The sequence below is a fragment of the Bacillus sp. FSL L8-0528 genome (assembly GCF_038593085.1).
Taxonomy (GTDB): domain Bacteria; phylum Bacillota; class Bacilli; order Bacillales; family Bacillaceae; genus Bacillus; species Bacillus paralicheniformis.
Genome location: NZ_CP151961.1, coordinates 3922301 through 4152986, shown reverse-complemented (window position 1 = coordinate 4152986; position 230686 = coordinate 3922301). Strand labels below are relative to the sequence as shown.

The following is a 230686-nucleotide window of genomic DNA, read 5'->3' as shown; positions in this document are numbered from 1 at the left end:
TCCCCGCCCATTCATACAGAAAATAAGCGACACTTGATTTGCTCATATCCAAGCCTTTTTCTTCGCTTAAATAGGTTGGCGCCCAATCCAGAACGCCGTAGCGGACGAAGTACACAAAAATGTTGGCAAGTGCGATCGCCCACACCCATTTATTGTTTAATACATATTTGAAGAGGATTTCTTTCGTTGATAATTCCGTTTCAAATGTTTTCTTCGATTTGCTTGAATAATCGTTGCGGTATTCCTCGATTGGAGGCAGTCCGACAGACTGCGGCGTATCCCGGATCAGCCAGTAAGAAATGACGGCAACGGCGATGGCGACCAAGGCGGGCAAAATAAATACGCCTTCATAGCCTGTAGCAGAACCCGTCATGCCTGAGAAGATGGCGACGCCGGCAACGGCAATCGGCGCCATCAGTCCCCCGCCGACATTGTGGGCGACATTCCATATGGCTGTTTTATTTCCCCTTTCGCTGACGCTGAACCAGTGGACAAGGACGCGCCCTGACGGCGGCCATCCCATGCCTTGGAACCAGCCGTTTAAGAAGAGCATGATAAACATAATGGCGATCGATGAGGTGAAGAAAGGAACAAACCCCATCAATAAGCTGATGACAGCGGAAAGGATCAAACCGGCGGGCAGGAACATCCGCGGATTGCTCCGGTCTGATATCGTGGCCATCACGAACTTGCTCAGCCCGTAAGAGATGGATAGAGCGGATAAGGCAAAGCCGAGCGCCGACTTTGAAAATCCCTCTTCGATCAAATAAGGCATGGCAAGCGAGAAATTTTTGCGAATTAAATAGTATGCCGCATAACCGATGAAGATGCCGAGAAAAACTTGCAGTCTGAATTTCTTATATTCCGAATCAATTTGATCGTCCGGCATCCGCTCAATCGGCGGTGCTGGCTTAAACAGTTTTAACATGGTATACCCCTTCTTTATTCATTTACTTCTTTTCACGCAAAACATCGCGCAGCCGGTCCGGAAAATTGGTGAACATTCCGGTCGCTCCCCAATCGAGCAGCCGCTTCATGTCTTCTTTTTCATTCACGGTATAAGGATGGACCAGCATGCCGGTGCTTCGAATTTTTTGCACATATGCCCGGTCAATGCGGTCAAAGTTCATGCCGAGTCCGACGCTGTAAGATTGATATTGTTTTAATTCGGCGTCAGTAATGGCAGCCGGTTTGTCGTACCATAATAATTGCACAAGCGGAATGTTTGGATTAGCGTTATGAATGATTTGTAAGCTTTCAGGACTAAAAGATTGAATGATAACTTTGCTTGAATGAATGTTTGCCCCGGTCAGTTTGTATTGCTTCAGAATGTCCAGGAGCTTTTCTTCCATATGATCATAGTCTTCCGGTGATTTTGTTTCGATATAGTAGCGCGCGCTTCTCCCGAATGTTTGGATGATTTCTTCAAGGGTAGGCACTTTCAGCCCAACGTACTCCGGTTTTGCCCGCTCAGGATATGCTTCGTTAAACCAGGAGCCTGCATCAAGCTGTTTGATTTCTTTCAGCGTATAGTCTTTGACAAAACCCGTACCATTGGTCGTGCGATCCAATGTCTCATCGTGCATGGCGACCAAATGTCCGTCTTTTGTCATTTGAAGATCGATTTCTATGTAATCGCCTTTCATTTTTTGCCCGAGCTTATAAGCCAAAAGCGTATGTTCGGGAGCATGACCCGATGCGCCGCGGTGCGCGACATTTAATACCTGACTCGGATTGAGCTGCGGCTGGGAATGGTTTGCCGCCTCAGCATGCCCGCTGAGTCCAAAACCGGCGGCAGCGATTGCAGCCGTTATAAAGAAGATGCTGCGGACAAGTTTTTTCATCAAATGATTTCCCCTTTCAAGTCGTTATGCTGAATGTTGGTGCCGGTTCATTCATTCCGGTTTTTTTTCGCCTCCTTATGTGACGAATAAAAAGAGAGATCCACAAAAAAACCCCTGGCACAAGAGGGTCTTATTGTGAATCTCCCATTCTCCGTCACTTGTATTAACTTCTTTCCTATCATACCAAAAATGGAAGCGCTGTCAACATGATTTTAAAAATAAAGAAACCTATCTTTTAAGATAGGTTTCCTGATCATTTAGCGGGCGAACAGCCGATCGATGAAATCAATGTCCTCTTGAGACAGATTGACTTCTGCCGTTTTGAGGTTGTCGATCAGCTGATCAGCGCGTTTGGCGCCCGGAATCAATACATCGATTTCAGGTCGCGCCAAGTACCAGGCCAACACGATATGGGCGATGTCAACATTGTGTTTTTCCGCGATCGGCGCAAGCTGGTTCACTTTTCTAATGTTTTCTTTGAAGCGTTCGCCTTGGAAGTTTTCCATGTCTCTTCTCAGGTCGCCTTCCGGGAACGTTGTATCTTCGCTGTATTTTCCGGCGAGCAATCCGGAGACGAGCGGGAAGTAAGGAACAAATGAGATGTTATGCTCTTGTGTATACGGGAAGAATGTCGTCTCAGCTTCCCTGTTCAGCAGGTTGTATTCGCCTTGGAGCACATCCACCAATCCGTCTTTGTTCGCTTCTTTCAGCTGCTCAAGTGAAAAGTTGGATACCCCGATCGCTCTGATTTTGCCTTCCTGCTTCAGTTCATGGAGCGCTTGAACCGCTTCGTCTTTCGGTGTGTTCTCATCAGGGAAATGGATATAGAAAAGGTCGATATAGTCAGTTTGCAGACGCTTCAGGCTTTCTTCAACTGACTTTTTCAAAAATGCAGGGGAGTTGTCAAAGACAAAATCGTCGCCTTCTTTCTTATGGGCGGCTTTTGTCGCAATCACGACATCCTCGCGGTTGAATTCTTTGAGGACTTCGCCGATTAATTCTTCGGAACGGCCGATGCCGTATATGTAGGCGGTATCTAAAAATGTGACGCCGTTTCTGATCGCTTCCCGCACCAATTCTTTTCCCGTTTCTTCATTGAGATTCGGATAAAGGTTATGTCCTCCGACGGCATTGGTTCCCAAACCAATCGGGAATACGTGCAAGTCTGATTTGCCAACTTTAACTTTTTTCATTGGATTCCCCTCCTGTAATGATGTGTTGATAAATAAACTTGGCCGGCCGCTTGGAAACAGCCGGTCAAGGGTGTCCACTTCAACTATACATGTTTTGCCAAATGGATTTCAATGTTGCGCTCTTTACAGTACTCGTGATATTCCTCATCCAGCGCCTGAGATGTGACGATCGCGTGCAATCTGTCAAACGGCGCGTACGTCAGCAAGGTCGACTTCCCGAACTTGGAATGGTCGGCCAGCAAGTATACTTGTTTTGCTTTTTCGGATATTTTCTTTTTAATTTCATATTCAAGCAGATCGGAGTTCGTCAGTCCATGGGTAAGTGTTGCTCCTGTTGCCGACATGAAAGCTTTATTAATATTATATTTATCCAATGTTCCCGGATCATCCATGCCGACGAAAGACTGCGTTTTCCGTTTATAGTTGCTGCCGATGATGATCAAGTTTATATTTTGCAACGCTGCAGCAGCGTTGATAATGTCGAGGCTGTTCGTTAAAACGGTTACATTTTTATTTGGATCAAGAGTCTCCAATATGGATTGGGTCGTTGTGCCGGAATCGATAAAGATCAGGTCATGGTCTTCAATAAAGCGTGAAGCGTAGTGCGCGATTTTCATCTTGGCATCTTTATTTTGAATGGTTCTGTTTTCAAATGGGATTAAGACCGTTTTTTCGATCGCCGTTACGCCGCCGTAGACTTTTTTTATGACTCCTTTCTCGGTCAGCTTGTTAATGTCGCGTCTGACCGTGTTTTTGGAAACATTAAAGACCTGGCAAAGCTCATCAAGCGAAACGGTGCCATTGGTCAAAATATATTCTTCCATTTCTTTGATCCGCATTAACTTCATACCAAGTATCTCCTTCTAGTATATTTGGCTAAATATATATAATGAACCCAAAAGTTAACCAATAATTGCTTAAAAAATGATAACATTGGTGATTGTTTTTTGCAAGATTTGTCCTGTTTCTTTTTATTATACAATGTTTTTCTAAATCATTTTAAGGTTTTCTGCAAATCTTACAAAAGAAAAATTTAATGATTTTGATTGACTTATGGGTAAGACCAGATTAAAATATAACCAAGAAGTGACCAAAACGTGATAAAGTTGAGAAATTTCTGAGTGTAAACGTTTTATTGCGTTGCGGTTCTTTTGATAAAATCATCGTTCTATTCATTAATTTCTTTTGTAAGCGTTTAATTCCTGTTTTTTGCGAAAATCCGTTATGCACTGAAGAGCCGTATCGGCATTCATACATAATGGCTGGAACCTGCCCCATCTGTACCAGGAGATGTTTAATATTCAAGGAGGTTATAAGAATGGCAGAAATCAGAAAGTTAAGAAACTATATTAATGGAGAATGGGTTGAAAGCAAAACCGACAAATACGAAGATGTAGTTAATCCTGCGACGAAAGAAGTGCTGTGCCAGGTGCCGATTTCAACGCGCGAGGATATCGAATACGCAGCGCAAACAGCGGCTGAAGCGTTTAAAACATGGTCAAAAGTGGCCGTTCCGCGCCGGGCAAGAATTCTATTTAACTTTCAGCAGCTTTTGACTCAGCATAAAGAAGAGCTCGCCCACCTCATCACAATTGAAAATGGAAAAAACACGAAAGAAGCGTTGGGCGAAGTTGGGCGCGGCATTGAGAATGTCGAGTTTGCAGCTGGAGCGCCTTCCCTGATGATGGGAGATTCACTCGCTTCAATTGCAACCGATGTTGAAGCGGCGAACTACCGTTACCCGATCGGAGTCGTCGGCGGAATTGCCCCATTTAACTTCCCGATGATGGTACCGTGCTGGATGTTCCCGATGGCTATTGCGTTAGGAAACACATTTATTCTGAAACCTTCCGAGCGGACGCCGCTTTTGACGGAAAAGCTTGTTGAACTGTTTGAAAAAGCCGGACTTCCTAAAGGGGTCTTCAATGTCGTATACGGTGCGCATGATGTAGTAAACGGCATTCTCGAACACCCGGAAATTAAAGCGATTTCATTCGTCGGTTCAAAACCGGTCGGAGAATATGTCTATAAAAAAGGAAGCGAAAACCTGAAGCGCGTTCAATCGCTGACAGGCGCTAAAAACCACACCATCGTTCTGAACGATGCCAATCTTGAAGACACGGTAACAAATATTATCGGCGCTGCTTTCGGATCTGCCGGCGAACGCTGCATGGCATGTGCAGTAGTGACGGTTGAAGAAGGAATCGCAGATGAATTCATGGAGAAGTTGGTTCAGAAAGCATCTGAAGTCAAAATCGGAAACGGACTTGACGACGGTGTATTCCTTGGACCTGTCATTCGCGAAGACAACAAGAAACGTACACTCGGCTATATACAAAAAGGAGTTGAAGAGGGTGCGAGACTTGTCTGCGACGGACGTGAAAATGTGACAGATGAAGGCTATTTCGTCGGCCCGACAATCTTTGACAATGTCACAACTGATATGACGATCTGGAAAGACGAAATTTTTGCTCCTGTATTGTCAGTCATCCGTGTGAAGAACTTGAAAGAAGCGGTTGACATCGCCAACCAATCCGAATTTGCAAACGGCGCATGTTTGTTCACATCGAATTCGAATGCGATCCGCTATTTCCGTGAAAACATTGATGCGGGAATGCTCGGCATTAACCTGGGCGTACCGGCTCCGATGGCATTCTTCCCGTTCTCCGGATGGAAGTCTTCGTTCTTTGGCACATTGCATGCCAACGGAAAAGACAGCGTTGATTTCTATACGCGCAAAAAGGTCGTCACTGCAAGATATCCGGCGCCTGACTTCAATTAATTGTGAAAAAACCGGGCGGCGCGGTTCCCGCGCTGTTCGGATCATGTTTCAAGTTTGAAAAGGAGGCTTTATCCATGAGTCATTTGTTGCGCAAACCGCAGGCGAATGAGCTGTCACAAGGCGTGAAGCTTGTACACGAAGTGAAAAAATCGAATTCGGATCTCAGTTATGTCGAGTTTAAAGTCCTTGATCTCGCACCGGGATCCAGCTATGAAGAATCGCTGAGCAAACAAGAATGCTGCATCGTCGCGCTTACCGGAAAGATTACCGTCACCGATCACGAACAGACATTTGAAAATATCGGCACGAGAGAAAGCGTTTTCGAAAGAAAGCCGACCGACAGCGTATATGTGTCAAATGACCGCAAGTTCGGCATTACCGCGGTTACAGAGGCAAGAGTTGCCCTGTGCTATTCCCCTTCTGAAAACCAGCTGCCGACGAAACTGATCAAAGCTGAAGACAACGGTATAGAGAACCGGGGGAAATTCAGCAATAAACGTACCGTTCATAACATACTTCCGGATTCAGATCCTTCAGCGAACAGCCTTTTAGTCGTCGAAGTTTACACTGAAAGCGGAAACTGGTCCAGCTATCCGCCGCACAAGCATGATCAAGACAACCTGCCTGAAGAGTCCTTTTTAGAAGAAACATACTACCATGAACTTGACCCGCAGCAAGGCTTTGTCTTTCAGCGCGTCTACACCGATGACCGTTCTATCGACGAGACGATGACTGTTGAAAATGGAAACGTTGTCATCGTACCGGCCGGATACCATCCTGTCGGGGTGCCTGACGGATACACATCCTATTATTTAAACGTGATGGCAGGGCCGACGCGGAAATGGAAATTTCATAACGATCCTGACCATGAATGGATTTTGGAACGCTAACAATAAGGCAAGGAGAGGCTGTTGAAGATGAAGTATACGTTTAATGAAAAGAAAGAATTTGACATTGTAGCGATCGGCCGCGCATGCATCGATTTAAACGCAGTCGAATACAACAGACCGATGGAGCAGACGATGACATTTTCAAAATATGTCGGCGGCTCCCCGGCTAATATTGCAATCGGCAGTTCCAAATTAGGATTGAAGACCGGTTTTATCGGCAAGATTCCGGATGACCAGCACGGCAGATTCATCGAAACCTATATGAGAAATACGGGTGTCGATACGTCACAAATGGCCGTCGATAAAGATGGACATAAAGCGGGGCTTGCTTTCACAGAGATTTTAAGCCCTGAAGAATGCAGCATTTTAATGTACAGGGATGATGTCGCAGATCTTTACCTTGCCCCTTCTGAAGTGAACGAAGACTATATCGCGAAATCGAAGATGCTTCTTGTGTCAGGCACGGCGCTGGCTAAAAGCCCTTCCCGCGAAGCGGTGCTGAAAGCCGTGCAGCTGGCGAAAAAGCATCAAGTGAAAGTGGTCTTTGAGCTTGACTATCGTCCATATACGTGGACATCTGCGGAGGAAACGTCCGTTTACTATACGCTTGTTGCCGAACAATCGGACATTGTCATCGGAACGCGTGATGAGTTTGATGTAATGGAAAATAAGAGCGGCGGCAGCAATGAAGAATCTGTTCAGCATTTGTTTGCACATTCCGCAGATCTCGTCGTTATCAAGCACGGTGTCGAAGGTTCATATGCATACAGCAAATCCGGGGACGTCTTCCGGGCGAAAGCATACAAAACGAAGGTCTTGAAAACGTTTGGAGCGGGCGATTCATACGCTTCCGCCTTCCTCTACGGACTCGTTTCAGGCAAAGATATTGAAACGGCGCTGAAATACGGAAGCGCTTCCGCATCCATTGTTGTTTCCAAGCACAGCTCATCTGAAGCGATGCCGACAGTCGCCGAGATTGAAGAGCTTATCGCGGCTCAGTCTTAAATGAAGAATATGAATAAAGGTGGGATCGTTTGTGGGCAAGAAAATACGTTTAACCACAGCACAAGCGTTAATTAAATTCTTAAATCAGCAGTACATCCATGTAGATGGTGAAGAAACACCGTTTGTCGAGGGAATCTTTACGATTTTCGGCCATGGGAACGTCGTTGGCATCGGCCAGGCGCTTGAACAGGATGCGGGTCATTTAAAGGTGTTTCAAGGCAAAAATGAGCAGGGAATGGCGCATGCAGCAATGGCTTACAGCAAGCAAATGCTGAGAAGGAAGATCTATGCCGTGTCGACATCAGTCGGACCGGGAGCAGCTAACCTTGTGGCCGCCGCAGGTACGGCGCTTGCGAACAACATTCCGGTTCTCTTGATTCCAGCTGATACATTTGCAACGAGACAGCCTGACCCTGTTCTTCAGCAAGTAGAACAGGAATACAGTGCGGCGATTACGACGAACGATGCTTTGAAGCCTGTTTCGAGATATTGGGATCGGATTACGCGTCCTGAACAGTTGATGAGCAGTCTGATTCGCGCTTTTGAAGTGATGACAGATCCTGCAAAAGCGGGTCCTGCAACGATTTGCATTTCTCAAGATGTTGAAGGCGAAGCCTATGATTTCGATGAAAGCTTTTTTGAGAAACGCGTTCACTATATTGACCGCAAAGAGCCGAGCGAGCGTGAACTGAAGGGAGCGGCGGAACTGATCAAGTCGAGCAAAAAACCGCTCATCTTGGTCGGCGGCGGAGCGAAATATTCCGGAGCGCGCGATGAATTGATCGCCATGTCTGAAGCGTACAATATTCCGCTGGTGGAAACCCAGGCCGGGAAATCCACAGTTGAAGCTGATTTTGCCAACAACTTGGGCGGAATGGGCATCACCGGTACGCTGGCGGCAAACAAAGCGGCTCGCGAGGCTGACCTGATCATCGGAATCGGCACGCGCTATACCGATTTCGCGACATCATCAAAAACCGCTTTCGACTTTGACAACTCAAAGTTTTTAAACATCAATGTCAACAGAATGCAGGCATATAAACTGGATGCTTTCCAAGTCGTTGCCGATGCAAAAGTAACGCTCGGCAAGCTGCACGGTTTATTGGAAGGCTATAAGAGCGAATTCGGTTCGATCATCAAGGAGCTGAAAGACGAGTGGCTTGCTGAGCGTGACCGTTTGAGCAAGGTAACATTTAAGCGCGAAAACTTCACACCTGAAATTAAAGATCATTTTTCTCAAGACATACTCAACGAATACGCGGATGTACTGCAAACCGAGCTCCCGCAAACAACGGCATTGCTCGCCATCAATGAAACAGTTGATCCGGACAGCGTCGTCATTTGTTCAGCAGGCTCTTTGCCGGGGGATCTGCAGCGGCTGTGGCATTCAAACGTACCGAATACGTACCACCTGGAATACGGCTATTCCTGCATGGGATATGAAGTATCGGGAACACTCGGCTTGAAATTGGCTCATCCTGATAGAGAAGTTTATTCACTGGTCGGAGACGGAAGCTTCCTGATGCTTCACTCAGAGCTCATCACCGCAATCCAATATCATAAAAAAATCAACGTACTGCTCTTTGACAACTCAGGATTCGGCTGTATCAACAACCTGCAAATGGATCACGGAAGCGGCAGCTACTACTGCGAATTCAGAACAGCAGACAATCAGATTCTTAACGTCGACTACGCGAAAGTGGCCGAAGGCTATGGAGCGAAAACCTACAAAGCGAACACGATTGAAGAATTAAAAGCGGCGCTGGAAGATGCCAAAAAACAAGATGTCTCAACATTGATCGAAATGAAGGTGTTGCCGAAGACGATGACGGACGGCTATGACAGCTGGTGGCACGTAGGTGTTGCAGAGGTTTCCGAACAGGAAAGCGTGCAAAAGGCGTATGAAGCAAAAGAAAAAATGCTGAAATCTGCAAAGCAGTATTAAAGGAGGCACCAGGATGGGCAAGACACAAATTCTATGGGGCATCGCCCCCATAGGATGGCGGAACGATGATATTCCGGAAATCGGCGCGGGAAACACACTTCAGCATTTGTTGAGCGACATTGTTGTTGCAGGCTTTCAAGGCACAGAAGTGGGCGGCTTTTTTCCGGAACCGGCCATTCTCAATAAAGAGCTCGAGCTGAGGAACCTAAGGATTGCCGGCAAGTGGTTCAGCAGCTATATCATTCGGGACGGCATTGAAGAAGCAGCCAAGGAATTCGCGGCTCACTGCCAGTACTTGAAAGACGTCCATGCCGATGTTGCGGTCGTATCAGAACAGACGTACAGTGTGCAGGGCTTGGATAAAAACGTGTTTAAAGAAAAGCCTTATTTCACCGATGAAGAATGGCAGCGGCTATTTGCAGGTTTAAATCACCTCGGGGAAATTGCCGGCCGGTACGGCCTGAAGCTTGTCTACCATCATCACCTCGGCACAGGCGTGCAGACAGAGGAAGAGGTGGACCGGCTCATGGCCGGAACTGACCCGGCACTCGTGCACCTTCTGTATGATACTGGGCATGCCTACATTTCAGATGGAAATTATATGAACATTTTAGAGAAGCATATGGACCGGATTGGGCATGTTCATTTTAAAGACGCGCGCCTCAAGATCATGGAGAAATGCAAGCAGGAAGGAAAATCGTTTCAACAGGCGTTTTTGCAAGGGATGTTCACAGTTCCAGGCGACGGCTGCATCGATTTTAGAGAAGTCTATCAAACGCTTCTAAAGCACGGCTATTCCGGCTGGATCGTTGTGGAAGCCGAGCAGGATCCCGATGTTGCCAACCCGCTTGAATACGCATTGATCGCCAGAAAGTATATCGATCGTCACTTGTTGAATGTCCCAGCAACCAATTAGGGGGGCTCTAAATTGAGCAATGGAAGTGCAGCAGTCTCACCATTCAATAAACGAACCGTCGCAGCAGCTTTGGCAAATTACATTGATGCAGGCTCCATTGTCGCAGGATCGGCAGGATTATCTTTATGGGTCAGTTACCTGAAGCTTTCTGATACACAGATCGGACTGCTCGGCGCGTTTAGCGCCAACGCCATCTCAGCGGCAATCGGAGCGCTGCTCGGAGGCTTTTTGGCCGATAAAATTGGCCGAAAGGCTGTCTATACGAACAGTATGCTGGTTTATGCACTGGGGATTTGTTTAGTATTGTTCGGCACCAGCTTCCCCTTTTTGTTAAGCGGTTACATGATTATCGGTTTATCGGTAGGAGCTGATATTACAGCTTCCTGGACGATCATCGCGGAGAACGCACCTAAGAAAAACAGGGCCCGTCATTGCGGTGTTGCGCAGGTCGCATGGGCTGCGGGAGCGGTTGTGGTCCTGCTGCTGTCGGTCCTGCTCGGTGATTTAGGCTTATTGGGCAATAAAATCGTGTTTGGGCATTTGCTCGTTATCGCATTGATCACCTATGTTCTGCGGAAACGGCTGCCGGAATCCGATGCCTGGCAGGATCAATCCGAATCGGCTCAAGCCGTCAGAAAGCCGAAGACGTCTTATCTCGATTTGCTTCAGCCTAAGTATTTGAAAAGCATTTTATTTTTAATGGGCGTGTACTTAATTTGGAATCTGGCCGCAGGTGTCATGGGCTTTTTCATGCCTTACATTTATCAGCAGGTCGGCGGTGTGTCAGCGACCATGGCAAACATTTTGCAGATGGGGCTGTTTATTTTCACCGGGCTTGGCGTCGCTTTTATCTTCATGCCGTTTGCAGACAAATACAGGAAGACAGTGTTTGGGATCTCCGCATTTGCAGCGGTGATCGGCTGGTCATTGTTTCTGCTTCCGGCAGAAGGCATGCCGATCCTCATCCTCTTTATCGTGATGATCGGCATGAACAATGGGGCCGGGCAACAGGCCAACTATCAGTTATGGGCGAGTGAAATTTTCCCGACGGAATATCGCGCGTCTGCACAAGGCTTGATGTTCTTCCTCGTTCGTATTTCAATCGGAGCTTGGAGCCTTTTCGTTCCAATGATCATCTCGAATTTTGGAATTGCATTTATGGCGGCCATTCTCCTTGGATGTGTAACGGCCAGCATGCTCATCGGGCTCTTTTTTGCACCGAATACATCCGGTAAGTCGCTTGAACAAATTCAGGAAGAGCTGTACGGGACTCCTCCGGCTCAAGCTGGGCAAGTGCAAACAAGAAAAATTATGTAACTATTTTGAAGGAGTGGCTATCAATGAAATTACGCATTGGTGTTATTGGTACAGGAGCAATCGGAAAAGAACACATCAACCGCATCACGAATAAATTAGCCGGCGGCGAAATTGTCGCGGTCACCGATGTAAACCAGGAGGCAGCTCAGCAAGTTGTAACAGACTACAGCCTGAATGCAAAGGTCTATCCGGATGACGACAGTCTCATCGCAGCCGAAAATGTAGACGCCGTCTTAGTCACAAGCTGGGGACCGGCACATGAATCAAGCGTTTTGAAAGCGATTAAAGCGAACAAATTCGTATTTTGCGAAAAGCCTCTGGCGACGACTGCGGAAGGATGCATGAAGATCGTCAATGAAGAAATCAAAGCGGGCAAACGTCTCGTTCAAGTCGGCTTTATGCGCCGTTATGACAGCGGTTACGTACAGCTGAAAGAAGCGATCGACAACCGGGTCATCGGCGAGCCTCTCATGATCCATTGTGCGCACCGCAACCCGGTTGTAGGCGACAACTATACGACAGATATGGCTGTTGTCGATACGCTTGTCCATGAAATAGACGCCCTGCACTGGCTGATCAATGACGACTACGAATCCGTTCAGGTCATTTATCCGAAAAAATCGAAAAACGCGCTTCCTCATTTGCGTGATCCGCAAATCGTCATCATCGAAACGAAAGGCGGAGTCGTGATCAATGCGGAAATCTATGTCAACTGCAAATACGGCTACGATATCCAGTGTGAAGTCGTCGGCGAAGACGGAATCGTGAAGCTTCCTGAACCGTCAAGCATCTCTCTCAGAAAAGCCGGCAAATTCTCGACGGATATCCTTATGGATTGGCAGCGCCGCTTTGTAGACGCTTACGATGTAGAAATCCAAGATTTCATTGACTCGATCCAACAGAAAGGCGAGGTCAGCGGGCCGACTGCATGGGACGGCTATATCGCCGCCGTAACAACGGACGCCTGTGTGAAAGCTCAGGAATCCGGACAGAAAGAACCTGTGGCGCTTCAAGAGAAACCGGAATTCTATCAAACATTTACAACTGTTCAAAAATAAAAACTTTCCGAGGAGTGAAAAGTATGAAATTAGCATTGGATCCATCGATGTATCGCGATGATTTAACTTTGGAGGAAACGGTCTATAAAACGGCGGAGCTTGGCTACGAATATATCGAACTATCGCCGCGCGAAGATTTTTGTCCATTCTATAAATATCCGAAAGTCGATTCAGCTAAAATCAAACAATTAAAGCGGCTTTTAAGAGATACCGGTGTTAAGCTTTCATCGCTCCTTCCGCTTTACCACTGGGCAGGTCCTGATGAAGATCGCCGTCAGGCAGCGGTGCGCAATTGGAAAAGGGCGATCGAAATCGCGGTTGAGCTTGAAGTCGATTTGATGAACAGCGAATTCAGCGGTTCAAAATACGATCCTTTAACAAGTGAAGAAAAATTTATTAAATCCATGGATGAGCTTTTGCCAGTCTTTGAAAAAGAAGGCATTAAACTCAATCTTCAGGCCCATCCATACGATTTTATCGAAACACACAAAGGTGCAATGGATATGATCCGCGCGCTTGACAAAGACTGGATCAATCTTGTCTACTCGACTGCGCACACGTTCTTCTATGACGACGGAAAAGGCGACATCGAGACCATGTTTGACGAAGCCGGCGACCGCCTCACACATGTTTTATTCGCAGATACTTATAATCATAAAGCGGCTCATGGCCTTCGCTACATCGTAAATCCGCCTGACGCGAAAGTAACGGTTCACCAGCATTTGGACATTGGCCAAGGCGAGGTCGATTTTGATACGATTTTCAGAAAGCTGAGAGAGATGAAGTTCGACGGAATTGCGACGAATGCCGTGTTTGCCTGGGTTGACGAAAGAGCGGATGAATCAAGCAGATTCATGCTTGAAAAGTTGAAACAGGAATTACTAGGATAAGCCCCTGAGTTCGGCGCCCTGCCGAACTCGCTCTTCACAAGGATATTTAGATAAGGAGAATCTAATATGAAGCTATGCTTTAATGAAGCAACGACGTTGGAAAATTCAAACCTTGCAAAAGACCTCGAATACTGTGAGAAGCACGGATACGACTATATCGAAATCCGGACGATGGATAAGCTGCCTGAGTATGTAAAAGACCATTCCCTCTCAGAGTTAGCCGAGTATTTTCAAACGCATCATATTAAGCCGCTGGCCTTGAATGCCCTTGTCTTTTTCAACAACCGCGATGAAAAAGGGCGCCGTGAAATCATCGAAGAATTTAAAGGCATGATGGAAACATGCAAAACGCTTGGTGTGAAATATGTGGTCGCGGTACCGCTTGTCACCGAACAAAAAATCTTAAAAGAAGATATTAAAGCAAGCTCCGTCGAAGTGCTGACAGAGCTGTCAGACATCGCTGAGCCGTATGGTGTAAAGATCGCTGTCGAGTTTGTCGGTCATCCGGAGTGCACAGTCAATACGTTCAGCCAGGCCTATGACATCGTCATGACCGTGAACCGCGATAATGTCGGCCTTGTTTTTGACAGCTTCCACTTCCATGCAATGGGTTCGGATATTGAGGATTTGAAAAAGGCGGACGGCAAGAAAATCTTCATTTATCATATCGATGATACGGAAGATTTTCCAATCGGCTTTTTAAGAGATGAAGACCGTGTTTGGCCGGGACAGGGGGCCATCGATTTGGATGCCCACTTATCAACTTTGAAAGACATCGGTTTTTCGGATGTCGTATCAGTTGAATTGTTCAGACCTGAATACTATAAGCTGAGCGCGGAAGAAACGATTCGAACGGCCAAAGAAACAACAGTTGAAGTTGTTTCAAAATACTTCAAGATTTAATACGGGATAGGAGGGGTGAACGTGGCTTTCGTTTCCATGAAAGAACTTCTTCAAGAAGCAAAGGAACAACATTATGCTATCGGTCAATTTAATATTAACGGCCTTCAATGGACAAAAGCGATTCTACAGGCGGCGGAAGAAGAACGGTCACCTGTCATCGCAGCCGCCTCAGACCGGCTCATCGATTATTTGGGCGGATTTAAGACGGTTTCCGCAATGGTTGCGGCTTTGATTGAGGAAATGTCGATCTCCGTTCCCGTCGTGCTTCACCTTGACCATGGCAAAAATCCGGAGCGCTGCAAGCAAGCGATAGACGCCGGTTTTAGCTCAGTCATGATCGACGGCTCGCATTCACCAATCGATGAAAACATCGCCATGACAAAAGAGGTCGTGTCATACGCCAGAACTCGCAATGTTTCGGTTGAAGCAGAGGTTGGCACCGTAGGGGGCATGGAAGACGGGCTCATCGGCGGGGTGCAGTATGCCGACATCGGTGAATGCGAACGCATTGTCAAAGAAACCGGTATCGATGCTTTGGCAGCCGCGCTCGGCTCTGTTCATGGAAAATATCAAGGCGAGCCTAATTTAGGATTTAAGGAAATGGAAGAAATCTCACGGGTAACGGACATTCCGCTTGTTCTTCATGGAGCTTCGGGCATCCCGGCTGATCAAATCGCTAAAACGATCCGTCTGGGCCATGCGAAAATCAACATTAATACCGAATGCATGGTGGCCTGGACCGAGAAAACGCGCAGCATGTTTAAAGACAATCCCGATTTATATGAACCCCGCGCCTATATGACGCCAGGGATCAGCGCAGTCAAAGAAACGGTCAAACATAAAATGAGAGAATTCGGGTCATCCGGAAAAGCGGTATGCACCCAAAAGATAGAAATATAATCTAGACCAATATCGCCTCCACTCACTTATCGAAGTGAGTGTTTTTTTGTGGGCAGTATTTGTAAAGATATTCTAAAGGTTCAAAAGAATGATTGACTGTAATTGATATAATAGTTATAATTTCCCTCATAATCCATTTTGATCAGAAAAGATTTTATTTTCTGAAAATAAATGACAGCAAGACAATAACAAAATCAGGTGAATGCCATGCGGACAAACGTTTTAAAGTATCGGGTTCATATTTTATTTATCGTGTTATGTTTGATCGGCGGGACGACATGGGCTTTTCAAAAAGCCGGGTTGAGTGACAGCCTTCCATTTTGGTCCGCCGGCATGCGGTTTATGATCGCAAGCATTTTGATCGCGGCGTTTCTTTTGATACGGAGGCAATTTGTGCTGTCAAAGGAACTGCTGGTGCTGTCGTTTTTGAACGGCATCATGTATTTTTCCGTTCCGTTCGGATCTGTTTATTGGGCCTCTCTTTATTTGCCGAGCGGGTTGGTGTCTATATTAGCCGCAAGCATTTCAGTCTTTGCCCTGATGATCAACCGCCTTGTCAAAGGGACACCGGCGACGAAATTGCAAAAATGGGGGATATGCCTTGCTTTGCTCGGCATTACAATCGTGTTTGGCAATCAGCTGTTGATCAAAGTCGATGTTATTGAAATCATCGCCATGATTGTGATTTTGTGCGCGATGTTTGGCTCGGCTTTTATTCAAATCAAAGTACAGCAAAGAATTCGTTCGCTTCCGATCTTAAGCTTTAACTCCCTTTCGATGCTGAGCGGCGGAGCGGTATTGCTCATCAGCAGCCTCATCTTTGAAAGCGGGACAAGAACGTTTTCCGGCGTGAGCCTTTATGCGCTGCTTTATTTAGCGGTTGTCGGCTCGATATTGGGTTTTTGGATCAACATTTATCTGCTTAAAAAATGGCACATCTCAAAAGCGACTTCCCACTTGTTTATCTCCCCTGTCATTGCGCTTTATATCGGATTTCTGTTTCTGGATGAAAAACTGAATGCGAATATTTATTTAGGAACGCTGTTTGTTATATTCGGTGTGATGTTCATCAACTTAAAAAAAGAAGAGAGGATCGCGAAAATTGACGATACGAAACAAAAACTTGGCCATCATTTGTCAAAATAAGCACTTGCCATTTATTTTTGAAGAAGCTGAGCGTTTAGGATTGAAGGTCACGTTCTTTTACAATTCAGCCGAAGATTTCCCGGGGAATCTTCCGGCTGTGGAACGCTGTGTGCCGCTGCCGTTATTTGAAGATGAAGAAGCGGCGATGGGAATCGTCAAACAGACATTTGTCGAATTTCCGTTTGACGGTGTTATGACACTGTTTGAGCCGGCATTGCCTTTCACGGCAAAAGCCGCTGAAGCTTTGAATCTGCCGGGGCTTTCTTTCACAACAATGGAAAACTGCCGCAATAAAAATAAAACCCGCAGCATCCTTCAGCAAAACGGCCTGAATACGCCGGTTTTCCACGAGTTCCATACGCTCGCTGACATCGAAGACAGGAAACTGACTTATCCATTAGTTGTTAAGCCGGTCAACGGCTTTTCAAGCCAGGGCGTCGTCCGTGTTGATGATTGGAAGGAGCTTGAGGAGGCCGTCCGGAAGGTCGAGGCCGTCAACGAGAGGGACCTTAATCGATTCGTACACGGCAAAACGGGCATCGTAGCCGAGCAATTTATCGATGGGCCGGAATTTGTGATTGAAACGCTGTCGATTCAAGGAAACGTACATGTTCTTTCGATTGGATACAAAGGGAACAGCAAAGGTCCGTTTTTTGAAGAAGGCGTCTATATTGCTCCGGCTCAATTGAAAGAAGAGACGCGCCTTGCGATTGTTAAGGAAGCGACAGGCGCCGTTTCAGCGCTGGGCATTCATCAGGGGCCGGCTCATACGGAGCTGAGGCTGGACAAGGACGGAACACCTTATGTTATCGAGGTGGGCGCCAGAATCGGCGGTTCAGGGGTTTCACATTACATCGTCAAAGAGAGCACGGGCATCAACTTTATGCAGCTTGTCTTGCAAAACGCAATAAAGCCGCTGGAGAGCAGCGAGTTTAAAGAAGAGGTCCGGCCTGTAAGGACGGCCGGCAATTATATCATTCCTGTACAGGGCTCCGGCACTTTTGAAAAAATCGACGGACTGGAAGAAGTCAAACAGAGGCCGGAGGTAAAGCGGGTGTTTCAATTTATTAGAAGAGGCGCGAAAATTCTGCCGTACCCGCATTTTTCCGGTTATCCCGGATTTATATTAACAAGCCATCATTCATATGAAGAATGTGCAGCTTTCTACCGGGAACTGGATGATGAGCTTCATATCATATATCAAAATAATTTGACGGGTACAATAGGAGGTTAAGATGATCTCGACTAAAGTGCAGGAAGAGCAAGCCGTGATGATTGTCCATACGCTCGGTCCCAAAGGCACGAACTGCGAAAAAGCCGGCCTGCTTTGGCTCAAAAACAAAGGGGTCCGCGGGGAAGTCAGGCTTTATGAAACGTTGGAAGAAGCGCTGCCTCATGTTAAATCGACAGAAAATTCAGTCCTTTTAGGCTGCTCCGTTTACCCGTTTTTGCATCAAATTGTATTTGAGAATCTCGCTGACTTAAAGATCATAGACAGTTTTGTGATGCCGACATACAACATGGTTTTTGCCGCAAAACAGCACACGATGGCATCGGATATTCAAACCGTCGCTTCACACCCTGCTCCCGCCCATTTGGCGAAGCTGTTCAGCAGCCAAGTCCAATTTGTCACCAGCAATGCACAAGCGGCCCTGGCCTGCGCTTCAAACGCGGCTGACGGCTGTATCACGACGATTAAAGCAGCTGATGAACACCGTTTGAAAGTCATTCAAGATTTTGGGGAAGTGCCGATGTGTTTTACGATTCACGGGCTTAAATCAATCGAAGGAGGAAGCCGATGACGACATTGACAGGGGACATTGTAAACTTGGTCAACGAGCAGATTGTACCGAACATTCATGAATTGCAGACGTACCAAAATGATAAAGGACAGATTACAGAGCATCACGAAAGGGCGGAACAGCTTCTGCTGCAATTGATAGAAGACGCTGGAACCATTTATGAAGCGGTTCACTTAACGGCTGCAAAAGAGGCGTTTAAACAGGACGTCTTGGATTGGATCGGACGCGGATTAGAGGAGACGCCGTATTTTGACCGGTTATTGACGGCTTACCGGGCTCCGAATGATCAGGAGACGACCTTTTTTGCGGCGCCGATCGTGACGCCGAATGGGCCACATGCGAAAGGCTGTTATTTTGAAGCCTTTTTGGCCGTTCGTGACGAACCTGCCATGATGAGGCCGATAGAAGAGGAGCTGCCCCATCCTGAAAACGGCTGCCAATCGCTCAAGCTTCTCGCCGGAACAAAGGGGTTCACGGAAGAAAAATGCATCGTATTCTTCCCGGAAAATGTGAAAACAAAAGAGAACATTACATCACAGACATTCGCGATTTTCTATTTTAATAAGTTTTATCACATTTACCATGAGGATACGCTGAAAAGAGCGAGGGCCATTTTTGAACATGCGCCTTTCAAGTCGGCTCAGCTCTCCCCTGACCGCACATATGAAGCAAGGGTGCTGTGGGGCTACCTTCATGACTATTTTCATCATTGCGGAAAAAAACCTTTTCATCTGCATATTCAGGCGAAAATGAATTTTTTCGCAGGTATTTTAGAAGAAGTCAAGGTCGATTGCCAAGCGATCCTCACCTTGTGGGAGCGGCAATATGACGGCTGGGAGGAAATTATCGAATTTGTTTTGTATGAGCGGCTGCTGCGCTATCCGAGTCAGCATAATGCAACGCAGAACTTTGATTCCGGGACAGGCTATTTTCTGTTCAGCTGGATCATTGAAAACGGCCGTTCCATTCAAAAAGGAGAAGAGAAACCCGTGTCGCTTGACCTTTCCCGATGCATGGACGATTTAAAAAAGCTTGTGGCTGAAATCGAGCAGCTGGAAGAGATCGAGGATGACTCGGCGTACAAAGAGGCGGCGGAACGCTATGTCAGACAATACCTGCCTCCCGGGCGGGAAGGCGAGCGATTCAGCGTCCCGGAACAATATTTCATTGACGAGATCAATAAGAAAATCGAAACCGCCCGTCTTCGGTTTGAGCGGGAGAGACTGGAAGCGTGAAGCCGGCATTAAGCAAAATCGGAGAAAAAATGAATGAGAAGACAGGGGTCAGGGCTGTGATGAACGATATTCAGGAAGTCCTGGCCGGCGGAGAGCGGTCATACATTAATTTAAGTGCGGGCAATCCAATGATACTGCCCGGTGTGTCAGCCATGTGGAAGTCGGCTCTTGCCAATCTGCTCGACGATGACAGGTTTTCTTCGGTAATCGGCCAATACGGATCGAGCTATGGAACCGATGAACTGATTGAAAGTGTTGTCCGCTTCTTTTCAGAGCGGTATCGCACCGACATTCGAAAAGAGAATGTGCTGATTACAGCCGGAAGCCAGCAGCTGTTTTTTCTGGCGATTAATTCGTTTTGCGGAATGGGAAGCGGGTCTGTGATGAAAAAAGCCTTGATTCCGATGCTTCCCGACTATTCGGGATACAGCGGAGCGGCGTTGGAGCGGGAGATGATTGAGGGGATTCCTCCGCTCATTTCGGTATTGGATGATCATACGTTTCGATATGAGCTCGACCGTGAGGCGTTTTTAGAGAGGATGCGGACCGACCCGTGCATCGGCGCTGTCTTGCTTTCACGGCCGAACAATCCTTGCGGAAACATCTTGCCTGGCGAACATGTAGTATTCATTTCTGACGCCTGCCGAGAAGCGAATGTTCCGCTGTTCATTGATTCCGCATATGCTCCGCCTTTTCCGGCGATTCATTTTATCGACATGGAACCGATTTTCAACGATCAGATTATCCACTGTATGAGTCTTTCAAAAGCAGGCCTGCCCGGCGAAAGGATCGGAATCGCCATCGGGCCGTCCCGGTATATTCAGGCAATGGAAGCTTTTCAGTCTAATGCGGCGATCCATTCTTCAAGGCTGGGGCAGTATATGGCGGCATCTGTTTTGAATGACGGGCGCCTCGCCGACGTGTCGCTAAATGAAGTCAGGCCGTATTACCGCAATAAATTCAAGCTGCTTAAGGAAACGCTTTTAGGCAAGATGCCTGAGGACATCAAATGGTATTTGCACCAAGGGGAAGGGGCGCTTTTCGGATGGCTGTGGTTTGAAGACTTGCCGGTGACTGATGCGGCGTTGTATGAGTATATGAAAGCCGACGGAGTCATCATCGTTCCCGGCTCATCTTTCTTTCACCATCAATCCCGGTACATAGCGCATTCGCACCAGTGTATACGAATCAGCTTAACCGCGGCGGATGAAGATATCATAAAGGGAATCGATGTTTTAGCTAAAATTGTGAAAGATGTATATGAGAAGCAGGTTGAATGCTTATAAAAAAACAGGGGCTAAAGCAAGCCCCTATTTATTCGTCAATCTTTCCGCCGGCATTGGCCTTTCTTTTTCTGCGCCTTGCTGTTGTCAAAATCAAAATAACCGCTGCCGCTATGATCACAATCAGGATCGCAATGTACAGCACATGCTGCTGATCGCTTTCCTTTTTATCATCCGTCTTGGTTTCAGCGGATTTTGCTGTCAGCTGTTGATTGTTTGTAAACAGCTGATGGCTGTCCGTTTCATTAACGACGGTTGCTGCGAAATCATTGCTGTTTAAAAAGTTGATCATTTCTTTTGTGACAGCTGTGCCTTGCCCTTTAAACGGCGCGAAAACAGCCATCGAGTAATTTGAATCCCAAAGCGATGTTTGAGTAAACGCGATTTGTTTCGTCGTTTCATTCAGCATTTGAAAAGATGACACATCAAATGCCCCGTTTTTCGCCGTCGGAACAGCCAATTCGGATGTTTTTTCCTTCAGCAGAGAGAATTGATCGACACTTCCGATGAAGATGATGTTTCTTCCTTTCATGTCATCCGGTTTGACTTCAGAGGGTGTTTTCACTGTGAATGCCTGCCTGGCTTCGCTGCCGAAGGAGCCGACCACAAGCGAAAGTTCATGAAGCTTTGTCTGATCCGCGTGGTCGGGCAGGATCATCAGCGTTTTGTTGTCCTGATCGCCCGCGTAGGGAAGCGGCCACTCTTGAAAGTTGGCTGAAGCCGACGTGTCGCTGACATGGTAAGACAATGCACTCTGTTTATCGATAAAAATCCATTTGTCATCGTTCGCCGCATAGCAGGGGTTGTTCTCTTTCAAGCCTGAAGTGACAAATTGAATATCGATGTAACGATTTTTTTGCAAAAGTTTCGGATCGACTTTTACAGAAACATGGTAAAAGCCGTTTTTGTCTTCTTTTCCTAAATCGTCAAGTCCGACGGAATGAGGCTGACCATTGATCATGACCTTCAGCTCCGCCTGTTCCGCAGCTAAGTCGCTTTGATCGGCCTGCTTTTGAATCGTTTCCGATTTTTTCATTGTAAGTGAAAGCTTTGCAGGTTGATTCTTGTCTAATAGCGCCGGTGCTGGATAATAAAAATGCTCGGAAGATGTCTGTCCGGAACCAATTGTCAAATCCCCCGTCCCGAAATCCTCGAGTGTCAGCTTGCCGCCGTCCCATTTATTATGCTGCTGCAGTTTGCCGATTGCCAGCGTGTCGCCGCTGAGCTGGGCGGCATACGTTTTGTCGGTGATGACGCTGATTTTTTCAGAAAGAACATCATCAGATGATGCAGCCGCAAACAATACAGGCTGTTGCTTATCCTTTGCTTTGAGCATCCGTTCCGCAAGCAAAAGCTTGTCTTCTTTTGCGTCGAGCTTCGCTTGTTTCAACAGCTTTTTCACTTTGCCGCTCCAGTGATGCTGGACGCCGATCACAATCGTCGGCCTGTCGATTTTCGTCAGGTCAGATTCGCCCAAAATCTTCGTGCTGATACTATTGTCAACCGTTTTGAGGTAGGCTTCCGTTTTAACTGCAGCTTCGATTTCAGCCGAACTTGGATGGTCCGGAATGATGATTGCCGTTTTTTCCACGGAGCTGCCGGACTGGGCGAACGGATAAGGATAATGTTCGAGCGCAACTCCTTTAGATTCGTTCTTTTCCCCGATATTCAGACGGCTGTCCGGGTAAATTTTGATCCAGTTCCCGGAAGAGTCCTGTCTGACGCAGACGCCTTCATGAACCACACCGTAGAACTTCAGTGATAAGCTGTGAAACCCTTGAGACGACTGGCTTTTGTTTAGCGCGAGCTTCAGCGTTTTCTTCCCGGCATTCCCTGCAAGCTTAACCGTTTTGACCGGTTCGCCATCAATCTCGGCTGTTAAAGAAGATGGTGAAATTAAAAGGTCTGAAGCCTCGTATTCAAGTGTGAGCTGCTGATGGGCAGAGGAGGCGCCTGCTGGAATTTGATACGTCAGCTCGGCGCTGTCTTTTGCCCCGTACAAGGTCAAGAGATCGTTTGTGAGAACTTGCTGTTTGGCTTGTTCCCGGCTGTTTTCCCCGAGGATCGAGCCGTCTACTGTAACGTCTTTGGCCGCCGCAGCTTGTCCCGTCGCCGTGATCAGCATAAGGCTTGCCAGACATATGATGATATATTTCAAAAAAGTCACCCGCTTTTCTTTTGATTGTATCGTTCTGTTTTGTACCATTTAACCTCTTGCTTGAACAGGCGGTGCTTGATTTCTACGAATAAAGAATAAATCACGAGCGCAATCCAAGCCTGCGAGTATGTAAAGTACATCAGAAAAACGATGAAAAAGTTCTGCCTGTTCATTTCTGTTTTTTCGATGCTCAGTGTAATCATGACCTCCGTCATAAATAGAAAGAAAGCCAAAACCCATAGGATGATAGACAAAAAACCGAATGAAAGATGCAGATTATAAAATAAATTGATCACAAAAAGCGCATTTGACATGATGACGCCAAAGAAAAACAAAAAATACGTAAAAAAGAAATAAAACAAATCAAAAATAATCCGTTTTCTCTTCAGCTTAAAAAATTGAGCCAAAAATTTCAGAACGACATACTGGTTGCCGCGCGCCCATCTTGTCCGTTGACGCCACCAGACTTTCCACGTTTCCGGCTCCTGTTCCCAAGTGACGGCCGCCGGGAAGAAGCGGATGTGGTAGCCGAGGTTGTAGACCCGGATCGTAAGCTCGGTATCTTCGGCCAGCGCCTGATCGTCCCAGCCGCCCAGCTGTTCGATAATGCTTCTCCTGATGGCGAAATTGGTGCCGGGGATCGTGGCGATTTTGAACCATTTCCATCTCCCGCCCTGTGCCATCCATTGGAAACAAATCGTTTCGATATTGATAAATTTTGTGAGCAATGTTTTCGCCGCATTGATAACGCGGAATTTTCCCACCACGGCTCCGGCTTTCTGATCATTCATGAGCCCGAGGACAAGGTAATAAACCGCCATTTTTTCCGGTGTGTTGTCGGCGTCATATACACAAATGACATCCCCGCTTGATTCGGCAAAACCGCAATTGAGCGCCGTCGATTTTCCCTTTCCGGCATGCGGGGGTTTGGTCACGACCATTTTAATAAAGTCGTATTGTCTGGAAAACTCATCTACGATGTCGCCCGTCCGGTCGGATGAATTGTCGTTGATAACGATAATCTCCAGCAGGTCCTTCGGATAATAAAGATTCACCATCGCCTTCAGCGTCTGCCGAATCACGACCTCTTCGTTATGCGCCGGAATCAGAACGCTGACCTTCGGGAGATCCTTCACGTTCTCTTTCCACTTCGGAATGTTCCGTTCGAATGTCATATAGTGGCGGAATCCGCCCTGCATCAGAAACATGTGATACAGAAGCATGACCCATATTAAGCTTAACGAGACTAGGAACAGAACATTACCCACGGTTTTTTCTCTCCTTAAAGATTCGTTTTTTTAATGTGGCTCTCAAGTAAAGGGTATAGCTCACAAACATGACAACAAACAAGAGCACAATAAGGGAGAGAATCCAAAGCGCCTTTTCCATGGGGCTTTGCTGGTGATGATCGAAAAACGTTTCAATGGCGCTGATTTTGCTTTTTACTTGAATCGTTCCATCTCCGCTTGTGTGAATTTCCACTTTATCTGTTTTAACGGTTTGCTTTGTCTTTTTAATATCGAGCCATTCGCTGTTCGGAATGCGTTCCATTTGATCAACCAGCTCAGGGAGATATTTCATTCCAAGGTAAGGATGATAAAATGCGCCGGCTACTCCGCCTTCAAAATCGATCATTTGAGAGATGCGTTCCTCGACTTTGCCGAGCGGATTTTGCTCCGATTGATCAACATAGCCGATGGTCTCAGGATAGAGCGTCATCCCATGGAGCATAGCCGGATTCGTAACAAAAGGCCCGGCGCCTGACGTTTTCCATGTTGTATCGCTAAGCTGAACCTGGCCGAACAAGCTTGTGAAATACTGTGAGGCGATCTGATAGCCGTGCTCTGACATCGTATAGTGCGGCGCTTCAAACGCGAGCGGATACAGCCCTTCCGCGGTGAGATCTTCAATAGCGTTCGTCAGCTTCTGCCGCGTGTACGTTTCCTCATTTTTTCTGAACGGCTTCAAATAGTTTTGATATGCTTCTTCATTCGGAAAGTTCTGTTCCTTTTGCAAAAGGGTCGCGGGCTCTTTCGCATTTTGCGATGTGATCGGCTGATCGGCTTTAGCATCCCAAAACTCGAATCCTTCACCGGTTTCGCTGTAGCGGTATGTATGGGTATACCCGTGAACAATTACACTGCCGCCCATATCCTGCAGCTTCCTCAGCACTTTGACCAGCTTCGGTTTTTCAGACATATAGACTTTGTCGCCCGTTTCAGGATTGACATATACCGGAATCACAGAAAGGATAAAAGGAATATTTCGTTTATGAAGATAAGCCCCGGCTTGGAGCAGCAGTTTTTCATCCGACATGGGGCTGATATCCTCAAGCCGCAAATATAACAGCGTGCTGTCCGGGGTTTCACCAAATGCCTGTCTGAGCTGCTTAGCGGCGAGGAGGTTGTTGTTGAGCAAATCGGTTAAACCGATGTATACGTTTCCTTTGCCGGTTTTCCATACGAAAGGGTGAGCTTTTCCGTCGTCAGCTTTGTATGTGTACAACGCTTTTCCCTTCAATCCTGATACCTCGAGGACACGAATTCCGCTTTCTAAAGAGGTATCGTTTTCCTCATTTATGCTGCGAATCTGATACACATTGTCTTCGCTTTTCAGCGAAAGATCTGCAAATTGGCTGAACTGCCCAGCGTTAAAGCCGATCGCTGTCACAGGTTTTTGGAAGGAGCTGATCAGCTGCGCGAGTTTCTTGTTCAGCTTTCTTTTCGTTTGTCCGTAATAGATGACGCGGTCTTTTCCTGCCAGATCCGCAGCTTTGACATCCGTATCATTTACAACGGTCACACGGGATGTAAAATGGCCGGCGATAAGGTCGAGCATTTTCACATCGGCTGATTTTTTGCCATCCAATGTTGAATAGACGATGAGAATGCCGCGCTCCTGCTGCTTTGCCTCGGCGGTGTCCGGAACATGAAAAGCCGCAGCCAGGATAAGTGCAGCCGCGTATAGAAGTAATATCCGCTTACAGTTCATTCATCATCATCTCGTTTTCTAGTTCTTCTAAAAATTGCTCAGCAGTCTTTAAATCGTTTTGATATGATAAGTGGCACACGTGGAAGGTCAAGGTGACATACTTGCCGTTTTTCAGCTGGTATGTGTCCAGCTGTTTCTTCAGTTTTTCAAGGACGGCAGGCATATGCTCAGCAGGCGTGTGTGTCAGCAGGATGCCGAACCGCTCTTCGGCGGGACGGAATTTTTTATCCGTTTCCCGGACACATGATCTGATTTTACTGCTGACAAATTGAAAGAGACGGTCGGTTTCTTTTTCTCCGTACAGGGATTTGAACTCTTTGAAATAATGCATTTGAAGCAGTAAAAAAACAAATGAGTTGCCATACCGCTCCGCCCGCTTGATTTCTTCCGAGAGCTCCAGCTTCATCCTCTGTTTATTATCAAAGCCTGTCACCCTGTCAATTGCAACGAAGCTATTGATCTCGTCTTGAAGGTGTTTGACAGAGCGGTGAAGTCCGGTCGCGATGTCATGGATTCTCCCTGACATGAAGGAGAACAGCAAAAGCGCTATTCCCCAGATGACGAGGGTTTGCAATTCCGTTTCAGGCGAAGCGTCTGTGTGAAGGAACATCATCAAAGTTCCGAGAACAAACAGGACGATGATCGTCCCAGCCAGTGCGTAAATCGATCCGAGCCATATTCCCGCTGCGATGATGGCAAGTGTGATGCAAATGATGAGAATGGATTCGGACTGCCGGGCTGAGACATAATGGATGAACAACGCAAGAGCTGCTGCAAGCCCCGTCATATAAGCGAACATTTTTTGCGAATCATTGAATGATATTTTCATTTAAAAGCTTCCTTTCGGCTAATAGGGGCAGCAGATTATCAAAAGAATGCGTATCATTTCCGCTCATATATCCCCCATAATACGTCTCGGACGAATCAAGAATTTCAAAATCATTCAATCGATCGTACAGCGATTTGATGACGTCTTGATCTTCGTTTTGGTTGATGAAAAATAATATCGCCAAAGCGTAGACGGATGGAGATTCGTATTGAACCGCCGGCTTTTTTGTATCGATCGAGTACCGGCCATACAGTTTGCCGCCGGTTTGAAACGTCTGTTTGAGCCAATCCGCTAATACAGCGGCTTTTTGATCCTTCGGCGGTAAATGCCAAGCTGTGTAAAGCTGATCAATGAGATTGACTTCATGGTCATAGGTGTATGCTTTCGTTTCTGTACTGTACACTTTCGGAAGAAAACCGTTTTTCAAAGGGGCGCGGTAAAGAATGTTGGCGTTCCGCCTTTCGGTTTCCTTATCTATCACTCCGTTTTTTTTCAAGACGGATAGCGCATCTGGCATGATATAGGAAAGCGTGATATCCTTTGATGCGGATTGAGAGGCGGAGTCGTAAAAGTCCGTCAATATCCCGTTGTTCATGTTGTGTGTTTTTAATGCGGAACCGATGTTCAGAGCGGTTTGTTTATACTCGCTGTTTCCCCATAGAGCTGCCGCTTGATCGAGGCTCACCATGATTCTGAGATCATCGATCAAGGCGTTTACCCCGCTTGCCTGGCCGTTTTGGATTTGCCATGAGACCAGGTTGTTTTTCATAAGGAAGGATTCGGTCAGGTGCTGATATTGCTCATGAAAATGCTCGCCGTCTTTTTTGCTGATCAAAAACTCCATCCACAAGCCAAGCGATTCCGACAAGTAAACAGGGTGGTCAGAAAAGCTGGTTTTGATCAGCCCCTGATCGCTCATTAAATGATGGTAAACGAATTGTTCAGCAGGCTGCAGCGCTTCATCATTTTTGTCATCATCTGACTGATCTTCAGCTTTGATACAACCGACGGCCAGACTGACTGATAAAAAGCACAGGATCATACCAATCCATATATAGCTCACGGGTGCTTTCACGATAGATCACCCCGAATGTTTTTTTTGAGAATGATTTTGACTTATTTATTATAAATGAAAAAATGGAGATTGATAGATTTTTTTGATCTTTTAGGACTATCCAAAAAGAGGTCGTAAGTCCAATAATAAAATGTTTTTCCAGCAATAGTAGGATTTTTGTATTGATTTTCATAAAAAAATACCGAAAGAAATAAACGGAGGACGTGAATGGATAGCCTGTGTGAGACCAGAGCGACCAGAAAAAATCTTGGTGAGGTAATGATTCAGCTATGAGATGAAGCCGTGTTTTACCGGCGGACAGGCGCAGCTGAAGCGCGCTTGCCTTTTGTTTGATCAGCACTCGGATGACGCCTGTATGCTTGAACAAGCTGAAGAACTGACAGCAGCAGAAGATGCATATATAACGGATAAAAACATGACATGGACATATGTGGTGACGCATGGGCCGGCATACGGGCCGTATTTTTGCAATTCAGCTGGATGATAAGGAGCATGAACCTATATAATATGGGTTAAAGCGTTACTAAAGGGGAGGAACGTGATGGACAAGGAAAAACAGCAATTGAGCATTGAAGCTGCGAGGCTCTATTATCAGTCTGACTACAGCCAGCAGCAAATCGCCGAACAGCTGCAGATTTCAAGACCGACGGTATCAAGGCTGCTGCAGTTCGCCAAGGAAAAGGGGTATGTCCAAATCCGCGTCATGGATCCGTTTGAAGATATGGATGCGCTCGGTGCGATGCTTGAGGAAAAATACGGGCTCCTTGAAGCGCATGTTGTCTTTTCGCCGACCGCGGATTATACGACCATCACGCATTATCTCAGCCGCTTCGGGGCCGAATACATGCACGGCGCAGTCAAGGACGGCGACATTGTCGGCGTCAGCTGGGGGACGACAATGTACCAAATCGCTCAAAATATGCAGCCCAAACAGGTGAAGGGCGCAGAGGTCGTCCAACTGAAAGGCGGAATCAGCCACTCCAGTGTCAACACCTATTCGTCTGAAACGATTCAGCTGTTTGCCGAAGCCTTTCAAACGATGCCGAGGTATTTGCCGCTTCCGGTCGTGTTTGACAATCCGGAAGTCAAACAGATGGTTGAGCAGGACAGGCACATTAAGCGGATTATAGAAATGGGCAAACAGGCGAACATTGCGTTATTTACAGTCGGTACAGTCCGCGATGAAGCCCTTCTGTTCAGGCTGGGGTATTTTCATGAAGAGGAAAAAGCTCTTCTGAAAGAACGTGGAGTCGGCGATATTTGTTCGCGTTTTTTTGATGCGGAGGGAAACATTTGCAGCCATGCTATCGACTCGCGGACAATCGGCATTGAATTGGCTGACTTGAGGGAAAAAGAACGGTCGATTCTCGTAGCGGGCGGCAGCCGGAAAAAAGCCGCTATTCATGGTGCACTAAAAGGCAAGTATGCCAATGTGCTGATTATTGATCAGCATACGGCGAAAGAACTGCTAGATGATTAAAGTGCCCAGGAAAAACAGCCTGGATTTTACTTTATTTTCTATTGAACAAAATTTCATATGATAATTTACATTTGTTCAAAAATCGGTTATGCTGAAACTATCTTATACAAAGGAAGTGCTAGTATATGACGATTGCAAATCTCATTGATCATACAGCATTGAAACCGCATACACAAAAATCCGAGATTAAGAAATTAATAGAAGAAGCGAAAACACACCAATTCGCTTCAGTTTGCGTCAACCCGACATGGGTTGAATTCGCCGCCAAAGAACTGAAAGGAACGGAAATCGATGTTTGCACAGTCATCGGTTTTCCGCTGGGCGCCAATACGACAGAGACAAAAGCGTTTGAAACAAAAGACGCTATCGCAAAAGGTGCGACAGAGGTAGACATGGTCATCAACATCGCCGCATTAAAAGACGGAGACGATGACTTTGTCGAAGCGGACATCCGCGGGGTCGTTGAAGCCGCAAAAGGTAAAGCGCTTGTTAAAGTCATCATTGAAACGTGTCTGTTGACAGACGAGGAAAAAGAGCGGGCCTGCCGCTTGGCTGTTGCTGCCGGTGCCGACTTTGTCAAAACTTCAACCGGGTTCTCAACCGGCGGAGCGACAGCGGAAGACATCGCCCTCATGCGGAAAACAGTCGGACCTGACATCGGTGTTAAAGCATCCGGAGGCATTCGAACAAAAGAGGACGTTGAAAGCATGATCTCAGCAGGAGCGACCCGGATCGGTGCAAGCGCAGGCGTTTCCATCGTCAGCGGAGCAGAAGGAAAAAATGAAGATAACTACTAAGATCCAGTGCGGCGGGAAGCTAAAGCTTCCTGCGCGCAGATACAAAAATGTAAGCGAATACATCCCCAGGAGGATCAAAACATGAAATATCTTATCGGGCTCATTGGTTTATTTGTCGTCTTAGGGCTTGCATGGCTGGTCAGCAGCGGAAAGAAAAGAGTAAAGTACCGTCCGGTTATCGTCATGATCGTGCTGCAATTCGCATTGGGATATGTTTTGCTGAACACGGGCGTCGGAAACTATCTCGTCGGCGGGTTTGCCAAAGGCTTCGGGTATTTGCTTGAATATGCCGCAGAAGGTGTCAATTTTGTCTTTGGCGGACTGGTGAATGTGAATGAATCCACATTCTTCATCAGCGTGCTGCTCCCGATTGTTTTTATCTCTGCTTTAATCGGTATTTTGCAATATTGGAGAATCCTTCCGTTTATTATAAAATATATTGGTCTTGCGCTTAGCAAAATCAACGGGATGGGCAAACTTGAGTCATACAATGCCGTGGCTTCGGCGATACTGGGGCAATCTGAAGTATTCATTTCGTTAAAAAAGCAGCTGGGCCTGCTGCCTAAGCACAGACTTTACACGCTGTGCGCTTCAGCGATGTCAACCGTCTCGATGTCTATCGTCGGCGCCTATATGACGATGCTGAAGCCCGAATACGTTGTCACCGCGCTTGTCTTGAACTTATTCGGCGGATTTATTATCGCTTCGATTATCAATCCTTATGAAGTCGATCGAGAACATGATATGGTAGAGGTACAGGAAGAGGAAAAACAATCCTTCTTTGAAATGCTGGGCGAATATATTATGGACGGCTTTAAAGTCGCCGTCGTCGTGGCCGCCATGCTGATCGGATTTGTCGCGATCATCGCAATGATTAACGGCATTTTCAGCGCCGTACTAGGCATATCATTCCAGGAACTGCTCGGATTTATTTTTGCACCGTTTGCCTTCCTGATGGGTATTCCATGGCATGAAGCGGTGAATGCTGGAAGTATCATGGCAACCAAGATGGTCTCAAATGAATTTGTCGCGATGCAGTCTCTCGCACAAGGCAGCTTCCATTTCAGCGGCCGCACCGAAGCGATTGTTTCTGTCTTCCTCGTCTCATTTGCCAATTTCTCTTCGATCGGAATTATCGCCGGCGCTGTTAAAGGACTGAATGAGAAACAAGGAAACGTCGTCGCGCGCTTTGGCTTGAAATTGCTGTACGGCGCAACGCTCGTCAGTTTCTTGACAGCGACCGTTGTAGGATTGATCTATTGATAAACATTGAAAAAAGGACTGGTGATCACAATGAGAATGGTTGATATCATCACTAAAAAACAAAATGGAGAAGAATTGACAACAGAAGAAATTCAATTTTTCATTAAAGGCTACACAGACGGAAGCATTCCTGACTATCAGGCGAGCGCTCTGGCGATGGCCATCTATTTTCAGGACATGACGGACAGAGAACGGGCTGATCTCACGATGGCGATGGTCAACTCAGGCGAAACGATCGATCTTTCCGCGATTGAAGGCATCAAAGTCGACAAACACTCAACAGGAGGCGTCGGCGACACGACGACACTCGTACTTGCACCGCTTGTTGCGGCTCTCGACGTCCCGGTCGCCAAAATGTCGGGCCGCGGCCTTGGACACACAGGGGGAACAATTGACAAGCTCGAAGCGATCAAAGGGTTTCACGTGGAACTTTCTAAAGACGAATTCATCGAACTTGTCAACCGCGACAAGGTTGCCGTCATCGGCCAAAGCGGAAACTTGACGCCTGCTGACAAAAAACTGTACGCCCTTCGCGATGTGACAGGCACGGTCAATTCGATCCCGCTGATTGCCAGCTCGATTATGAGCAAGAAAATCGCCGCGGGGGCGGACGCGATTGTCCTTGACGTCAAAACAGGCGCCGGCGCTTTTATGAAAACCGATGAAGACGCCGTCAACCTTGCAAAAGCGATGGTCCGCATCGGAAACAATGTCGGCCGCCAAACGATGGCTGTCATCTCCGACATGTCCCAGCCGCTCGGATTTGCCATCGGAAATGCCCTTGAGGTGAAAGAAGCGATCGATACATTAAAAGGGGAAGGTCCGGAAGACTTGACTGAGCTTGTCTTAACATTGGGCAGCCAAATGGTCGTTCTCGCCAAAAAAGCAGAGACTCTTGACGAAGCAAGAGAGAAACTGATCGATGTAATGAAAAACGGAAAAGCGCTGCAAAAATTCAAGGATTTCCTGCAGAACCAAGGCGGCGACAGCTCTGTCGCGGATAACCCAGAAAAGCTGCCTCAGGCTGCCTACAAAATCGACGTTCCTGCCAAAGAAGCTGGCGTCGTGTCTGAAATCGTCGCCGATCAAATCGGCGTCGCAGCCATGCTGCTGGGCGCCGGCCGCGCAACAAAAGAAGACAAAATCGACCTCGCCGTCGGCATCATGCTTCGCAAAAAAGTCGGTGACGCAGTCGAAAAAGGCGAACCATTGGTTACTCTATACGCAAACCGCGAAAATGTCGATGACGTCATCGCAAAAGTCTACGACAACATCCAAATCTCCGAAAAAGCCGAGGCACCGAAGCTCGTGCATACGGTGATTACGGAATAGAAGAACATGCAGAACAGCACATACCCTTGGGTGTGTGCTGTTTTTTTGATGTCGCAAGATTTGAGGAAGGTCATTTGAACTAAACGCCTGATGCTATTTCAAAGAACATTGTGCGAAGCTTGAATGGATCAATTGAAGAAAATCCAAGAAAACCAAGTCCATTATCCTATTTACCTATTTTGGATGATATTGTAATATGAAAAAGGTCGGATTTATGAGAACGTTAGATTCACCCATAAAGCAACAATATACCTAACGGAAGCACTGTGGAATAAGCGAATAGTAACGTGCGGATTTTTATTTCTGAAAAACGAGGTGAACCCGATAAAAGAGGGGGAGATCAATGTTGGATTCTAAAGTTACTTTAACATCACAAGAATTCGTTGCTGCATTACTATTATGCAGATATGAAAAAGCTGCTGAGGAGATTATCTATGAACAGCAGCTGATTCGAGATGAAAAAGACATTGAACCATTCTCTATTCATGCTGAAAACCTTTTAAAGCAAAAAGGATATTGGGATGATGACACAGAATCCAACTTGAAAGAAGGATTAGAAAACTTAATTCATCTCCTTATACAATCAAAACGAAAAATTCATTGTACTCATCGAAAAAAGGAGATGATCATTCATCATATCCAAAAAGATGAAATGGTTGTAGAAGAAATCGAGAACCAAATTCATAGCTTCTCAATCTTAAAAAGCAGAGAGCCTTTTTTAAAAATGTTGAAAACATTTTATCATTCATATACGGATAAAAAACCAGAACATGAAATTTTTGAAATGGATGAAGATTCATTTGATGAGTTTCATGAGGTGGAAGCTGAAGTCATCAAGAGAATGGCGGAAGACCCGAAAACGCATTCGACTATTAGCCAATTTTCATTTGACTTTTTGGCAAACGATCAAGAGCTTGATAATATTTCGTTTTATGAAAGTAACTCTACTACAAGACAATCGAGATTAGATCAAGCTGTGTTTTTATTAAGAAACGATAATTTCATTTGGCATTTGGATTATGAAAACATTAAAAAGAACGGTTCACTTTATCTTCAGCCTGTTGCTGTAAATGAATATTTTGAGAAAATAGTGGACACAATAAATGAATTTTTTGATTTAGAGGACAAGGGATTTCGGTTTCAATTCTCTTTTAAAAAAAGCCGATTTTTTTGGCTAAGAAGCAATTTTATTCTTTTGTTGTTAACTGCTTTATTGTTGATGAATAAACCTTATTGGGAAAAAGACGCCAATGTCATGTTTTTTATGTTTGTTTTCACTGCAGAATTTTTTCTCATTTTGCTTTCTCTGGTATATGGTTTTCAAACTGAAAAAGTAATTCTTAGCCAGAGAAAAAGGGCTTTTAATAAATCAAATTTTGTGCATGGCATTATTGTGTTAATTTTTTTAAGTATCTTTTTTGCCCTTGCCTTGGGAGAGCATATGCCATTTCCAAGCTCATTATTTTATGCCTCTATACTTATTAATGTAATTATGGCAGTGATTTCTTTATTTTTTCCTTCATGGGTAATTAAACAATATGAATTTAGTATTTATGAGGAATCAAATGGGCTTATAAACGACTTATTACGTTATTTTTTATTTTTTGCTTGGACAATAAATTACGAAGTCCAAATCGTTTTAGCCCGCCTCCCCTTTGTATTACAGCGTCTATTGGGCGTCATTTTCATCGCTGTTTTGCTGTGGGAGCTTACTATGATCGGATTAATTTTTGAAAACAATTGATACTGTAGAGTGTTTCTTAGGGCTGCACTGATTGCAGCCTCTTTTTCATGTCTTTTTGAAATCAGTCATGATTCGCGTATAATCACATTCATAACACCATCATTCACTGGAAATCATATGACCAAAAGGAGTCCATACATGAGCAAAGCCAGTTTTAAAGACTATGCATTAAGCGGCGATATTACGAAAGCGCTCGATCATTTAGGGTATAAGCAGCCGACTGCGGTGCAGAGCGAGGTGATTCCCGCGGCGCTTAAAAAGCGGGATGTTGTGGTGAAATCGCGGACGGGGAGCGGGAAGACGGCCGCGTTCGGAATTCCGCTTTGCGAGCTGACCGAATGGGAAGAGAACAAACCACAGGCCTTGATTTTGACACCGACACGCGAGCTTGCCGCTCAGGTTAAGGAGGATTTGACGAACATCGGCCGCTATAAAAGAATAAAAGCAGCGGCTGTTTACGGGAAGTCGTCCTTTGAACGGCAAAAAACGGAGCTCAAGCAAAAATGCCATATCGTTGTCGGGACGCCGGGCCGTGTATTGGATCACATTGAAAAAGGAACCTTTCCTTTAGAAAAACTGAAATACCTTGTCATCGATGAGGCCGATGAAATGCTGAATATGGGATTTATCGATCAAGTGGGAGCGATCATCCGCCATTTGCCTGAAGAACGGCTGACGATGCTGTTTTCCGCAACTTTTCCGGAGGATGTAGAGCATCTATCCCTTCAATATATGAAAGACCCTTTGAAAATTGAGATTCAAGCAGGCGGTACGACAACTGCAGACATCGAGCATCAACTGATCTTTGTAAATGAAAATGATTCATTTTCGCTTTTAGTGGATCTGTTCATTGTTGAAAACCCAGACAGCTGCATCGTCTTTTGCCGCACACAGGAGCAAGTGAATGAGTTGCAGCGGCGCTTAGCCGGTTTGGGTTATCCGTGCGCGAAAATTCACGGCGGCATGCCTCAGGAGGAACGTTTTGCCGTGATGAACCGCTTTAGACGGGGAGCGTTTCGCTATTTAATCGCGACAGATGTGGCGGCAAGAGGCATCGACATTGAGAACATCACACATGTGATCAACTATGAGCTGCCATTAGATCAAGAAAGCTATGTGCATCGTACCGGCAGAACAGGCCGAGCCGGCAGCCGGGGAAAAGCGATTACTCTTGCCAGTCCGCGTGAAAAAAGGATGATCGCTGAGATTGAAGACTATATCGGTTTTCCCATTCCTATAATTGAGGCGCCGTCAAAAGGAGAAATTGCACAGGCAAAAGAGGCGTTTCAAAAGAAAATCAATAGGAAGCCGGAGCTTAAAAAGGACAAGAGCGAACCGTTAAATAAAGAAATCATGAGGCTCTACTTTAACGGGGGAAAAAAGAAGAAGCTAAGAGCCGTTGATTTCGTCGGAACGATTGCTAAAATTGACGGCGTCTCCGCTGAGGATATTGGGATTATCACGATACAAGAGCAAGGTTCATTCGTTGAAATTTTAAACGGCAAAGGGCCGCTCGTCTTAGCTGCGATGAAAAACACGACCGTGAAAGGGAAATTGCTGAAAGTGCATAAAGCGAGGGAATAATCTCAGGCTGCCGACTTTGTCGGGAGCTTTTTTGTTCGTAATAAACCTTGGATAAGCAGCATATGATGGATTGTCAAAAAATGAAAGCGCTTCAAAAGAAAGGAGAACAAAATATGAGAAAGTGTTTCATCCAAGTCCTTGCATTGCTTTTCGTCATGGCTGCATGTTTCGCGCCAAATCAAGCTTCTGCACAAACTCAAAAACCTGTATTTTCGGAAGTGACGGTTCACGATCCATCCATTATTAAAGCGAACGGCACCTACTATGTGTTCGGCTCCCATTTAGCTTCGGCCAAATCGACGGACCTCATGAAATGGACGCAAATTTCCTCGAGTGTCCACAATGGGAATCCCCTGATTCCGAACGTATATGAAGAATTAAAAGAGGCCTTTGAATGGGCTGAATCTGATACGTTGTGGGCGCCTGATGTCACCCAGCTTGAGGACGGCAAGTTTTATATGTATTACAACGCCTGCCGCGGAGATTCTCCGAGATCTGCTCTCGGACTTGCTGTCGCAGACGACATTGAAGGCCCATACAAAAATAAAGGCATTTTCCTAAAGTCGGGAATGGACGGGATCAGCAATGACGGGACGCCTTATGACGCGACAAAGCACCCAAATGTCGTCGATCCCCACACATTCTTTGATCAAGACGGAAAGCTGTGGATGGTGTACGGCTCCTATTCCGGCGGAATTTTTATTTTAGAAATGGATAAGAAAACCGGATTCCCGCTTCCGGGAAAGGGGTACGGCAAAAAGCTGATCGGCGGCAATCACAGCCGGATTGAAGGCGCATACATTCTTTACAATCCTGAAACACAGTATTACTACCTGTACATGTCCTTCGGAGGGCTTGCCGCTGACGGCGGGTACAACATTCGCGTCGCCCGCTCAAAAAACCCTGACGGTCCTTATTATGACGCAGAAGGCCATGCGATGATTGACGTCCGCGGCAAAGAAGGAACGTTGTTTGACGATCGCTCAATCGAACCGTACGGTGTCAAACTGATGGGAAATTTCTCATTTAGCAATCAAAACGGCTATGTATCGCCGGGCCATAACTCTGCCTTTTACGATGAAAAAAGCGGCAAATCGTATTTAATCTTTCACACCCGCTTCCCGGGACGAGGCGAGGAGCACGAAGTCCGCGTCCATCAACTGTTGATGAACAAACAAGGCTGGCCGGTTGCCGCCCCTCACCGCTATGCCGGAGAGAAGCTCGAAAAGGTGAAAACATCAGATGTGATTGGCGATTACGAATTGGTGAGGCACGGTAAAGATATCTCCGCAGATATTAAAGAATCGAAAGAGATCCGCTTAAATCAAAATGGCAAAATAACCGGCGCAGTAGACGGAACGTGGAAGAACACGGGAGACAACAAAATCGAACTCAAGATCGACGGAAAAACATATGACGGTGTATTTTTGCGTCAGTGGGATGCGGCTTCTGAGCGGAAGGTAATGACGTTTAGTGCGTTGTCTCGTGAGGGAGATGCGGTTTGGGGGAGCATGTATAGATAAATAATGATGGGGGGGAGATATTTTTAGCTTCCCTCTTTTTAGTTTATACATTGGAAATTATATTGGATGAAATCTCTAATTAGAGTATAATTTCTTTAAAAGAATATTGAAATTACTTTGAGGAGACAATATGACTAAAAGGCAATTATTAATCATTAGTTTGGATGCTTTCTCAAATTATTTAATTGAACTAACTACAAAATTTGAAAACTCCGATAAACATTTTATAAGGAAGAATGCAGTTTTATTAACAAATTTTTTGGGCATTTTATTTTTAAGCTATCTGATAGCAGGAATATTTTGTATATTTCTAATGATCACGCCAATAATCATAGAGATCTTAAAATTCACCATCAATAATTTTTTCTACATAAAATATGTTTTTTTGAACCCTATAGATTCAAATATAGTTTTTGAAAAGATGATTTTTGACCAGCAGATATTGATTTCAAAAATGCTATCAATATCACTATTCATTGACTTTAAAACACTGTTGACCGTAATTTTAATTGTTTTGTTAATAGCTGTAGGAATAGTCCTACTAAAAAAACCGGTTAAAGGAGACATGCCGAGGATAATCGGTTATGTAAGCTCTATACTAAGAATATCCTGTGTAGCTGTACAATTTAATCTTAAACAACTTATTTTTGCTGGCCTATTTTGCTTTATTGGATCATATTTATCTTATTTGGTTCTTGAGAAATACCTCTCTTTTTTGTTGATTTTTCTTATTTGGATATCAATATATGTATTGATTTGGATGAATTTAGCTGAATTAAAAGAAGATAAATTAGCAAGAAAGCTAATTTTATATTGTCTTTTTGCTCCGATATCCATATCCACTATTGCTGTTAGTTTGAATGATTCCTATGAAAAAATACTATTATGTATTGTGACAATTTATTTCTCTTTAGAAAGAATAATAACTACTATCCAAGAATTAGTTGAAAAAATTAACGAAGGTGCAGATATAATTTTTGCATGGAACTTTTTTTCACCTGAAGATTGCGAAAGAATTAAGATTAGACAGCATGTTGACAGCAATGTAAGTACTTTGATTAATCATGATTTTGCTTTTCAAAGTTTGATCTTGTATAGAAGTCTAAGACCAGATATTGAAAAGGCTGAAATGTTAGCGAGACAAGCTATAGAAAAACAAGATAAAGTACAATTTTCTAAAATGTTGTTAGTGAACATTCTCATTGAAAAAGATGAACATAATAATTTAAGAGAAATAGTCAGCTTGATTAGGGATATTAAAAATGATCAAAATAACTCTGATTTTGTATGGTTAGATATAGATGAAGTTTTTATCCACTATGAATTAAAACTAGATCAACCTAGATATGAAGAAATAATTGAAATATTAGAAAATAAGAAAAGATATAAGGATGAGGAATACTATATATTAGGGATATGTTATTTAAACCAGGAAAATAAATTGAAGGCCAAAGAAAATTTTGAAAGAATTCAATTTAAAAAGAACTACCCTCATTTAAATGCACTGCTGAAAAAATGTGATTGAGATATCGTGTATTGTATGTATAAAGGTGTGAGGGTTGATATAATTGAAGGCTGTCGGATAAACGTTATTGTAGGCAGCAAAAAAAGAATAATGAATCATTTTGATATTCAAGGTGAAGGCGAACGCCTATATCAGGAATTGTCAATTTTGATAGGAGTATAAGAAAGATATAATAGATATTGAGACTAAAGATTTCTGATATTATTTAGAAATAATAGAGGGAGTAGGATATATTTAAGCTGCAAGCCGAGATCTTATCTCGGCTTTTTCTCATAATCCCTTTCATTTTGACGAATCTTTTCCAATTCGATAACATAAAAATAGTTCACGAAGTGTAATATCAAGCGAAAAGGATGAGACGCAATGTGTACAAGTATCACGTTGACGACTGCTGGTCGGGAGCATTTATTGGCGAGGACGATGGATTTTGATTTTGAGCTTAACGGGGAAGTGCTGTTGCATCCGCGTCGCTACAAATGGAAAAGTGAAGCAGACGGCAGCGAGCATGCCGGCCGGTATGCGTTTATCGGGATGGGCAGAAAGCTCAATAATGCGCTGTTTGCCGATGGTGTGAATGAAAAAGGATTGTCTTGCGCAGCGCTTTATTTCCCGGGCTATGCTGTGTATGAAAGCGAGACTAAAGAGCAATGCCGCAATCTTGCGCCGCACGAATTTGTGACATGGGTGCTGTCGGAATGCGGCGATTTGGAGGAAGTGAAAAAAGCGGCTGTTTCCGTAAACATTGTTGAGAGAGAGGTCAGCTTGCTCAGTACGGTGACGCCGCTTCATTGGCTATTAACGGACCGCTCCGGTGCGAGCATCGTTGTTGAACCGGCGGCCGGCGGGATTCAAATTCATGATAATCCGGTCGGCGTGCTGACGAACAGTCCAGATTTTCCTTGGCATTTGACCAATTTGCGCAATTATATCGGTCTTCAGCCGGGACAGTTTGCCGCGAAAAAAATGGGAGACATGACGCTGTCGGCTTTTGGTCAAGGTTCCGGGCTGTCCGGATTGCCGGGAGACTTTACACCGCCATCCCGTTTTGTCAGGGCTGCAGTTTTGAAAGAGCACATGAAGCCTGTGTCCGACGAAACAGAAGGCGTTTCTGCCGTGTTTCATATTCTCTCCAATATGAATATTCCCAAAGGGATTGTCATGACTGACAATGGCGAAGACGATTACACCCAATATACGGCGGTGATGTGCAGCGAGACTTGTAGCTACTATTTTCACCATTATCAAAACAGGCAGATTCAAAAGGTTTGCATATTACAGGAAGACCTGGACAGCAACGAAATAAAGGCGTTTCAGCCAAAGCAGGAAGAGACGGTTTATTCTCTTCAATCATAAACGGAAGAAGGAACAACATTGCAAAACAAAGCAGCAAACAGACTCATTTTATTAGGCATTAGCTTACATAGCATATATTGGTTGTTTATATTATTTTTGTTTTTTCATTTCAAACATCAGTTTGACGCTTATGCCGTTTGGAATCCAAATGTCACGGACGGATATATGGAGGCTGGGACTTTCGTAGCCGCGTTGAAGTTGATGATCTACTCAGGCACGTTATTTAATTTTGCTCTCTTGTTTATTTTGAGCTTGCTGATTGTGATATTAGCACAGTCGATCATTTTTATTGCCCTGGAAATCACCGCTTACGTGAAAATCAAAAAAGATCCGTTTTCTCCATGGGGATCTTTTATTTTAGCGATGGGCATTAAAAACATTTTCACAAACTTATCAGGGATTCCGTTCATGGCTGCCGGATTCATTCTTCATAAGCAGGAGGAACCGAAAGACGCAGTTGCACAGCCGGCAGCACGAAGGAAAGCAAGGCGAAACCCCGAATTGCTTATGAAAAAGGCGGCGAAAGCTAGAAAACATAGAAATAAAGGTATAAAGTCTTAGTTTTTAGTTTTCATGTATTCTGGTTTTTATGAGACATTTGTAATGAAAGCGTTGACATGAACAAAAACAGGTGCTACAGTATAGTTACAAACTAATATCAGCAAGTTTCTTAAGGATTGTTACTGCTTTTGCAGGCAAAACCTAAGTTGCGTACAGCTTTCGGGGACATCGTCCCGGTCAAGCCGGCGTAATTTAGGTTTTTTTTATACCCAAAATGAGGAGGTGATGTGAGATTCCGAGGATTCATTGCGGTTCCAAGCCAATAAAAAAGCCGGGTGAAGGCGGCCACCTTCAGTCCGGCAGATTCCCCCAAAAGAGGAGGTACTCATATGGATTATAATAAAGTATCGAAGGACATTTTACAACTCGTGGGCGGTGAAGAGAACGTACAGAGCGTGATTCACTGCATGACAAGACTGCGTTTCAACCTTTATGACAATGCGAAGGCAGACCGCGCGAAACTGGAAAGTCTGCCGGCTGTAATGGGCACCAACATCAGCGGCCAGCAGTTTCAAATCATCATTGGAAATGATGTCCCTAAGGTGTACAAAGCGATCATTGCCAACAGCGGGCTCAGCGATGAAAAAGCGGGCGAGCAGCAAGCCGGCAAAAAGAAAAACGTGCTGTCAGCCATCTTTGATGTGATATCAGGCGTATTTACACCGATTCTCCCGGCGATCGCCGGAGCTGGTATGATCAAGGGGATCATTGCTATCGCCGTCACGTTCGGCTGGATGAGTGAAAATAGCCAGGTCCACACCATTTTATCGGCCATCGGCGACGGAGCATTTTACTTCCTGCCGATTTTGCTGGCAGTCAGCGCCGCGAGAAAATTCGGCAGCAATCCTTATGTTGCGGCGGCGATCGGAGCGGCGATTCTGCATCCCGATCTGACAGCGCTTCTCGGTTCAGGGAAAAGCATTTCCTTTGTCGGATTGCCTGTAACCGCTGCCACTTATTCGTCGACTGTCATTCCGATCCTGCTCGCGATTTGGATTGCATCTTACGTTGAGAAATGGATTGACAGAGTCACCCCGACTTCGTTGAAGATGATTTTTGTACCGACACTGACGCTGCTGATTGTCGTGCCTGTCACATTAATTACAGTCGGTCCGCTCGGTGCGATTGCAGGGAACTATCTGTCTGTCGGTGTAAACGGTTTATTTGAAAATGCCGGTTTAATCACGATGGTTCTTTTAGCCGGAACGTTTTCTTTGATCGTCATGACAGGAATGCACTATGCTTTCATTCCGGTTATGTTCAACAACATTACGCAAAACGGCTACGATTATTTGATACCTGCGATGTTCTTGGCGAATATGGGGCAGGCTGGCGCGTCATTTGCCGTATTCCTGCGATCCAGAAATAAAAAATTCAAATCATTGTCGCTGACGACAAGCATCACGGCTTTGATGGGGATTACAGAGCCGGCGATGTACGGTGTCAACATGAGGCTGAAAAAGCCGTTTGTCTCTGCGCTTCTCGGCGCCGCTGTCGGAGGTGCATTCTACGGCATCACCGGCGTAGCAGCATATATTATTGGCGGAAACGTCGGTTTGCCGGGAATTACGACGTTTATCGGCCCGACTTTTATACAGGCCGTGATCGGAGTCGTCATCGCGTTCTTTGCCGCAACAGCGTTTGCTTTTGTATTGGGATTTGAAGACATTCCTTCAGATGAAGCCGATGAACCGGCGGCCGCTCCATCTCCATCTGAAGCGGGCGCGGGAGAAATCATTCAAAGCCCGCTGAAAGGCGAAGTCAAAGCATTGAGTGAAGTGGATGATGCGACATTTTCAGGAGAAGTCATGGGAAAAGGCGTCGCCATTGAACCTGAGGAAGGCAAAGTGGTGTCGCCTGTATCAGGCACGATCACAACCGTTTTTCAAACGAAGCACGCCCTCGGCATCACTAGCGACAATGGGGCGGAAATTATTATCCATATCGGAATTGACACGGTGAAATTAAACGGCGAGCACTTTACCGTGCATGTCAATAAAGGCGACGCTGTAAAGCCGGGAGACCAGCTTGTCTCATTTGATTTGAATGCGATTAAGGATGCGGGCTATCAGTTGATCACGCCGGTTATCATCACGAATACGGACCGGTACCAGTCGATCAAGCCTTTGAAAACGGATGAAAGCGTTGACATTGAGGAAGCGCTGATCGCGCTGGCATAGAGAGAGGAAAACTCGACAAATTTGGATGAGGTGAAATGATATGACTGAACAAACGAAAAAATTTCCTGATGGTTTTTTATGGGGCGGAGCGGTTGCCGCAAACCAAGTGGAAGGCGCCTATCATGTCGGCGGCAAGGGGCTCTCGACAGCCGATGTGTCGCCGAACGGCGTCATGTATCCATTCGATGAGTCGATGGAGTCATTGAATCTGTATCACGAAGGCATCGATTTTTACCACCGCTACAAAGAAGATATCGCTCTTTTCGCCGAAATGGGATTTAAAGCGTTCCGGACATCGATTGCCTGGACGCGGATTTTTCCTAACGGCGATGAAGCTGAACCGAATGAAGAGGGACTCGAATTTTATGATCGCCTCTTTGATGAGCTATTAAAATACAATATTGAGCCAGTCGTGACGATTTCCCACTACGAAATGCCGCTCGGTCTGATTAAAAAATACGGCGGCTGGAAAAACCGGAAAGTGATCGAGTGTTATGAACATTATGCGAAAACGGTTTTCACCCGCTATAAAGACAAAGTGAAATATTGGATGACGTTCAACGAAATCAACATGGTCCTGCATGCGCCGTTTACAGGCGGGGGCCTTGTATTTGAAGAAGGCGAAAACAAGTTAAATGCGATGTACCAAGCGGCGCATCATCTATTTGTCGCAAGTGCTCTCGCGGTAAAAGCAGGCAAGGATATTATTCCGGACGCTAAAATCGGCTGTATGATTGCCGCAACGACGACATATCCGATGACGCCAAAACCGGAAGATGTGCTCGCCGCGATGGAGAATGAGAGAAGAACGCTATTTTTCTCGGACGTACAGGCACGCGGAGCTTATCCGGGCTATATGAAGCGCTACTTTAAGGAAAATGGAATTGCGATTGAAATGGCTGAAGGTGATGAAGACATTCTGAAGGAAAACACCGTCGACTATATCGGTTTCAGCTACTACATGTCAATGGTTGCGAGCACGAATCAGGAAGACTTGGCAAAAACGGGAGGCAACCTGCTCGGAGGAGTTAAAAACCCGTACCTTGAATCGTCCGAATGGGGCTGGCAGATCGATCCTAAAGGAATCCGGATTACACTGAATACATTGTACGACCGCTATCAAAAACCGCTTTTCATTGTTGAAAACGGGCTCGGCGCCGTCGATGTCGTCGAAGAAGACGGTTCGATTCAAGATGACTACAGAATCAACTATTTGCGCGATCATTTAAAAGAAGTAAGAGAAGCGATCGCAGACGGCGTCGACTTAATCGGCTACACATCATGGGGTCCGATCGACCTGGTCAGCGCGTCCACCGCCGAAATGAAAAAACGCTACGGCTATATTTATGTCGACCGTGACAATGAAGGAAACGGCACGTTTGCAAGAACGAGAAAGAAAAGCTTTTACTGGTATAAAAAAGTGATCGAAACGAATGGCGAGAGTTTGTAATATACAAAATGGCTGTCCTTTACAGGACAGCTCTTTTTTTCTCTGTAGCGCATGAAAACGATTTGCTATACACTTGATTTAGAAAAAAGACAAAAAGCGCGGTGAGACAAATGTTTAAACTGCTGTTGATCGAAGACGATGATTCGCTGTTTCAGGAAATAAAAGAGCGGTTAACCGGGTGGTCATATGAGGTGTACGGCATCAACGATTTCAGCGAAGTGATGCAGGAGTTTACGGCGATTAAGCCCGATTGCGTCATTATCGATATTCAGCTGCCGAAATATGACGGGTTTCATTGGTGCCGGCAGATCCGTTCCCGTTCCAACGTTCCGATTCTCTTTTTATCTTCGCGCGACCATCCTGCTGATATGGTCATGTCCATGCAGTTCGGAGCGGATGATTATATTCAGAAACCGTTTCATTTTGACGTGCTGATTGCCAAAATCCAGGCGATTTTCCGCCGTGTTTACGACTATAATACGGAGCCTGAGATTTTGAAGAAAGCGTGGTGCGGTGCAACCGTTGATCCCGAACAAAACCGCGTCAGCAATAAGGCGGGGTCGATTGAACTGACAAGGAATGAAATGTTCATTTTAAAACAATTGATCGACCAAAAAAACAAAATTGTCAGCAGGGAAGAATTGATGAGAAGCTTATGGAATGATGAGCGCTTTGTCAGCGATAACACGCTGACGGTCAACGTAAACCGTTTGAGAAAAAAACTGGATGCCTTGAACTTGGGGCAATTTATCGAGACAAAGGTCGGCCAGGGTTATATGGCGAAAGAAGAAGGATGATGAGAATGCTGAAAGCGTTTTTGACCGAGAGGCGAAGCTGGATCGCCATATTTGTCCTGCAGCAGATCGTCTTTCTGTTTATCGCTTATGTTGATACATCCATACCTTTTACGTCGATTTTATATATGACCTATTTGTCTTCATTTATTTTTATCGTTTTTGTACTTGTTCGTTTTCGGAAGGAAACGAAGTTTTATAAAAGTCTGGAAGAATGGGATCACAATCTCGATGTGACAAACATTCGAGAGGCGGAAACGCCTTTCGAAACGATGATTGAAAAAAGCATCACCGGGCAAACGAAACAGTTAAAGCAAGAGGCGGCGCAGCATCGCCTGGCATTGGAGAATGAAAAAGATGAGCTCATGTCCTGGATACACGAAGTCAAAACGCCGCTTACCGCCATGCATTTGATCATGGAGACGATTGACGATCAATCATTAAAATCGAGACTCGACTATGAATGGCTGCGCGTTCACTTGCTGCTCGACCGCCAACTTCATCAAAAGCGGATGTCATTTATCGAAAATGACTTGTCCCTTGAAGCTCTAGAGCTCAAACCTTTAATCTTTAAAGAACTAAAAGATTTGCAATCATGGTGCATTCCAAAAGGGATCGGGTTTGATATACAGCTTGACGCCGGGGAAGTGCTCAGCGATGCGAAATGGCTGTCTTTTATCATGAGGCAGCTGCTGACAAACGCGGTGAAATACAGCGAAGCATCCGATATTTTGATTAAAAGCTATGAACAAGATGGCCAGGTGCATTTCGCAGTTCAAGATTTTGGACGGGGCATCGATCCAAAAGATATACCGCGCGTATTTGACAAAGGTTTTACATCAACAACGGAGCATCATGATCAGGCCGCCACGGGAATGGGGCTGTACTTGGCGAAAAAAGCGGCAAAGCCGCTCCTGATTCATATCGAGGTTGATTCTAAACCGGGAGCCGGGACAACTTTTACGCTGATTTTTCCGAAGCGGAACGAATTTTCCTGTGTGCTGGGCGTGTGACAAAAGTGTCACACGCTTTTCTTTTTTGTTCGCTGAATCGAAGGAAAACGGCAGTCCTCCTTTCTATAATAAACATATCCAGTCAAAAGGAGATTTTAAAAATGATGATTTTAGAAGCGAAAAAAATACGAAAAAGCTATGGAAATAAGCACAATAAACACGAAGTGTTAAAGGGAATCGACCTTCAGATCCAAAAGGGTGAATTTGTCAGTATTATGGGCCCGTCAGGTTCAGGCAAAACAACATTGCTCAATGTTCTGTCCTCCATTGACCAGGTGAGCGGCGGAACGATTACCATCAACCAAGCTGAGATGACGAATATGAAGGAAAAACAGCTTGCTGAATTCAGGAAGCAGCATTTGGGATTTATCTTTCAAGAATACAATTTGCTCGATACGCTGACAGTGAAAGAAAATATCCTTTTGCCGCTGTCGATTACGAAAATATCAAAAAAAGAAGCCGGTCAAAAATTTGAGGAAGTCGCGAAAGAATTAGGCATCTTTGAGCTGAAGAATAAATATCCGAATGAAATTTCCGGCGGGCAAAAACAGCGCACATCAGCAGCCAGGGCGTTTATACATGAACCGAGCATTATTTTCGCTGACGAACCGACCGGTGCGCTTGATTCGAAATCCGCATCAGACTTGTTAAACAAGCTGAGCCAGTTAAATCAAAAGCGCCGGGCCACAATCATTATGGTCACCCATGATCCCGTCGCCGCGAGCTTCTGCAGCAGAGTGGTGTTCATTAAAGACGGACAAATTTATACGCAGCTGAATAAAGGCGGACAAGACAGGCAGATGTTTTTCCAGGACATCATGAAAACGCAAGGCGTGTTAGGCGGGGTTCAGCATGAGTATTAATCAGCTCATCTTCCGCAACCTGAAAAAGAATATACGGAACTATTACCTTTATGTGTTTGCGTTAATCTTCAGCGTGGCGCTTTATTTTGCGTTTGTTACGCTGCAGTATGATCCGGCGATCGATGAAGTGAAGGCATCAATCAAAGGCGCAGCGGCTTTGAAAGCAGCTTCCATTCTCCTAGTGGCAGTAGTAGCGGTTTTTATTTTGTATGCCAATACGATTTTTATTAAGCGGCGCAGCAAAGAAATCGGTTTATTCCAGCTAATTGGCATGAGGAAGCAAAAAATCTTCCGCATTTTAAGTTTGGAAAATGTCATGCTGTATTTCGGCTCTTTGGTCATTGGGGTGTTTGCCGGGTTTTCGATCTCAAAGCTCGTGCTTATGACTTTATTTAAAATAGTAGATGTTCAAGCTGAAGCCGAATTGAATTTTTCCGGAGAAGCGCTTGTGCAAACTGTCATTGTATTCTGCGGAATCTACCTTCTGGTGATGGTGATGAATTATACATTTATCAAAAAGCAAAGCATTTTATCATTATTTAAAGCGACTTCATCTACGGAAGATCAGGTAAAGAGAATATCCGTTTTTCAAATGATCATTGGCTTATTGGGCATCTTGTTTATTTTCTCGGGATATTATCTTTCGACTGAGTTGTTCAGCGGAAAATTCAAGACCATAGATGAGCTGTTTTATGTGATGAGCTTTATTCTCGGTACCGTTATCATCGGAACGTACCTCTTTTATAAAGGATCGGTCAGCTTTGTCTCCAACATCATCCGCAAAAGCAAAGGAGGCTACTTAAATATTTATGAAGTGCTGTCCCTTTCATCGATCATGTTCCGGCTGAAATCAAACGCTCTATTATTAACGATCATCACCACCGTTTCGGCACTGGCGATCGGTTTGTTATCTTTGTGCTATATTTCGTATTACTCCGCAGAGAAAACCGCCGAACAAAATGTGGCGGCTGATTTCGCCATGACAAATCAAAAAGATGCAAAACGGTTCGAACAACTATTGGATGAAAATAACATTTCATACAACAAAAAAGAAATTCATGTCATTCAGGCGACTTTTAATCTGGAGCAAATTGTTAACGGAGATCCTGAAGATATGTCTGGCGACCCGGGGAAATTACCCCTCGCCGTGGTCAGCGATGCAGAGATTGACGGGGTTGACGTGCACAAAGGAGACGTCATTTTCTCAGGATATAACGACCTTCTCCAGAAACTTATGGCTTTAAAAGAGAACGGTGCCGTTAAGGTAAAGAGCAGGCATGAGACAATCCCATTAAACTATTTAGGCTTGAGAAAAGAGTCGCTCTTATCCTTCAACTTTACCAGCGGCGGATTGCCTGTTGCCGTTGTGGATGATGCGCTGTTTAAACGTCTGAGCCAAGACAAAGATCCAAAATTACAGCAGAAGTCGAGTCTTTTTTACGGGATCAATTTAAAAGATGAAGATCGGATTCAGCAGGCAAATGAATTGTTTGCAACAGTGAATCAAAACGATCAGCATTTATCGCTCCTCGATGCAACCACAGCTCAAAAATCGCTTTTCGGACTTGCCATGTTTATCGTAGGATTTCTAGGACTTACGTTTCTGATCACATCAGGATGCATCCTTTACTTTAAACAAATGGATGAAAGCGAAGATGAGAAACCGAATTACACGATCTTGAGAAAACTTGGTTTCACGCGCGGTGACCTTCTGAAGGGGATACGAATCAAGCAAATGTATAACTTCGGCATTCCATTGGTTATCGGCCTGTCTCACAGTTACTTCGCCGTCCAATCTGGCTGGTTCTTATTCGGAGCAGAGGTGCGGACGCCGATGATCATCGTGATGGTGCTGTACACCGTTCTGTATTCTATTTTCGGTTTGCTGTCCGTTCTTTACGGTAAGAAAGTGATCAAGTCGGCGCTGTAGCTGAGCCGTGTGGAATCTAGGCCACAGCATCAGAGACGAATGAAAAGGCTGTTCCCGAGTGGGGGCAGCCTTTTTTACTTCGCTCAATAAATATAAAAAAATGTAATTTTTATTGGATTTTAACACCTTAAATATTTTAGGAATATTGTAACATTTCTGTGCATCGGTTAAAATATGCATAATAATGAAGCTAAACGTTGGAAAAAGTGATCTATGCTGAAAAAGAGAGACCGTTGATTATGAGTTTGTGATTCAACCATTTTGATACAAAAGAGCGATTAGTCTTCCTTATGGATGACGACTAGAACGGTTGTTTGATGATACCTTGATTAATTCCACAGCTTGCGATTGCCCAGGTACAGAAACATTCAAAATAGTGCTGAACAGGCGGGTGTATACATACGGAAGAAACGCTATGAACACTTGCTGTCAGTTGCAATAGAGAAGAAAAAGTAGAAAGGAGCTTTCTATTGGGCTTTTGGGAAGAAGAACATAAAAACAAGAACATTATGATCGGTGATGACGGATTGGACATCCTTCACGATGCAGTAGAGAAATTCTATAAAATGTCCAAGGTGCATTTAGATAGGGAACCGGATTTAGACGAATTTTTCGTAACATTACTTCATGTATTGAACACAAATGGAGATTCATTTTTTCCGGAGCTAAACGAAAGACAAATTACAGATATAAAAGCTTCAACAAAAAAAGCAAAATCTCTATCAAAAATTGTGCCCGGCGCTATTATTGAGATTCCCTTAGAGGAGATAAATAAATACAACTATGCATGGGTTTTGGAAGGGAACTTGGCAAAACATAAAGATGATGATGTGCTAATTCAGTATTATGACATTTTTGTGGATCAGAAGCTGAATAAAGCTAAGATACTTGATTTACTAAAACAAGAAAATAAGCTATTTGTAGCAAATACAAGTTACACTGGTTTTTTTCAGGGTGATTGGAAGGTTGTTTCTAAAGCAACTCAAGATTTGTTGAAACAATATGAGGAATCCAAATTAAGATTTATTACTTATGATGATGGAAGGTATTACATTAGTGAAGGGAAAGAAGGCTCTTTAGGTGGAGATGATATATTAACAGAAGTAGATCAGAAAACAGGTAAGGCTATTTATAACCCAATAGGAATTTTTGGCCACTTAAGTATAGAGACGATTCTAATGAAGTATTCTAACGGCACTTCAATGGAAGATATCATTAAGTATGAAACATAAATAAATATCCAGTGTGTGGCTTGATATATTAATTAGGAGTAGCCATGGTAGCTGTTAAACAATCATAAAACACCATGAGCTTTTGGAAATTGGATTAGCGGTATGGCGTTTTATGACTTAAAATCAGTTTCCAAACGATTATATTAATAGAAATCTAATTACACGCTATGCTAAAGTTATTTTTTTGCTAAAAATTACATATTAAAATAGCGAAAGACATCAACGGGGGTGATGATCGTGCTCAAAAATAAAGAAACGATTCTTGCATTGCTTGATGATTCATTCAAAAAGGGAGAGTTTCCATTGCTTTATAACGGAAATTTTGACTTCGCAAAAGGCAAACTTTCGGTATTTGTTGAAGGGGATAACTGGCTCTTGACGTTTCAGTTGTTCGGATTGTCAAAATTGGGGCCGGCCATTGATTTTCATGTGATAGGCAATCAAGTAACCAATCATGAAGTAAGCTTTTTAATTGATGAGCCGTTTGCGTTTTTGGACGAAAAAGGAAACAAATTAGAGTTGGAGGATGTGGAAACCGGTTTTGCAAAAAATTCGTTTAGTGTTGTCCTTAGAGAGAAAGTATTTCATTTTTTCATTGAGCAGGAAGTGCAAGCAAATATGAATGCGGAGAATGAATGGATCACCTGTTTGAGGCAGATGAGTAAAAACCGTTTATTTCTCGACACGCTCTGGCTGACAGAACATGAACAGCTCCAAACTGCAGATCTCCCGTTATTGTACGATCAATTGTATGCAACAGAAACGTGGATACATCCAGAAACAGAAAAGGATTTGCCAAGTCTTTCTCCTTTCTTTCAATCAATTGCCGAAGCAATTTGCCGTAAAAAGGCGTCTTATCTACCGGACCATGCCGATGGAAATACAGAGTGGCCAATGTGGGCATCCACAGATTCTGTCGATTATTTTTAAAAAGTATTTAAGGGAGAAATACATTGATTAAAAGCAGAGAAATTCTTAGTTTATTAGATGATGAATTTAGTGAATTAAACCGACCGATTTTTGAATGGCGCGAATGTAACTATATCGGCAGTAAGTGTACGTTAATGCGATTAAATAAAGAACATTGGTTACTTTCAATACAATGCTTTCAAATAGATGATAAAGGGCCTTTTCTGTCTATTCATGCATACAGCAACAGTTTTTCAGACAACTACAGCTTAATCATTATTGACGACTTCTCTTTAACGACCAAGGCAGGTGAGCTGGTAACATATTATGAAAGTAATCTAGATCAATTAAGCGAAGTATCCAAAATTGAAATTGCGGAAAGTCTTTACTGTATAAAAGCTAACCAGAGAAACAGATACCAAAAACAGACAAAAGAAGGAGCGTGGAAAACATACTTTAGAAACCTGTTTAAAGATCCTTCTTTCAGAGAGGCTCTTTGGATAAAACCCGGAAATCTTCTGAATAAATTAGGGCTACAAGACAATTATGAAGGAGTATACGAAACAGAGAATTGGGAGTATCCCGATTATTTAACTAGCCCAAGTGAATTGGTTTCATTTCAATCATTTGCAGAATATCTTGAAACTGGACGAGGTCCGGTTTGTGCAGGAGTCCCAAATAATGATTGGGAAAAGTGGGAAGATTACGATATCGACTAAAGCATGTAGGAAAGCCAATATCTACAATATATGGGGAGAATCACATTCGATAACAAAAGAGGTGTCAGATGTGGAAAAACCTGAATTATTGGACTGTATCTGCAAAATGAAACAGGTGTTAAAAGGAGATTTGGCGAGAGAGGAACTTTCAGATTGGGCAGGTGGTTATGTATACGCTGACGATCCGGAAGTAGAAGATGAGAGGGTATGGAATTTGTTGATTTTACTAAGCGGATTCGATTTAAAGGATTCACCTGAAACATATTTGCATGATAAAGAGGAACTAAAGGATTGGATAGAAGAATACTGGAACGGCCCCATTGGTGAGGTGAGAAAGTGCAGCAACGAACGTTTCGATTAGGAAAAATAGATATCTACTTTCCCGACTCTGTCATCAAGAAATATTGGTTTTATGCAGATGTGGCAGCATTATTGAATCAAGAAACGACAGAGCAGGCTGTCTCTCTCATTAGAAAAGAATTAAAGCAAAGAGGATTCGGGAGGATAGCCCTTGATTCAGAAGCCGATGGAACTTCAGTTTCCAATCGGGATGGCCAAAAAGTGTTTGAAGTGGCCGCGGTTATAAATGAACTGCATAATCCTTCCTTTATGGTACCTCAAGAACTGCGCGACAGTTTTAAAGAAGAGATCGTGAACTATAAGATTCCTAAAGGACAAAAATATAAAATTGGGGATAAGATCATTGTACCTGAAAGGCATAACACTTACTTTCATGTCATGCAGATGATAGATCAGTATGAAGGCAGTGCGGTCTGCATTCTGTTCAATAAGGTTTACAAGGGAATGGACGAGGCGGCTGCAGCAGAAATTGGGAAAGACTTATTAAAAGAACACGTCTTCGCGGCAGTGTGTTTACAAGAAAGCTATATTATCGATTATACCTTTAAGGTTATCAGCTCAAATCATGAGCCGCTCGCTCGTGTATTGTATACAAATCGAAGAAACCGTTTATTAGACGAAACCTTTCCGGATATATCAATTCAAGAATTGTTTGAGTTAGAACGGAATGCTGCAAATAGTGACTTTATGAAGGAAAGCAGACAAAAGCTATCATATCTGACCTGGATTAACTAGAAGGAGTGCGGTCCGTGTGTAAATTAAATACCGAGTCTTTGACGAGTATAGGAAATCTGGATGTGATCAACCTTCTGCATTACCATTCACTGTACTCATCCGATCTTCTGTCAAACAATGACCTCATTACATTTTTTGAACATCTTGATTTTAACCAGATTCTTATCGAAGTTATGGGAGCGCCCGGTTTCATAGAGGAAATGATCCCATTCATTGAAGATAAACAATTTGCTGTAAATGCCCTATCAAAAAGGCTCATCCACGTTGAGTGCATGTTTACTAAAGAAGAATTGCTAGAAAGACATAAGCTGACAGAATACCTCTCTTTTCTTGCATCAATCAATGATTTTGTTGTTTTAATAGCAGACCCTGTTCACAATAAAAAATATTTTAACAGCGTGACTCAAAAGGTTGATGTACGTATCGAATCAAAGGAGAAGGTCATCTGGTTTGAATTTGATGCGACTGATGTATATGTCGTGGAATAAAGCGTCATCAAAGGAGGCGTTTTTCTTCCTTGGCAGAATAATAATAAAGGACTGAATAAAAGAGGTGAGTTCTTACTTTTGAGAATCCGGTGTGCATTAGATATTGAAATTCTAAACATATTGAAAAGGTTGAGGGACACTTTAAACTTTATTAAAAGAATTGAAGATTTATATCAAGAGGATAATTACGGGTGCGAGCCCGTTTATTGGTAGTTTGTTTTCTTAGGAGGAAACCTTTTGGAACATATCTTTTACGGAAAAAGCTTCAGTCGACCGATCGGCTATAAAATCATGTTTGAAGAGTCACCGCGAGATAATCATCATCATGTCGGTGGGGATGAGTGGAATCTGCCGAATTGCAGGCTCTGCGAGACTCCGATGCATCAGCTTGTTTGTCTTGATTTAAAGGATGACCGGCTGAGCGAGTTGAGAGGGGAGCACTGTGAAGAACTTGTTTTGTTTTCATGTTTAAATTGTTCAATGCTCTGGGAGGAGCAATTTTTTAAGCTCGATTTTCAAAATCGCTCTGCAGCTGTCATCAAACAAGAACAGGAAGAGTTTGAAAAGGCTGATGACGAAGATCAAATAACGGCTCCGTTGCGGCATGTCCCGGTTTCGCTTGTCGAGATGGAAGCTGAAGATTATCCTACTTCTGAAGAGAGGTACGATGAGATTTTTACAGCACTCGGGACCGCATATTTTGGCCGCGTATTTGGCAAGCCTTTGCTCGCAGAAGATGAGCTTGATTTGACTTGCTGTGAATGCGGACAAGACATGACGTTTGTCGCTTTAATAACAGGTGAGAATGACTTCGACGAAAAATATGGAGATTTGTTTTTTGGAGAGGTGATCCTTTATTTTTCGCTCTGTCCGGCATGTCATATTCTTAAAGTCGAAGCTCAAAGTATATAAACGTGATTGTGAAGGACGATGAACAATGGACATTTGGTCTGATTTAGCGTTTGATGGCACTCATCCTAAGGTGTGTTTTAACGGTTCACGAATTTTCACGAACCGTGAATATGAGGCATACCTTGAACAAAGCTACCATTTTATCTATAAGATCCTGCCCGGAGAGGTGGGTAAGAAGAAGGAAATTCAAATTGGATTTTCGCTCAGAAGTCCATCTGACGAACCCTGCCGTTCCAGGCTTTCCATGCTACTCAGTCAGAAAGCATCATGACATTGAATCAGGCCGGTATTTGGGCGGATTACAAAAATATCTTGAATGGAAAGCGCGCGATGTATGCAATGATTAAGCTCCAATTTTCTTTTGACAAAACAGAATTTTTGACGATCCGCGGGTGAATGACAATGAAGAAAAGATACAGATATTATCGGCTTGATGCTGATACTGTAAATCAACTGAATGATATGGACAAGCGCCTGTCAGGACCGCTTCCGGCCGATTTGGATGCGTTTGAACAAGACGGGCACGGCTTGTCAGGGGATTTTTACGAATATTTTGCGCTCGTCGCCGGCAGTTTAGGTTACGTTTTGGCAGATAAAAAAATGCCTAAGGTGCAACACCAATCACTAGAAAAATCGTTTTTTGAACTTTATCCAAAAGACAAAATCGAAAATTACCCTGAGACTTTTCATGTGGTAGCCATGCATGAAAACGTCAGGAGATTGTTGTGTTCGATCATAAACCGCAGGAAGACTTGATCATACCAATACAGAGGTGACCATAGTGGAGTTGTGCAAACACGAAAAGCTTAATCTGGAAATACCGGAGTTTTCACCGGTTCATATTAAAGAAATTATCCGGTTTCAATACTACAAAGAATTTCATGATGGAAAAGACATTAGTTCAATCGATATGACGGTTCTCTATGAAGATGAGAATGCCAGCTATCATATTGAATTGACATTTAAGGAGGTTTCTTCTGTTCGGTTAACCGATTTTGAAGGCCGGCATGGCGGTTTCAAAATCGATCAATTAAACGCCGGCTGGGAGAATATCAATTATATTGTTGAAGATTATGAAGACGGGACGTTTCAATTTTATTGCCATACATATGATGTTTCACGCATTGAGCGAATCGTGCCAAGGCTCCACAAGAAAGAGGTCGGGGCTTTATTAAAGGCTTCGAAAGAGAAGCGGTACGAGTATTTTATTAAAAGAATCGCCGATTTTGAAGAGGTATGGTCATTATATGGCGATGGCTGGGCGATGACGGAGGATGATGACGGCCGCAAAATGATTCCATTCTGGCCGGCAAAGGACTATGCCGAATTGTGCGCAGTACAGGAATGGAGCGCATGCACAGCCAGACCGATCGATCTCGAAGACTTTGTGAATGAGTGGCTGCCGGGCATGAAAAAAGACGGGATTCAGCCGTCCATCTTTTTTAATTCAAAAGACGCGATGACATTGCCGATCGATTTTCTTTTGGAAGACATTTTGGCGGAATTGGAGAATTATTAAGGGTTAAACATCAAAACCAGCAAAAAGCGCGCTATCAGAAGCCAACCTATAAGGTCAAACAGGCAAAGGAGAACGATATCAAATGAGCTGGACCGTTTTAAGCAGCCGGGAAAATGATGAAGTGTGGACAAAGGTGAATCGGGTCGTCAAATGGAAGCCCGGCCTTCAATGTTCAAGGATGAAGCCGCCGCGCCCGTTTATTGTCTATGATGTGTCCGCAGGGTTTAAAGCAGACGGCCGGTTTCTTGCCGATTTGGAGGAGATGATGATCGGCGCCTTCAAGGCGTGTACAGATCCGCTGGAGACGATGTACGCACTCGATTGGCAGCATGAAGGATATATGTTTCGTCCGCACGGACCGCTTCCTAAAGATGAATATGGGGATTGGCCGGTTCCGATCTTTCCAAATGGGGATTACTATTTCTTTTTCCAGCGGAATTTTGAATGGGGCGTGCTTGGCGACCCTTCGCGGAAAACGATGACCGTTTATGGAGAAAAACTGCTCTATCATATTGAACAACATCCGCCGGTTATTTTTAGAAAAGCATAATCAAAAGCCCATCGGACTCATCCGATGGGCTTCCACCTTTTACAGCTCAACCTTATAGAGCGTTTGCTGCTGTCCGCCGCCCGGGCCGCCTCTTGCGCCCTGCTGTCCGGAGCTGTCGGTACTGTTCGTTGTACTGCTGTATTGGTCAGACGAAATTTCGGTTCCGTTTTCTTTGATCCAGGAGACGAGCTCACTGTTGCCTGAGTTGTCACTGATCAGAAAGTATTTTACTTTTCCTTCTTTGACGAGGTTTTTCAGCTCGCTGACCGACAGGATCGGGTCTGTGCCATTGAAGCCTCCGAGCGCCATGACATTTTCGTCGGCATTGATGATATACGGGGCCGCGGTTACCGTTGTCAATGTCGCGAACAGGTACTCTTCACCGGTATTATTTTCCCGGAGGTATGTGAGCAGTCCTGTGTCCACATCCGAGCTGAACATTCCGCCTCCGTTGGAGCTTTGCAGCTGAGGCCCCGATTCAGGAAGAACGCTGTTTCCTCCGTAAAGGATCGGTGTTGCCGACCAATAGACCGGTGTCAAAAGAAGCACGCACAAGCTGATGATGGTGAGCTGCTTTCCGAATGGATGGCTTCGCTTCAGCATCAGTAAGGCGATGGTGACACCAAGCCCCATGATTCCCATGACATACATCCAGGCGCTGCCGATTTGGTTTGTATAAGCACTTAAAATATACACTTGGAATGCTGCCGTTGTCAGAACGGCAGCCGGCAGCAAATAGCTTGCCCAGTCTTTGTGATTTTTGTAAAGGCCGTACATCGCGTACCATCCGATTCCTGACAGCGCGGCGATCGGCGGCGCCAGCATAATCAAGTAATAGTGGTGAAAGAATCCGGCGATGCTGAAGAACCCGGCGACAGGAACGAGCCATGCGGCCCAAAAGATTGTTTCTTTCATTTCGCCCGTTTTTTCGCGGCGGCTGCGGAACCAGCTGATGATCATGCCGATCAGTCCGAATAATGCGAATGGAAGCATCCAGCTGATTTGGCCTGATAAAGCCGATTGGAAGAGCCGCAGCGGTCCTGCGTCACCGGTGCCGAACATGTTCATGCTTTGTCCGCCGCCTTGACCTCCTCCTGGTCCGCCATTGCCTCCGCCCGGTCCGCCACCGGCAGGCGGCTGACTGCCGCCGTTTGCCCATTGTGAACCGTCATCGGTCGCGCTGTCCGTGCCTGGCGGCTGCATCGCGCCGTTTTGTCCATTGGAGCCGCCGGATGAACGGTTTCCGTCTTGAGTTTGCGCATTGCCGTCGGTCGCGCCACTCGCACCCGGCGGCTGCATCACGCCGTTTTGTCCATTGGAGCCGCCGGACGAACGGTTTCCGTTCTGAGCTTGCGCATTGCCGTTCGGCTGCTGCATGTCTCCTCCAAAGCCGTTCATATCGCCGCGGGCGTTGCCCGTCGTCTGGCCGAGAAGCCGCTCAGTGCCGTTGTAGCCGAAAGCCAGTTCAAGCACAGAGTTGGTTTGGCTGCTTCCGACATACGGGCGGCTGTCGGCTGATGTATAGTCGACCGCAAGCGCCCAAGAAAGCGAAATGCCGGTGAGGACAATAAGCGATAAAACCGCTGAAACGATTTTTTTCTTCCAATTCGCATGGGCCGCAATGAGATAAAACAGCAAGAACGCGGGAAGCACCATGAATGCCTGAAACATCTTCATATTGAATCCGAGGCCGATGAGACCGAATGCAGCGAGAAGCCAGATCAGCCTGCCTTGTTTGACCGCCTTCATCAGGCACCATGTACCAAGTAGGAGCGTGAAGACGAGCATGCTGTCGATATTATTCGTTCGGCTTACGGCGACCGCGATCGGCGTCAGCGCCATCACCAGCGCTGAAATGCGGGCGGCGCCTTTTCCGAATTTCGGCTTTATCAGTGCGTAAAGCAGATAGATGGAACCCGCCCCTGCAAGCGCCTGCGGCAAAATCACACTCCACGTATGCACGCCGAAGATTTTCGCAAATATAGTCTGAATCCATAAAACGACAGGCGGTTTATCTACTGATACGAATCCGGAAGAGTCGAATGACGCGAAGAAGAAATTGTGGAAGCTTTGCGTCATGCTTTTGACTGCTGCCAAGTAATACTGGTTGGCGGCATCGTCCAGCCAAATGTTATATGTATTCAGAATAAGAGCTGCCAACAAAATTAGAACCAGAATGACATCAAGTTGTTTGTTTTTTATTTTCATCATCACTTTCACCTCTTTATGTTCCCTATTCTAGAAGAAAAATATGAACAAGCTATGAATAAAAAGAGAACAATCTATTTTTGTTTGAATGGAAAAAAATAAATATTTTTTGGAAAAAGGTGTGTACATTTTCATTTTTGCGCTGTATACTGTACTACAACAGAAATATAAAACATAAAACTGTTCTATAAAAAGGAGGTTATACAAATGAGCTTGAAAAGTCCGATGGAATTTTTCAGAACGCTTCCGAAAAAAACGTGCCCTGAATGCGGCGAAAAGATGGAGGAGCAGGCTGAATCTTACTTCATGGAATGCGAGCGCTGTCTTGCCAAAAAAGGCGAGTAGGCAAACTGTTTTATAACAAAGCATGTAAAGGGGTAGGGAGACATGAAAACAGAGGAGAAGAGAATTCATATAACCGGATCGATAAATCCGCATTATGAAGAGATTTTGACAAAAGAAGCGATGGAGTTTATCGGACGTCTTGAACGCCATTTCGGGGGAAGAAGACGGGAATTGCTGCATTTGCGGACGATCAGGCAGGCTGAAATTGATCAAGGGAAGAACCCTTGTTTTTTGGCGGAAACGAAGCACATCCGCGAGGCGGACTGGACAGTCGCGCCGCTCCCCCGGGATTTGGAGGACCGCAGGGTTGAAATCACTGGCCCGGTCGACAGAAAAATGGTCATCAACGCTTTAAATTCAGGAGCGAAAGTCTTTATGGCCGACTTTGAAGATGCGAACTCGCCGACGTGGAAAAACTGCATTGAAGGCCAGGTTAATTTGCGGGATGCGGTCCGCGGGACGATTTCTTTTACGAATGAACAGGGCAAACGCTATGAGCTGAAAGAGAACCCCGCCGTTATCATGGTCAGGCCGAGGGGATGGCACTTGGAAGAAAAGCATGTGCTGATCGGCGGCAGGCCCGTGTCAGCAAGCCTGTTCGATTTTGGTCTTTATTTTTTCCATAACGCAAAAGAGCTGATCAAAAAAGGAAGCGGCCCTTATTTCTACCTTCCAAAAATCGAAAACCACCTGGAAGCAAGGCTGTGGAACGACGTATTTGTTTATGCGCAAAACGACTTGCGCATTCCGCAGGGCACGATTAAAGCGACGGTTCTCGTTGAAACGATCCTGGCGGCCTTTGAAATGGATGAAATCCTCTACGAATTGAAGGAACATTCAGCCGGGCTTAACTGCGGCAGGTGGGATTATATTTTCAGCTTTATTAAGAAATTCAGGAACAGGGATGAAGTCATTCTTCCAGATCGCTCAGCCGTGACGATGACAGTTCCCAACATGAGAGCCTACTCCCTCTTGGCGATTCAAACGTGTCATAAACGCAACGTCCATGCGATTGGGGGAATGGCGGCGCAAATTCCCGCTAAAGACAAACCTGAGATCAATGAAGCCGCATTTGCCAAAATCCGCGAAGATAAGGAACGTGAAGTAAAAGACGGCCATGACGGAACATGGATCGCGCATCCCGGCATGATTCAAACGGCGCTCGATGTATTCAATCAGCATATGCCGTCGGCGAACCAGATTCATAGAAAGCGGAAAGACGTAAAGGTCGAGGAAAAAGACTTGCTGGAAGTACCGAAAGGCAGAATTACAGAAGCAGGCGTCCGTACCAATATCAGCGCCGGCATCCGCTATTTAGCTTCATGGCTGTCGGGCAGAGGCGCCGCTCCGATCGACCACTTAATGGAGGACGCTGCAACGGCGGAGATTTCCAGAGCCCAGCTGTGGCAATGGATTCGCCATCCGAAAGGAGTTCTTGACGATGGCCGGAAAGTCACCGCGGAAATGGTCAAGATGATGAAAGAGAAAGAAATGCAGAAAATCATCGATGAAGCAGGCGTGGAACATTTTCGGAGCGGCCGGTTTGAAGAGGCCGGACAGTTATTTGAACAGCTGATTTTGGATGATGAATTCGCGGAGTTTCTAACGATACCGGCTTATGAAAATATATAATGGGGGAATGTGCGATGCTGAAAGAAAAACAACTCGCAGAAAGCTGGGAGCATGATGAACGCTGGAAAGGGATCACAAGGCCGTATGAGGCGGCAGACGTCATTCGGCTGAGGGGCACGCTCGAGATTGAATACACGATTGCAAGGCGCGGCGCCGAAAAGCTGTGGAAGCTTCTCCATACAGAGGATTTCGTCCCGGCGCTGGGCGCTTTGACCGGAAACCAAGCCATGCAGCAAGTAAAGGCCGGATTGAAAGCGATTTATTTAAGCGGCTGGCAGGTGGCTGCCGATGCAAATATGTCAGGGAGCATGTATCCTGACCAAAGCCTTTATCCGGCAAACAGCGTCCCGGAAGTCGTCAAAAAAATCAACCGCACGCTGCAGCGCGCCGATCAAATCCACCATATGGAAGGAAAGGAAGACATCGATTGGTTTGCTCCGATTGTGGCCGACGCTGAAGCGGGCTTCGGCGGGCAGCTGAATGTGTTCGAGCTGATGAAAAGTATGATTGAAGCCGGCGCCGCGGGAGTTCACTTTGAAGACCAGCTGTCGTCTGAGAAAAAGTGCGGGCATTTGGGCGGAAAAGTGCTGCTTCCGACGCAAACGGCGGTACGTAATTTGATTGCCGCGCGCCTCGCCGCAGACGTGATGGGAGTCCCGACCATTCTTATTGCCCGCACGGACGCGAATGCGGCAGACCTGATCACAAGCGACGTCGATTCATATGATGCACCGTTTTTGACGGGAGAGCGAACAGCGGAAGGGTTCTTCAAAACAAAGCCTGGCCTTGATCAGGCGATTGCCAGAGGTTTGGCGTATGCGCCTTATGCCGATTTGATCTGGTGTGAAACGTCTGAGCCGAATATTGAAGAAGCCCGCCGGTTTGCACAGGCGATCCATGAAAAATTCCCGGGCAAACTGCTCGCCTACAACTGCTCCCCTTCGTTCAACTGGAAGGCCAAACTGGATGACAACACCATCTTGAACTTTCAGAAACAGCTCAGTGAAATGGGCTATAAATTTCAATTTGTGACATTGGCGGGCTTCCACGCCTTAAATCACGGCATGTTTGAATTGGCCCGCCAATATAAGCACCGCGGAATGGCGGCCTACTCTGATCTGCAGCAGGCCGAGTTTGCCAGCGAAGTCCACGGCTATACGGCGACAAGGCATCAGCGCGAAGTCGGAACGAGCTACTTTGATGAAGTCGCCCAGGTCGTAACAGGCGGGACTTCATCAACCACTGCACTGAAGGGATCGACTGAAGCGGAACAGTTTCAATCATAAAAACGTGAAAAAGCCGCCCGTCATTGGGCGGCTTGCATATTGTCTATCAAGTTAGCAATTGACATCATTGGAAGGGGCGGTAAAAGAGTTTTCCCTAATAACAGTCAGTGTCTGATGATTCCTGTTGTTTGTTTTGGCCGGCCGGTTGTCTTTGCTGAAAGAATAGAACAAATACACGGCCATTGTCAAAATCAAGATAAACATCATCATAAATATCCCCTCCAAATGTTTTGTCTTCACTATATTAGACGAACAAGCCTGCAAAAAGGTTTCAGAAAATTAACATTTTTCCATAAATATTTTACCCGCTGCATCTTCTGTATGAAACCCGGCGGTTTTATACAAGAATAAAACTGAAAAACTCAGGTTGACATCATAATCATTGATGTGTAGAGTAAAAGTTAATGTAATAGGAAGTCCACTAGGGGAGCCGTAAGCCGGCTGAGACAAGAAGCGATCTTGGACCCTTTGAACCTGATCTAGTTCATACTAGCGTAGGGAAGTGGAGCCGGTGTCTTAATGATTTCATCATACTAAGGCCGCTCCATTTTGGGGCGGCTTTTTTGCGTATAAAGCCGCTTGCCCCCCTGTGCCTTCCTATAAAACCGATTGCTAAGGAGGCTATCTACATGAGTTTTTCCGCAGAACTTCGCCGCGAGGCAGACCCTATTTTTGAAGCCATTTTTGAGCATCCGTTTGTACTGGGGCTGGCGTCCGGGAGGCTGGAAAAGGAGCAGCTTATTCATTATGTAAAGCAAGATTACGAGTATTTGAATGCCTTTATTCAAATCTACGGAATTGCGATTTCCAAGTGTCAAAATCGAAAAGATATGGAAATGTTTCATGAGCAGATTTCATTTGTGCTAGACAGCGAAGTGCACCCGCACAAAAACCTGTGCCGGGCCGCTGGGGTGGAGTACGAAACTCTGCAGGGCTATCCGCTTGCGCCTTCCGCCCATCATTATGTCCGCCATATGCTGACGGCGGCGCACGAAGGTACGCTGGGAGAGATATTAGCCGTCTTGCTGCCTTGTCCATGGACATATTGGGAGATCGGAAAAAAACTGATGAAGGACGTTCAGCCTGATCCATCGCATCCATTTTATGACTGGATCTGTTTTTACGGAAACAGAACGGATTCAATCACGACAAAGTTTTGCGCCCGCCTGGATGAATGGGCCGAAACAGCGGGCAAGGCTGAAAAAGAAAAAATGAAGGAGCTCTTTTTGCAAAGCTGTCAGCTTGAATACGGCTTTTGGGAGATGGCTTATACGGTTGAAGATTGGCCTGTGGAAATGGGGGCGGTGAGACTATGAATTGGAACATGAAAGAAGTCGTCATGACAGTCATCTTGTCTGTGGCATGCGGCGTCATTTATTTAGGGTGGTCTACCTTGTGGATCCCTGTTTCAGCTATCGTCGGGCCCGTCGGAGCGAACTTTATGTTCGGCATATGGGTGATCGCCAGCCCGATTGTCGCTTATATCATCCGTAAACCGGGTGCGGCGCTGATTGCCGAGACGGCAGCTGCGGCGGTCGAACTGCTGACCGGAAGCCATTTTGGGCTTTCAGCATTATTAATCGGTGTGTTCCAGGGAGCCGGTGCGGAAATCGCGTTTGCGATCTTTCGCTATAAGCGCTATAACTTGTTTACCCTTATGCTTTCCGGTGCGCTAGCCGCGGTGGGGAGCATGACATACAGCCTGATGGCAAACGGTTTTGCCTACTATACGACGCAAACGCTGATATTGACGCTTATCATCCAAATCATCAGCGGCATTGTACTCGGCGGCTGGCTGGCAAAAGCCGTTGTCGAAGCGCTTGCGAAAACGGGAGTCCTGAATCAGTATGAGATCATGAAGGAACAGCGGAAGAAGGATGATGCCGATGCGTTCATTTCTCGGATGCAGTAACCTTTCCGTCCGTTTTTATCATCGTCCTGAAACAGTCCTGGACCGGGTCTCGCTGTCGATTGGGCAGGGAGAAAAAGTGCTGATACTCGGTCCGAGCGGAAGCGGCAAATCGACACTGTTGTCCGTACTTTCCGGCATCATTCCTGAACATATCGAAGCTGAAGTCAGCGGCGAAGTCAATCGCAGAAAGAGCGCCGGCGTTATGTTTCAGGATCCGGATTCGCAGTTCTGCATGCTTCATGTTGATGAGGAAATCGCTTTTAGCCTAGAAAACCGGTCCGTCTCCCCAAAAGATATGGACGGCATCATCTCGGAGCTGATGGAACAAGTCGGATTAAAGATAGATAAGAAAACGCCGATCGAAACCTTGTCAGGCGGGATGAAGCAGAGACTCGCATTAGCGTGCCTGCTCGCTCTGGAGCCTGAAGTGCTGTTTTTTGACGAGCCGACGGCGCAGCTGGACCCGGCCAGCCGGAAAGACATCTTTGCCTTGCTCCGTAATGTTTCCCGAAAAAGCGGACAGACGATGGTGTTCGTCGAACACGTGCTGGACGGCTGTATCGAGTGGATGGACCGCCTCATTCTTTTCAATGGAAAGGGACAGATCATCGCTGACGGAAAGCCGGAAGAAATCGTGAAACATTTTCATCCGGAGATGAAAGCGGCGGGCATCTGGCAGCCGAAACTGTACCCTGCGGTATGGGAAGATGTCATCACACAAGATGATCATCCGCTCGCCGTCAAGCTCTCTTCTACATTGAAAATGAAAGAGGAGGAGGCGAAAAACAGGCCTGCAGCGGACAGAGACATATTGATCCGCGCAGACGACGCGGCGATCGGCTATCGGAAAAAGATCGTAGCCGACGGCATCACCCTTGAGATTCCAAGGGGGGAATGGATTTCGGTCATCGGCGAGAACGGCAGCGGAAAGAGTACGTTTTTAAAAAGTCTGATCAGGCTTGAAGCGGTCAAAAAAGGGCGCCTTTTTCTGGAGGATCGGGAGCTGAAGAAATGGTCCGACCGTACGCTCTATGAGAAGGCCGGCTTTGTTTTTCAAAATCCCGAGCTTCAATTTATTCGGGACACGGTATTTGACGAGATCGCGTTCGGGGCGAGACAGCGGGACTGGCCGGAGGACCGGGTCGAAAAGAAAACGGCTGGATTGCTGCAGGAATTCGGACTTGACGCTCATCAAAAAGCGCACCCCTTTACATTAAGCCTCGGGCAGAAACGGCGTTTAAGCGTTGCGACGATGCTTTTGTTTGACCAGGATCTGCTGCTGCTTGACGAGCCGACATTCGGTCAGGACGAAAGGACGGCGCAAGAATTAATCAAGCGGTTAAAGGAACGGCAGAAACGGGGAACGACAATTGTGATGGTGACGCATGACATGGACATCGTAGACGAGCATTCCGGCCGGGTCATCGTGTTTCATCAAGGGAAAGCGGCATATCAAGGAACGCCGTATCGATTATTCTCTGATCAAGGCCTGGTCCGCCGCTTCTCATTGATACCGCCGCTTCATTACCGGTTCATGCATGAAAGAAAGGAGAGGGTTCCCGTATGAAAAGCAATGGTTCACTTCTATCGGCATTGAACCCGAGCGCCAAGCTCTTTTCCCACCTCCTGGTCATGTGCTTGCTCATGTTTGTTTCAAATCCGAAACCGACTCTATTCATTTGGCTGTTTGCGGTTGCCATCGGAATTTTTTTCGGGGGATGGACTTTGTCTTATTTAAGTAAACGGCTGCTGCCTTATCTCTTCTTTTTTATTCTCGTATTTTGGATGATGGCCGCTTTTGGAAAAGGAGAGGAAACGATTTGGGAATGGGCCTGGTTCCGCGTCACCGAGGAAAGCGTCGGCAATGGGATGACAATCGCGCTCCGGATGCTCGGCTTTGTCACATACGGTCTTTTGTTTACATCAACAACCGATTTGACGCAGTTTATTATGAGCCTGATTCATCAATGCAGACTGTCGCCTAAATGGGCTTATGGCTTGCTGGCCGGCTTCCGTTTTGTCCCGCTTTTTCAGTCTGAGCTTTCGCAGATGAAGGCGGCGCACAAAATCAGGGGCTATAAGCAAAAAAACAGCTGGAAGGCGTTTATTCGCTATGCGCTGCCTTTGTTTTCGCAAGGCATCCGCAAATCGGAAAGAATCGCCGTTGCCATGGAAGCGAGAGGGTTTACCGGTACAAAAGACCGCACCTACTATCAAACAGCGCGGCTTTCCGGAAAAGACTTCGTTTATTTTGCGGGTCTGGCGTCAGTCACAGCGGGAATTTTGCTCATTTTTTAAGAGGTTTTTTACAGGGCCGCACTGCGGCTCTTTTTTTATAAATCGGGCACGGACGGGCATTCTGTAAAATGTAAATATTCCGGACGTTGACTGAAACATATTGACCTAGGCCAAAAAGGTTGTACAATCAATGTGTACCGTATGAAAAAAGAAATATAAAAAAATCCCCTTACAAGATGGGAGTGGCGCGATGTGAAAATTGCCAAAGTGATCAACAACAATGTGATCAGTGTTTTAAATGAACAGGGTCAGGAATTAGTGGTCATGGGCAGAGGAATCGCTTTTCAAAAAAAGCCTGGTGAAGCGGTGGATGAATCGAGAATCGAGAAGATTTTCAGGCTTGATAATAAAGATGTATCAGAAAGATTTAAGACGCTGTTAGACGAAATTCCGATCGAATTTATGGAAATGTCTGAAGAAATTATCTCCTATGCGAAATTAAAGCTCGGCAAAAAGCTGAATGACAGCATTTATGTCTCGCTGACCGACCATATTCATTTCGCCGTCGAACGGCATAAAAAGGGTCTGGATATTAAAAACGCCCTGCTTTGGGAGACGAAACGGCTGTATAAAGATGAGTTCGCCATCGGCAAAGAGGCGCTTGCCATCATTGAAAAGAAGACGGGGCAGCTCTTCCGGAGGATGAAGCCGCTTTTATCGCGCTCCATATCGTAAACGCCGAGCTGAATGAAGAAATGCCGAACATCGTCAATATTACGAAAGTCATGCAGGAAATTTTAAGCATCGTCAAATATCACTTTCATATCGATTTTGATGAAGAATCGCTTCACTATTATCGCTTCATTACCCATTTGAAATTTTTCGCGCAGCGGCTGTTCAGCGGAACCTATATGGAAAGCCGGGACGACTTTTTATTTGAAACCGTCAAAAATAAATACCGCGACGCTTATGTCTGCACTAATAAAATCAGACAGTACATCGAAAAAGAATACGGTCATCAGCTGACAAACGAAGAGCTTCTGTATTTGACGATTCATATCGAGCGGGTCGTTCATCAAAAATAGAGGGTGATGTCAAAATGAAAGCGTTGACAATTGGATAAATGTATGCTACTTTTTACTTACATCAACTTATACAGGTTGTTAGGATTGTTACTGATCATGCAGGCAAAACCTAAATGACTGTGAAGCGGCACTCTTATGCCCTTGTTTCACAGTGATTTAGGTTTTTTTATTTACTTGATGTCTTAAAACGGGATTGTTACTGTTCGGCAGGCAAAACCTAAACTAAGCCTTCTTTGACGGGCTCTAGTTTAGGTTTTTTATTTTATAACAGCTTAATAGGGCTTTAGGAGAGACAGGAGATGATCAACGATGGATGTTCAATCAATGGCAAAAAAAATTTTGGCACGCGTCGGCGGGGAGAAAAACGTTGTATCGCTAGTCCATTGCGCGACAAGGCTCCGCTTCAAACTGAAAGACCGTTCCAAAGCAGACAGGGAAGCGCTTGAAAATACGGATGGTGTGGTAACCGTGGTGGAGAGCGGCGGACAATTTCAAGTCGTTATCGGAAATAACGTTCCTGAAGTCTATCAAGAAATCGGCCGGATCTCTCAACTGTTGGAAGGTTCTGCGGCCGATCACAGTCAAAAAGAGAAAGGAAGCCTCGCCGGTAGATTGGTAGATGTCGTATCCAGCATTTTCACTCCGCTGCTCGGCGTCATGGCGGGAGCGGGGATTTTAAAAGGCCTGCTTTTGATTTGCACAAACGCCGGCTGGCTCTCGCCGGAAGAGACGACATATACGATTCTATACGCGGCAGCCGACAGCCTGTTTTATTTCCTGCCTTTGCTGCTTGCCGTTACGGCCGCCAAAAAATTCGGAGCGAACCCGTTCATAGCGCTGACGATTGCCGGGGCGCTGATCTATCCAACGATACTCGAACTGAAAAACAGCGGCGCCCAGACGGAGTTTTTCAGCATTCCGGTCGTCTTGATGAATTATACGTCGACCGTTATCCCGATTATCCTTGCCATATTTGTAATGAGCTATCTTGAAAGATTATGTATGCGCTTTATTCATGAAAGCGTGAAAAACTTTATCACCCCTTTAATATGCCTGACGGTGATGGTGCCGTTAACTTTGATCGTATTCGGACCGCTCGGTGTTTACACAGGAAACGGGATCGCGGCGGCGATTCTGTCCGTTTTTGATTTCAGTCCGATTCTGGCAGGAGCGATTATCGCGGCCTTATGGCAAATCCTTGTCATCTTCGGCATTCACTGGGGGATCGTCCCTGTCATTTTGAACAACATTGCCGTCCACGGCAAGGACTACATCAAACCGGCGACGGCAGCCGCCGTGTTTGCCCAAACAGGAGCTGCGTTTGGCGTCATGCTGAAGACGAAAAACAAGAAGTTGAAGGCATTGGCAGGATCTGCTGCCGTTACCGGGATATTCGGGATTACAGAGCCGGCCGTCTACGGGGTGACGCTCAGGCTGAAAAAGCCGTTTGTATGCGGTGTCATCAGTGCGGCGGCAGGCGGAGCCATTATCGGATACTCCGGCAGCGTCGCCCTCGCTTCCGGCGCTCCGGGCTTGTTGACGATTCCGATTTTTTACGGACCGGGCTTTCTCGGCTTCATCATCGGAATCTCAGTTTCATTTGTTTTATCGATTTTGCTCACTTACATTGTCGGCTTTGACGACCCTGTGGACGAGACGAAAGAGCCGCCCGTTGAAAACAGCAGCGGTGAATCAATTTACAGCCCTTTGCAAGGAGAAGTCCTGCCGTTAACAGAAGTATCAGATAAAGTGTTCGCATCGGGGGCGCTTGGAGAAGGAATCGCGGTGCTTCCGTCAAAAGGCGTTGTCACCGCCCCTGCGGACGGCACCGTGACAACGGCATTTCCGACGGGTCACGCATACGGCATAACGTCAGAAAGCGGAGCCGAGATTTTGATTCATATCGGAATGGACACGGTCAGACTTGATGGAAGGCACTTCAATTCCAAGGTCGAGCAGGGGCAAAAAGTGAAACGGGGTGATATACTCGCAGAATTCGATCTGGACGCTTTGAAAGAAGAAGGGTTTGACGTGAAAACGCCGATCATCGTTACAAATTCCGGTCAATACATGGATATCATTCCAACGGATCAAAAAAAGGTGAAAACTGAAGAACAGATCATCACTTTAATTTCATCACCATGGGAGGAAAATAATCATGAAATATAAAACATTAGCTCAATTTCCGGAAGATTTTTTGTGGGGCGCGTCTACTTCTGCTTATCAAGTGGAGGGCGCTTGGGATGAAGATGGAAAAGGGCCTTCTGTCATCGATGCGCGTGAAAGCTATCCGGAAGGGACAACCGATTTTAAAGTCGCAAGCGACCATTACCACCGCTATAAAGAAGATATCGCTTTGTTTGCGGAAATGGGCTTCAAAGCGTACCGTTTTTCGATTGCCTGGACGCGCATCATACCGGACGGGGACGGCGATATTAATCCGAAGGGCATCGAATTTTACAGCCGTTTGATCGATGAACTCCTGAAATATGGAATAGAACCGATTGTTACGATGTACCACTTTGATCTGCCGAATGCTTTGCAGAAAAAAGGCGGCTGGTCGGACAGGGCCACGATTGACGCCTTTGAAAAGTATGCGAAGATCCTTTTTGAAAGCTACGGAGACCGTGTCAAATACTGGCTGACCATCAACGAGCAAAATATGATGATTCTCCACGGATCTGCACTCGGCACACTCGATCCGAACTTGGAAAATCCGAAAAAAGAGCTTTATCAGCAAAACCATCACATGCTTGTTGCACAGGCGAAAGCGATCAAGCTTTGCCATGAGATGCTGCCGGAAGCGAAAATCGGTCCTGCGCCGAATATCGCGCTCATCTATCCTGCTTCTTCGAAACCGGAGGACGTGCTGGCGGCTTTTAACTATAATGCGATCCGCAACTGGCTTTACTTGGATATGGCCGTATTCGGACGGTACAATACAACGGCATGGGCATATATGAAAGAAAAAGACTGCACACCGGCCATCGCCGAAGGAGATATGGATATTCTGCGGTCAGCCAAACCGGACTTTATCGCGTTTAACTACTATACGTCGCAAACGGCTGAAGCGAGCAGGGATGACGGCAGCGACACGGCTGCCCGAGGCGGCGACCAGCATTTGCAGACAGGAGAAGAAGGCGTATACAGGGGAAGCAGCAATCCGCACTTAAAGAAAAATGCATTTGGCTGGGAGATCGACCCTGTCGGTTTCCGTTCGACGCTGCGCGAGATCTACGATCGCTATCAGCTGCCGCTGATCATCACTGAGAACGGCCTCGGCGCGTTTGATCAGCTTGAAGACGGAGATGTCGTAAATGACGACTACCGCATCGATTATTTAAAGGAACATATCAAGCAAATTCAGCTGGCGATCACGGATGGAGTCGATGTTTTCGGCTACTCCCCATGGTCTGCGATTGACTTGATTTCAACCCATCAAGGCTGTTCAAAACGCTACGGATTTATTTATGTGAACCGCGACGAATTTGATTTGAAAGACTTGCGCCGCATTCGCAAAAAAAGCTTTTACTGGTATAAAGACTTGATTGCTTCAAACGGCGAAACACTAGATTAAACAAAGAAAGAGGATGTTCGGATGATCTCTGAATATCCTCTTTTTTGTTGTGAAAATGATCATTTTAAAATTTACAGAAAATTTTAAAAATATGAATGTATCTATTTTTAAAGCATGTTACATTCGAAACGTAACGAACAACAATAGGAAAGGAAGAAAAAATCTATGACATTCAAAGTTGAAACACTTCCAGACTATCGTATTGCTTATATGCGCCGAGTTGGTCCGTACGGTCCTGCCAATATTGAGGTAATGGAGGCGTTTAAAAAATGGGCTAAGGAAAAAGGTCTTCTTGAGTCTGCCATTCTGTTTGCGATTCCACAGGATAACCCGGAAACAACACCTCCTGATCAGTGTAGATTTGATGCTTGTATTGTGATACCGCGTGATTATCAAGTCGATGATTCAGTTTTTGAAGGGGAAATTTCCGGCGGAAAATACATGATTTACGATGTTAAACATACAGCAGAGGATATTCAAAAAGCATATTCTGAAATTTTTTCATCTCTGCAAAACAATGAATTTCAACAGGACAACAGACCAATGATGGAAAAATACATGGGTGATATGGTGAGCAACCCGTATTGTGAAATATGTGTACCTTTAAAATCGGTTTAATTCGTTTTTTCTTGGGTAGTTGTCACACAAAACTTTGAATCTATAAAAAGAGTTTAACCCGCCGGCAGAAAGGGTAAATCATAAAATAGCATTCCAGATCAACTACATAGGGAATAAATATGAGGAGGGATGACAAGTGAATAACAATGATGGCCGCCGCAAAGTCAATGAGCACAGCAAGGATCAACAACTCGAACAGTACCGGTCTGACAACAGGGGCAAAAAAATGACGACGAACCAGGGTTTGCGCGTATCTGAAGATGAACACTCCTTAAAAGCAGGCGTGCGCGGTCCGACGCTGATGGAGGACTTTCATTTCCGTGAAAAAATGACCCATTTTGACCATGAACGGATTCCGGAGCGGGTAGTCCATGCGAGGGGTTTTGGCGCGCATGGCTATTTCCAGGTTTACGAGCCGATGACGGAGTATACGAAAGCAAAGTTTCTTCAAGATCCGTCAGTGAAAACACCGGTGTTTGTCAGGTTCTCGACTGTAGCCGGTTCCAGGGGATCGGGTGATACCGTCCGCGATGTCAGAGGATTCGCGACAAAGTTTTATACAGAAGAAGGGAACTACGACCTTGTCGGCAACAACATCCCTGTTTTCTTCATTCAGGATGCCATCAAGTTCCCTGACCTGGTGCATTCCTTTAAGCCGGAACCGAATAACGAAATGCCGCAGGCTTCTACGGCGCACGATACGTTTTGGGACTTTGTCGCCAACAACGAAGAAACGGCTCACATGATCATGTGGGCGATGTCTGACAGGGCGATTCCGCGAAGCTACAGGATGATGGAAGGCTTCGGCGTTCATACGTTCAGGTTTGTAAATGAAGAAGGCAAGGCGCGCTTTGTTAAATTTCACTGGAAGCCCGTCCTCGGCGTCCATTCGCTCGTCTGGGATGAAGCGCAGACAATCGCCGGAAAAGATCCCGATTATCACCGCCGCGATCTGTGGGAAGCGATCGAAAGAGGCGATGAAGTGGAGTATGAGCTCGGCGTGCAAATGATTGACGAAGAAGACGAGTTCAAGTTTGACTTCGATATCCTTGATCCGACAAAGCTTTGGCCGGAAGAAATGGTTCCTGTCAAGATCATCGGCAAAATGACGCTGAATCGAAACCAGGATAACGTTTTTGCCGAAACGGAACAGGCCGCTTTCCATCCGGGCCATGTTGTTCCGGGCATCGATTTCACAAACGATCCGCTTTTGCAGGGCCGGCTCTTTTCCTATACGGACACACAGCTGATCCGATTGGGAGGTCCGAACTTTCACGAAATTCCGATCAACCGGCCGGTCTGCCCGTTCCATAACAACCAGTATGACGGCTATCACAGGATGACGATTAATAAAGGGCCTGTCGCTTATCATAAAAATTCGCTGCAAAACAACGATCCGGCGCCTGCTTCAGAAGAAGAAGGCGGATATGTGCACTACGAGGAAAAAGTCGAGGGCAAAAAAATCCGCCAGCGCAGCGAAAGCTTTAATGATCACTATTCGCAAGCGAAGCTGTTTTGGAACAGCATGTCTCCCGTTGAAAAAGAACATATCATTTCGGCGTTCCGCTTTGAAGTCGGAAAGGTCAAAAGCAAGGACGTCCGCCGCCAAGTCGTTCATATGTTTAACAGGGTTGACGGGGAGCTTGCCAAGCAAATCGCTGCGGGTGTAGGCGTAGAGCCCCCTGAAAAAGACGAAGGCTCCAACGTGACGTTTAAATCCCCTGCGCTCAGCCAGGAGAACACGGTGAAACTGCCGCAGACAAGGACAGTCGCCATTTTAGCAGAACAAGGTTTTGATGATGAAGACCTGAGCCGTGTGTTGAAAGAATTCAAAAAAGCCGGCATCATTCCGGACATCGTCAGCTCGGCACTCGGAGTAATCGAAGGGACCGGCGGCACAGAAATTGAAGTCGGAAACACTTTGCAGACGGTCGATTCTGTGCTGTACGATGCTGTTTATATTCCGGGCGGCCAAGAAAGCATTGAACGCCTGCAATTGCATAAAGCCGCAGCGGATTTTATCAATGAAGCATTAGGACATTATAAAGCAATCGGAGCCGCAGGCGAAGGGGTCGATCTCCTGCTGTCCGCCGCCGGATCCCATGCGGCTGCACAGCCGGGCATTATCACCTCTCGCGATGATAAGAGCAAAGACGACTTTGGAAAAATACTGGTCGAAGCGATCGGCGAGCACCGCCATTGGGATAGGCAAGTTTAATAAAAAAAGAGGCAGGCTAAATGCCTGCCCTTTTACTCTATTTTTCTACCACACAAACAGCCCGACAATCCCCGCGCTCAACAGCGACACCGCTATTCCGCTGACAAGGAGCTTCCACACATTTCTTCCGATAATCGCCGATTTTTCTCCGTTAAATAAGGAATTGTACGTTCCATAGATCATCCCGATCGTACTGAAGTTGGCAAACGACGTCAAAAATGTTGTGGCCACGGCAGCCGTATGTGGTGAAATCGCATCTAGCTGCGTTTTTAAATCCATCATCGCGACGAATTCGTTTGTGGCGAGTTTCATGCCCATCAGCTGTGCAACATACATCGCGTCGCCCGGCGCCAGTCCAAGCAAGAATGCGAACGGACTGAAGATATAAGAAAAGATCTTTTGAATCGTCAAACCGTCTACGATCAATCCCAAAATACCGTTCAAACATGAGGTTAAAGCGACATATCCGATGACCATGGCGAGAATGACGATAACCATATTCATTCCGACCATCATGCTGTTTGAAATCGTTGAGAAAAAGTCCTTTTTCTCTTCTTTTGGCGGTACGTAAATGATGTCTTCATCCTTAGTGACTTCCACCGGGTTTAAAATGCTGGCCAAGATCAACGCATTTAAGCAGTTCAACGGAATCGCTGTAAATACGTATGTCGCAGGAACCATCGTTAAATAAGACCCGAGAATCGATCCGCTGATGCTGCTCATACTCATAATGCCGAACGTCAGCAGGCGGTTGTCCTTTAATACAGCCAATTGCCCGCGAATCACGGCGAGCGCTTCAGTATTGCCCAGAAACATCATTTGAATCGAAAAGAAACTTTCTAATTTAGGAAGGCGTGACACTTTCGAAATCACCCAGCCGATCTTATCAATCATCCATGTTAAAATTCCGAAATAAGCCAGTATATCAAAAAATGTCACGACAAAAATAATCGGCAGCAAGGCGCTGAAGAAAAAGTCAACGGTTTCATTGCCCATCACGGACGGAAAGGCAAACGCGATACCGTCGCTTGCACAAGCGATCAGCCAAGAAAAGAAAGAGGCGATCAGATTGATGGCCCATCCGCCGATTTTTGTCCCAAGCATAAACCACGTCACCAAAAGCTCAACGATGAAAAGGGAGAGAATCGGCCTCCATTTTACGCTTTTCTTTCGCGGGGAACAAAAATAAATCACGGACATGACAATGAAAATGCCTAAAATGTTAATGAGAAAATACATGATGCCAACTCCCGAATGTTTTTTGAAAATAAAAAAGCTCTTACTTTTCATGGGTTCCGATAAAGAAAGCATGAAAAATAAGAGCATATGAAAAATAGATATATTGTTTGCGCAATACACTTTTTACATGATCAAATCTATTCAAACTTCCTTGTAGTCTGGCGATTTACGGTTGCCAGGTAGAAACAATCAGACCCTATTACTGATTATATACAAGAAGTGAGCTTCTATTATTTTGACTGTATTTTATCCCTTTTGCGCTCAGAAAATCAACCTAAATAAGTATTTTCACAATAATAAATTATTTTTATATTAAATTGAGTTCTCGTGTAAGCTAAAAGCCGCCATTCCGGCGGCTTTCTAAAAAAGGGAGGATTCTATGTTCACCCTTGCTTCACACTCTCCGAAGCATATCCATTCGGATTCGCAGAGTGCCAGTTCCAGGCGTCGCGGATGATTGCGATCAGGCTGTTGTGTTTTGGGGTCCAGCCTAATTCTTTTCTTGCTCTCGAAGAAGAAGCGGCAAATGTTGCTTGTGAATCGATGTCCGTTTCTGTCAGCTTTGCGGCGATAAGAGGAATGCCTGTGACATATTGGGCGGCAAGGATGATTTGTTCAGCGGAGTAGCTTTCGCCATAGCTGAGATTGTAGATTCGGCTATCCTTGCCTTTCCGCAAGTGGCTGATGGCGAGCACGTGTGCTTCTGCCAAATCCTGCACGTGAACATAATCGCGGAAGCCAGTTGCTTCTTCAGGTTGATCTATGTGAACAAAAGGAAGGTGTCCGAGAGCGGTTCGCAGAACATTTGAAATGAGATGTGTTTCGCTCCCCCGGTCTTCGCCGATGATGGCGGATGGGTGGGCGCCGCACGCATTGAAGGAGCGGAGGATCACATATTTCAGGCCATACGCTTTTTCCGCTTCCATCAGCATTTTCTCCATCATCCATTTGACCTTCCCGTGCGGGTGAACGGGTTCTGGTTCGGTTTCTTCCGTGACAGGGAAGTCCTGTGGACAGCCGTAGACGGCAGCGCTTGACGCGAAAACGATCCGGCCGACATCGTATTCTTTCATCACGTCAAGCAGGGTTTCCATGCCTGTCATGTTTTCGTTGAAAGAAGAAAAAACGCGATTCGACTGTGATGGAATGGGTGATGCTGCGAAATGCATGACGGCTTCAATGTCCTCGTTTTCAAATACTTGCTTGAGAAAATGCCGGTCGCGAATATCCCCTTTATAAAACGCAGCTTCGGGGTGAACGGCTTCTGCGTGTCCAGTCGCCAGGGAATCCACAACGACGACTTTTTCTTTTTTCTCAATTAACGTGTAAACGGCGTGGGAACCGATATAACCGGCTCCCCCGACAACTAGTATGCTCATCGGAATCCCTCCTTTTGGATCTCTTGTCTTCTATATCATATGGCGCTGCGGAGCTGCCGCCCGCCGCTGTTCTTCAAATCCGTATTTGCCGTCAATGATATATAGCGGCCTGTCTTTCACTTCGTCATAAATGCGGCCGATGTATTCGCCGATCGCTCCGAGGATGATCAGAATAAATCCGCTGAACAAGCATTGCAGAATGATCATCGACGACCATCCTGTAATGGTGCTTGTCGTAAACAGCTTCATGCAGACGACGATGAAGGCGTATATAAAGCCGACCGCTGACAGCGCGATTCCTGAGTAGCTTGCCAGTTTCAGCGGCTGAAAGGAAAATGAGGTGATGCCGTCGAGCGAAAGCTTCAGCATTTTTTTGAGCGGGTACTTCGTTTCACCTGCAAGCCGTTCGTGGCGCTCGTAATAGACGGCGGTCTGCTTGAACCCGAGCCAGCTGACAAGGCCGCGGACGAACGGATTTTTTTCTTCCAGCTTGTTCATTTCATTGACCACCTTCCGGTCCATGAGCCGGAAGTCTCCCGTATCCACCGGGATATCAACGTCTGTGAGTTTTCTTAAAATACGGTAGAACATGGCGGCCGTTTGCTTTTTGAAAAATGTTTCTCCTTCACGCTTTGTGCGGACGGCGTATACAACGTCAAAGCCTTGGCGCCATTTTTCCGCCATTTCCAAAATCAATTCGGGAGGATCCTGCAAATCGGCGTCGATCACAACGATCGCTTCGCCGGCAGCATAGTCGGTACCGGCCGTAATGGCGATCTGATGACCGAAGTTTCTTGAGAAATTGATGCATTTTACTGCCGGGTCTGACTGAGCAAGCGACTTCAGCATGTGAATGCTGTCATCGCTTGAACCGTCGTTTACAAAAATCAGTTCATAGGGATCGCCTGTCGAATCCATGACGGTTTTTAATCGGTCATAGGTGCTTTGAAGCACTTCCGCTTCGTTGTAGACAGGGACTACGATTGAAAATGTGACTTGTCTCTGCATATTCATCACCTTTCCTTTCATCAATCAAGCTCCACTTTATAAAGCGTCTGATTTCCGCCAGGTCCGCCTGACTGGGAATCGTTATCTGAAGAAGAGCTGCTGTATTCGCTTTTTGAAATTTCTTTTCCGCTTTCTTTAATCCAGTTGGTGATTTCTGAATTTTCCTGGCCTCGGCCGTCGCCGATCATGAAATACTTGACTTCGCCGTTTTTGACGAGCTTCTCAAGTTTTTCAACCGTCAAAATCGGATCGCTTCCAGAGAATCCGCCCATCGCCATCACAGCTTTGCCTGTTTTGATGATGTAAGATTGAGCAGACGTTGCGCTGGAGACTGCAAATAAATATTTTTCACCAGTGTTGTTCTTTTCAAGGTAGCTCAACAGTTCTTCATCGACTGATTCGCCGTTTCCAGGGCTGCCGCCGCTGCTTGGTCCGCCTTGTTGACGGCCGCTTGCGCCTTCACCGTTCTGATTTTGGCTGTTTTGGCCGGAACCGGTATCAGCTGAAGAATCATTGCTGTTTGAACCAGGACCGAAGCCAGGTCCGTTATTGTTGGCACTGTTTGTTTGACCGTCTTTGCTGCCGAATCCGGGAGGTCCGCTGCCGTTGTTATTCTGCATCTTACCTCCTCCGCCACCGCCGCCAAATGATTGTGCGGATTTAGGACCGGCCTGTGGAATCATGCCGTTTACACCGTCAGTGAGCGTTGCTGTCGTCCAATAGAAAGGTCCGATCAGCATGCCGAGCAGCGCTGCAAGTGCTACATAGTAGCTGAATGACTTTCCTTTCTTCACAAAGATGAGAAGGCAGCTTGTGACAATGCCGAAAGCGCCGATCAATATGCTCCAGATGATGCCGATTTCGCTGAGATAAGGACTCAAAATATACAATTCAAATGCGGTTGTCAGCAAAATCCCGATCGGCAGAAGCTGTTTTTTCCAGCCGCTTTCTTCCTGATAGAGGCGAACGAGCGCCGTCCAGCCTGCACCTGACAAAGCCGCAATCGGTGCTGCCAGCATAATCAGATAGTAATGATGGAAGAATCCTGCGACGCTGAAGAATGCAGCGACCGGCAGAAGCCACATCATCCAGAAAATCGTTTCAGTCGTTGTTTCATTGAATTTTCGTTGCCCGCGAAGGCCTGTGATCAGCAAACCGATGATGCCGAAGAATACAAACGGGATGAGCCAGCTTGCCTGTCCGGAAAGCTCAGATTGGAATAGTCTGAGAGGACCCGCGGTTCCTGTGCCAAACATGCCGCTCGTGCCGCCACCGGGACCTCCGCCGCCGCTTTGGACATCACCCTGCTGGCCGTCCGGTCCGCCTGAAGGCATTTCGCCCCCGCTCGGCGGAGTCACTTGTCCATTTGCCGAGTCTGAGTTGTTTTCAGTATCGCCGCTTTGCTGCTGCGGCATTTCCTGCTGCTGGTTCTTTTGATCTTGAGCAGATGAGGAGGGTCCGCCCCCGCCTGCACCGTTTTGTCCTGTGAGACGCTGGATGCCGTTGTAGCCAAACGCCAGCTCAAGGACAGAGTTGGTCTGGCTGCTTCCGATATAAGGGCGCGAACTCTCCGGCTGGCTGTCAACGACAACCGCCCAGGAAACGGAAACGCCTGCCAGAACGATCACGGCTGTGATAAGAGACACAACTTTTTTGCGAAGCGTCGTTTTTGCTGCAATCATGTAAAACAGCAAGAATGCCGGTAATACCATGTATGCTTGCAGCATTTTGACGTTAAAGCCGACGCCGACCATACAGAATGCGCCGAGCAGCCAGCCGATTTTTCCTTTGCGGACTGCTTTAAACAACATCCACGTTGCAGTCATCAAGCAAAGGACGAGAATGCTGTCGACGTTGTTTGTATGGCTGACTGCAACGGCAATCGGCGTACACGCCATAATAAGAGCTGAAATTCTGGCCGCCGTTTTGCCAAAAGTAGGTTTTACAATAAAGTACAACAGTGCTACGGAAATCACTTCGGCAATGGCTTCAGGGAGAACGACGCTCCAGCCGTGCAGGCCGAACACAAGTGCAAAAAGTGTCTGAATCCAGAGTGCGACAGGCGGTTTATCAACTGTTACAAAGCCTGCCGGATCAAATGATGCGTAAAAGAAGTTATGAAAGCTTTGGGTCATACTTTCAACGGCCGCCGTATAGTAGGCGTTGTCTGTGTCACTATTCCAGATGCCGTACAAGTTTAATGCTGCAGATAATACAAGAATGAAGACCAGGAATATATCGATTTTCCTTTTCTTAATCATTGTTCGATCACCTCACTAAAGAGCATTATAGAAGCCAAATATGATCAAACTATGAACAAATCAAGAAGGAATTTTAAATTGTATAGAGGGGCAAAAAAAAGAGACATGCCGTCAGGAGGCATGTCTCCAGCGTGTCGACAAACCCTCGCATTCGTTGTCAGGCCTGCGCGTCGGTGCTCACGAATTCCAACATTCGCTCCGCTCCGATGCTCGGCCTTCCTAGACTGCAAGGGTTTTCAATCACGCTGAAAGGATGACAAAATCCCAAAACAAAAAGCTGTTTTGGGATTTTGTCAACATTCTGAGACATGCCGTCATTAGGCATGTCTCAAATGAGGTGTTATTTCCATACGTCTTCAGCGATCTCGACGACATGGCGCAGTTTTTCCCATTGCTGCTCTTCCGTCAGGAGGTTGCCTTCTTCTGTGGAGGCAAAGCCGCACTGCGGGCTTAGGCACAACTGGTTCAGGTCGACGAAGCGAGCCGCCTCTTCGATGCGGCGCTTAACAGCATCCGGGTTTTCAAGCTCACCGAATTTGGATGTGATGAGACCGAGGACGATCTGCAAGTCTTTCCGTTTGACATAGCGAAGCGGTTCGAAGCCGCCGGAGCGCTCGTCATCAAATTCAAGGAAAAGTCCGTCTAAATTGAGTCCGTCGAAAATCGTTTCAGCAGCCGCATCGTAGCCGCCTTCCGCCACCCATGTTGACTGGAAGTTGCCGCGGCAGATGTGCATGGTGACCGTCAAATCATCCGGGCGTCCTTCAACTGCTTCATTAATCGTGTTGGCGAAAGACTGGCGCAGTTCATCAGGCTGGCGGCCGAAGGCTTTGATCTGCTCATGTCCTTTGTCTGAGAAAAATACCGACCAGGCCGTGTCATCCAGTTGCAAATAGCGGCAGCCGGCATCGTAAAATGCACGGATTGCTTTTTTGTAAGCCTGCGCGACATCGTGATGGAATTCATCCAGATCCTCGTACGGGCTTTCTCCAAGTTTTCCTCTGAAAAACAGCATATTCGGGCTCGGAATCGTCATTTTCGGCGTATGTGTGCCCGCAATATCATGAAGAAATTGATAATCTTCAAGCATCGGATGGTTTGTAAAGTCGACTTTGCTTGTTACTTTGATGCCGCGCGGCTTTGTTTCAACATTATGAAATTGAATGCCCTTGTCCGCTGTATATCCTTCTACGCCGTCAAGCCCTTCGAGAAAGTCAAAGTGCCACCATGACCTGCGGAATTCCCCGTCAGTAACAGCTTTAAGGCCAATTTCTTTTTGCTTTTCGACAATGCGCTTGATCTCTTCGTTTTCGACTTCGCGCAGTTGTTCAGCGCTAATTTCACCGTTCGCTTTTTGAATACGCGCTTTTTTTACGGGCGCAGACCTTAAAAGGCTTCCCACCTGATCAGCTCTGTACGGTCCGATTTTTTTCCTAGGCGTTTGCTTCAGTACATCGGTTGATTGTGTCATGCTTCATCCCTCTTTCTTTATAAACATAAAAAAGCTCTTCCCGATAAGGAAGAGCTTGATATATTCAATCTCCTCCTTATCTTCAAGAGCACGAACATGCTCTTAAGGATTTAGCACCATTCTGTCATAGACAGCGGTTGCCGGGTTTCACAGGGCCAGTCCCTCCACCACTCTTGATAAGGAAAACCTTTTTATGCGATTTTTTTAATAATTTTAATATTAATACTTTTTATAAAAATGTCAATGGTTAATAAAAGAGCATTTTTAATTTATTCGAGTATTTTTCCAGACGGTTTTGTACTTTTTTTGATATTTTTCATTCTCTTCTTCTGCGATTAAACCGGCGGCAGTGCTTTTGATATCGTTATCCTTCAAGCATCGTATAAGTGTCTAAGGCTTTGGATCATATCAAATCGAATCAGCGTGTAATTTTTTCGTAAAGACAGCCGTTAAAACAATCAACGAGGTGTTTGACGACTATTTTCCGCTGTTGATCCCCTGCCAAACCGACTCTCCAATTTTATACGTCACTTAGCATTTTGTTTTCCGGGTCACTGATGCTCAATGATAGAGAAAATGCGCTTTATGATTGTCTTTATCATCAAGATCTTTTATTAATTGATCCCATACTTAATAGGCCCAATCGACTTCTTTTTCGGTTAAGGACAGGATGTGTTGATATGCTTCATATTGGAGAATGTCGATCGTCTGACTCCAAATCTCTAAAATACATGTGAATCGCATTGAATTAGAATATTTTTCAAAAAATGAAACTTTTTATCGAGTTCACCGGTCTATCATGTGTACCTGATTTCAAAGTGGGTATGATAAACAATGAAAGATTAAGGAGGGTTCTTATGAACAAAAAAACAGTGTTTAAAGCGTTAGGTATGTTGATGACAGGGATATTGTTTTTTGCGCTGTACAGTGCGGCTGCACTTCCTTCTGCATACGCGGCAAATGAAAAAAAGCCGACGGTCACGAGCCATACTTACAAAAACGTTAAGGCTTTGAAATACCCGCAGGTTTCAAATGTAAGCACCAAATCTCTCCAAAATAAGATCAACAAAGATTTTAAACGTTATATTGAGCAGTCCTACAAAGATTATGTAAAAAACAAGAAAGACGGTCAACAGCACGGATACCAAACCGATTATCAAACGTCCTTTGAAGTGAAATACCGGACCGGCCAAAAGCTGAGCATCCTGACAAGTAATTACGTCTACTCCGGCGGAGCGCACGGAAATACGGCAGTCCGCTCTTTCAACTATGACCTTGCCTCTAAAAAACGGGTGTATTTATCAGACATCCTAAATACAAAATCGAAAATGGATAAGACAAAAACATACATTTACAACTATATTCAAAAACACAGCGACATTTTCTTCCCGGATGTGAAGAAGAAAGACATCGTCCTTGGTAAAAACACGGCTTTTTATTACACAAAAGACGGCATTGCGATCGTCTTCCAGCAATACGATGTAGCCCCTTATGCTGCCGGAAATCCGGTCGTTGCCGTTCCGAAAACGGTGTATCAATAAATAACAGCCCCTGTTTCGCAGGGGTTTTTGTTTTGAGGGAAGAAGGATTGGGGAGGTTTTGGAAGCACTTTCATAAAGCGGCAGCTGACGGGCATGATTCAGCCCGGCGTCAGTTCGCAGATTTTTTCTAAATCGAACAGCTCGCAGACATAGAACATGCACTGCCGGCCGCTGATGATCTGATATTTTTTAAAAGCATATGTCCGGTCTGCTGAAACAGGTACAAGGTGTGTGAAATGTTTTCCCAGGCAGTCGCCCGTGCTGAAAATTTCACGCCTTGACTCCAGTTCTGCAATGATTTTCCCGATGGGAAGCCTTTCTTCCTGCAAATCTTGTTTGATAGCGGGCGGCAGTAAGTTTGTTTTGACATAGACATAATTATAAGATAAATAATCAGCGCCTGATTTCAAAGAGGAGGTTCTAAACAAGATGTCATCATCGCGTTGAAACAGCCTCGCTTCTTCAGGTGACAGCTTGTCATAATCAATATTCTTTTGCTGAAAAACTTCGATTTCGGCTTTGCCGCCGATCAGCGTTTCAATCGCTTTGGTTGTTGAACCATCGGTTTTGGTTAACATGTCTTTTACAAGAGCAACAACAGTTTCAGGAAAAAAGTGGCTTACACTCAATGAAAGGCACCTCCGTACCAAAATTAGAATTTTTTGAAAACTTGTCTTTAAATTTATCATGTGGAGGTGAGTTTGTCTAGAAAAATAAGTTAAATTTTAGGTTAGTAATGTAAATTTTATCTTTTTTAAAATTGGATAGATCAGGATGTGTATGGAAAAAGGAGACGTCAATGTCTCCTTTTTTTGTGCCATTAATTTAAGTCGTCTCTCCTTCTAAAAGCTGTACGGGCAAATAGGTTTCCAGCGGCAAGTCATCGAATTCGCCTTCAATGGCTTTGGACAAAATCTCGATGGCCGTCTTGGAAATGAGTTCGATCGGCTGCTGGATGGTTGTCAATTCCGGGAGGATAGACTGAACCGCTTCCGTTCCGTCGTAGCCGATCACCTTTAATTGCCCGGGAATGTCTTTTCTGCGTTTTTTTGCTTCGGTGATGACTGTAGCAGCCATGAGGTCATCACTGGCGAAAATGCCGTCAGCTGCAGGCTGTTCATCAAACAGTTTTGAGATGATTTCCCGGTAATTTTGATGAAAGGGAACTTCATATGTAATCGGCTGTCTCCCGTGTTGTCGCATCACATCTTCATATGCTTTTCTTCTAAGATTTGCCGGTGTTTTCAGCTCAATTGGTCCGTTGATATGGATGATGTGCCGGCATCCTTTTGCAATTAACAGTTCTGTCGCTTTTCTTCCTCCGTCATAGTTATCGGAGCCGATGACGGGAATCGTTTCCGATAAGTAATGATCAATGGCGACAATCGGCAGGTTTTGCCGATGATAATTTAAAATTCCCCTGTTGTAAGTCACGGCGATGACGCCGTCCACTTGATTTCGCATCAGCATTTCCAAGTATTTTTCTTCTTTGTCTTTGCGGTTCAAGCTGTTGCAAAGCAGCAGTTTGTAGCCCATGGCAGCGCATATGCTCTCAATATGAAAGGCCAGTTCGCCGAAAAACGGGTTGCTGGAGTTTGGGATGATGAGCCCTATTAAATGGGTTCGTTTACGAAATAAAGAGCGGGCCAAATCGTTTGGAAAGTAATTGATTTCTTCCATCGCTTTATAGACTTTTTCTTTTGTTTTTTCACTAATATAGCCGCGGTTATTTAATACCCGCGATACGGTTGTTGGTGAAACTCCCGCTTTTTTTGCAACGTCGTGAATGCTAGGCTTCATTCCCTTTTCCCCCTGCTTTTTTACTGAAATGGCTTACAATTCTCGTCACGCACTTATTTTAGAGAATCGGGCCGATATGTGCAAGAAAATGCCATGATTCTGAGAAATGTACCGGGATGAATGAATGGGAAAAAAGTATGTCAACCGGTTGACATATGAAACCGGTTGACATACAATTCACTTGAAAGCGCTTTTATTTGTTAATTTATGAAAAATGGGGGGAAGTAACAAAGATGAAAAGGTGGCTCTTCGGAATTTTTTCGTTGTTGCTGATGTTTGCGATGTGGGGCTGCAGCAATAGCAAAAGTGCAAATAGCCAAGATGGGAAAACGCTTACGGTATGGGTGCACGTATCTGATGATAGTGAAGAAGGAAAGGTCTATCAAAAGCGGGTGGACGCTTTTAATAAAAAGTATGCCTCTGAAAACGTCGAGGCCAAAATTGATTTCATCCCCAGAAGCGGAAACGGTGGCGGATATGAAGACAAAGTGAACGCGGCACTGACAACGAACACCCTGCCGGATGTGATCACTTTGGACGGACCGAATACGGCGGCTTATGCGAAATCGGGCGTAATTGCGCCATTGGATGAGTATATCAAAGACCAGGATGATTTATTGCCGAGCATTAAGCAACAGGGAACCTACGAGGGGAAACTGTATGCGATCGGCGTCAGCGAATCGTCGGTCGGTATTTACTATAACAAAAAAATGCTGAAGGATGCCGGCGTTGACTTGAAAACGTTGCCAACGGTTGAGAATCCATGGACGTGGGACGAATTTCTTGAGCTTTGCAAAAAGCTGAAAAATAAATATGACAAGCCGGCCATCGATATGCAGTTGCAGTCAAAAGACGAAATGCTGACCTATGCGCTTTTGCCATTTGTTTGGTCGGCCGGCGGCGATGTCCTTTCAAAAGATGGCAAGCAAGCGGAGGGTGTTTTTAACGACAAACCGACCGTTGAAGCGATGACATTTATTCAAACAATGCTGAAAGAGGGTTACACGACCCGGACTCCGGTTAAGCAGGCATTTGAAACGGAAAAATATCCGATGAAAATGAGCGGTGTCTGGACGGTAACCGACATGGAAACAAATTTTCCTAATGTCGATTATGGTGTGATGCCGTATCCTGTTTCGCCAAAAACAAAAAAGCTTGTGTCCCCTTCAGGAAGCTGGCAGTTTGCCATGACACAGACGTCTGAAAACAAGGAATGGGCGGCAAAATTGGTCGATTGGATGACAAACAAGGAATCCAACCTGGAATTGAGCCGTTCGATCGCCGCGCTGCCTGTGCGCTATTCATCAGAGAAAGTGCTGGCAAAAGAATTCTCAGATGAAATGAATGTCTTCTTGCAGCAGCTGAAAGAAACGGGGCATGCACGACCGGTGACACCGGCATATCCACAGGTGACACGCGCATTTCAGCAAGCGATCGATGACATCAGCTTCTTTGATCAGCATCAGGATATTCATTCGGTGCTGGATACGCGTGCAAAAGAAATGCAATCAGCCATCGATAAGGCAAACTAGAAGGTGGAGCCATGAATAAAATTCCGTTGAAAGAAGCAAGGACGGCCTTTCCGCTGAAAAAAACCCCTGCCAATAAAATAGGGTGGCGGGACAATGTGCTGGCCTATACATTTTTAGGTCCGGCCTTGCTGATTTTGTCAGTGTTTCTCGTGATTCCTTCGATTATGGCGGTTTACTACGCATTTACAGATTATTATTTGTTAACACCTGACCTGCGCAAGTTTGTCGGTTTTGACAACTTTATCAAATTGTTCAAAGACCCTATTTTCTTGAAAAGCTTGAGCAACACATTGAAATTTGTTGTCCTTGTGATTCCGTTACAGATCGGGGCCGCTCTCGGGCTGGCCCTTCTGTTGAATAAAAAGCGCAAGGCCAATACGTTTTTCAAAGTCGCATACTTTAGCCCCGTCGTCATGTCGCTTGTTGTCATCTCCGTTTTGTGGCTGTACTTGCTGAATCCGAATGAAGGAATGATCAATAACGTGCTGACGCACGTCGGTTTACCGCCACAGCCGTTTTTGACAAGTCCTGATCAGGCGATCTTTACAATTGTTTTCGTTTCAGTCTGGCAGGGGGCCGGATTTCAGATGCTGATTTTTTTAGCGGGCCTGCAAAATATTCCCGGAGATGTCTACGAGGCGGCGCAATTGGATGGTATGAATAAATGGCAGCGGTTTATTTATATTACATTGCCTTTGTTGAAACCGACGTCGGTTTTTATCTTTATTACGACGCTGATCAGTGCGTTTAAGCTTCTCGTGCAGCCAATGGTCATGACCCAGGGGGGACCGGTCAATTCAACGATGACAGTTGTCTATTATATTTATCAAACGGGATTTACCGATCGGATGGTCGGCTATGCAAGTTCAATTGCGCTCTTGTTTGGCACGATGATTGGATTGGTGACGCTTGCGCAGCGCAAGTTGGTGAAGGAGGATGAAGGCGGATGAGACGGAAATTCGGGCCTTTGACGATACTGGAATATATATGCCTTGTTTTGCTGGCGGTTCTGTTTATATTTCCGCTGATTTGGATGGTCGCTTCATCGATGAAACCGGAAGCCGATATTTACAACAATATCAGCAGTATTAAAGCGTTTCTCCCGTCTTTTCATCCGTCGGAATGGTTTCAATCCTACAGGGAAGTGCTGTCACGGTTTGATTTATTAATGTATATCGGTAACAGTCTGTTTTACGGTTTGTGTGTGGCAGCGGGAGCTGTCATCATCAACGGAATGGCGGGCTTTGCATTCGCCAAGCTGCAGTTCACAGGTAAAAAAGTGCTGTTTACCATATTGCTGGCGCTTTTAATCGTGCCGATGGAAACGATTTTAATCTCGCAGTTTACAATTGTTCATAAGCTCGGACTTGTTGATACGCGCCTTGCCGTGATTTTGCCGGCGCTTGCCGGGGCTTTCAATATTTATTTGTTCCGAAACTTTTTCATGGCGATCCCGGGGGAGATGATTGAGTCGGCCAAGCTTGACGGAGCCAATACATGGCAGATTTTCTGGCGGGTGATGCTGCCGATGTCCAAACCGGCTGTTGCTACTGTGGGGACATTGGCTTTTATCGGCAGCTGGAATGACTATATTTGGCCGCTGATGGTTTTGACGGATAAGTCGAAATTTCCGATCCAGGTGGCGATTACAGCCATCAACAGCACCGAGCCGGTTTATACGAACCAGGTAATGGCTGTCCTGACGATTTCCACGATTCCGCTGATTCTGATCTACATTGTCGCCCAACGCTACATTTTAGATGGTCTGGGCGGTTCAGGGACAGGCATCAAATAGATACATCCAAATCGGGTTAAAGGAGCAAATGAAAATGAAAAGCTCAAACAGTCTGTATTGGAAACTAAGCGCTTATTTTTTCTTTTTCTTTTTTACTTGGTCTTCCAGCTATTCTTTATTTGCGATTTGGTTAGGGCAAGAAATCAATTTGAACGGGTCTGCGACGGGCATTATCTTTTCTGTAAACGCTATCTTTACCTTGTGCATGCAGCCTTTGTACGGTTTTATCTCCGATAAGCTCGGGCTGAAGAAAAACATATTATTTATGATCAGTTTGCTTCTCGTATTGACGGGGCCCTTTTATATTTTCGTCTACGGACCGCTTTTGCAATACAATGTCTTTCTTGGGGCTATCGTCGGCGGAATGTATTTGGGAACTGCTTTTCTCGCCGGAATCGGCGCGATTGAAACTTTTATTGAAAAGGTCAGCCGCAAATATCAATTTGAATATGGAAGAACAAGGATGTGGGGGTCCCTCGGCTGGGCTGCGGCGACATTTTTTGCAGGTCAGCTGTTCAATATCGACCCGAATATCAACTTCTGGGTTGCGTCCGTTTCAGCAGTCATATTGGTGGTCATTATTGTTTCCGTAAAAATTGAGATGACAGATGATGAAAAGGAAAGAGCAGACTCGGTCAGATTAAAAGACGTCGGAGGGCTGTTTCTCTTAAAAGACTTCTGGTTTTTGATGTTGTACGTGATCGGCGTAACATGTGTATACGGCGTCTATGACCAGCAGTTCCCGCTTTACTACGCTTCCTTATTTCCGACTCCGGCTCTGGGGAACCAAATATTTGGATACCTTAACTCATTCCAAGTATTCATTGAAGCGGGCATGATGTTTCTTGCGCCTTTCATCGTCAATAAGCTTGGTCCTAAAAAAAGTTTGATTTTAGCGGGGCTGTTAATGGCTTTCCGCATTATCGGCTCCGGACTTGTCAGCGGACCGGTCGGAATTTCATCGATGAAACTCATTCATGCTTTAGAATTGCCGATTATGCTGATTGCGGTGTTTAAATATTTGGCGACTAATTTTGATAATCGTCTTTCATCCGTACTTTACCTTGTCGGCTTTCAATTTGCATCCCAGGTAGGCACGTCGATTTTTTCGCCGCTTGCGGGAGGTTTATACGACAGCATCGGATTTCGCCACACTTATCTCATCATGGGAACAATGGTCCTTTGTTTCACCATTATTTCGATTTTTACCTTGCTAGACTCAAAGAAAGACGTTGAATTTGCTCAAAGTCTACAAAGAAAGCATATATAGAGAGGATGTCACAGATGAATAGAATTCAGCAGGCAGAAGAAGCATTGAAGAAAACCGGGAAAAAAGTGAATCACCGTTACCGAATGGGCTATCACATGATGCCCCGGGCAAACTGGATAAATGATCCAAATGGACTTATTCAATATAAAGGGGAGTATCATGTCTTTTATCAACATCATCCGTATGATGAGAATTGGGGGCCGATGCATTGGGGCCATTTGAAGAGCAGGGATCTTATTCACTGGGAGCACTTGCCGATCGCTTTAGCGCCTGGCGATGCATTTGATGAAAGCGGCTGCTTCTCAGGAAGCGCAGTCGAATATAACGGCGATCTCGCTTTAATCTATACAGGGCATAATATGATAGATGAAGAGAAAGACGATTTCTATCAAAATCAGAATATAGCAGTCAGCAAAGACGGTATCTCCTTTGAAAAACTAAAAGAAAACCCCGTCATCGCAGAGCCGCCGGAAGACAGCGCCCGCCACTTTCGCGATCCGAAAGTATGGAAGCATCGTGAGACCTGGTATATGGTGATCGGAAACGCCTCAAAAGAAAATGTCGGCCGGGTCATTTTATACCGCTCATCTAACTTTGTAGATTGGGAATATGCAGGCGTCCTCGCCCAAAGCGACGGAAATCTCGGCTTTATGTGGGAATGTCCGGATTTCTTTGAATTAGACGGCAAACACATTTTGCTGATTTCCCCTCAGGGGATAGAGGCGGATGGTGATTCATATCAAAATCTGTATCAAACAGGCTATTTGATTGGAGATTATGATGAAGACACGAATGAGTTTGTACACGGCTCCTTTAAAGAGTTGGACCATGGCCATGACTTTTATGCCGTGCAAACTTTGTTGGATGACAAAGGGCGCAGAATTGCGATTGGCTGGATGGATATGTGGGAGTCAGAGATGCCGACGAAAGCGGACGGATGGTGCGGGGCTTTAACTTTGCCGCGTGAATTGACGTTGAAGGATGATCACAAAATTTTAATGAATCCCGTTGAGGAGACTCAATTACTTCGTGAATCGGAACATCATGAATGTGCCAATCAATCGATTTCCGGCAGCTTTTTGATAAAGACAGCCGAAAAGCTTCTTGAAGTTGTGGCCGTTTTTGATTTGACAATTTGCAGTGCCGAAACGGTTGGCTTAAAGATTCGGGGGATTGATCAGGAAGAGACAATCATCCAGTACAGCTTGGTTGATCAAAAGCTGACGCTCGACTGTTCAAAGTCCGGCAAAGCGCGGGACGGTGTGAGAAACGTGCAGCTTGAAGCGGAAGAGAAGCTCACCTTGCATCTGTTTCTTGACAGATCGTCTATTGAAGTATTTGCAAACCATGGTGAAGCGACAATGACCAGCCGCATATATCCCAAAGAAAGAAGAGCCGGGATTGAGCTGTTTTCTGAGAAAGGCAATGTACGGGTTGAAGAGTTCACTTACTGGACGTTGAAAGATATTTGGAAAGGCGATGAAGCCAAATGAGCAGAATATTTTGCATCGGTGAGACGTTAATCGACTTTATGCCGGTCCAAAAAGATACCGCCTTGGAATATGTTCTAATTTCGACAAAGCGCAGATAAAGATTGATCTGGCAAAAAAAAAGCGGCTGTCGTGTCTTGCAGCCGCTTTCAGCGTGTCGACAAACCCTCGCATTCGTTGTCAGGCCTGCGCGTCGGTGCTCACGAATTCCAACATTCGCTCCGCTCCGATGCTCGGCCTTCCTAGACTGCAAGGGTTTTCAATCACGCTGAAAGGATGACAAAATCCCAAAACTAAAAGCCGTTTTGGGATTTTGTCAACAATCTGAAAGCGGCTGTCTTGCAGCCGCTTTCCGCGTTTTTTTCGTATTACGCTCTTTCTTCAAACAGCTTCACAATTTCCACGATGACATTCGCGGCTTTTACCATATTGTCGGCGGAAATATACTCGTATTTTCCGTGGAAGTTTTCCCCGCCTGTGAAAATGTTCGGACAAGGAAGCCCCATGTATGAGAGCTGGGAGCCGTCTGTACCGCCGCGGATCGGTTTCACAACCGGCTCGATGTCCAGATTTTTCATCGCTTCATAGGCAATGTCGACAATCTCTTTGACCGGTTCGATCTTTTCCCTCATGTTGTAATATTGATCATTCATGTCTACTGTAATACTGTTTTCGCCGTATTTGGCTTTAAGGTCGTTTGCGATTTTTTGGACGGTGGCTTTTCTCTCGTTAAATCGGTCTCTGTCAAAATCCCTGATGATATAGGAGAGAGTGGTTTCAGAGACATCGCCCTTGATCGAAAGCAGATGATAGAAGCCTTCATAACCTTCAGTAAATTCAGGGGCTTCGTTTTCCGGAAGTCCGGCGTGAAACTGCATCGCGATTTTGGCGGCATTGACCATTTTTCCTTTTGCTGTGCCGGGGTGGACGTTCGTTCCTTTACAAGTGATTTTCGCGGCTGCGGCATTGAAGCTTTCGTATTGCAGTTCGCCGAGCGGCCCGCCGTCAACCGTATACGCGAATGCGGCGTTGAACGCCTCGACGTCAAATTTGTGCGGCCCTCTGCCGATCTCTTCATCAGGCGTAAAAGCGACTCTGATATTCCCGTGTTTGATTTCGGGGTGCGCAATTAAATATTCGATTGCCGTCATGATTTCAGAGATCCCCGCTTTATTATCGGCGCCGAGCAAAGTCGTTCCGTCGGTTGTGATCAATGTATGTCCCGCATAATCTGCAAGCTCGGGAAATTCCTTGGGCGATAAGACGACATTGAGAGATTCATTCAGCACAATGTCCTTTCCGTCGTATTGTTCGATAACCTGCGGATTGACGTTCTTTCCGGTAAAATCTGTTGCTGTATCCACATGAGCCAGGAAGCCGATCGTCGGCACCTCTTTTTCCGTATTCGAAGGAAGCGTCGCCATCACATAGCCGTTTTCATCGATTGTGACGTCCTTCATGCCGATCTCTTTCAGCTCTTCAACAAGCATATTGGCAAGCGTCAGCTGCCCGGGAGTGGAAGGCGTCGTCTGACTGTTTTCATTTGACTGCGTATCAACTTTCGCATAAGAAATGAGACGTTCAATCAGTTTGTTCTTCATGTTTCCTTCATCTCCAATTGTTGGTTTTATGTTTATCTTATCATTCATGGCGGGCGAATCGAAAACTTTTATTCCTGTATAGGAAAATTTAGTATAATATAGTTCTAAAGGATCATCACAATTGTAAGGGAGTATCAAAATGGCTAAAGGTTATACAAATGAAGGAACGAAATGGGAGTTTGCACATTCATTCTGGCTTGTGTTCACATGGGTTCCTTTTGGATTTTTAAGCTGGTTTGCATTTATTTATATCGCAGCGCGAACGAAACAAAGAAAATGGTTATTTGCCGGGATCGGATATGCAGCGGCTGTTTTATTCGCTGCTTTTACAGCCAGAACGTTCCTCTTCGATTTGGCTATGAAAGCCTTGCTTATCGTTTGGATCATCTCAATCATTCATGCTTTCAAAACAAGGGCCGAATATTTGGTTCGGCTTGAAGCCGTATATCGAATCAAACGATCAAGTATGAATGAGCTGAGGGAAGAGCTTAAACATGAACAGGAACCGCTCGGCCGAACCGGAACTTCTAAAGTGACGCTGACAAAGAAATAAATAGAATCCGCTATTTTCGGTGAAATAGCGGATTTTTTTAATGCAGAGAAAAAATTCCGTTCTTTTGAAACTTTTCTTATCAATTCTCCTCTCTAATGTTTGAAGGAGGCGCAGCAGTGAAGCAAATCAGATTAGTTAAGAAAGCTGTCGCAGGCAATGCCAAAGCTTTTGAAATGCTGTTTCAAAAGCACAGCGATCAGCTTTACAGAACAGCTTACATATATGTGCGAAATAAGGAGGACGCGTTAGATATCGTACAGGAGACGGCGTACAAGGCATTTTTATCGATTGCCCAGCTGAGGAATCCCGAATACTTTTTGACATGGCTGACGAAGATCCTCATTCATCATGCATATGCCTTATTGGACAAGAAAAAGAAAGTGGTTTTAATGGACAGGCCGCTGCAGGATGAAGACCAGGAGCAGGAGATGGATGCGGACGACAGAATGGGGATGCTTGAAGCTGTTCAGCGGTTGCGAAAAGAATATCAAACCGCCATCATTCTATTTTATTATCACGATCTGCCGATTCATGATATCGCCGGGGTGATGAATGCTCCCGAAGGAACCGTTAAGACCTATTTGAAAAGAGCGAAGCTTGAATTAAAACAACTACTGACTGGGGGAGAAGACGCATGGACAAACAATGGTTCAAAAACGAAGTAAACAAGATCGATGTTCCTACAAAAGAAATCCGCGAATCGATTGATAAAGGCATCAAGCGGGCCAAGCGGGAAAAAACGTTTCGGCCGAAGCGCGCCGTGAAACGGACCGTTTTTGTTTCGGGCGCGGCCGCCGTGCTCCTTCTCGGCAGCGGCTTCGTTTCCCCAGCGATGCAAAGCGTGTTGGCTGACGTCCCGCTGTTTGGGAAAGCGTATCAACAATTCCATGACTATGTCGGTCAAAACTTGGTGGCGGGCCAGCTTGTCACTGAACTGAACGAGAAAGCATCCAGCAACAACATAGACGTGACGGCGACAAGCGTTTATTTTGACGGCGGAATCATCGGTATGACGTTTAAGGTGAAAAGCGATACAAGAAAAGATTTAGATGATGGAGCGAGCATGATTCATTTCACATTATTTAATGGTGAGCGCAAATGGGCTATCGCTTCTCAAGGAGACATAAAGAAAACAGAGGACGGCTATACCGGCTACATTCAAATGGGCTATCCAGACAAACATATTCCCGATAAACTGACACTCCCGGTTACGATCACAAGCATTAACGGAATCAGAGGGAAATGGAAGTTCGACATTCCGGTTGATAAACTGCCGTATAAAACGCTGCACATAACCAAAAACAATACACAATCGGCTGATGGCCATAAGCTCGCCGTAAAAACGGTAATTCTCGGAAAAGAATCGACTGTCATCGACTATGAGGTATCCAATTCAGAGGAATATCCAAACGATCGTACATCGATTGTGAAAGTGACCGATGATAAAGGAAACGAAATCCCTTATTTGAGTGGCGGGCAGCGGACGACAGACAGTACAAAGAACGGAAACAAGGTTCGTCACGAAGAAAGGCTGATCCTTGGAAAAGTGAATAAAGGAACAAAATACCTCAAGATTAAGGCGAGCAGCAGTATGGGCGATTCCGAAAAGACGCTGCCTCTCACAAAAACGCCCGCCGCGCTGAGCGCTGACCGTCATGATTTCCAGATTGCCGTTGATCAGGTGAAACAAAACGGAAGCAAACTGTCTGTCGACTATCATCTGAAACATGTCGATCAATCTAAGATCGATATTGACAGCATGCAAAATTTTTTAGAAACGATGTCGCTGGTTGATTCGGATTATAAAGGCTTTGACGAGGCGCCGATGGGACACAGCGTAAAAGGTAATTTTACAAAAGTGCTTGATCCTGAAAAACTCCGATTCCGATCAGACTTTACGTTAGATGGTGAATTTGGAGCGAAAAGCTTCAGCCTTGACCAATATTCGCTTGCTGTCGACTTTGGTTATTTAAGCGCATTTTATTCTACACCGTTTAAGCCGATCAAAGTGCAATTGCCACAGTAAAATATATGACCCGCTGTTTCAGTGAAACGGCGGGTTGTCTGCTTTGCTGGCCTCCCAACCTGAAAAATTTCCTCTCCCACAGGAAAAAATATGCACCAAAAAGAAAGCGTTTTCATTGTAAGGTAAAAGCAAACCACCAAAAAAAGGGGGAGAGTAAATGAGCAGGATGGCGAAGGTGACCGAGGTGTTTGAGCGGGTCGCTTTTAAAATTACAAGCTTCAAATACATCATGGTCATTAAGTCGGCGTTTGTCACGCTGATGCCGGTCATCATTGCCGGGGCGTTTGCGGTTTTGATGCAGAATATGGTGATGAGCCCCGAGACGGGACTTGCGGTTTTCAAGCCTTTTCGGTTCTTGTCTGCGCTTGAGCCGATTATGGGGTCGATCAATTATGCGACGCTGAACTTTATTACGATCGGCGCGGTGTTTTTGATCGGGATTGAGCTCGGAAAGCTGAATGGGCATGAATCATTTTTTCCCGGCTTGATGGCGCTGATGTCCTATATCTCTGTCATTCCATCGACGGTGCTGTTGGAAGTGAACGGTTCGATGCAGGAAGTGGTTAACGTGCTGGCCAAGGAATTTACGGATCCGAAGTCGCTGTTTTTGGGGATGTTTATTTCGATTGTGTCTGTTGAAATCTTCAGCAAGCTTTCAAGCATGGACCGGCTTAAAATTAAAATGCCGGACAGCGTGCCGGCCAATGTCTCTGTCTCGTTCGGCACTTTATTTCCTTCGATTATTACTGTCACGATCATCGCCAGCTTCGGATTTGCTTTTCATCGGCTGACGGGCGTATACCTTCATGAAGCTGTGTACAATGTCGTGCAAAAACCGCTTGAGGGCGCGATTCAAGGCCTTCCCGGCATTTTGCTGCTAGTGTTTGTCGCACAGTTTTTCTGGGTCATCGGCATACACGGAAACCAGATGGTGAAGCCGATCAGGGAGCCTTTGCTGCTCGCTTCGATTACCGTCAATATGAATGCATACGCTGCCGGCGAATCGATTCCGAATATCATAACGATGCCGTTTTGGGATGTGTACATGAGCATCGGCGGATCCGGCGTCACGATCGGCCTGTTGATCGCGATTTTCATCGCGGGGAAACGGGAGGATTTGCGCAGCATTACAAAAATTTCGTTTGGTCCCGGCATCTTCAATATCAATGAACCGGTGATCTTCGGGGTTCCCGTCATGCTGAATCCGTTAATGGCGATTCCTTTTATTGTGACACCGCTTGTGACGGGTGCGATCGGTTACATCGCGACAGCGGCGGGCTTTGCCGGAAAAGCCGTTGTCATGGTGCCGTGGACGACACCGCCGATTATCAATGCCTGGCTGTCGACAGGAGGAAGCCTCGGTGCCGTCGTCACACAAATCGTATGCATCATCGTCTCCGCCCTTATTTATCTTCCGTTTGTGATGTTGTTGAATCGAAGCCTTACGGTCAGTTCTGAAAAAAATGTTTCCATGTAAAGGCGTTGAAAGGAGCGAACGAAATGGCGAGACAAACCTGGAAGATTCCCGACGATTTTATTCTCGGCGCAGCAGCGTCGGCGTGGCAGACAGAGGGGTGGGACGGGAAGCGGCCGACACAGGATTCTTATTTGGATATGTGGTACAAGAATGATCCGCATGTATGGCATAACGGATACGGACCGGCGGTGGCAACCGATTTTTATAACCGCTATAAAGAGGATATCCATCTTATGAAAGAGATCGGCTTGACACATTACCGGACATCGATTAACTGGTCCCGCTTTCTGATTGATTATGAAACAGCAGAAGTTGACGAAGTGTACGCAGACTATATCGACGATGTCATCAATGAGCTGATTACCTCAGGTGTGGAGCCGATGATATGCCTTGAGCATTATGAGATTCCCGCAGTTTTGATGGAGAAATACGGAGGGTGGGGGTCTAAACATGTCATAGATTTATTTACGGCATACGCGGAAAAAGTATTTGAACGATATGGAGACAGGGTGAAATATTGGTTTACTTTTAATGAACCAATTGTCCCGCAAACGCGGATTTTCCTTGATGCGATTCGATATCCATATGAGCAGAACACGAAAAAATGGATGCAATGGAATTTTAATAAGGCATTGGCGACGGCGAAATGCGTCCGGCTTTTTCACACCCGCAAGTCCGATTGCCTGGAAGGCGCCAAAATCGGCGTTATTTTGAATCCGGAGGTTACTTATGCGAGATCAAGCGCGCCTCATGACCAAAAAGCGGCCCGCATCTATGATTTGTTTTTTAACAGGGTTTTTTTAGATCCGAGCATCAAAGGCGCCTATCCCGATGAATTGATGGATCTCTTGGTCAAACACGACATTCTGTTTGACCATGATGAGGCGGAGCTTGACATCATCAAACAGCATACAGTAGATTTTGCCGGCATTAATCTTTATTACCCCCGCCGTGTCAAAGCTCCGTCAAGACAGTGGAATGACTCAACGCCATTTCATCCCGCTTATTACTATGAATACTTTGAGCTGCCCGGCAGAAAAATGAACCCGTTCAGAGGATGGGAGATCTATCCCCAAATTGTCTATGATATGGCGATGAGAATCAAACATGAGTACGGAAATATCGAATGGCTGATTGCGGAAAACGGCATGGGCGTCGAACATGAGGAGCGTTTTAAAAATGAAGAGGGGGTCATTCAGGATGACTACAGAATCGATTTTATTTCGGCCCATTTGCGAGAGGTGATGAAAGGGATCGGCGCCGGCGCAAACTGCAAAGGATATATGCTTTGGGCGTTCACGGACAACGTCTCTCCGATGAACGCCTTTAAAAACCGCTACGGTCTTGTTGAGATCCGATTGGAGGACAACCGCAGCAGGGTGCTGAAAAAATCGGCTTACTTTTATCGGGATATCATCAAAAACAGACGGTTTGAAACAGAGGAATTCCGGTATAAATAAAGGCGGCGGGGGGAATCATCCCGCTTGTCGCCGGGATGATTTCTCATATATGATCTACATAAAATACTCCGGCCGATTGATCATGATCTGCTTGTTCATTTGACTGATAACGCCTTCGCAGCGGAGCTTTTTCAGGACGGCGCTGACGGTTTCGCGGGATGTCCCCGAGATTTTGGCAATTTCGGCAGCGGTGATCGGACAGTTGATGACGGTTGAATTGCTTTCTTTTTGACCGAGGCTTTCGGTTAAATAGTAAATGGCTTGTGTGACCCTGTCGTGGGCATGGGAGAGTGTAATACGCTTCAGCCTTTCCTCGTGGAGGGCAAGGATGTCTGATAAATGATTGAGAATATCGTAAAGCAGGTTTTTGTTGTCCCGGACGAGATCTTCGAAGATGTTCATGGGTATATAGTAGAGTTCAATATCTGTTAAGGCTTCGGCGGCGTAGTGATAATGCTCATCCCGAAACAAGCCTCCAAATGGAAAGAGGGTATGAGGACGTACATAGTCGGTATAAAACATGGATCCAGCTTCGTTTGATTTTTCGAGTTTGATAAAGCCGTCGAGAAGAAGGTACATTCGTTCCCGGGGGTCGTCTTCCATAAATAATATCTGGCCTTTATGGTAAGTGCGCCAATAGATAAACTGTTTCATATCTTCCAGATCTCTTTTATTCAGGGAAGCGAGAAGAGGAAACTTTTTCAGTTGATGTACGATGTCTTTGTTCTTCATATGGACCACCCTTATCGATTTTCTGATGTTGCGGCTATATAGTTTAAATTTTACTTGTTTTTGACGATTGGCAAAAGGAAGAACCCTCCCCGAGCCCTTCCTTTTGCTTTTAGGCTTGTTCGACAATCGTGCCGGCATTTCCTTGGAGCGCGTCTTTGGCTAATTTCAGGGATGTGATGACCGTTTTATTGCCTTTTTTGGCTTCAGCAAATTGGATGGCTGCTTTGACTTTTGGCAGCATGCTTCCTTCTGCAAATTGCTTTTCTTTTATATAACCTTTTAGTTCTTCGGTGGTGACGCGTTTCAGCGCGCGTTCTGTCGGCTTTAAATAATCAACGGCAACATAGTCGACTCCTGTTAGAATGACCAGTTCGTCAGCCTGTACAAGTTCGGCCAGTTTGCAGGCGGCAAAGTCTTTGTCGATGACGGCGTCAATACCGGAGACGGCATCGCCGTTTTCAATGACGGGAACGCCTCCGCCGCCGGCCGCAATGACGATATGTCCGTGTTCGACAAGATCATTGATCACATCGTGTTCAAGGATCGATACCGGAGCTGGGGACGGTACGACCCGGCGCCAGCCTCTTCCGGCGTCTTCTTTAAAAACGAGGCCGCCGTTGCGGCTGTTCATCAGTTCTTTCGCTTCTGCTTCGCTGTAAAACGGACCGATCGGCTTTGTCGGGTTGCGGAATGCTTCATCATCGCCTCGGACGGCGACGCGGGTAATGACGGTTGCCGCATGTCCGCCTTTCCCTTTCGCATGCAACGCCCGGTCAAGAGCATTTTGCAGCCAATAGCCGATCATTCCCTGGGTCATAGAAACACAAGTTTCAAGCGGCATAGCCGGTGTTTTCGGAGAATCCGCCTCCTTTTGCTGAATCATCAGGTTTCCGACCTGCGGGCCGTTTCCGTGCGTGATGATTAATTCAGCGCCGCTGTCGATCATATCCGCCAAATACATGGCGGTTTCTTCTAGCGCGCGCTTTTGCGCTTCTGCGCTGGCATCTCCGGTTTGGATGGCATTACCGCCAAGTGCGACAACAATTTTTCTTTTTTTCATTTGATCATCACCTCTGTTTTGTTAAATTGAAATGCTTCCCGCAGCCAGCCTGATCACGGCGATGACAGCCAATACAAGAATCGCGGCGGCAATCAAAAGCTCGGCTTTATTGAAGACGGGGCCTTCTTTTCCTTTGCGGACAGCCCGGAATACGAGAATGCCGGGAGCGTATAAAATCATGGTCAAAAGCAGGTAATCAAGTCCTGCGGCATATACGAGCCAGACGCCGTAAATGCTTGCGATGATCCCGATGATGAGGTTCTTTCCCCGGTTAGGTTCTTTGTGCAGCCAGCTGTATTTAAGCTGATAAAGCCCGGAAAACAGATACGGGATCAAGATGGCCGAGGAAGCCAGGGAGAATGCAAACTGGTAGGCCGCATCCGAAATGAGAAACGTCAGCAAAAACAGCTGGATAATGGCGTTTGTCAAAGTCAGCGCATTTGTCGGCGCGCCGTTTTTATTTTCTTTGCCGAACCATTTCGGGAAGACCCCTTCGCGCGCCGCGATCAGCGGGAGTTCGCCCGCGAATAATGTCCAGGCCAGCCAGGCGCCCAATACGGAAATGATCAATCCCAAGTTGATGAGCACAGCTCCCCATTTGCCGACGATATGCTCCATGATCGCGGCCATTGAAGGATTCGGAAGCCCGGCCAAGTTTTGCTGATTCATGACGCCGAGCGACAGCATCGTAATCATGACGTAAATCACAAGTACACTGATCAAGCCGATAACAGTTGCTTTTCCGACATCGCTTGATTTTTTGGCTCGGCTTGAGAATAAGACGGCCCCTTCAATTCCGGTAAACACCCAGACGGTCACCAGCATCGTGCTCTTGACCTGTGTCCCGATGGAACCGAGCGACAGCCCTTTTCCCCAGAAATCGTTCGTAAATAAATCAAGATGAAACACAAAGATAATGGCGATAATGAAAGCAAAAATCGGGACCAGTTTTGAAATGGTCGTAATTAAGTTGATCATGGCAGCGGACTGTACCCCGCGCAGGATCAAAAAGTGCACACACCAGAGGATTACGCTTGCACCGATAATCGATGCGACGTTTTGTCCGTTTCCAAACGCAGGGATGAAATATCCGACTGCGCTGAACAGCAGCGTTCCGTATGCGACATTGCCGAGAAGGGCTGCGAACCAGTACCCCCAGCCGCTGTTAAACCCCATAAAATGGCCGAATCCTTCCCGCGCATAAGTGAAAATACCGCCGTCTAAATCAGGCCTTTTCGTGGTCAAGTTTTGGAAAGAGAAGGCCAGGGCAATCATGCCGACTCCGGTGATGATCCAGCCGATTAAAATGGCTCCCGCCCCCGCTCCTGAAGCCATGTCGCTTGCAAGGTTGAAGGCGCCCCCGCCGATCATCGATCCGATGACAAGCGCGATAAGTGCAAACAGCCCAAGTTTCTTTTCTTCCGCCATTTTTGTCACCTCATTCGGTTTAGAATGGAAAAGGGAATGAGCCCCTTTTCCTGTCAGTCAAGATCGCCGAGTGTCGCTGCCATGACAGCTTTAATTGTGTGCATGCGGTTTTCAGCTTCATCGAACACTTTAGAGTGTTTGCTGCGGAACACTTCGTCCGTCACTTCCATTTCTTTAAGGCCGTGCTGTTCGTAAACGTTTTGTCCGTAAGTTGTATGAAGGTCATGGAAGGCAGGCAGACAGTGCAGGAAGATGACGTTGTCATTTCCTGTTTTCTTGACGAGATCCATATTCACTTGATAAGGCTTGAGCAGTTTGATCCTTTCAGCAAACTTGTCTTCTTCACCCATGGATACCCAGACGTCCGTATACAGAACGTCGGCTCCGGATACGGCTTTATCTGTATCGTTTGTGACGGTGATTTTTCCGCCGGATTCTTCGGCGAACGCTTCCGCCATTTTAACGATGTCCTGATCAGGGAACAGCTCTTGAGGCGAGCAGATTCTCACGTCCATGCCGACTTTGGCGCCGCCGATGAGCAGGCTGTTGGCGACATTGTTCCGGCCGTCGCCGATATAGGTGAGTTTGATCCCTTTTACGCGTCCCGTATGTTCTTTCACTGTCATAAAGTCCGCAAGCATCTGCGTCGGATGCCATAAATCGGTCAGCCCGTTCCATACCGGCACACCGGAATGCTCTGCCAGGGAAATCACTTTTTCGTGTTCAAATCCGCGGAATTCAATTCCGTCGAACATGCGGCCGAGAACTTTGGCTGTGTCTTCGATCGATTCTTTTTTGCCGAGCTGAATGTCGTCTTTGCCCAAATATTCGGGATGTGCACCGAGGTCGATACAGGCTGTCGTGAAAGCGCAGCGCGTTCTTGTAGAAGGCTTTTCAAACAGCAAAGCGATGTTTTTGCCTTCCAAATAGCGATGCTTGATGCCTTGCGCTTTTTTTTCTTTTAATTTTTGGGCAAGATCGAGCAAATAGAGGATTTCTTCTTCTGAAAAATCTTTTTCAGCTAAGTAGCTTCTGCCTTTTAAATCAATCGTTTGGTTCATGGATCTCTCTCCTTTTTCTTTAGGTTTGTCTATTTCACATCTTCGCGGTAGAGCGGCATGCTCATGCAGCGCGGGCCGCCGCGTCCTCTTGAAAGCTCCCCGCTCGGGATTTCAATAACTTCAATGCCCTGTTCTCTCAAACATTCGTTAGAAATGTAATTCCGGTCATAGGTGACGACGACACCAGGAGCGATCGCGAGTGTATTGGAGCCGTCATTCCACTGCTCCCTGGCTGAAGCGATTTCGTCTCCGCCGCCGCAGAAGATCAAATTGACATCTGAAAGGCCGAGCGTTCTTTTCAGCACTTCCGGCAGATTGTGTTCTTCAGTCGTATGAATGTCGTCTGCCGTTTTCCCTCTCTCAAGAACGAAGATCCGCATGTCTCCTTCAGGCCCCTGGATGGCGGGATGGATCGTGAATTGATCTCGGTCAACCATCGTGAAGACGGTATCTAAATGCATAAAGGCTCTGCTCTTCGGTATTTCGACGGCCAGTACGCGGCGAATCCGGCTCTGCCGCTGAAATAAGTTCCGGACAAGACGCTCGATCGCTTGAGCCGTTGTCCGTTCTGATACCCCTATCGCTACGGTTTCTTCATTTAAGACAAGCTCATCTCCGCCTTCAATATTGAATTTGAAATCACGGTCAAGCCAAACCGGAATCTCATGCCCTTTAAAACGCGGGTGGTGATTGATAATGTAGCGCATAAACAGCGACTCTCTCCTGCGAGCAGGCTCTTTCATTTTGTTGATGGTCAGTCCGCTGCCGATGGCGGCCGCCGGATCTCTTGTGAAGTAAAGGTTTGGCATCGGATCGAGATAAAATGGATAATGGTCTTCCATCAGCTCATGAAGATGCGATTTCTTTTCGCGTTCCAGCTCATTTTTTCGAATGCCGCTCATCACATGTTCGACCATCGAATCGGCGTCAAAGGTGAGCAAGAACTCTTTCAGCCTGTCGTAAGCGCCGTTGATATCTGCTTTGCTTTCTGTTAAAAGCTCATCGATAAACCGCTCGCGGACGAAAGCGTCATCCAGGGCTTCGGCCGTCAGCTTTTCTAAATAAAGAACTTCAACTCCCTGTTTCTTTAACGTCTCTGCAAATTGGTCATGCTCTTTTTGCACCGCTGGCAAAAAGGGAATATCGTCAAAGAGAAGCCTTTCCAGATATTCGGGTGTAAGGTTTTCCAGTTCCCGACCGGGCCGCTTCAGCATGACGGTTTTCAAAGGGCCGATTTCAGAGTAAACGTGTATCGGTGTTGTCATGATCATCCCGCCTCCTAAGCTCTTTTTGTTACATGTACAGCTTAAAACAGGAAGGAAAAGCGCGATGTGAAAGCGATAACAACGAAAACGTGATATATTTCACATGTTTTTTGATGAAGCAAAAATAAAAATGAATAATTATGATAAATCGAAAATGAGTCCTTGCAGGAGCAGAGAATAGAACGTATAAAACGTGTATATTTTTAAAGGGGATTTTTTGAAAAATTTTTTTTGAGGGGAAAAAAAGCTGATCCGGACGGCCGGATCAGCATAAGTGATCACAAAATGATTGGGCTGCCTCAGGCGATTGGGAAATCACAAGGCATGTATCGTTCCCGCATATACAGCCCAGCATTTCCGGGCTTCCGAGCTTATCAAGAAGGACGCCGATGGCATGGGCGTTGCCGGGCATCGTTTTAATAATGATCAAGTTGTCCGTCCGATGCACATGCAGGACAACGTCGGAGATTTTATCTTTTAATATTTTAGAAGGATTGATGGATAAAGAAGCATTTGTCGTGTAGACAAGCTTTCCGTTTTCACCGGGCTGTTTCACAAGATACATTTCTTTAATATCGCGGGAAATGGTAGACTGCGAAACGGCGATGCCGCGTTTTTCCAGCAGGGATGCCAGCTGTTCCTGATTTTCTACCGGATGTTCGAGAATGGTTTGCTTGATGAGCCATTGCCGTTTTTGTTTGTTCATAAGAGCGCCTCCCAGGCAAAACACGTATATCTATTATTATAGGACGGTTTTATTGCCGGCAGATGGAAGCTATTTTACAAAAAAACAAATCTTTCAGGCTGATAAAGGGGTTGATAGACCCCAAAATTTCACTTATAATGCTTGAAGATGACAAATTGATAACAGAGAAAAGGTGGTTTTCTAGGGTTCCGCAGTGCGTTCCGCGCTGGTCTGGTCCGAGAGAAAACACATAGCGAAGATATCGTTATGACACGGTGGGATAAAAGCCCAGGAGTTTTTGCTCTTGATCAAAGAGCTTCTCTCCGGGGCTTTTTTACTTTTTACAGGAAATCGACTACGGATAAGGAAGGGGATGCAAATATGAAAAAGAAAGCAATGGACATGATCCTGATTGTGATAGGCGCATTTTTCTTTGCGTTAGCCGTGAATCTGTTCGCCATCCCGAACGACTTGGGAGAAGGCGGCGTCACGGGGATCACGCTGATTTTATACTACGTTTTTGAATGGTCTCCGGGCATCACAAACTTTGTGCTGAACGGCATTCTTCTGATGATCGGCTATCGCTTTTTGGATAAAAAAACGACGATTTATACCATCATTGCGGTGGCGGCCAATTCATTTTTTCTGCACGTCACTGAAGATTGGACGGTGCCGGCTGATGAAGTGATCATCAGCACGATCTTTGCCGGGGTCTTTGCCGGCGTCGGCATCGGCATGATCATCCGTGTCGGCGGAACCACTGCCGGGTCTGCGATTCTCGCGAGAATCGCCAATAAATATTTTGACTGGAACATCAGCTATGCCTTGCTGATGATCGATTTAGTTGTCGTGTTCAGTTCCTACTTTATCATCGGAGCTGAAAAGCTGATGTTTACGATTGTCATGCTGTACATCGCCACAAAGGTCATGGATTTCATTATCGAAGGACTCAACACGAAAAAAGCGATCACGATCATTTCCGAGCATAAAAACGAGATCGCCGCGCAGGTCAATACCTTGATGGACCGCGGCGTCACGATATTAACGGGACGCGGACACTATACGGGCGATTCCAAAGAAATTCTATACATTGTCATTAATAAACAAGAGCTGTCCATGCTCAAGAAAATTATAAGAAGCACAGATAAAAAAGCATTTGTCATCATCCACGATGTCAGGGATGTATTCGGCGAGGGATTTGTTGATATTTCAAAATAGGGGAAGGCTGCCGGCAGATGGCCGGGAGCCTTTTTGTATTCATCGGGTCTGATGAGGGACAGATCGTCTGCTGATTGGACGAATACGTGATCACTCACACTGCAAGTTTTATGCAGAAACCGGTTTCTGTGGTAAGGTAGATTGTGGCATGAATATCATTAATATAGAAATCCGCTTGCTGAAGTAAAGGAGGTCTATTATTTTTGGAACAGGAAGAAAAACAGCCAATTGATGTGAAAAGCCGAATGTTCTTTAGAGTATGGGCTTTTGCGGGGACGGCAGGTTTCGGGTTGGTCGGAGCATGGCTCTTTTATGAAGCAATAAAACTCGAATCGAAATATTCATTGCTGTACCTGGGAGTCGGACTTTTCGGGATCATCTATGGTTTGATTACTTTTCTAATGATATTTCCGGTCTTCACGAAAAAAGGAAACATCATCTTCAGCATGATCGAGGGAGAAGACGGGCGGCTGTTCTCAGGGAAGAAATCTGTGTTGTTCAAGGACATCAAAAGCCTTAAAATGGCGCAGCACCGCTGCAGCCCGAAAGGCATTTTCTTTATGGATATACTGATAGAGACGCGCGGGAACGGCATGGTTCGGATTCCGACGTACAACATTCTTCCTGAACCGGAATTTTATAAAGCGGTCGAGCTGTACATTCTGCCCTATATGACGGAGGAAGCGCGTGCGGACTGGATCGGCCGGTTCACAGAAGCGCGAAGAAAAGCTTATTTAAATGAATTTCATAAAGATATTTAATCGTCCGGGAAAGAGCAATTTTCGAGGTGAATGAAAATAACTGAAACCTTTGGGGAAATTCATTCGTCTTAATTAGAGGCCGTAGTCTTAAATGCGGAATTTTTTTACGCAGACGTGGACTGTTTGAGTGAGGGAAGCCGGGGGGATTTCACCGTGGACGTGCTTGAAAAACCGCCGAGACTTTTAGTAGAATGATATATTATCGTTTCCTCACGCTTCATTGACTGAAACAGAAAGCGGTCTGAAAAAAGTTAAAAAGGTAGAGGTTATCATGAAAAAAATATTCTCTCATAAGCTAAGCTTTTTTTTGTTAGCTGTTGTTTTTGTATGGGCTAAAACCTATGCTTCCTACTTTTTAGAGTTTAATTTAGGTGTGAAAGGGTCTACGCAGCAAATGCTGCTGTTTATCAACCCATTCAGCTTCACGATTGCTGCACTCGGTTTGGCTTTGTTTGCAAAAGGCCGCCGGTCGGCGATATGGATCATCATCATTGATGCGGTGATGACGTTTGCTTTATATGCAAATATCCTGTTTTACCGTTTCTTTGATGACTTTTTGACGTTTGCAAACTTAAAACAAGCCGGAAACCTCGGCAACATGTCGGATGGCGTTTTTGACATCATGGCATTTCATGACGTTATCTATTTCGTCGATTTGATCATTCTGATTGCATTATGTGTGAAGCTGCCTGAACTGAAGGCGGCACAACTGAAAAAAAGATGGGCTGCAACTGTCGTTCTCGGCGGAGTGGCGCTGTTTTTCATCAACCTTGCAGTTGCTGAGACAGACCGTCCGGAGCTTTTGACAAGAACATTTGACCGGAATTATATCGTCAAGTATTTGGGGCCTTACAATTACATGATCTATGATGGTGTTCAGGCTGCCCAAAACGCGAGCCAAAAGGCATACGCGAGCAGCGACGACCTGACGAGCGTCATCAACTATACAAATTCGCATTATGCGAAACCGAATGACGAGTATTTCGGCGCAGCAAAAGGCAAGAACATCATCAAGATTCATTTGGAAAGCTTCCAGACGTTTTTGATCGATTATAAGCTGAACGGAAAAGAAGTCACTCCGTTTTTGAACAAGCTGGCGCACGGCCAGAATGACATGATGTATTTCGATAACTTTTTCCATCAGACCGGTCAAGGTAAAACCGCGGATGCCGAATTGATGATGGACAACAGCCTTTACGGACTGCCTGAAGGCAGCGCGTTTGTAACAAAAGGGCAAAATACGTACCAGTCCCTGCCGGCGATTCTGAACCAAAAAGAAGGCTACACAAGCGCCGTGATGCACGGGGATTACAAGTCATTCTGGAACCGCGACCAGGTCTATAAACAAATTGGCTATGACAAATTCTTCGATGCCAGCACATATGACATGTCAGAGGAGAATCTCGTCAACCTTGGCTTGAAAGACAAGCCGTTCTTTGAAGAATCAATTCCGAAGCTGAAATCGCTCAAACAGCCGTTTTATGCGCATTTAATCTCGTTGACAAACCACTATCCGTTCATTTTGGATGAAAAGGATGCCACCCTTGAAAAGGGAACGACGGGAGACAAAACGGTAGACGGGTACTTCCAGACGGCGCGCTATCTTGACGAAGCGCTTGAAGATTTCTTTAAAGAGCTGAAAAAATCGGGATTATATGATGATTCCGTCATCGTCATCTATGGCGACCACAACGGAATCTCAGAGAATCACAACCGTGCGATGAAGGAAGTATTAGGTAAAGAGATTACACCGTATCAAAACGCGATGAATCAGCGCGTACCGCTTATGATCCGCGTTCCGGGCAAAAAAGGCGGAGTCAATCATACGTATGGCGGTGAGATGGATGTCATGCCGACACTTCTTCACCTGCAAGGTATTGACAGCAAAAAATACATCAACTTTGGTACAGACCTCTTTTCTAAAGACCACGACGAAACCGTGGCTTTCAGAAATGGAAACTATGTAACGCCGAAGTACACGATGATTGATACGACCGTATACGATACAAAGACAGGAAAAGAGATCAAAGGCAACCAGGAAACGGAAAACCTGAAATCACAGGTGTCCGAACAGCTGGATCTGTCCGACCAAGTACTCTATAAAGATCTGTTAAGATTCCACGAGATTTCGGACTTCAAGCCTGTTGATCCATCAAAATATCATTACGGAAAAGAAAAAACCGGCGAGTAAAAACGAAAAACCGCCTGACGCTTCATAAAGCAGTCAGGCGGTTTTTTTGTGTGCTGGTCCGCCATTGTTCTAAGAAGCCGGCCCGGCACATAGATTGATAGGAAAGAGGACAGAATAAGGAAAGAGGATGTGAGTACGTTGACCAAATCTCAGTATTTTTTTAAATTGCATCCTTTGATGGTGCCGGCCGGCTGGACGGTGAAAGAAAATCATTTGTATCAAAAGCCGATTCGCGATCTCCGCCGTATGCTATTCACCTTGGAGAATGAAACCTCCGGTAAAATGGTACAAGTTGAATATGCTGGAGAACTGAAGTACGTCATCAGGATGCTAAATGCTGATCAAACGCTGGTTAGCGAGGATTCAGACACGTCGTATGAACAGCTGGTCGAACGGTTGGAAGATAGGATTCGTGCTTCCGGTGGCGCACGCAATTTGCTGAGGCTTAGAATCCCGGCCGGCTGGACGGTTGTGCATCACTCATTAACCGGTACAAACCCCGATGAATTGGCGCCTGACAGCAAGGCCTGGCGGTCAGATTTCAAACGGGATCTTTTGAAGCTGCGGCATGATGAAAAATGCCTTCTGCTCGATGTAGAGTGGTATCCCGAGTGCAGTCCGGCCGGCCATTATGCGCTGAAATTGATTAAAAACGGGAACTGGAACAGTCCTTTGGAAGACATGCTGTGCATCCATCCGAAGGAATTAGCCTATGAGATTAACGCTGTTTTGAAAAAGACATGTGAACATCAATATGTTGATGAAGCCGGCGCTTAAAGCGCCGGTTTTTGTGTGAAAAGTCCTTTGTTCAAACCATACCTTTTATTCAATAAAATGTCATTTTTTTCTTGAGTGAATAAGAGAAATATTTTATGATGGTAAAAGATACATAAGAAAGAGACGAAAGGGGTCAAACGGGATGAAAAAAATAGCAGCGAGTCTTTTGTCTGCCGGTCTTATCATCGGTTTTTCCTGGGGTGCCGGCGATGTGGCAGAAGCAAAAACGAAGGTAAAAACGTACAAAAACTGCAAAGCTTTAAACAAAGACTATAAAGGCGGCGTCGCACGTTCGAAGTCGGTCAAAAACAAAGGCGGAAAAACGAAATACAAGCCGTATGTTTCAAAAGCGCTTTATGACGCCAATAAAAAGCTGGACCGCGATAAAGACAAAATTGCCTGCGAACGCTGATATATCCAAAAAAGATCTCTGCTGAGGGGTCTTTTTTTGTTTATCAGGAAATTTATGAAAATTAAAGACTGCTGAAACATAATCTTAACAGTGCGAACCTATACTTTGGCAAGAGAAGAGCAAAAGGGGAGTGGATGATGTGTCAGCTTTATTAAAGAAATTGATGTTATCTTCATTGATCGGGGTTTCTATCGGGTCAGCACTGTTTGCACCGGATGCGGGAGCGCAAGAGCCGGCGGCGAAGCCTAAAAAAGTGGCTGTCATTGCGCACAGAGGCGCTTCGGGATATGCTCCGGAAAACACGATGGCTGCCTTTGAAAAGGCGCTTCAGATGAAAGCGGACTATATCGAGCTGGATGTTCAAATGTCCAAGGACGGGGAGCTTGTCGTCATTCACGATACGACCGTAAACCGTACGACAGACATCGGCTCAGTGCTGCCGGTCGCCGTAAAGAACTTGACGCTTGCCGAGCTGCGCAAGCTTGATGCTGGCAGCTACTTCGGTCCGCAGTTCGCCGGGGAGCGCATTCCGACATTTGAAGAAGTGCTTGACCGGTATAAAGGGAAGATTGGAATGCTGATCGAATTAAAAGAACCTGCACGCTATCCGGGAATCGAAGAAAAAGTATCAGCGGCATTGAAAGAGCGGAGAATTGATAAGCCTAAAAATGGAAAAATCATTGTACAATCGTTTGATTTCAACTCTGTATACAAAATTCATCAGCTGCTCCCATCGATGCCGACAGGTGTCTTAACGTCAAAAGCAGCGGACTTAACAGATGCAAAGCTCAAGGCATTTTCCGGCTATGCCAAATATGTGAACGCCAACTTAAAAAATGTGGCCGCTGATCCTACGCTTGTGCCGAGGATTCATGCGCTCGGCATGAAAATTACGCCATGGACCGTCCGCTCCCGCGATGAAGTGCCTCCGCTTTTAAAGGCCGGCGTGGACGGGATTGTGACAGACTTTCCCGACTATGTTCCGAAGAAAGTACGCTAGATACTAAAAAGAAAGCCTGCAGTTCGCTCTGCAGGCTTCAGCGTGTCGACAAACCCTCACATTCGTTGTCAGGCCTGCTAAGTCGGTGCTCACTCAACGGCTAACCGCCCAGGCGTCCTGCCTGAACGCCGCCGTCATCACTTCCTGTGAAAGTCCGCTCAGATGCTCGGCCTTCCTAGACTGCAAGGGTTGCGGGTCACGCTGAAAGGATGACAAAATCCCAAAACTAAAAGTCGTTTTCGGATTTATCAACAATATAAAGCCTGCAGTTTTTTGCTCTGCAGGCTTTTTCATTCATCAATAAAACTGGGCTAACAGCAGCAATGTCAGTGTAACGGTTATCGCTCCGCCGATTCTTGTGGACACCTGAGCAAACGGCATGAGCTCGAGGCGCTCTGCGGCGCTAAGAATGGCGATGTCCCCCGTTCCGCCCTGACCTGAATGGCAGGCATTGATAATCGCGGTTTCGATCGGGTACATGTTCAGCCACTTTCCTGTAAAAAAGCCGACGGCTATCATCGTGACCACGACAGATACGATCGTAATAATATTGGCGATATTAAAAGCAGCGATCAGCTTGTCCCACGGTGTCATGGAGACGCCAATGGCAAAAAGCAGCGGATATGTCACAGCAGTTGAAAAGAAGCGTGACACGCCGTAGGCGCCGTTTTCCAAATTCGCCGGAGCCAAACGAAACAGTTTCACGGCAACAGCCAGCAGAAGCATCATGACGGGTGCTGGAAATCCGAACAAGTCATGTGAAAGCATACCGACTAAATATAGTGAGACGGCAAGAATGCCTCCCGATGCAAAGTGGGAAAGATTAAAAACGCTTTCTTTGTCTTTGTCGCGGCTTTCAAGCGGCAGTGCGTCCCCGCTTTCGAAACGGTCGACTTTTCCGTTGCCTGTCCATTCAGGCTTTTTCTTTCCCATTACGTTTAAAACCCCGGACAAAATGACAGCGCTTAAGCTTCCAAACATAATAGAAGGAATGACAAGTGCAAAAGCTTCCCCTTGTGACATGTGCATGATCTCCGAATAGCCGATGGACAGCGGAATGGCTCCCTCGCCGACCCCTCCGGCCATGATCGGAATCACAATGTACAGAAGCGTATGCTGAAATCCGAGGCCGAGCATTGTACCAACTGTTAGACCGACTGCCGCTGCGGCAATTGTCCCTGCAATTAGCGGAATGAAAATTTTAATGAACGCCCTGACCAGCGTTTCTCTTTTCATGCCTAAAATGCTTCCCACTACAATGGCTGAGATAAACAAATAAAGAAAGTTTGAGTTTTCTGTAAATTCAGTTGTTGATTTGATAATGTCATCGGGAATGAGATGGTAATAGACGATAGCTGAAGGAATAAACGTCGCAAGTATAGCGGCACCGCCGACAGAACGAAGAAGCGGCAGCGACTTTCCGATTTGGGCGAAGGTGAATCCGAAAAAGCCCATAACCGCAATGGCTGTTAAAATGTCGCTTTTCAGATCATGCATATAGACAAACGTCACAATCAAAGCGAAGAGCAGCAAGTATACGGGCAGCGGAATGATGCCGATTTTAACATTCATTGCTCTTGCGAAAAAATTTTCATCCGGTTCTTTTGTTGTTTGAATCGGTATATGTTGTACCTTTGTTTTTACTTCCATATTCTTTCCCCCATCCTTTTTGTTATCCCCTTGCTCTAGTTATTTAACTAAATTAAGTATACTAAAAAAATCAAAATTCAGACAACCGTGCAGGAAGACCTAGCCGTTTTCCCATGATGATCTAGAGCGGCTCCATTTGGTTAAAGACGTGTCTGGACACTGTTTAATGGCCTTGTTCAGGCTTTTTTTGATGCGGTAATTCCCGAATCTCCTTTTACTGGAATAAAAATCGACACAAAAAAGCTGTTAATCCGTCAAAAATAAATCAAACATTTAGGAGCAGAGACCTTTTTTCTTGTGTGAACCGTTGATACATTCAGCTCCCGTCTCCGAACAGACACAGGACGTCTGCGACAAAAGATTCAATCTTGAGATGGCATATATGTGAGGGTTATCAATATGAACCTAATGGTTTTTTTGAATAAGAGTCTATAGTCTTATATTTTTTATTATTTTTAAAGAATTTTAGGTCTAAAGATGGTAATATATTCGAGTGCAAAAGAATGAAATAAAGGAATACTTTGGAGAAACCCTTTGAGAAGGGTTTTTATCCGCACATAAGGAGAAGAAAATGGAATTTATTTTACACTGCTATCCCGCAGCAATGATTGCCCTGATTCTCATCGGGTATTTGGGATCTTGGATGAATCCGCGTTTCAAGAGATTTTTAATCATATTGTGCCTTATGACGAACGGCGTGTATATTGTTTGGCGGTTCGGCTATACACTGCCTGTCTCTCGCCCCGCCGACATCGTGATGGGCGTGATCCTGATTGTAACTGAATGTATCGGCTTTTTACAGCTCTTGGTCTTTTATACGCTAGTATGGAAGGAAAGGAAGCGGGAGCCGGAAATGCTAGGTGATCAAGACCATTGGCCGAGCGTTGATATTCTGATTGCAACTTATAACGAAGAGCGCCATGTACTGAAAAAGTCAGTGGCAGGCTGTCTGAACCTCGATTATCCAAAAGAGCTTGTCAACATTTATTTGTGTGATGACGGAAGGCGGACAGATATTAAAAAGCTGGCCGAGGAACTTGGCGTTCATTACGTTACAAGGCCAAGTAATAAGCATGCAAAAGCAGGGAATTTAAACCATGCGATGAGCTGCTCGAACGGGGAACTGATTGTGACGATGGATGCCGATATGGTCCCGCTTCCTTCTTTTTTACAGAAAACTGTCGGCTATTTTAAGAAGGAAAAAGTGGCTTTTGTTCAAACGCCTCAGGCCTTCTATAATGAAGATCCTTATCAGTACAATTTATTTTCCGGAGCGAACATTCCGAATGAGCAGGACTTTTTTTTGCGCAGGCTCCAGGCCGGGAAAGACCGTTTTAATGCCGTTATGTACGTCGGCAGCAATACGGTTTTCAGAAGAAACGCTTTGGAGGAAATCGGCGGTTTTGCGACAGGCGTGATTACGGAGGATATGGCAACCGGAATGCTTTTGCAAACGAAATTTAAATCTGTTTTCGTCAAGGAAGTGCTTGCCGTCGGTCTTTCGCCGGAAACGTGGACGGATCTTTTGAAGCAGCGCGACCGCTGGTGCAGGGGAAACATTCAGTGCGGAAAGAAGTGGAATCCGCTTTTCTTAAAAGGTCTTACACCAATGCAGCGCATTCTTTATTTTGACGGTATTCTCTTTTGGTTTTTCGGCGTTTTTAAGATGGTCTACATCCTGGCGCCGCTCTTGTTTTTGCTGTTTGGCATACATAGCTTAAAGACCGATTTGTGGTCGATCACCTCGTTTTGGCTGCCTGCGTTTTTAGGTTCTTACCTTTCATTTAAAGCTGTTTCGGACCGGCAGCGCAGCATGAGCTGGAGCCATATTTACGATACTTCGATGGCGCCGCACATGGCGATATCGGCTTTGTCGGAATTCATTTTCAAGAAGCGGTTTGATTTTAAAGTCACACCGAAGGGCGTCAACACAGATCGGCGAAAATTCAAATATACGACGGCGCTGCCGTGTGCGATTCTGCTTGCAGTGACACTGTTTGCGCTCGGAAAAACCCTTTATGAATTTTTATTTCTGCATACTTTTGATATAAACGTCACATCGTATAATTTATTTTGGGTTCTCTATAATATGACAGGTCTCATACTTGCGTTGCTCGTTGCCTTTGACAGGCCGAGATTTCGAAGATCTGAACGGTTCACAGTCAACAAGCCGGCGGCTTTTTCCACTGTTTCAGGAGATGAGCACGAATGTGAACTGATCGATGTGAGCGACACGGGCGCGCGTATCAGGCTGCCTTATCAGGCTGATTTGGACATGTACTATCATGTGGACGGTCTGATGATAGATGCGGTCGGAAAAGTGCCGGCTCGGGTGATGTGGACGACGAAAGACGCGGACGACATTGAAATCGGACTGCACTTCAAAGAGATGGACAAGGAATTGTATGTCAAGCTGATCGGTTTTATGTTCAATGAAGAAAATGCGAGAAAGGCCGACCGGGAAAAGCGGGCTGATACATTGTCAACAGTGCTGCGCTTTTTCATGAAAACTGAAAAAAGCCCGGATGCATTCAAGAGAAAACACGTCCGCGAGGCCTTTCAAGGTCTGGGAACACTGCTGTTTCCCGATGATGCAGAGAAAGGCGCTCACGAGATCATGATTAAGGACATCAGCTTGTCAGGCTGTCAGATTGAATCCGGCGTCCCGCTTGAGATGAATGAACATGTGCTGGTTTGTATCGATGAGAAGGATCCGGATCAGCGGCTGGCGCTCGTCTGCTGGATAAAGAAGCGGAGAAAGCGGTACACAGCGGGATTGAAATTTATAGATGGATATGCGGCACAATCCATAGGAGACCCGGTAGCATAAGCTGCGGGTCTTTTTTTGTCAATGGTCTTCCTGTACGGTCCGCCCGTTTTCGAATTTCATGCTTTGATTCAGCATGTTTTCTTTAGCTGTTATCTCTCGGGGCTGAACTTTAAAGACAACGGTTTTGCTGCCTAAACTCGATCTGTACTTTTCGACATGTGTTTTGTGAAGCGGAGAACTGTAGTATCCCGGTACGTATTTGTCGAGAAGAGCCTGCATCGCGGATGTTGCTTCATCTAAGTCTGTGATGATTGACGCTGTGCCGAAAAGAATGACACTCATATAAGCGGTATCGGTTTTAGCGGGAATGGGATGAACCATTGTTCCATATTGTTCGCTGACTGTGAAACATACATTAGGATTTTCTTGCAGCATGTCCATTTTCCGTCCCTCTGAGGCACCGTGAAAATAAATGAAGCCTTTTTTCCAGACGAAATTCAAAGGGATCACATATGGATCTTGATCTGCGGCCAAGCCGAGGTATCCGGTTTGCGCTTCTGTTAAAAATTGATCAATCTTTTTTTCATCTGTGCAGGCAAGCTGTTTTTGCCGAATGGAATGAGCCATCACATTCACGCTCCTTTTTATTGTTAAGATGATTTTAGGTTGTTATTGTCCCTTTAAAAAGAGACAATAATAGAAAACTTGATGAGGTCAGAAAATGATAGAATTAACTCCTTTACTCAATAAACAGCTTAAAACGCCTCTGTATATGCAGCTATATCAATATATAAAAACAGAAATTGAGACCGGCGGCATCCCTGAGGGAACTCTTTTGCCGCCGATCCGCTACTTATGCGAGCATTTGCATCTAAGCAAAAATACAGTTGAAAGCGCCTATCAGCAGCTCACTGCAGAAGGCTATACAGAAAGCAGGCCAAGGATCGGCATCAAAGTGCTTCCCTTGGAGAAAACGCTGATACCGCCTGGTCAATTGAAGGTTCATACCAACCGGGCATCCAAAGAAACAGGACAAGCTACAGCGGCAACGTATGATTTTAAATATGGTGATATCGATTTAAGCCATTTTCCGTTCAAAACATGGAGGCGTTGTCTGCAAAATGCATTGGACAGTGAAGATCATGAATTATTACTGTATGGTCATCATAAAGGCGATTTCGGTCTTCGTACGGAATTGGCGAAATATTTATTTCAGGCAAGAGGTGTCCGCTGTGCACCTGAGCAAATTGTGATCTGTTCCGGTACGCAGTATGCAGTCGGACTTCTTTGCCAGCTGCTCTCAATGAACGGCCGATTGGTTGCGGCGGAAAATCCGGGATATGATGGTGTGCGTTCTGTTTTCCTTAACCATGGATGTGATATTCAGCCAATTGGTCTGGAGACGGATGGGGTCAATTTGTCACAGCTTGCTGCAACCGGGGCCAAACTCGTTTATATTACACCATCACATCAGTTTCCGTATGGAATGGTTCTGCCGATACAAAAGAGGCTGAAATTACTTGAATGGGCAAGCCGTGAGAAGGCCTATATTATCGAAGACGACTATGACAGCGAATTCCGCTATCAGGGCAGGCCTATTCCATCTTTAAAAGCGCTTGATAAAAAAGAAAATGTCATTTATTTAGGGACTTTTTCAAAGTCATTTCTTCCGGGAGCGAGATTGAGTTATATCGTTCTGCCTTCAAAGCTGGCGGATGAATTTCAAGAAAAGCTTGGACGCTACAGCCAGTCTGCTTCACCCATCATTCAAAAAGCGATGTTTTTATTTATGAAAGAAGGTTTTTTCGAAAGGCACATCCGAAAAATGAAAAAAGTCTATCAAGAAAAGCACAAAACATTAATTTCGGCCATTAAAACGCATTTCGGAAATGAAGTGGAAATCATCGGCGAAAAAGCGGGGCTTCATATTTTGATGAAGACAGGCCGACATGCGCAAGACCTCATACATAAAGCGGAAAAACTCGGTGTGAAAGTTTACCCGGTATCAGATTTCTGGCTTGAGCCTCATGAAAGCAGCTCTTCCATCGTCATGGCGGGATTTGGGGGTCTTTCTGCAACGGAAATTGAAGAAGGGATCAGCAGACTGCGTAAAGCTTGGCTCTCCTCATCAAAGCAGGAACAGTGAAAAATGCCAGTTCCGCACCGATATTAAAAAGGATTCAATAGATAGAAAGCGGGAATAATTGTGAAAAAAACGAAACTGTTACTTGTGCTGCTTATGTTGATAGGGATGCTGTACGGGTGTTCCGGTCATGAAACAAAAGGAGAGGAAAAAACAGAACCAAATACGGCTCAAAAAGCGGCAAAACAATCAAAACAGCAGGCAGAACATGATCCATCATCCAATTGGCTCAAAGTGAAGAGCCCCGCCCGCATTCCGATTCTCATGTATCACAGCATTTCCACAGGAAACAGCCTGCGCGTACCGGAGGCGGAGTTCCGCGGACATATGAAATGGCTGAAGGATAACGGCTATTACACACTGACACCTGAAGAAGCCTATATTGTCTTAACACAAGATAAAATGCCGAGTGAAAAATGCGTGCTGATTACGTTTGATGACGGTTATACAGATAACTTTACGAAAGCCTTTCCGATCCTTAAAGAATATGGTCAGAAGGCGACCGTATTCATGATCGGCAAATCGGTCGGCGGAAAGAACCATTTGACAGAGAAACAAATGAATGAGATGAGGCGAAACGGCATTTCGATTCAAAGCCATACCATTCATCACGTTGAATTGAACGGGCTGGCACCGGGACAGCAGCTCGATGAAATGACGCGTTCCAAAGCGCTGTTTGATCGCATGTTCAGCCAAAACACGGTTATGCTGAGTTATCCGGTCGGGCGCTATAACGAAGATACGCTGAAGCTGGCAAACGAGGCAGGCTATCAAATGGCTGTCACGACAGAACCGGGAGCGGCATCTAGGGAGCAGGGGATGCATGCGCTCCACCGCGTCCGAATCTCGCCGGGGATGTCGCCGGACGCCTTTGGGAGAATGGTGGAACACAGCAGACAATAGGAAAGACGGCATTTATCATGATGCCGCTTTCCTTATTTTTTTTCGTTTTGGTGCGTCGGGCTCATGACAAGCCGCAGATTCGGGCGCATACTTTCGGAGGTTCGGCGGTTTGCCGTCTGCCCGGGTGCGGTTTCGATTACCCTCAAAAATCCGGTCGGCACGGCTGCCTGGCGGATCAATATTCTGCTTTTCGGTGCCGCTTTTTTATAAGAACTTTTGTTGTTCTTGTCAAAAAAGAATGAATACAAAATAAACAGAGCCAATAAAACCAGTAAAAAAATCATCTGGAAAAAACCCTCCTTATCGTGAATGTCTTCTTTTAATATCGAACAAGTAGGTGCAAAGTTTTATATATTTTGTAACAGAATCGATTAATTGTGACTTTTAAATCGTTTGAAGATCGGGAATCTGCTGTCTTTACATCATTCCCAATCGGAAGTCTGGTTAAACAACTGGATTGATGATCCCGTATTTGGAGTTAGATGGTGAATGAATGATGAAGTGAGATGGCTGGAACATACCCGGCTGACTGCAGCAAGAACTGCATACAGCCTAAGGGTCCGAGCAGAAGATGGGTAAAGGCAGCCCGCAGGTCTTAACAGCCACCGCCGCCATCACCGCCGCCACCGCAATCACTTCCGCTGTCGCCGGATGAATCAGGACCCCCGACAAAAAAAGTTGAAGAGCTGCTGCCGCTGTTGTTTCCGTCAGACGGTGCCATGGCGGCGTAGAGGAAGAATACTACCAAGATAAAACCGATCATTCCAACAATCATATGAAAACCTCCTAACCAATATGACCTTTGTTTTTATACGAACAACAGGCCGAGAAGTTTCGGAATTTTGTAAAAATATAGTGATTCATAGAAAAAACGGCTTAGACGCCGTTTTTTTACTGCTTGATCAATTTGGCCCGAACTGCACTCGGCATATCGCCGGGCTGCACTTCTTCCCATGTCTGAACGTATTTTCCTTTCGCGTGTACCTTTAGGTAGGCGTTTTTTCGAAGGGAGCCGCCGGCGAAGAATGTAACTTCCTTTTCCTTACCGGCGTCATTATATCCTTCCAGCGTGTACTCATAGCCGCCCGGGCTCAGATGCTTACCGTCTTTGTTGATCTGGACATACACGTTTTCTTTCTTCACAAGCGGATTGAACCGGTCTGTCACATCATTATGAATGAACAGAAAAGAGCCGATGCATACAACAGCCAAACCGGCTGTAATCAGAGAAATTGTTTTTTTCATATTTTATCACCTTAAAAATCCTTTTAATTTTTTCAAATAGCTTTTTCGAATGATCATAAAGAATAATAGTTGGAAGGTCAGAAATCCGCCTATCGTCATCAAGACCGGAGCTGCAAAATGACCAAGACTCTGCGCCTCGAGCGTCTTCATCGCAAAATACGTATGAACTGCTGCAAGAGCGAACGGAAAGAAGAACAGGATGGCCAATTGAATCGTCACGCTCTGCGACATTTCCTTTTCGCTCAGGCCGATTTTTGAGAGCGACAGGTAGCGCTCTTGATCTTCTTCAAGATCGGTAAACAGGCGGAAGTAGAGAAAACTTCCGGATGCCGTAAAAAAGAGAACCGCAATAAAAAGGCCGATAAACAGACTCAGGCTTGGAAGCTGAACAGTTTCAAAATAAGAAATAGCCTTTGCGTCAAATTGAAAATGGATATTGGCATAGTTTCCATAAATACTGTTTTTCAGTGATTGGCTGATATCAAGGCTGTTTTTCCAGCCGCTGTACTTATAGCCGTACAATGTGACGGCTTCGCCTTGTGTTTTCAGCTTTTCGAAGGTTTTGCCGTTTACGACGACGATGCTGTCTAACGAAATGAGCGGTTTTTTTATGCCTTTCACTTTCAGCTGTTCACTTGCCGGCTTCAGATCTTTGTTCAACATGTTCAAGGTGTCGGGAACTTCCCGCTTTTCTTTTGCTTCAAAGGCGTTCGGATAATACAGTGCCTCGCCGTCTTTCAGTTCACCAGAATCTGACTTGAAGTGCTTTTGAAATTCGCCTTCAGAGATCAGAAGCACCGGAGGAACGAGATCTCCCTGGCTGTAGCTGATATAGATTCCTTTTGTTTCTTCCTTTGTATACGAAAAATCTCCGTCCGTCAGCTTTTGTTCAATCAGCTTAACGTGTGCTTGTTCTTTGTGGTTCCCGCTGTATGATAAGTACTCTATCTCATATTGAGAATCCATTTTTCCGAGAGAGGTCTTGTATATCGCCAATGTGCCTGTGGCGGTAAAGGCGACCGCTGAAATAATACAGACAAGAAAGAACAGGCGGGCATTATCTTTCAGCCGGTAGACAAGATCCGATATCCATAGCACGTTTTTTCCACGCAAATAATATGATTTCCGCTTTTTTAACAACCTGAGCAGCCAAATGCTGCTTTGGCTAAAGAAGAAATAAGTCCCGATGATCGTCAGAATTAAGATCGTGACGGCTTGGGGAAAATGGATGTCGGCGAACAATACAAGCCAGTAGCCTGAGCCGAGGCAGCCGATGCCGATGACCGAAAAGATAACGGACGGTTTTGGCTCAGGTTTTATTTTCCCGGTGCCTTTGATCAGCTTGGTAACGGTTTTTGATTTAATAAACAAAACCGTAAATTGCGACAGCAAAATAAACAGCGTGAGAAAGCAGGCGGCTGTGAGAGCCAGCGCTTTCCAAGGCATATACAATGGCAAAGCGTCCATTTCCAGAATATAAGCGCCGACCGTAAAGAATGTTTTTGCAAAAACCAGACCGCCGATGATCCCTGTAACGATCGAAAGCACGCCGATGATGATGTTTTCTGCGGTAATCAGCTTTCTCAATTGACCCGGAGCGATTCCTTGGATGGTGAGGATCCCGAATTCCCTGCTTCTCGACTTGAGAAAGGCGTTGACGGAATAAAGCACAAACAGAATAGAAAAGGCGAAAATCATCCATTCAGCCACCGATAATCCCCGTTTTGCAATGTTGTTTAAATAGCCTTTCTCTAAAGCGGGGTGGAACAAAAGCATCGCAAATGTGAAAAATATCATCACTGAAAACGCGCTGCTTAAAAAGAAGGCGAGATAGGCTCTTTTATTCCGGACGACGTTTTTATAAGCGAACTGAAGAAAGGTCATTGGCGTTTCCTCCCAGCATGGACAGCACATTCAGAATCTCTTCATAAAATACTTGGCGGTTGGCGCCGCGGTAAATTTCGTTGAATAATGTTCCGTCTTTAATAAAAATGACGCGCCGGCAATAGCTTGCGGCAACAGGGTCATGCGTGACCATCAATATCGTGGCATTGTCGTTTTCATTAAGGTGCTGCATCGTTTCCATCACGTCTTTTGACGCCTTCGAATCGAGGTTTCCCGTCGGTTCGTCGGCGAGGATGAGAGCGGGCTGATGAATGACTGCTCTTGCGATGGCCGCCCGCTGCTTTTGTCCGCCGGATACTTCAAACGTCCGTTTATTCAGAAGTTGTTCGATGCCGAGTTTTTCAGCAATCGCCTGAAGTTTATCTTCCATGACGGAAAGCGGTTTATTTTCAAGCGTTAAGGGCAGCATGATATTTTCACCGATCGTCAGCGTATCCAGCAAATTAAAATCCTGGAATACGAATCCGAGCTGCCTGCGGCGAAAGTGGGCAAGCTTGGCCCTCTTCAGATGATGCGGATTTTCTCCGCGAATTAAAATGTCGCCGGAATCGGGGCGGTCAATCGTCGAAATGATATTGAGAAGCGTCGTTTTTCCGGATCCGGACGGCCCCATGATCGCCGTGAACTCACCGCCCTCGACATTGAATGAAATATCTTTTAAGGCTTGATGAGAGACTTGTCCTTTATATGTTTTATTGATGTTTTTAACAATCAGCATGTCTGTCATGATATCCTCCTTTTGCGGTGCTTTTTAGTGGTGCCCGCTTCCAGTATGTTGCGATTCTCCACATCCACTCCAGCGGGCCCATCCGGAATGCTCTCAGCCAAAATGCGCTTATGAAAGCTTGAATGGCCAGTGTGCAGATGCAAAGAATGACGGCCTGTGCATGGGTGATGTGTCCATACATTCCTGTCAGGCGAAGAAATGCTATTATGATCAGGGTTTGTCCAATATAGTTGGTTAAAGACATTCTCCCCATGTATTGAAGGGGCTTAAGCATTTTCTTGAAAAACGGCGCCTGCAAAATCTGAATGAAGGCTGATACATAAAAAACTCCCATGACAAGTCCTGCTAGAGCGGTCAACCGGTCAAAGTGTTCAGTGGTGTAAAACTTGTACTGCAAATATATTGCCGCCGGGATGGCGATGAGTGAAATGATGCCGATCCGCCGCAGACCGTGCAAATGGACGTACAGGTTCTCGAATATACGGGTTTTTCCTGCCCATAATCCAAGCAAAAACATCGCCAGCGTATTCAGCATGTAAAAATAGCCGATTCCTGCTGCCATAAATACGAATGAACTGATCAGGATCCATTTGGGTCGCATTGAATAAAACGGCCAAAGGATAAATCCGAATATCGCATAAGGAAGCAGCGCCTCACCCGGCTGCACCAGCTGGTGAATTGCTCCGAAAAAGGCGAGTGCAACCAGTCGTCGAAAAAACATTAAATGCCCATTTGCGTTTTTTTGTTCAGCGCGAGATAAAAACAAATAAAAGCCTACTCCGAACAAAAAGGAAAAAATGACATAAAAGCGCTGTTCAAACACATACGGTTTGATTTGGGCGATCAAATGGCTGATGGGCCCGCCTGTTCTGGAGTCGATCATCGCCAGCACATCTATATTCATAAAAATGATTCCGCATAAAGCGAATCCTCGTATATAGTCGAGTGTGTCGATTCTTTTCAAAGACTTGGACTGCATATGAAAAATCCTCCTTTCTACGTTTGTTTTGTAAACAAATCATATCAAGGAGGATGTGGATGAGCTATGCGGTTTTATTAAAGAAGACTTACATTTTTGTAAGGAACGAAAATTGAACAGCCGTCCCTTTTCCAACTTCTGAAGCGATGCTCACATCATAATTGAGCTTTTCCGCAATCTCTTTTACAAGGTAGAGGCCGATGCCTGTTGATTCCTGAAAGCGCCGTCCGTTTTCCCCGGTGTAATAAGGCTCAAATACCCTTTTCAAATCTTGTGAAGGAATTCCGACTCCATAATCTTTGATTTCCAGGATGATGCGTTCGCCTTTACGGAATATCGTCATATCGATGCGTTCGCTTCTTCCTGACGAATACTTCACAGCGTTGGTGATGACTTGGCCAACGGCAAATTTGAGCCATTTTCGATCAGAGTAAATAACGGCGTCTTCAGCGGGAACCTGTTTATTTGGATAGACCCGGTGCTGTATAAAATAGCGTTTATAGCGCTGAATCTGCGAATTAAGCAGCTCGCCAAGTGACACGGCTTCAATTTTAAAATCCTTTTCAAACAGGTCAAGTCTTGATGAATAGAGGAGCGTTTCCAGTCCGTATTCAATCTGCTGGACTTCTTTTTTGATTTGTTTAAAAACGGGTTCGTCCTCTTCCTGGATGATCAGATTGATGACGGAAAGCGGTGTTTTCACCTGATGCACCCATTGATTCATGTAGGTTACCCTGTCTTCCAGCTTGGACTCCATCTCATGTATTTTGCGGTGGTGGAGCCGGCTCAGCTCCATATGTTTTTCATAGAGCTCTGAGCAAAATTCAGACGTCCCCAAAAAAGGAATTTCTGTATCTTTTTGTTCTGAGCTGACCCACTGGTAGACTCTGTGTTCTTCATACCATTTGTACGAAAGATAAAGCGCCAGCGCCAGAAGCTGAACGCCGAGAATGTAAAAAAGGTGAGTGAAAGTCTGCATGCCGGCAAACCAATAGTAAAAAAACACGAATCCGCCCTGAAAAAGAAACAGAAGAATGAGAACGGCATGGTTTTTTAGAAACAGCTTCATGATTTCGCCCTCAGCTGATACCCTTCGCCCCGCACTGATTCAATTGAGAAGGGCGCGTCCAAGCTTCGCAATTTTTTGCGAATCCTTGTAATATAGACATTTAACGTGTTTTCATCTATAAATGTATCGGTTTCCCATGTCTTCTCCATTAACCGGTCTCTGCTTGTCACTTTTTCTCCTCTTTCAAGCAGCACTTCCAAGAGTTTGCTTTCCTTTTTTGAAAGCTCGAGCTTCTCATCCCGGCAGCGCAGCTCAAAACGTTCGACAAACAGCTGGACGCCTTCAAATTCAATCACTTTTTCTCCTTGTTTAACGGCGTATTCTCCAAATGCCCTGCGAATTTGGCCTTTAATTTTAGCGAGCACCACCTCATATGAAAAAGGCTTTTCTATATAATCATCGCCGCCGTTTTCGATCGCCATGACCTGATCCATTTCTCCGCTTCTCGCTGAAATGAAAATGATCGGACAAGTCGAATGCTGGCGGATTTGCCGGCACCAGTAGTACCCGTCGTATGACGGCAGATTGATGTCAAGCAATACCAGATCGGGCTTCTCTTGAAGAAACATTTCAAGGATAGAGGTGAAATCAGTCGCTGCAACCGTTTCGTATCCGTATTTTTCTAAATGATCGCGTAAAAGCTTCCGAATGTCTTCGCTGTCTTCGACAATCATGATTTTCGTCATTTTGAACACTCCTATGAACAAGTCTCCGCTGCCGAAAATGAGCGATTCCATTATAAAAGCGGCAGTGAAGATCTCTTATGTTAAGAATATCATAAAAAGTTGTTTTTCATGTGAGCGCTTAAGGTTTTTGCATACCAGATCATGATAATTCAGTTTCTGTGAGTTAAAATAGGAATGGACGACTGTCTAAAAAGGAGAGGATCAAATGGCAAAATACAGAGGTTATATCGGAACATATACTAAAGCTGACAGCGAAGGGATTTATACATTTGAGCTTGATACGGAAAAAAAGGCGTTAAGCACGCCGAAGCCGGCAGCAAAGCTGGGCAGTCCGACATATTTGAATATCGCCAAAGACAATGAAATGCTCTATGCAGTGGTCAAAGACGGCGATAAAGGCGGGGTTGCCGCATACCGTGTTGACGGTTCCACAGGAGAGCTGACTTTCGTCAACCAGCAGGCCGGGGAAGGACCGTCACCTTGCCATGTCAGCGTCGATCAGAATAACCATTATGTTCTGTCCGCCAATTACCACAACGGGACGATCATGGCATACCCTTTAAATGAAAGCCGCGGCTTGCTTGAGCCTTCAGCAAAAGTGCAGCATGAGGGAACAGGACCGCATGAGAGGCAGGAAAAAGCGCATACCCATTATTCCGGATTCACACCTGATGAGAAGTATGCAGTAGCCGTCGATCTCGGTACGGATCATATCATTACGTATCAATTGAAAGAGGACCGGCTTGAAGCGGTGAAAAAACACGCAACTGCACCGGGGTCAGGGCCGAGGCATATTGAGTTCCATCCGCAGGAAAAGTATGCGTATGTATTAACGGAGCTGAGCAATGAAGTCATCGTGTTGGCATACAACCCTGATTTGGGTGAATTCAGGGAGATTCAAGTCATTTCGGCATTGCCGGAAGGCTTTGACGGTGCGAGCCAAGGCGGCGCCATCCATGTCACTAAAGACGGCAAATTTGTATACGCTTCAAACCGCGGACACGACAGCATTGCCGTCTTCAGCATCAACGAGTATTCGGGCGAACTTTCCCTGGTTGAACACGTATCAACTGAAGGGGAATGGCCGCGCGACTTTGAGATTGATCCTTCAGAGCAATTTTTAATCGCTTCCAACCAGGAAACAGGGACATTGACATTGTTTGAAAGAGACCGGACAACGGGCCGGCTGACGCTTTTGCAGTCCGGAGTTCCTGCTCCTGAAGCGGTTTGCGTTAAATTTTTACATCAATAAAAGCAAAAAAACTTGACTGGCCTTTTTAGCCAGTCAAGTTTTTTTCTTTTTATAACACTTGCAGCATGCGGTTAACCGCTGTCATTTTACCCCGCATCCAGCTCTTTTTTGACCTTGATAAACGCAACCATCTGCTTGATTTCTTCTTCGGAAAGAAGCGTCCCGTCGACTGCCAGCTTGAGCTTATCCCATTCCGTCAGTTCAATGGCTTCGTTTTTAGCCTTTTCATCCCGGGGATCGTCAACTCTGCCAAGCAAAAAATCAGTGGAAGTATTGAATAAATCAGCGATTTCGATAAGCGCCTCTAAAGAAGGACGGCGGTAGCCCGATTCATAGCCCGCGTAAGTGCTTTTCGCAATACCGAGGCGGTCGGCAGTATATTGCAATGACCATTTTTTATTTTTTCTCAGTGTTGTTAATCGATCTAAATTCATATCTTACGCTCCTTTTGATACACAGTGATTATAGCACATTATCAGTAAAAGTGTACGCGAAATGAATAAAGTTTCTTGATTATTTCACATTTGAGGACTATAATTGCATTGAAGGTACGCATAAAGCGTATACATTCCTGATGCATCAAGCCTTCTTAGATAAAATCGATCTTGCTTTATACTGTATAAAACTACTTCTTAAAGAGGTGTAGCACATGAAAAAGTTACTGCTGTTGACCACCGGCGGGACCATCGCTTCAGTAGAAGGCGAAAACGGACTGGCTCCGGGGGTTAAAGCGGAAGAGCTTCTCAACTATTTATCTGATGACCATTCTAATTATACGATAGATTGCCAATCTTTAATGGATATAGACAGCACCAACATGCAACCTGAACATTGGGTGATGATGGCTGAGGCTGTATATGAGAATTACAGCCGCTACGACGGATTTGTGATCACGCACGGAACCGATACGATGGCCTACACCTCGGCGGCGCTTTCATACATGCTGCAGAATATTGATAAGCCTGTTGCGATTACGGGTTCCCAAGTTCCGATTACATTTAAGAAAACGGATGCGAAAAAAAATATTAAAGATGCGGTCCGCTTCGCGTGCGACGGTATCGGCGGAGTTTACGTCGTCTTTGACGGCCGCGTCATTTTAGGCACGAGAGCGATCAAATTAAGAACGAAAAGCTACGATGCATTTGAAAGCATCAATTATCCTTACGTTGCTTTCATTCATGACAAGGAGATCGAGTATAACAAACGGGTTCCCGAAGTGAAGCCAGGCGCTTTGAAACTTGATACTTCCTTAAATACCGATGTTTGTCTGGTGAAGCTTCATCCCGGATTAAAGCCTGAGTTTTTTGATTGTCTGAAAGGTTCATATAAAGGTATTGTGATTGAGAGCTACGGAAGCGGCGGCATTCCTTTTGAGAAAAGAAACATTTTAGAAAAAGTGAACGAGCTGATCGATTCCGGAGTAGTCGTAGCGATTACGACGCAATGCCTTGAAGAAGGAGAGGATATGAGCATTTACGAGGTCGGCCGCAAGGTAAACCAGGATGCCATCATCCGCTCGAGGAATATGAACACCGAAGCGATCGTTCCGAAGCTGATGTGGGCACTAGGAAAAACCGGACAACAAGCTGAAGTCAAAAAGATTATGGAAACGCCAATTGCAGACGATATCATCATCTAAAAAAAGAAAGCAGGGTTAAAAAATGAAAACTGAAATGACATACCGGACGGAAAAGGATTTTCTCGGAGAAAAAAAGATTCCGGCCGATGTCTACTACGGTATTCAGACATTGCGGGCAGCGGAGAATTTTCCGATTACAGGATATAAAATCCACGAAGAAATGATCAAGGCGCTGGCAGTGGTAAAAAAAGCGGCCGCGCTTGCCAACATGGAGACAAAACGTCTTTATAAAGGCCTTGGAGATGCCATCGTCCAAGCCGCTGATGAGATCCTTGAAGGAAAGCTGCACGATCAATTCATCGTTGATCCGATTCAAGGCGGCGCAGGCACTTCAATGAATATGAACGCGAACGAAGTCATCGGAAACCGTGCACTTGAACTGCTCGGCCACAAGAAAGGCGAATATATTCATCTGAGTCCGAATACGCACGTCAATATGTCTCAATCGACAAACGACGTATTCCCGACGGCGATTCACATTTCAACGCTCAAGCAGCTGGAAAAGCTGCTGGACACAATGGAATACATGCTTGACGCGTTTAAGAAAAAAGCGCGCGACTTTGACCACGTCATTAAAATGGGCCGCACACATCTTCAAGACGCCGTGCCGATCCGCCTTGGACAGGAATTTGAAGCCTACAGCCGCGTGATTGAACGCGACATCAAACGGATTAAACAATCGCGCCAGCATCTGTATGAAGTCAATATGGGCGCTACTGCGGTTGGAACGGGATTGAACGCGGATCCGCGCTATATTGAAAATGTTGTCAAGCACTTGGCTGAGATCAGCGGTCTTCCGCTAATCGGCGCTGACCATCTGGTGGATGCGACGCAAAATACGGACGCGTACACAGAAGTTTCGGCTGCATTAAAAGTATGCATGATGAACATGTCGAAAATAGCCAACGACCTTCGGTTGATGGCATCGGGTCCGCGCGCAGGACTTGCCGAGATTTCCCTTCCGGCAAGACAGCCGGGTTCATCCATCATGCCGGGGAAAGTCAATCCGGTTATGGCTGAGCTGATCAACCAAATCGCATTCCAAGTCATCGGAAACGACAATACGATCTGTCTTGCTTCTGAAGCCGGACAGCTCGAACTGAACGTGATGGAGCCTGTGCTCGTCTTTAATCTCCTGCAATCCATCAGCATCATGAACAACGGATTCCGTTCGTTTACCGATCACTGTGTAGCAGGAATCGAAGCGAATGAAAAACGCTTAAAGGCATATGTAGAAAAAAGCGCAGGCGTCATTACTGCGGTCAACCCGCATCTTGGCTACGAAGCAGCTGCAAGAATTGCAAGAGAAGCGATTTTAACAGGGCAATCCGTCCGCGATCTCTGTCTTCAAAACGACGTGTTGACTGAAGAAGAGCTTGATCTGATTTTGAATCCTTATGAAATGACAAAACCGGGAATTGCCGGGGCTGAACTTTTAAATCGGGATTAAGCTGGAAAAAAACAGTACGCGAAAACACTCTGAAGCATTTTACCGGGATAGAAACACAGAGTGTTTTCGCTTTCCTTCAATAACTTTATGAAGAGAAAGGATAACAGCGGTGAAGTGGTACCGCATAAGCCTTTTTCATGGTATACTGTTCGTTGTTAGTTAAATTTTTAAGAAAAAATTGAAGCAGATTGCTATTTTTATGTAGTTTATTTTGAAAGCGTTTCAATAATAAGGGGGATTTAGGTTGAAAACAGCACGGTTGCCATCAATGTTGGAAATCATTTGTGTATTAGGTGCATTTTTAGCGATAGTTTGTTCATTTACAGTCAAATTTGATCTGCCGATTCAGCTGGCATTGTTTATTTCATGGTTTTTAGTGATTTTGCTCGGTCTGCGCCTGGGACACCGGTATGAAGATTTGCAAAAATCGATTACAAACGGAATTTCAAACGGACTCGAAGCGATATTGATCCTGATTGCCGTCGGCGCGCTGATCGGCACATGGATAGCCGGCGGCGTTGTGCCGACTTTGATTTATTACGGGCTTGAGTTTATCCACCCGAGCATATTCCTGCTTGCCACGCTCATTATTTGTTCGATCACCTCTGTGGCCACAGGTACGTCTTGGGGTACTGTAGGAACGGCCGGGATCGCCATGATGGCAATCGGTGAAGGGCTGGGGCTACCGCTTCCGCTTGTAGCCGGAGCCGTGCTGTCCGGAGCCTATTTCGGAGATAAATTATCACCGCTTTCCGATAGTACAGTGCTTGCGTCATCTCTTTCAAAGGTCGAAGTGATTACTCATGTCAGAGCGATGCTGTACTTGTCGGTACCCGCCTATTTGATCACGGCGGTGTTGTTCACCATTACCGGATTTATTTACGGTAGTAAAAATGTCGATTTGCAGAAAGTCGAATTTTTGAAAACTTCTTTGCAAAACACGTTTGATATTCATATTTGGATGCTTGTTCCGGCTGTTATCGTTATCGTTCTTTTGGCCATGAGAAAGCCGTCTGTGCCGACGATCGCGATCGGCGCACTTTTGGGGGCGATCTGGGCTGCGGTCTTCCAAGGCATGAACTTTGCGGATGCACTTGGCACGGCTTACAACGGCTTTTCCATCGAGACCGGGATCAAATTTATGGACGAGCTCTTAAACCGCGGAGGAATTCAAGGCATGCTCGGTTCGGTCGTCGTCATCATTCTCGGTCTGGGCTTTGGCGGCCTTTTGGAGCACTTAGGCGTTTTAAAAGTGATCGTGTCCAAGTTCCAGCAAAAGCTGACTTCTGCCGGCAACGTCACATTCTCGACGATTATCGTCGCTTTCCTGGCGAATGTGTTTGGCTGCGCGATGTACGTCTCGCTCATTTTGACGCCGAAAATTATGGAGAAAAGCTATGACAAGCTCGGAATTGACCGGAGGGTGCTGTCCAGAAACGCGGAAGTCGGCGGTACGATGACGTCGGGCATGGTGCCGTGGTCAGACAACGGCATATATATGGCGGGGATTCTCGGCGTGTCAACCTTCTCTTATCTGCCGTTCATGTGGCTGAGCTTTGTTTCAATCGGCCTTGCGATTTTGTACGGATACACAGGTAAATTTATTTGGTACACCGATAAAAAAGACTCGCCGGTTCAGTAGCCGATTTTAAAACAATTGATGGAGGTATTCTGTTATGAATGGCAACAATATTATTCGGAATTTGATGCTGGAAATCCCTTCAGCACCAGGAAACCTTGGAAAGGTGACAACGGCGATCGGCCTTGCCGGCGGTGATATCGGAGAGGTTGAAACGATCAAGGTGGGGCCGAATTATACGATGCGGAACATTACGGTTCAAGTTGAGCATGAAGAACAGCTTACCGAGATCCTTGAAGTGATCCGCAACTTAAAAGAAGGCATCCATCTTCATACCGTTTCAGATGACGTGCTGGCTGCACATGAAGGCGGCAAAATCCGCATGAAAAGCAAGATGCCGATCCGCTCGCTCGCTGATCTGCGGCGGGTGTATACGCCGGGTGTCGCGAATGTGTGCGAGCTTATTAAAGAAGAGCCGCAAAAAGCGAATATCTATACTGGCATCGGCAATTCGGTTGCAATTGTCACGGACGGTACGGCCATCCTTGGCTTGGGAGACATTGGGCCTGTGGCGGGAATGCCTGTTATGGAAGGGAAGGCCGCACTTTTCGACCAGCTAGCAGACATCAGCGGAATTCCGATTCTGCTTGATACGAATGATCCTGACGAAATCGTGCGGACGGTTAAAAACATCGCGCCCGGATTTAGCGGTATTTTGCTTGAAGACATCGGTTCACCGCATTGTTTTGAAATCGAAGAGCGCCTGAAAAACGACCTGAATATTCCGGTCATGCATGACGACCAGCACGGTACTGCGGTGGTGACGCTGGCGGCCGCCATTTCAGCCGCCAAGAGTGCAGGGGTCGATCTGAAGCAGGCCCATGTCGGCCAAATCGGCCTGGGTGCGGCAGGGGTCGCGATCTGCAGAATGTTTATGGCATATGGGGTAAAACGTGTCGTCGGAACGGATAAATCGCTTGAGGCGATGGCGCGTTTAGAGAACTATGGCGGTCATGCGGCTGAAAGCATCGAAGAATTGATGGAAAGCTGCGATATCATCGTTGCGACAACCGGTGTTCCGGGATTGATCAATAAGAAATGGGTTCGGGAAGGCCAGGTGATTTTGGCTCTGTCCAATCCGAAGCCGGAGATTGAGCCTGAGGATGCGCTCGAGGCCGGGGCAGCCTACGCTGCGGATGGACGGTCTGTCAACAATGTGCTGGGGTTCCCCGGTATTTTCAGGGGCGTGTTAAATGCCGGAGCGGAATCGATCAGCCACCCGATGCTGGTCGCGGCCGCCGAAGCGATCGCATCCTGCACAAAACAAGGCGATCTCGTGCCTGATCCGCTGAATCCTGATGTTCACGAGATTGTGGCCAAAGCAGTCGAAAGGGTCGCACTTTCAGAGATGGGAAAAATGAACGGATAAAGAAAACAGCTGCTGCTTTATCGCAATACGGATAAAGCGGCAGCTGTTTTTCTTGCGAATGTTAGCGGCGGTTCTACAGATTGAAAATGAATATATAAGATATTCGGTTTTGTAAAAATCCAATGATTGTGGAGAGCGCTGATGATGATGCCTTGATCGACAAGCTTTTTTGTAAACAGCGGAATTTCTTCAGGCAAAATTGCGACTTCGGCCATATTCAAGGCGGTTCCGTTTTGATCGAGCGACTCGAACATGACTTCTTCCATGCCGACTCCCTTGCTTGGTCTTCCTTGAATCGTGACGCGCAAATTCCGTTTGATGCTGACAGAACAGACACCGTGTTCAATGTGCGGCTCCCCATTTAAAATATGTCCAAACTGCTGGCAAAGCGAATGAAAACTTTGCATCTGCTGAACCTCCATTTTTAAAGTTACCACGATTTTATGAAGGGAACCCGCATATTTAGAATCCTTTAAAAATGGACGATCCTTTTATTTGATGATTTCTTCACCGCCCGGCTTGTTTGCATAGTGGTACATGAAGCCCATCATAAACGCGCCTCCGATCAGGTTCCCGAGGGTTACTGGAATCAAGTTATGGATTGCGCCTGCAATCGAAATCGTATCCGGATGCTCGGTCACCAGGGAGACGGCAAAAGTGGCCATGTTCGCGATGCTGTGTTCATAACCGGAAATAAAGAAAGTAAAAACAAACAGCATCATAGAGAACATTTTCGCTCCGTCTCCTTTTTGTGCCATCGGAACAAAGAACGCAAGGCAGACAAGCCAGTTACACAAAATCGCTTTGAAGAACAATTCGGTCACCGGCGTATTCATTTTATGCTCCGCCACGCTAAGAATAAAGCCGGTGGAAGAAGGATCTTTAAATAAACCGGTCGCAAAGATGAGGCCTGCGAAAAACACGGCGCCCATTAAATTTCCTGCATAGCTGAAAATCCACAGCTTGATAACAGTGGGCCAACGCATTTTTTTACGAAGCGCAGCCAATGTATAATAAAATGTATTTCCCGTAAATAAATCTCCTCCGCCATAGACAATTAGAATAATGGCGCCCCCGAATGTGATTGCTGCAATTGGATATGTGAACGGAGAATGTTCAACATAAAAGAGATTCCCCGTTTTAAACGCTACAATGACTCCGAACCCGATAAACATACTGGCCAGCATAGCCCGTAAAAGATAACGAAGCGGGCTTTGCATAAAGATGCTTTGCTTTTTTAAGGCAAGCTCTTCGACTAGAACAAGTGATTTTGATTCCATGTTTTCCACCACCATCAAGTGTTTACTAAGAAGTATCTATCATAAATACAACCTAAGTATAGCAGGATATTGTGAAACATTTCACAAATTTTGTGTATTTTGTTTGAACAAATGTATGGTTCGATTTTCATAGAATAAACAGGGTATCGTTATTGTTTATTTTTAAGTCATAAATATTCCATCCATTCGTTAAAGCCTGAGGGAGCGATGTTTCAAAGATAGCTGTACAGGGAGGGATACGGCAGCAAGCAGGTAAATGCGCAGTCCAGTCAGCCGGTGCTGCATGAAGGCATAGATGAAGGACGTGCGCAGAAGGCTGAAGGAAGATTTCACAGATTGGACAAAATAACAGGACTTTCCGTCGGGCGTTTTCAAACTGAAGGAAAGCGCCGAATTTGTTTGTTTGCATATCACGGTATTCTTTTGACCCGCAAGGCTTTGCACAGAAAATCGCAAATGTTGAATGACGAAATGCTCCGCGTGGATGAGGGGCATTTTTCTCATGTTGATTTAGTTCTTGTTAACCATCACGTCACAAAATAGCTATAATTTCTTCGTATAATTGTCACAATGACATCCATAAATTAGGGAATATGTACTTTATTTAAGAAGGAATTCGCGGTAAAGTACAGGTATAAATAACCATCCGGATAATAACAGAACATCAATGTGGGCCGAGGTCACCCTTTTGTCTGTGATCATATTCATAAAATTCATGTGAAACTTTGAGCAAGGGTGATGCCCATTCGGCAACGGGTCCGGCTAGAACGAAGAGGAGGAGACTGGAACAGTGGACGAACTCATTTTGGCAAGATTTCAATTTGCTTCAACAACGATCTTTCACTTTATTTTTGTGCCGATGTCAATCGGGCTTGTCTTTATGGTTGCTTTAATGGAAACTCTTTATGTCGTAAAGAAAAAAGACATTTACAGAACGATGGCTAAATTTTGGGGGCACTTATTTTTAATTAATTTTGCAGTCGGTGTGGTCACCGGGATTTTACAGGAATTTCAGTTTGGAATGAACTGGTCGGAGTACTCCCGCTTTGTCGGTGATGTATTCGGCGCTCCGCTCGCGGTGGAAGCGCTGCTCGCTTTCTTTATGGAATCGACGTTTATCGGTTTGTGGATATTCGGCTGGGACCGGCTTCCGAAGAAGATCCATTTGCTGTCCATCTGGCTTGTTTCGCTTGGAACGATCATGTCGGCGTTTTGGATTTTAGCGGCCAACTCGTTTATGCAGGAGCCTGTCGGATTCGCGATCAAAAACGGCCGCGCGGAAATGACCGATTTCTTTGCGATTATTAATAACCCGCAGCTATGGGTTGAATTTCCGCACGTCATTTTCGGTGCGCTTGCCACCGGTGCGTTTTTCATTGCCGGTGTCAGCGCGTATAAAATGCTGAAAAAACAGGAATTGCTCTTTTTTAAAAAATCCTTTCAAATCGCGATGATTGTGGCGCTTGTTTCCGGCATCGGCGTAGCGTTCAGCGGACATGAGCAGGCACAGCATCTGATGAAGAGCCAGCCGATGAAAATGGCTGCCAGCGAAGCGCTTTGGGATGACAGCGGCGATCCTGCAGCTTGGACGGTGCTTGCGAACATTGACGCGGACAAGCAGGAAAACAAATCAGAGCTCAGCATCCCGTATGCGCTCAGCTATTTGGCTTATAAACAATTCAGCGGCGATGTGCCCGGAATGAAGACGCTGCAAAAGCAATATGAAGAAAAATACGGAGAAGGAAATTATATTCCGCCGGTGAAAACGACGTTCTGGAGTTTCAGAATCATGGCCGGCTCAGGACTTTTAATGATCGTTGCCGCTTTGACTGGCCTCTATCTCAGCTTCCGCAAAAGACTCGAAACAAGCAAATGGTTTTTGCGGACGATGGTGGCTTTGATCGCCTTTCCATTCATTGCAAATACGGCGGGGTGGATCATGACTGAAATTGGACGCCAGCCGTGGACGGTGTTCGGTATTTTGACAACGGCGCAGTCCGTGTCGCCGAACGTATCAGCGGGAATGCTGCTGTTTTCCGTCATCGCGTTTACAGCGATTTATCTTGTACTGGCGCTCGTTCTTGTCTACTTGTTTGTGCGGGAGATTAAAAAAGGGGCTGCACACCATGACCACCATCATGATGATTCCGTATCGACAGACCCGTTTGATCAGGAGGTTTACCATGGTATCTCTTAATGAACTTTGGTTTATATTAGTCGCTGTGCTGTTCATCGGTTTTTTCTTTCTTGAAGGCTTTGATTTCGGCGTCGGAATGGCGACACGGTTTCTCGGACGCAACGAGCTTGAACGGAGGGTGATGATCAATACGATCGGCCCTTTCTGGGATGCCAATGAAGTCTGGCTGCTGACTGGGGGAGGCGCGATTTTCGCGGCTTTTCCGAACTGGTATGCCACGATGTTCAGCGGATATTACATTCCGTTTGTCTTTGTTCTTCTTGCATTGATCGGACGCGGAGTCGCGTTTGAATTTAGAGGGAAAGTCGAAACCGCAAAATGGAAGAAAACATGGGATTGGGTCGTATTTTTCGGCAGCATCCTGCCCCCGTTTTTGTTCGGTGTTTTGTTTACCAGCATCTTGCGCGGCATGCCGATTGATGCCGATATGAATCTGCACGCCGGTTTTACTGACTATGTGAACGTTTATTCCGTAACAGGGGGAGTCACCGTTACGCTTCTCTGCCTGCTGCATGGCCTGATCTTTATTACGTTGAGGACGGAAGCTGATTTGCGCGACCGGGCAAGACAGCTGGCCAAAAAAGTCGTATTCGCCGTTTTGGCGGCGCTTGTTGCCTTTGTTGCTTTATCCATTTTTGAAACGGACTTGTTCACGGGCAGGGGACATGTGACGATACCGCTTGCGGCTCTGATTGTCGTTTGCTATGTGCTGTCGATCGTATTTATGAAACAAAAACGCGACGGCTGGACATTTGCTATGACAGGGGCTGGGATCGCCCTCACAGTGGCGACGATTTTCACTGCGCTGTTCCCGCGCGTCATGATCAGCTCGGTCAAAAGTGCATATGATTTAACGGTTTATAATGCTTCATCAGGAGACTATTCTTTAAAAGTGATGACGATCGTCGCGCTGTCACTGCTTCCGTTCGTGCTGGGTTATCAGATCTGGAGCTACTATGTTTTTCGAAAACGGGTCAGCAGTAAGGAGCCAATGATTTATTAATGGGAAAAGATCTTTTGCAATATAAAGGAATGAAGCGAATTCTTGCAGCACTCACCGTACTGACATGCATGCAAGGCGCAGCTATTATCATGCAGGCCGAATGGCTTGCTGAAGCGGTGACCCGCCTTTTTAACGGCGAGCGGGTCGGTTCGCTTGTTCCGCTGATCATCTTATTTACCGCCGCTTTTTTATTCCGCCACGCCGTGACCCTTGTCAGGCAAAGGCTGATTTTTGATTATGCCGCCAAGACGGGGGCCGACCTGCGGAAAAAGTTTTTGGAGAAGCTTTTCCAATCCGGCCCCAGACTGGCGAGAAAAGAAGGAACAGGTCACGTCGTCACACTCGCGATGGAAGGGATTGCGCAGTTTCGCCGTTATTTGGAGCTGTTTTTGCCGAAAATGATCAGCATGGCCGTTATACCGCCGGCGGTTGTCTGTTATGTCTTTTTTAAAGACACATCCTCCGCTGCAGTATTAATGATTACGATGCCGATTTTAATCGCATTTATGATCCTTCTCGGCTATGCGGCAAAGAGAAAAGCGGACAGCCAGTGGAAGACGTATGAGATGCTTTCAAATCATTTTACTGATTCCTTGCGCGGCCTGGAAACATTGAAAGTGCTGGGCATGAGCCGTTCACATACGAAGAATATTTTTCATGTGAGCGAACGGTACAGGAAGGCGACGATGGGCACGCTTAAAATTGCCTTTCTGTCTTCGTTTGCACTTGATTTTTTCACCATGCTGTCCGTGGCAACCGTAGCCGTTTTTCTCGGTCTCGGTCTTGTTGACGGCACCATCATGCTGGAGCCGGCGCTTGCCATTCTGATTCTTGCGCCTGAGTTTTTTCTTCCTGTCCGGGAAGTCGGCAATGACTATCATGCTACGTTGAACGGCCGGGAAGCCGGTAAAGCGATCAAGGCGATATTGGAGTCGCCCGGTTTCAAGTATGAGGAGCCTTTGGATCTTGAGCGATGGTCAGACGACGATCAAATCGAGTTCAAGCATGTAGAGGTGAGGCATGATGAGGAGGAAAACTCCTCTTTATCCGGCATTTCTCTATCGTTTAAAGGAAAGAAAAAAATCGGAATCATCGGGGAGAGCGGTGCCGGAAAATCTACGCTTATCGATGTGCTCGGCGGTTTCTTGGAAACGAATAGCGGCGTGATCAAAGTCGGGGGAAAAGAGAGGACGCATTTGCAGACGGACAGCTGGCAAAATCAGCTCCTGTATATTCCGCAGCATCCCTATATCTTTCCGGATACGCTCGGAGCCAATATCCGTTTTTATCATCCCGGCGCTTCTGACGAAGAAGTTGAACAGGCAGCAAGAGCCGCCGGGCTGACGGAGCTGATTGATCAGCTTCCGTCCGGCTTAGAAGAGCGGATCGGTGAAGGCGGGAGGGCATTAAGCGGCGGACAGGCGCAGCGCACAGCCGTTGCCCGGGCTTTCCTGGGCAACCGTCCGATTCTCCTTTTAGATGAGCCGACCGCTCACTTGGATATCGAAACAGAATACGAGTTGAAAAAAACGATGCTGAAACTGTTTGAAGACAAGCTGGTTTTTTTGGCAACCCATCGTCTTCACTGGATGCTTGATATGGATGAAATCATCGTGCTGAAGGATGGGCAGGTGGCTGAAACCGGTACACATCAAGAATTGATTGAAAAGCGGGGCGTTTATTATGAGCTCGTGCAGGCGCAGTCGTTTGGAGGTGCATCATGAACAATGAAGACGGGTGGATTCTGCCCTATATCAAGAAAAATATAAGGCTTTTGATCATTGTCGTGTTGCTTGGCGGATTGACGGCATGCTCGGCTGCAGCTCTCATGTTTACCTCCGGTTATTTAATATCCAAAGCGGCTACGCGTCCGGAAAATGTTTTGATGATCTATGTCCCGATCGTAGCGGTCCGCACCTTCGGGATTATGCGCTCGGTGTCGCGCTATGTTGAGCGGTTGACCGGACACCATATCATCTTGAAAATTTTATCCGATATGCGCGTCAGGCTTTACAGGATGCTGGAACCTCAAGCTTTAAAATGGCGTGAACGCTTCCGAACGGGGGATATGCTCGGCATTTTGGCCGACGATGTTGAGCATTTGCAGGACATGTATTTGAGAACGGTATTTCCCGGGCTGTCGGCGCTTCTTTTATATGGCGTATACATCACTGCTATCGGCTTTTTTTCATGGCCTTTTGCAGGGCTGATCGCGATCTATGCAGCGGTTTTCGTGTTTCTTGTTCCGCTTGTTTCCCTGCTTGTGACAAGGGCGAAAAATGTTGCGTTGAAAAGAGGACGAAGCCTCTTGTACCGTCAGCTGACAGACGCGGTCATGGGCGTGAGCGACTGGGTTTTCAGCGGCCGGCAAAACGACTTCGTCCATGCGTATGAAGCAGCAGAACAGGAATGGCTGGCGATCGAAAAGAAACGGATGCGCTTCAGTCGTTGGAGGGACTTTGCCATGCAATGCCTGGCGGCAGGACTTGTTCTTCTGATGTTGATATGGGCGGGCGGACAAAGCGCGGAAGGCGCCTTGGCTCCTGTGTTTATTGCGGCGTTTGTCCTTGTTGTGTTTCCTTTGACGGAAGCTTTCTTTCCGCTTTCAGACGCAGCGGCGTCAATCCCTGAGTATCAGGATTCTTTAGAAAGAATGGACGGGCTTGAGCCGTCGAAAAGGGAAGAAATTGGAGCCGCTGTTCAGCAGGAACGGGCGGAGGCCGTAGGTTTGGACGATGTCACGCTTCGCTTTGAAGATGTTTCTTTTTCTTATGAAGAAGGCCATCCGGTGTTGGACGGTGTTTCATTTATATTAAAACAGGGTGAAAAGACCGCTTTGCTCGGGCCGAGCGGCGCGGGTAAATCGACGATCTTGTCGTTGATACAAGGGGCGCTCGCTCCTTCTAAAGGAAACATTACATTGAACGGCATTTCTGCACAGTCTCTTCAGGGAGAAATCTCACGCGCAGTCTCTGTTTTTAATCAGCAGCCGCATCTGTTTGATACGACGGTTTTGAATAATATCAGGCTCGGAAACCCTGACGCGAGCGATGAGGACGTGTATTGGGCAGCGCGCCAGGTGAAGCTTCACGATTATATTCAGTCTCTTCCCGAAGGATATTATACATCTGTTCAGGAAACGGGCATTCGTTTTTCAGGCGGAGAACGTCAGCGGATTGCATTGGCGCGGATTCTGCTGCAGAATGCGCCAATCGTTGTATTGGACGAACCGACCGTAGGTCTCGATCCTAAAACAGAGAAAGAGCTTCTATCAACGATGTTTCAAGTGCTTGATGGAAAGACTGTTCTATGGATTACACACCATTTGGCAGGAGCCGAAGCGGCCGACCGGATTCTGTTTTTAGACAAAGGGAAGCTTGCAATGGCAGGGAGCCATCAGCAGCTTTTGGAAAACAATCCTCGCTATTCAAGACTTTATCGTCTGGATGCGCCTGTCGGCCGGCTTTCTTAGTAGAAAACCGCAAAAGACAGCTTCAAGCCGAGAAGCTGTCTTTTTTATATGGCCCGCTCATCAACTGCTTTTATTTTGCATGTTAAAGAGCGGTGAAGGGTATGATTCAGTTAGTATTTAATTAAACGTTTGTTTAAACTTTGTATTGAAAGGTGTGATCCGGGATGTCTGCAGAACAATTGCCGATATGGACGAAAGACTGCGTGAAGGGCTCATTGCCGAAAAGGGGGAATGGAAGTCATAAAGGAACTTATGGAACCGGCCTTTTGCTCGCGGGAAGCGATGACATGCCGGGAGCGGCTCTCCTTGCAGGAATCGGGGCGATGCGGAGCGGTCTTGGAAAGCTTGTCATCGGAACGTGCGGAAGTGCCATTCCGTTGATCGTCCCCGTTCTCCCTGAAGCGACGTATTGGCGGGACGGCTTAGAAAAGGCGGCGTCCGGCGAGATTGCCGAACCTTACCGGGCGATTGCGATCGGGCCGGGGCTGCCGCCTTCGCAAATGACTGAGCAAGCGGTCCGGAACGTATTGACGAAAGAATGCCCGGTTGTCCTTGATGCGGGTGCTCTTTCAAAACGATCGTACCAAGAAAGGAAAGCGCCGGTGATATTAACGCCGCATCCGGGCGAATTTTCGAGAATGACAGGCTTGTCCATTCAAGAAATTGAGGCAAACCGGGCCGGCTATGCTCGAGATTATGCAGAGGAACACGGTGTTACTCTTGTATTGAAAGGCAATGAAACGATCATTGCTTTCCCGGACGGCAAGTGCTGGCGGAATGTAACGGGAAACGGGGCGCTGGCAAAGGGAGGAACCGGAGATACGTTAACCGGGATGCTTCTCGGGATGCTGTGCTGTCATGAGAATCCGAGAGAAGCGGTGCTGAATGCTGTCCACCTGCACGGCGCATGTGCGGACGCATGGACAAAGACCAGATCGGCCCATACGCTTCTCGCGCATGAACTTTCCGATATGCTGCCTACGGTTTGGAAAGCGTATGAGGATGGAAATAAGTGAAACGCTCGGAATGCCTCCGAACGTTTCACCTCAAAGTTTATGGAGTGACTTTACCGACTCCGGCATTTTGCTTGACGATTGATTTTACATCGTCGACATTGTCGAGTGAGTAGCTGTATGGCGGATTATAGGTTGTAGTAGAAGAAGTCGGCATGCTGCCTGTAGAGTTTACAAATTTGTTGTTGGATACATGCCAATAGCCTGGTGAACCGCTGTACCAAGAGACAATCGGATCTTTGGCGTTTTCAAAGAGGTTGTTCTCAATTTTGATGCGCGCGCCCATCCTTGAATTAATACCGCTTTCAATGATGTTGCTGTAATAGTTGTTGTAAATGTGCCCCTCTCCGAACCGGAATGCCGGCACACGCGAATTCAGATTTTCAAACCAGTTATGGTGGAATGTAATCGTCCGGTTGTAATTGTCGCTGTCCGATGAACCCATCAGCATAGATTTCCACGCATCGTGCACATAGTTCCAAGAGAATGTAATATATTCGGCGTCTCTTTTGACGTCAAATAATCCGTCATAGTAATCTTTGTCAACGTTCAGGCTGTGGTAAAGCTCATTATGATCAACCCAAATGTTTTTAGACGGCCCTTCAATGCTAATCGCGTCTTTATCGCCTGAGGCGACCTCGTGAATTTTTAAGTTGCGGATGATGATGTTGTTGGCGCGCCATATTTTGATGCCGATGCCTTTGAGTTCGCCTTTGGTCCCTGACCCGACAATCGATACGTTTGACACGTCTTTGACGTCAATCTTTGATGCGGATGTATTTGAAGTTGTAATGGTGCCGTTGACATAAATTTTTAATGGCGTATTTGCATTCTTATTTTTTAATGCCGCAATCAGCTGATCTCCCGTTGTTACGGTTACCGTTTGACCGCCTTCTCCGCCCGATGTTCCGCCGTTTAGCGTCGCGAAGCCTTTTAAGCTGAAATCGGCAAGCGGATTGACTTTGCCCGAGCTGAACGAAGAAGCTGCTTCAGCCGAAACCGCCGCTGTCAAAGACCCGATAACCCCTAATACAAAGATAAAGATGATGCTGATTAATTTCTTCATATGAATTCCTCCTATTCTTTTTTCATGCCGCCGCTATATAGGAAGCGCTCACAATTACGGCGGATACCGGGTGATGGACACTGATTATCCCTCCCTTTTATTGGAATCAGAGAGAGCATAGCATATGTTTCTGAATTATCTGAATAATCATGATGTGAGTTGGATTTGCGCATAAGCTGGTGATTATGCCAAATGACACGAATCTGAGAATAAGCGCATTTAGTTTAAGGTCTTTCATCATAATGGTGCAAAAAAAAGAATCTATGGAAATGAAAATCCACAGATTCTATTTCTAAATCATGTTTTCTTCAGTTTTTCATTTTTCGGAGCGATCTACAGCTCTGCTTTCTCCTGTTCTGTGCTGTTGTATGTTCGCTCTACGACTGCGGCAAGCGTATCGATGAACCGCGGATCGGTGTTCGGCATAGGCGGACGGTGATAGCTTGCGCCAAGCTCGTCCGTAACCACTTTGCACTCATAGTCGTTGTCATACAGCACTTCCAAGTGGTCAGACACAAAGCCGACTGGTGCGTAAATGAATGACCGGAAGCCTTCCTGATACAGTTCCTTTGTTAAGTCTTGGACGTCGGGGCCAAGCCAAGGGTCGGGTGTGTTGCCCTCACTTTGCCAGCCTACGGCGATCTGGTCAAACGACAGCCGTTCTCCGATTAGTCGGGCCGTTTTCACGAGCTGATCCGGGTATGGATCGCCATGTTCCTTGATTTTTTCCGGCAGGCTGTGTGCTGAGCATACAAGAACCGCTTTTTTCCGTTCTTTTTCAGACATGCCGTTTAAAATGCTGCCGATTTCTTCAGACCAATAGCGAATAAAGCCTTCTTCCTGATACCATTCGTCAATCGATGCGATCCGGGGGCCGCCGATTGCTGCTGCGGCCTGTTTGGCGCGCCGATTGTATACTTCAGTGCTGAAGGTGGAATAGTGGGGAGCTAAGACGACGGAAACGGCCGCTTCAATTTGGTCTTTTTTCATTTGTTCAACCGCATCCTCGATAAACGGAGAGATGTGTTTTAAGCCGAGATACATCACGTATTCGACCTCATCTTGGCGCTCGTTCAACGTTTTTTCCAGCTCTTTTGCCTGAGCGAGCGTAATTTTCGCGAGCGGAGAGATTCCGCCGATATGCTTGTAGCGTTTTTTCAAGTCTTCAATCATATCATCGGACGGCCGTTTTCCATGACGGATATGCGTGTAATACGGAATGATATCTTCTTCCTGATAAGGGGTTCCGTATGCCATGACTAACAGGCCGACTTTTTTTCGTTCCATATGTCTTCACCTCTGCTGCTGTTCTTGGCATGTTGTACAGATTCCGTAAATTCCTAAATAATGCGAGTTCACTTTGAAGTTCGTCAATTGAGCTGCTGCATGCTCAACCTCTTTGAGGTGAGGATAGTCCAGATCAGCGATCTTCCCGCACGATTTACAGATGACATGATAGTGCTCTGATGTGAACAGTTCATATTTGCTTTTCGCGTCTCCGTGGGACAGCTCTTTTAAAATGCCGAGCTTCACAAATAATTTCAAGTTGCTGTAGATTGTCGGGAGACTCATGTACGGCAATTCCCGGTGAATGTCTTCCGCCGATGGATGGCCGCCCAAAGAGACAATCGTTTTTAAAATCAGGACGCGCTGAGCTGTTATTCGTAAACCCCGTTTCTTTAATAAAGGGACGAGCTGTTCGTCTTCCACACGTAACATCCCCTGTCGTTCTTTGATTAAGGGCAGGCACCCGCATGTTAAAGAAGACGGGTGCCTGTTCCTGAAAAAATGAGAATAAAAGTGAGAATGATTGAAATGAATGAGCCTCAGACTTCCTGTGGAACGGACAAGCCCAATCCTTCGGCAACTCGTGTGCCGTATTCCGGATCTGCTTTATAGAAATGCTGAATTTGACGAAGCTTAATTTCGTCTTTTGTCACTTGCTTCATCGAACCTACAATATTGCTGACAAGACGGGTCCGCTCTTCTTCGCTCAAGAGGCGGTAAAGATCGCCGGCCTGTGTGTAGTGGTCGTTATGGTCGTAAGCCGTGCTGTCCGCCGAACCTGACACCGGATAAGCCGTTGTTTTGTTTTCCGGAGTTTCCTGAGGGCCTCCGAAGCTGTTCGGTTCATAGTAGACAGAGCCGCCGCCGTTTGAATCAAAGCGCATTTGTCCGTCTCTTTGATAATTACGGACTTCCGCTTTCGGCCGGTTGATCGGCAGGCTGTTATGGTTTGCGCCGACGCGGTAGCGGTGCGCATCCGCATATGCGAACAGGCGTCCCTGAAGCATTTTGTCGGGAGACGGTTCAATGCCGGGCACCAATGTTCCAGGGGAGAATGTAGCTTGTTCAACCTCTGCGAAATAGTTTTCCGGATTGCGGTTTAGAACCATGCGGCCGACTTCAATCAGCGGATAATCTTTTTGCGACCATACTTTTGTAACATCGAACGGATCAAAACGGTACGTATCCGCATCCTCCAGCGGCATGATTTGAACGTACAGCTTCCATGCCGGGAAATCACCTTTTTCAATCGCCTCATACAAGTCCTGTGTATGATAATCGGGGTTTTCACCTGCAATCTTTGTCCCCACTTCTTCGGTCAGGTTTTTAATGCCTTGTTCTGTTTTGAAGTGGTATTTGATCCAGACGCCTTCTCCTTCGGCATTCACCCATTTGAATGTGTGGGACCCGAAACCGTGCATGTGCCGGTAAGTGGCGGGGATGCCTCTGTCAGACATCAGGATGGTCACCTGGTGAAGGGACTCTGGAGACAATGACCAAAAATCCCATACGGCATCCGGGTTTTTCAAATGTGTGACCGGATGGCGCTTTTGAGTATGAATGAAGTCAGGGAATTTAATCGCATCGCGAATAAAGAAAACAGGTGTGTTGTTTCCGACGAGATCATAGTTCCCTTCCTCTGTATAAAATTTAACAGCAAATCCGCGCGGGTCGCGGACGGAATCGGCTGAACCGTTTTCGCCTGCAACAGTTGAAAAACGGACGAATAACGGTGTGCGTTTTCCGACTTCTGATAAAAATTTGGCTTTTGTATATTTGGAAACGTCATTTGTGACTTCAAAGTAACCGTGCGCACCGGCGCCTTTTGCATGCACAACCCGTTCGGGTACACGCTCTCTGTTAAAGTGGGCGAGCTTTTCGAGCAAGTGGACGTCCTGAATCAGCGTCGGTCCGCGTGAACCAGCTGTCATTGAGTTTTGGTTGTCTCCAACGGGAGCGCCCCAGCTGGTTGTTAGGTTGTTTTTATTTGTCGTCATCAAAGGATCACCTCGCGTAAATTTTAATTACAAAATAATGATAACATTTCTCAAGAAAAAAACAATATTTATTTATAATAATTATAAAGAAAAATTTATTATCGTTGATTAAATATATTGAAACCTGAATAACTTCCTTGATTTGGGATAAATTATTATTGATTCCAAATAAAGGAGGTATGGAGATGGATCAGCATTCAAACGAGCAGAAGTCTGACATGGAGACGGATGATACGTTAACAAACCGGCAGGGCCACCCGATCACAAACAATCAGCATATCAGGACCGTGGGCAACCGGGGGCCTTCTACATTGGAGAACTATGATTTCTTGGAGAAGATCAGCCACTTTGACAGGGAGAGGGTTCCCGAACGGGTCGTCCATGCCAGGGGAGCCGGAGCGCACGGCTATTTTGAAGCTTATGGAACAGCAGGCGATGAGCCGGTCTCAAAATATACGAGAGCAAAACTGTTTCAGGAAAAAGGGAAGAGAACCCCGGTGTTTGTCCGTTTTTCGACGGTGACCCATGGGATATCTTCACCGGAAACGCTTCGCGATCCCCGCGGATTTGCCGTTAAGTTCTACACGGAAGACGGGAACTGGGATCTGGTCGGAAACAACTTGAAGATCTTCTTTATCCGCGATGCGGTGAAGTTTCCTGATTTAATCCATGCATTTAAGCCGGACCCGGTTACGAATTTGCAGGATGGCGAAAGAATCTTTGACTTCATTTCCAACACGCCTGAAGCCATGCACATGATCACATTTTTGTTTTCTCCTTGGGGCATTCCGGCAAACTACCGGCAGATGCAGGGGTCCGGTGTCAACACGTACAAATGGGTAAATCAAGAAGGAGAAGCCGTCCTTGTGAAATATCACTGGGAACCGAAGCAGGGCATAAAAAATTTGACGCAAAAAGAGGCGGAAGAAATTCAGGCGAAGAACTTCAATCACGCCACACAGGATTTATATGAAGCGATTGAGCGGGGAGACTATCCCGAGTGGGAGTTGTTCGTTCAAATCATGAGCGATGATGAGCATCCTGAACTCGATTTTGATCCGCTTGACGATACAAAGCTATGGCCTGAGGAGCAATTTCCTTGGCTTCCTGTCGGCAAAATGGTATTAAACAAAAATCCGGAAGACTACTTTACGGAAGTCGAGCAAGCGGCATTTGGAACAGGGGTTCTTGTCGACGGACTTGATTTTTCCGATGATAAAATGCTTCAGGGACGTACGTTTTCCTACTCTGATACACAGCGATACAGAGTAGGGGCCAACTATCTGCAGCTGCCGATCAATGCGCCGAAAAAAAGGGTGGCAACCAATCAGCGGGGCGGCCAGATGCAGTACAAGGTCGATTTAGGCAAAAATCAAAGCCCACACATCAACTATGAACCTTCAACCATCAACGGGCTGAAAGAAGCGAAGCAGGATGGCAAAGAATATACCCCGCATGTCGAAGGAAATCTGGTGCGCGAAAGTATCGAAAGGCAGAATAATTTCAAGCAGGCCGGGGACACGTACAGGCATTTCGAAGATTGGGAAAAGGACGAGTTGATTACGAATCTGGTCAATACACTTGCCCCCTGCGATCAAAGAATTCAAACGAAAATGATCGATATGCTGAAGCAATGCGACAAGGAATATGGAAGCAGGGTCGAAGAAGGATTAAAAAACGCTTCCAGCCAAAATACATCCAGCCGGGAGCCGATCGGGGCAGAAGGCGCCGAAGATGCGCCGAGACAGGCGGAAGAAAAAGGGCATAGTGAAGATCCTTATTAAAGGATTATCCTTGTCTATTCAAATTGATGTTAAGATATGGATGCGCTTCAGCGTATCCTTTTTATTTTGGAATTAATGGAGACAATCGGTTCAGCCGTGGAGGAAAAAGAAGAATACAGAAGAGGCTTAGGGTGTTCGCTCCAATTTGTCGAGAAAATAACGAGCAAAAGAAACTTATCCCCGCTTACGCCTTTTAACCAATATTTCCCTATATTCAACAAATGTACAAATCCAAAGCAAAGAAGCAAACGGAAAATATGGTAAAATTAAACATTCATAAAAAGTTGAAAAAAGGGAGGAGTTTTCATGTTGAAAAAGTTGGCAGCGGTCGTTTTCATGTTGGGAATCATGCTTTGCGGTGCCGGCGGAACGTCTGTTTTGGCATACGGAAAGTCAATTTCTCAGGAATCGATTCATCCCTACAGCACGGCATATACAGATGTCAAGGTGGTTGGCAAAACAGTTCGCTTTTATATTAAAGGATTGGAGAGTCCGTTTAATCAGACTTATTATGAAAGAGTCGCATGGACAAGCACTGATGAGGAGCCTGATACATTAAAGGACAACATTTTATCTGTAAAAATACCGGCAAAAACGGGAAGCAGGTATGAGGCAAACTCAAGCGAAAGGCTTGAGCTGATCAGAGAAAAGGTCAATTCAGGCGATATGGTTTACGGATGGGCAAAAGCGCAGAATGGCAATTGGTATCCTGCCGGTTCTGCTAAAATATCTTATTGAGCAAAGCAAAAAGCAGGCATCATCCCCGCCTGCTTTTTGTACGTATCGAAAACTGCTTTGAAACGAGCATCACTCCTGCCCCTGCCAATGACAAAGCCCCGGCAAACCAAAAAACCTCCCGCAGCCCGAACAGTTCAGCCGTTTTTCCCGCCACAACCGGTCCGAGAAAAAAACCGAGCGCATAAAAAGATTGATAGAAACCCATTACAGACATTTTGAGCTGAGGCGTACCAAGCTGGACAACTTTGCTGACCAAAAGCGGAAAAATAAACCCCAATGTCAGTCCTGTCACGGCGTGGATTACACACACCGCGAAAAGGGTCTCGGCGAACGGCAGCAAGGAAAAGAAAACAGCCGTTATCACATAAGATATCCATATCAGTGCATCGGCTGCCTTTACTTTGTAAAAGATACACCACACGGAAGCCAGCGTTTGCGGAACAAAAAAAGCGCACATGATCCAAATCAGCTGCTTCTCATCGATGCCGACCGATTCCGCGTAAATCGGCGTGAACCCGAACACGGTCATAAATAGCACGGCGTGGGCTAAAAACGATAATGTTGTAATCGCTTTTAAATCAGGAAGACGCAACGTCTGTTTAACATAGTCTGACAAAGCCATCCCTTTGGCCGTATGGCGGGGCCCGTTATCTTTAATGTAAAATGACAGAATCAGCCCGATGCACGAAACGGCAACACCGATCCAAAACGGAAACATCCAGCCGAACAAATGGACGAGGTATCCGCTGACAGCCATGCTGACAAATTGGGGGAGAACCGTTAAAAACTGCAGAATGCCCATCGCTTTTGACGATTGATCTTTTGTGAAATACTGCGAGTATAAAACGGTTGCCATCACCCACATCGCCGCAGTCATACCGGCGAGCAGCCTGGCCGTGATCACCATGATGAACGAATCGAACAACAGAAATATGCAGCAGCTCAACAGAGACATTGCAAAGCCGCTGATCAACAGCTGTTTTCTAAGCGGCGAAAGAACATCTGACAGAATGCCGAACGGAAACCGCAGTAATATCTGTGTGACGCCGTAGCTTCCGAGTATTATTCCTATCGCTGAATATGAAAATCCGATGTTGTCTAAATATAATCCGAAAACAGGGACATAGATGTATGTAGCAAACCAGAAACAAAAGACGGCACCCCAAAAGATTATATGATCTTTCCTTAAAATTTGTTTTTCTTCATAGACGATTTGTTTTTGCAGTTCCATCCCTTTTTACTCACACCCCTTTAAATTCCAGTACATCATAAACCGCGGTCGGAAAACAAGATGATTTTTTATCTTATTGAAATACAATTGAACGGTTTGCTTGCAGCCGTCGTCCTAGATACAGAGACAAAAAGAAAGGGGGTTGGCGTTTTAGTGGATCAAGCAGATGAAAAAGAACTGATCATACAGGCAAAAGACGGGGAAGATGCGGCTTTTACGAAACTGTTTCAGCTTCATTACCCCTTTGTATATCAATATGTTCTGAAATTAACGCTGAACCCTGATCTCACAGAGGACTTGGTCCAGGAAACGATGCTGAAAGCGTATGTCAGCCTTCATCAATTTCAGGGCAACGCGAAATTTTCAACATGGCTGATCTCAATTGCTTCCCGGCTGTTTATCGACCATCAGCGCCGGAAAAAACGCGAAAACCGCAAAACGCAAGCAGCAGGAGAGGAAGCCTTGCGAAAAATGAAATGGAAGTCCGCCCTTCACGGACACGAATGGAGCGAATACTTGGAGCTGTTTGCTGCTCTTGAGCCTGAGTTCAGAATGCCAATCTTGTTAAGACACTATTACGGGTTTACTTACCCTGAAGTGGCAAACATGCTGAAAATAAAAGAAGGTACCGTCAAATCGCGGGTGCATCATGGATTAAAGAAAATCCGAAAGGAGTGGGAACAGTGAATGAACGAGATAAAAAAGAAACGGTTACACATTTGAAACGCGAACTCGAAAGAATGGATGATACTTTTGTGCCGCCGGTTCCTCAAGTATTTGAACTGAATCAGCGTTTAGCGCGGTTTAAGCAAGAACGCAAGCGGGCGCTCAAAAAGGAATTGCTTTGTTTTATCGTCATGGCGCTGGTGATTTTATCGGCTTACTTGACGATTTCCGTTCAAGTACCGGCTGTTTTTATCGTGGTGCAGGGAGCGGCGATTATATTACTGCCAGCGCTCGCCCTATTAGAAAAAAGACGGCGTGCGGCTGACGGGGAGGCTGATTAAATGAATCTTGATATGACTCAGGAAAAACTGCTGCTGCTGCTTTACATTTCACCGCTTTTATTTGCGCAGAGTATCTTTCTATTTCTTAATGCGAAGAAAAAAGGAGCCAATGCGTGGTTTTGGGGCATATGGGGCTTGATCCAAACACCGATGCCTTTATTATTCTATTATTTATTTGTTGTAAGGCCGTTTCATAAGAAAAGGAGGCCGTCATCATGACTGAAGCAGATATACCTTGGGCGCTGCTTGCCCCTTTCATTGTGCTGTATTTCATTTTAGCGGTGTCCGCATTGATCAGTTGCATGAAACAGGAGAAAACAAATGGCCCAAAGTGGATGTGGATTTTGATCATAGTAGGGATCAGTTTTGTCGGCCCCGTCTCTTACTTTATCATCGGTAAAAAAACATATGAAAGGAGGCGTGTGTGATGCTGTCCGTCAATGGCTTAACAAAAATGTATCAGCAGCACCAAGCTGTCCGAAATGTCAGCTTTGACCTTGAATATCAGCAATGCGTTGCCCTTCTCGGGCCGAACGGAGCGGGAAAAACGACGACATTGCAAATGCTTTCCGGTTTATTGGCGCCTACATCAGGAGGCATCCGCTTTTTGGGGAAGGAATCGATAAACAGGCTGGAAATCGGGTATTTGCCTCAGCATCCTGCGTTTTTTTCATGGATGACAGCTTTGGAATATATGGTGTTCGCTGCAAGACTTTCTAAAATGAAACGTCGTGAAGCCCTGGAAAAGAGTCGAACCGCTTTGCGCTATGTCGGTCTGGAAAAGGAAGAAGACCGGAAAATCGGCGGTTTTTCAGGAGGGATGAAGCAAAGGCTCGGGCTTGCGCAGGCTTTGGTTCATGAGCCGAGCCTGTTGATTTTGGATGAACCTGTTTCTGCGCTCGATCCGGCGGGGCGGCGCGAAGTCCTTGATATGATGAAAGATTTAAAAAAGAAGATGACAATTCTATTTTCGACTCATGTGCTGCATGATGCCGAAGAGGTGTGCGATCAAGTGATCATGCTGAAAGAAGGGGCTGTCAAATGGTCCGGTCCGCTTCACAGATTGAAGAATCGGCATTTCAAGCCATCTTATATCCTGACAGCTGAAGAGAGCCTTGAAGGATGGCTGGAACACCTGCCTTATGTCAGCAAAGTCGTGTATCAAAAGCCTTCACAAGCTGAATTTTATTTAACAGATCGGTCTGACAGCCGCCGGCTGTTGGCTGAATGCTTGAGCAGACAATTATCGATTGTTCGTTTTGAACAAAAAACGATGTCCTTGGAAGATATGTATTTGAAGGTGATGGGACTATGAATTCATTTTTTATGTTATTTCAAAAAGAATGGACGGAAAGCTGGAGGGACGGAAAGCTGCTTTGGCTGCCTGTCATTCTGATCCTTCTGGGCTTGATTCAGCCGCTCAGCCTGTATTATATGCCCCAAATTCTCGATATGGCCGGGAATTTGCCTGAGGGAGCCGTGATCGACATACCAAGGCCGAAAGGTGAAGAGGTGATGGCGAGCACCTTGTCCCAGTTCGGTACGGTCGGTACGGCAATTTTCGTTTTGAGTGTGATGGGCAGCATTGTCCACGAACGAAACCAAGGATCCCTTTCATTGGTGATGGCGAGACCTGTCAGCCCGCTTCAGTATATCGGCAGCAAGTGGCTTCAGCAGGTGCTGCTCGTATTGGTTTCATTTGCTGTGAGCTACGGTTTGGCTTTTTATTATACAAACCTTCTATTCGGAAAGGTTGAATTTGACCGGTTCTTATTTAGTTTATTCGTGTACAGTATATGGATTGTATTTGTCATGTCGGTCACGATGTTTTTCAGCGCTCTGTTTCGCCATATCGGGGGGATTGCCGGCATGAGCATCAGTTTCATCGCCTTTGTTTCACTGGCTGGTTCCTTATTTCCCCGTTTTACCGAATGGATGCCTGATAAGGCGAAAAGCCAGGCTGGCTATTTTATCATGCACGGTTCATGGGACCATGCTTTCGGCTGGATGGTGTTTTCGTCTTCGGGAGTTGTGCTTCTTTTGTTCATGTCCACCGTTTTTGTTTTTAAAAGATATGAATCTTACTAATCAGCCGGGTTCGCCCGGTTTTTCTGATTGTCATCTACATAACTTAAGGTATACAATACACTGGTAGGTTCTGAGGGCGGTATGTAAGAATATAAAAAAAGGAGTGATCCAATGGGCGCGTTTAACAGCCAGGCAGATCTTGCGGCTCAGTCGAAAGCTAAGCCGAACAGGATATGGATCGCTGTCATATTGGGTATTTTATCGGGAATCGGTCCGGTTGTGATCGATTTATATTTGCCCGGCCTTCCGCAGATGGCATCTGATTTACATACGAATGCTTCCGTCGTTCAGCTCAGTTTAACATCGTGTTTACTGGGGCTGGCAATCGGCCAAATTGTCATCGGCCCTTTCAGCGATGTCCTTGGAAGAAGGCTCCCGCTGATCGTTTCGCTGTCCGTTTTTGCCGCGGCCTCTTTTTTATGTGCTATGACATCCTCTGTATGGGTCTTGATTGCGATGCGCTTTATACAAGGTGCAGCGGGTGCAGGCGGCATCGTCATATCACGCGCGATTGCCCGCGATCTATATTCCGGTACAGAATTGACAAAGTTCTTTTCGCTCTTGATGCTGGTTAACGGGATTGCGCCTATCATATCCCCGGTAGCGGGCGGACAGCTGATGAAATGGACGACTTGGAACGGCGTATTTTTCATCATCGGCCTTTTTGGCTTGCTGATGATTTTGTCCGTGATATTCGGGGTGAAAGAGTCGCTGTCTCCGGAAAACCGCACGGCAGGCGGGTTTAAAGAGACGTTTGTATCATTTGGAAGGCTCTTCGGCCAGCGCACATTTATGGGTTACGCCTTGGCGCAAGGGCTGATCGTAGCGGGGATGTTTGGCTATATATCGGCCTCTCCGTTTGTTTTGCAGGACATTTACAAATTGTCGGCGCAAGCCTTTAGTTTTTGTTTCGCATTAAACGGCTTGGGCATCATTATCGCAGCTCAGATTACGGGCAGGCTTGCCGGCCGGTTCGGCGAAGCGTCCCTTTTGCGGAGCGGTTTGCTGCTGTCTTTTACCGCAAGCGTTGTTTTATTTGTTTCTGTCTTTTTCAAAGCACCGCTGATTCTGATTTTAATCCCGCTGTTTGTCGTGGTTTCCTGCATCGGAATCGTGACGACGACCAGCGGATCCTTGGCGATGCAGAGCCAGGGAAAATCGGCCGGAAGCGCATCTGCGCTTTTAGGACTGCTTCCGTTTACTTTAGGAGCTGCCGCGGCGCCGCTCGTCGGTATTGGCGGAAGCCATACAGCTTTACCGATGGCAGTCGTCATTCTGTTTTGCAATATCAGCGCGCTCGCTTGTTTTATCATGCTGGTTCGGCGGACAGCGCTTAAATGAAAAAGCCTGCCGGTTCTTTTACCGGCAGGCTGAAATGTTTTAGCGTGGCAGGATATCAACTGTAGCTTCAGCGTGGTTGTAGTTTCGTCCGAACTTTTGCAGCTCCGCGGTGACTCTGTGAGTTCCTGCGTTTGGAAGCGTTTTCCGAACCATGACCAGTTTGAACGCAGAGGAGCTGAAAGCGTAAACCGGCACTCTGACGGTTTGCCCGTCATTTAAAATTTGTGTATAGTTCAGTGTTCTGCCGTTCAGCGAATCTCTTGTGTTCGCATGGAAGCGGTATGGAAAGTTAAATTCAACATAGCTTGAACCGACAAAAGAGTTCGGTTTGTAAGTGACTTCAATGTCTGAGGTTGTCCACTCTTTGTTGCTGTCAACCGTTTCGACATGAAGCGTCGGAGCGTTTCTGAAAAAAGTGGCGCTCGCTTCCTCGGTCGGAAGAATGAAAGAAAACAATGCTGCCGAAGTTAATAGGCCGACTCCCATTTTTCCGATAAATTTACGTTTTAACATGTACTTCCCCCTCCTAATAAATGTTTTTAAAAAAGATGAAAAAGGAAAAAATAAGTTCTTAATCTACTATATTCCTTTTCCTGCCCCATCAATCTATCACCGTTTACCATTCAAGTAAATATTTTTTGAGGAAAATTCTAAAAACTTTTAAAAAATGCATGATATGTAAAGGGAAATACAGCAGAACGGCTGCCGGCAAATCGATGCCGGCAGGCCGAACATTGATTTAACGAGGAACAATCTCCAAAGTTGTTTCAGCATGGTTGATGTTTTTTCCATTTTGCTGCAGTTCAGCAGTAATTCTGTGAGTCCCTGCATTTGGGAGCGTTTTCCGAACCATCACTAATTTGAACTCAGAAGAGCTTAAAGCATAGACGGGAACTCGGACCGTTTGTCCGTCATTTAAAATTTGTGTATAGTCAAGCGTTTTTCCATTTAGTGTATCTCTTGTGCTTGCATGAAAGCGGTATGGAAAATGAAATTCAACATAGCTTGAACCGACAAAAGTGTTTGGTTTATAAGTAATTTCAATGTCAGAAGTTGACCACTCTTTATTGCTGTTAATGGTTTTTGCCTCAAGCACAGGCTTCTGAGTCGGGTTATCCGGTTGCGGATAATCCGGCTGCGGTTTTTGAGGCGGCTGCGGCTTAGGCGACGGCTTGAATGGCGGCGGACAAAAGATCGGTCCTCTAAAATGATTTGTTTTCACCTCTTGGGCATTTGCCCCTTGGGTAGGAATGATAAATGAAAACAATGCTGCAGAAGCTAATAGACCAACACTGATTTTGCGAATGAATTTTCGTTTAAGCATCGATAAGTTCCTCCTAAATGCAATGTTAAAGTTAAAAAGTAGAGGACGTCCTATTATTTTCAAGAAAAGGTAGAAACGAGATCGCGATCAACTATATTCCTTTTCTTGTTTACTTAATCTATCACCATTTACCATCCAAGTAAATATTTTTAGATAAATTTCTAAAAAAATTAGTATAAATTAATAGTTTTCTGTTAATTTATAGCCTTTTTTTATAAAAAGGAGTCGTATAAAGAACAAAATGGTTAAATATGTATATTGGGTTGCGGTTCTTTGAGGGGCGTTTTAATATAAAACAAAAAGGAATGAGGGGGATGGATAATGAGAGACGTTCAGTTGTTTTTGGCCGGGGATTCAACGGTTTGCGATTATGATAGCGACAGGGCGCCGCGTGCAGGCTGGGGACAGAAAATTGGCGCGTTTTTAAGCGCCGGTGTTTTGATCCGCAATGAAGCGGCATCAGGGAGAAGCTCAAAAAGCTTTATTGAAGAAGGCAGGCTGGAGCGAATCATGACACAGATCCGAAGCGGCGATTATTTGTTTGTCCAGTTTGGTCATAACGACCAAAAGCCGGATGATCGCTATACAGAGCCATACACAACTTACAAGCAGCATTTGCGCCGGTATATAGATGACGCCCGGTTAAAAAAAGCCAATCCGGTCCTCATTACACCGGTCCAGAGAAGATCATTTGAAAGCGATGGCCGGTTCAAAAATACCCACGGCGACTATCCTGATGCGATGATACAGCTTGCGGAAGAGCTTGGGGTGCCGCTCATCGATCTCGCCTTCAAAAGCCGTCAATTGCTTGAATCGCTTGGACCGGAAGCTTCCAAAAAGCTGTTTTTATGGCTTGAACCGGGGGAACACCCCAACTATCCGGACGGAGCCAGGGACGACACCCATTTTTGCGACTTCGGGGCAAACGAAATCGCTAAGCTGGTTGCACAGGGAGCAAAAGAAACGGGAATTCCTTTATAAAACAGTCTACTTGAGAATAATTTTCAATTATTTTTCAAAATTTTTGCACTTCCGATGCCAAACTGTGATACGATCAATCTCGTAAAGATTCTCAAAAGGAGTGCACATCATCTTATGATACGCCGCTTTTTTTCATACTATAAACCTCATAAACGTCTGTTCTTCATCGATTTCAGCAGTGCGATCATCGTCGCAGTGCTTGAGCTGGCTTTTCCTCTAGTCGTTCAGTGGTTCATCGATACGCTGATTCCCGGGGGAGACTGGCTTGAAATTGTCTGGGTAAGCATCGGCCTCTTACTGATTTATTTACTCAGCACGTGCCTGCAATACATTGTCAATTATCTCGGGCATAAGCTCGGGATCAACATCGAAACGGATATGCGCCAGGAGCTTTTCCAACATGTACAGCGCCAATCTTTCCGCTACTTTGACAATACAAAAACTGGACATATCATCAGCCGCATCACAAATGATCTGTTTGATATCGGAGAGCTGGCCCATCACGGACCGGAAGATTTGTTCATCGCCGTGATGACCTTTTTAGGTGCATTTTGGATCATGCTGACGATTAATGTGAAGCTTGCATTGGTCGCTGTTCTGTTTGTGCCGTTATTGATTATTTTAATCACTTATTCAAATATCAGGATGAACCGTGCTTGGCGCCAGATGTACAGCGAAATCGCCGATGTTAACGCCAGGGTTGAGGACAGCGTTTCAGGCGTTCGCGTCGTTCAATCTTTTACGAATGAGCGCTTTGAGATTTCCCGGTTTTTAAAGAACAATCAAAAGTTCCGCAAGGCAAAGCTGAAAGGCTACAAAACGATGGCTCTCACGACTGCCGGGACCTTTTTGATGACGCGGCTGATGATTCTGGCAGTGCTTGTGTTCGGAGCATGGCTCAGTTTTTCCGGGAATATGTCCTACGGGGAATTCGTCGGGTTTGTTCTTTATGTCAACGTGTTGTTTAAGCCGATTGATAAAATCAGCGCCATTTTGGAGCTTTATCCTAAAGGAATGGCAGGATTTAAGCGGTTTACGGAGTTGATCGATACAAAGCCGCAGATTGTCGACCGCAAAGATGCGATTGATGTTCCGGAGTTGGAAGGAAACATCGTCTTCAAGAATGTGACGTTCGGCTATGAAAAACATAAACCCGTCCTGCAAGGTGTCGATCTGTCAATTACAGCCGGAGAAACGGTCGCTTTTGTCGGCCCTTCGGGAGCGGGCAAAACGACGATCAGCTCGCTGATTCCGCGTTTTTACGATATAGACGGCGGGGCCATCACAATTGACGGTATCGATATTCGCGACATGACTAAACGTTCTCTCCGTTCGCAAATCGGCATCGTTCAGCAGGATGTGTTTCTTTTTACGGGGACGCTCCGCGAAAACATCGCCTACGGAAAACTGGATGCGACAGATGAAGAGATTCAGCGGGCCGCCAAAATGGCGCATTTGGAACAGCTCATCGAGTCGCTCCCGGACGGTTATGAGACCCAGGTCGGCGAAAGAGGGCTGAAGCTGTCAGGGGGCCAAAAGCAAAGGATCGCAATCGCCAGGATGTTTCTTAAAAATCCGCCGATTCTCATATTGGACGAAGCCACATCAGCACTTGACACAGAGACGGAGCAGGTGATTCAAAACGCTTTGACAGAGCTCGCAAAAGACAGGACGACGCTTGTCATTGCTCACAGACTTGCCACGATCCGCAATGCCGACCGGATTGTGGTCGTGACAGAAAACGGAATCGCAGAAGAAGGAACACATGATGAACTGGTTGAGCGCGGCGGTATTTTCGCGAATCTTCATCGTGTACAGTATCAGTCGTAAATGTTTGAAACAGGCAAGCCCATGTTTGGGCTTGTTTTTTTAAGGGCAAAAGACCTTGAAAAGAGAGAGAACCGATGCTACACTTTCGTTATAAACTATCGATATCGGTTTTCGATATTGGATTTCGTTAAAGGGGGTGCGGTATTGGAAGATAAAGTATTGCGAAAGCTATTTCTAGGATTTATTCAAATTCATATTTTGCACCACGCCAGCGAACATCCGATTTTCGGATTGTGGATGCTTGAGGAATTGAAAGAGCACGGATATAACATCAGTGCGGGAACGCTGTATCCGATCCTTCATTCAATGGAATCTGACGGACTTCTTCGAAAAGAAGAACAGAATGTGGACGGGAAAATCAGAAAATACTACTCAACCACGGAAAAAGGAGCAAGCGTACTGAAGGAAGCAAGGTTGAAAGCATATGAACTGTTTAAAGAAATTAAAGAATAGAGGAGTGGAATGATGACAAAGCATAAAGCGGACAGAAGCTTGAGGTCGCTGCTTGAAATTCTATTCGTTTCAACCAGGCTTGGGTTGACATCGTTCGGAGGACCGATCGCCCATTTAGGATATTTTCATGCCGAATATGTCCGTAAAAGAAAATGGATGGACGAAAAAAACTATGCCGATCTGGTCGCTTTATGCCAGTTCCTGCCCGGCCCTGCCAGCAGCCAGGTGGGGATCGGAATCGGCGTCATGCGAGCCGGCATCATTGGAGGCATCCTAGCGTTCATCGGGTTTACTCTCCCATCTGTCATAGCACTCGTATTATTTGCCATGATTCTGCAAGGCTTCGATATCGGGACAGCCGGCTGGATTCACGGGTTGAAAATCGTAGCCGTAGCCGTAGTCGCCCATGCCATTTTGGGGATGGCGCAAAAGCTGACACCTGATAAAAGGCGCAAGGCGATCGCGCTGTTTGCTCTAGTCGCCACCCTTCTCTGGCAGACGGCTTTTACACAGGTTGGAGTCATCTTGCTCGCCGCTTTCGCCGGTTATCTTATCTATAAAGAGCAAGTTGAAACGGATGATTCCGTCATGCGGTTTCCAGTGTCGCGCCGTTTTGCGGCGGTTTGTCTCAGCTTGTTTTTCGGGCTTCTCATTCTGCTGCCGGTGCTCAGAGAAATGACATCTTCCGGCTGGATTGCTATGTTTGACAGCTTTTACAGGTCGGGTTCTTTGGTCTTCGGAGGAGGGCATGTGGTCCTGCCTTTATTAGAACGGGAATTTGTACCGACGGGCTGGTTAAGCGAAGAGGCTTTTCTAGCCGGGTATGGAGCCGCTCAAGCTGTCCCGGGGCCTTTGTTTACATTCGCTGCATATCTTGGTGCGGTGATCAGCGGCTGGCAAGGCGGATTGCTCGCCACAGCGGCGATTTTTCTGCCAGCGTTCCTGCTGATTTTGGGGACGCTGCCCTTCTGGGATACGCTGCGCCGCAATCCTAAAGTAAAAGGCGCTTTAATGGGAGTGAATGCAGCCGTTGTGGGAATTTTGATTTCCGCGTTTTATCATCCGATCTGGACCAGCTCGATATTGGCGCCGGTCGATTTTGCATTTGCCGCGGTTTTATTCAGCCTGCTTGTCTACTGGAAGCTTCCGTCATGGATTATCGTTGCAGCCGGTGCTGCCGGAGGCGCGTTGATGCAGCTCTGATGTAAGTGGAAAAGGCTGCCGACAATTCGGCAGCCTTTTTTCGCGTATCAACGATGTTCTTTTCCGATTTCGGGAAGCACCGTTTTGGCGATATTCTCGTCCAGTTTTTCATAGTCGTAGTAATGAATCGCATCATATAATTCTTCGCGCGTCTGCATGTCATCGAGTACGCCTTTTTGCGTGCCTTTTTCGAAAATTTCCGCGAAGACCCGCTCATAAGCTTTCGCGGCAGCGCGCAGGGAAGTCACCGGGTAAATAACCATACTGCAGCCGAGCATTTGGAATTCGTCAGCCGTGTAATAAGGCGTTTTTCCGAATTCGGTCATATTGGCGAGGAGCGGCGCTTTAATGGAGGAGGCCATTTCCTGGAACTCGGCTGCGCTCGTTAATGCTTCCGGAAAGATGGCATCGGCCCCCGCGTCGGCATATAAATTGGCGCGTCTGACGGCGGCTTCCATCCCTTCCGCTGCTTTTGCATCCGTGCGTGCCACAATGACGAGCGAAGGGGCGGTTTCTTTTATCGCTCTAATTTTTGCGATCATGTCTTCTGCCGGGACAAGTGTCTTTCCATTTAAATGTCCGCATTTTTTAGGCAGCTGCTGATCTTCGATTTGAACGGCTGCGACCCGGCTCTCAGCCATTTCGGCTGCCGTGCGCGCCGCATTTAGTACACCGCCGTAGCCGGTGTCGATATCGACCAAAAGCGGAAGATTTGCGGCTCTCACAAGTTCGCTGGCTTTTTCAGCGATTTCCTGGGAGTGAATCATTCCGAGGTCAGGGAGCCCGCGGCTTGCCGTGTAGGCTGCCCCGGAGAGGTAGAGCGCTTTGAAGCCGATGTTTTTTGCGGTAATGGCTGCCATCCCGTCATGAACGCCTGGTATTTTCAAAATATCAGGCGCTTTCATCAGCTTTCTGAATGTATTGGCCAGTTCTTCCTGAGTTGATTGTTTCGAGACAATCCACATATTCAAAACCTCCTAAATCACAAACAATTCCATAAAGTCCGGCACAGGTGTACCGCTTAATTGGCGAGGATCATTCAGCAGGGCATTGATTCGCTCCGCTTGCCCCGCCGGAAAGCGCGTTTTTAAGTTATTGATAAATTTTTCTTTTAACAGCGGGATACCTTCGTTGCGGCGGCGCCGATGACCAATCGGGTATTCGACCGCGATTTTTTCCGAGTGTGTGCCGTCTTTGTAAAACACTTGAACAGCGTTGGCGATCGAGCGTTTTTCCGGGTCGAGATAATCGGTAGAATACTGTTTGTTTTCGACTGTCGTCATTTTTTCGCGCAGCCTGTCGATCTCCGGATTTTGCGCGGTTTCGTCTTCGTAATGGTCAGCGGTAATATCGCCGTAGATCAGCCCGATCGCTGTTATATACTGAAGGCAGTGATCACGGTCAGCCGGATTGTGTAATTCTCCCGTTTTGTCGATAATCCGGATGGCCGATTCGTGCGTCGTGATCACGATTTGATCGATGTCATCAAGTCTGTTCTTCACTTCAGGATGAAGCCTGATCGCGGCTTCAGCAGCCGTTTGAGCATGGAATTCCGCCGGATACGAAATTTTAAAAAGGACATTTTCGATGACATAAGAGTCGAGCGGTCTGGCGAGCGTCAATTCTTTTCCGCCGAATAGGACATCCTGAAAACCCCACATTGGAGCGGATAAAGCGGTTTTATATCCCATTTCGCCTTTCAAGGTCATCATTGCAAGCCTCACGCCGCGGCTTGTCGCATCACCGGCTGCCCAGGACTTTCGCGAACCGGTATTCGGAGCGTGGCGGTACGTCCGCAGGCTTGAATTATCGACCCAGGCTTGGGAGACGGCGTTGACAACATCCTGTTTTGTGCCTCCCAATAGTGAGCATGCCACAGCAGTGGAGGCGACTTTTACAAACAGCACATGGTCAAGCCCGTTTCTGTTTAAGCTGTTCTCGAGAGCAAGAACGCCTTGGATTTCATGAGCCTTCACAATTGCCGTTAATACATCGTGAATGGTAAGCGGTTCCTTTCCCGCCGCGAGCCGCTGCCTGCTGACATAGTCAGCGCAGGCTAAAATCGCTCCAAGGTTATCTGACGGGTGGCCCCATTCGGCTGCCAGCCATGTGTCATTATAATCGAGCCAGCGGATCATGCAGCCGATATTGAAGGCTCCGTGAACAGGATCGAGCTCAAATTGCGTTCCCGGGACGCGGGTGCCGTTCGGGACGACGGTACCCGGGGCAATCGGACCGAGATGTTTGGCGCATTCCGGATATTTGAGCGCCAAAATGCCGCAGCCCAGTGTATCCATTAAGACGTAACGGGCGGTTTCAATCGCTTCTTCGCTTGAAATCTTGGCATTTACCGTATAGTCTGCGATCTCTTCCAGCAATTGATCGCAATGTTGGAGCGTTAGACTTTCTGTTTTCATAACATTGATCTCCCTTCTTTCTGAATCAAAACCGAACTATGGATGAAGATGACGCGGTCCGGTATAGTGAACTCTCGGGCGGAACAGCCTGTTGTCTTCGTGCTGTTCAATGACATGCGCGCTTAGACCGACCGACCGTGCCGCGAAAAATATCGGAGTATAGAGGTCGATCGGTATGCCGAGCAGGTAATAGACCGGAGCCGCATAGTAGTCGAGGTTCGGATACAGGCCTTTTTCTTCGCGCATCAGCTTTTCGCCGGCATCGCACATCTCATATAAATCCTGTCTGCCGGTTTTATGAGATAGCGAATAGAGCGCCTTTTTCAGCAGGGCTGCGCGCGGGTCCATTTTTTTCATATAGACGCGGTGCCCAAAGCCCATGATTTTTTCTTTTCTGCTTAACTTATGCTCAATCAGCTTGCAGAAGCCCGATTTTGTTTCCCCTTCGAGCAGCATGTACATCACTGCTTCATTCGCGCCGCCGTGCAAATGTCCTTTAAGCGATGCCGCGGCGCCTGTGAAAGCACCGTATATGTCTGTGTTTGTCGATGCGATGACTCTTGCGGCAAATGTGGAGTTCGGCATTTCGTGTTCGCTGTACAGCATTAATGTCTGATCAAAGACAGCTGTTTCTTGCGGAGTCGGTTCTTTTTCGGTCAGCATGTATAAAAAGTTCTGGCTGAATGAAAGCTGTTTATCAGGTGTGATGACATTTTTCTGGTGAAGGATGCGGTAGCTGTTGGCGGTAATATTCGGAACCTGTGCGATCAAGCGCAGCGCTTTGCTTCTGTTTGCTGATGGAGACCTGTCATTCAATTCAGGATCATATCCTGCCAAAGCGGAAATCCCGGTTCGGAGGGCATCCATCGGATGGGTGTTATTCGGAAGCGCCTTCAGAATGGTATAGATTCCGCCGGGCAGTTCATATGAATTTTTTATAGCGCTTTCAATTCCTTGCAATTCCATTGGATCAGGCAGTTTATTTTGAAGGAGAAGATAGACGAGGTCAAGATATGTTTTTTGTTCTGCAAGTTCGATTAAATCATAGCCTTTAATGACGATTTGTTCCGCTTCCGTATCTAAGAAGGAAATGTTTGTTTCCCCAGCAATAACGCCTTCTAATCCCGGTTTAAATACACCTTGTTTGCCCATTTTTCCACCTCTTATTCGTTTTTTAACTTTTGTGTCAAAAACGTGCTGTGAGAATGGCATTGGCTGTTCGGCGGATTAGTATGAACGTTCCAGCGTTTCTTCAATGGAACGCAAGCTTCGTTTAATGTGGGAACGCATGGCGGCTTCTGCCAAAATGCTGTTTTTTTCTTTGACGGCATTAAAAATGTCCAAGTGTTCATTGAAAGATACAGACGGTTTGTAGTCAGGATTTTTGTATCCGCTGATTCTGCGATACCGTTCAATCCTGCTTTCAAGCTGATCCAGAAAACGTTTTGCGGTTGCGTTTGTGCTGATGGCGTGCAAGATGGAATGAAATTCTGATCCGTATTTGACCGTATCTGTTTTGCGGCCTTTTACGGCAGCGAGCTTCATCAGTTCGATGCGGTCTTCAAGCTGATGAAGGCTCTCCGGCGTCACCAGCTGTGCGGCTTCGGCAGTGAGCAGTCCTTCAAGCGCTTCCCGAACTTTAAAAACCTCTTTCGCTTCGGCGAGCGAAATCGGGCATACGCGAAGCCTGCCGTTCGGCTGTTTGCTGACCAATCCTTCAAGCTCCAGCCGGTAAAGAGCCTGGCGAAGAGGCGTTCTGCTGATGTTTAAACCCTTTGCAAGACTGTCTTCAGCAAGCTGTTCAGAGGGAGGGTATTCAAGTTCGATAATTTTCGTTCTTAATTCGTTGTAAGCGTAATCACTTGCAGACTGTCTTTTGACTGGATTTGAAGAATGCATGAAAAAAGCTTTCGCCTCCTTTTTTCAGAATATAATTATTATTGTATACAATAATACAGATATGTCAATGTCATCCACGAAAGACCAAAAATATAATTGAAGATCATCGTCTCAATCAAGGCGCCTTCATTTGCTGGCATCCCGTCTGTTGAAAATGGTAAAATATATCACAATCGACAAAGAGGCGCGTTTCGCCTTTGAGCAAAAAGGAGGCCATCCAAAAAATGAATCCAGCTCACGAACCTCTCCCGCTCGAATTTTACAACAAACCAACAATCGAACTCGCCCAATCCCTGCTGGGCTGTCTGCTCGTCAAAGAAACAGAAGAAGGGACTGCTTCAGGATATATTGTGGAGACAGAGGCTTATAAAGGGCCCGGAGACAGAGCGGCGCACAGCTACGGCAACCGCCGGACGAAACGTACGGAAATCATGTATCATGAAGCCGGCTTGGTCTATACGTACACCATGCACACCCACACACTCATCAATGTTGTAAGCGGAGGAGCCGATGAACCTGAGGCCGTGCTGATCAGAGCGCTTGAACCCCATGAAGGCCTCACGCTGATGGAGAAGCGTAGAAGCGGAAAGAAACCGCGCGATTGGACGAACGGACCGGGCAAGCTGACAAAAGCGCTTTCCATCACGATGAACGATTATGGCAGACCGCTGACAGCGCCGCCGCTTTATATCGCAAAAGGGTATGAACCCCAGGACATTTTAAGCGGTCCGCGAATTGGCATTGACAACTCAGGAGAAGCGAGGGAATACCCTTGGCGATTCTGGATAAAAGGAAACCGCTATGTCTCAAGATAGTTAAAAGGTTTGGCTCCTGTTCATCAGGGAAAACAGTAAAAAAAACAGGAGGGAGCCAAGCTATGAAAAAAATGTTTAAAAGCGCCGTCAAATGGGCGCCTGTCATCTATCCGATCGCATGGAAAATCATCAAAAGCCGAAGAGAGAAAAAGAATCTGAAAGCCGGGTAAACCGGCTTTTTTTCTTGGAGAAAGGCCAAATTGACTTGAAAGCGCAGCCATAATAGAATTTACTTAACTATGAGACAATTTTCACAAAAAGAATGAATATACCTGAGTGTATAGTTTGGTCTCGGTTCAAGTATCTTAGTGGGAGGGTCTTTTTCTATGCTCAATGTTCGGCTTAAGCTTATCCTCGGCGAATTGATAGGAGCAGAATCACCGTTAACCAGCACATATTTGGCCAATGAGCTAAATGTAACCTCTCGGACGATCAGGTCAGATGTGAAAGAATTAGACCGGCTTCTCTCCAAAAACGGCGCTGCCGTCCAATCGATCAGAGGTGCAGGCTATCGGCTCTCCATCAAGAATGACCGCCTCTTTCGCCAGCTTCTGCAGCACACATTTCATGAAGAGCTTTCTACTCCCGTTTTTCCGAATGAGCGTATTCTCTATTTATTAAAAAGGCTTCTCTTAACTGAGGAGTATGTCAAACTTGAAGATTTAGCCGGTGAGATGTTTATCAGCAAATCGACGGTCCAAAACGATATGAGAGATGTGAAGAAAAGGCTCAAACCTTACGACATTGAACTGAAGATCAAACCGAATTACGGCTTTAAACTGAAGGGAGATGAGATGAAGCTGCGATCGTGCATCGCAGAGCACCTTTTTCCAAAGCGGGAAACGGATATTGATATTATGAATACCCGGATATCCATTCTCCCAAAAGAAGAGCTGGCTATGATCCGTCAGACGATTTTAGAAAAAATAGGCGAAGATCAAATTTCTCTTTCAGATATCGGACTAAACAACCTTCTCATCCACGTCGCCATTGCATGCAAACGCATTCGAAGCGGCAAACATGTTTCTCTTTATTCCAAAGATGTAAAGGAGATTATGAATCATAAAGAATATGAAGTGGCGAGGGCGATTGTCCGCACTCTTGAACAAAAGCTGCAAGTGGTCTTTCCGGAAAAAGAAACAGCCTACATCGCCATTCATCTGCTTGGCGCGAAAAGGACGGTAATGGCCTCCATTCGCAGCGATGCAATCGAAAACATGATGGACGAAGAGACAGACCGGCTGACGCAATTGATCATGAAAGCCATCGATCAAAAATTTACCCTCGGCATTGGGAATGACAAAGAATTAAAAATCGGTCTCGGTCTTCACCTGAAACCGGCTCTGAATCGCTGCAAATACGGTATGAATATCAGAAATCCGATGCTGGACGCAATTAAAGCCAATTATCCCCTCGCATTTGAAGCCGGGATTCAAGCTGGTGAAGTTATCAAAAAAGAGACGGGGTTTGACATTCAGGAAAGCGAAGTCGGCTATCTCGCCCTGCATATCGGCGCAGCCATGGAAAGACGAAACATGAACAGGCCCTCAAAACGCTGTATGATTGTCTGTGCGTCAGGAGCCGGAAGCGCCATGCTGCTTCAAGACAGACTGCGGGCAACATTCGGTTCAAAGCTTGAGATCCTTGGAACGGTTGATTACTACAAGCTGAATCAAATGTCGCTCCATGCACTTGATTTTGTCATCAGCACCATACCGCTGTCCGCTGATCTTCCCATTCCGGTGATTCAAGTAAACGCCATATTGGGAGGAGGGGATTTAACGAAAATAGAACAGGTGCTTGCCGAAGATGACGGAATCGCTTCGACATATACGAAAAAACAGCTCGTCTTTTTGCAGGAAAGTCTGTCTTCAAGAGAGGAGGTCCTCCGCTTTCTGTGCGGAAAAGTGATGCAATCAGGGCTTGCAGACGCGGGGCTTGAAGCCTCCGTCTTTGAACGGGAGGCCGTTGCGCCCACTTGCTTCGGCAATCTGGTTGCGATTCCGCATCCGATGACACCAAAAACCGATTCGACTTTTTGGGCGGTTTGCACGCTGCAAAAACCGATAGTCTGGGAGAATAAGAGGGTTCAATTCGTTTGCCTTCTTTGCGTGGAAAAGGACAATACAGCAAATTTGCAAGAGATGTACAAATTTTTGGGCCGTGTTTTAGATGACAGGGTCATTGTCCGGGAGCTTCTAAAATGCAAAACGTACGGGGAGTTTATGTCCGTCTTCAAAAAAAGCGGGCCGGCACATCGATATGCAAAATGAAGATGTCCCCTTGTCTTTTTTCCTCTTCGCTGAGGAAAATCATTAAGTGTATATGAAAACGGTTTCATTGTATGATGGAACTGTAAAAGAGATCATACACGATACGTAAAAGGGGGACATATGAACATGAATATCTTACTAGCTTGCGCTGCAGGAATGTCAACGAGTCTGCTTGTGACGAAAATGGAAAAAAGTGCAGAGGAACAAGGCAAAGACTATAAAATCTGGGCTGTTTCCGGAGGAGAGGTTCAGAATCATATCGATAAAGCCGACGTATTGCTTCTTGGTCCGCAAGTCCGTTACATGCTCCCGCAATTAAAAAAATTAGGAGAATTGAAAGGTGTACCCGTCGATGTCATCAATACGGTCCATTACGGAACTTGTAATGGAGCAGAAGTGTTAAAATCCGCCGAACAGCTTGCCGGCTCTTAAAGGAGGCGGCACAAGTGAATAGGTTTAATGCGTTTTTAGAGGAGAAGGTCATGCCGGTTGCCGGCAGAATTGCCGCTCAGCGCCATTTGCAGGCTCTCAGAGACGGTATTATTCTGACCATGCCATTAATCATTATCGGATCGCTGTTTCTCATTTTAGCCAATTTGCCGATTCCGGGATATCCGGAATTCATGGCAGGGATTTTTGGCGAGCAATGGGCTGAGAAATTAAGCTATCCGGTTAATGTCAGTTTTGACATTATGGCGCTGATCGCCACGTTCGGTATCGCGTACCGCCTGGCCGAGAAATACGATATTGATGCTCTGTCATCGGGCGCCATTGCCGTAGCAGCTTTTCTGCTTGCGACCCCATACCAGATTCCGTTCACACCTGAAGGCGCAACAGAGGAAATTTTAGTGTCAGGCGGCATCCCGATTTCATTAATGGGAAGCAAAGGTCTGTTTGTCGGCATGCTGATCGCGATGTTCTCGACTGAGGTTTACCGCTGGGTCGTTCAAAAGGATATTGTCGTCAAAATGCCGGACGGCGTACCGCCGGCTGTCAGCAAATCATTTATCGCTCTGATTCCGGGATTCGCCGTTATCGGCTCGATCTGGGTGGCGCGCCTTTTAATTGAAATGACGCCGTTTGATAGCCTCCATAATGTCGTCAACGTACTTTTAGGCACACCTCTGTCCATCCTTGGAGGCAGTCTCGGCGGAAGCCTTATTGCCGAAACTGTGAAAATGCTGCTGTGGTCCTGCGGTCTCCATGGAGCAAACATTGTCGGCGGAGTGATGTCGCCGATCTGGTACGGTGCGATGGACGAAAACCGTCTTGCTTTCCAAGCCGGTGAAGCGCTCCCGAACATATTTACGACGCAATTTTTTGAGATTTGGGTTAACATCGGCGGAAGCGGCGCCACTTTGGCTTTGGTCATTACGATGTTTGTCAGAGCGCGAAGCAAGCAGATGAAACAGCTCGGCAGACTAGCCATCGGTCCCGCTATTTTTAACATCAACGAACCGATTATTTTCGGGATGCCGATCGTCATGAATCCGATGCTGCTGATTCCGTTCATCGTGTCGCCGCTGTTAATGTTAACGGCAACCTATATTGGAATGAGTACAGGTCTTGTCGCAAAGCCGGCTGGGATTGCGGTGCCGTGGACAATGCCGCCCGGCTTTTCCGGATATTTAGCAACAGGAGGGAAAATTTCCGGAGCGGTCATGCAGCTGATCAATCTGTTGATCTCGTTTGTCGTATACTATCCGTTCTTTAGAATGTGGGATCAACAAAAGCTGAGAGAAGAGAGCGAACTGGAGGCCGGAACGGCCGTAAGCGACGGTCAACAGGCCAGTGTATAGAAAAGGGGTGCCAAGATGTCCGAGGAATTGGAACGAACGATATTTCAAATTATCCTTCACGGAGGAAACGGCAGGAGCTTTTGCATGGAAGCGATAGCCGAAGCCAAAAAGGGAGATTTCGCCGCTGCAAAAGAAAAGATCCGGGCAGCTGACGAAGAACTGATCAAGGCGCATCACTTTCAGACAGCTTTGATTCAAAATGAAGCGAAGGGGGCGAAAACCGAACCCTCACTTCTCATGATTCATGCCCAAGATCATTTAATGAATGCGATGACCATGAAAGATTTGGCTGCGGAGATTGTCGAGCTGTATGAAAAAATGAATGTCCACGGAGGTGTCAATTGATGAAAAAAGGATTGAAAATCGTAACAATTGGCGGAGGTTCTAGTTATACGCCCGAGCTTGTCGAGGGATTAATCAAACGACATGACGAACTTCCGGTCAGCGAGCTCTGGCTCGTCGATATACCGGAAGGAGAGGAAAAACTCAATATCGTCGGCACGCTGGCGAAGCGAATGGTCGAAAAAGCGGGCGTCCCGATCGAAGTCCATCTGACGCTCGACCGCAGGGAGGCTTTAAAAGACGCTGATTTTGTCACGACGCAATTCCGCGTCGGTTTGCTCGAAGCGAGAGCAAAAGATGAACGAATTCCATTAAAATACGGGGTGATCGGACAGGAAACAAATGGACCGGGCGGTCTTTTCAAAGGGCTCCGCACCATTCCGGTCATCCTTGAGATTGCAAAAGACATCGAAGAACTGTGCCCTGACGCGTGGCTTGTCAACTTTACCAACCCGGCAGGCATGGTGACTGAAGCGCTGCTCCGCTACTCTAATTTGAAAAAAGTCGTCGGGCTCTGCAATGTGCCGATCGGCATGAAGATGGGGGTTGCAAAAGCGCTCGATGTTGATGAAAGCCGCATAAACATTCAATTTGCCGGATTAAATCATATGGTGTTCGGACTCGACGTTTTCCTGGACGGTGTCAGCGTCAAAGACAAAGTGATCGAAGCGATGGCAGATCCCGAAAATGCGATGACGATGAAAAACATCTCCGGAGAATCGTGGGAACCTGACTTTATCCGGGGCCTCGGCCTGATTCCGTGCGGCTACCACCGCTACTACTACAAAACGCAGGAGATGCTCGAACATGAACTGGAGGCTTCAAAAACGGAAGGAACGCGTGCAGAGGTCGTTCAGCAAGTTGAAAAGGAACTGTTTGATCTGTATAAAGATCCGGAGCTGGCGATCAAACCGCCCCAGCTTGAAAAGCGCGGCGGGGCATATTACAGTGATGCCGCCTGCAACTTGATCAGCTCGATTTATAATGACAAGCACGACATTCAGCCTGTCAACACGATGAATAACGGAGCGATCGCAAGCATTCCGGATGACTCCGCAGTGGAAGTCAACTGTGTCATGACGAAAAACGGGCCGAAACCGATCGCGGTCGGAGATTTGCCTGTCACCGTGAGAGGCCTTGTCCAGCAAATCAAATCATTCGAACGCGTTGCGGCTGAAGCGGCTGTTACAGGTGATTACAACACCGCGCTTGTCGCCATGACAATCAACCCGCTCGTTCCGTCCGACAAGATTGCGAAACAAATACTGGATGAAATGCTTGAAGCGCATAAAGAGCATCTTCCGCAGTTTTTTAAATCTGTAGAAGCATAGGAATAAAATTGAGGTTCCGGTGTGTCAGCCGGAACCTTTTAATAGATATAGGCGCCGCCGTGTCCGAATGGCCCGGGCGAAACAGCGGCCGTCCCATTCATGCTTACATATTTGCGCTTGCTTCTTTTTCTTTGACCAGATCTGACTGCCGGGCTTTGGCAAGCTGAGTGAATATGAGGATGCCGATGCCCGCAATGATTTCGATGAAGCCGCCGATTGCGATCACGCTTCCCGCGCCAAGCGTTTTTGCGGCATATCCGCAGGCAATTGCCCCTAAAGGAAGCGATAGATTTGTGATCATATGGATGACTGCGAACACTTGAGGCTGGTCATCCCCTTCGACAGATGTCTGGATAATCGTGAATTCGGGGACATTGATCGAGCTGATGGCTGCTCCGAATGCAAAGGCGGCGAGAAATACGAGCGGCAGGAAAGTATTCAGTCCTGCGATAAAATAAGCCGCACCTTCAAGAATGCCTGCCGTGATGAAAAGGAGTCCGTACCTGTTGATTTTTACTTTTGCAAGGATAAAACCCAGTAAAAATGCTCCTCCTGCCGTCGTAGCCTTCAGCAGCGAGTGGATGAACGGCGTTCCGTTTAAATCCTCTGCAACATATACCGCAGAAAGGGCTTCCCATGGTGAAGCCGCCAGGTTCATGAAGATGCAATAAATCGCCAGCGGATATAATATTTTGTGGTTTTTCACCAATGTAAATCCTCTTTTTAATCTCGCAAAATATGTACCTCTTTGAGCAAGAGACTTAGATTGTGATTGATTCCGGGTGATGGTGTATTTGATGCAAAGCACGAATAGGCCCGATATGATATAAAAGATAAATGAAAAGACCAAAGTCGTTGCAGGGCCGATAAAAGTCAGCAGCACTCCGCACAATGTAACGGCTCCCAGCCTGATGATTTCTGAAGAAGACTGGAGAATCGCGTTGGCTTTTTGGATGAGATTTTCGTTCACGATCTGCGGAATCAGCGTAATCGACGCCGGGTTATAAGTCGCACCTGTTGCCGAATGGATGATCATGAGCCCTAAAACAAACCACATCGGTGAAAAGCCGTTTAAGTAGCAAATCGGTATTGTAATGACGACGGCTGCTCTTGTTAAATCCGAAAAATACATCCAGAATTTCAGGGCGCTTCTTTTGACTAAAGGCCCTGTAACCGGCGCCAAAAAGGCTTCAGGGAGGAAAGTGACGGCAAGAAGCAGGGAGGTGCCGATTGCACCTTTTCCGTCAAAAATTAAGAACCATAAAATAGAGTTGAAGGCAAAACAGTCAGCCGAGATTTTGATTAGCCTGGAGATGAAAAGGAACGTGTAATTCTTTTCCCAGACGCTCAATTTTGTTTGATCCATTGTTCAGCGTCCTTTCTTGATTTGCATGTTACATGAGAACGGATAATCTCTCCTTTCCGGTATGGTTATTGATAATTTTAACATAAAATATATAAAATGGAATCGTTTTGTGCGGGGGGATTGACTAGGCGGAATGAAAAAGAGGGGGAGCGGTGTGGAAACAGAGCCTGCCGCCGGCACATTTCGCGATAAGGGTGCAAGCCCTCTTTTTTGCAAAAGAGAGCTTAAACCGCTTAGCAAGACTGGCTGACTTTATCAACTTCAACTGTCCAGCCAAATGTGTCAGGCAAAGCGCCTTTTTGAATACCGGTAATCGTTTGGTAGAGCCTTTTGGCGATTTCGCCTGTTTGCCCGCTGTTGATCACAAGGCTTTCGTCTTTCCAGATCAGCTCGCCGACCGGGGAAATGACAGCGGCGGTTCCGGTGCCGAACGCTTCTTCAAGCAGGCCGTCTTTGTGAGCCTGAACCAGTTCATCAACTGAAATTTTCCTTTCGGTTACGGAAAGCCCCCATTGTTTTAATAGATGGATGACGGAATTTCTCGTAATGCCTTCCAAAATACTTCCGTTTAGAGCCGGAGTGATAATTTCACCGCTGATTTTGAAGAAGATGTTCATGCTGCCTACTTCTTCAATGTATTTCTTTTCAACTCCGTCAAGCCAAAGCACTTGCGAGAAGCCTTTGCTTTCCGCCACTTCCTGGGCCTTCAGGCTCGCCGCGTAGTTTCCGGCCGTCTTCGCATTGCCTGTACCGCCTGCCACAGCACGGACAAATTCGCTTTCAACAGCAATTTTCACAGGGCGGATGCCTTCTTTGTAATAAGATCCGACCGGCGATAAAATGATCAGCATTTTATACATATTGGACGGGGCGACGCCGAGGTACGGTTCCGTTGAAATAATGAACGGACGGATATAAAGGGATGTCCCCTCAGCTTGAGGAATCCACTCTTTGTCGATCTGAACCAGCTGCTTCAGCCCTTCCAGAACGGTGTCAGGATCAACCCGCGGAATGCAGAGGCGGTCGTTGGATTTATTGAGCCTCTCGAAGTTTTTTTCAGGTCTGAACAGAAGAACTCTGCCTTCGCTTGATAAATAAGCTTTTAACCCTTCAAAAACGGACTGCCCGTAGTGGTAAACCATTGCCGCCGGGTCCATTTCAATCGGCTGATAAGGAACGATTCTCGGATCGTGCCAGCCGTTTTCAGCCGTATAGTCCATGATAAACATGTGGTCGGTAAATGTCCGGCCGAATTCGAGCCGGTCAGCCTCTGGTTTTTGCTTTTTTGCTGTACTGAGCTGTACGCTGATCGTTTGTTTTGTCATATTCATTCTCCCTGCCGTTTCTAGTCTTTTTCCAAAAAATATTTATCTTCTATTTTAAACCTTCTCTTGATAATCGCAATAGATTTCAGAGAAATTTGTAAAATAGAATTTTTGGAAACTTTAAAAATTTAAATCGGACAAAAAAAGGACTCCCCATAGGGGAATCCTTTTTTATGATGACTTTTTATAAAAGGATTCGATCTCCTGATCGACGTAAACCCAGCCTTTCCAGCCAAGGTGGAGCGTATCTTTCAAGAAGTATGGATCATATTCATGATTCGTTAAATCAGCAACTTGAAAGCCTTCTTGTTCGATTTCTTTTTTAATCTTTTTATAGAAATCTGTCCGGCCTTTTTTAGGGAAGCCGGTATAGTCATAAAATTTGCCGTGGACCGGAACCGAGATGAACAGCGGTTCTGCACCGGATTCTTTCAGAACATCCATCATGAGATGGAAATCGTGGAACTCGACTGACTCGGCATAGTTCATCTTTTTATTGTGGCCTTTAAGCTTTTTCAGCTTCGGCTTCAATTTCTTATAAACGCCGTTTGAGATTTTAAACTCATTTTTGTGCGATTCTTTGGCGCCGACCTTTTCAGCCATCTGCTTTAATTCATCCCACGATTTGTTTTTTACATCCTGGGAAATGGTCCGCTTCGGTCCGTTTCCTTCAACCATGGAATAGTAGATGTCCTTTTTCTCCAGAATGCTCCGGTAAGCTTTTGCCGGCGGCGTCAGAAGAGACAGCGCCACTTTGTCTTGATCGAGCTCGGCTTTAAAAAGGGCTGAAAGCAGAGCGTCATTTGTAACTGCATGAAATTTAAGCATGCGTTTGATCATTTTTTTCTTCAGCTCGGGATCGACATTTTGATTGAACACAAGATCGTATGCCTGCAAAGCCGAGAAGTTCGGCGCAAAGTGGGCTTCGTCCGAGCCGTTTTTTTGAAACCACTGCGGAGAAATAATGAAAACGATTTTTTTGCCCTTTAATTGATCAGACTGCGCCGCAAAGTTGATTGCATGAATCAAGGACTGTGAACCGCCTTTCCCGACCAGGTAAGGCGTGAACCCTTGATTGTTTACTTTAAAATAGTTAGACGGATGAAAGGCATCTAACCGGGACAATTCCGATGATCCGTAAATCGGCAGATATTTCGGATCTTCAAGCGCTTTGCCTTGAAGATACATACCCTGGAACATCATCGGGTTTATTTCTGTAGCTGAAGTTTCGACGCGATCTTTCGGAACCAGCTTTGCCAGCCATGCATTTGGGATCGAGATCGCGGTGAAAAAAAGTAAAAATGCCAAGATGATTGGCCCGAATAAAAAACGCTTTTTCATTATCTCAACTCATTCAGCTGCTTTATGATTTGATTTGGCGTGTTCCATGCATCCCGGTCAAACTCTGTAATCGGCACTGTGATGTTAAAGTGGCTTTCGAATGCAAGCAGCAATTCCACCGTGCCGAAGGAATCGAGGATTCCCTCTTCGAAAATATCAATATCCGGATTTTCCTTTACGATATCGTCCTGACATACCTCTGCTAAAACTGAAAGTACTTCTTGATTAAAATCCATTATGAAAATCTCCTTTTAGTGTATTAGTTTCCCTGAGAAAATTAAAAATCCAAAACAAACGAAGTGGAAGGTGACCACAATTGAGACGGCTGTCGTCCACTTATTGTTCGGCCACCACTTGTGCTTCTTATTCCATTTTTCAAAGAAGTTAAAGCCGACCATGAGCAGCGCGTGATACAGCCCGTAGACGATGTACTGAAGGGCAAGGCCGTGCCAGACGCCCATCAGAAGGAACAGCAGCACATATCCGATATTGGAAACAGCCATCCGGTTTGTGATCCATTTTTTCTTCGTCATCCAAAGGACAAAGCGCATGAACACGTAGTCCCTGAACCAGAAGGAAAGCGACATATGCCAGCGGTTCCAGAAATCTTTAATATTGCGGCTGATGAACGGCTTATTAAAGTTTTCAGGGGATTTGATTCCCATGATATAGCTGACGCCGACCGCAAAAGCCGTGTAGCCGGCAAAATCAAAAAACAGATAAAGGCTGTACGCATACATGTATGCCAATCCATGTGAGATGCTGCCGGAAGTCAAAAACGGCAGTTTCATAATGACATACGTATTAATGCAATAGCCGATAATGAATTTATATAAAAAGCCGAGAAAGATTTTATTGATTCCTTTGTAAAGCAGTTCTTCGTATTGCTCCTTCGTCCATACCGTCTGATCGTCTTTTTCAAAACGGCGGTACCTGTCGATCGGCCCTGACGAGATGGTCGGAAAAAAGAGAATAAAGTAAAGCAGTCTGCTGATTGGGAGCTGCTTTTTAATGAGACCGTCGCGGGTTTCAATGATGAGCTGAACCCCTTTAAAAGTTAAATACGAGATTCCGAGAAATGTTGCCCAGTTGTCAACTGCGAAAAACGGCAGCAGCTTTGACAGTGCCAGAGGCAGGATAGAAGCTGCTGCAGCCAGACAAAATACGATGCCGCTGTTCGCTTTGAGACGGTAAGCGATATAGCCTTTGATCAGAACCATTTGCCAAAGCGTAAACAGGCACAGCATGATCAGCCCGTGCAGGCTGTTCGAAAAAATTAGCGCCAGAACCAGAACGGAAACCGCCATATTATATAAGCGGAAGCTTTTTCCGTTCAGTCCGAGAATGATGGTCGGCGCCAGTAAAATTCCTAATATAATGAAGAAAAGAAATGAACCATAGGGTGTCATACGGTTACCTCTTCTTTTAATCTCTTGCGGTCGATTTTACCGTTTGCTGTCATCGGAATCTCTTTTTGATACATGAATTTTCTCGGAATCATATATGCAGGCAGCTTGCTGCCCAAATCTTTCTTAATCGCGCTGGTTAACTGGTATTCCTTTTCGAAATCGTGTTCGGCAGGCACGATCATGGCAATCAGATACTCGATTTTCTCCTCGCGGTAGTATGGAATAACGACCGCCGACTGCACGTATCGGGACTGATTGATTTGGTATTCGATCTCTTCAAGCTCAATCCGGTAGCCATGCAGTTTGATTTGGAAATCGAGTCTTCCGAGGAAGAACAGCTGGCCGTTTTCTTTGTACCCTGCGTCACCGGTGCGATAAGCAGGGGCGCCGTTGTAAGAGAAAAACGCTTTTTCCGTCAGCGCTTTTTCGCCTAAATAGCCTTTGCTGACGCTGGCTCCGGTAATAATGATCTCGCCTTTTTCCCCGTCTTGGACGGCTTTTCCGTCTTCATCGATGATCACGATCTCGGTTTCCGGCTTTTCAGAACCGACGGGAAGAGAAGAATACTTGTTTAATACGTCGTCTGTTACTTCGATGGAAGTGACGGCAACGGTCGCTTCGGTCGGGCCGTATGTGTTAAAAACACGAGCCTTCGGAAATCTCTCTTTAAGCTGTCTGGCGACTGACGACGGAAGCGTTTCTCCGCAGAACATAAACAAGCTCAGCTCAGGAAGCAGCTCTTCAGAATAAGACGGATCCATCAAGCACATTTGGGCGAATGAAGGCGTTGATGTCCAGACGTTGACGTTGGACTGTTTCAGCGCTTCAAACAACAGTTTCGGCCGGTTAATCATATCTTTCGTAACCGTCCATAATGTGCCTCCGGACTGCAGGCACGGATAAAGGTCCATCACCGATAAATCAAAGGAAAACGGGGCTTGATTTAAGAACACTTGGCCGCTTTCCACCGGAAAGTCATTCGTGATCCAATCTGTGAAGCTCTGAAGATTGTCGGCTGAGATTTGCACGCCTTTTGGATTTCCCGTGCTTCCGGATGTGTAGATAATGTAAAAGGTATCTTCACCGCGAACCCAGCGTCCGGGATCTGTCTCCGGCACCCCGTCTCCTTCAAGAACGCCCGGTTCCACAACGGAAATGAGGGCGTCTCCCGTGTCAACAGAAGTGCCTGAGTTATTGAGTATAAGCTCGGCTTTTGAGCTGTTGATGATTTTCAGAATCCGGTCTGCCGGAATCGATACGTCAACTGGAATGTACGGATGGCCGGCTTTCACGCAAGCCAGGAAAGAAACCGCCATGACCGGTTTCATATGTCCGTAGACAATGATCGGAGAAGCCTCTGTTAATGCTTCGCTTTGAATCCGTGCGGCAAGGCGCTCAGATTGTGACCAAAGCTCTCCGTATGTCAGTTTTTCTTCTTCATTCACAAAAGCAAGGGTATCGGGTTGTGTTTGCGCGTATTTTTTAATTGTTTCTATCAGTTTCATTGTTTTTTTCTCCATTAAAAGTCATTATAAATATATGAACCTGTATTTGCTGTGTGGAATCCGTAAATTAAAAACAGCAGTACGAGAATAAGAAAGTAATAGGAAGTGTTGAGCAGCCACTTCATTGTTGTTTTTTCATACAACATTCTTAGCTTATTTAACATTGATCTTTTCCTTTCCGTTATTGAATTGCCTTAACAACAGTATAAGACGAAAATGTTGTATAAAAGTTTCATTTGTGGGAGAGTTTTATTTCTGAGCGCCGTCAGCTCAGAGCCTCCCCTATTATAAACATTTTTTGTTATTGTGGAAATAAATTCTTTTTAAATCAAAAAAAACAGGCTCATATGAAAAGCGGAGCGCCTTTCGATATGAACCTGCAGTTTGTCGGAAGTGCGTGAAGGAATTAGTACCTTACAAATGCGGAACCCACAATGATCAGCAAAATAAATAATACAACGATCAAAGCGAAGCTATTAGAGTATGGCATATTCTCACCTCCGTAAAGTGGTAATACAGAATATGAATGTTTTCTGACTTTTGAAAGGGGAATAAATTTAAAAAAGTGGAAAATGATCAACCAGGCCACTTTTTGATCTTCCGCTTTAAGTCGAAACTTTACCGTGGACGTGCACGTCTACTAACTGAAAAAACGAAATGATGTCATAAGGAGAAAAATATGATGGATATGGCGATAGATAAGATGATAGGACTGCCTGAAGCCCAGATAGAAGATTTAAGAAACCTGATGGAGGACTGGAAGAACGAACTCCTCGTCTATAAATTTGCCTTGGATCAAATGGATACGAAGTTTTCGATTATCAGCCAAGAATATAATTTAATCCACGGCCATAACCCGATTGAGCATACGAAATCAAGGGTGAAAAGCTTTGAAAGCCTGATCAACAAGCTTGTGCGGAAGGGCTGCGATATTACGACAAAGGCCGCTAAGGAGCACATCAATGATATCGCGGGTCTCAGAATCGTCTGCTCGTTTTTATCCGACATTTACAATATGGTTGAAGTGCTGAAGGAACACGAAGACATCAAGATTTTAAAAATGAAAGACTACATTAAAAATCCGAAGCCGAACGGATACAGAAGTCTCCACCTGATTGTAGAGGTGCCTGTTTACTTGACCAACCGCGTCGAGCACGCCAAGGTGGAGATTCAAATCAGGACAATCGCGATGGATTTCTGGGCGAGCCTCGAACATAAAATCTACTACAAATTGAACAATGAAGTGCCGAACCAGCTCACGGATGAGCTGAAAGAAGCGGCTGACATCGCGAATTATCTGGATGAAAAAATGCTTCATATTCGAACAAAAGCGGATCAATAGAAAGCAGCCGGGCATTTTTTAGCCCGGTTGCTATTTTTTTCTGCCGCTTGACCCGAAGTTGTCAATGTTGATATCAACATCATATGTCATATCAGCTTCGGTGAAAATCTCATCCCATTTCCTTTCCGCTTTTTCGATTCTTGCAGGTGCTGAATTCCCGAATTTCAAGATGTCCGTCCGGTATTCGCCCTGCAGTTTGCCGAGCGCGCTCTTCATCCACACTTTGACCCGATCTCCGGCAAGCCGCTCGACTTCTTTCAGCTTTTTGTTTTGGAAGTCATGGCCCGGCGATACCTTCGAGTTCTTCTTTTGTCAGCGTTCTGATAAGTTTTTTTGAACCTTTCACTATGCCAGCTCCGTCAAATACGTTTTTCAACTAAAAGAAAAAGAGGAAGAACGCTCCTTTGTATCAAAGGTTATGACTGTCATGAATCGAAAAAAGAAAACAAGAAAATGATAAGAGCACGAGGAGGTCTAAAAATGAAATCGGATATTGTAAAACTTGCGGAATGCGGTTTGCAAAACGGAGCGGCAGCGATGATGAACCGGGGGGCGCAACGGCTTGATGCTGCTTTATACGGGGCCGTCGGCAATGCTTTCGGCCGTGATGCGGGTGCGGGCGGTAAATCGGACGGAGCTGGCGAAAGGCTGCTTTACGCTAAGTAAATGGCCGGATTGAAAAAGAACCGCGCCCTGTTTTTAACAGCCGTTGCATCAGGGACGATGCTGAATCCGCTCAATTCTTCAATGATTTCTTTGGCGCTGCACAGTATCCAGCATGAGTTTCATCTTTCATTTGCAACCGTATCATGGCTGATTTCATCTTTTTATTTAGCCAGTGCGGTCGCACAGCCTGTCACGGGAAAAATCGGCGATTTAATCGGCCGGAAAAAGATGTTTTTGTCAGGGCTTGTTCTCGTTGCCGTATCGGCAATCGGCGCTCCTCTCGCACCGGCTTTTTCCGTCTTGTTGATCATGCGTTTGTTTCAATCGATTGGGAGCGGCGCCATTTACCCTTCGGGAGTGGGCCTGATCAGAAGCCACATTCATGAGAAGCAGGCGTCTGCACTCAGTGTGCTGTCCATTTTTTCTTCGGCAATGACTGCCTTTGGACCGACCGTGGGGGGATTTTTAATCGTACTCGGGGGATGGCCCGCCATCTTCCTCGTGAACTTTCCATTTATTTTGTTCAGCTTTTTGCTGGGGATGTACATGTTCCCGAAAGATGAGAAAAAAGCCGGCTTAAATGTCCGCGCCGTGATCAAGCGGCTTGATCTCACCGGAATTCTTCTGTTTGCGGGCGGAATCGTTCTCCTGCTGGCATTTCTGCTCTCATTGAGCACGGGCGAGCCCCGTTTTGCCGAGGGGATGTTCGGACTCGTCTTGCTTTTGATGTTTGTTTGGTGGGAGCTGAGAGTGAACAGTCCGTTTATTGATATCAGGCTGTTGATCGCACGCAGGACGTTAACTTCGGTCTATGCTCAATTTATTATGCTGAACATCTTTAACTACTGTTTGTTTTTTGGACTTCCGAGTTATTTTCAGGATGAAATGCACCTTTCCGTTCAAACGAGCGGTCTTTTGATGCTGTTCATGTCCGGGACGAGCGTATTGATCTCGCCTTTCGTCGGGAAATGGATTGACCGTTCAGGAGAAACGCAGCCCGTGTTAATTGGTTCTTGCTTAATGGCAGCGGGCGCTATCCTGCTCACATTGTTTTTTGTCGATGCACCGATGTTGTGGAAAGGCATCATCCTCTCTTTGCTCGGGGTCAGCTACGGCCTCGGCAATGTCGCCCTGCAGGCTGCCATGTTTACGGCAAGTCCGCCGGACATCGTCGGGACGACTTCGGGGCTTTTTCAAACATGCCGCTATCTTGGCTCGATCTTTTCGTCCGTCATTCTGGGTCTGTTGTTTGGAGAAGAAATAACCGCGGGGCATTTTCAGGATCTGGGGATGGTCATGATTGCGGTTGCCATCGGCAGCATTTTGATGAGCTTCAGATTTATCAAGCTGATGAAGGATTGAAAAATGGAGCGCGAGATGCGGCTCCATTTTTTTGCTTTCTTTTGGAGATTGGAAAAGCAAAGAGACAAAAATTAACAAATTGATATTGGTTGCTTATTGATTGTTTGATAATAAAGATAACGAATAGCTGAAAAGGTGATGATACGGAAGCGGTGGGGAGGAAAGGCGCTTTGGGTCTATGAAAAGAAGGAGGAGCAGATTTTCAATCTGCTCCTTTTTAAAATTACTGGGCAACTGAGCTGTAAGACGGTTTTCTGTTTTCCTTCTTGGTGAAGTTATACACAGCTGTTCCCGCGATTTGACCGGCTGTTTTCAGCCTGTCTTTGCTGATATGTTCAATCGTGTCGTAAGGGGTGTGGTACCAAGGCTCCAAAGCGCCTGTTCCCGGCTCTCTCCAAATAAAGTTGGCCGAGTCGATGCCGGCTTCATGGAATGGGACATGGTCGGATGATCCGCCTTGATGTAAAAATAATACGTCTTTTCCAAGGCTTAAAGAAGCGGCTTTACTTAGCTGCCAGACGAGGTTTGCCGAACCGTCGGGCGTATTGATGTACAGCTGTGAAGCATTCTCCCAGCTTGTCGCCACCATATCTAAGTTAAAGTTGGCAACGCTCCGTTTGACTTCCTGATTTGACAATGTGCTGACATAATGGCGCGAACCGAGGAGTCCGATTTCTTCGGCTCCGAATGTAATAAAGCGAATTTCTTTGTCGGCTGGCACTGTCTTCAAAATTCGGGCCAGTTCAAGGACGACTGAAGTGCCGGAGGCATTGTCATTGGCTCCCGGTGCATATGGAACGCTGTCATAATGCGAAGTCACATAAACGATGTCAGGATTTTTGACACCTTTTGCTTTGCGGACGCCGATTACGTTTTGCGATGTTTGATTTTTATGAGCTTTCAGCTTCAGGATCGCTTCTTGTTCAGAAAGCAGCTTTTCCCCGTCTTCCTTTTTGACGCCGACAACTGGAATATCGACTTTATTACCGCTGAGATTCGGAGTCAGAGGGACGAGGCTGTCGACGTTATTATAAATGATAACTCCGCTTGCGCCTGCGTCAGCAGCGTTTTTGGCCTTTTCATAGAATGTCAGCTCTCCTCTCAAAATGACGGCGATTTTTCCTTTCGCTTCTTCTGTGAAGTCGCCGGGCAAGCCGAGGCCGGCATCATAGAGAGGAGCGGCCAAGCCTTCTGCTGCAGTCGGGGCGGAACCGGCGGCAGGCCGCGCAGGCACGTTATTTCCCTGAACGGTAAGCGTTCCTTCCAGCCGGTCAGGTATGCTGAACTTTTGTGTGCTTACTTTCAGATTTGACTTTTTCATCTGTGAGGCGATAAAAGCGGCGCTCTTTTTTTCTTCTGCCGTGCCTGTCACACGCGGCCCGATCGTTTCGCTTAAATGGTAAATCGTTTGATAGGCGCGGTTCTCGTTGAATTTTTTGCTGAATTTTTCGATATCTTTTGCGATGGCTGTTTCCTGAGGGGCCGCTTGAGCTGCATTCCCCGTTCCAGCGGCGACCACGCCGCCTGCAATGATCGATAGCGCCAATCCGAACATCATCATTTTTCTCTTCATACATAAACCCCCTTGATGGTCTTGTTTTCCTGAGAAGAGATATTCGCAGCAGAACGGGTGAATCCTGCATGCTTCAGATAAATGATTCGATAGACTGGTAATTTGAAGTTTAATAAAAAAATTTTTTTGTTTGATAGGATGGTTGACGTGAGCCTTCTTTCTGTTTAGAATACGTCCGAATTATCAGGATCCTGATTTTGAATCACATATGTGAATTTTGGAGGGTGTCATGTCAGTAAAATCCGCGGTACGTGTTGTACGTATATTTGAATTGCTGTCAAATCATCCGGATGGATTAACCGTAAAGGAAATCAGCAAAGAACTTTCGCTGCCTCAGAGCAGTACATTCAATTTGGCCGCTACACTTTTGGATGAAGGTTACCTTCAGCAGGATGCTGTCAAGCGTTACAGGCTGGGGGCAAAATTGATTCAAGTTGGAACCGCTGCCATGGAGTCGATAGACATTTCATCGCAGGGCGTTCCTTTTTTAAAACAGCTGATGGACGGCGTTCAGGAAACGGTGTTTATGGCCGTTCTATCCGATGATCAGCTCGTCTACATCGCAAAAATCGATAACAACAGGTCAATCAGAACAACCGCACAGCCCGGCTCGCGCAAACCGCTTTATTGCACCGGGCTTGGCAAGGCATTTTTGGCATTCATGCCGGAGGACAAAAGGGAAGGGCTGCTCGACCGCATGGAGTTTATCCGGTTTACCGGGCATACCATCACTGCCAGAGAAGAGCTGGAAAAGCAGCTGCAGACATTTTTGGAACAGGGATATGCCGTTGACAATGAAGAAAATGAAGAAGGTTTGTTTTGTCTGGCGGCGCCTGTCCATGGTCCGGATGGCGTGATGAAGGCGGCGATCAGCACCGCCGGGCCAAAGGAGCGCATGCTCGCAAGAAAGGCCGTTATCGTTGAGCAGCTGCTTCACACAGCCGGAAAAATTACAGAAAGCATTGGCGGATATAGAAAGCCGCTTTAGCAAAGGAGAGAGTTCTGATGGATGTTATTAGCATAGGAGAGACAATGGCGCTGTTCACTCCGAATGAAGACGGCCCTCTCAGATACGCAAGAAACTATCAGGTGAGAATAGCGGGCGCAGAAACCAACACGCTGATCGGGCTTTCGAAGCTCGGGAAAAAAGCCGGCTGGATTACACGGCTTGGAAAAGACGAGTTCGGGGCGATGATTCTTTCTTCTGTCAGAGGAGAAGGAGTCGATGTGAGCCAGGTGAAGCTCGATGACGCGGCGCCGACCGGTTTGTTTTTTAAAGAAAGGAAAAGCGCGGCCAAAGTCAATGTCTTCTATTACAGGACGCTTTCAGCGGCGAGTTTTTTAAAGAAATGCGATATTGATGAGCAATACATTGAGAAAGCGGGGCTTTTATACATTACGGGAATTACCCCGGCTTTAAGTGAAAGCGCTTCAGATGCGGTGTTTTATGCAGTGGAGCTCGCCAAAAAGCACAATAAATGCGTTGTATTTGATCCGAACTTTCGAAAAAAGCTCTGGGACGGAGAGCGGGCGCGGCAGACCATGTTTGAACTTATCAAACGGTCTGATATCGTGCTTCCGGGGTTGAGCGAAGGGCGTTTTTTGTTCGGCACCGCTGATGAGAAAAAAATTGCGGAAGCCATCCGCGGGCTGGGGGCTGAAACTGCGATCATCAAGCTTGGTTCAAAAGGCGCCTATTATGCCGGCGGGAACGAAAGCGGCTATGCGGAAGGCTATCAGATTCAGGCAGCAGCGGATCCCGTGGGTGCCGGAGACGGCTTTGCGGCCGGCGTATTATCGGGTTTGATTGATCAAATTCCGCTTTCAGAAGCTGTCAAACGGGGCTGTGCCGTCGGCGCCATGGTAGCGGCGGTAAACGGTGATATTGAAGGGCTGCCTGACCGCGAATCACTGTTTGCGTTTATGGAACAATCTGATGAAGAAGATGTCAGCCGATAAAAAAACCGTAGAGAAAGGGTGGCAGAAATGATGGTATTGTCACACATCGAAGAACAAAAACTGATTGCGATCATCCGCGGATACAATCCGGAGGAGGCAGTGAGCATTGCCGGCGCCTTAAAAGCGGGCGGCATCAGGCTTGTGGAGATTACGCTTAATTCCCCTCAAGCGATCAAAGCGATTGAAGCGGTTTCAGAGCATTTTGGGGACGAAATGCTTGTCGGAGCGGGAACCGTACTTGATCCCGAATCTGCGAGAGCGGCGCTTTTAGCCGGCGCGCGGTTTATCCTGTCTCCGACCGTCAATGAAGAGACGATCAAGCTGACAAAACGGTATGGAGCGGTCAGCATTCCAGGCGCTTTTACCCCGACTGAAATATTGACGGCGTATGAAAGCGGGGGAGACATCATCAAGGTATTTCCCGGAACAATGGGGCCTGGCTATATCAAGGATATCCACGGACCGCTTCCGCATATTCCGCTGCTTCCGACTGGAGGAGTCGGATTGGAAAACCTTCACGAGTTTCTGCAGGCCGGTGCGGTCGGAGCGGGAATCGGCGGTTCGCTTGTTCGGGCTAATAAAGATGTTAATGACGCGTTTTTAGAAGAGCTGTCCAAAAAAGCAAAGCAATTTGTTGAAGCAGCAAAACAGTAAAAAGGGGAGATCAGAGATGAAAATAACAGGATTCGAGTGTTTCCTAATTCCGCCGCGCTGGCTTTTCTTAAAAATCGAAACGGATGAAGGCATTACAGGATGGGGAGAGCCGGTAATCGAGGGAAAGGCCGCGACAGTTAAGGCGGCTGTGGGCGAGTTAATGGAATATTTGATCGGCAAAGACCCGATGAACATCGAAGACCATTGGAATGTCATGTACAGAGGCGGGTTTTATCGGGGCGGGCCCATTCTGATGAGCGCGATTGCAGGCATCGATCAAGCGCTTTGGGACATTAAGGGCAAGTTTTACAACGCTCCCGTGCATCAGCTGCTCGGAGGGAAGAACAGGGAATCGATCAAGGTCTATTCATGGATTGGCGGAGACAGGCCTCAAGACGTCGGCCTCGCTGCCAAACAGGTGGTTGATAAAGGCTTTACAGCCGTCAAAATGAACGGCACGGAAGAGCTGCAATACATCGATTCACATGAAAAAATCGATCAGGTGATTGAAAGAATATCAGCAGTCAGAGAAGCGGTCGGCCCGTACATCGGAATCGGCATTGACTTTCACGGCAGGGTGCACAAGCCGATGGCGAAGATCTTGGCAAAGGAGCTTGAACCGTTTCGGCCGATGTTTATAGAAGAGCCTGTTCTGCCGGAAAACAACGAGGCGCTCCGCGATATCGCCAGCCTCGTCTCAATTCCGATTGCGACTGGAGAACGGATGTTTTCAAAGTGGCAGTTTAAAAACCTGCTGACTGACGGCTATGTCGATATCATTCAGCCTGACTTGTCACACGCCGGCGGAATTACCGAATGCAAAAAGATCCTGTCGATGGCGGAAGCATTTGATGTCGCCGCCGCCCCTCATTGTCCGCTGGGCCCGATCGCTCTGGCGGCATGCCTTCAGGTTGATGCAACGTGCCACAATGCATTTATACAGGAACAAAGCTTAGGGATCCATTACAACAAAGGGACGGATTTGCTTGATTATATAGTAGATCAAAAGGTGTTTTTCTATGAGGACGGCTATGTCCGGATTCCGGATGGACCTGGCCTTGGGGTGGACATCAATGAAGATCACGTCCGTAAAATGGCTGATATCGGGCACAACTGGCGCAATCCGGTATGGCGGCACAAGGACGGAAGCATAGCTGAATGGTAAAAATGATACCGTTTTCAAAAGGTGTCCGTCATTACAATCAAATAAAAGGAGAGGGCCTGTCATGAAACAAACAACTTTAAAAGAGAAGCCGACAAAGGTTAGAGTGCGGGTACTGCTGTTTATTTTTGTATGTGTCGTGATCAATTATATGGATCGAAGCAATATCTCTGTTGCAGCTTCTGCAATCGGGGACGATTTAAACTTGTCTGCCGTTCAATTGGGCTTGATTTTTTCAGCTTTCGGCTGGGCTTACTGCGCACTGCAAATACCGGGCGGCGGGCTTGTCGACCGGTTTGGCCCGAGGCTTGTCTACGGCTTTACCTTGGTTACATGGTCGCTCGCAACATTGCTTCAGGGGTTTGTCCGCGGCTTCGGTTCGCTATTCGGCTTGCGTCTTGCGACCGGAGCGTTTGAAGCGCCGGCTTTTCCGACCAATAACCGGGTGGTGACTTCATGGTTCCCTGAACAGGAAAGAGCTTCAGCCATTGCACTTTATACGTCGGGGCAATTTGCCGGCCTTGCATTTTTGACGCCGGCGCTCAGCGCCATCCAGCATGTCGTCGGCTGGCGCGGCCTTTTTATTGTAACAGGGGTGATCGGCATCATCTGGGGCCTGATCTGGTATATCTTTTATCGTGATCCTGATCGTCATCCAAAGGTAAACAAGGCTGAACTTGACCATATTGAAAAAGGCGGGGGTATCGTCCGCCGCGGCCGGACTTCCGAGAAAGAGAAATTGGCATTTACTTGGAAGCATTTTAAACAAGTGACCGCTCATCGCAAGCTGTGGGGCATATATATCGGACAGTTCGCCGTTAATTCGACTTTATGGTTTTTTCTGACGTGGTTTCCGACATACCTTGTAAAATATAGAGGCCTTGATTTTCTCCAATCCGGTTTTCTCGCCTCGCTTCCATTTCTTGCGGCATTTACCGGTGTTCTGTTGTCCGGCTTCCTGTCCGACTTTTTGATCAAAAGAGGCGTATCGGCCGGGGTTGCCCGCAAAACACCGATTATTACCGGATTGATCCTGTCTATTTCAATTATCGGTGCCAATTATGTCGATCAGACATCTCTGATCATTTTGTTTATGACGCTCGCCTTTTTTGGAAACGGTTTGGCCTCCATTACATGGGTGCTTGTATCGTCTTTAGCGCCTAAGCATTTGATCGGGCTGACCGGCGGAGTATTTAATTTTGTCGGCAGCCTCGCCTCCGTTATCGTTCCGATTGTCATCGGCTTTCTCGCCAACGGCGGAAGCTTTGCGCCCGCCCTCGTCTTTATCGGAGCCCTCGCCCTTGCGGGAGCGCTTTCCTACATCTTTCTTGTCGGAAAGGTTGAACGGATTCAGGTCAATGATAACGCAGAGGAAAACGATTCTATTTCTATGTGACACCCGGCTGCCGGATATTCGGCGGCCTTTTTGAATAATAGATCATGGTTTGTCACAAAATAACGTTCAAATATTTTGATGACAGGTGCTCAGGATGAAAACATACTTTCAAAAAGATTATCAGCTCGGCTCGTTTCAATTTTTTTCAACATCTCATATACTGACTTTGCTGGTGCTTGCAGCGCTCGGCGTTTGTTTGTTCGTCTTTCGCAAGACGTTGCAAAAACCGCGGTGGAACCGGGTGATTCGCTATGCCTTTGTGGCGGTTTTATTGATTTCTGAAATCAGCTACCACTCCTGGTTTATCTATGTAAATTCATGGACGCCGCGCTATTGTTTGCCGCTCCACCTCAGCGACCTTTCGGTTTATCTCGTCATCATTCTGTTATTGACGAAAAACCTCAACTTGTTTAAATTTCTTTATTTTGCCGGTTTGGGAAGCGCGCTGCAGGCGATTCTGACGCCTGACTTGGGAAGGTACGGCTTTCCTCATTTCCGCTTTTTTGAATTTTTCATTTCCCACGGGATCGTCGTTCTCGCCTGCCTCCTGATGATTGCAGCCGAAAGGTATAAGCCGACGGTTCGCTCTCTCTGGGTCACGTTTCTTCTTGTCAATGTTTATGGCGCTCTCATTTTTTTGATCAACCGTTTGCTGAACTCGAACTATATGTACATGATGAAGAAGCCCGGCGGCGGAGCATCGCTGTTAGATGTGCTCGGGCCATGGCCGTGGTATCTTTTATCAGCTGAAGCGGTCACGATCGTCTTCTTCTATCTTCTCTATTTGCCGTTTTGGATTGCCGGGAAGGTGAAAGAAAAAAAGGGTCTTGCATGATTCCTGTATTTCTGAATAGGGGCGGCCGTATCCCATCGGCCAAGAGACCTTAAAAAATCAAAATGAGTGATTGCACCATCAGTGTCTCCTTTTTAACTAATCATTCACACCGTGATCAGGAATATGAAGCAAAAAAGCAGATCTCGTAAAAGATCTGCTTTCTATTACATACTGATTTGTTTCTTTTGTTCATAATCTATTTCTGGCTGTATTTCCTTTGTGAGTTGATGTCCTTCTATGTCCACATTCGGAATCATCTTGTCCAGCCATTTTGGCAAGTACCAGGCTGCATTCCCCATCAGCTTCATCACACTTGGAATCAGTGTCATGCGTACAATAAATGCATCAAAGAGCACACCGAAGGAAAGAGCCAGCCCGTTGGCTTTAATAGAAGCTTCTCCGGCAAAGATAAATCCTGCAAAAACGAATATCATGATCAGGCCGGCTGCGGTGACAACAGGACCGCTGTGTTTTAATCCGGCTTGAATCGCTTGTACTGGATTTTTTGTTTTCACATATTCTTCACGCATTCTGCTTACAAGGAATACTTGATAATCCATGGCTAATCCAAACAGAATCCCAATAGATAAAATCGGCAGGAACGCGAGTATCGGCCCTTTTTCAGGTATTTTGAAAAAGTCGATGAGATTCCCGTCTTGTAGAACAAATACACAGATCCCAAGAGTGGCAGTCATTGTTAAAATGAAACCTGCAACAGCAACAAGCGGCACCAGCAGCGAACGGAATACGATTGTCAGCAATACAAACGCAAAACCAACAATGAGCACAGCAAACACCGGTATCGCATCATTCAGGCGATCTGAAATATCAATATTCACTGCAGTCGATCCTGTAACGAGCAAATCTACCCCGTTTTTATCTGATAAGCTGCGTACATCCTTTACCAAATCCTTTGTTGCCACATCATTTGGCCCTGTTTCAGGAACGACCGTAATGATGGCAAAGTTTCCTTCTTTATTAGGCATTGCGGGAGTGACACTCGCTACATGGTCTAGTTCCTTTATTTCTTTTACTGCATCTGCGAAGGCTTCCGCCTTATTTTCTGCCACACTTGTGGCATCCGCTACGATTGTTAATTGACCGTTAAATCCTTCTCCAAAACCGTCAGCAAGCAAGTCATAAGCCCGGCGATCCGGATTATCCTTGGCTTTCATCCCTGCATCAGGCAAGCCCAGCTCCAAATGCATAGATGGGACACTAATGACGAGCAAAATGAGAATGCTGCATACACTTAGCATGATAGGGTTTTTTGTGACAAAGCGTCCCCAGGCATTTGTTTCAGCGCTTTGTTTTTCTTTTTTCTTGTTTGCTTTTGGAGCCATCCGTTTCCCTGCAATCGATAAGACGGCAGGAACAAGCGTGATTGAGGCGAGAACAGCTAACCATACACTAAGCCCTGCTGTCAGCCCCATTGCAGACATAAAAGGAATGTTAACAACCGTCAATCCGCAAAGTGCGACGATAACAGTAAGTCCGGCAAAAACGACTGCACTCCCAGCTGTTCCTGTAGCTCTCGCAATAGATTCATTTTTTTGTATGCCTTCGCCTAAAAACTGGCGGTGCTTCGTAAAAATAAATAAAGCATAATCAATCCCAACAGCAAGGCCAATCATTCCGGCTAATGAAAGACTGACGGAAGCAATATCGAATACTTGTGTCCCGATCAAAACCAGTCCAATACTCGCACCTAATCCAATCAGTGCAGTTATAATCGGTAAACCCGCTATTAATAAAGAGCCAAACGTAATGGCTAAAACGACAAAGGCCAAAATAATGCCGACAATTTCAGAGATGCCGCCTATCTCCATCTCAGCTCCCGGTACATCTCCGCTTAGCTCAGTTTGCAATCCCTCATAATCAGCCATTTTCAAACTGTCTTTTAAGTGTTTGATAGAGTCATCCTTTATATCATCTGCTGATGATTTATACTTGATATCAGCATAGGCAACTGTGCCGTCTTTCGCGATTGTTCCTGTCACAAAAGGACTTGCAATCGAGTCAACGGAACCATCTTTATCGATTTCCTTTAATGTATTTTCTATTGCTTTTTTCGCTGGTTCTGCAGTAAGTTTCTCTCCATCATCAGCACCGAAAATCACCCGTATGCTCCCTTTATCAGGGCCGTGAGGAAATTCTTTTTGAATCACATCCATCGCTTTTTCCGAAGGTGTGTCAGGTATAGACATATCCTCAGAAAAACTTGGTTTTAACGTGATTGCAAGCCCTATCGAAGCAACTAACACAACGATCCACGCACATACTACTTTTACGCGATGGCGAGCAACCCATCCTCCTAATTTATATAACATTTTTGACATGATAATCTCCTTTCAACACATTGCTTGATCACCTTCTTTCTCATTGTAGTTGACCATGAAATAAAAAAAACGTACATTCGTGCATGTACGTTTGGGCAAATTTTAAATTTGAAGTTATTTGTCTAATGTCAGAATCCCTCTTTGCATGGCAATCGTCACGGCTTCAGTTCTTGAATTCGCGCCTAATTTATTGTAAATGGACGTTAACCTGGACTTGACTGTTCTCTCTGAAACGCCCAAATCAAAGGCGATCGCTTTGCTTTTAAGACCTTTAGCAATTGCTTTTAAAACAATGACTTCCTTTTCTGTCAGCTGTGTATCACTGTTCTGTTTTTTTATCCGCTCCAATTGGATTTCTTGCAGACGTTTTAAAATATCAGGCTGCAACAGCACGTTTCCGCTTATTGCTGCGTCCATTGTATGAAAAAGGGTTGCTGAACTCGTATCCTTCAGCAAATATCCTTTCGCCCCTAATTCAATTCCTTCGATCATGAAGTGATCTTCATTATAAGTAGTTAAAATAATGATAGGGATGTCATGTTTTTCTTTTATTTGTTTAATGGCTTCTAACCCGCTCATCTCCGGCATATACAAATCCATAAGAATAATATCCGGTTTTAATTCATCTGCAAGGCGGACTGCCGCTTTGCCATTTTCCGCCTCTCCTATGATGGTGTAGTGATCATTCGTTTCAATTAAAAGCTTCAGACCTTCCCTCACGACAAGATGGTCATCAACGATTAAAACCTTATACATCTTGCATCTCTCCCTGAATTGGTACTGTGATCTCAATTTGTGTTCCTTTTGATTTTGTACTCTTTATATTAAATTGGCCTTTCATGGCTCTGACGCGTTCTTCTATGCCGAGAAGCCCGTAATGTCCTCTCTTTTTCTTGCTCTTTTCAACATCAAATCCTTTGCCATTGTCCTTGACAGTTAAATGGAGCTTCCCCTTATCATCATCCCAAATGGATACCGAGATCGTTTCTGCTTCAGCATGCTTTGCTGCATTCGTTATGCATTCTCCAATGATGTAATAACAGTTTTCAGCTGTACGAACGTCTAATACCTGATGTAATCTGTAGTCTAAAAAACCACCCATGCCTGTCGACTCTTGAAAATGATCCATTAGGGAGGTAATTCTTTCTTTTAGAAAACCGATTTCTTCTGATTTGCTGCGCAGATCGTCAATCGCTGAACGCGCGTCCGCCAATGTACCTCTCACTCTTTTCATTGATTGTTGAATGATTTCTATTGCTCTTTCTGTGTTGCCTTTGGCGAGATGAACATGAATCGCATCCAGCTGCATATTTAAACTGACCAGTCCTTGAGCAAGCGTATCGTGTAAGTCCCGGGCCATACGCTGCCTTTCGTTTTGCAGCGTCAGCTGTTCGACCTGCTGATGAGCCAGCTCCAGCCTTTCAAGAGTCAGCTGCGCTTTTATCTTTTCATCGACTTGGGCAAATAATGTAGCGGCATAAGTAATAATCACGGTTATAGTAGGTACGGCAATGACAAGAAAATGCAAATATTCACCTTTGTGAATCTGATATACTACATTGATGAACAGCAGCAGCAATAAATAAAGTATGAGGAAAGTCTTTTTTCTATCTGCCATTCCTATAATCTGTCCAATCAAAAATGCATAAAGGCCAATGATAATCAGCACTAAGAAGCCAGTCATGACATTAGCCAGTGTAAAAGTAATCAAACCTTGCAGCACAAAATATAGAATGACCCTTTTCTTAACCCAGCGATATGAATGCCAATGCAGCAAAGCAAAAATGGCGGTCAATACTGTGAACACATGAAGCAATAAAATGGACCAGCTCCCATTAAGAAATTGCAGCACGACAGAGGCTACATAGATCATGAGAATAAAAGCCAGGCCAGGCACTCTGAGCGCAAGCATATTTAATGCCCGTCTATCATGTGAGTAGTACTTTTCTTTGAAAGGATTCAAACCTATCCACTTCCTTTAATAGTTTAACCGAACAGAGATTCATGTCATTCATTGATCGTGCAATATACATTTATCCAATCATTTTATAGGAAGAGAAGGAACACAACAATACCAAGGTGCAGTGAACCATTAGATGTTCCCAACATATGTTCATTGCCCAAACGTACATAAGTGTTCTGCCTATATGTACGTTTTATCTTTTCAAATTTACATTTAAAATAATGAAGAACTCACTATTTATTAAAGGAATGATCAACATTGAAATCGATTGATCACACAATTTTATCATTAAAAAGAAAAGGTATCCGAACTGAGAAAGTGTCAAAAAATCAGTGCCCTGATACGAACGAAAAAACAGACAAGCATAGAAACAAAAATAGTCAATCCAAGAACACGTGTAAAGAAAAAGAGGAATAAATATGTATTGGTTTTTAGGTGCTTTATTATATGTTCTCATCGGTACTTGTATATTCATTGGAGTCATTAGAGACAGTCACTCAGGCTCATGGGTACTCCTTGCATTAGCAGCTCCACTCATCATTGTTGGCTATCCTTACTTTTATTCAAAGAAGCTTTTTGCCAAAAGATCGTGAAATAGACGCCATACAATCTGAGGATCTTGCAAGATCCTTTTTTTTTCGGCCTATCGACGGTGTTTATCTTTTGAAAAAAGGGAATAGAACAAAAAAAGAAAAGGAGATGGAAGACATATGAAAAGCGACCGAACCATGCATATTATTTCTTGTACAGACAATAACTACGCACAGCATTTAAGCGTGATGTTCGCATCATTGCTGACGAATATGGATCAGACGCGCGATGTGAAACTGTATGTCATCGACGGAGGGATTGAACCGGAAAATAAAAAGCGTCTGGAAGAGACGACCCTTCAATTCGGAGCCCCCATTACATTTCTTAATGTAGAAAAAAGCCAGTATGACCGGGCGGTCGAAAGCAGCCATATTACAAAAGCGGCATACTATCGGATTTCCATCCCGGATCTGATTGATGACGAATCCGTCAAACGAATGATTTATGTCGATTGCGACGCCTTAGTTTTAGAGGATATATCGAAGTTGTGGGACAAGGACATTTCACCGTATTACGCAGCGGCGGTTGAAGATGCAGGCCAGCATGAACGGCTGAAAAAGATGAACATCAGCGACGAAGCAAAATATTTTAACTCAGGTATTATGGTTATCGATATGGAAGCCTGGAGAAAAAACGACATTTCGAAAAAAGTCATCGACTTTATCAATAACAACGATGAAGACATGTTTGTGTTTCATGACCAAGACGCGCTGAATGCGATTCTTTATGATCAGTGGCTCGAACTTCATCCGAGGTGGAATGCCCAAACACACATTATTTTAAAAGAAAAAACACCGGCTTCCCTCATTGATCAAAAGCGCTATATGGAAACAAGGGCAAATCCGGCAATCGTTCATTTCTGCGGCGGAAACAAGCCTTGGAATTCAAACACCTCACACCCGTACGCCCGTCAATATTTTAAGTATTTGCAGTCCACAGCCTTTAACCAGCCGGCCAAATTGTCTAAAAACCATGTCAGCTAACATGCCAATCTCATTTTAAATCGCAGGATGAATCGATATAATTTACAACAAACCCTGACGTATCCCCATATTCGCTTGTTTCCTTTCATCGGAAACAAGCATTTTTCTTGGCGTGCAAACATTTTTGACGAATGGAGGAGTGCTTTTGGTTAAAGTGCTGTTGACGCTTAACGGACTGTTTTACCGCGCAGCGCCGCTGTTGAAGGAAAGGGTCGAACGGCTCGGTGCCGAATTTGCGTTTTTGGATTCAAATCGGTTGACGAGACAGGATTTACTGACTCATATCAAGGATGTCCATATTTATATCGCCGGCATTGAAAAAGCGGATCGGGAGCTGATCGACGCCGCCCCGGAACTCCGATATATCATGAAATTCGGCGCGGGAATCGACAATATTGATGTAGAATATGCAAACGAAAAAGGAATCCTTGTCACGAATGCTCCCGGCCAAAACGCCTCGGCAGTCGCCGACTTGGCATTCGGCCTTCTGCTGTCCGGCGCCCGTTCGATCCCGCAGTCAAACGCCGCAGTCAAAGCCGGTTTATGGAAAACGGCGATGGGCTATGAGCTCGATGGAAAAACGCTGGGGCTTATCGGTTTTGGGGAAATCGGCAAAAAGGTTGCAAGGCGGGCCTCCGGGTTTCATATGAACGTTTTGGCGTACGGCACATACAAAGACTATAATGCAGCCAAACGGCTGAATGTACGGTTCGCAGAGCTTGACGATCTCCTGGCGAAATCTGACTTTGTCTGTATCAGCACGTCATTAAGAGCTGCCACCTATCATTTGATCAATCAAGAAAAGCTGGCAAAAATGAAGAAAACCGCGTACCTGGTCAACATTGCCCGCGGAGAAGTGGTAGACGAAAGCGCGCTCATTCAAGCGCTTGAACAAAAGCAGATCAGAGGCGCAGCATTGGACGTCTTTGAAACCGAACCGCCGGCCGCCCGGATCACTAGCCTCGGCAATGCCATATGCACGGCGCATATCGGCGGCGCTACGTATGAGAGCATCAGGCGCATCGAAGAAGTGACATATCAAAATATCAAAAGGTTTATCGAAAAACAGCCGCCGGCTTTCCGCGTTCCATCAAGACCGGAAACGCGATAAGCCGCGTCCGGTTATGTTCTTTGAAAAAACTCGACCATTTCTCCTTCCGGCCCAAAAAGAAAAAAATAGCGGAAGCCGTTCGGCAATACGGTGATCTCGTCTTCCATCAGCTTGATGCCGGCGCCTTTTACGCGGGCGAATTCAGCCTCGATATCATCGGTTGAGACGGCAAAATGATGTACTTTTCCTTCCTGAGGAAGGCTGTCGTTATATCCCTCGATCAATTCAAGCTCTGTCTCGTCTCTGTTCTCAAAACCTAAAAAAGCGAGCTTCATGACGCCGTTTGTATGGGTCATTCTGCCTTTCAGCGTCATTCCGATCACATCCTGGTAGAATGCGATCGAAGCATCAATGTCTTTCACCATCAGTCCTACGTGGTCGATTCGCGCCATTTCGCCATTCCTCCTTTTGTTTCTCCATCATTTTAGAAAGATCGGAATCATCTGTCAATTTTATCGATTACATGATGAATAAGAATATTGATCAGGCGTTATGGTAGGATAGAGAAGACTTTAAAATAAGGACTGAAATCAAATGCATACATTAAAAATAAAACATCCATTCGCTGCAAAAATGAAAAAGGGCTATCCCTTAATTGAAAAAGAAGCTGTTTCTTCGCAAGAAAACGGCATAAAAGAAGGTTCGCTGATCAGGATTGCCGATGAAAACGGCAGGTTTTTGGGAAAGGGCTATTATGGCGAGCAAAACAAAGGAATCGGCTGGATTCTGACCCGAAACGAAGAGGAGTCGATTGATCAGTCATTCTTTTTAAGCAGGCTGGCGAACGCCTTTCAGGCCAGAAAATCGCTTTTTCAAGACCCGGATACGACCGCTTTTCGTTTGTTTAACGGGGAAGGCGATGGAATCGGCGGCTTTACGATTGATTATTATGACGGCTACTATTTGTTCCAATGGTACAGCAAAGGGATTTATACGTTTAAGGAAACGATTATGGAGGCCCTCGATGAATTGACGGACTATAAAGCCGTATATGAGAAAAAACGGTTTAATACGGCCGGGCAGTATGTAGAAGATGACGACTTTGTTAAAGGAGAGAGAGGGGAATTTCCGATCATTGTGAAAGAGAACGGCATTCATTTTGCCGTTTACCTCAATGACGGAGCGATGACCGGCGTTTTTCTCGATCAGCGCCATGTCCGCAAAGCGGTTAGGGACCGGTATGCGGAAGGAAAAACCGTGCTCAACACCTTCTCATATACAGGTGCATTTTCTGTGGCGGCAGCGCTTGGAGGCGCTGAAAAAACGACGAGCGTTGATGTTGCAAACCGCAGTTTAAGCAGGACGATCGAACAATTCAGCGTGAACGGGCTGGATTATGAAGCTCATGATATTAAAGTCATGGACGTTTTTAAATATTTTCAATACGCGGCCAAAAAAGAACTCGCCTTTGACCTCGTCATCCTTGATCCGCCTTCATTTGCGAGAACGAAAAAGCATACATTTAGCGCGGCAAAGGATTATAAAAATCTGTTGAAAGACGCGATTCGGATCACTGAAAATCAAGGTGTGATCGTCGCTTCAACGAACAGCAGCGCTTTTGGAATGAAAAAATTCAAAGGTTTTATCGAAGCGGCATGCAAAGAAACGGGGACGCGCTTTACAGTGCTTGAGGAGCATTCGCTTCCCGAAGATTTTCATACGGTGAAAAGCTATCCTGAAGGCGATTATTTAAAAGTTGTCTTTTTGCGGATCCGCCGCCGTTAATGTAAGGACGGGGAAAAATTTTGCGATAAAAACAATACCTGTCGATCAATTATTCATGTATATTGATATTACGCAAATCACTCAGGCAGGGGGAAGTTATGGATTACGGAATTTTAATATCGATAGGTATTTATATGGCAGGAATGCTTTTCATCGGATATTTTGCATATCGAAGAACTTCAAATTTGACCGACTACATGCTTGGCGGAAGAAATCTGGGCCCCGCTGTCACCGCGTTAAGCGCAGGTGCTTCCGATATGAGCGGCTGGCTATTAATGGGGCTGCCCGGTGCGATGTTTCTGAACGGATTGAGCAGCGGCTGGATCGTTGTCGGTCTGACAATCGGCGCTTATTTGAACTGGGTGTATGTTGCGCCGAGGCTGAGAACGTATACGGAAACGGCCGGCAACAGCATTACCATACCGGATTATTTCGAAAACCGTTTTAAAGACGGTTCAAGGCTGTTACGGGTGACGTCGGCTTTCGTTATTTTAGTATTTTTCACTTTTTATACATCATCCGGAATGGTGGCGGGCGGAGAGCTGTTCAGAACCGCATTCCACCTTGATTATCGGATCGGCATCTGGCTGACGGCCGGGGTTGTCATTCTTTATACGCTCTTCGGGGGCTTTCTGGCTGTCAGTTGGACCGATTTTGTTCAAGGGACGATCATGTTTATCGCGCTCATCTTAATGCCGATCGTTGTCTTTGTCCAATTGGGGGGAATTGCGCCGGCGTTTTCGGAAGTGAGCGCGGTCAACTCGGACCTCCTCCGCCCGTTTCAAGGAACAACCGCAATCGGGATTATTTCTTTACTGGCATGGGGGCTCGGCTATTTTGGACAGCCTCATATTATTGTCAGGTTTATGGCGATTTCAAGCGTGAAAGAGTTGAAGAGTGCCAGAAGAATCGGCATGGGCTGGATGATCTTTTCGATTTGCGGAGCGATGCTGACAGGACTCGTCGGCATTGCCTATTTCAGCGCGAATCATCTTTCGTTAAAGAATGCCGAGACGATATTCATTAAGCTGGCCGACCTTTTGTTCCCTTCGATGATTACGGGGTTTTTGCTGGCCTCCATTTTAGCAGCTGTCATGAGCACGATTTCTTCGCAGCTTCTTGTAACCTCAAGCGCGCTGACAGAGGATTTTTATAAAGCGTTTGTCCGGAAAGGAGCTTCTGACAAAGAACTTGTGCTTGTCGGAAGGCTGTCTGTCCTCGCGATTTCACTGATCGCCCTCATGATGGCGCTTCATCCGAATGAAACGATACTGAATCTTGTCGGCTATGCATGGGCAGGCTTCGGGGCGGCATTTGGCCCTGTCGTTCTGCTGAGCCTGTATTGGAAACGAATGACGAAGTGGGGCGCGCTTTCCGGGATGCTGTCCGGGGCGCTGACCGTTATGGTGTGGGAGCAAGTGAAAGCTTTTGAACCGATTTATGAAATCATTCCCGGATTTATTGTTTGCACAATCGTGATCATCGTCGTCAGCCTGATGACAAAGAAGCCGTCCGTAGAGATTGAAAAGGAATTTGAGACGGCGGTTGAACAGCTGAAAGGGTGAGAATATAGTGATGGTCTTTGTCAACGTACTGTTGACGGCCGCTTTTCTCACAGGGGCTTTCGCAGGATTCCTGTGGGCATTTTCCAAAGAAAAAGGCGATGAATTTTTCTCGGAAATGACGGCGGATGGATCGGGAATCTTCACACTTTTCGGTTTGATCGGTTTGCTGTTCGTCAAGCTGTTAAAAGCAATTTCCTCAAAACTGCCGCATGACAGGGCTATCAGGTGTGTTTCTTTTATTCTGGCCGGGATATTATTGCTGATGTCCATATTCATATGGCTGCTTAATGTCTAAATAAAAAAAACCAAATTGGCGGAAAACACTTCCCCAATTTGGTTTTTTTATTTTTCAATTATGACACTGCAATAAGGGAAATAAGAAACGGCGCTGCGCAAAGCGTGATGATCGCAGCCAGGATCATCGATACGCTTGAAATCGTTCCGGACACGGAGCTGAGCTCAAATGCTTTTGACGTACCTGCGCCATGGGCACTTGTGCCAAGCAGCACGCCCCTTGCGATTTCGTTATCAATCCGGAAGTAGCGAATGACCATCGGTCCGATCACTGACCCGGACAGGGCGGTCAATATAACAAAAACAGCGGTCACCGCGGGCATTCCGCCGATCATTTCAGAAACGCTCATTGCAATTGGCGTTGTGACCGATCTGGGAACGAGGCTCTCAATCAGGTCTTCATTCAGCTTGAAAAGTTTTGCGATAAACGCTGTTGACAGGATCGCGATACAGCAGCCTACAGTCACGTTGATAATGATCTCAACCGCGTATTTTTTCAAGACGGGAAAGTATTTGTACAACGGAATCGCAAAAGCCACGGTAGCCGGCTGGAGCATGTCTGTCAACAAGCGACCGCCCGCATTGTATGCTTCAAAGGGCACGTTGATGAAAAGCAGCAGGCCGACAAGGATCAACGGCGTGACCAATAAAGGTGACGCATACACCTTTGGATGGCGTGAATAGACCGCTTTTGCACCGAGATAAATTAACACTGTTGCGATCAGGCTTAAGCATCCGATGAGCATGTTTTTTTCCTTTCCTTTCTTTTGGCAATCAATTGAGTCAGCATTCCGGTCGACACCATGACGACGAATGTACTGATGAGGACAACGAGTATAATGCTTGTGCCGAATTCAGCCAGAATATCTCCGTAGTTCATAATCCCGACGGCTGAAGGGACAAAGAACAAAAGCAGCTCCGCGAGAAGCCACAAGGCGCCGATTTCAATCCATTCCAGCTTAATGATTTTGAAATGAAGAAGCGCAAAAATGACGATAATCCCGAGAATGCTGCCGGGAATGTTTATATGAAGAACCTCGGCAATCAGATTCATGAAACGCGCGAATAAAAATAAAAGAGCGACCTGACCTAATCCTTTAATGAATGTTTTCATGTCATTATCCCCCTTTCTAAACAAGAGTGTACATGAGTTTTAAGTATAGGTAAAATACATATACAGAATAGATATTATTCATTTTGTCTATAGTTAAAAACGCAAATCAGGTCAAAAGAAACAGTTTCCTGACTAAAATTAGAAATTGTCGTCCGGAATCATTTGGCGATTTTTTGTGACCATTAAACTGCCGTATGCCCGTGCCTTTAGACTTGTCCGCGATGAAAGCGGTGTACAGATAATTCAAAAAGACGGGTTATATGTCCTTAAAATGAGCTGTGAGGAAGACAGAGACCTGTGTATATATCCCTAAAAACAGTATTTACAGCCTATTCAACATCCGTGATTTTCGACTTAAACTATAAATATTGGAAATGAGAGCAAGTCTAGTCAAAGATGTGAATCTATGAAAAACCGCAATCAATGCGAATCATACTGCAATTTCAGAGGTGACAATAATGGACTACTCAGACACGCTGCAAAAAATACACGGTGTCCTCTCCCATAAGGCGGCAGAGCTGGAAGAACAAATTGCAAGGCTGGAGCGGGCAAAGCGCGATGTAGAGCGGGAACAAAACCTCGGAATCGAAGAAATCAGGCAGATTTTGCGGCCGAACCTTGATGAGTCGTGGACCGGAAGCAGGGCAGCCGATTTTGACGAAGCACGTGATGAAGCGCACACGGCAATGTACAGAATTTTCACCGATGAGTATGATCGGTATATTCATAAAATTGATTTAAAGATATTTGCTTTAGATTCTGAAAAAGGGGCTGTTCAAGCTGCAAGCTGGTCAGCCGACAGGGCGGACTTCCTGATGGAAAAAGGAGAGGAGGCCGTCGACGCTCTGCACAGCACAATCAACGGTTTAAAAGGATGGTTGAAATGAGCAAAACGATTAAACTTAACCATGCAGCGGTTATGAAGCAGCTGGAACAAGTAAGCAGCACGCTTCAAGCCGTGTCTTTAAAAAGCCCGTCAGCCGGAGCGCTCGGGCGGAACAACCTTGATTTTACGAAAAAGTGGCTTGAACGCGAAGCCGAAATTTGTAATATGGTCAAACAGTATAAAGAGGCTGTTCGTAAAAACATTGAGGACACCCGCTCGAATGTGGACACGCTGAAGGAACAGGATGAGGCGATTGCCCGAAGATAGGCGCTGCCGGCTGTATGCCGGCGGCGTTTTTTTATGTTGATGTAGAAGGGTGCTCCGCGGGGGTGCAGAAAACAATGAAATTGGTTTAGAATATGAATACAAGCAGGAACTCTGAAAGGGTGTCAAACAAATGGACATACGCCACTTAACCTATTTCTTGGAGGTAGCCCGTCTGAAAAGCTTCACAAAAGCCGCTCAGTCATTATACATATCCCAGCCGACAATTTCCAAAATGATTAAAAATCTTGAAGAAGAGCTCGGGATCGAGCTGTTTTACCGGCGGGGGCGGCAGATCGAGCTGACTGACGCGGGGCAAAGCATGTATGTGCAGGCCCAGGAAATCACCAAGTCGTTTCAAAATTTAACTTCAGAGCTGAACGACTTGATGGACGTCAAAAAAGGGCACGTGCGGATCGGTTTGCCGCCGATGATCGGCTCCGGCTTTTTTCCGAAAGTGATAGGGGATTTCAGAGACAAATATCCGAACGTCACCTTTCAGCTTGTTGAGCACGGCTCTGTGAAAGTGCAGGAAGGAGTGGAAGACGGGTCGCTTGATATCGGCGTTGTCGTCCTGCCTGCAAAAGAGGAGATTTTTCACTCCTTTACAATTGTAAAAGAAGACTTGATGCTGATCGTCCACCCGTCTCATCGTTTTGCTGAGGCGGAAGAGATCGAGCTTCCGCAGTTAAGCGAAGAACCGTTTATCTTTTTCCGGGAAGACTTTGTTCTTCACGAACGGATCATTACAGCTTGCTTGAAGGCGGGATTTCAGCCAAATGTCATTTATGAAACCTCGCAATGGGATTTCATCAGCGAAATGGTTTCCGCTAACCTTGGAATCGGGCTTTTGCCCGAAAGAATCTGCCGGGATCTTGACCCTGAAAGGGTGAGGATCATTCCGCTGGTGAGGCCGGCCATTCCTTGGCATGTCGCCGTCATATGGAGAAAAGACCGCTATCTGTCGTTTGCGGCGAGGGCGTGGATTGATCATACAAAATCGTATATATGGAGCGATAATTCAAAAACAGAAAGGAATGCAGCCGAATGACTCTGGAAGATGCCGCAAGAGGAATTGAGAAAGTCAGAAAGCAAAAACCACTTGTACACAATATGACAAACAATGTCGTCACCAATTTTACGGCAAACGGTTTGCTGGCTCTCGGCGCATCGCCGGTGATGGCGTATGCGAGGGAAGAGGCCGCCGACATGGCAAAGATCGCCGGAGCCCTTGTGCTGAACATCGGCACGCTCAGCCGTGAATCTGTTGAATCGATGATCATTGCAGGAAAGTCCGCCAATGAACACGGTGTGCCGGTTATTTTTGATCCAGTCGGTGCCGGGGCGACGCCGTTTCGAACAGAATCGGCTCAAGCGATTATGCGCGAAGTGAAGGTTTCTGCCGTCAGAGGCAATGCCGCAGAAATTGCCAACACGCTTGGAGAGGACTGGCTGATCAAAGGCGTGGATGCAGGTGAAGGGAGCGGCGACAGAACAGAGCTCGCCAAAAAAGCCGCGAAATTATGGAATACAGCCGTTATCATAACCGGAGCTGAAGATGTCATAACGGATGGAACAAAAACGTATACCGTGGGCAACGGACATCAACTGCTAACAAAAGTGACGGGGACAGGCTGCCTGTTTACCTCTGTCATCGGTGCGTTTTGCGCCGTTGAAAAAGACGTTTGCCATGCCGCTGTATCTGCGGCCGCTTTTTATGGAACGGCTGCCGAGTTGGCCGCGGAGAAAACGGAAAGCCGGGGGCCCGGAAGCTTTCAAATCGAGTTTTTGAATCAGCTAGCCGCTGTTGAAGCGATGGATATAAAAGAACGCGGCAGAATCAGAGAGGCGGAATAAGATGACGCGAATCTCAAAAGAAACGATGAAAGATCTGTTGTCAGTCTATTTTATTATGGGTTCAAACAATACCGCAGGCGATCCTTTAACTGTCATTGAACAAGCTTTAAAAGGCGGTGCGACCCTTTTTCAATTCCGCGAAAAAGGCGAGGACGCGTTAAAAGCAGGAGATCAAAAGGCGTTTGCTCGACAGGTGCAGGCTCTTTGCAAACAGTTCAATGTTCCGTTTATCATCAACGATGATGTAGAACTCGCGCTTGCGCTTGACGCCGATGGTGTGCATATCGGACAGGATGATGATAAGGCCGCCGACGTCAGAGCGAGAATCGGGGACAAAATCCTCGGCGTGTCCGCGCATACACTTGAAGAAGTCGTAAAGGCGGAAAAGGATGGGGCGGATTATATCGGTGCAGGACCGGTTTACCCGACTGAAACAAAGCGGGATACAAAAGCTGTGCAGGGCGTCTCGCTCATTCAAGAGCTCCGCAGGCAGGGGATTGGCATGCCTGTGGTCGGAATCGGCGGAATCACGGCCGAAAACTGCGTCCCCGTCATCGAGGCCGGCGCTGACGGCATCAGTGTCATCAGCGCCATCAGCAAGGCTGCCGATCCAAAGGCGGCCGCTGAGGCGTTCGGCAAGAAAGTGCAAGCTGCTAAACAAAGCGCGCATTCCTAAATGGAATATGCGCTTTTTTTTGATATAAAAATTAAAATCTCTCGTTCATAAACCGTTCCAGAAAATGCCCGATCACAAGGGAGGACATGCCAAGCGATGAGGCAGTGCGGCCAAGCGAGGAGATTTTCAAATGATAATTAGACAAGGCTTCTGCTGCACTTCTTGAGGCAATCGTTTTTTTAATCGCATCGACGATGATCGGATAGGATTCCACAATGGTATTCCGCAAAATAATCGTATCAGGATTCAACGTCTTCAAGATGTTGAGTAGTCCGATGCCGAGATGAAAACCGAATCTTTCAAACGTCTCCATCATACCCGGATCACTGCGGTCTGCAAGTTCTTTAACGGTTTCGTAAAGCGGGACTTCGGAATTCGCTCCATAGTGAGAGAAGACGGCTTTTTCCGAAGCGTAAAGCTCCCAGCAGCCTCTATTCCCGCACCGGCATAATGGGCCGTCAAAGTGAATGGACATGTGCCCGGCTTCTCCGGAAAAACCTTGCACACCTCTAAACAGTTTTCCATTCATTAAAATCCCTAAACCAATCCCGGTATTAATGCTGACAAACACGGCATGCTCCAGCTGTCCGGCTTCTCCGTATTTCTTCTCGCCAACGGCACCGGCATTTGCTTCGTTTTCAATTAAAATGGGAACGCCGAACCTTTCTTCCAGTTTTTCTTTTAACGGAATCAAATGGATTGGCTTATTTGGCGTAAACACCACCTGCCGTTCGTTGTCCACCAAGCCGGGTACGCACACCCCGATTCCGGTCAATCCGTATGGGGAAGGCGGTATTTTGTCAACGGCTAGCCCTGTCAATTCGATTAATGCCTCTTCTGTCGCCTGAATGTCTTCTTCATCCAGCGTCCGTTCGAATTGTTCAATCAAATGCCCTTCAAGATCGGTTAACACAACAATCAGATAATTGGTTCCGATATCTACACCGACCGCATAGCCGGCTTTTCGATTGAATTTCAGCATAACGGGCCTCCTGCCGCCGCTTGACTCGCCGGGGCCGGTTTCATAAATGATGTCCTTTTGAAGCAGGGAAGATACTTGGGAGGAAACGGTCGCTTTATTTAATCCCGTTATTTCCGAAAGTTTTGCTCTTGAAATGGGTGCGTTCTCAATAATCTGCTCAAGAATCAGAGCTTTGTTCATTTTTTTTACAAGGGCTTGATCCGCTGTATTCAATGTCAATCACTCCATTGTTTTGAAGCTGTGAATTTATTATAGTATAACAAATTTAGAAAACTCAATTTTTTCCTTCATTTCCATTGAAAGCGATTGATTCATCTTGTAAAATAAATACAAGGAAGTTAGTTTAATGGTTAAACAAACTTGTTATTTAACGTTTGCTTTGCAAGGAAAAGTGAAGGGGGAGATCGGAATGTTTTTTAAAAATGTTGGAATGATTGAGTATGAAGGAGCCGATTCGGAAAATCCTTACGCATTTAAATATTACAACCCTGATGAATACGTCGGCGGCAAAACGATGAAGGAACATCTTCGCTTCGCTGTTGCGTATTGGCATACCTTTGATGCGGACGGGAAAGACCCTTTCGGCGACGGGACGATGTTCCGGGCGTGGAACCGGATGACACATCCTTTGGATAAAGCAAAAGCACGGGCGGAAGCGGCTTTTGAATTTTTTGAAAAGCTCGGCGTGCCCTATTTCTGCTTTCATGACGTTGATATCGTTGATGAAGGAGCAACGTTGCGTGAGACCTTTGCGTATTTGGATCAAATGTCGTCTTTTCTTAAAGAAATGATGGAGACTAGCCGTGTTCAGCTGCTTTGGAATACAGCCAATATGTTTACCCATCCGAGGTATGTCCACGGAGCCGCAACTTCCTGCAATGCAGATGTCTATGCCTATGCGGCCGCAAAAGTGAAAAAAGGGCTGGACATCGCCAAGGAGCTTGGAGCGGAAAATTATGTGTTCTGGGGCGGAAGAGAAGGTTATGAAACATTGCTGAATACAGATATGAAGCTTGAACTCGAAAACTTGGCTTCATTTTACAGAATGGCGGTTGAGTATGCGCGCGAAATCGGTTTTGACGGCCAATTTTTGATCGAGCCGAAGCCGAAGGAGCCGACGAAGCACCAATACGATTTTGATGCGGCCACAACGATCGCCTTTTTAGAAACTTACGGTTTAAAAGACCATTTTAAACTCAATCTTGAGGCGAACCATGCGACCTTGGCCGGGCATACATTTGAGCATGAACTAAGGGTGGCTGCCTTGCACGATGTGCTGGGTTCCATTGACGCCAATCAGGGCGATTTGCTCCTGGGCTGGGATACCGATGAGTTCCCGACCGATCTGTATTCTGCGGTACTGGCGATGTATGAAATTTTGAAAGCAGGCGGGTTTAAAACCGGCGGCATTAACTTCGATGCTAAAGTAAGGCGCCCGTCTTTTGCGGATGAAGACTTATTTCACGCTCATATCGCAGGAATGGATACGTATGCAGTCGGCTTGAAAGTCGCCTCCCGTCTGCTTGAAGACAAAGCGCTCGACCAGGTCATTGAAGAACGTTATGAAAGCTATACGAAAGGCATCGGGCTTGAGATCAAAGAAGGCCGCACCGATCTGAAAAAGCTCGCCGCATACGCTCTTGAACACGACCAAATTGAAAATCAGTCAGGCCGCCAGGAACGACTGAAAGCGACCGTTAACCGTTACTTATTGAACGCTTTGCGCGAAGCGCCGGCAGAAAAGGAGACACGCTAGTGGAATACGTGATCGGGGTCGACCTCGGCACCAGCGCGGTTAAAATCATCCTTGTCAATCAGCGGGGGGAGCTGTGCGGCGAGGTCTCCAAACCATTTTCCATCATTCAGCCCCATTCCGGTTATTCTGAACAGGATCCCGCAGAATGGGCGGTGAAAACGAAGGAAGCCATTAAGGAATTAGTTATGCATTTCCCGGGAAAATCATCTCAGATTAAAGGGATCAGCTTTTCCGGACAGATGCATGGATTGGTACTTTTAAACGGCAAAGGAGAGGTTTTGCGAAACGCGATCCTGTGGAACGATACACGGACAACCGAACAATGCCGTCTGATTAACGACAAAATCGGAAAGGAGCGCCTGCTCGAGATCGCGAAAAACCCGGCACTCGAAGGCTTTACCCTTCCGAAGCTTTTATGGGTGAAAGAACATGAAAAAAAGCTGTTTGAAAAGGCAGCCGTTTTTTTGCTGCCGAAAGACTATGTCAGGTACACGATGACGGGGCGTCTTCACAGCGAATATTCAGATGCGGCCGGAACGCTCCTGCTCGATGTGAAACATCAGACATGGAGCGTGGAAATCTGCAGCAAGCTCGGTATCCCGGAGTCCTTATGTCCGGATCTGATTGAGCCGGGCGCCTGTGTCGGCGGCGTCAGTCCGGAATTCGCGGCCGAAACCGGTCTGGCTCCTGAAGTCAAGGTGTTTGCCGGCGGCGCTGATAATGCATGCGGGGCGGTCGGCGCCGGTATTTTAAGAGAAGGAACCGCCCTTTGCAGCATAGGCACCTCAGGGGTTGTTCTCACATATGAATCAAACCGAGATCAAGAGTTTGATGGCAATATTCATTTTCTGAACCACGCCGCCCCCAATGCGTTTTATTCAATGGGAGTGACGCTTTCTGCGGGACGCAGCTTCAGCTGGTTTAAAGATGTATTTGCCGGCCAATCGTCATTTGACGAATTAATCAGCGATATTGACCATTCCTGTCCCGGTGCCCGGGGGCTGCTGTTTACCCCTTACTTGTCAGGGGAGAGAACCCCTCATGCCGACGCAGATATTCGCGCCAGCTTCATCGGTATGGACAGCGCACATACACGGGCGGACTTCGTCAGAGCCGTCATTGAAGGCATCACATTCTCCCTTCACGAGAGCATTGAACAATTCCGTGCCGCGGGAAAGGACATCAGCCGCGTGATTTCAATCGGCGGAGGCGCCAAAAGCGATCAATGGCTGCAAATCCAGGCGGATATCTTCAACGCCAACATCATTAGACTGACAAGCGAACAGGGGCCGGCATACGGAGCAGCCATGATTGCGGCCGTCGGGTGCGGCTGGTTTCCGTCGCTTGAAGCTTGTGCAGACCAATTTGTTCTCATCAAAGAAACCTTTTCGCCCCGCCGTGAATACAGCAGACAATACAAAGCTCTGTTTCAAATTTACAGAGATGTCTACCGGCACACGAAAGCGCTGAATGAGCGGCTGGCGAGCTTTCGGGAATAAATAAAAACTTATGGGCCGGCGGGCTCATAAGTTTTTTTCGGCTGCACACGGTTTAAGATTGATCCATGTGGATGCCTGTATGCGCTTTGACCTGAATTTCTGCAAATGCTTCTTGATTAGGGGTTTTTGAAGACAGAATTGTCCCGAGATAAGCGCCTAAAAAGCCGAGCGGAATGGAGATGATTCCCGGGTTGGAAAGCGGGATCAGCGGTTCTCCGACAAAGATGGCGTTTCCGGCCGGATCCCAGACGCTCGGGCTGATGGAGACGAGAATCAGCGCGCTTAAAAGACCGGTCAGACTGCCGGCCAAAGCGCCGGCCGCATTGAATCTCTTCCAGAAGACGGTGAAGATAATGAGCGGCAAATTGGCGCTTGCCGCCACGGCAAATGCAAGCGAGACAAGAAACGCGACATTCAGGGATTGGGTGAAGACAGCAAGCAGAATCGAAAGGACGGATACGCCGATGGAAGCCCACCTTGCAGCTATCATTTGCTCTTTTTCCGTAGCCGCGCCTTTTCTGATAATCTGGCTGTATATATCATGCGCAAAGGCGGATGCCGCCGACAGAACAAGTCCTGTAACCACCGCCAAAATCGTTGCGAATGCGATGGCTGAGACGAAGGCGAACAGAAAATCTCCGCCGAGCGCCTGAGCAAGCAGCGGTGCAGCCATGTTCCCCGCTTTATCGGCAGCTAAAATGTTTTCAAAACCGACAAACGCGGCAGCACCAAAACCGAGAAAGACCGTCATAATATAAAATATACCGATAATCCATGTAGCCGAGATTACCGATTTCCTTGCCGTTTTGGCATCTTTTACTGTATAAAACCGGATGAGAATGTGAGGCAGGCCGGCTGTTCCGAGGACGAGCGCCAAATTGAGTGAAAGTGTTTCAAGAGGAACTTTATACTTATTGCCGGGGTTCAAAAAATCCGCCCCAAGCGGAGTAGCTGTTTTCATTTGTTCAAACATGTTCGTCAGGCTGAAGCCGAATTTTGAAAAAACGATGATTGAAATAATGAGCGTCCCCGCCATCAAGAGAACGGCCTTGATGATCTGGACCCAGCTGGTTGCGATCATTCCACCGAATACGACGTAGATGGTCATCAAAACCCCGACAATGCACACTGCCAGCGTATAATCGATGCCGAGCAGAAGTTTGATCAGCGCACCGGCGCCGACTAACTGTGCAATCATATAAAAGGTGGAGATCGTGATCGTGTTTAATGCGGCGACACCGCGAATTTTCTTTTGTTTAAAACGGGAGGCAATCATGTCCGCCATTGTAAATTTGCCGAGGTTTCGGAGCGGCTCTGCCACAATGTAAAGCACGACTAAATAAGCGACGAGGAAGCCGATGCTGTAGAAAAAGCCGTCAAACCCGTTCAAAGCAATCATCCCGGCAATGCCGAGGAAAGAAGCCGCTGACATGTAATCTCCCGCGATAGCCAGTCCGTTTTGAATGCCGGTAAGCCCTCCTCCCGCCGTGTAAAACTCATTGGCCGTTTTTGTCTGTTTGGCCGCGAAATACGTAATGACAAGCGTGAGAGCAACAATGGCAAGAAACAGAATAAAGGCTGTGGCACTCATGAATCAACGCCTCCAATCTTCTTTTTGAAATCGTTTGCAATTTGATCGAATTGACCGGCTTTTTTTGTATACACAATGCACAGCGTCCATGTCATAACAAACTGAGCTATCGCAAAAACCCATGCCCATGTGATGGCTCCGACTGCCGGCTGATTCAAAAATGTGAAGTATGATGTCATAACCGGCAGCAGGAAATAAAAGAGCAGAAAGAAAATCGTCATCGGTACAATAAAAGCCCGTTTCCGTGATAACAACCGCTGGAACTCCGGAGATGCCGCAGCTTTGCTGTAATCTATTTTGCCTTCTCTCATTTGTTCTTTGCCCCTCCCTGTGTTTGTCTGAAAAGATACAACAAAGGTATGTAACAAGCTCCGGATTTATTCTTCAATTTTCACACAGCGTTTTATTTATATAAGATGAAAGACCTGATCATCTCAAATAAATGTTTTTTCCATAAAAGAAACCTTTTGTTCACCTTCTCATTTGTCATGCCTTCCGCCCCGTTTCTGCCTCTGTCAGCTTCCTTCTCAGTTCATTTACAGACGCAATCGCTTCCCGGTCTGTCATCACGCCGCCGGGCTTGTTCCCTTTGCCGAGCAAATAGCCGTCGAATGTCATGTTCATAAAATCAAATATGTAGTGAAACTGTTGGATGAGCGGCAGCCCTTTCAAGCGGGGATCGTCGTCTCCGACAGCTGCGACATAGACCGTTTTTTTCGCCATTTGCTGTTTAAATGCAGATCTTCCGTGCTCTATCAATGTCTGTGACCAGCGGTCAATAAAATTTTTAATCAGACCCGACATGCCGTACCAGTAGATCGGAGTGGCAAAAACCAGGATATCCTTCTCCAGCACCCGGCTGATCAGGTCTCTGTAGTCATCATCAGGGTAAAAAGGGGCTGTATTGCTGTGCCTGTAGTCCGATACGGGCTGAATGTGATAGTTTCGCAGAAATATCTTATCGGCATCAAGTCCGTCTACTAATCGATTCATCAGTTCTTCCGTATTTCCATTTTCGCGGGAGCTTCCGCAGATTGCTGCTATCCCCATATTCTTCATCCTCCTTTGGAATCGGTCATGAATTCAGTTTAAGATAACAACAATCATCAGTAAAATTGATATTTTAGATATTTACCATCGGAAAAATCGATTATATAGGCAGAAAAGAGAGGATGGAAAGGAAGCCTGAGGATATTATCAGAAGGATCAAGACGAAAAGCTCCGCCCCCCTTTGGGAGAAAGGCAATCGAAACCGATGCAGAGGAAAGTGTATGGGACTGCTGGCGTAAGCGTTGGTCAGCATGCCTCTAAAACGCCTTATTCAATCCGGTCTGGTACCCCTTAAGAGAGTGAAGCTGGAAAAATGAAACGACCTATGTACAGGGCAAAGGTAAGGCTGCTCCTTAAAACGCGCGTTTCTATGGAGCAGACAGAATCTATACACAGGCAGCAGGCCTGCTGCTCAAATACGTCATTATCAATTAAAACACTCGTTAAAACAGCCGGTTGGATCATCTTGATAGATCAAGATTCAACAGAACCGCCTGTTTTTTTGGATAACTGATGCTTCTAAACGCTTATTGCTTTATCGGTTTTTCAGCATCGCTTTGGATCGGCTGACTGTGAAGAAATTCTTTCACATCTTCAATTTGCAGCCCAAGTTTTTTCGCCTCCTTCATCAAAATCACCCAATCTTTGTCCAACTTGTGTTTCGTTTGAGTATTCATAGCTTCCTCCAATATGATAAGACGTTGTTCACCTCAAAGAAAAAAACGGTTTTTCCTTGAGATGCAATAAAAGTTATAAAACAACAGCCATGTGAAAACAATGACAAATTTCATAAAAAATTCACAAAGTCATCTTTGATAAACCTACCTATTCCCTAAATAACTGACTAAAAAAACCAAAAAATCTTAGATTCTTACTTATAATAATAAACAATCAATTACTGACTGGATAGTATTCAAATAAAAATGATCATTTTTCCCTATTAAAAATTTCTCAATTGCAGCCGAATATCCTTTGAATATTCTAAAAATAAGAAAGAGATTTTTGGCAGATTATTACGCAAAAGTATTGGAAAAACAATGGTTTCAAGGAATGATTTAGAATAAAGACATGGTGGGTAGGGAGGGTCCTTTCGGCTTAGTTGCTGTATGGGTTAAAGAAGGGTAATACGAAAATACTATTATCGACCAGTATTAAGTGGGAAAAATGAACATTGGTTTCAAATGCAGTGAAAAAAGTATAGTTTTTGCCTCAAAATCGCTTTAATTCACCAGGATGATACCATTGATATGGATAAAAACCCGAACTATTCCTTGTAAGGCATTTAATGGAACAGAAACCTTTCCATTTGTTTTACCCCTAGTTTTTATTTGAAGAAATGATGAAAATACAAGCCGGAAAATGCTGAAGGTGGTAAAATGAAAAAGCGAATATATCATCTTAGGATTGAAAAAGAGATTCACAGGCGTTTTATAGATTTAAAATAGAAGAATAACGCCGCTGAAAGGAGAGAAATGAATTGGCAATATTAGTATGCGGAGGGGCGGGCTATATTGGAAGCCATGCTGTAGCGGAACTGTTAAGCCGCAATGAAGAAGTCGTGATTATTGATAACCTGCAAACTGGACATGAAGAGGCGGCTTTAAAGGGAGCTTCTTTCTATAATGGAGATCTGCGCGATGAAGCATTCCTGAGAAAAGTGTTTCAGGAAAACGAGATTGAGGCTGTCATGCATTTCGCGGCCGATTCTTTAGTTGGAGAAAGCGTAACAGATCCTCTCAAATATTATGACAACAATGTATACGGAGCCGTTTGCCTGTTAAAGGTCATGAAAGAGTTCGATGTAAAGCAAATTGTCTTCTCATCAACGGCTGCAACATACGGAGAACCGGATCGTGTGCCGATTATGGAAACAGATCCGACGGATCCGACAAACCCTTACGGGGAAACGAAGCTTGCCATTGAAAAAATGCTGAAGTGGTCTGAAAAAGCATACGGAATCCGTCATGTCGTCCTTCGCTACTTTAATGTTGCCGGGGCGCATGTAGACGGATTGGTTGGCGAGGATCACCAGCCTGAAACGCACCTGATCCCGATCATTCTTCAAGTCGCACTTGGCAAACGCGACAAGATTATGATTTTCGGCGACGACTATCCGACTGCAGATGGTACGTGCATCAGAGACTACATCCATGTAATGGATCTGGTCGACGCGCATATCCTCGCTGTCGAAAGGCTTCGAAAGGGCGGAGAAAGCACCGTATACAATCTCGGAAACGGCACGGGCTTCTCGGTCAAAGAAGTCGTTGAAACAGCCCGGAAAGTGACAGGCTGCCCAATACCGGCGGAGGTTGCAGAGCGGCGTGCAGGAGACCCGGCACAGCTGATCGCCTCTTCGGAAAAAGCAGTGAAAGAACTGGGATGGCAGCCGAAATACGCCGAGCTGGAAACGATCATTGACAGCGCGTGGAAGTGGTTTAAAGCACATCCGAACGGCTATCAAAGCTAGAATGCGATGACGCTTATTAAATAGGATGAAAAAGAGCTTTCAGTTACAGAAGGAAGCTCTTTTTTGATGTTTTGAAGTTTAAAGCTGGTTGTCAACAGGGAAAAGGAATGGGGGAAGATAATGATTCACTATGAAAAAATTTAACAATGTTAAATTAATGATTGACCAAAGTTTTTTATTGTGGTAAACCTAAATTTGACAGATTTTTTGTTCCGGAGGGATTTGTCAGCTCTTGCTATGTGTGTAAAAAGAACTAAAAAATTACCAGTCTATTTCCTTCGTTATTCATAATATCATGAACAAATTTTGACGATTTTGTGACATTCGGGTGAAAAAAAGGTGAACAATCGAAAAAAATAAGGCTAATTGGTGAAGATTTTGATAGCATAGCAAGGTAGAAGAAAAAAGTTTTTCAGAATCCTTTTATCTTAGATATTCTGACCAAATTTTAGACATCATTTAAGGAAGGATGGTGATCCTCTTGTTCAGAGCATTTAAACCACTGATTATGCTGACTCTGCTTTCCTCCGTTTTTTTATTGGGCGGCTGCAGTCAAATCGCGGTATTGGATCCTAAAGGACCGGTTGCTTCGCAGCAAAGAGATCTTATTCTATTATCGATTGGATTTATGCTGTTTATCGTAGCGGTCGTATTTGTCCTTTTTACTGTGATGATTGTGAAATACCGTGAGCGTAAAGACAGAAAGTCTCCTTACAGCCCGGAAGTAGAAGGCAATACATTTTTAGAAATCGTCTGGACAGTGGTACCGATTTTAATTGTTATTGCGCTGTCAGTGCCGACAGTTCAAACAATTTATTCTCTAGAAGAGGCTCCAAAAGCATCAAAGGACAAGGAACCTTTGGTCGTATATGCGACATCTGTCGATTGGAAATGGGTATTCAGCTACCCGGAACAGGATATCGAAACGGTCAACTATTTGAATATCCCGACAGACAGACCGATCTTGTTTAAAATCTCATCTGCCGATTCTATGGCATCACTGTGGATTCCGCAGCTTGGCGGGCAAAAATATGCCATGTCCGGAATGGAAATGGAGCAATATTTGCAGGCAGACCATGAGGGTACTTATAAAGGCCGAAATGCAAACTTCACAGGTGAAGGTTTTGCAGAACAACAGTTTGATGTCAAAGCGGTATCTGAAAGCAAGTTTAACGACTGGGTGAAGAAAACGCAGAAAGAAGCTCCTAAGCTGACGAAAAGCCAGTACGATGAACTGATGCTTCCTCAGCATGCGGACGAAATGACGTTCTCATCGACACACCTGAAGTACGTTAACCACGGAAATGATGCGGAATACGCCATTAAAGCGCGCGAAAGATTGGGCTATAAACCATTGTCTCCGCACTCAAAATCAGATCCGTTTGAAAACGTGAAGACAAACAAAGATCAAAAACAATCTGAAGACCAAGATTCTCACTAGGAAAGGAGGAAGCTCGCATGAATTTGAAATGGGACGAATTCATAATTACAGGTGACCCATTAATTCTTGGAGCACAGATTTCCATTTTGCTTACATCCATTGCAATCGTATTTGTGCTGACATACTTCAAAAAATGGAAATGGCTTTGGAGAGAATGGATTACCACCGTCGATCATAAACGTTTAGGAATCATGTACCTCATTGCCGCAGTCATTATGTTCTTCCGCGGCGGTGTCGACGGGTTAATGATGCGTGCCCAGCTCACGCTTCCTAATAACAGCTTTTTAGATTCCAACCACTATAATGAAGTGTTTACGACACACGGTACGATCATGATCATTTTCATGGCGATGCCGTTTCTTATTGGATTAATGAACGTCGTCGTACCGCTCCAAATCGGTGCGCGCGATGTTGCATTCCCGTATTTGAACAACTTGAGCTTCTGGACCTTCATGGTCGGAGCGATGCTGTTTAATATTTCATTCGTCATCGGCGGATCGCCGAATGCAGGATGGACGGCTTACATGCCGCTTGCAGGCAATGAGCTGAGTCCTGGGCCTGGGCAGAACTATTACTTGCTCGGACTTCAGATCGCGGGTATCGGTACGCTTCTCACCGGGATTAACTTTATGGTTACCATCCTGAAAATGCGTACAAAAGGCATGACCCTATGGCGGATGCCGATGTTCACTTGGACAACGCTGATCACTTGTGTGATTATCATTTTCGCCTTCCCTGTCTTGACAGTGGCTTTGGCGCTGATGACATTTGACCGCTTGTTCGGAACAGCCTTTTTCACCTTGGCGAACGGCGGTATGCCGATGCTGTGGGCGAACTTGTTCTGGATTTGGGGACATCCTGAGGTTTACATCGTTATTTTGCCTGCTTTCGGTATTTTTTCAGAAATCATTGCGACATTCGCAAGAAAGCAGCTGTTCGGCTACAAAGCAATGGTTTATTCAATTGTTGCCATTTCGGTTCTCAGCTTCGTCGTTTGGCTGCACCACTTTTTCACAATGGGCAACAGCGCGGCGGTCAACTCGTTCTTCTCGATTACGACGATGGCGATATCGGTGCCGACCGGGGTTAAAATCTTTAACTGGCTGTTGACGCTGCATCGAGGCAGAATCAAAATCACAACGCCGATGCTGTGGTCGCTTGCATTTATTCCGAACTTCGTCATCGGCGGTGTTACGGGCGTTATGCTTGCGATGGCAGCTGCGGATTATCAATATCACAACACATACTTCCTCGTATCGCACTTCCACTATGTGCTGATCGCGGGTACTGTGTTTGCATGTTTCGCCGGATTGATCTTCTGGTATCCGAAAATGTTCGGTCACAAACTGAACGAACGCATCGGAAAATGGTTCTTCTGGCTGTTCATGACGGGCTTTAACATCTGTTTCTTCCCGATGTATTTCCTTGGATTGCAAGGAATGCCTCGCCGTATTTACACATACGGAGCAGAAGACGGCTGGACTGCATTGAACATGATTGCGACATTCGGCGCATTGCTGATGGCCGCGGGATTCATCGTTCTCTGCTACAACATTTTCTACAGCTTCCGTCATTCAAAACGCGAAGAATCAGGAGATGCTTGGGGAATGGGTCGTACGCTTGAATGGGCTACATCTTCTGCGATCCCGCCGCACTATAACTTTGCGGTTCTGCCTGAGGTCACATCACCTGACGCATTTGCGCAAATGAAGGAAGACAATGTCGAGATTCATCCTGAAAGCAAGTTTAAAAAGATTCATATGCCGAGCAATTCAGGCCGTCCGTTTCTCATGTCATTATGCTTCGGATTTGCTGGATTCGGGCTTGTCTTTGAATGGTTCTGGATGGGAATCGTCGGTCTGATCGGTGTATTCCTCTGTATGATTCTTCGTTCATTTGAATATGACGACGGCTACTATGTAAGTGTTGAGGAAATAAAAGAGACTGAACGAAAGAATGCCAAGTAAAGGAGGCGGGATTGATGGAACATGCAGAACACAGCAATTCTAACGCTCCTATGGAATACCGTTCTGAAATCGGAAGGTTGAATATCCTTGGCTTTTGGATTTTTCTTGGAGCGGAGATTGCTTTATTCTCTACGTTATTTGCGACCTATGCTGTTCTTCATAACAGAACAGCGGGGGGTGTACTGCCGGCAGAACTGTTCGACGCAAAGCTCGTTTTAATCATGACGTTCCTGCTGTTAACGAGCAGTTTCACATGCGGCATCGCAGTGCATGAGATGCGCCGCGGCAGTTTGAAAGGCGTGATGATCTGGATGATCATTACCCTGTTGCTCGGTGCTGGGTTTGTCGGCTATGAGCTTTATGAGTTCAATCATTATGTACATGAAGGTGCCACTTTATCGACAAGTGCTTACTGGTCATCTTTCTTTGTTCTATTGGGAACGCACGGACTGCACGTATCGATCGGTATCTTCTGGATTATCGGCATTTTGCTTCAGACGAAAAAGCGCGGCCTAACCCCGCAAACGTCTGCTAAGCTGTTTATCTCAAGTTTGTATTGGCACTTCTTAGACGTGGTATGGATTTTCATCTTTACCGGCGTCTATTTGATAGGGTTGGTGAATGTATAATGGCAGCAAAACAATCGGCTGAACACAGCCACTTTCCTTGGAAGCATATTGTCGGGTTCGTGTTGTCCATTGTGCTGACCTTATTGGCCTTGTGGGTGATTTATACGGATTTAAGCATGGCTGCAAAGCTGTGGATTATTTTCGGTTTTGCGATCATCCAAGCTGGACTTCAGCTCTTAATGTTTATGCATATGACTGAAAGTGACAGCGGCAAAATCCAAGTCGGGAATACGTTGTTTGCCGCATTTATTGCGGTTGCGATTATTGCCGGTTCCGTCTGGATCTTCGCTGCTCACAACTATCACGGAGACAACCCTGAGGGCGGTTCACCAGGTGCAAAACATTCTGAGCACAGCGGACATTAATTGATTGGCAAAAGAGTGCGGATTTCAACGATCCGCACTCTTTTTTGATTGCTGAACGGAAAAAGAGAGAGCCCGAGGCTCTCTCTTTCTCATACACTCTTAACCGCGTTTTACGCCGCGGCCGAATTTGCCGTCGCCCGGCTTGCTCTTTTTAGAAAGAGTAACAGTCAGGAATGTACCATAGTTTTTAACTTGGGCAGTTTCCAATTTGCGCATCTGTGTCACCTCCTTATTACTTCCAGTTGATTACATATTCATGCTATCATAGAATAAAGTGGTAAAAACCACAAAAAGGCACGAAAACCCGACATCATCCTTCAATTCTATTCATGAGGTTTTTATTGCGGTATTTGTTCGGAGGAAACTGACTTAAGGAGAGTGTTACTGATGATTCGCGTGTTGTTAGTAGACGACTACAGAGTTTTGACATCCGGAATGAAGGAAATATTAAAAAAATATAATATGGATGTCATCGTTTGCCACGAAGGAAATGAAGCTCTCGACCTCTTAAAAAATCAAGAGGTACATATAGACGTTTTTCTTTATGATTTAAAAATGCCGGGGATGAACGGGTTGGAATTGTCTCTTAAAACGCTTGAAATCGCACCTCAATCCAAAATTATCATTATGTTTTCGGGAGATGAAATCCACTCATATTTTAATAAGCTGATCGAAGCCGGCGTCAAAGGGTTTATCGATAAATCGTATACAGACAGTATGATTGCTTCGAGTATTTTATTGTGTTTAAAAGGGGCTGTGTTATTTCCCGACGGCTTGCTGCAAAAACTGAGGCTCGACTCCGATCTTGCGGTGGACGAGCATTTAACAGACACAGAACTGGATATTTTGCAGAAGGTGGCCAGCGGTAAAACAAATAAAGAGATCGCAGCGGACTTACAAATGTCGACGCACAACGTAGAGTATCACTTAAGCAAAATCTATAAAAAGCTAAAAGTAACGTCGCGGTACTGTGCAGTAAAAAAAGGAACGATGCTTAATTTGATCAAGCAGAAAGCTTAAACAAGGTATATATTCGTTTTTCCCTGCAAAAGAGAGTCGATAGGCTCTCTTTTTCTTTTTTCCTCCGAATAAATCCCGTAATAATGGCCCGTTGATACAGTTGCCTAATCATGTCGGTTTTCGGTAGTTTTTTGCGGTTTTTTTGATATTGTCCTGTGATAATCTGATTCATGTGATCAGTTGGTAAATTCAGGGGTATCATCGTGTTGCAGGCTCTTTATAAAACGCTCCAGCGCCGAGAAATAACGGCATTCACCTGGGAGTGAAAAGAACATCATGCATAAAGTGCTAAAAGAGAGCTTACCGGCTCTCTTCTCCTTTATTTTTCTGAAATCATGCATACCGGGGAGGTCTAACTTTGAAAATTATTCGAAATCAAGAGACGGCGACAACCGTATTGGAGAATGAATGCATCGTCCTAAACCTGGACAACGGGCAGTATTTCGGATTGGAAGGGGCTTTAAAAGAGCTGTGGATCGAAATTGAAAATGAACGAAAGGATAAAAAAGATATTCTGATCAAGTGGCAATCGGCGTTCGATCAGACGGAGGAAGAATTGTCAGCGATTTTAAATGAGGCGATACAGGAACTGACACATCATAAGCTGATTAAAATAGAGGATAAAAGCTGATGAAAAAGAGAGCGCCTGTCAAAAATCATGAGTATTTTACAACCGTTCATGCTTTTGTACGTATGATGCTGTTAAATCATGACTTTGAAGAAGCCTATGAAAAAATTGCGATCCATCTGTTTCCGCTGTATGCGAGCGCGCAGCAAAGAGGTGCAGGGCTGCTTGATACAGACGAACTGCACCGCCACGGCGAATATTTGTATTCGCTTGATGAAGACGACCATTTAGTTACTTCATGCGTTTCTATTGCATTGACAATTCAATCTATTTTATTCAGCAATGGGTCTGATGCCGATCTCGTGATCGGTGTCAAGAAAATCGATGACAAGATGTTTTCTCATGCTTGGGTTCAAATGGAAAACGGCAATTCAATTGACCCGAATCATAAAAATAAGAATTTAAAAGTTTTACAGACGTATAAGATGAGCGCTTATGCTGAAAGGTGGGTGTTATCTCTAGTATGAAAATATGGTTTGGAATGCAGGGAGACAACACCGTTTTATGGCAAGAGTGGGTTTCCGCCGTCAAGAAATGGGGGCGGGCGGAACAGATTCACAGCTACAGCTGCGGGATCGCAAACATGGCTGAAGCGCATATCCGATACGATGAAGCTTTTAGACCTTCAACTCAAATAAATCTTTTGCACCCCGTGATCTTAGACGGCTGGATCAGCGGCGGTCTTAACGCAAAATCGGATGGCACCCGAAAGATTGAGCAATATGACAAGCTGTACGCATCATTGAAGCAGGACAAAGCAGCCATGCTGTCTCACTCGCATGGCGAGTTTACAATGATGTGGTGGGATGACAGTCTGCATAGCCTTATTTTAGCGACAGATACATACGCAACCCGTCCGGTTTACTACTGGGTCAGTCCGAAAGGAGAATGGTTTGCAGCGAATGACATGCGCATCCTTTTGCTTGTTCATGATATTCCTTTTATCATCGATCAAGATGTGTGCAGAATGTTTCCCACTTCAGGCTTCGCTGTGGGAGAAAACGGCTTTGAAGATCGGACGTTTTTCAAAGGAATACGCAAAGTGCCTGCGGCCTCCTACGCTTTTCTCAGCAGGGATCATGCGGTTCATGTGCATAGCTATTGGGGACTTCCGCAGCTGTTAAACGAAAAAGATCTTGCCGGAGATGCTGTTCCGCGGTTTCGGGAGCTTCTTCAGGAAGTGACAGCAGATCGTTTAAAAGATCAAAAGCATATTGTCGAATTAAGCGGCGGACTGGATTCAGCTGCCGTAACCGCCGCCGCAATCGCAGGCGGATGCAAGGAACAGCTGCTGGCCGTCAACATATCATTCGCCGATCCCGACATGATTTTAAGCCATGACAGGGACCTTGTGAAAAATATGATGCGAGATATGGACATCCCCGGCCTGATTATTCTTGGAGACGCTACAGCTAAAATTCCTAACGCGGAAATCGGGCGTGATCCGCTTTGGTTTGTAGACGGTCCTGATCCGAGAGCCAATTCACTGGTTAATGAGACTTTTACAGTGATCGCTGAGGAGTATGGTGCTTCGTCTGTCCTTACAGGTGAGGGCGGGGATTTCATTTTTAGCGGAGAAGTGTCAGTGATCGATTCTCTGCTTCGCCAGAGACGTTTTTCTGAAATCTACAAATTGCTTCGCGAATGGTCAGGCGGCAGCGTGAAAGAGATGCTGAAGCTCGGATTGCAATACGGAATCGCCCCTTTCATGCCTTACATCGGCGAAAAGCTCTATTATGACCTGCTGTGGTCAGATACGGAATATGAGCTGCCTGAATACTTTACTGCAGAACACCGAAAAAGAGAACGGGAGATCAATAAGGAAGATCATCTTCGCTATCGAAAAAGCCGGAAGCTCTCAGTGTGGGGGAAGAGGTTTCATTTTGACTTTTTGTGGCCGAGAGCGAGGTACATGGATGCTGTGGGTGTGACATTGCCTACGTACCATCCGTTTTTGGATCGGCGGCTGATCGAATTTTCATTTTCCGTACCGCCTGAACAGCATTTTGATGTTTTAAAAGGGCTTGAAGAACATTATGCCGGCTCTAAAATGCTTCTTCGCAAATCTTTCACCGATATCCTGCCGTCCTATGTATATAACAGATCAACGAAAACAACATATGCCCATATGGCCAGGAAAAGCTTTATGAATGACCGCAGACACGTCCTTCAGCTTTTTGAACCGGGGGAGCGCGTCTTCGTTGAAGAACTCGGTATCATTAAGCGCGATATATGGTGGAAACACTTGCTGGCTATGGCTATCCGCTCTGAAGATCCAAATAATGATCTGGGCATGGGTTATCAGTACATGAGATCTGTCATTGACTTGGAAATATGGCTCAGGGAAGCATCAAAGGGAAAGGAGCACCTTCTTGATCGGAGCCGTCCGGGAAAACCAAGGGTCATGGCTGATATCGAAACCGTCAATACGCCGGAGAAAGCCAAAATATACTCGTATCAATGACCACAATAGGTAAAGAAAATGAAGGTGAAGCATGTGTGGAAGATGAAGCATATCCAAGAGCCGCTGGAAACAGCGGGCCTGCTTGGAAAAATGGTCTGGAAATCCGGCCCGTGGCTGATGATTTGCATGGTTTTCTTTATGCTGATCGAAGCCGGAGCCCCTTTAATCCAATTGTACGCTTCAAAGCAAATGATCGACGGCATTATCGAGCAGGAAGCCGTCATCCATGCTGAAATATGGGCTGTCATTTATGCGGGAAGCTTAGTCATGATCAGTGTCGTTAAATCATTGGAAAAATGGGTAAAGGCCATGCTTTCTGAGAGATCGATGATCACAGTCAACAGTTTGTTAATCGACGCTTTTGACCGCATTCCGGGGATGCGTTTTTTTGAGGATCCAAAATACAGGGACCGGCTGGAAACGCTGCGGGATCGTTCGACATGGCTTCCTTCCCAATTCATTAATATCAGTTCCAATTTGGTGACTGCCATTATGTCTTTGGCGGGTGTCGTTTTGATCATCGCCTATCTGTCGCCCGTCCTTGCTTTCATCCTTATTTTGTCTACCGCTCCATTCGCTTTTGTCCATAATCATTATAATGAATTGGAGTGGGAATATCACAAGGATTACGCCCCTGTCAGAAGGAGAGCCGCATATGCGCGTCACATTCTGCTCGGGAGACGATCCGCTAAAGAAGTACGCCTGTTTGGCCTGGGGTCTTTCTTTCTTAATTTATATCAATCTGCTTTTAAAGGCTTATATTCTGTGCTGCGGAACATTCAGATCAGAAGTGCACGCTGGTCGGTTTTAACGGGTTTCTTATCTGGGGCGGGAACGGGTTTGGGGTACTTTTGGATTCTGTCCCAATCCCATTCAAGCAGTTTTTCTGTGGGGGATATATCGCTGTACTTGGGAGCTGTGTTTCAATTATCAACGGCTCTCCGGGATATCGCCAAAGAAGGTGCAGACACGTTGGATATATGGAGAATGGGAAGAGACTTTTTTCTTTTTATGAACGCTGAAAAGGATATCAGGCTTCCTTCCAATGGCGAATCTCTCGAAGAAGAAGGACCGCTGGCAGTCGAATTCAAAAATGTAACCTTCCGCTATCCTTTCAGAGAAGCGGCTGCGTGCCCCCAGGTAAATGAAGCTGATGCGGATGCAGATGAGGAAGATTTGGATATGTTCGCTGAGCTTGAGGATGAAGAGCTGGGGGAACACGACGAGCAGCCTGAATCAGATGACATGCGCACAGGCGATGTTCTGAATCGAATCAGTTTTTCAGTATCACCGGGCGAAAGAATTGCCATTGTAGGGGCGAATGGATCGGGGAAAACAACGCTCATCAAACTGCTCTGCCGTTTTTATGAATATGATGAGGGTGAGATTAAAGTGAACGGCAAAGACATCCGCCAGGTCGATCTTCAAGAGCTGAGAAACAGGATGGCGGTCGTGTTTCAGGAGTTTGGCAAGTACGAATTGTCATTCCGGCACAATATCGCGATAGGCCGCACAGAAGCTTTAGGTGATGAGGAAAAAATTCGCACCTCAGCCCGGGCTGCCAAGCTGGAACCGATCATCGAGGATTTGCCTGAAGGGCTGGAAACGATGATCGGCCCTGAATGGGGCGGTACCGATTTTTCTGGAGGCCAATGGCAGCGGATTGCTTTAGCCAGATCGTTTATGAAAGATGCCGGGCTTGTCATATTGGACGAGCCTGCCGCAGCCTTGGATATTCGGGCTGAGTATGATATTTTCCGGCAGTTTCACAGCTTCACAGAGGGGAAAACGGTGATCATGATTTCCCACCGGTTCAGTACGGTAAAAATGGCTGACCGCATACTGGTTTTGAAAAACGGAAGAATCGCGGAAGAGGGAAGCCATCAGGAACTCATGGACAAAAACGGGGAATACAGCAGAATGTTCCGCATGCAGGCCAAATCGTTTCAGGGGAGGGACGAGGTATATTGCTGAAGTTTTATTCTTTTTTCAAAAAGCTGCCTCAAACCGCTTCTATCATATTTTACGGATTAATGTTGTTTTGGCGCTGCGACCCTTTTAAGTCGGCGGTTCTGTTTTTGATCACTTTGCTGGGTGCTATGCTCGGGCCGCTCCTCGTCTGGCTGAGCGCAGAGGTAATCGATGAGATTGCACGGGCGCCGTTTGAGCTGTCTTCTTGGAATACACTGGTCTGGGCGGCCTTTGCATACATTGCTTTTACACTGCTCGTAGATGCCCTTCAGCCTGTGGCCGAAATGCAGAAAAGGCTCCTTACCGCCAAGCTCGAAGCTTATCTTGATGAAATGCTCATGAAAAAGGCAATTTCCATTCCTGATATCGCGGCTTTTGAAGACGCATCTTTTCATACCAATACACAAATCATCCGCTATAATGAATATTTTGTCACGATGTGGGTATCCATCGTGTCTCAAACCTTTGGCGGAATGGTGATGATTGCAGCCAGCAGTTTGTTGATTGGCATGTCTGCACCTTGGGTGCCGCTGTTATTTCTCATATTGGCTGTTCCAAAGCTGTACTGGGAGGCGAAATTAAACAACGCGACCTTTGAAGGACGGAAAGAGGTTCAGGAACTGAGGCGGCGCGCGGAATATTATGCAGGTGTCCCTCTCATGTCTGAAACAGCCGGAGAGGTTAAGATATACAATCTTGTTCCTTTTTTTAAATCTTTTTATAAAAACACCTCGATGGAGCTCCTCCATACGCTGTCCAACGATCAAAAAAAACTGGCGCTGTATCAGCTGTTCTGGTCAGTATTACAATCTTTGGCCGCAGGTGCCGTCCTGATTTACATCGTGCACCAGGCTTTTTATGGTCGGTTGTCCATCGGGGATGTGATGCTGTTTATCGGAGCCGCGGTTCAGTTCAATGAAGGAATCAATGAAATGTTCGCTGCGTTTGCGATCGGTGCAAGAGAAACGAGGCATCTGGGAAATGTTCATTCTTTTTTAAACAGCAAAAATGCCATGGGAAATGGGGATACCGCTCCAGCTGCTCAAAAGCAAAAAGGATTTACATGTGATCGAGTGGAATTTTCTTATGATGGAACCAAAACGGTTCTTGATCTTCATAAGCTCGATATTCCATTGAATAAGACGACCGTTCTCGTAGGAGAAAACGGATCAGGCAAAAGCACACTCGTTAAATTGCTCCTGCGTTATTTTGATCCCAATCAAGGCACAATCTCGTATAACGGTTTACCGCTTGATACGTATGATATTGAGCATTACCGGTCAAATGCCGCGGCTGTGTTTCAAGATTTTTTGCGGTACGAAATGACATTGAAATACAATATCGGTCTGGGCGACATTTCTTCTTGCACCGACTTGGCTAAAGTAAAAAGTGCCTCGGCCTTCGGCGGAGTGGATCAGTTTTTGCATAAGCTTGAAGACGGTTATGAAACAGAGCTTGGCAGACTGTTCGGCGGCAGGAATTTGTCGGGGGGAGAATGGCAGCGGGTCGCCATATCCCGCGCGTTTATGCGGGACGAGTCTGCCGACATCTTGATATTTGATGAACCTTCCTCCGCGCTGGATGTATTTATTGAAGAAGAGATATTTGATAAGCTGCAAAAGCTGACGCGAGGCAAAACAGTCATTATCGTCTCGCACCGGTTAAGCACGGCCCGTTTTGCCGACCACATCGTATTTTTAGAAAAAGGAAGGGTGGCGGAAGCCGGAACCCATCAAGAATTGATGAAAAATCAGGAACAGTATGCAGAGCTGTATCGCATGCAGGCTGAAAAATACGCGCAGTAAAGGAGAAAACAATGAGCAATATAGAAGAACTTCGTCTGTTTCGAAAAGAAGATATTGAATGGCTGCAGACTTGGTTTGATGATGCAGAAGTGAAAAGGCGGCTGGAAGGGATGATGCCGCTTGACGAGTGGTTCAATTTTGCAGACGGGAATGAAAACTACCGGGTCTGGGCGGCTTTAAAGGAAGGCAAGCCCGTCGGTGCTGTCATGGTTGAAGTTGAGGAAGATTCGACCGGGAACATCGCCCTTTTAGTCGATCCGTTGTTGCGCGGAGGGGGATACGGAAAAGCGCTCATCAAAAGAACGATGGCATTACCGGAAATGAACCGGATCAACAAATGGTTTGCCGGAATTGAAGAGGACAACAAGAGGTGCTTAGCGTGCTTCCGATCCGTCGGATATTCATTGGAACACGATCAGCCGGATGAGGACGGCTACTACTCTCTGATTTATTTCCCGGAATCTTAAATAAGGAGCGTAAGACGATGAACCTGATCAAATGGATTGTTTTTTCCGTTGTTTCAGTCGCCTTTTTTCAGCCGGCATCAGCTGCTCTATTAAAAGAAAAGGATGACTATACCATTCTTGTATATATGGTTGGATCTGACATGGAAAGCGATTTTCATATGGCAAGCGATGATATTCAGGAAATGATGGATGCCGGTTCATCTTCAAACGTCAATGTCGTTCTTCAGACAGGGGGAGCTAAGAAATGGGCGAACCCGTCAATCAGTCACAAGGTAAATCAGAGGTGGAAAGTCGAACATCAGAAGCTGGCGCCCCTCGAAAATATCGGGAAGACAAATATGGACAGTCCCGGCTCCCTCACAGACTTTATCACATGGGGAGTCAAAACATACCCGGCTAAAAAATATGTATTGATCTTCTGGGGGCATGGGCTTGGCTCCGTTGACGGCTACGGAGGAGACGAAAACTTCGGCAATAAGAAAATGAAAATAAGCGAACTCCAGTCGGGAATCAAAAAGGCCTATGAACATACGAAGCAAAAGTTTGATTTAATCGGTTTTGACAACTGCAAAATGGCCGGAATTGAAACGGCATATGCCTTAAAGGATTATGGAAAATACATGCTGGCTTCAGTCGACTATACGAATCAAAACGGCTGGGATTACAAAAGGGCGCTGCAGTCTGTTCAAGACGACCCTTCAATCGATCCGAAAGAGCTTGGCAGGGAAATCGCGGCGGGCTACATACAGCAGTCAAAAGAAAACGGTGAAACAGAAGACCTGCAGCAGTCTTTCATTCAATTGAACCGCGTCAAAGACGCTGTCGATGCCCTCGACAGATTGAGCTTAAGCATGAACCGGGCATTGAAAGAGCCGGATGGAAAGCGCCTGCTCCACTACGCACGTCTCGCTGCCGAAGATTATGCAGATGAATCGGATATGGTTGATTTGGCGGATCTGTCAAGCTTGATCGGTCAGCAGATCGGAGCCGAAAAAGAAGCGAAAGAGGTCGTAAAATCCGTCAAAAAGGCTGTCATCATGAACATCAAGTCTCCGGAGCACCCGAGAGGAAGCGGTATGTCCGTTTATTATCCGGCCAAAGACAACCAAAAGCGGTTTGCGGAAAAATCAAACATATACAACCTGCTTGATTTCAGCGGCCGGTATCAAACATTCATCAAAGATTACTCACATTCAGCTTTTAACTTTGATCTATAATGGTGTTTCTTACAGCAAAAAAAGCGCCGGCGAAAATACCGGCACTTTTTTTATCGGCTCATGTGCTTTCGAATCAATGGAAGTCCGTAAATGATGAAAGCGGCGACATGGGCGATGACAACGTTGAGAATAAAGAGTACGATCATGAGAGAGTGTCCTGTAGGAGAAAGGCTGCTGGTCATATAGAAAAAGAAGAATACCCACATTAAAATGATTGGCGGAATAGAAGAAATCGCGACCTTTTTGTTGTCCAGCCATAAAAATAAAGGAGTGGCGCTTGCAATCAGCAAGTAAGCGAAAAACATATCCATGCATTTTCAGCCCCTTTCAATAATGATAGCGCTGCCAAAAAAGCGGAATAAAACGACAATTGTGTCTAATTGGAGAATAATTTGTGAACATTCTGTTACATTTATTATACCACGTTCTTCGAAAAATGATACATACTGGAAAGCATTTTCCGCTCCAACTATCGTCTCAATTTTCGCGGTGATTCAGTAGGACATAAAGGGTGAAGGAAAGAAGAAGTAGACAGGCTGAACCGCACGATAAGGCCGCAGCCCCCTTGGATCAACGACTTTTTCTAAACAAAAAAGGCCCTCGGCATTTGGCGCCGGGAGCCTTTTATTTGTCTAAAAAATAAAGTGGGCACACAGTACAATGACAGGCAGCGTAATCAGCGTCCGAACGAGAAAAATCAAGACGAGGTCAAGAAATGTCACCGGGATTTTGGAACCGAGCAAGAGACCGCCGACTTCCGACATGTAGATTAATTGTGTAACCGATACACAGGCGATGATGAACCTGGTCATTTCACTTTCAATCCCGCTTCCGAGCACAGACGGCAGGAACATGTCGGCGAACCCGACGACAAGCGTTTGTGAGGCCTCAGCGGCTTCAGGAACCTGCAGCAGTTCGAGAAGGGGGATGAACGGCAGGCCGAGCCATTTGAAAATCGGCGTATATTCAGCGACAATCAGTGCGGCTGTGCCGAGCGCCATGACGACGGGAGCGACGCCCATCCACATATCGAGCACGTTTTTGGCTCCGTCCTGCAAGAAATCTTTGACACTTGTATTTTGTTTTGCTTTTGCGACAGCCCGGCTGAGTCCCCATTGGAACGGAGTGTATCCTTCGGGAATCTCCTCTTGATCCTGATCCGCTTGGTCTGTAATATAAGTATCAGCCTTTCTTGATAAAGGCGGAATCCGCGGGCTGATTACCGCAGCTGCGGCACCCGCCAGCAAAATCGTCAAATAAAACGGAACGAACATATGGGCAAGGTTAACCTGTGAAATAATCACGAGGCAAAACGTGATGGAGACGACTGAGAAAGTCGTGCCGATGACGGCGGCCTCACGCTTCGTGTAGAACCCTTCTTCATACTGTTTGCTTGTCAGAAGCACGCCGATCGTGCCGTCGCCGAGCCATGAAGCCATACAATCGATCGATGACCGTCCCGGCAGCTTAAAGACAGGCCTCATCAGCTTTTTCATCAAAGCGCCGCACAGCTCAAGCAAGCCGAAGTTCAACAGAAACGGCAGAAACAGGCCTGCAAATAAAAAGACGGAGAAAAGAACGGGAAGCAGGCTGAATAATAATGTTCCGCCCGTACTCTTGGCATACACCGCTTCAGGGCCGATCTTAAAGTATGCCATCACTGCGAAAATCATGCCGAACAGGCGGACGATATACCAAAATAAAGATACATTCAGCAAGTTATAGAAAAACTCGCTTTTTTTAATGAAAGCCGGATGAAAGGTTTTGGTGATAAAGGTTAAGATAAATGTTGCGGTTACGATGACCGTCATGATCAACGGCAGCTGCTGCTGAAGCAAATCCTGCAAGGCATTTGAAAAGACAGCAATTGGAATCGTTAAATTTCCTTCAATTTTAACGGGAATCATAAACAGAATAATTCCGATCAGCGAAGGGACCAAAAATTTTATGAGATCAAGCCGTTTACGCTTTTGAAGTGCTTTATCCAAAATGAAAAACTCCTTATGAATTGGTGATTCTGTGCCGCTTCTGCCGAAGGCAAAAGTTTAATTTTATGCAACATTACTCATTTTAATACAAATCAATCAAAAATCAATGAATTTATCACATTCGACAATAGTTGGAAAAATCCTTTAAAATAGAATCGGAATTTGTTCGCAATAAAACCGAAACATTTTGTTCTTTTGTACGTCATATCATTTGTGAGGAAGCGGATGCCGTCTTCCTGCATGATTTCATCGTGTCATATTATAAGGGCGGGATTACGAATGAGTCAGAAAAAGAATATTACAAATCCCTTTTATCAGGGGGATTTGATTTTTGTCTATATTGTCTTTTTTATCATAAGCGTTGTGGCTGTGTACGCCGCTCAGCAGTTTAATCAATATAATGAACCCTTTGCGATGAAACAGTCCCTTTACTATTTGCTGGGAGCTTTTATCATCATCGTGTTTCTTTATTTTGATTTGGAGCAGCTTGAAAAGCTCAGCTTTTATTTTTATCTGCTCGGGATTTTGATGCTGATCGTGTTAAAGTTCAGTCCGGCATATATCGGATCATACAGGTTTGCGCCGGTCATCAACGGTGCCAAAAGCTGGTTTATGCTTCCGGGGTTTACGCTGCAGCCGTCGGAATTCATGAAAATCGGGCTGATCATGTATTTGGCTTCCTTCATGTCGAAAAACGGGCCTGTCGGAAAGCGTACGTTGAAAGAAGACTGCATCTTTCTGCTGAAAATCGCCGGTATTATCATTGTTCCGTTCGGCTTGATTTTAGAACAGGATACGGGTACAGCCGGGATCGTCGCGTTTGTCATTCTTGTGATGGTATTTCTGTCGGGCGTGAACTGGAAATTGATTTCTCTCATCTTTGGAACGGGTCTTACAGCCATTGTTTTGATTTTGTTTGTCATTATCAAATTTCCCGATGTCGCTGGAGCACTCGGGGTTGAACAATACCAAATCAACCGCGTCATGACCTGGGTCAATCCGAGCGAACAGAATGCCGACGATAAAATGCAGGTCGAAAGGGCGCAGCTGGCGATCGGTTCGGGAAAAGTATTCGGAAATGGTGTAAGCGATCTTCAAGTCTATGTACCAGAGGCGCAAACAGACTTTATTTTTGCCGTCATCGGCGAGAGCTTCGGGTTTGTCGGATGCACGTTTGTTGTCATTATGTTTTTCTTCTTAATTTACCGGCTTGTCGTGCTCATCGACCGAATACATCCGTTCAGCAGGTTTGCCTCATTTTTCTGTGCGGGCTTTACCGCTTTAATTGTCATTCATACCTTTCAAAATATCGGAATGAATATCGGCATTATGCCCGTGACCGGCGTCCCGCTGCTTTTGGTCAGCTATGGAGGCAGCTCAGTCGTAGCAACTTTGATCGGCTTCGCGGTTGTCTACAATTCAAGCTGCCAGTTAACAAAGTACCAAAGCTATATGTTCAAATAACAGCCTGATGAATACAGGCTGTTATTTTATTCACCCTTTTTCACAATGTGAACGATTGTTCATGCTATAATGAAAGTTAGTGCTTTTGATGAAGAAATAAGGCGGGGTATAATGAGCCAGAAGAAAAATACGACAAGTCCCTATTATCAGGGAGATTTGATTTTTATATTAGCGATGTTCTTTTTGATCAGTGTGATCGCTGTTTACGCTGCAGAGCCGTCTTTTTCACTGAAGGGTTATCCGGCAAAGCAATTGTTCTTTTATCTGCTTGGCATGTCGGTGATCGTCGGCTTTCTCTATTTTGATCTGGAGCAGCTTGAAAAATTCAGCATATACATATATCTATTCGGCATCTTGTCATTGATCGTCTTAAAGTTCAGTCCAACGTCGATCGCACCGATTATCAAAGGAGCGAAAAGCTGGTTTCAATTTGGTTCGGTCACGCTGCAGCCGTCGGAATTTATG

The 230686-nt window shown here is 46.0% G+C and carries 214 protein-coding genes, 1 pseudogene and 4 riboswitches (2 of these 219 cut by a window edge); of the genes and pseudogenes, 143 read left to right on the top strand and 72 right to left on the bottom strand.

Annotated features, from left to right (window positions below):
- The 4 genes from glpT to MHI30_RS21110 form a co-directional block, all read right to left on the bottom strand.
- Positions 1 to 928: the 5' portion of a glycerol-3-phosphate transporter gene (glpT, locus tag MHI30_RS21125; RefSeq protein WP_075751731.1), read on the bottom strand. 431 nt of this gene lie to the left of the window's left edge; 928 of the gene's 1359 nt are visible here — the first part of the coding sequence; it begins with the start codon at positions 926 to 928; its stop codon lies off the left edge, out of view.
- A gap of 22 nt (positions 929 to 950) precedes the next feature.
- Positions 951 to 1844 carry a glycerophosphodiester phosphodiesterase gene (locus MHI30_RS21120; protein WP_075751730.1) on the bottom strand — a complete coding sequence of 298 codons (894 nt, stop codon included), beginning with the start codon at positions 1842 to 1844 and terminating at the stop codon, positions 951 to 953.
- 257 nt (positions 1845 to 2101) lie between these two features.
- Positions 2102 to 3037 carry an aldo/keto reductase gene (locus MHI30_RS21115; RefSeq protein WP_065643503.1) on the bottom strand — a complete coding sequence of 312 codons (936 nt, stop codon included), beginning with the start codon at positions 3035 to 3037 and terminating at the stop codon, positions 2102 to 2104.
- A gap of 83 nt (positions 3038 to 3120) precedes the next feature.
- Positions 3121 to 3885, bottom strand: a complete 765-nt coding sequence (locus tag MHI30_RS21110; protein ID WP_075751729.1) for a DeoR/GlpR family DNA-binding transcription regulator — start codon at positions 3883 to 3885, stop codon at positions 3121 to 3123.
- 470 nt (positions 3886 to 4355) lie between these two features.
- Here MHI30_RS21110 and iolA point away from each other — a divergent pair, with 470 nt between their 5' ends.
- The 15 genes from iolA (at position 4356) to MHI30_RS21035 (ending at position 21112) form a co-directional block, all read left to right on the top strand.
- Entirely contained in the window at positions 4356 to 5819 is a 1464-nt protein-coding gene (gene iolA, locus MHI30_RS21105) for a methylmalonate-semialdehyde dehydrogenase (protein WP_020453547.1), read from the top strand.
- Positions 5820 to 5893: 74 nt separating this feature from the next.
- Complete coding sequence (gene iolB / locus MHI30_RS21100) at positions 5894 to 6709, top strand: 5-deoxy-glucuronate isomerase (protein ID WP_020453546.1); 816 nt, start codon at positions 5894 to 5896, stop codon at positions 6707 to 6709.
- Between the two features lie 27 nt (positions 6710 to 6736).
- A complete protein-coding gene (gene iolC, locus MHI30_RS21095) occupies positions 6737 to 7714 on the top strand; it encodes a 5-dehydro-2-deoxygluconokinase (protein WP_075751728.1) in 978 nt (325 codons plus the stop codon).
- Positions 7715 to 7745: 31 nt separating this feature from the next.
- Positions 7746 to 9659: a 3D-(3,5/4)-trihydroxycyclohexane-1,2-dione acylhydrolase (decyclizing) gene (gene iolD, locus MHI30_RS21090; RefSeq protein WP_075751727.1), complete on the top strand. Its 1914-nt coding sequence runs from the start codon at positions 7746 to 7748 to the stop codon at positions 9657 to 9659.
- Between the two features lie 13 nt (positions 9660 to 9672).
- Complete coding sequence (gene iolE / locus MHI30_RS21085) at positions 9673 to 10575, top strand: myo-inosose-2 dehydratase (protein WP_075751726.1); 903 nt, start codon at positions 9673 to 9675, stop codon at positions 10573 to 10575.
- 12 nt (positions 10576 to 10587) lie between these two features.
- Positions 10588 to 11892 carry an MFS transporter gene (locus MHI30_RS21080; RefSeq protein ID WP_075751725.1) on the top strand — a complete coding sequence of 435 codons (1305 nt, stop codon included), beginning with the start codon at positions 10588 to 10590 and terminating at the stop codon, positions 11890 to 11892.
- A 23-nt stretch (positions 11893 to 11915) separates the two neighbouring features.
- Positions 11916 to 12950, top strand: a complete 1035-nt coding sequence (locus MHI30_RS21075; RefSeq protein ID WP_075751724.1) for a Gfo/Idh/MocA family oxidoreductase — start codon at positions 11916 to 11918, stop codon at positions 12948 to 12950.
- 23 nt (positions 12951 to 12973) lie between these two features.
- Positions 12974 to 13840, top strand: coding sequence for a sugar phosphate isomerase/epimerase (locus MHI30_RS21070; protein ID WP_026589371.1), 867 nt, complete (start codon positions 12974 to 12976; stop codon positions 13838 to 13840).
- Positions 13841 to 13906: 66 nt separating this feature from the next.
- On the top strand, positions 13907 to 14743 hold the full coding sequence (gene iolI, locus MHI30_RS21065; protein ID WP_075751723.1) for a 2-keto-myo-inositol isomerase: 837 nt from the start codon (positions 13907 to 13909) through the stop codon (positions 14741 to 14743).
- 21 nt (positions 14744 to 14764) lie between these two features.
- A complete protein-coding gene (gene fba, locus MHI30_RS21060) occupies positions 14765 to 15643 on the top strand; it encodes a class II fructose-1,6-bisphosphate aldolase (RefSeq protein WP_075751722.1) in 879 nt (292 codons plus the stop codon).
- Between the two features lie 207 nt (positions 15644 to 15850).
- A complete protein-coding gene (locus MHI30_RS21055; RefSeq protein ID WP_075751721.1) occupies positions 15851 to 16789 on the top strand; it encodes an EamA family transporter in 939 nt (312 codons plus the stop codon).
- On the top strand, positions 16746 to 18023 hold the full coding sequence (locus MHI30_RS21050) for an ATP-grasp domain-containing protein (RefSeq protein WP_075751720.1): 1278 nt from the start codon (positions 16746 to 16748) through the stop codon (positions 18021 to 18023). The genes MHI30_RS21055 and MHI30_RS21050 overlap by 44 nt, the downstream gene beginning before the upstream one ends.
- A 1-nt stretch (position 18024) precedes the next feature.
- On the top strand, positions 18025 to 18591 hold the full coding sequence (locus tag MHI30_RS21045; protein ID WP_075751719.1) for a prephenate dehydratase domain-containing protein: 567 nt from the start codon (positions 18025 to 18027) through the stop codon (positions 18589 to 18591).
- Positions 18588 to 19826 (top strand): DUF6421 family protein, encoded by a 1239-nt coding sequence (locus tag MHI30_RS21040; RefSeq protein WP_075751718.1) that lies wholly within the window; start codon positions 18588 to 18590, stop codon positions 19824 to 19826. Before MHI30_RS21045 ends, MHI30_RS21040 begins: the two co-directional genes overlap by 4 nt.
- On the top strand, positions 19823 to 21112 hold the full coding sequence (locus MHI30_RS21035) for a valine--pyruvate transaminase (RefSeq protein WP_075751717.1): 1290 nt from the start codon (positions 19823 to 19825) through the stop codon (positions 21110 to 21112). Before MHI30_RS21040 ends, MHI30_RS21035 begins: the two co-directional genes overlap by 4 nt.
- Before the next feature lie 28 nt (positions 21113 to 21140).
- Here MHI30_RS21035 and MHI30_RS21030 read toward each other — a convergent pair whose 3' ends face one another.
- The 5 genes from MHI30_RS21030 to MHI30_RS21010 are packed head-to-tail and all read right to left on the bottom strand — an operon-like array spanning position 21141 to position 28150.
- On the bottom strand, positions 21141 to 23267 hold the full coding sequence (locus tag MHI30_RS21030; RefSeq protein WP_075751846.1) for a cellulose biosynthesis cyclic di-GMP-binding regulatory protein BcsB: 2127 nt from the start codon (positions 23265 to 23267) through the stop codon (positions 21141 to 21143).
- Positions 23268 to 23272: 5 nt separating this feature from the next.
- Complete coding sequence (locus tag MHI30_RS21025; RefSeq protein ID WP_065643512.1) at positions 23273 to 24535, bottom strand: glycosyltransferase; 1263 nt, start codon at positions 24533 to 24535, stop codon at positions 23273 to 23275.
- Positions 24528 to 26258 carry a DUF2334 domain-containing protein gene (locus MHI30_RS21020; protein WP_075751716.1) on the bottom strand — a complete coding sequence of 577 codons (1731 nt, stop codon included), beginning with the start codon at positions 26256 to 26258 and terminating at the stop codon, positions 24528 to 24530. The genes MHI30_RS21025 and MHI30_RS21020 overlap by 8 nt, the downstream gene beginning before the upstream one ends.
- Positions 26248 to 27087 (bottom strand): diguanylate cyclase, encoded by an 840-nt coding sequence (locus MHI30_RS21015; protein WP_075751715.1) that lies wholly within the window; start codon positions 27085 to 27087, stop codon positions 26248 to 26250. Before MHI30_RS21015 ends, MHI30_RS21020 begins: the two co-directional genes overlap by 11 nt.
- Entirely contained in the window at positions 27068 to 28150 is a 1083-nt protein-coding gene (locus MHI30_RS21010; RefSeq protein ID WP_256700602.1) for a lipoprotein YdaJ, read from the bottom strand. Before MHI30_RS21010 ends, MHI30_RS21015 begins: the two co-directional genes overlap by 20 nt.
- A gap of 286 nt (positions 28151 to 28436) precedes the next feature.
- Between MHI30_RS21010 and MHI30_RS21005 the strand changes: the two genes are divergently transcribed.
- The 28 genes from MHI30_RS21005 (at position 28437) to MHI30_RS20870 (ending at position 56978) form a co-directional block, all read left to right on the top strand.
- Entirely contained in the window at positions 28437 to 28646 is a 210-nt protein-coding gene (locus MHI30_RS21005; RefSeq protein WP_075751714.1) for a DUF4275 family protein, read from the top strand.
- A gap of 57 nt (positions 28647 to 28703) precedes the next feature.
- Positions 28704 to 29642, top strand: a complete 939-nt coding sequence (locus MHI30_RS21000) for a sugar-binding transcriptional regulator (protein WP_154495458.1) — start codon at positions 28704 to 28706, stop codon at positions 29640 to 29642.
- 125 nt (positions 29643 to 29767) lie between these two features.
- Positions 29768 to 30439, top strand: coding sequence for a deoxyribose-phosphate aldolase (gene deoC, locus MHI30_RS20995; RefSeq protein WP_075751712.1), 672 nt, complete (start codon positions 29768 to 29770; stop codon positions 30437 to 30439).
- A gap of 81 nt (positions 30440 to 30520) precedes the next feature.
- Positions 30521 to 31702, top strand: coding sequence for a NupC/NupG family nucleoside CNT transporter (locus tag MHI30_RS20990; RefSeq protein ID WP_075751711.1), 1182 nt, complete (start codon positions 30521 to 30523; stop codon positions 31700 to 31702).
- A gap of 30 nt (positions 31703 to 31732) precedes the next feature.
- Positions 31733 to 33034 (top strand): pyrimidine-nucleoside phosphorylase, encoded by a 1302-nt coding sequence (locus tag MHI30_RS20985; protein WP_075751845.1) that lies wholly within the window; start codon positions 31733 to 31735, stop codon positions 33032 to 33034.
- Between the two features lie 343 nt (positions 33035 to 33377).
- Entirely contained in the window at positions 33378 to 34778 is a 1401-nt protein-coding gene (locus tag MHI30_RS20980) for a hypothetical protein (protein WP_342409757.1), read from the top strand.
- Between the two features lie 138 nt (positions 34779 to 34916).
- On the top strand, positions 34917 to 36362 hold the full coding sequence (locus tag MHI30_RS20975; protein WP_075751710.1) for a DEAD/DEAH box helicase: 1446 nt from the start codon (positions 34917 to 34919) through the stop codon (positions 36360 to 36362).
- Between the two features lie 155 nt (positions 36363 to 36517).
- Entirely contained in the window at positions 36518 to 37885 is a 1368-nt protein-coding gene (locus MHI30_RS20970) for a glycoside hydrolase family 43 protein (protein ID WP_081379882.1), read from the top strand.
- Between the two features lie 130 nt (positions 37886 to 38015).
- Entirely contained in the window at positions 38016 to 39410 is a 1395-nt protein-coding gene (locus MHI30_RS20965) for a hypothetical protein (protein ID WP_075751709.1), read from the top strand.
- Between the two features lie 363 nt (positions 39411 to 39773).
- Positions 39774 to 40763, top strand: coding sequence for a choloylglycine hydrolase family protein (locus tag MHI30_RS20960; protein WP_075751708.1), 990 nt, complete (start codon positions 39774 to 39776; stop codon positions 40761 to 40763).
- Positions 40764 to 40844: 81 nt separating this feature from the next.
- The gene (locus MHI30_RS20955; protein ID WP_231133619.1) at positions 40845 to 41324 is read left to right on the top strand and encodes a hypothetical protein; all 480 of its coding nucleotides are present in this window, start codon (positions 40845 to 40847) and stop codon (positions 41322 to 41324) included.
- A 329-nt stretch (positions 41325 to 41653) separates the two neighbouring features.
- Entirely contained in the window at positions 41654 to 43504 is a 1851-nt protein-coding gene (locus MHI30_RS20950) for a beta-glucoside-specific PTS transporter subunit IIABC (RefSeq protein WP_075751707.1), read from the top strand.
- A 40-nt stretch (positions 43505 to 43544) separates the two neighbouring features.
- Positions 43545 to 44954, top strand: a complete 1410-nt coding sequence (locus MHI30_RS20945; RefSeq protein WP_075751706.1) for a glycoside hydrolase family 1 protein — start codon at positions 43545 to 43547, stop codon at positions 44952 to 44954.
- Between the two features lie 110 nt (positions 44955 to 45064).
- Positions 45065 to 45751 (top strand): response regulator transcription factor, encoded by a 687-nt coding sequence (locus MHI30_RS20940; protein WP_075751705.1) that lies wholly within the window; start codon positions 45065 to 45067, stop codon positions 45749 to 45751.
- Positions 45752 to 45756: 5 nt separating this feature from the next.
- On the top strand, positions 45757 to 46761 hold the full coding sequence (locus MHI30_RS20935) for a sensor histidine kinase (protein ID WP_075751843.1): 1005 nt from the start codon (positions 45757 to 45759) through the stop codon (positions 46759 to 46761).
- Positions 46762 to 46862: 101 nt separating this feature from the next.
- Entirely contained in the window at positions 46863 to 47624 is a 762-nt protein-coding gene (locus MHI30_RS20930; protein ID WP_075751704.1) for an ABC transporter ATP-binding protein, read from the top strand.
- Positions 47614 to 49554, top strand: a complete 1941-nt coding sequence (locus MHI30_RS20925) for an ABC transporter permease (protein WP_075751703.1) — start codon at positions 47614 to 47616, stop codon at positions 49552 to 49554. The genes MHI30_RS20930 and MHI30_RS20925 overlap by 11 nt, the downstream gene beginning before the upstream one ends.
- A 470-nt stretch (positions 49555 to 50024) precedes the next feature.
- A complete protein-coding gene (locus MHI30_RS20920; protein ID WP_075751702.1) occupies positions 50025 to 50786 on the top strand; it encodes a hypothetical protein in 762 nt (253 codons plus the stop codon).
- A 237-nt stretch (positions 50787 to 51023) separates the two neighbouring features.
- A complete protein-coding gene (locus MHI30_RS20915) occupies positions 51024 to 51716 on the top strand; it encodes a hypothetical protein (RefSeq protein ID WP_142238578.1) in 693 nt (230 codons plus the stop codon).
- A gap of 23 nt (positions 51717 to 51739) precedes the next feature.
- On the top strand, positions 51740 to 52414 hold the full coding sequence (locus MHI30_RS20910) for a hypothetical protein (protein ID WP_075751700.1): 675 nt from the start codon (positions 51740 to 51742) through the stop codon (positions 52412 to 52414).
- 70 nt (positions 52415 to 52484) lie between these two features.
- Positions 52485 to 52775, top strand: coding sequence for a DNA-binding protein (locus MHI30_RS20905; RefSeq protein ID WP_075751842.1), 291 nt, complete (start codon positions 52485 to 52487; stop codon positions 52773 to 52775).
- The gene (locus MHI30_RS20900) at positions 52751 to 53509 is read left to right on the top strand and encodes a hypothetical protein (protein WP_075751699.1); all 759 of its coding nucleotides are present in this window, start codon (positions 52751 to 52753) and stop codon (positions 53507 to 53509) included. Before MHI30_RS20905 ends, MHI30_RS20900 begins: the two co-directional genes overlap by 25 nt.
- Before the next feature lie 14 nt (positions 53510 to 53523).
- The gene (locus tag MHI30_RS20895; protein ID WP_223254822.1) at positions 53524 to 53997 is read left to right on the top strand and encodes a hypothetical protein; all 474 of its coding nucleotides are present in this window, start codon (positions 53524 to 53526) and stop codon (positions 53995 to 53997) included.
- A gap of 237 nt (positions 53998 to 54234) precedes the next feature.
- Positions 54235 to 54909, top strand: coding sequence for a hypothetical protein (locus MHI30_RS20890; protein WP_075751698.1), 675 nt, complete (start codon positions 54235 to 54237; stop codon positions 54907 to 54909).
- Between the two features lie 191 nt (positions 54910 to 55100).
- Positions 55101 to 55256 carry a hypothetical protein gene (locus tag MHI30_RS20885; RefSeq protein ID WP_154495462.1) on the top strand — a complete coding sequence of 52 codons (156 nt, stop codon included), beginning with the start codon at positions 55101 to 55103 and terminating at the stop codon, positions 55254 to 55256.
- 55 nt (positions 55257 to 55311) lie between these two features.
- Entirely contained in the window at positions 55312 to 55665 is a 354-nt protein-coding gene (locus MHI30_RS20880; RefSeq protein WP_075751696.1) for a YxiJ family protein, read from the top strand.
- A 25-nt stretch (positions 55666 to 55690) separates the two neighbouring features.
- Positions 55691 to 56428: a DUF2750 domain-containing protein gene (locus tag MHI30_RS20875; RefSeq protein ID WP_256700598.1), complete on the top strand. Its 738-nt coding sequence runs from the start codon at positions 55691 to 55693 to the stop codon at positions 56426 to 56428.
- Between the two features lie 82 nt (positions 56429 to 56510).
- Complete coding sequence (locus tag MHI30_RS20870) at positions 56511 to 56978, top strand: DUF2716 domain-containing protein (protein WP_075751695.1); 468 nt, start codon at positions 56511 to 56513, stop codon at positions 56976 to 56978.
- Between the two features lie 39 nt (positions 56979 to 57017).
- On the opposite strand, the gene MHI30_RS20865 is transcribed toward MHI30_RS20870, so the two are convergent.
- Entirely contained in the window at positions 57018 to 59180 is a 2163-nt protein-coding gene (locus MHI30_RS20865) for a glycosyltransferase family 39 protein (RefSeq protein ID WP_162009194.1), read from the bottom strand.
- A gap of 213 nt (positions 59181 to 59393) precedes the next feature.
- Between MHI30_RS20865 and yhfH the strand changes: the two genes are divergently transcribed.
- The 3 genes from yhfH to aceA are packed head-to-tail and all read left to right on the top strand — an operon-like array spanning position 59394 to position 62449.
- The gene (yhfH, locus tag MHI30_RS20860) at positions 59394 to 59531 is read left to right on the top strand and encodes a protein YhfH (protein WP_003186519.1); all 138 of its coding nucleotides are present in this window, start codon (positions 59394 to 59396) and stop codon (positions 59529 to 59531) included.
- 42 nt (positions 59532 to 59573) lie between these two features.
- Complete coding sequence (gene aceB, locus MHI30_RS20855; RefSeq protein ID WP_003186517.1) at positions 59574 to 61163, top strand: malate synthase A; 1590 nt, start codon at positions 59574 to 59576, stop codon at positions 61161 to 61163.
- Positions 61164 to 61177: 14 nt separating this feature from the next.
- On the top strand, positions 61178 to 62449 hold the full coding sequence (gene aceA, locus MHI30_RS20850) for an isocitrate lyase (RefSeq protein ID WP_003186515.1): 1272 nt from the start codon (positions 61178 to 61180) through the stop codon (positions 62447 to 62449).
- Between the two features lie 51 nt (positions 62450 to 62500).
- Here the strand turns inward: aceA and MHI30_RS20845 are convergent, their stop codons facing one another.
- Positions 62501 to 62659, bottom strand: a complete 159-nt coding sequence (locus tag MHI30_RS20845; RefSeq protein ID WP_003186513.1) for a hypothetical protein — start codon at positions 62657 to 62659, stop codon at positions 62501 to 62503.
- A 203-nt stretch (positions 62660 to 62862) separates the two neighbouring features.
- A riboswitch (TPP riboswitch) is annotated at positions 62863 to 62967 on the top strand.
- A 111-nt stretch (positions 62968 to 63078) separates the two neighbouring features.
- Here MHI30_RS20845 and tenA point away from each other — a divergent pair.
- The 9 genes and pseudogenes from tenA to MHI30_RS20800 all read left to right on the top strand — a co-directional run bounded on the left by tenA (position 63079) and on the right by MHI30_RS20800 (position 74097).
- Positions 63079 to 63765 (top strand): thiaminase II, encoded by a 687-nt coding sequence (tenA, locus tag MHI30_RS20840; RefSeq protein WP_061876412.1) that lies wholly within the window; start codon positions 63079 to 63081, stop codon positions 63763 to 63765.
- Positions 63762 to 64361: an ECF transporter S component gene (locus MHI30_RS20835; RefSeq protein WP_075751693.1), complete on the top strand. Its 600-nt coding sequence runs from the start codon at positions 63762 to 63764 to the stop codon at positions 64359 to 64361. The genes tenA and MHI30_RS20835 overlap by 4 nt, the downstream gene beginning before the upstream one ends.
- Positions 64336 to 65928 carry an ABC transporter ATP-binding protein gene (locus MHI30_RS20830; protein WP_075751692.1) on the top strand — a complete coding sequence of 531 codons (1593 nt, stop codon included), beginning with the start codon at positions 64336 to 64338 and terminating at the stop codon, positions 65926 to 65928. The genes MHI30_RS20835 and MHI30_RS20830 overlap by 26 nt, the downstream gene beginning before the upstream one ends.
- Positions 65925 to 66659, top strand: a complete 735-nt coding sequence (locus MHI30_RS20825; protein WP_075751691.1) for an energy-coupling factor transporter transmembrane component T — start codon at positions 65925 to 65927, stop codon at positions 66657 to 66659. Before MHI30_RS20830 ends, MHI30_RS20825 begins: the two co-directional genes overlap by 4 nt.
- Before the next feature lie 192 nt (positions 66660 to 66851).
- Positions 66852 to 67684 (top strand): annotated as a pseudogene (locus MHI30_RS20820) (PRD domain-containing protein).
- A gap of 309 nt (positions 67685 to 67993) precedes the next feature.
- Positions 67994 to 69853, top strand: coding sequence for a PTS beta-glucoside transporter subunit IIBCA (locus MHI30_RS20815; protein WP_075751690.1), 1860 nt, complete (start codon positions 67994 to 67996; stop codon positions 69851 to 69853).
- Positions 69843 to 71261 carry a glycoside hydrolase family 1 protein gene (locus tag MHI30_RS20810; protein ID WP_075751689.1) on the top strand — a complete coding sequence of 473 codons (1419 nt, stop codon included), beginning with the start codon at positions 69843 to 69845 and terminating at the stop codon, positions 71259 to 71261. Before MHI30_RS20815 ends, MHI30_RS20810 begins: the two co-directional genes overlap by 11 nt.
- Before the next feature lie 165 nt (positions 71262 to 71426).
- Positions 71427 to 71879: a GyrI-like domain-containing protein gene (locus MHI30_RS20805; protein ID WP_075751688.1), complete on the top strand. Its 453-nt coding sequence runs from the start codon at positions 71427 to 71429 to the stop codon at positions 71877 to 71879.
- A 136-nt stretch (positions 71880 to 72015) separates the two neighbouring features.
- A complete protein-coding gene (locus MHI30_RS20800) occupies positions 72016 to 74097 on the top strand; it encodes a catalase (RefSeq protein ID WP_075751687.1) in 2082 nt (693 codons plus the stop codon).
- Between the two features lie 45 nt (positions 74098 to 74142).
- Here MHI30_RS20800 and MHI30_RS20795 read toward each other — a convergent pair whose 3' ends face one another.
- The 5 genes from MHI30_RS20795 to MHI30_RS20775 all read right to left on the bottom strand — a co-directional run bounded on the left by MHI30_RS20795 (position 74143) and on the right by MHI30_RS20775 (position 81455).
- Complete coding sequence (locus MHI30_RS20795) at positions 74143 to 75336, bottom strand: nucleoside transporter C-terminal domain-containing protein (RefSeq protein WP_003186496.1); 1194 nt, start codon at positions 75334 to 75336, stop codon at positions 74143 to 74145.
- Positions 75337 to 75470: 134 nt separating this feature from the next.
- Positions 75471 to 75572, bottom strand: a riboswitch (purine riboswitch).
- A gap of 147 nt (positions 75573 to 75719) precedes the next feature.
- On the bottom strand, positions 75720 to 76715 hold the full coding sequence (galE, locus tag MHI30_RS20790; RefSeq protein ID WP_075751686.1) for a UDP-glucose 4-epimerase GalE: 996 nt from the start codon (positions 76713 to 76715) through the stop codon (positions 75720 to 75722).
- A gap of 30 nt (positions 76716 to 76745) precedes the next feature.
- Positions 76746 to 77723 (bottom strand): glycosyltransferase family 2 protein, encoded by a 978-nt coding sequence (locus MHI30_RS20785; protein ID WP_075751840.1) that lies wholly within the window; start codon positions 77721 to 77723, stop codon positions 76746 to 76748.
- A 20-nt stretch (positions 77724 to 77743) separates the two neighbouring features.
- The gene (locus MHI30_RS20780; RefSeq protein WP_075751685.1) at positions 77744 to 79984 is read right to left on the bottom strand and encodes a glycosyltransferase family 39 protein; all 2241 of its coding nucleotides are present in this window, start codon (positions 79982 to 79984) and stop codon (positions 77744 to 77746) included.
- Positions 79985 to 80324: 340 nt separating this feature from the next.
- Positions 80325 to 81455 (bottom strand): 5-methyltetrahydropteroyltriglutamate--homocysteine S-methyltransferase, encoded by a 1131-nt coding sequence (locus tag MHI30_RS20775; RefSeq protein WP_075751684.1) that lies wholly within the window; start codon positions 81453 to 81455, stop codon positions 80325 to 80327.
- 73 nt (positions 81456 to 81528) lie between these two features.
- Positions 81529 to 81638, bottom strand: a riboswitch (SAM riboswitch).
- A gap of 674 nt (positions 81639 to 82312) precedes the next feature.
- On the opposite strand from MHI30_RS20775, the gene MHI30_RS20770 reads away from it, so the two are divergent.
- On the top strand, positions 82313 to 82996 hold the full coding sequence (locus MHI30_RS20770; protein ID WP_075751683.1) for a DUF3298 and DUF4163 domain-containing protein: 684 nt from the start codon (positions 82313 to 82315) through the stop codon (positions 82994 to 82996).
- Positions 82997 to 83094: 98 nt separating this feature from the next.
- Here MHI30_RS20770 and MHI30_RS20765 read toward each other — a convergent pair whose 3' ends face one another.
- Together MHI30_RS20765 and MHI30_RS20760 are read right to left on the bottom strand one after the other, a co-directional pair.
- Positions 83095 to 83625 (bottom strand): chorismate pyruvate-lyase family protein, encoded by a 531-nt coding sequence (locus MHI30_RS20765; RefSeq protein WP_059230916.1) that lies wholly within the window; start codon positions 83623 to 83625, stop codon positions 83095 to 83097.
- A 196-nt stretch (positions 83626 to 83821) separates the two neighbouring features.
- Complete coding sequence (locus MHI30_RS20760; RefSeq protein WP_009329906.1) at positions 83822 to 84796, bottom strand: LacI family DNA-binding transcriptional regulator; 975 nt, start codon at positions 84794 to 84796, stop codon at positions 83822 to 83824.
- Between the two features lie 233 nt (positions 84797 to 85029).
- On the opposite strand from MHI30_RS20760, the gene MHI30_RS20755 reads away from it, so the two are divergent.
- Genes MHI30_RS20755 through MHI30_RS20735 form a run of 5 tightly spaced genes read left to right on the top strand, consistent with a single transcriptional unit; the run spans position 85030 to position 90886 of the window.
- On the top strand, positions 85030 to 86328 hold the full coding sequence (locus tag MHI30_RS20755) for a sugar ABC transporter substrate-binding protein (protein ID WP_075751682.1): 1299 nt from the start codon (positions 85030 to 85032) through the stop codon (positions 86326 to 86328).
- An 11-nt stretch (positions 86329 to 86339) separates the two neighbouring features.
- Entirely contained in the window at positions 86340 to 87278 is a 939-nt protein-coding gene (locus tag MHI30_RS20750) for a sugar ABC transporter permease (RefSeq protein ID WP_075751681.1), read from the top strand.
- A complete protein-coding gene (locus MHI30_RS20745) occupies positions 87275 to 88123 on the top strand; it encodes a carbohydrate ABC transporter permease (RefSeq protein WP_023856923.1) in 849 nt (282 codons plus the stop codon). Before MHI30_RS20750 ends, MHI30_RS20745 begins: the two co-directional genes overlap by 4 nt.
- A gap of 34 nt (positions 88124 to 88157) precedes the next feature.
- Complete coding sequence (locus MHI30_RS20740; protein ID WP_075751680.1) at positions 88158 to 89393, top strand: MFS transporter; 1236 nt, start codon at positions 88158 to 88160, stop codon at positions 89391 to 89393.
- A gap of 14 nt (positions 89394 to 89407) precedes the next feature.
- Positions 89408 to 90886 (top strand): glycoside hydrolase family 32 protein, encoded by a 1479-nt coding sequence (locus MHI30_RS20735; protein WP_075751679.1) that lies wholly within the window; start codon positions 89408 to 89410, stop codon positions 90884 to 90886.
- A 365-nt stretch (positions 90887 to 91251) separates the two neighbouring features.
- Here the strand turns inward: MHI30_RS20735 and pepT are convergent, their stop codons facing one another.
- Positions 91252 to 92484: a peptidase T gene (gene pepT, locus MHI30_RS20730; RefSeq protein ID WP_075751677.1), complete on the bottom strand. Its 1233-nt coding sequence runs from the start codon at positions 92482 to 92484 to the stop codon at positions 91252 to 91254.
- A gap of 139 nt (positions 92485 to 92623) precedes the next feature.
- Between pepT and MHI30_RS20725 the strand changes: the two genes are divergently transcribed.
- The 5 genes from MHI30_RS20725 to MHI30_RS20705 all read left to right on the top strand — a co-directional run bounded on the left by MHI30_RS20725 (position 92624) and on the right by MHI30_RS20705 (position 98000).
- A complete protein-coding gene (locus MHI30_RS20725) occupies positions 92624 to 93037 on the top strand; it encodes a hypothetical protein (RefSeq protein ID WP_075751676.1) in 414 nt (137 codons plus the stop codon).
- Between the two features lie 95 nt (positions 93038 to 93132).
- Positions 93133 to 93702 (top strand): sigma-70 family RNA polymerase sigma factor, encoded by a 570-nt coding sequence (locus MHI30_RS20720; RefSeq protein WP_075751675.1) that lies wholly within the window; start codon positions 93133 to 93135, stop codon positions 93700 to 93702.
- Complete coding sequence (locus MHI30_RS20715) at positions 93672 to 95063, top strand: DUF4179 domain-containing protein (RefSeq protein ID WP_075751674.1); 1392 nt, start codon at positions 93672 to 93674, stop codon at positions 95061 to 95063. Before MHI30_RS20720 ends, MHI30_RS20715 begins: the two co-directional genes overlap by 31 nt.
- Positions 95064 to 95220: 157 nt before the next feature.
- Entirely contained in the window at positions 95221 to 96540 is a 1320-nt protein-coding gene (locus tag MHI30_RS20710; protein WP_075751673.1) for a PTS transporter subunit EIIC, read from the top strand.
- Positions 96541 to 96563: 23 nt separating this feature from the next.
- Positions 96564 to 98000, top strand: coding sequence for a glycoside hydrolase family 1 protein (locus MHI30_RS20705; protein WP_075751672.1), 1437 nt, complete (start codon positions 96564 to 96566; stop codon positions 97998 to 98000).
- A gap of 54 nt (positions 98001 to 98054) precedes the next feature.
- Here the strand turns inward: MHI30_RS20705 and MHI30_RS20700 are convergent, their stop codons facing one another.
- From MHI30_RS20700 to argR, 6 genes are all read right to left on the bottom strand, one after another.
- Complete coding sequence (locus MHI30_RS20700; RefSeq protein ID WP_020453468.1) at positions 98055 to 98732, bottom strand: Crp/Fnr family transcriptional regulator; 678 nt, start codon at positions 98730 to 98732, stop codon at positions 98055 to 98057.
- Positions 98733 to 98841: 109 nt separating this feature from the next.
- Positions 98842 to 99792, bottom strand: coding sequence for a carbamate kinase (gene arcC / locus MHI30_RS20695; RefSeq protein ID WP_075751671.1), 951 nt, complete (start codon positions 99790 to 99792; stop codon positions 98842 to 98844).
- A gap of 21 nt (positions 99793 to 99813) precedes the next feature.
- Positions 99814 to 101220 (bottom strand): arginine-ornithine antiporter, encoded by a 1407-nt coding sequence (gene arcD, locus MHI30_RS20690; protein ID WP_075751670.1) that lies wholly within the window; start codon positions 101218 to 101220, stop codon positions 99814 to 99816.
- A gap of 53 nt (positions 101221 to 101273) precedes the next feature.
- On the bottom strand, positions 101274 to 102281 hold the full coding sequence (gene argF / locus MHI30_RS20685) for an ornithine carbamoyltransferase (protein WP_075751669.1): 1008 nt from the start codon (positions 102279 to 102281) through the stop codon (positions 101274 to 101276).
- A 29-nt stretch (positions 102282 to 102310) separates the two neighbouring features.
- On the bottom strand, positions 102311 to 103546 hold the full coding sequence (arcA, locus tag MHI30_RS20680; RefSeq protein WP_069500929.1) for an arginine deiminase: 1236 nt from the start codon (positions 103544 to 103546) through the stop codon (positions 102311 to 102313).
- A gap of 265 nt (positions 103547 to 103811) precedes the next feature.
- Positions 103812 to 104252, bottom strand: a complete 441-nt coding sequence (argR, locus tag MHI30_RS20675) for an arginine repressor (RefSeq protein ID WP_020453463.1) — start codon at positions 104250 to 104252, stop codon at positions 103812 to 103814.
- Positions 104253 to 104421: 169 nt separating this feature from the next.
- Positions 104422 to 104528: riboswitch (guanidine-I (ykkC/yxkD leader) on the top strand.
- Positions 104529 to 104612: 84 nt separating this feature from the next.
- Here argR and MHI30_RS20670 point away from each other — a divergent pair.
- From MHI30_RS20670 to MHI30_RS20645, 6 genes are all read left to right on the top strand, one after another.
- Positions 104613 to 105449, top strand: a complete 837-nt coding sequence (locus MHI30_RS20670; RefSeq protein ID WP_071583650.1) for a YitT family protein — start codon at positions 104613 to 104615, stop codon at positions 105447 to 105449.
- 203 nt (positions 105450 to 105652) lie between these two features.
- Positions 105653 to 106210 (top strand): YfjD family protein, encoded by a 558-nt coding sequence (locus MHI30_RS20665; RefSeq protein ID WP_075751668.1) that lies wholly within the window; start codon positions 105653 to 105655, stop codon positions 106208 to 106210.
- Positions 106211 to 106481: 271 nt separating this feature from the next.
- Positions 106482 to 108401: an LTA synthase family protein gene (locus tag MHI30_RS20660; RefSeq protein ID WP_075751667.1), complete on the top strand. Its 1920-nt coding sequence runs from the start codon at positions 106482 to 106484 to the stop codon at positions 108399 to 108401.
- A gap of 129 nt (positions 108402 to 108530) precedes the next feature.
- Positions 108531 to 109178 (top strand): hypothetical protein, encoded by a 648-nt coding sequence (locus MHI30_RS20655; RefSeq protein ID WP_256700597.1) that lies wholly within the window; start codon positions 108531 to 108533, stop codon positions 109176 to 109178.
- Positions 109179 to 109320: 142 nt separating this feature from the next.
- Positions 109321 to 109590, top strand: a complete 270-nt coding sequence (locus MHI30_RS20650; protein ID WP_075751666.1) for an excalibur calcium-binding domain-containing protein — start codon at positions 109321 to 109323, stop codon at positions 109588 to 109590.
- A 139-nt stretch (positions 109591 to 109729) separates the two neighbouring features.
- On the top strand, positions 109730 to 110590 hold the full coding sequence (locus tag MHI30_RS20645) for a glycerophosphodiester phosphodiesterase family protein (RefSeq protein WP_075751665.1): 861 nt from the start codon (positions 109730 to 109732) through the stop codon (positions 110588 to 110590).
- A 297-nt stretch (positions 110591 to 110887) separates the two neighbouring features.
- On the opposite strand, the gene MHI30_RS20640 is transcribed toward MHI30_RS20645, so the two are convergent.
- The gene (locus MHI30_RS20640) at positions 110888 to 112240 is read right to left on the bottom strand and encodes a 2-hydroxycarboxylate transporter family protein (RefSeq protein WP_075751664.1); all 1353 of its coding nucleotides are present in this window, start codon (positions 112238 to 112240) and stop codon (positions 110888 to 110890) included.
- Positions 112241 to 112811: 571 nt separating this feature from the next.
- On the opposite strand from MHI30_RS20640, the gene MHI30_RS20635 reads away from it, so the two are divergent.
- A complete protein-coding gene (locus MHI30_RS20635) occupies positions 112812 to 115070 on the top strand; it encodes a glycosyltransferase (protein WP_075751663.1) in 2259 nt (752 codons plus the stop codon).
- Positions 115071 to 115088: 18 nt separating this feature from the next.
- On the opposite strand, the gene MHI30_RS20630 is transcribed toward MHI30_RS20635, so the two are convergent.
- Positions 115089 to 115637, bottom strand: coding sequence for a pyridoxamine 5'-phosphate oxidase family protein (locus tag MHI30_RS20630; RefSeq protein WP_154495466.1), 549 nt, complete (start codon positions 115635 to 115637; stop codon positions 115089 to 115091).
- A 94-nt stretch (positions 115638 to 115731) separates the two neighbouring features.
- On the opposite strand from MHI30_RS20630, the gene MHI30_RS20625 reads away from it, so the two are divergent.
- Both MHI30_RS20625 and MHI30_RS20620 read left to right on the top strand, forming a co-directional pair.
- Positions 115732 to 117156 carry a PLP-dependent aminotransferase family protein gene (locus MHI30_RS20625; RefSeq protein WP_154495468.1) on the top strand — a complete coding sequence of 475 codons (1425 nt, stop codon included), beginning with the start codon at positions 115732 to 115734 and terminating at the stop codon, positions 117154 to 117156.
- A gap of 60 nt (positions 117157 to 117216) precedes the next feature.
- On the top strand, positions 117217 to 118056 hold the full coding sequence (locus tag MHI30_RS20620) for a polysaccharide deacetylase family protein (RefSeq protein WP_075751662.1): 840 nt from the start codon (positions 117217 to 117219) through the stop codon (positions 118054 to 118056).
- Positions 118057 to 118088: 32 nt separating this feature from the next.
- On the opposite strand, the gene MHI30_RS20615 is transcribed toward MHI30_RS20620, so the two are convergent.
- From MHI30_RS20615 to MHI30_RS20580, 8 genes are all read right to left on the bottom strand, one after another.
- Complete coding sequence (locus MHI30_RS20615; RefSeq protein WP_069500859.1) at positions 118089 to 118340, bottom strand: hypothetical protein; 252 nt, start codon at positions 118338 to 118340, stop codon at positions 118089 to 118091.
- A gap of 311 nt (positions 118341 to 118651) precedes the next feature.
- The gene (locus tag MHI30_RS20610; protein ID WP_069500858.1) at positions 118652 to 118831 is read right to left on the bottom strand and encodes a hypothetical protein; all 180 of its coding nucleotides are present in this window, start codon (positions 118829 to 118831) and stop codon (positions 118652 to 118654) included.
- Between the two features lie 116 nt (positions 118832 to 118947).
- Entirely contained in the window at positions 118948 to 119301 is a 354-nt protein-coding gene (locus MHI30_RS20605) for a YxeA family protein (protein ID WP_069500857.1), read from the bottom strand.
- A gap of 6 nt (positions 119302 to 119307) precedes the next feature.
- Positions 119308 to 121185, bottom strand: coding sequence for an ABC transporter permease (locus tag MHI30_RS20600; protein ID WP_069500856.1), 1878 nt, complete (start codon positions 121183 to 121185; stop codon positions 119308 to 119310).
- Positions 121160 to 121933: an ABC transporter ATP-binding protein gene (locus tag MHI30_RS20595; protein ID WP_069500855.1), complete on the bottom strand. Its 774-nt coding sequence runs from the start codon at positions 121931 to 121933 to the stop codon at positions 121160 to 121162. Before MHI30_RS20595 ends, MHI30_RS20600 begins: the two co-directional genes overlap by 26 nt.
- Positions 121911 to 122912, bottom strand: a complete 1002-nt coding sequence (locus MHI30_RS20590; RefSeq protein ID WP_071583644.1) for a DUF418 domain-containing protein — start codon at positions 122910 to 122912, stop codon at positions 121911 to 121913. Before MHI30_RS20590 ends, MHI30_RS20595 begins: the two co-directional genes overlap by 23 nt.
- Positions 122913 to 123000: 88 nt before the next feature.
- Positions 123001 to 123981 (bottom strand): ATP-binding protein, encoded by a 981-nt coding sequence (locus tag MHI30_RS20585; protein ID WP_069500853.1) that lies wholly within the window; start codon positions 123979 to 123981, stop codon positions 123001 to 123003.
- The gene (locus MHI30_RS20580; RefSeq protein WP_069500928.1) at positions 123978 to 124667 is read right to left on the bottom strand and encodes a response regulator transcription factor; all 690 of its coding nucleotides are present in this window, start codon (positions 124665 to 124667) and stop codon (positions 123978 to 123980) included. The genes MHI30_RS20585 and MHI30_RS20580 overlap by 4 nt, the downstream gene beginning before the upstream one ends.
- 205 nt (positions 124668 to 124872) lie before the next feature.
- Between MHI30_RS20580 and MHI30_RS20575 the strand changes: the two genes are divergently transcribed.
- A complete protein-coding gene (locus MHI30_RS20575) occupies positions 124873 to 125919 on the top strand; it encodes a lactonase family protein (RefSeq protein ID WP_069500852.1) in 1047 nt (348 codons plus the stop codon).
- 86 nt (positions 125920 to 126005) lie between these two features.
- Here the strand turns inward: MHI30_RS20575 and MHI30_RS20570 are convergent, their stop codons facing one another.
- On the bottom strand, positions 126006 to 126353 hold the full coding sequence (locus MHI30_RS20570) for a helix-turn-helix transcriptional regulator (RefSeq protein WP_020453443.1): 348 nt from the start codon (positions 126351 to 126353) through the stop codon (positions 126006 to 126008).
- Positions 126354 to 126568: 215 nt separating this feature from the next.
- Between MHI30_RS20570 and MHI30_RS20565 the strand changes: the two genes are divergently transcribed.
- The 4 genes from MHI30_RS20565 to MHI30_RS20550 all read left to right on the top strand — a co-directional run bounded on the left by MHI30_RS20565 (position 126569) and on the right by MHI30_RS20550 (position 132016).
- Complete coding sequence (locus tag MHI30_RS20565) at positions 126569 to 127558, top strand: asparaginase (protein ID WP_069500851.1); 990 nt, start codon at positions 126569 to 126571, stop codon at positions 127556 to 127558.
- A 22-nt stretch (positions 127559 to 127580) separates the two neighbouring features.
- Entirely contained in the window at positions 127581 to 129008 is a 1428-nt protein-coding gene (gene aspA, locus MHI30_RS20560; RefSeq protein WP_069500850.1) for an aspartate ammonia-lyase, read from the top strand.
- A 244-nt stretch (positions 129009 to 129252) separates the two neighbouring features.
- Positions 129253 to 130650, top strand: coding sequence for a Na+/H+ antiporter NhaC (nhaC, locus tag MHI30_RS20555; RefSeq protein ID WP_075751661.1), 1398 nt, complete (start codon positions 129253 to 129255; stop codon positions 130648 to 130650).
- Between the two features lie 34 nt (positions 130651 to 130684).
- Complete coding sequence (locus tag MHI30_RS20550) at positions 130685 to 132016, top strand: malic enzyme-like NAD(P)-binding protein (RefSeq protein ID WP_075751660.1); 1332 nt, start codon at positions 130685 to 130687, stop codon at positions 132014 to 132016.
- Positions 132017 to 132033: 17 nt separating this feature from the next.
- Here MHI30_RS20550 and MHI30_RS20545 read toward each other — a convergent pair whose 3' ends face one another.
- Positions 132034 to 132423, bottom strand: coding sequence for a DUF1259 domain-containing protein (locus tag MHI30_RS20545; RefSeq protein ID WP_075751659.1), 390 nt, complete (start codon positions 132421 to 132423; stop codon positions 132034 to 132036).
- Between the two features lie 84 nt (positions 132424 to 132507).
- Positions 132508 to 133296, bottom strand: a complete 789-nt coding sequence (locus MHI30_RS20540) for a formate/nitrite transporter family protein (protein WP_075751658.1) — start codon at positions 133294 to 133296, stop codon at positions 132508 to 132510.
- 790 nt (positions 133297 to 134086) lie between these two features.
- Here MHI30_RS20540 and MHI30_RS20535 point away from each other — a divergent pair.
- The 5 genes from MHI30_RS20535 to MHI30_RS20515 all read left to right on the top strand — a co-directional run bounded on the left by MHI30_RS20535 (position 134087) and on the right by MHI30_RS20515 (position 140984).
- The gene (locus tag MHI30_RS20535) at positions 134087 to 135493 is read left to right on the top strand and encodes a cytochrome ubiquinol oxidase subunit I (RefSeq protein WP_075751656.1); all 1407 of its coding nucleotides are present in this window, start codon (positions 134087 to 134089) and stop codon (positions 135491 to 135493) included.
- Positions 135480 to 136496, top strand: a complete 1017-nt coding sequence (cydB, locus tag MHI30_RS20530) for a cytochrome d ubiquinol oxidase subunit II (protein ID WP_020453435.1) — start codon at positions 135480 to 135482, stop codon at positions 136494 to 136496. The genes MHI30_RS20535 and cydB overlap by 14 nt, the downstream gene beginning before the upstream one ends.
- A complete protein-coding gene (gene cydD, locus MHI30_RS20525; RefSeq protein ID WP_075751655.1) occupies positions 136496 to 138220 on the top strand; it encodes a thiol reductant ABC exporter subunit CydD in 1725 nt (574 codons plus the stop codon). The genes cydB and cydD overlap by 1 nt, the downstream gene beginning before the upstream one ends.
- The gene (gene cydC / locus MHI30_RS20520) at positions 138217 to 139968 is read left to right on the top strand and encodes a thiol reductant ABC exporter subunit CydC (RefSeq protein WP_075751654.1); all 1752 of its coding nucleotides are present in this window, start codon (positions 138217 to 138219) and stop codon (positions 139966 to 139968) included. The genes cydD and cydC overlap by 4 nt, the downstream gene beginning before the upstream one ends.
- 164 nt (positions 139969 to 140132) lie before the next feature.
- Positions 140133 to 140984, top strand: a complete 852-nt coding sequence (locus MHI30_RS20515; RefSeq protein ID WP_075751653.1) for an NAD(P)H-hydrate dehydratase — start codon at positions 140133 to 140135, stop codon at positions 140982 to 140984.
- 37 nt (positions 140985 to 141021) lie between these two features.
- On the opposite strand, the gene MHI30_RS20510 is transcribed toward MHI30_RS20515, so the two are convergent.
- From MHI30_RS20510 to katA, 4 genes are all read right to left on the bottom strand, one after another.
- A complete protein-coding gene (locus MHI30_RS20510) occupies positions 141022 to 142047 on the bottom strand; it encodes a pectate lyase (RefSeq protein ID WP_075751652.1) in 1026 nt (341 codons plus the stop codon).
- 333 nt (positions 142048 to 142380) lie between these two features.
- Positions 142381 to 143334 (bottom strand): ferrochelatase, encoded by a 954-nt coding sequence (hemH, locus tag MHI30_RS20505; protein ID WP_075751651.1) that lies wholly within the window; start codon positions 143332 to 143334, stop codon positions 142381 to 142383.
- Positions 143335 to 143340: 6 nt separating this feature from the next.
- Positions 143341 to 143766, bottom strand: coding sequence for a Fur family transcriptional regulator (locus MHI30_RS20500; RefSeq protein ID WP_075751650.1), 426 nt, complete (start codon positions 143764 to 143766; stop codon positions 143341 to 143343).
- A gap of 107 nt (positions 143767 to 143873) precedes the next feature.
- The gene (katA, locus tag MHI30_RS20495; RefSeq protein WP_075751649.1) at positions 143874 to 145331 is read right to left on the bottom strand and encodes a catalase KatA; all 1458 of its coding nucleotides are present in this window, start codon (positions 145329 to 145331) and stop codon (positions 143874 to 143876) included.
- Between the two features lie 185 nt (positions 145332 to 145516).
- Between katA and MHI30_RS20490 the strand changes: the two genes are divergently transcribed.
- Positions 145517 to 147115 carry a catalase gene (locus tag MHI30_RS20490; RefSeq protein WP_075751648.1) on the top strand — a complete coding sequence of 533 codons (1599 nt, stop codon included), beginning with the start codon at positions 145517 to 145519 and terminating at the stop codon, positions 147113 to 147115.
- A 306-nt stretch (positions 147116 to 147421) separates the two neighbouring features.
- Positions 147422 to 147853, top strand: a complete 432-nt coding sequence (locus tag MHI30_RS20485; protein ID WP_026580310.1) for a hypothetical protein — start codon at positions 147422 to 147424, stop codon at positions 147851 to 147853.
- 19 nt (positions 147854 to 147872) lie between these two features.
- Here MHI30_RS20485 and MHI30_RS20480 read toward each other — a convergent pair whose 3' ends face one another.
- A complete protein-coding gene (locus tag MHI30_RS20480) occupies positions 147873 to 149084 on the bottom strand; it encodes an MFS transporter (protein WP_075751646.1) in 1212 nt (403 codons plus the stop codon).
- A gap of 153 nt (positions 149085 to 149237) precedes the next feature.
- Between MHI30_RS20480 and sigY the strand changes: the two genes are divergently transcribed.
- The 7 genes from sigY (at position 149238) to MHI30_RS20445 (ending at position 153520) form a co-directional block, all read left to right on the top strand.
- A complete protein-coding gene (gene sigY / locus MHI30_RS20475; protein ID WP_075751836.1) occupies positions 149238 to 149771 on the top strand; it encodes an RNA polymerase sigma factor SigY in 534 nt (177 codons plus the stop codon).
- Positions 149768 to 150091 (top strand): YxlC family protein, encoded by a 324-nt coding sequence (locus tag MHI30_RS20470; RefSeq protein WP_075751645.1) that lies wholly within the window; start codon positions 149768 to 149770, stop codon positions 150089 to 150091. Before sigY ends, MHI30_RS20470 begins: the two co-directional genes overlap by 4 nt.
- On the top strand, positions 150092 to 150310 hold the full coding sequence (locus MHI30_RS20465) for a hypothetical protein (RefSeq protein WP_025810585.1): 219 nt from the start codon (positions 150092 to 150094) through the stop codon (positions 150308 to 150310).
- A complete protein-coding gene (locus MHI30_RS20460; RefSeq protein ID WP_035337990.1) occupies positions 150307 to 150519 on the top strand; it encodes a PLD nuclease N-terminal domain-containing protein in 213 nt (70 codons plus the stop codon). The genes MHI30_RS20465 and MHI30_RS20460 overlap by 4 nt, the downstream gene beginning before the upstream one ends.
- Positions 150519 to 151406 (top strand): ABC transporter ATP-binding protein, encoded by an 888-nt coding sequence (locus MHI30_RS20455; RefSeq protein ID WP_035337987.1) that lies wholly within the window; start codon positions 150519 to 150521, stop codon positions 151404 to 151406. Before MHI30_RS20460 ends, MHI30_RS20455 begins: the two co-directional genes overlap by 1 nt.
- A complete protein-coding gene (locus tag MHI30_RS20450; RefSeq protein WP_035337984.1) occupies positions 151403 to 152179 on the top strand; it encodes an ABC transporter permease subunit in 777 nt (258 codons plus the stop codon). Before MHI30_RS20455 ends, MHI30_RS20450 begins: the two co-directional genes overlap by 4 nt.
- Before the next feature lie 111 nt (positions 152180 to 152290).
- Complete coding sequence (locus MHI30_RS20445) at positions 152291 to 153520, top strand: multidrug effflux MFS transporter (protein WP_075751644.1); 1230 nt, start codon at positions 152291 to 152293, stop codon at positions 153518 to 153520.
- A gap of 39 nt (positions 153521 to 153559) precedes the next feature.
- Here MHI30_RS20445 and bslB (MHI30_RS20440) read toward each other — a convergent pair whose 3' ends face one another.
- Both bslB (MHI30_RS20440) and bslB (MHI30_RS20435) read right to left on the bottom strand, forming a co-directional pair.
- On the bottom strand, positions 153560 to 154033 hold the full coding sequence (gene bslB / locus MHI30_RS20440) for a biofilm surface layer hydrophobin BslB (RefSeq protein WP_075751643.1): 474 nt from the start codon (positions 154031 to 154033) through the stop codon (positions 153560 to 153562).
- Between the two features lie 226 nt (positions 154034 to 154259).
- Positions 154260 to 154844, bottom strand: a complete 585-nt coding sequence (bslB, locus tag MHI30_RS20435) for a biofilm surface layer hydrophobin BslB (protein ID WP_075751642.1) — start codon at positions 154842 to 154844, stop codon at positions 154260 to 154262.
- A gap of 318 nt (positions 154845 to 155162) precedes the next feature.
- Between bslB (MHI30_RS20435) and MHI30_RS20430 the strand changes: the two genes are divergently transcribed.
- The 4 genes from MHI30_RS20430 (at position 155163) to MHI30_RS20415 (ending at position 159311) form a co-directional block, all read left to right on the top strand.
- Complete coding sequence (locus MHI30_RS20430; RefSeq protein WP_075751641.1) at positions 155163 to 155825, top strand: rhamnogalacturonan acetylesterase; 663 nt, start codon at positions 155163 to 155165, stop codon at positions 155823 to 155825.
- Between the two features lie 114 nt (positions 155826 to 155939).
- Positions 155940 to 157655 carry an ABC transporter ATP-binding protein gene (locus tag MHI30_RS20425; protein WP_075751640.1) on the top strand — a complete coding sequence of 572 codons (1716 nt, stop codon included), beginning with the start codon at positions 155940 to 155942 and terminating at the stop codon, positions 157653 to 157655.
- Between the two features lie 144 nt (positions 157656 to 157799).
- Positions 157800 to 158108: a PadR family transcriptional regulator gene (locus tag MHI30_RS20420; protein ID WP_020453412.1), complete on the top strand. Its 309-nt coding sequence runs from the start codon at positions 157800 to 157802 to the stop codon at positions 158106 to 158108.
- Between the two features lie 12 nt (positions 158109 to 158120).
- Positions 158121 to 159311: a chromate transporter gene (locus MHI30_RS20415; RefSeq protein WP_178388294.1), complete on the top strand. Its 1191-nt coding sequence runs from the start codon at positions 158121 to 158123 to the stop codon at positions 159309 to 159311.
- 47 nt (positions 159312 to 159358) lie between these two features.
- Here MHI30_RS20415 and prpB read toward each other — a convergent pair whose 3' ends face one another.
- From prpB to MHI30_RS20395, 4 genes are all read right to left on the bottom strand, one after another.
- On the bottom strand, positions 159359 to 160276 hold the full coding sequence (gene prpB, locus MHI30_RS20410) for a methylisocitrate lyase (RefSeq protein ID WP_075751638.1): 918 nt from the start codon (positions 160274 to 160276) through the stop codon (positions 159359 to 159361).
- A gap of 12 nt (positions 160277 to 160288) precedes the next feature.
- Positions 160289 to 161728 carry a bifunctional 2-methylcitrate dehydratase/aconitate hydratase gene (locus MHI30_RS20405; RefSeq protein ID WP_075751637.1) on the bottom strand — a complete coding sequence of 480 codons (1440 nt, stop codon included), beginning with the start codon at positions 161726 to 161728 and terminating at the stop codon, positions 160289 to 160291.
- 36 nt (positions 161729 to 161764) lie between these two features.
- On the bottom strand, positions 161765 to 162880 hold the full coding sequence (mmgD, locus tag MHI30_RS20400) for a citrate synthase (protein WP_065644413.1): 1116 nt from the start codon (positions 162878 to 162880) through the stop codon (positions 161765 to 161767).
- A gap of 75 nt (positions 162881 to 162955) precedes the next feature.
- Positions 162956 to 163627 (bottom strand): GntR family transcriptional regulator, encoded by a 672-nt coding sequence (locus MHI30_RS20395; protein ID WP_075751636.1) that lies wholly within the window; start codon positions 163625 to 163627, stop codon positions 162956 to 162958.
- 224 nt (positions 163628 to 163851) lie between these two features.
- Here MHI30_RS20395 and MHI30_RS20390 point away from each other — a divergent pair, with 224 nt between their 5' ends.
- From MHI30_RS20390 to licH, 7 genes are all read left to right on the top strand, one after another.
- Positions 163852 to 164442 (top strand): DNA-3-methyladenine glycosylase, encoded by a 591-nt coding sequence (locus MHI30_RS20390; RefSeq protein ID WP_065644414.1) that lies wholly within the window; start codon positions 163852 to 163854, stop codon positions 164440 to 164442.
- 62 nt (positions 164443 to 164504) lie between these two features.
- Complete coding sequence (locus MHI30_RS20385; protein WP_237562629.1) at positions 164505 to 164612, top strand: hypothetical protein; 108 nt, start codon at positions 164505 to 164507, stop codon at positions 164610 to 164612.
- Positions 164613 to 164768: 156 nt separating this feature from the next.
- Positions 164769 to 166715, top strand: coding sequence for a BglG family transcription antiterminator (locus MHI30_RS20380; protein WP_075751635.1), 1947 nt, complete (start codon positions 164769 to 164771; stop codon positions 166713 to 166715).
- A gap of 126 nt (positions 166716 to 166841) precedes the next feature.
- The gene (licB, locus tag MHI30_RS20375) at positions 166842 to 167147 is read left to right on the top strand and encodes a PTS lichenan transporter subunit IIB (protein ID WP_075751634.1); all 306 of its coding nucleotides are present in this window, start codon (positions 166842 to 166844) and stop codon (positions 167145 to 167147) included.
- Positions 167148 to 167161: 14 nt separating this feature from the next.
- Positions 167162 to 168514 (top strand): PTS cellobiose transporter subunit IIC, encoded by a 1353-nt coding sequence (gene celB, locus MHI30_RS20370; protein WP_075751633.1) that lies wholly within the window; start codon positions 167162 to 167164, stop codon positions 168512 to 168514.
- Positions 168515 to 168529: 15 nt separating this feature from the next.
- Positions 168530 to 168859 (top strand): PTS lactose/cellobiose transporter subunit IIA, encoded by a 330-nt coding sequence (locus tag MHI30_RS20365; RefSeq protein WP_020453402.1) that lies wholly within the window; start codon positions 168530 to 168532, stop codon positions 168857 to 168859.
- Entirely contained in the window at positions 168859 to 170187 is a 1329-nt protein-coding gene (licH, locus tag MHI30_RS20360; RefSeq protein WP_075751632.1) for a 6-phospho-beta-glucosidase LicH, read from the top strand. Before MHI30_RS20365 ends, licH begins: the two co-directional genes overlap by 1 nt.
- Positions 170188 to 170290: 103 nt before the next feature.
- Here the strand turns inward: licH and MHI30_RS20355 are convergent, their stop codons facing one another.
- The 8 genes from MHI30_RS20355 to MHI30_RS20320 form a co-directional block, all read right to left on the bottom strand.
- Positions 170291 to 171553 carry an MFS transporter gene (locus MHI30_RS20355; protein ID WP_065644419.1) on the bottom strand — a complete coding sequence of 421 codons (1263 nt, stop codon included), beginning with the start codon at positions 171551 to 171553 and terminating at the stop codon, positions 170291 to 170293.
- 233 nt (positions 171554 to 171786) lie between these two features.
- Positions 171787 to 172878: a branched-chain amino acid aminotransferase gene (locus tag MHI30_RS20350; protein ID WP_075751631.1), complete on the bottom strand. Its 1092-nt coding sequence runs from the start codon at positions 172876 to 172878 to the stop codon at positions 171787 to 171789.
- 171 nt (positions 172879 to 173049) lie between these two features.
- Positions 173050 to 174219 carry a D-alanyl-lipoteichoic acid biosynthesis protein DltD gene (gene dltD / locus MHI30_RS20345; protein WP_075751630.1) on the bottom strand — a complete coding sequence of 390 codons (1170 nt, stop codon included), beginning with the start codon at positions 174217 to 174219 and terminating at the stop codon, positions 173050 to 173052.
- Positions 174219 to 174455, bottom strand: a complete 237-nt coding sequence (gene dltC / locus MHI30_RS20340; RefSeq protein ID WP_003186284.1) for a D-alanine--poly(phosphoribitol) ligase subunit 2 — start codon at positions 174453 to 174455, stop codon at positions 174219 to 174221. Before dltC ends, dltD begins: the two co-directional genes overlap by 1 nt.
- Before the next feature lie 15 nt (positions 174456 to 174470).
- The gene (gene dltB / locus MHI30_RS20335; protein ID WP_075751629.1) at positions 174471 to 175628 is read right to left on the bottom strand and encodes a D-alanyl-lipoteichoic acid biosynthesis protein DltB; all 1158 of its coding nucleotides are present in this window, start codon (positions 175626 to 175628) and stop codon (positions 174471 to 174473) included.
- Entirely contained in the window at positions 175625 to 177133 is a 1509-nt protein-coding gene (gene dltA / locus MHI30_RS20330; RefSeq protein ID WP_071583639.1) for a D-alanine--poly(phosphoribitol) ligase subunit DltA, read from the bottom strand. The genes dltB and dltA overlap by 4 nt, the downstream gene beginning before the upstream one ends.
- Positions 177134 to 177147: 14 nt before the next feature.
- Positions 177148 to 177297: a teichoic acid D-Ala incorporation-associated protein DltX gene (locus tag MHI30_RS20325; protein ID WP_003186278.1), complete on the bottom strand. Its 150-nt coding sequence runs from the start codon at positions 177295 to 177297 to the stop codon at positions 177148 to 177150.
- 242 nt (positions 177298 to 177539) lie between these two features.
- Complete coding sequence (locus MHI30_RS20320) at positions 177540 to 177623, bottom strand: YjcZ family sporulation protein (protein ID WP_071583652.1); 84 nt, start codon at positions 177621 to 177623, stop codon at positions 177540 to 177542.
- A gap of 213 nt (positions 177624 to 177836) precedes the next feature.
- Here MHI30_RS20320 and MHI30_RS20315 point away from each other — a divergent pair, with 213 nt between their 5' ends.
- Positions 177837 to 178475, top strand: coding sequence for a GTP pyrophosphokinase family protein (locus tag MHI30_RS20315; protein WP_031314764.1), 639 nt, complete (start codon positions 177837 to 177839; stop codon positions 178473 to 178475).
- A 30-nt stretch (positions 178476 to 178505) separates the two neighbouring features.
- Here the strand turns inward: MHI30_RS20315 and MHI30_RS20310 are convergent, their stop codons facing one another.
- Positions 178506 to 178736, bottom strand: coding sequence for a Ger(x)C family spore germination C-terminal domain-containing protein (locus tag MHI30_RS20310; protein ID WP_081379872.1), 231 nt, complete (start codon positions 178734 to 178736; stop codon positions 178506 to 178508).
- Between the two features lie 219 nt (positions 178737 to 178955).
- Between MHI30_RS20310 and MHI30_RS20305 the strand changes: the two genes are divergently transcribed.
- Positions 178956 to 179141: a hypothetical protein gene (locus MHI30_RS20305; protein ID WP_075751626.1), complete on the top strand. Its 186-nt coding sequence runs from the start codon at positions 178956 to 178958 to the stop codon at positions 179139 to 179141.
- A complete protein-coding gene (locus tag MHI30_RS20300; protein WP_016885669.1) occupies positions 179142 to 180503 on the top strand; it encodes an MFS transporter in 1362 nt (453 codons plus the stop codon).
- A 223-nt stretch (positions 180504 to 180726) separates the two neighbouring features.
- Here the strand turns inward: MHI30_RS20300 and MHI30_RS20295 are convergent, their stop codons facing one another.
- Positions 180727 to 182076 carry a M28 family peptidase gene (locus MHI30_RS20295; RefSeq protein WP_075751625.1) on the bottom strand — a complete coding sequence of 450 codons (1350 nt, stop codon included), beginning with the start codon at positions 182074 to 182076 and terminating at the stop codon, positions 180727 to 180729.
- A 229-nt stretch (positions 182077 to 182305) separates the two neighbouring features.
- Between MHI30_RS20295 and MHI30_RS20290 the strand changes: the two genes are divergently transcribed.
- The 6 genes from MHI30_RS20290 to MHI30_RS20265 all read left to right on the top strand — a co-directional run bounded on the left by MHI30_RS20290 (position 182306) and on the right by MHI30_RS20265 (position 188082).
- Complete coding sequence (locus tag MHI30_RS20290; RefSeq protein ID WP_075751624.1) at positions 182306 to 183064, top strand: IclR family transcriptional regulator; 759 nt, start codon at positions 182306 to 182308, stop codon at positions 183062 to 183064.
- Between the two features lie 17 nt (positions 183065 to 183081).
- Positions 183082 to 184035: a sugar kinase gene (locus MHI30_RS20285; protein WP_003186265.1), complete on the top strand. Its 954-nt coding sequence runs from the start codon at positions 183082 to 183084 to the stop codon at positions 184033 to 184035.
- A 27-nt stretch (positions 184036 to 184062) separates the two neighbouring features.
- Positions 184063 to 184689, top strand: a complete 627-nt coding sequence (locus MHI30_RS20280; protein WP_003186263.1) for a bifunctional 4-hydroxy-2-oxoglutarate aldolase/2-dehydro-3-deoxy-phosphogluconate aldolase — start codon at positions 184063 to 184065, stop codon at positions 184687 to 184689.
- Positions 184690 to 184705: 16 nt separating this feature from the next.
- Entirely contained in the window at positions 184706 to 185854 is a 1149-nt protein-coding gene (gene dgoD, locus MHI30_RS20275; protein WP_003186261.1) for a galactonate dehydratase, read from the top strand.
- Positions 185855 to 185915: 61 nt separating this feature from the next.
- Positions 185916 to 187247: an MFS transporter gene (locus tag MHI30_RS20270; RefSeq protein ID WP_075751623.1), complete on the top strand. Its 1332-nt coding sequence runs from the start codon at positions 185916 to 185918 to the stop codon at positions 187245 to 187247.
- A gap of 94 nt (positions 187248 to 187341) precedes the next feature.
- Positions 187342 to 188082 (top strand): TIGR02206 family membrane protein, encoded by a 741-nt coding sequence (locus tag MHI30_RS20265; protein WP_075751622.1) that lies wholly within the window; start codon positions 187342 to 187344, stop codon positions 188080 to 188082.
- A 164-nt stretch (positions 188083 to 188246) separates the two neighbouring features.
- Here MHI30_RS20265 and MHI30_RS20260 read toward each other — a convergent pair whose 3' ends face one another.
- From MHI30_RS20260 to MHI30_RS20250, 3 genes are all read right to left on the bottom strand, one after another.
- Entirely contained in the window at positions 188247 to 190421 is a 2175-nt protein-coding gene (locus MHI30_RS20260; protein ID WP_075751621.1) for an MMPL family transporter, read from the bottom strand.
- A 114-nt stretch (positions 190422 to 190535) separates the two neighbouring features.
- Positions 190536 to 191177, bottom strand: coding sequence for a response regulator transcription factor (locus MHI30_RS20255; RefSeq protein ID WP_075751620.1), 642 nt, complete (start codon positions 191175 to 191177; stop codon positions 190536 to 190538).
- Positions 191170 to 192333 (bottom strand): sensor histidine kinase, encoded by a 1164-nt coding sequence (locus tag MHI30_RS20250; RefSeq protein WP_075751835.1) that lies wholly within the window; start codon positions 192331 to 192333, stop codon positions 191170 to 191172. Before MHI30_RS20250 ends, MHI30_RS20255 begins: the two co-directional genes overlap by 8 nt.
- A gap of 309 nt (positions 192334 to 192642) precedes the next feature.
- On the opposite strand from MHI30_RS20250, the gene MHI30_RS20245 reads away from it, so the two are divergent.
- The 4 genes from MHI30_RS20245 (at position 192643) to MHI30_RS20230 (ending at position 195069) form a co-directional block, all read left to right on the top strand.
- The gene (locus MHI30_RS20245; RefSeq protein WP_237562631.1) at positions 192643 to 192801 is read left to right on the top strand and encodes a hypothetical protein; all 159 of its coding nucleotides are present in this window, start codon (positions 192643 to 192645) and stop codon (positions 192799 to 192801) included.
- Positions 192798 to 192977 carry a hypothetical protein gene (locus MHI30_RS20240; protein WP_142238584.1) on the top strand — a complete coding sequence of 60 codons (180 nt, stop codon included), beginning with the start codon at positions 192798 to 192800 and terminating at the stop codon, positions 192975 to 192977. Before MHI30_RS20245 ends, MHI30_RS20240 begins: the two co-directional genes overlap by 4 nt.
- A 117-nt stretch (positions 192978 to 193094) precedes the next feature.
- Positions 193095 to 193958 (top strand): glycosyltransferase family 8 protein, encoded by an 864-nt coding sequence (locus tag MHI30_RS20235; protein WP_075751619.1) that lies wholly within the window; start codon positions 193095 to 193097, stop codon positions 193956 to 193958.
- A 154-nt stretch (positions 193959 to 194112) separates the two neighbouring features.
- Positions 194113 to 195069: a phosphoglycerate dehydrogenase gene (locus tag MHI30_RS20230; protein ID WP_232513556.1), complete on the top strand. Its 957-nt coding sequence runs from the start codon at positions 194113 to 194115 to the stop codon at positions 195067 to 195069.
- Positions 195070 to 195080: 11 nt separating this feature from the next.
- On the opposite strand, the gene MHI30_RS20225 is transcribed toward MHI30_RS20230, so the two are convergent.
- Positions 195081 to 195461, bottom strand: a complete 381-nt coding sequence (locus MHI30_RS20225; protein ID WP_075751617.1) for a VOC family protein — start codon at positions 195459 to 195461, stop codon at positions 195081 to 195083.
- 142 nt (positions 195462 to 195603) lie between these two features.
- Between MHI30_RS20225 and MHI30_RS20220 the strand changes: the two genes are divergently transcribed.
- The 3 genes from MHI30_RS20220 to MHI30_RS20210 all read left to right on the top strand — a co-directional run bounded on the left by MHI30_RS20220 (position 195604) and on the right by MHI30_RS20210 (position 198654).
- Positions 195604 to 196794 carry a class I SAM-dependent rRNA methyltransferase gene (locus MHI30_RS20220; RefSeq protein ID WP_075751616.1) on the top strand — a complete coding sequence of 397 codons (1191 nt, stop codon included), beginning with the start codon at positions 195604 to 195606 and terminating at the stop codon, positions 196792 to 196794.
- A gap of 98 nt (positions 196795 to 196892) precedes the next feature.
- Positions 196893 to 198359, top strand: coding sequence for a sodium/proline symporter PutP (putP, locus tag MHI30_RS20215; RefSeq protein WP_075751615.1), 1467 nt, complete (start codon positions 196893 to 196895; stop codon positions 198357 to 198359).
- A 10-nt stretch (positions 198360 to 198369) separates the two neighbouring features.
- On the top strand, positions 198370 to 198654 hold the full coding sequence (locus tag MHI30_RS20210; RefSeq protein ID WP_075751614.1) for a hypothetical protein: 285 nt from the start codon (positions 198370 to 198372) through the stop codon (positions 198652 to 198654).
- A gap of 58 nt (positions 198655 to 198712) precedes the next feature.
- Here the strand turns inward: MHI30_RS20210 and MHI30_RS20205 are convergent, their stop codons facing one another.
- Both MHI30_RS20205 and MHI30_RS20200 read right to left on the bottom strand, forming a co-directional pair.
- The gene (locus MHI30_RS20205; RefSeq protein ID WP_075751613.1) at positions 198713 to 199399 is read right to left on the bottom strand and encodes a CidB/LrgB family autolysis modulator; all 687 of its coding nucleotides are present in this window, start codon (positions 199397 to 199399) and stop codon (positions 198713 to 198715) included.
- Positions 199381 to 199767 (bottom strand): CidA/LrgA family holin-like protein, encoded by a 387-nt coding sequence (locus MHI30_RS20200; protein ID WP_020453376.1) that lies wholly within the window; start codon positions 199765 to 199767, stop codon positions 199381 to 199383. Before MHI30_RS20200 ends, MHI30_RS20205 begins: the two co-directional genes overlap by 19 nt.
- Before the next feature lie 458 nt (positions 199768 to 200225).
- Here MHI30_RS20200 and MHI30_RS20195 point away from each other — a divergent pair, with 458 nt between their 5' ends.
- The 5 genes from MHI30_RS20195 to thiE all read left to right on the top strand — a co-directional run bounded on the left by MHI30_RS20195 (position 200226) and on the right by thiE (position 203450).
- A complete protein-coding gene (locus tag MHI30_RS20195; RefSeq protein WP_020453375.1) occupies positions 200226 to 200654 on the top strand; it encodes a DUF5082 family protein in 429 nt (142 codons plus the stop codon).
- A complete protein-coding gene (locus MHI30_RS20190; RefSeq protein ID WP_065644440.1) occupies positions 200651 to 200920 on the top strand; it encodes a YwqI/YxiC family protein in 270 nt (89 codons plus the stop codon). The genes MHI30_RS20195 and MHI30_RS20190 overlap by 4 nt, the downstream gene beginning before the upstream one ends.
- A gap of 130 nt (positions 200921 to 201050) precedes the next feature.
- On the top strand, positions 201051 to 201968 hold the full coding sequence (locus MHI30_RS20185; RefSeq protein WP_065644441.1) for a LysR family transcriptional regulator: 918 nt from the start codon (positions 201051 to 201053) through the stop codon (positions 201966 to 201968).
- The gene (gene thiM / locus MHI30_RS20180; RefSeq protein ID WP_075751612.1) at positions 201965 to 202774 is read left to right on the top strand and encodes a hydroxyethylthiazole kinase; all 810 of its coding nucleotides are present in this window, start codon (positions 201965 to 201967) and stop codon (positions 202772 to 202774) included. Before MHI30_RS20185 ends, thiM begins: the two co-directional genes overlap by 4 nt.
- Before the next feature lies 1 nt (position 202775).
- Positions 202776 to 203450 (top strand): thiamine phosphate synthase, encoded by a 675-nt coding sequence (thiE, locus tag MHI30_RS20175; RefSeq protein ID WP_075751611.1) that lies wholly within the window; start codon positions 202776 to 202778, stop codon positions 203448 to 203450.
- A 31-nt stretch (positions 203451 to 203481) separates the two neighbouring features.
- Here the strand turns inward: thiE and MHI30_RS20170 are convergent, their stop codons facing one another.
- Entirely contained in the window at positions 203482 to 204645 is a 1164-nt protein-coding gene (locus MHI30_RS20170) for an ROK family transcriptional regulator (protein ID WP_020453370.1), read from the bottom strand.
- A 196-nt stretch (positions 204646 to 204841) separates the two neighbouring features.
- On the opposite strand from MHI30_RS20170, the gene xylA reads away from it, so the two are divergent.
- On the top strand, positions 204842 to 206188 hold the full coding sequence (xylA, locus tag MHI30_RS20165) for a xylose isomerase (RefSeq protein WP_041817477.1): 1347 nt from the start codon (positions 204842 to 204844) through the stop codon (positions 206186 to 206188).
- Positions 206188 to 207687 (top strand): xylulokinase, encoded by a 1500-nt coding sequence (gene xylB, locus MHI30_RS20160; RefSeq protein ID WP_075751610.1) that lies wholly within the window; start codon positions 206188 to 206190, stop codon positions 207685 to 207687. Before xylA ends, xylB begins: the two co-directional genes overlap by 1 nt.
- A 52-nt stretch (positions 207688 to 207739) precedes the next feature.
- On the opposite strand, the gene MHI30_RS20155 is transcribed toward xylB, so the two are convergent.
- The 4 genes from MHI30_RS20155 to MHI30_RS20140 all read right to left on the bottom strand — a co-directional run bounded on the left by MHI30_RS20155 (position 207740) and on the right by MHI30_RS20140 (position 211005).
- The gene (locus MHI30_RS20155) at positions 207740 to 209278 is read right to left on the bottom strand and encodes a cation acetate symporter (protein ID WP_075751609.1); all 1539 of its coding nucleotides are present in this window, start codon (positions 209276 to 209278) and stop codon (positions 207740 to 207742) included.
- A complete protein-coding gene (locus tag MHI30_RS20150; protein WP_020453366.1) occupies positions 209275 to 209589 on the bottom strand; it encodes a DUF485 domain-containing protein in 315 nt (104 codons plus the stop codon). Before MHI30_RS20150 ends, MHI30_RS20155 begins: the two co-directional genes overlap by 4 nt.
- A gap of 175 nt (positions 209590 to 209764) precedes the next feature.
- Complete coding sequence (locus MHI30_RS20145; protein ID WP_075751608.1) at positions 209765 to 210328, bottom strand: flavodoxin family protein; 564 nt, start codon at positions 210326 to 210328, stop codon at positions 209765 to 209767.
- Positions 210329 to 210855: 527 nt separating this feature from the next.
- Positions 210856 to 211005, bottom strand: a complete 150-nt coding sequence (locus MHI30_RS20140; RefSeq protein WP_041817368.1) for an anti-repressor SinI family protein — start codon at positions 211003 to 211005, stop codon at positions 210856 to 210858.
- Positions 211006 to 211805: 800 nt separating this feature from the next.
- On the opposite strand from MHI30_RS20140, the gene galE (MHI30_RS20135) reads away from it, so the two are divergent.
- From galE (MHI30_RS20135) to MHI30_RS20075, 13 genes are all read left to right on the top strand, one after another.
- Positions 211806 to 212795 (top strand): UDP-glucose 4-epimerase GalE, encoded by a 990-nt coding sequence (galE, locus tag MHI30_RS20135; RefSeq protein ID WP_020453364.1) that lies wholly within the window; start codon positions 211806 to 211808, stop codon positions 212793 to 212795.
- A 472-nt stretch (positions 212796 to 213267) separates the two neighbouring features.
- Positions 213268 to 214236, top strand: coding sequence for a cytochrome aa3 quinol oxidase subunit II (gene qoxA, locus MHI30_RS20130; protein ID WP_020453363.1), 969 nt, complete (start codon positions 213268 to 213270; stop codon positions 214234 to 214236).
- Between the two features lie 17 nt (positions 214237 to 214253).
- Positions 214254 to 216203: a cytochrome aa3 quinol oxidase subunit I gene (gene qoxB, locus MHI30_RS20125; protein WP_025810604.1), complete on the top strand. Its 1950-nt coding sequence runs from the start codon at positions 214254 to 214256 to the stop codon at positions 216201 to 216203.
- Positions 216204 to 216217: 14 nt separating this feature from the next.
- The gene (qoxC, locus tag MHI30_RS20120; RefSeq protein ID WP_020453361.1) at positions 216218 to 216832 is read left to right on the top strand and encodes a cytochrome aa3 quinol oxidase subunit III; all 615 of its coding nucleotides are present in this window, start codon (positions 216218 to 216220) and stop codon (positions 216830 to 216832) included.
- Positions 216832 to 217197, top strand: a complete 366-nt coding sequence (gene qoxD / locus MHI30_RS20115; RefSeq protein WP_003186195.1) for a cytochrome aa3 quinol oxidase subunit IV — start codon at positions 216832 to 216834, stop codon at positions 217195 to 217197. Before qoxC ends, qoxD begins: the two co-directional genes overlap by 1 nt.
- 387 nt (positions 217198 to 217584) lie before the next feature.
- A complete protein-coding gene (locus MHI30_RS20110) occupies positions 217585 to 218217 on the top strand; it encodes a response regulator transcription factor (RefSeq protein ID WP_075751607.1) in 633 nt (210 codons plus the stop codon).
- A 358-nt stretch (positions 218218 to 218575) separates the two neighbouring features.
- The gene (locus MHI30_RS20105) at positions 218576 to 218848 is read left to right on the top strand and encodes a hypothetical protein (RefSeq protein WP_003186189.1); all 273 of its coding nucleotides are present in this window, start codon (positions 218576 to 218578) and stop codon (positions 218846 to 218848) included.
- Positions 218848 to 219312, top strand: coding sequence for a lasso peptide biosynthesis B2 protein (locus tag MHI30_RS20100; RefSeq protein WP_154495478.1), 465 nt, complete (start codon positions 218848 to 218850; stop codon positions 219310 to 219312). Before MHI30_RS20105 ends, MHI30_RS20100 begins: the two co-directional genes overlap by 1 nt.
- Positions 219309 to 221309, top strand: coding sequence for an asparagine synthetase B family protein (locus MHI30_RS20095; protein WP_154495480.1), 2001 nt, complete (start codon positions 219309 to 219311; stop codon positions 221307 to 221309). The genes MHI30_RS20100 and MHI30_RS20095 overlap by 4 nt, the downstream gene beginning before the upstream one ends.
- 42 nt (positions 221310 to 221351) lie before the next feature.
- On the top strand, positions 221352 to 223283 hold the full coding sequence (locus MHI30_RS20090; protein ID WP_237562632.1) for an ABC transporter ATP-binding protein: 1932 nt from the start codon (positions 221352 to 221354) through the stop codon (positions 223281 to 223283).
- Positions 223277 to 225085: an ABC transporter ATP-binding protein gene (locus MHI30_RS20085; protein ID WP_075751604.1), complete on the top strand. Its 1809-nt coding sequence runs from the start codon at positions 223277 to 223279 to the stop codon at positions 225083 to 225085. Before MHI30_RS20090 ends, MHI30_RS20085 begins: the two co-directional genes overlap by 7 nt.
- An 11-nt stretch (positions 225086 to 225096) precedes the next feature.
- Positions 225097 to 225552, top strand: a complete 456-nt coding sequence (locus tag MHI30_RS20080; protein ID WP_075751603.1) for a GNAT family N-acetyltransferase — start codon at positions 225097 to 225099, stop codon at positions 225550 to 225552.
- 17 nt (positions 225553 to 225569) lie between these two features.
- Positions 225570 to 226769, top strand: coding sequence for a clostripain-related cysteine peptidase (locus MHI30_RS20075; protein ID WP_075751602.1), 1200 nt, complete (start codon positions 225570 to 225572; stop codon positions 226767 to 226769).
- A 50-nt stretch (positions 226770 to 226819) separates the two neighbouring features.
- Here MHI30_RS20075 and ywcE read toward each other — a convergent pair whose 3' ends face one another.
- Together ywcE and MHI30_RS20065 are read right to left on the bottom strand one after the other, a co-directional pair.
- On the bottom strand, positions 226820 to 227080 hold the full coding sequence (gene ywcE, locus MHI30_RS20070) for a spore morphogenesis/germination protein YwcE (protein WP_020453353.1): 261 nt from the start codon (positions 227078 to 227080) through the stop codon (positions 226820 to 226822).
- A gap of 321 nt (positions 227081 to 227401) precedes the next feature.
- Positions 227402 to 228757, bottom strand: coding sequence for a YjiH family protein (locus MHI30_RS20065; RefSeq protein ID WP_145699635.1), 1356 nt, complete (start codon positions 228755 to 228757; stop codon positions 227402 to 227404).
- 279 nt (positions 228758 to 229036) lie between these two features.
- Between MHI30_RS20065 and MHI30_RS20060 the strand changes: the two genes are divergently transcribed.
- Both MHI30_RS20060 and MHI30_RS20055 read left to right on the top strand, forming a co-directional pair.
- Positions 229037 to 230221: an FtsW/RodA/SpoVE family cell cycle protein gene (locus tag MHI30_RS20060; protein WP_075751601.1), complete on the top strand. Its 1185-nt coding sequence runs from the start codon at positions 229037 to 229039 to the stop codon at positions 230219 to 230221.
- 111 nt (positions 230222 to 230332) lie between these two features.
- A protein-coding gene (locus MHI30_RS20055) for an FtsW/RodA/SpoVE family cell cycle protein (RefSeq protein ID WP_075751600.1) crosses the window boundary here: on the top strand, positions 230333 to 230686 show its start. The gene runs 816 nt beyond the window's last position; 354 of the gene's 1170 nt are visible here — the first part of the coding sequence; it begins with the start codon at positions 230333 to 230335; its stop codon lies off the right edge, out of view.

Coding starts and splice junctions, on each gene's coding strand:
- MHI30_RS20285 (WP_003186265.1), top strand. CDS start 183,082: ATGGATGTTATTAGCATAGGAGAGACAATGGCGCTGTTCACTCCGAAT.
- licB (WP_075751634.1), top strand. CDS start 166,842: ATGAATATCTTACTAGCTTGCGCTGCAGGAATGTCAACGAGTCTGCTT.
- iolB (WP_020453546.1), top strand. CDS start 5,894: ATGAGTCATTTGTTGCGCAAACCGCAGGCGAATGAGCTGTCACAAGGC.
- MHI30_RS20350 (WP_075751631.1), bottom strand. CDS start 172,878: ATGACAAAACAAACGATCAGCGTACAGCTCAGTACAGCAAAAAAGCAA.
- iolC (WP_075751728.1), top strand. CDS start 6,737: ATGAAGTATACGTTTAATGAAAAGAAAGAATTTGACATTGTAGCGATC.
- MHI30_RS20950 (WP_075751707.1), top strand. CDS start 41,654: ATGGATTATAATAAAGTATCGAAGGACATTTTACAACTCGTGGGCGGT.
- MHI30_RS20745 (WP_023856923.1), top strand. CDS start 87,275: ATGAGACGGAAATTCGGGCCTTTGACGATACTGGAATATATATGCCTT.
- MHI30_RS20205 (WP_075751613.1), bottom strand. CDS start 199,399: ATGCTCATCGGATGCTTAAGCCTGATCGCAACAGTGTTAATTTATCTC.
- MHI30_RS20425 (WP_075751640.1), top strand. CDS start 155,940: ATGATACGCCGCTTTTTTTCATACTATAAACCTCATAAACGTCTGTTC.
- MHI30_RS20095 (WP_154495480.1), top strand. CDS start 219,309: ATGAAAATATGGTTTGGAATGCAGGGAGACAACACCGTTTTATGGCAA.
- MHI30_RS20220 (WP_075751616.1), top strand. CDS start 195,604: ATGCATACATTAAAAATAAAACATCCATTCGCTGCAAAAATGAAAAAG.
- MHI30_RS21000 (WP_154495458.1), top strand. CDS start 28,704: ATGGACAAGGAAAAACAGCAATTGAGCATTGAAGCTGCGAGGCTCTAT.
- MHI30_RS21015 (WP_075751715.1), bottom strand. CDS start 27,087: ATGAAAATATCATTCAATGATTCGCAAAAAATGTTCGCTTATATGACG.
- MHI30_RS20780 (WP_075751685.1), bottom strand. CDS start 79,984: ATGATTAAGAAAAGGAAAATCGATATATTCCTGGTCTTCATTCTTGTA.
- MHI30_RS20815 (WP_075751690.1), top strand. CDS start 67,994: ATGGATGTTCAATCAATGGCAAAAAAAATTTTGGCACGCGTCGGCGGG.
- hemH (WP_075751651.1), bottom strand. CDS start 143,334: ATGGAACGAAAAAAAGTCGGCCTGTTAGTCATGGCATACGGAACCCCT.
- yhfH (WP_003186519.1), top strand. CDS start 59,394: ATGAGCTTGAAAAGTCCGATGGAATTTTTCAGAACGCTTCCGAAAAAA.
- MHI30_RS20990 (WP_075751711.1), top strand. CDS start 30,521: ATGAAATATCTTATCGGGCTCATTGGTTTATTTGTCGTCTTAGGGCTT.
- mmgD (WP_065644413.1), bottom strand. CDS start 162,880: ATGGGCAAACAAGGTGTATTTAAACCGGGATTAGAAGGCGTTATTGCT.
- bslB (WP_075751643.1), bottom strand. CDS start 154,033: ATGTTAAAACGTAAATTTATCGGAAAAATGGGAGTCGGCCTATTAACT.
- MHI30_RS20155 (WP_075751609.1), bottom strand. CDS start 209,278: ATGAGTGCCACAGCCTTTATTCTGTTTCTTGCCATTGTTGCTCTCACG.
- MHI30_RS20595 (WP_069500855.1), bottom strand. CDS start 121,933: ATGACAGACATGCTGATTGTTAAAAACATCAATAAAACATATAAAGGA.
- MHI30_RS20305 (WP_075751626.1), top strand. CDS start 178,956: ATGAAATCGGATATTGTAAAACTTGCGGAATGCGGTTTGCAAAACGGA.
- MHI30_RS20100 (WP_154495478.1), top strand. CDS start 218,848: ATGAAAAAGAGAGCGCCTGTCAAAAATCATGAGTATTTTACAACCGTT.
- MHI30_RS20480 (WP_075751646.1), bottom strand. CDS start 149,084: ATGGAACTGCAAAAACAAATCGTCTATGAAGAAAAACAAATTTTAAGG.
- arcA (WP_069500929.1), bottom strand. CDS start 103,546: ATGACAACACCGATACACGTTTACTCTGAAATCGGCCCTTTGAAAACC.
- MHI30_RS21110 (WP_075751729.1), bottom strand. CDS start 3,885: ATGAAGTTAATGCGGATCAAAGAAATGGAAGAATATATTTTGACCAAT.
- MHI30_RS20880 (WP_075751696.1), top strand. CDS start 55,312: ATGAAGAAAAGATACAGATATTATCGGCTTGATGCTGATACTGTAAAT.
- MHI30_RS20590 (WP_071583644.1), bottom strand. CDS start 122,912: ATGCAGTCCAAGTCTTTGAAAAGAATCGACACACTCGACTATATACGA.
- MHI30_RS20710 (WP_075751673.1), top strand. CDS start 95,221: ATGAGCAGGATGGCGAAGGTGACCGAGGTGTTTGAGCGGGTCGCTTTT.
- MHI30_RS20325 (WP_003186278.1), bottom strand. CDS start 177,297: ATGTTAAATAAGCTAAGAATGTTGTATGAAAAAACAACAATGAAGTGG.
- MHI30_RS21005 (WP_075751714.1), top strand. CDS start 28,437: ATGAAGCCGTGTTTTACCGGCGGACAGGCGCAGCTGAAGCGCGCTTGC.
- ywcE (WP_020453353.1), bottom strand. CDS start 227,080: ATGGATATGTTTTTCGCTTACTTGCTGATTGCAAGCGCCACTCCTTTA.
- MHI30_RS20210 (WP_075751614.1), top strand. CDS start 198,370: ATGGTCTTTGTCAACGTACTGTTGACGGCCGCTTTTCTCACAGGGGCT.
- MHI30_RS21055 (WP_075751721.1), top strand. CDS start 15,851: ATGCGGACAAACGTTTTAAAGTATCGGGTTCATATTTTATTTATCGTG.
- MHI30_RS20810 (WP_075751689.1), top strand. CDS start 69,843: ATGAAATATAAAACATTAGCTCAATTTCCGGAAGATTTTTTGTGGGGC.
- MHI30_RS20270 (WP_075751623.1), top strand. CDS start 185,916: ATGAAACAAACAACTTTAAAAGAGAAGCCGACAAAGGTTAGAGTGCGG.
- MHI30_RS20775 (WP_075751684.1), bottom strand. CDS start 81,455: ATGACACAATCAACCGATGTACTGAAGCAAACGCCTAGGAAAAAAATC.
- MHI30_RS20700 (WP_020453468.1), bottom strand. CDS start 98,732: ATGAAGAACAAAGACATCGTACATCAACTGAAAAAGTTTCCTCTTCTC.
- iolA (WP_020453547.1), top strand. CDS start 4,356: ATGGCAGAAATCAGAAAGTTAAGAAACTATATTAATGGAGAATGGGTT.
- iolE (WP_075751726.1), top strand. CDS start 9,673: ATGGGCAAGACACAAATTCTATGGGGCATCGCCCCCATAGGATGGCGG.
- MHI30_RS20985 (WP_075751845.1), top strand. CDS start 31,733: ATGAGAATGGTTGATATCATCACTAAAAAACAAAATGGAGAAGAATTG.
- MHI30_RS20185 (WP_065644441.1), top strand. CDS start 201,051: ATGGACATACGCCACTTAACCTATTTCTTGGAGGTAGCCCGTCTGAAA.
- thiE (WP_075751611.1), top strand. CDS start 202,776: ATGACGCGAATCTCAAAAGAAACGATGAAAGATCTGTTGTCAGTCTAT.
- MHI30_RS20320 (WP_071583652.1), bottom strand. CDS start 177,623: ATGCCATACTCTAATAGCTTCGCTTTGATCGTTGTATTATTTATTTTG.
- thiM (WP_075751612.1), top strand. CDS start 201,965: ATGACTCTGGAAGATGCCGCAAGAGGAATTGAGAAAGTCAGAAAGCAA.
- arcD (WP_075751670.1), bottom strand. CDS start 101,220: ATGGCGGAAGAAAAGAAACTTGGGCTGTTTGCACTTATCGCGCTTGTC.
- arcC (WP_075751671.1), bottom strand. CDS start 99,792: ATGAAAAAAAGAAAAATTGTTGTCGCACTTGGCGGTAATGCCATCCAA.
- MHI30_RS20150 (WP_020453366.1), bottom strand. CDS start 209,589: ATGAGAGAAGGCAAAATAGATTACAGCAAAGCTGCGGCATCTCCGGAG.
- MHI30_RS20935 (WP_075751843.1), top strand. CDS start 45,757: ATGCTGAAAGCGTTTTTGACCGAGAGGCGAAGCTGGATCGCCATATTT.
- galE (WP_075751686.1), bottom strand. CDS start 76,715: ATGAGCATACTAGTTGTCGGGGGAGCCGGTTATATCGGTTCCCACGCC.
- aceA (WP_003186515.1), top strand. CDS start 61,178: ATGCTGAAAGAAAAACAACTCGCAGAAAGCTGGGAGCATGATGAACGC.
- MHI30_RS20080 (WP_075751603.1), top strand. CDS start 225,097: ATGAGCAATATAGAAGAACTTCGTCTGTTTCGAAAAGAAGATATTGAA.
- dltD (WP_075751630.1), bottom strand. CDS start 174,219: ATGAAAAAGCGTTTTTTATTCGGGCCAATCATCTTGGCATTTTTACTT.
- MHI30_RS20295 (WP_075751625.1), bottom strand. CDS start 182,076: ATGAAGAGAAAAATGATGATGTTCGGATTGGCGCTATCGATCATTGCA.
- MHI30_RS20550 (WP_075751660.1), top strand. CDS start 130,685: ATGAATGGCAACAATATTATTCGGAATTTGATGCTGGAAATCCCTTCA.
- MHI30_RS20250 (WP_075751835.1), bottom strand. CDS start 192,333: ATGCTTGCGCTCAGAGTGCCTGGCCTGGCTTTTATTCTCATGATCTAT.
- aceB (WP_003186517.1), top strand. CDS start 59,574: ATGAAAACAGAGGAGAAGAGAATTCATATAACCGGATCGATAAATCCG.
- putP (WP_075751615.1), top strand. CDS start 196,893: ATGGATTACGGAATTTTAATATCGATAGGTATTTATATGGCAGGAATG.
- xylA (WP_041817477.1), top strand. CDS start 204,842: ATGTTTTTTAAAAATGTTGGAATGATTGAGTATGAAGGAGCCGATTCG.
- qoxB (WP_025810604.1), top strand. CDS start 214,254: ATGAATTTGAAATGGGACGAATTCATAATTACAGGTGACCCATTAATT.
- MHI30_RS20750 (WP_075751681.1), top strand. CDS start 86,340: ATGAATAAAATTCCGTTGAAAGAAGCAAGGACGGCCTTTCCGCTGAAA.
- MHI30_RS20060 (WP_075751601.1), top strand. CDS start 229,037: ATGAGTCAGAAAAAGAATATTACAAATCCCTTTTATCAGGGGGATTTG.
- MHI30_RS20625 (WP_154495468.1), top strand. CDS start 115,732: ATGATAGAATTAACTCCTTTACTCAATAAACAGCTTAAAACGCCTCTG.
- MHI30_RS20380 (WP_075751635.1), top strand. CDS start 164,769: ATGCTCAATGTTCGGCTTAAGCTTATCCTCGGCGAATTGATAGGAGCA.
- licH (WP_075751632.1), top strand. CDS start 168,859: ATGAAAAAAGGATTGAAAATCGTAACAATTGGCGGAGGTTCTAGTTAT.
- MHI30_RS20490 (WP_075751648.1), top strand. CDS start 145,517: ATGGATCAGCATTCAAACGAGCAGAAGTCTGACATGGAGACGGATGAT.
- MHI30_RS21045 (WP_075751719.1), top strand. CDS start 18,025: ATGATCTCGACTAAAGTGCAGGAAGAGCAAGCCGTGATGATTGTCCAT.
- MHI30_RS21020 (WP_075751716.1), bottom strand. CDS start 26,258: ATGAACTGTAAGCGGATATTACTTCTATACGCGGCTGCACTTATCCTG.
- MHI30_RS20200 (WP_020453376.1), bottom strand. CDS start 199,767: ATGAAAACATTCATTAAAGGATTAGGTCAGGTCGCTCTTTTATTTTTA.
- MHI30_RS20650 (WP_075751666.1), top strand. CDS start 109,321: ATGAAAAAAATAGCAGCGAGTCTTTTGTCTGCCGGTCTTATCATCGGT.
- MHI30_RS21070 (WP_026589371.1), top strand. CDS start 12,974: ATGAAATTAGCATTGGATCCATCGATGTATCGCGATGATTTAACTTTG.
- qoxC (WP_020453361.1), top strand. CDS start 216,218: ATGGAACATGCAGAACACAGCAATTCTAACGCTCCTATGGAATACCGT.
- MHI30_RS20385 (WP_237562629.1), top strand. CDS start 164,505: ATGAAAAAAATGTTTAAAAGCGCCGTCAAATGGGCGCCTGTCATCTAT.
- dgoD (WP_003186261.1), top strand. CDS start 184,706: ATGAAAATAACAGGATTCGAGTGTTTCCTAATTCCGCCGCGCTGGCTT.
- MHI30_RS20615 (WP_069500859.1), bottom strand. CDS start 118,340: ATGATTTTTTTACTGGTTTTATTGGCTCTGTTTATTTTGTATTCATTC.
- MHI30_RS20770 (WP_075751683.1), top strand. CDS start 82,313: ATGAACAAAAAAACAGTGTTTAAAGCGTTAGGTATGTTGATGACAGGG.
- MHI30_RS20515 (WP_075751653.1), top strand. CDS start 140,133: ATGTCTGCAGAACAATTGCCGATATGGACGAAAGACTGCGTGAAGGGC.
- MHI30_RS20580 (WP_069500928.1), bottom strand. CDS start 124,667: ATGACGAAAATCATGATTGTCGAAGACAGCGAAGACATTCGGAAGCTT.
- MHI30_RS20445 (WP_075751644.1), top strand. CDS start 152,291: ATGGGCGCGTTTAACAGCCAGGCAGATCTTGCGGCTCAGTCGAAAGCT.
- MHI30_RS21075 (WP_075751724.1), top strand. CDS start 11,916: ATGAAATTACGCATTGGTGTTATTGGTACAGGAGCAATCGGAAAAGAA.
- MHI30_RS20715 (WP_075751674.1), top strand. CDS start 93,672: ATGGACAAACAATGGTTCAAAAACGAAGTAAACAAGATCGATGTTCCT.
- MHI30_RS21040 (WP_075751718.1), top strand. CDS start 18,588: ATGACGACATTGACAGGGGACATTGTAAACTTGGTCAACGAGCAGATT.
- qoxD (WP_003186195.1), top strand. CDS start 216,832: ATGGCAGCAAAACAATCGGCTGAACACAGCCACTTTCCTTGGAAGCAT.
- MHI30_RS20280 (WP_003186263.1), top strand. CDS start 184,063: ATGATGGTATTGTCACACATCGAAGAACAAAAACTGATTGCGATCATC.
- MHI30_RS20260 (WP_075751621.1), bottom strand. CDS start 190,421: ATGTCAAAAATGTTATATAAATTAGGAGGATGGGTTGCTCGCCATCGC.
- MHI30_RS20835 (WP_075751693.1), top strand. CDS start 63,762: ATGAATTGGAACATGAAAGAAGTCGTCATGACAGTCATCTTGTCTGTG.
- MHI30_RS20975 (WP_075751710.1), top strand. CDS start 34,917: ATGAGCAAAGCCAGTTTTAAAGACTATGCATTAAGCGGCGATATTACG.
- MHI30_RS20610 (WP_069500858.1), bottom strand. CDS start 118,831: ATGATTGTTGGAATGATCGGTTTTATCTTGGTAGTATTCTTCCTCTAC.
- dltB (WP_075751629.1), bottom strand. CDS start 175,628: ATGACACCCTATGGTTCATTTCTTTTCTTCATTATATTAGGAATTTTA.
- MHI30_RS20290 (WP_075751624.1), top strand. CDS start 182,306: ATGTCAGTAAAATCCGCGGTACGTGTTGTACGTATATTTGAATTGCTG.
- MHI30_RS20570 (WP_020453443.1), bottom strand. CDS start 126,353: ATGAATTTAGATCGATTAACAACACTGAGAAAAAATAAAAAATGGTCA.
- MHI30_RS20845 (WP_003186513.1), bottom strand. CDS start 62,659: ATGATGATGTTTATCTTGATTTTGACAATGGCCGTGTATTTGTTCTAT.
- MHI30_RS20265 (WP_075751622.1), top strand. CDS start 187,342: ATGAAAACATACTTTCAAAAAGATTATCAGCTCGGCTCGTTTCAATTT.
- MHI30_RS20735 (WP_075751679.1), top strand. CDS start 89,408: ATGAATAGAATTCAGCAGGCAGAAGAAGCATTGAAGAAAACCGGGAAA.
- MHI30_RS20670 (WP_071583650.1), top strand. CDS start 104,613: ATGAAAAAGAAAGCAATGGACATGATCCTGATTGTGATAGGCGCATTT.
- MHI30_RS20300 (WP_016885669.1), top strand. CDS start 179,142: ATGGCCGGATTGAAAAAGAACCGCGCCCTGTTTTTAACAGCCGTTGCA.
- MHI30_RS20785 (WP_075751840.1), bottom strand. CDS start 77,723: ATGCAGAGACAAGTCACATTTTCAATCGTAGTCCCTGTCTACAACGAA.
- MHI30_RS20630 (WP_154495466.1), bottom strand. CDS start 115,637: ATGGCTCATTCCATTCGGCAAAAACAGCTTGCCTGCACAGATGAAAAA.
- MHI30_RS20145 (WP_075751608.1), bottom strand. CDS start 210,328: ATGGGGATAGCAGCAATCTGCGGAAGCTCCCGCGAAAATGGAAATACG.
- MHI30_RS20110 (WP_075751607.1), top strand. CDS start 217,585: ATGATTCGCGTGTTGTTAGTAGACGACTACAGAGTTTTGACATCCGGA.
- aspA (WP_069500850.1), top strand. CDS start 127,581: ATGAAAACTGAAATGACATACCGGACGGAAAAGGATTTTCTCGGAGAA.
- MHI30_RS20660 (WP_075751667.1), top strand. CDS start 106,482: ATGAAAAAAATATTCTCTCATAAGCTAAGCTTTTTTTTGTTAGCTGTT.
- MHI30_RS20365 (WP_020453402.1), top strand. CDS start 168,530: ATGTCCGAGGAATTGGAACGAACGATATTTCAAATTATCCTTCACGGA.
- MHI30_RS20235 (WP_075751619.1), top strand. CDS start 193,095: ATGAAAAGCGACCGAACCATGCATATTATTTCTTGTACAGACAATAAC.
- deoC (WP_075751712.1), top strand. CDS start 29,768: ATGACGATTGCAAATCTCATTGATCATACAGCATTGAAACCGCATACA.
- cydB (WP_020453435.1), top strand. CDS start 135,480: ATGGTATCTCTTAATGAACTTTGGTTTATATTAGTCGCTGTGCTGTTC.
- MHI30_RS20575 (WP_069500852.1), top strand. CDS start 124,873: ATGGCAAAATACAGAGGTTATATCGGAACATATACTAAAGCTGACAGC.
- argR (WP_020453463.1), bottom strand. CDS start 104,252: ATGAACAAACAAAAACGGCAATGGCTCATCAAGCAAACCATTCTCGAA.
- MHI30_RS20315 (WP_031314764.1), top strand. CDS start 177,837: ATGATAGGACTGCCTGAAGCCCAGATAGAAGATTTAAGAAACCTGATG.
- MHI30_RS20485 (WP_026580310.1), top strand. CDS start 147,422: ATGTTGAAAAAGTTGGCAGCGGTCGTTTTCATGTTGGGAATCATGCTT.
- MHI30_RS20755 (WP_075751682.1), top strand. CDS start 85,030: ATGAAAAGGTGGCTCTTCGGAATTTTTTCGTTGTTGCTGATGTTTGCG.
- MHI30_RS20635 (WP_075751663.1), top strand. CDS start 112,812: ATGGAATTTATTTTACACTGCTATCCCGCAGCAATGATTGCCCTGATT.
- MHI30_RS20830 (WP_075751692.1), top strand. CDS start 64,336: ATGCGTTCATTTCTCGGATGCAGTAACCTTTCCGTCCGTTTTTATCAT.
- MHI30_RS20965 (WP_075751709.1), top strand. CDS start 38,016: ATGACTAAAAGGCAATTATTAATCATTAGTTTGGATGCTTTCTCAAAT.
- MHI30_RS20870 (WP_075751695.1), top strand. CDS start 56,511: ATGAGCTGGACCGTTTTAAGCAGCCGGGAAAATGATGAAGTGTGGACA.
- MHI30_RS21120 (WP_075751730.1), bottom strand. CDS start 1,844: ATGAAAAAACTTGTCCGCAGCATCTTCTTTATAACGGCTGCAATCGCT.
- MHI30_RS20740 (WP_075751680.1), top strand. CDS start 88,158: ATGAAAAGCTCAAACAGTCTGTATTGGAAACTAAGCGCTTATTTTTTC.
- MHI30_RS20600 (WP_069500856.1), bottom strand. CDS start 121,185: ATGACCTTTCTTCAGTTCGCTTATAAAAACGTCGTCCGGAATAAAAGA.
- MHI30_RS20255 (WP_075751620.1), bottom strand. CDS start 191,177: ATGTATAAGGTTTTAATCGTTGATGACCATCTTGTCGTGAGGGAAGGT.
- MHI30_RS20465 (WP_025810585.1), top strand. CDS start 150,092: ATGAATCTTGATATGACTCAGGAAAAACTGCTGCTGCTGCTTTACATT.
- dltA (WP_071583639.1), bottom strand. CDS start 177,133: ATGAAACTGATAGAAACAATTAAAAAATACGCGCAAACACAACCCGAT.
- MHI30_RS20725 (WP_075751676.1), top strand. CDS start 92,624: ATGGCTAAAGGTTATACAAATGAAGGAACGAAATGGGAGTTTGCACAT.
- MHI30_RS20540 (WP_075751658.1), bottom strand. CDS start 133,296: ATGGAATCAAAATCACTTGTTCTAGTCGAAGAGCTTGCCTTAAAAAAG.
- MHI30_RS20795 (WP_003186496.1), bottom strand. CDS start 75,336: ATGTATTTTCTCATTAACATTTTAGGCATTTTCATTGTCATGTCCGTG.
- MHI30_RS20925 (WP_075751703.1), top strand. CDS start 47,614: ATGAGTATTAATCAGCTCATCTTCCGCAACCTGAAAAAGAATATACGG.
- MHI30_RS20960 (WP_075751708.1), top strand. CDS start 39,774: ATGTGTACAAGTATCACGTTGACGACTGCTGGTCGGGAGCATTTATTG.
- MHI30_RS20825 (WP_075751691.1), top strand. CDS start 65,925: ATGAAAAGCAATGGTTCACTTCTATCGGCATTGAACCCGAGCGCCAAG.
- iolI (WP_075751723.1), top strand. CDS start 13,907: ATGAAGCTATGCTTTAATGAAGCAACGACGTTGGAAAATTCAAACCTT.
- MHI30_RS20640 (WP_075751664.1), bottom strand. CDS start 112,240: ATGGAAGTAAAAACAAAGGTACAACATATACCGATTCAAACAACAAAA.
- MHI30_RS21115 (WP_065643503.1), bottom strand. CDS start 3,037: ATGAAAAAAGTTAAAGTTGGCAAATCAGACTTGCACGTATTCCCGATT.
- MHI30_RS20970 (WP_081379882.1), top strand. CDS start 36,518: ATGGCTGCATGTTTCGCGCCAAATCAAGCTTCTGCACAAACTCAAAAA.
- MHI30_RS20090 (WP_237562632.1), top strand. CDS start 221,352: ATGAAGCATATCCAAGAGCCGCTGGAAACAGCGGGCCTGCTTGGAAAA.
- MHI30_RS20140 (WP_041817368.1), bottom strand. CDS start 211,005: ATGAATACTCAAACGAAACACAAGTTGGACAAAGATTGGGTGATTTTG.
- MHI30_RS20450 (WP_035337984.1), top strand. CDS start 151,403: ATGAATTCATTTTTTATGTTATTTCAAAAAGAATGGACGGAAAGCTGG.
- cydC (WP_075751654.1), top strand. CDS start 138,217: ATGAACAATGAAGACGGGTGGATTCTGCCCTATATCAAGAAAAATATA.
- MHI30_RS20405 (WP_075751637.1), bottom strand. CDS start 161,728: ATGAAAACAGAAAGTCTAACGCTCCAACATTGCGATCAATTGCTGGAA.
- MHI30_RS20510 (WP_075751652.1), bottom strand. CDS start 142,047: ATGAAGAAATTAATCAGCATCATCTTTATCTTTGTATTAGGGGTTATC.
- MHI30_RS20945 (WP_075751706.1), top strand. CDS start 43,545: ATGACTGAACAAACGAAAAAATTTCCTGATGGTTTTTTATGGGGCGGA.
- argF (WP_075751669.1), bottom strand. CDS start 102,281: ATGAACCAAACGATTGATTTAAAAGGCAGAAGCTACTTAGCTGAAAAA.
- MHI30_RS20720 (WP_075751675.1), top strand. CDS start 93,133: ATGTTTGAAGGAGGCGCAGCAGTGAAGCAAATCAGATTAGTTAAGAAA.
- MHI30_RS20195 (WP_020453375.1), top strand. CDS start 200,226: ATGGACTACTCAGACACGCTGCAAAAAATACACGGTGTCCTCTCCCAT.
- MHI30_RS20585 (WP_069500853.1), bottom strand. CDS start 123,981: ATGAAGCTGTTTCTAAAAAACCATGCCGTTCTCATTCTTCTGTTTCTT.
- MHI30_RS20415 (WP_178388294.1), top strand. CDS start 158,121: ATGACAAAGCATAAAGCGGACAGAAGCTTGAGGTCGCTGCTTGAAATT.
- MHI30_RS20390 (WP_065644414.1), top strand. CDS start 163,852: ATGAATCCAGCTCACGAACCTCTCCCGCTCGAATTTTACAACAAACCA.
- MHI30_RS20930 (WP_075751704.1), top strand. CDS start 46,863: ATGATGATTTTAGAAGCGAAAAAAATACGAAAAAGCTATGGAAATAAG.
- prpB (WP_075751638.1), bottom strand. CDS start 160,276: ATGTGGATTGTCTCGAAACAATCAACTCAGGAAGAACTGGCCAATACA.
- pepT (WP_075751677.1), bottom strand. CDS start 92,484: ATGAAGAACAAACTGATTGAACGTCTCATTTCTTATGCGAAAGTTGAT.
- MHI30_RS20605 (WP_069500857.1), bottom strand. CDS start 119,301: ATGAAAAAAACAATTTCTCTGATTACAGCCGGTTTGGCTGTTGTATGC.
- MHI30_RS20705 (WP_075751672.1), top strand. CDS start 96,564: ATGGCGAGACAAACCTGGAAGATTCCCGACGATTTTATTCTCGGCGCA.
- katA (WP_075751649.1), bottom strand. CDS start 145,331: ATGACGACAAATAAAAACAACCTAACAACCAGCTGGGGCGCTCCCGTT.
- MHI30_RS20760 (WP_009329906.1), bottom strand. CDS start 84,796: ATGAAGCCTAGCATTCACGACGTTGCAAAAAAAGCGGGAGTTTCACCA.
- MHI30_RS20805 (WP_075751688.1), top strand. CDS start 71,427: ATGACATTCAAAGTTGAAACACTTCCAGACTATCGTATTGCTTATATG.
- MHI30_RS20455 (WP_035337987.1), top strand. CDS start 150,519: ATGCTGTCCGTCAATGGCTTAACAAAAATGTATCAGCAGCACCAAGCT.
- MHI30_RS20460 (WP_035337990.1), top strand. CDS start 150,307: ATGACTGAAGCAGATATACCTTGGGCGCTGCTTGCCCCTTTCATTGTG.
- MHI30_RS20545 (WP_075751659.1), bottom strand. CDS start 132,423: ATGCAAAGTTTTCATTCGCTTTGCCAGCAGTTTGGACATATTTTAAAT.
- tenA (WP_061876412.1), top strand. CDS start 63,079: ATGAGTTTTTCCGCAGAACTTCGCCGCGAGGCAGACCCTATTTTTGAA.
- MHI30_RS20980 (WP_342409757.1), top strand. CDS start 33,378: ATGTTGGATTCTAAAGTTACTTTAACATCACAAGAATTCGTTGCTGCA.
- MHI30_RS20075 (WP_075751602.1), top strand. CDS start 225,570: ATGAACCTGATCAAATGGATTGTTTTTTCCGTTGTTTCAGTCGCCTTT.
- MHI30_RS20500 (WP_075751650.1), bottom strand. CDS start 143,766: ATGTTACGTGTGGAAGACGAACAGCTCGTCCCTTTATTAAAGAAACGG.
- MHI30_RS20395 (WP_075751636.1), bottom strand. CDS start 163,627: ATGCATTCTTCAAATCCAGTCAAAAGACAGTCTGCAAGTGATTACGCT.
- MHI30_RS20355 (WP_065644419.1), bottom strand. CDS start 171,553: ATGGATCAAACAAAATTGAGCGTCTGGGAAAAGAATTACACGTTCCTT.
- MHI30_RS20940 (WP_075751705.1), top strand. CDS start 45,065: ATGTTTAAACTGCTGTTGATCGAAGACGATGATTCGCTGTTTCAGGAA.
- MHI30_RS20190 (WP_065644440.1), top strand. CDS start 200,651: ATGAGCAAAACGATTAAACTTAACCATGCAGCGGTTATGAAGCAGCTG.
- dltC (WP_003186284.1), bottom strand. CDS start 174,455: ATGGATTTTAATCAAGAAGTACTTTCAGTTTTAGCAGAGGTATGTCAG.
- MHI30_RS20225 (WP_075751617.1), bottom strand. CDS start 195,461: ATGGCGCGAATCGACCACGTAGGACTGATGGTGAAAGACATTGATGCT.
- cydD (WP_075751655.1), top strand. CDS start 136,496: ATGGGAAAAGATCTTTTGCAATATAAAGGAATGAAGCGAATTCTTGCA.
- MHI30_RS20565 (WP_069500851.1), top strand. CDS start 126,569: ATGAAAAAGTTACTGCTGTTGACCACCGGCGGGACCATCGCTTCAGTA.
- bslB (WP_075751642.1), bottom strand. CDS start 154,844: ATGCTTAAACGAAAATTCATTCGCAAAATCAGTGTTGGTCTATTAGCT.